The organism is Lampropedia cohaerens, assembly GCF_001005215.1.
GTDB lineage: Bacteria > Pseudomonadota > Gammaproteobacteria > Burkholderiales > Burkholderiaceae_C > Lampropedia > Lampropedia cohaerens.
On the sequence record NZ_LBNQ01000019.1, the window covers coordinates 1 to 190059 of the forward strand.

Below are 190059 nucleotides of genomic sequence, written 5' to 3' on the forward strand. Positions count from 1 at the left end.
ATCAGGCGATGATCTTGGCCACCACACCGGCGCCCACCGTGCGGCCGCCTTCGCGGATCGCAAAGCGCAGGCCTTCTTCCATGGCGATCGGCGCAATCAGCTTGACCGTGATGGCCACGTTGTCGCCAGGCATCACCATCTCCTTGCCTTCAGGCAAGGTGATCGAGCCGGTCACGTCGGTCGTGCGGAAGTAGAACTGCGGGCGGTAGTTGCTGAAGAACGGCGTGTGACGGCCCCCTTCGTCCTTGCTCAGCACGTACACCTCGGCGGTGAACTCGGTGTGCGGCTTGATCGAGCCGGGCTTGCACAGCACCTGGCCGCGCTCGACGTCTTCACGCTTGGTGCCGCGCAGCAGCAGACCGACGTTGTCACCAGCCTGGCCCTGGTCGAGCAGCTTGCGGAACATTTCCACGCCTGTGACCGTGGTCTTTTGCGTGTCGCGGATACCGACGATTTCGATTTCCTCGCCCACCTTGATGACACCACGCTCGACGCGGCCAGTCACCACCGTGCCACGCCCGGAGATGGAGAACACGTCTTCCACCGGCATCAGGAAGGCACCGTCCACAGCGCGCTCGGGCGTGGGGATGTAGGTGTCCAGCGCCTCAGCCAGCTTGAGGATGGCAGGCTCGCCAATGTCGCTCTGGTCGCCTTCGAGCGCCAGCTTGGCCGAGCCGCGGATGATGGGGGTGTCGTCGCCGGGGAAGTCGTACTTGGAGAGCAGCTCGCGCACTTCCATTTCGACCAGTTCCAGCAGTTCCTCATCATCGACCATGTCGGCCTTGTTGAGGAAGACGATGATGTAGGGCACGCCCACCTGGCGCGAGAGCAGGATGTGCTCGCGCGTTTGCGGCATGGGGCCGTCGGCAGCGGAGACCACCAGGATGGCGCCGTCCATCTGCGCAGCACCGGTGATCATGTTCTTGACGTAGTCGGCGTGGCCCGGGCAGTCCACGTGGGCGTAGTGGCGGTTGGCGGTCTCGTATTCAACGTGCGAGGTGTTGATGGTGATGCCGCGCGCCTTTTCTTCCGGCGCGTTGTCGATCTGGTCGTAGCCTTTGGCTTCGCCGCCAAACTTCTTGGACAGCACGGTGGCAATGGCCGCCGTCAGCGTCGTCTTGCCATGGTCCACGTGCCCGATCGTGCCCACGTTCACGTGGGGCTTGGTGCGCTCAAACTTACCTTTTGCCATTTTGATTCCTTGCGGTTAAAGAACACGCCCGTGTTCGGGTTTTAGGTCTGCATGCGGCTGCCGGATTCCTGTCCACGGACAAAACAGGGGCGCCGCATCGCAGACCGGCGCAAGGCCCCAAGGCCCTGCACCAAGGGGGTTTACTTGGCGCGCGCGGCGATGATGGCTTCGGCCACGTTCTTGGGCGCTTCCGAGTAGTGCTTGAACTCCATCGTGTAGGTGGCGCGGCCCTGCGTCATCGAGCGCAGCTGCGTTGCGTAACCGAACATCTCCGACAGCGGTACCTCGGCCTTGATGACCTTGCCGCCACCGATCATGTCGTCCATGCCCTGCACCATGCCGCGACGCGACGACAGATCGCCCATCACGTTACCGGCGTACTCTTCCGGAGTTTCCACTTCCACGGCCATCATCGGCTCGAGGATGACAGGCTGGGCCTTGCGGGCACCTTCCTTGAAACCGAAGATGGCGGCCATCTTGAAGGCCTGCTCGGACGAGTCGACATCGTGGTAGGAACCGAAGGTCAGACGCACCTTCACGTCCACCACCGGATAGCCCGCCAGCACGCCGGAAGTCAGCGCTTCCTCAACGCCCTTCTGCACGGCCGGGATGTACTCGCGCGGCACCACGCCACCCTTGATTTCGTCGACGAACTCGAAGCCCTTGCCCGGCTCCTGCGGCTCCAGCGTGAAGACGACGTGACCGTACTGGCCCTTGCCGCCGGACTGGCGCACGAACTTGCCTTCGACGTCCGTAACCGTCTTGCGGATGGTTTCGCGATACGCCACCTGCGGCTTGCCTACGTTGGCTTCAACGCCGAATTCGCGCTTCATGCGGTCGACGATGATGTCCAGGTGCAGCTCACCCATGCCGGCGATGATGGTCTGCCCGGATTCCTCGTCGGTATTGACGCGGAACGACGGGTCCTCAGCAGCCAGACGCGACAGCGCAATGCCCATCTTTTCCTGGTCGGCCTTGGACTTGGGTTCAACGGCCTGGCGAATCACCGGCTCGGGGAACTCCATGCGCTCGAGCGTGATGATGGCCGAGGGATCGCACAGCGTCTCGCCAGTGGTCACGTCCTTCAGACCAACACACGCAGCGATATCACCAGCGCGCAGTTCGTCGATCTCATGGCGGTCATTGGCGTGCATCTGCACGATGCGGCCGATGCGCTCCTTCTTGCCCTTGACCGAGTTGTAGACGGTATCGCCCTTGGTCAGAACACCGGAGTACACCCGCACAAAGGTGAGCTGGCCGACGAACTGGTCGGTCATCATCTTGAATGCCAGTGCGGAGAACTTCTCGTCATCGCTGGCCTTGCGCGATGCAGGCTCGCCATTTTCGCCCACGCCCTCGACCGGAGGAATGTCCACCGGCGACGGCAGCAGTTCCACCACCGCATCCAGCATGCGCTGCACGCCCTTGTTCTTGAAGGCGGAACCACACAGCATCGGTACGATCTCGCCAGCGAGCGTGCGCAGGCGCAGACCCTGCACGATTTCCTGCTCGGAGAGATCGCCCTCTTCGAGGTACTTGTTCATCAGCTCTTCGCTGGCCTCGGCCGCGGATTCGAGCATCTTCTCGCGCCATTCCTTGGCGGTCTCAACCAGGTCCGCAGGAATGTCGACGTAGTCGAACTTCATGCCCTGCGTGGCGTCATCCCACAGGATGCCCTTCATCTTGACCAGATCGACCACACCCTTGAACTGGTCCTCGGCACCGATCGGAATGACGATGGGCACGGGGTTGGCTTTGAGGCGATCCACCATCATCTGGCGCACGCGGAAGTAATTCGCGCCGATGCGGTCCATCTTGTTGACGAACGCAATACGCGGCACCTTGTACTTGTTGGCCTGGCGCCAGACGGTTTCCGACTGGGGCTGCACGCCGCCCACCGAGTCATAGACCATCACCGCACCGTCGAGCACGCGCATGGAGCGCTCCACTTCGATGGTGAAGTCCACGTGGCCCGGGGTGTCGATCACGTTGATGCGGTGCTCCGGGAAGCTGCCATCCATGCCCTTCCAGAACGTCGTCACCGCAGCCGACGTGATGGTGATGCCGCGCTCTTGCTCTTGCGCCATCCAGTCGGTCGTCGCCGCACCGTCATGCACCTCGCCCAGCTTGTGCGAGAGGCCGGTGTAGAACAGGATGCGCTCGGTAGTGGTGGTCTTGCCGGCGTCGATGTGGGCCGAAATACCGATGTTGCGATAGCGCTCGATGGGGGTCTTGCGAGCCATATTCAATACTCCATGAACAACCAAGAGCCCGCCTGCTGCATTGGGACAGGTCGGGCTCAGGGCCGCAATTAAAAATCAGATCAGAAGCGGAAGTGGCTGAACGCCTTGTTGGCTTCAGCCATGCGGTGCACCTCATCGCGCTTGCGCATGGCGCCGCCACGGCCTTCGGTGGCTTCGATCAACTCGTTGGCCAGCCGCTGCGCCATCGACTTCTCGCTGCGCTTGCGGGCCGCTTCCTTGATCCAGCGCATGGCCAGTGCCACGCGACGCACCGGGCGCACCTCGATCGGAACCTGGTAGTTGGCACCACCGACACGGCGGGACTTCACTTCCACGATTGGCTTGACGTTGTTGATAGCCGTGGTAAAGACTTCCAGCGGCTCCTTGTCCTTCTGTTTCTCACCAATGATGTCCAGCGCACCATAGATGATGCGCTCGGCCACCGCCTTTTTGCCGCCTTCCATGATCACGTTCATGAATTTGGACAGCTCGACATTGCCGTACTTGGGATCCGGCAGGATTTCACGTTTGGGAACTTCGCGACGACGTGGCATTTTTCACCTCAAAAATTTGCTTCAGCTGGCGCCATGCGCCATGCAGGCCATCAGGACACTGCACTTACTCGACCCGACCAGACAGCACTCCCGGTTACCGGGCCACTACGTCTGCACCGCATCGTCACTGCGGAAAGGCAGACACCGTAAACCAAAAGAATGACAAAACAAAAACCGTGACAGGACACCTTTTTACAAGGCCCGCACAGCCGACTACAGACCTTAAGCCTTCTTGGGCCGCTTGGCACCGTACTTGGAACGCGCCTGCTTGCGATCCTTCACGCCCTGCAGGTCCAGCGAACCACGCACGATGTGGTAGCGCACACCCGGCAAATCCTTGACACGACCGCCACGCACCAGCACCACACTGTGCTCCTGCAGGTTGTGGCCTTCACCGCCGATGTACGAAATGACCTCGAAGCCGTTGGTCAGGCGCACCTTGGCGACCTTACGCAAAGCGGAGTTCGGCTTCTTAGGCGTGGTGGTGTAAACGCGCGTGCAGACGCCGCGGCGCTGCGGGCACTCCTCCATCGCGGGGCTCTTGGACTTGACGGTCTCAACAGCGCGCCCTTGACGGACTAACTGATTAATCGTTGGCATTGAATCGAGTTCCTCAAACGTGATTGCTTGGTTTCTAACATCAGCCCTTGTACCTGCCGCCGCGTGAAGACGACCTGCCGCAATAGGCCAACCCTTCCGCAAAGAATGCGAAAAGCCCGCCATTATCACATGCTCGTGCGCCTGCAGCAAGTATGGCGCTATTGCTTGCCCGGCGAACCGTGCAATCCTTGCCACAATGCCCGCACGGCATTGGGCATGCTTCTTGATTGGCTTAAGGGCGCAAGGCTTCTGCCAACGCCTTACATCCCACCCAGAATGCACCATTGCGATGCATTCTCCATTGCGACAACTTGAGAACACACCATGAGAATCACCATCATCGGCGCGGGCATGGGCGGTCTGTCCGCCGGCATCGCGCTCAAGCGTCTGGGCCACGACGTCAAGGTGTTCGAGAAAGTCTCGGACATCAAGCCCGTGGGGGCCGCCATCTCCCTCTGGTCCAATGGCGTCAAGTGCCTGAACTACCTGGGCCTGCACAGGCAGATTGCCGCGCTGGGCGGCAACATGGATTCCATGGCCTATGTCGACGGCAAGAGCGGCAAGACGATGACCGCGTTCAGCCTCGCACCGCTGGTTACGCAGATTGGCCAGCGGCCCTATCCCGTCTCGCGTGCGGCGCTGCAGAACATGCTGATGGACGAGTTTGGCAGGCAGGATGTGACGCTGGGCATGGCGGTCACGGACGTCGAGGATGACGGCGCGACAGTGACGGCCCGTTTCGCCGATGGCAGCAGCGTGCAAAGCGATCTGCTGATAGGCGCGGATGGCACGCATTCGACCGTGCGTGGCTACGTGCTTGGCGAGCAGCCCGAGCGGCGCTATGCCGGCTACGTGAACTGGAACGGCCTGGTCGAGATCGACCCGGCCATCGCCCCCGCAGACCGGTGGACCACCTTCGTCGGCGAAGGCAAGCGCGTGTCGGTGATGCCGATTGCGGGCAACCAGTTCTACTTCTTCTTCGACGTACCCTTGCCCCTGGGCCTGCCCAACGAGCGCGAGCACTACAAGGCGCTGCTGCGCGAATACTTCCAGGGCTGGACGCCGCAGATTCAGCTGCTGATCGACCGCATCGATCCCGCCGCCACCAATCGTGTGGAAATCCACGATATCGAGCCCTTCATGCAGTGGACCAGAGGCCGTGTGGCGTTGCTGGGCGATGCGGCGCACAGCACCACGCCCGACATTGGGCAAGGCGGCTGCCAGGCCATGGAGGATGCCATCGTGCTGGCCCATGCGCTGCAGACCAACACCCTGGGCATTGAGGATGCATTGCAACGCTATGCCAAGCGCCGCGCGCCCCGCGCAGGCGAGCTGGTGCTGCGCGCGCGCAAGCGCTGCGACGTCACCCATGCCAAGGACCCGGCGATCACGCAGGCCTGGTACGACAGCCTCTGGCAGGAGGATGGTCACACCATCATTCGCGGCATCGTCGGCAACATGCTCGGCAGCCCTTTCGACTGACCGCATCCCGACGATGCGGCGTTATCTGTCAACGCCCCACTGGGTGCCGTCGGCAGCCAGCGTTTCGCCCTTTTTCTCGGTGATCAAACCGTAGGCATGGGGCTGGCGATGCAGGTCGAAATTGAAGGTCGTGCGCTTGTAGACGGCGCACCAGTCGAGGTCACAGCGCGCAAGCTGAACCTCGTCATCCTTGGTGATGCAGCGCGCCACCACCTCCCCTGAGGGAGCAACGATGCAACTGCCGCCTATGCTGTCGACCCCCTCTTCCAATCCAGCCTTGGCCACTCCGACGGCCCACATCCCGTTCTGGTAGGCCCCGGCCTGCAGCGAGAGCTGGTTGTGAAACAGCGAAAGATCGTCATGCTGGGGCGCTGGCGCGTTGTGCACCGGCGTGTTGTAGCCGATGAACACCATCTCGCATCCCTGCAGGGCCAGCACGCGATAGGTCTCCGCCCAGCGCCGGTCGTTGCACAGCGCCATGCCCATCACGCCACCGAATGCCCGGCGCACGTGAAAACCGGGGCCCGGCTCGAAGTAGCGTTTCTCCAGATGCTGGAAGCGCCGCCAGGGCTCGTGCTCGCTGTGGCCAGGCAGATGCACCTTGCGGTACTTGTCGACGATCTCGCCCCTAGTGTTGACCAGTATGGCGGTGTTGTAGCGATGCAGCCCGTCGGCCTCACGTGCCAGCTCCGCATACCCGAGGTAGAAACCAATCTCCAACTGCCGCGCCAGATCAAACAGCGGCTGCGTGGCGATATTGGGCATGCTGGTCTCGTAGAAGCTGTGCAGCTCCTGCACATCGTCGATGTACCAGCGCGGGAAAAACGTGGTCAGGGCCAGTTCGGGATAAACGATGATCTGTGCGCCCAGCGACTTGGCCTCGCGCATCATCGTGCACAGCCGCTTGACCACTGCAGTGCGGCTGTCGGCGCGCTGGATCGGGCCCAACTGGCCCATTGCGACGTTGAGGTGGCGACTCATGACGATTTCTCAGGTGGGGAGGTTTCAGCGATTGGCGCGTTCGAGCACGGCCTGCAAAAGGACTTGCGCACCGCGCCCGAGATCAGCTGGCGGCGTGTATTCATGCACGTTGTGACTCACGCCATCGACGCTGGGCACGAAAATCATGGCGGCAGGGCAAATACGCGCCAGCATTTGCGCATCGTGCCCCGCCCCGCTGGGCAGGCGCAGCGTTGACAACCCCGCCTGCTTCGCATGGCGCTCAATGCTCGCGATCATTTCCGCATCAAAGGCTACCGGTGCGAAGTCCGCCAGCACCTGCGTCTGCAGCTGCACGCCATGGGCAGTGGCGCACTGCATCGCATAGGCGTGCAATTGCGCGCGGGCGGCGGCCAGCACCTGTGCATCGGTATTGCGCAGGTCCACCGTCATACTGGCCTCGGCAGCGATGACGTTGACCAGATTGGGCTCCAGCTCCAGGCTGCCCACAGTCGCCAGCTGCCCGCCACCCATCCGCTGGACCAGGTCGTGGACGAATGCCGCCGTGCGCATGGCCGCCATACCGGCATCGCGACGCAGGTGCATCGGGGTGGTGCCTGCATGGTTGGATTTGCCTGAGAACGTCAGCCGCGTCCAATAGATGCCCTGCACGCCCTCGACTACGCCGATCTGAATGCCTGCCTGATCGAGCACCGGCCCCTGTTCAATGTGCAACTCGAAATAGCTGTCGACTGCGGGCTGCCCGACCTGTGCAGCGCCATCGTAGCCAATGCGGATCAGTTCCTCGCCCAGCAACGGGCCGTCGACGGCTCGCGTCTGCAGCGCCTGCTCAAGAGGCAAACCTCCCACGTAGACCAGGCTGCCGAGCATGTCCGGCTGAAACCGCGCGCCCTCCTCATTGGTAAAGAATGCCACCGCCAGGGGTCTGCGCGTGCGTACGCCAGCTTGGCGCAGCGTGCGTACGACCTCCAGCCCTGCCATCACGCCCAGATTGCCGTCGTACAGCCCACCGGTGCGCACCGTGTCGATGTGCGAGCCCATCATCACCGGGGGAAGATCCTCGCTACCGGCATAGGTTGCGATGACGTTGCCAATGGCATCCACCTGCACCTGCATATCCAGTGCGCGCATCTGCGCCACCGTCCAGTCCCGCGCGGCCTGATCGGCATCGGTCAACGCCAGACGGTTGACACCTCCGCCCGGTAAGGCCCCGAACTGGCCAAGGGTCTGCAGGCTGTCCAGCAGCCGCTGGGTATCAATGTGCAGCATGGTGAACCTCTGCCGTAGCGTCTGTTGCCTGCGCCGGTACGAGCTGCGCATAAAGCGTGGGGTCCGTATCGCGCTCGCTGCCAATGAAAAACAGCCTGCTGTCAGGCGCGATTCCCAGCTGGGCCCGCTGCGCCGCATCTTGCGCGATGGCAATGGCAGCGGCGAGACCGGCCGTGGCGGACTCGCCCGCAACGATGGCCGGATCGCCAGGCAGCGGGCTGGCCAGCAGACGCATGACTGCGACCGCTGCGGCGTCATCGACCGTCACAAATGCGTCTGCGCCCTGCTGCAGGATCTCCCAGGCCAACAGCGATACCTCCCCGCAGGCCAGGCCGGCCATGAGGGTATCCAGCGCCCCGGTCACTGGCGTCAGGCGCTGCGCTTGCGCGCTCCGGTACAGACAGTCAGCCTTGTCCGGCTCGACCACGACGAATGTCGGGCGATGCCTGCCGGCCTGCCTTGCGCGCTCCCAGAACCAGGCGCAGACGGCGGCGGCAAAACCACCGACGCCCGCCTGGATGAAGACATGGGTCGGCCACTGCGCCCATTGCCCGGAGGCTTCCTCGACCATGCATTGGTAGCCCTGCATGACGTCACGCGGCACCTCTGTGTAGCCAGGATACGAGGTGTCGGAAATGACATGCCAGCCGTTAGCCTGTGCCTGCTGCGCGGCCTGCCGCACCGAGTCGTCATAGTTGCCCTCCGTTCGCACGACCTGCGCGCCGTAGCGGGCGATGGCATCGGCGCGTCCGGCGCTCACGGTGGCATGAACAAAGATCACACACTGGCAGCCGAACATCTTCGCCCCCCATGCAACCGAGCGGCCATGATTGCCATCGGTCGCACAGGTCACCGTGACCGATGCACTGACCTGACGCACCTTTGGATCGTCCAGCTCAGACAGCGTCACCGCCCTGCCAAGCTGGTGGCTGGCCACCCGGCAAAGCTGGCGCGCCACGGCATACGCGCCGCCCAGCGCCTTGAAACTGCCCAGCCCGAAGCGTCCGCCCTCGTCCTTGTAGTCGATGCGCGCCACGCCCAGTTGCCGCGCCAGCGCAGGCAAACCATGCAAAGGCGTTGGCGCGTAGCCTGGCCAGGCAGTAATGGCTGCGTGCGCGCTCGCCAGTGCGGCGCGGCTGAGAATCGCCTCGCGTCTGGCACCGTATGGCTGCTGTGGCGCCAGCGCCGGGTTGCGCAACATGCGCGCGCGAAGTGCAGGCACGACCGATGTCGGTGGGGATGTCATGGAACAAGCCTTTCAGAATAAACAGTAAAAAACACTGAGTGACAGCGCCGAGCTCCCGCGGTGTGCCACGTGAAGCCCGGCTACGCCCGCTCATGGGCCTCCGTCAAGATCGCCGATCTGCTGGTGCAGCACCTCAATGGCTGCCAGGCGCTGACGTGTGCCACGTGTATCGCTGCGTGCCATGGCCTCGGCCATGTAATGGATCAGCGAAAACGCCGCCAGGTGGGAATCGAACAGGTGATGGCGCGGATTGGGGCAGCACAGACAGGTATCGGCCAGAGGCACCAGATCCGACGCGGCAGCATCGGTCAGCAGCAGCACCCGAGCCCCTTGCAAGCGTGCAGCGCGCATCCACGGCAGCAACTGGCTGGCGCGGCGCCGAAAATCCATGACCACGACCCAATCCCCCTTGCGCAGCTGGCTCAGCAATTCACTGGCACGCGCGGCGGCATCGGCGAGCAGAAACACCTCGTTGCGCAACTGCAGCCACAGTGCCTGTGCATAGATTGCAGGCACATGGCTGGCGCGCATCCCAAGCACGAAAACACGCCGGGCTCTATACAGCTTTTCCACGGCAGCATCGATCTGCGCTTGCGTCAACGTCTCCTGCAAGGCTTCAAGCTGCTGTATCTGCAGGCTTGCATGCGCGGACCATGCCGCATCCGCACCGCGCGCGGGTGCGCTGGCGCGCGCCCTGCGGCCTGCCGCGGCCGCATTGCGCGCCAGCGGCGAGTCACCCAGTTGCGCACGCTGCTCGCGCCGCAGCTCCTGAAAATTGCGGTATCCCAGCTTCTGAAAACAACGTGCCGCGCCTGCAGGCGAGATCCCCGCCAGTGTTGCCAACTCACGTGCGGTAAAGCCAGCCATCGAAAACCCAGGCTGTACAAGCACCTGCGCCAGCTTGCGCTCGGACTCCGACAGCTGGGCCCAGCGCGCCTGGATACGTTGTGACAACGACCCCTTGGCCGCTGGCGACATCACGCGACCGTCCGCGAAGTCCGCCAATCCGCCAGGCGCCCCATTACGGGGATATGCGCCGCTTTGTCGTGCCACCCCAACCAATGCACACCAAAATGGTGCTGCAACACCTCACCACACAACGCCATCGTCGCCATCCCGGCACCTTTCATCGCGAACCTGCCATAAGAAATATTTATTCCATTGCATTTAAAGAACGGAATATTCATTCCATTGGCAAGCACATTCGATGCCAGCTGCGTGGCGCACTCTGCACACTGTTCATGGTCAACGTTGGCACAGGGATTGCATGAAACGCCGTATTCCTTATCCCTTGACAGAAAGCCTTGCCATGACCTTCAAGCTTCCGACCTCATTCCTGTCCTTTGCCGCCGGCTGCGTGATGGCTCTGCCCATGGTGACCGCCCATGCCGATGACTCCCTGGACAAAATCCTTGCCAAGGGCAGTATCGCCATTGGCATCGCGGGGGACTTCCCGCCGTACGGCTTTGTCGGCCCGGACTTCAAGCCCCAGGGCCTGGAGATCGATCTGGCACACCATGTGGCCGGGAAGCTGGGCGTCAAGCCGGACCTGGTCACCGTGACCAACCCCAACCGCATTCCCTACCTGCAGACGCGCCGCATCGACGTCATCATCTCCACACTGGGCAAGAATCCCGAGCGTGAGCAGGTCATCGACTTTGGCTCCGCCTACGCGCCATTCTTCCAGGCCGTGTACGGCCCGGTCAGCATGGACATCAAGTCCATCGAAGACCTTGCCGACAAGACTGCTGCGGTGACCCGCGGCACCATCCAGGACGACATCCTGACTCAAACCGCCCCCAAATCCCTGCGTATCCAGCGGTTCGAGGACGATGCGTCCACGGTTCAGGCATTCGTCTCCGGCCAGACGCAACTGCTGGTGACCGGCGTTTCCGTTGCCGACATGGTGATCCGCAACAACCCACAGCTCAATGCCGAGTACAAGCTGCTGCTCAAGGACTCGCCCAACTTCATTGGCGTACGCAAGGGTGAGACGGCGCTCAAGGAGCGGCTCAACGCGATCATCCTTGAAGCCAAGGAAAGCGGGTATCTGGAAGAGCTTTCGCAGAAGTGGCTGGGGCGCAGCACTGGAGAGCTGCCTCTGTAACCCCAAGCCAAGGCGATGCAGGTGGTGCGGACGGAAAGTGCCACCTCGTCATGCTTTGGCCGCGCGCGTTGCGCGCGAGGCCTGCCGATGTCGCGGCCGCACCGCACCATAGCGGACGCCGCGCCAGCTCTGCCCTGCCGAAGAATCTCCGCCACGGAATCTGCCCATGACTTTCGATCTCATGCCCGTGCTCGCGCAGTGGCCCATATTGCTCAAGGGCCTGCTGCTGACACTGCTTTTGACAGCCGTTGGAACACCATTGGGAGTACTGCTGGGCATTGCGTGCGGCTGGCTGCGCGTGCACGGTCTGGGACCTGTCCGCCTGGCCGTTGGTGCGTTCGTTGAACTGATGCGCAACACGCCATTCATCATCCAGCTGTTCTTCATCTTCTTCGGCCTGCCCGCCATGGGCTTCAGGCTGAGCCCGCTGCAGGCCAGCCTGATTGCCATGACGCTGAACCTCGGGGCCTACAGCGCGGAAATCGTACGTGCCGGCATGCAGGCCACGCCGAAAGGGCTGGTGGAGGCCGCCCAGAGCCTGGCGATGAATCGCTGGCAGGTGTTCCGGCACGTAGTGCTGCCGCCATCGCTCAAGCGGGTATGGCCTGCGCTGGTCAGCCAGATCATTCTGGTCATGCTGGGCACGTCGGTGTGCAGCCAGATATCACTGGAGGAGATGACGTACAGCGCCAACCTCATCTCCAGCCGCACCTTCCGCAATTTCGAGGCCTATGTGCTGGTGGCAGCTGCCTATCTGGCGCTGGCCATCGTGCTGCGTCGCCTGCTCAACTGGGCCGGACCGCGCTGGCTGTTTGGCCGCTGACGCCCAACCAGGACCGACACCATGATGGAATTTCCCTTTTCCGCCATTGCATGGCAGCTGATGCTGGCGCTGCGCTGGACGGTTGGACTGTCGCTGATCGCCTTTTTCGGTGGCGGTTTGGTAGCGCTGGTGCTGTTGGTTGCCCGCATCACCAACACGCGCTGGGTCAATATGGCCATTGCCTGCTACGTGCAGATCTTCCAGGGCACGCCGTTGCTGATGCAGCTGTTCCTGACCTACTTCGGCCTGGCGCTGCTGGGGCTGCAGACCTCCCCCCTGGTGGCCGCAGCCGTGTGCCTGACGCTCTACACCAGCGCCTTCCTCTGCGAGATATGGCGCGGCTGCGTCGAGGCCATCCCCAAGGGCCAGTGGGAAGCATCCAGCAGCCTGGCGCTCAACTACCTCGAACAGCTGCGCTACGTCATCCTGCCGCAGGCCGCACGCATCGCCATGCCACCCACTGCGGGTTTTCTGGTCCAGGTCATCAAGGGCACCGCACTGGCCTCGGTGATCGGCTTCGTCGAGATCACCAAGGCCGGGCAGATGATGTCCAACGTCACCCACAAGCCGTTTCTCATCTATGGCTGCGTGGCGCTGCTGTATTTCGCACTGTGCTATCCGATCTCCCGCTGGTCGCAGCATCTGGAGGCACGCCTGCGTCCCTCCCCGCAGCACGCGTGACCTCCTCCAACCATCACCGCCAGGAACGCCATGCAAGCCAACGCATCTTCTCTACCCAACGCCGCCACGGTTGCGCCACACCCGCTGGTATCCATCCGCGGCCTGCGCAAACGCTATGGCAGTAACGAGGTGCTCAAGGGTATCGATCTGGACGTGCACCGCAGGGAGGTCATCGCCATCATCGGCAAGAGCGGCTCCGGCAAGAGCACCCTGCTGCGCTGCATCAATGGGCTGGAGCAATTCCAGCAGGGCAGCCTCACCGTACACGGTCAGGCACTGGAGCCGGGCAACGCCGCCGCGATGCGCGAGTTGCGCAAGGACGTCGGGATGATCTTCCAGAGCTTCAACCTGTTTCCCCATCTGAGCGTGGGTCGCAACATCATGCTGGCCCCCTCTCTGGTAATGCGCCTGCCCCGGCCCGAGGCCAAACACCGTGCCAGACAGCTGCTGACACGCGTTGGTCTGGCCGACAAGTTCGACAGCATGCCCGATCAGCTCTCGGGAGGGCAGCAGCAGCGGGTGGCCATTGCCCGCGCACTGGCGATGGAGCCGGAAGTGTTGCTGTGCGACGAAATCACCTCTGCGCTCGATCCAGAGTTGGTGGGAGAAGTGCTGCACGTCATCGAAGACCTGGCATCGCAGGGTATGACCATCATCATGGTGACGCATGAGATGAACTTCGCGCGCAAAGTTAGCGACCGGGTGATATTCATGCACAAGGGCAAAGTGCATGAAGAGGGTGCACCCGATAAATTGTTTGGCAGTCCCACCTCCGCCGAGCTGCGGCAATTCCTCTCCGCCATGCATTGAGGCCCACGGGCGATTCACTGGCAAAAACATTTTTACTGCCGACGAAAAACTCCCGTTCTGGCATGAAAACTGCATTTGACAGTCCCAGTGCTGCCATATCGGCCGTGCCGCACGTTGTCAGTGCGTTTTTCCCTTTCATGCCATCCAAAAAGGTTCCCGCTAATGAAACACGTTGCTCTTGCTCCCCTGGCCACCGCTGCCATTGCGTCACTGGCATTTTCCAGCGCACACGCGCAAAGCGTTCGCATCCACGGTACGGCTGATGTCTATGTGGGCTCGATGAAATATGCCGGAAACGAACGCCAGTCGCGCGTTGGCAGCGGCGGCATGACGACGTCCTACATCGGTTTCAGCGGCAGCGAGGATCTCGGCAATGGCCTGAAGGCCGGTTTCGCGTTCGGCCAGTTCTTCCGTATGGACAGCGGTGCGCAAGGCCGTTTCAACGGCGACACCACCTATGCGCGCGATGCCAACGTCAGCTTGTCGGGCGGCTTCGGCAGCATCAAACTGGGGCGCAGCTCGGCACCCAATTTCGTACCGTCGCTGTCGGCCAACCCATTCGGCGCTTCGTTCGGGTTCTCGCCGCTCATCGTCCACATGAATACGACGACACTGAACTCAGGAGCCTTCGGCTATCAGCGCACCACCGCTGCCGACACGGGCTGGTCCAACCAAGTTGTCTACAGCACTCCAGTGATCGCTGGCGGTCTGACCGTCAATCTGCACTACCAGTTCAGCAATCTCGCTGACGCTGGCAACAGCGAGGACGAGAAGAAAAACATCGGCATCAGCGGCCGGTATGTGCATGGACCACTCATGGTGACCGGCTTCTACGAAGAAGCCGAGCTGACCAACCCGAATGTAGCCGGCCGCACCAGCGACTGGCTCAATGCCAAGAACTGGATGCTCGGCGGCACCTGGGATTTTGAAGTCGTCAAGGCATACCTGAGCTATGGTGCCGGGGAAGACCTGCGCATTGCCGGAGATGAAACAGAAACTTGGCAGGTTGGTGCCAGCATTCCGATGGGCCCTGCGGGCAAGTTCCTTGCGTCCTACGCTGAAACGGAGTTCGATCCTAGCAATACGGTCAGTGACCGTACCCGCAAGACGCTGACCGTAGGCTATGACTACGCACTGTCCAAGCGCACGGATATCTATACCATCGTGATGCACGATCGATTCACTGGCACGGACAGCGGCACCAGCTACGCCCTGGGCATCCGCCACAACTTCTGAGCACGACGCCCCGCCACCGCAGGCGCGGCACGGCGAAAAAAACCGCGAAGCGGCTGCGCCCTTCGCGGTTTTTTTCCCTGCCTCCGATGTTGACGGCAAGCTGCCGGGACGGCAGTGCTTGGTCGTCCACAGCGAATTGGCGGGGCCGATCCGCGTGCCAAATCAGTGCGCGGAATGGTCGTGCTGATCCTCCTGATGCTGCATGGCTCCGCTCGCCGCCGACGGCTGCTCCACCCAGACCTGCACCGGCACACTGCCGGCCTTCTCGAAATGCACCGTCATGTCGAATGCATCGCCCTCCTTCAGGGGCTGCTTGAGTCCCATCAGCATGACGTGCAGCTTGTTGCCCTGGCCCAGCGTGACGGTCTCACCCGCTGGAACCGGCACGCCATCGACCTTGAACATCCGCATGACGTCGTTGTCCATCGTCATGTCATGGATTTCTGCATGGTCCGCGATGGGGCTTTCCACACCGATGACGCGGTCATCGCTTGCTCCTGCGTTCTTCACGCCGAACCAGGCCACACCGTTCTGGATGCCTGGCGTTGTCGGGCGCGCATGGGGATGGATGACCTCCAGCTCGCCGATCTTGAAACTGTGCGCGCTCGCTGACACGGCAACCAGGAATGCGGCACAAAAGGCCAGATGCTTGAAAAGCTTGAACATGGTTTTTCTGTAAATCAAAAAGGGAAAGGACGCCCACCAGCAGCCAAGCGCGATGGGCCAGCGATGTAACGCGCACGGCGCACGGCACCTGCCGGCGATCAACAGTTGCGTGCGCGTATCCATCAGGCGTGCGGCGGCGCCCTGCACGGCGGCGCCATTGCACGGACTCGCATGCTGGGCTGCCATCGCGCACTGGGCGGATGCAGCGTGAGACGTTGATAGGGCCGCAGAAAGCCACTCGGCAGGCGCTCTGCGCCACCGTGGGCCGGGATGATCTGCCCGAAGCTCACCCAAGGACATGGCTGCAGCGGCATGGCTGCTTGCTCATCATCCTCGGCTGCCAGACCGTGGCGTGGATCGACGAGAAGCTCAATGCTGACCTGCTGCACCTGCACCCATTGCATGCCGTGCTGCGTGCACAGCAGCACGCGATGGCTGTCCAACGGAGCGGCGTTGAGTACCGTCGGATGCAGCGCCGCCCACAGCAGTACCAGCGACAGCATCCACACTGTCGCGCGCATCAAAGGGGAGCTACGGTGAAAATTCACAGGGATGCAGCAATCGGGCAAGGTCAAACTGTGGCAGTGTAGCGGAGCTGCTCCCGGCCACTCCTTTCCAGCGCTGAAGGTCGTGCCCTGCCAGTGTCTTTTGCTCGCCTCCCCTCCTATTTGTGGAAAAGCTGGCTCATATGCCTGACTTGCGGTTCACGCCGTGCAGTGGATCCCACGGCGAGGCAACGCTGCAGCTGCAGCGATGGGGAACCAGTTCCTAGGAGCCTGCCAGCCACGCCCCGACATGCGGCGCGGATGCCTCCTTGAGCAAAGCCGGCCCGACGCATGCGATGGGGCGCGTGGAAGCGGCAAACACTTCACGGCAGGACATGTGCAGATCGATCTGGTCGCCGCGGCTGCCGCGAAATGCGCGCAGCCGCACCGCGTCGATGCCGTAGACCACACGACCGATATTGGCCCAGAAGATGGCACCTGCGCACATCACGCAAGGCTCGCCCGAGGAATAGATGGTGCTGGCGGCAAGGCGCTCACGGCTGTGTTGCTGGCTGGCCAGGCGCACGGCCGATGTCTCCGCATGCGCCGTGCAGTCGCCGGTCTCGCCATTGGCGTTGCAGGCTTCGGCCAACACGGTGCCGTCGTCGGCCACGATCACCGCGCCAAAGGGGCGGTTGCCGCGGGCACGTGCCTGCGCCGACAGCGTGATCGCGTGCAATAGATAGCGGGCATCACGCGCATCCAGCGCTTGTTCATCGGGGGCGTCAGGGTGGCGCATCGCTTGCCTCATGCCGGCACCTTTCTGGCCGTCAGTTCGGGTAGATAGGCATCATTGAATATGCTGTCCGGGGATGGCACACGCTCCAGCGCAAAGGTCTGCGCCACCGCCTGAACCTGATTGTGCAGCACTTCTGGGTCGACCCCGCCAAGGCCCACGCTTGCAGTCTCCGGTGCAGCAATATAGCCACGGCTGATGGCCCAGCGCTGCCGTTCCACGTCAGGTTGCAGCAGTGGCTCGCGCTGAAAGGTGGCGTCAAGCGCCGGGCTGGCATCGGCCAGTGTCTCCAACAGCGCCCGGTTACTCGCGCGCAGGAATGCGCGCACCAGCTCAGGCCGCTCGGCCAGCAGTGCATCGCTGGCGAGAATGGCATTGCCGTACAGATGCGTGCCCGTCTTGACGTATTCCAGCACCGCCAGTTGCTCCTGCGGCACGCGGGCGAACAGCGAGACAGCCGAGTCATGGAAGTAGGTCGCCGCATCCACGTCGCCACGCACCACCACGTTGTCACGCGCGCTGAAGTCGGTCGTCACCCACTCGAACCAGTCCTGCGGCACATTGAGTTGACGCGCCACCATCGGCCAGGCGCGCCGCGTCGATTCCACCGCCGCGGCGGCCACGCGCTTGCCCTTGAGCGAGTGGAAATCCTCCGTGATGCCACGGTCACGCCGGCCGATGATCACGAATGGCGCACGGTTGTAATACTGGTAGACGCCCGTCACGCCAGCGGCACCGGGGTTGTTGGCGCGAAACTCGATCAGTGCACTGATGTCGCCAAGGCCCAGGTCGTAGGCCCCGCTGGCTACCCGTGTGATCGAGGCCACCGAGCCCGAGCCGACGTCAATCTGCACTTCCAGCCCCTCCTCGGCATAGTAGCCCTTGGCTGCCGCAAGAAAGAATGGCGAGGTCTGCGACGTGACCCGAAAGTCCAGCGTGAACTTCAGCGGCGTCAGCGCCTTGGAGGAGGATTGGGCAAGGCCCAGCGGAGGGCATGCAAGGGCAGCGCCGGCAATACCGGCAGTGCAGAGGAAGTGGCGTCGTTTCATCGGGGAGTCCAGAAATGGCAGTCGATAAACCTGCCCGCACCACAGGCAGGACGGGGTCGAGCAATTTCCGGGCGACGCGCACCATGCCGGTGCAACGCGCTGAACGCTTCTACTCTGGGCACAGGATTCGCAATATGCATGCCAGCTGAGTGCGCTGGTACGGAACCTGCTTGCGCTGCTGCCGAGAGTAGAAGCGTTCAGTTGGCCATCCTGCCGTGGGTGGTGCCAGCGGGTCATTGCTCTTGAAGCCGGCAGGCAACGGGCACGCAGTGCCCCACCTGCCAGATCCCACTTCAAGAGCGGCAGCGATTGCGGACATACCTCCATGTGTGCGCCTACCGCCCTTGACTTCATCAGGAGTCTACCCATGACCATCACAACTGCCCCCCTCGCCGAACTTGCCAAGGAAGCCCGCATGGGCGGCGAAGGCACGGAGAGCACCCGCCGCGAAGTGCGCCGCATCGATCTGTCCGACTTTGCCGCGCGCAAGCGCGAAATCGCCGAGCAGCTCTGGAGCGCAGCGCGCGACATCGGCTTCTTCCAGGTCGTCAACCATGGCATTGCGCAAAGCCAGATCGACGGCGCGTTTGCCGCTGCCGAGCGCTTCTTCGCGCTGCCCGATGACGTGAAGGCGCAATGGCCGTTGCGCCGCAACGCCGGGTGGGAAAGCAAGGCGCAGGTGCGTCCCTCTACGCGCACCCCCGACCAGAAGGAGTCCTACCAGATCACCGTGCCCCGCATGCAAGGGCTGTGGCCGAGCGAGCAGGAACTGCCGGGATTCAAGCAGGAGGTGCTGGCTTTCGAACGCGAGTGCTGGTCACTGGGCATGCAGATCCTCTCATGCTTTGCATGGAAGCTGGGCTTTGCCGAAGACTTTTTCGACAAGGCGCACGATCCGGCCTCGCCCGGCTACCAGAGCACACTGCGCATGCTGCACTACTTCGGCGTCGATGAAGGCTCCCTGCAGGGCCAGCCCGGCATCTGGCGCGCCGGTGCCCACACCGATTACGACAGCCTGACCCTACTGTTCCAGAAGAAAGGCCAGGGCGGACTGCAGGTGCTGCCTGGCAAGGAAATGGAGAGCCAGGAATGGACCAGCGTGGAGCCTGACGAAGGCGTGATCACCTGCAACATCGGCGACATGCTCATGCGCTGGAGCGACGACGTGCTGCCCTCCAACTTCCACCGCGTGCGCTGCCCTCGCCCCGGCGAGTACATGGGTCCGCGCTACAGCCTGGCGTTCTTCTGCCAGGCCAACGAGGAAGCCATCATCGAAGGCCCGCTGAAGAAATACCCACCCATCAGCGGTGGCGACTATCTGCGCGAACGCATCACCGCCAACTTCGCGAAGTACTGAGAACCTGTTCGCGATCTTTTTATGCACCGCGCAGTCAGGCAAAAGTGCGGCGGGCAAGGCGCCTGCCGCAGCCCAGACTGGGCGTCTGCGCAAGGCAGGCAACGCCGCCCGGTGTGCTTTTGCCTGGCTGCCCTTCGGGTTGGCTCACCAGACGCACGCTGCGGCGTTGCAAATCCTCGTCGGGCCACCAGCCCGACTGCGGTTCGCGCCTTGCATCGCATCGTCTGGTGAGCCAACGCGGTACATAAAAAGATCGTGAACAGGTTCTGAGGCCGCTTTCCCCGCGGATGGCAGAACGGGCGCATTGAGCGCCCGTTTTTGTTGCCTCAATATGCCTGCCACTCACCCCTGCGAGCCACGACGCGCCCAGCCAGTGGTGTGCTTTTCCACCAGACTGAACAGCTCGTACATGGCCATGGCCATCACACCAATGACCATCAGCCCGGCAAAGGCCAGCCCCATCTGCATGGACGAACCCGCGGACATCAGCAGGTAGCCAATGCCTAGGTTGGAGGCCGTCATCTCCGACACGGTCGTGCCCACGAACGCCAGCGTGATCGCCACCTTCAGCGAGGCGAAGAAATACGGCATGGAGCGCGGCAGGCCGATCTTGACCAGCACGTCCCAGCGCTTGGCGCCCAGCACACGCAGCACATCCTCCAGTTCTGGCTCCAGCGTCGCCAGCCCGGTGGCGATGTTGACCATGATGGGAAAGAAGCTGATCAGAAAGGCCGTGAGAATCGCCGGCCCCACACCGATGCCAAACCACACCACCAGCACCGGAACAAAGGCTGCCTTGGGCAGGGCATTGAACGCGGTCATCAGCGGATAGACCGCTGCGTACGCCAGGCGCGAGGAGCCAATCAGAAAGCCCAGCAGCACTCCGACGACGATGGAGATACCGAACCCCGCCATGGTGACCCAGAAGGTGCGCCAGGCATGCCCGGCGATGACTTCCTTGTATTGCCAGAACTGTTCCCAGATCCGCACCGGGCTGGGAAAAATGAATTCGGATATTTCCAGGCCCGAGCAGATCAGCTGCCACAGCACCAGCACCAGCACCAGCAGGATCCAGGGCGACCAGCGTTCGAGTTGCTTGTTGTTTTTCATGAATGACTAGCTGTATGTTGAAACCCACCGGCGGTGCCCGCCCTACTGGCTGATGACGGGCGCCTCCGCTGCCACCGGACTGCCCTGGCGAATGGCGCCGATATGGCCGCGCAGTTCCAGCACAATGTCGGTGAACGGCTTGGTATAGGTCACCTCCAGCTCGCGCGGGCGCGGCAGGTCAATTTCGCGCTTGACCACAAAGCGCCCGGGGCTCTTGCTCATGACGTATACGGTGTCGGCGAGAAACACCGACTCGCGCAGGTCGTGCGTGACCAGAATCACATTGAACTGCTGCTCCGTCCACAGATCGCGCAGGATGCACCACAGCTCCTCGCGCGTGAAGGCATCCAGCGCCCCGAAGGGCTCGTCAAGCAACAGCATCTTGGGCTCGTGAATCAGCGCGCGGCAAATGCTGGCACGCTGCTGCATGCCACCCGAGAGCTCCCACGGAAACTTGTCCTCATAGCCGCCCAGGCCGACTTTCTGCAGCAGCTGCCGCGCACGTTCCTCGTAGGCCTTGCGCTCGCGCTTGAAATTGGAACGGTAGGGCTCGACGATCTCCAGCGGCAGCAACACGTTGTCCACGGTGGTGCGCCATGGCAGCAGCGAGGGAGACTGGAATGCCATGCCGGAAATCTTCACCGGCCCGTTGACGGGCTGGCCGTCGATGCGGATGGAGCCAATCGAAGGCTTGCGCAGCCCCGTGGTCAGCTTCATGAATGTGGACTTGCCGCAGCCCGAAGGGCCCACGATGGCGATGAACTCGCCCTGCCGGATCTGCAGGTCGATGGCCTCGACAGCAAACTGGTTGGCCGCCAGCAACTCTTCGTTGTAGGCCAGCCAGACATCGCGAAAATCCACGAAAGGCTGCGCCGCATCTTGGTTGGTGATGCTCATAAATCCATGGGCCTCTTGGGAAGAGAAAAGCTGCGCCATGCCCCATCAAGGTGCTGGAACACTGACATACTCAGGCATGGTGCGAAGGCGCAGAAAATGCACTAAATAAGTGCATTACTTTGGCGGAAAGACGGTATCCAGCAACGCGGCATCTGGCAGAAAGCTGCCGTTCCACACCGCCTTGGGATCGATCGGCGCTTTGGTGCCGAATGTCTTTTCGACCTGCTCGGCCATCAGCGCAAGCCGCGCCTCATCCAGGCGTCCAAAACCCTCACTGCGCGCGTCGTCGCTGGCCACCACCGCTTCGAGCGCCATGGTCAGCCGGCGCTCTTCCAGCGGCACATTGATCAGACCGTCACGCGCCTTGACCGTCTCGATCGCTGCGGCCGGATCGACCATCACCTCTTTGGCGCCCTTGGCGAAAGCCGTCAGGAAGGCCGTGATCGCCTGCGGATTCTCCTCGATCAACTTGGGCGAGGCGATGATGACATTGCCGTAGAGCTTGACACCGTGATCCGCGTAAGGGAACACCGTGATGTCCCCGGCCTCAACGCCGCGCGTCTCCAGGTTAAGGATGGATGTGAACGAGAAACCCGTGATGGCGTCAACATCGCCGCGCACCAGCATGGTCTCGCGCAGCGGCGGGTCCATCGACACCCACTCCACCTGATCGATTCCATTGGCCTCGGCGAACAGCGGAAACGCTCGCCGTCCGGCATCGAACACCGGCGCCCCCAGCTTCTTGCCTTCCAGATCTGCCGGGGTCTTGATGCCGCTCTTGCTCAGCGCCAACACCGCAGCAGGGGTGTTGTTGTAGCCCACCATCACTGCCACCGGCTTGTTGGGGCTGTCCGGGTTGTTGGCGTGGAACTCCATCAGCGCCGCCATGTCGGCAAAGCCCATGTCGTAGGAACCTGAGGCCACGCGGGTGACGGCCCCTCCAGAGCCATTGCCCGAGTCCACGGTGACGTCCAGTCCCTGCTCCTTGAAGTAGCCCTTGGCGGACGGGTAGGTAAACAGTGCTGCCGGGCCCTCAAACCGCCAGTCGAGCTGAAACTTGATGGGTGTCTGTGCCTGCACGCCACTGGCAGCGGCCAGAGCGGAAAACGCCAATGCGAGCGTGGGGAGAATGCGAATGGACATGGGTGCGGGAACCTGTTGAAAAGCCTATGAAAAATGCAAGCGCCCCCATGCCCAAGCAAGTTCAGTGCCCGCGGGATCCGCGGCAACAGCCCGGCCGTCGTAACGATCGCGTCGACGGCGCGCCCGCCAAGCTCAGGCCTTGAGGTAATCCCACTTGCCGCCCAGCCAACGCTGCATGTGCAGTTCGGCAAGATCGGGCCGATGCGCCAGCATCCACGGCGCGAGCGCGCGCGTCCATTCCAGCAAATGCGCGTCGGTGCCCAGATCGGCAAAGCGCAGCAACGATGCACCAGATTGGTGCACGCCCATGAATTCCCCTGGGCCGCGAATTTCCAGGTCACGCCGCGCGATCTCGAAGCCGTCGTTGGTTTCCACCATCGCGCGCAGCCGATCCTTGGCCGTGTCGCTGAGCTTGCCACTGTCTCCCGTGGCGTACAGCAACACGCAGGCCGAAGCCGCGCTGCCGCGCCCCACCCGTCCGCGCAGCTGGTGCAGCTGCGACAGACCAAAGCGCTCGGCGTGCTCGATGACCATCAGTGACGCATTGGGCACATCCACGCCAACCTCGATGACCGTAGTGGCAACCAGCACCCCCAGCGCGCCGCTGGCAAAGCCCGCCATGACCGCTTGCTTCTCGGCCACGGGCATGCGTGAATGCAGCAGCCCCATCGGCACATCGGGAATGGCTGCCTGCAGCTCCTCGAACGTGGCCGTCGCATTGCTGAGATCAAGCACCTCGCTCTCCTCGATCAGCGGGCAGACCCAGTAGGCCTGGCGGCCCTGCCGCACCTGGCGCGCCAGGCGCGCGATCAACTCGTCGCGGCGACTGTCGGCCACCAGGCGCGTGACCACCGGCGTGCGGCCAGGCGGCAGCTCATCAATGGTGGACACGCTCAGGTCCGCGTAGTACGTCATCGCCAGCGTGCGCGGAATGGGCGTGGCCGACATCATCAGCATGTGGGGCTCAAGTGCATCATCTCCTGTTGCCTGCGCCGCCCGGTCCCGCTGGCGGTTGCGCAGCGACAGCCGCTGCTCGACGCCAAAGCGGTGCTGCTCGTCGATGATGACCAGGCCCAGCGCCCGAAAGTCCACGCTGTCCTGAATCACGGCGTGCGTGCCCACCACCAGCATGGCCTCGCCGCTGGCAACGTCGGCCAGCATCTGCGCACGCTCCTTTTTCTTCTGCTTGCCGGCCAGCCACGCCACGCGCTTGCCGCGCGCCTGCAACAGCGGCGCCAGCCAGGCTTGCAGTTTCTGGAAGTGCTGCTCCGCGAGAATTTCCGTCGGGGCCATCAGCGCACACTGGTAGCCAGCATCCATGCAAATGCAAGCGGCCAGCGCCGCTACCACGGTTTTGCCGGAGCCTACATCACCCTGCAGCAGCCGGTGCATGGGCACGCTGCGGGCCATGTCGGCAGCAATTTCCTCAACGACACGCCGCTGCGCTGCCGTCAGCTCGAAGCCGATCACTTCCAGCAACTGCGCGTGCAGGGGCAGTTCGCCAGCCTCTTCCTTCCTGCCACGCTGGCGCACCGCCAGCGCAGGGGCCGCATGCGCCTGGCGTATCTGCCGAATGCGCCATTGCGACAATTGCTGGGCCAGCAACTCCTCCACCTTGAGCCGTTGCCACGCCGGGTGGCTGCGGTCCTCCAGGGTCTGCAGCGGCACGTCAGGTGGCGGATGGTGCAGAAACCGCAACGCCTGCGCCAGCGTCCACCAGCGCTGCGTGCCCGCACCGTCGGGCACCGCCACGGGAGGGGGACCGACATGCGTCCAGCATTCCTGCGGCAGCGTCTCCACCAGCGTGATGCGCTGCAGCGCAGCCACGATCATGCGGCGCAGATAGGGCTGCGTGAGCCCCTTGCCGATTGGATAGACAGGCGTGAGCGCCGTCGGCAATGGCGCATCGGCCTTGCGCAGCTGCGGATGCACCATTTGCCGTCCCCAGAATCCGCCGCGCATCTCGCCATGCGCACGCAGCCGCGTTCCAACGGCCATCGCCTTCTGCTGCGAGGGGTAGAAGTGCAGAAAGCGCAGCTGGCAGCTACCCGAGGCATCCTGCACGGTCACCACCAGCTGGCGGCGCGGCTGCAGCTGGATCTCGCAGCTTTGCACCTGCGCTTCGATCAGCACCGTCTGACCGTCACGCGCCTGGGCGATGGGCACGACCTTCGTTTCGTCCTCGTAGCGCAGCGGCAAGTGCAGCACCAGGTCGATGTCGCGCACCAGCCCCAGCTTGTCCAGCGCCTTGCGGATGGCAGGCGTCATGGGCGAGCGCTCGCCGCTTGCTGCCACGCGCCCGCAGACGCCCGATACCACCGCGCTGCAGCCTTGCCCGAAAATCTCATGCGCACATATCCTCAATTCGCAAAAGCCCGTCGGCGCCCCCAAAGACGGCGCACGGCAACGCCATCCCCACAAGCGCGTGCCGCCCGCAATCATAGAGCGGTCAACGCTTCCCTAGTTTGGCAACGCCGTCGCATTGGCCCATACTCGGGGAGTTTTCTTCCGTGTTAGAACCTGTTTACGATCTTTGCATGCTCGCGCTGTCCGGGCTGACTTGGTCGCGGACAGGCTGTGGTGCCGCCCCCTCTGTGGCGGCACCGTTTTCCGTTTCTTGTTCAACCGCCATCAGGAGACTCACCATGCTGCTCAAGAGCAACAGCTTTCAGGACGGCCAGCCCATTCCCGGCGAGTTCGCATTTGCCGTGACCCATCCGGAAACGCACGTGACGCTGGCGGCCAATCGCAACCCGCACCTGACCTGGTCGCAGGTGCCGGTCGGCACGCAATCATTCGTGCTCGTCTGCCACGATCCCGATGCGCCCAGCCAGGCGGACGACGTGAACCAAGAAGGCCGTATCGTGTCTGCCTCGCTGCCACGCGTGGACTTCTACCACTGGCTGCTGCTGGACATTCCAGCGACAGTCACCGAGATCGCCGCCGGCGCCCACTCGAACGGCGTAACACCGCGCGGCAAGCCCGGCCCTCAGGCACCGGGCGGGATGCGTCATGGCATCAACGACTACACCACCTGGTTTGCTGGCGATGAGGCCATGCAAGGCACCTATTACGGCTACGACGGCCCGTGCCCGCCGTGGAACGATGAGCGGCCACACCGCTACATCTTTACCCTCTACGCGTTGGCAACGCCCACGCTGGCGGTGGACGGCGAGCTCACGGGCACCAACGTGCGCACGGCACTGGCCAAGGCCGAAGTGCTCGGCCGCGCCCGCCTCACGGGCCTGTACAGCCTCAACCCGGACGTGCCGGCCTGAGCGCCTTGCCAGGACGCCCGGTCTTGGCGGCGCGCGACGCATGAAGCGGTTTCGCATCCCTGCCCGGAACCGGGTCGGGTCCGGCGGCGCCCCGGGGCGCGGTGATCACACAAACCCAATCCACCGCCCCGCCACCAGCACTGCGAGCCAGAGCAGCAGAGAGAGCGCAGCGCGCAGGCGCACGGTGCCAGTCACCACGCCTGTTGCCAACGCCTGGCGCAACCCGGCGCAGCGGTGCTGCACAAGCACGTTCACCAACGCCAGTGCAAGCAGCCCCATCTTGAACTGAAATGCGGCGTTGACCAGATAGCTCGCCGGCTGCACGGTGAAAAGCCAGCATCCGGTCAGCAGTGCCAGCGTCAGGCCACCGCCGGCCGAGCGCACCAGCATTGCCAGCGTTGCGCTGGCACGGCCGCGCAACAGCTGCCAGTCCAGGGGCAGAATGCCGCCCAGCAGCAGGGCAATGCCAAGAATATGCGTTGCATTGACGAACAGGTAAGCCGTGCCGGACTGCTGCAGCCACACCGCGCCCGGCCAGTCCGCCAGATGCGCGATCCACGCCCCGGATTCCACGGTCTAGCGCCCCGGAGCCGGTGCGCGCTCAGCGCGGCAAACGGGCGGGGTACATGTCGTAGTGCTGGCCCCCGACGGTGATGCGCACCGCCTTCATGTGCGGCTTGCCGGGCTCACGTGAGCGGTTGCCAAGCACTTCGATGGCATCGCCGACCTTGGCCGAATCCGCCGTGAAGCCCGATCGCCGGGTCTGGCTGGGATTGCCCAGATCAACCTGCCAGATTTGGCCATCGGCCGCCAGGACCTGAATCGTCGGGTGGGGCGGTGCCATGGAAATGGACGCAATGGTGCCTGACAGCGTGCTTTGTGCCTCTTGCGCCCAGGTCCAACCATGGTGCGCCGCGGCGCTCGGGGCATACAGGGCGGCAATAGCCACCGACGCAACCGCAAAGACCTTACGCAGAACGCGAGTAGAACGACAGTACAAGGCTATCTCCTTCCAGGTTCGTATGGAAAGGCACGATGCCAGCGCAATCCCATGTGGCGGAAAAGGTTCAATGGTGCGCACGCGCTGCGTGCAGCAGCAAAGTTGCAGCAAGGTTCATACCAATGCATGGATGCGCAGGACCTGCTCAGGGTTCTCGCCTGCACCACGTTACTCCGCCGGGGCTGACAGAACAGGATGTCCGTGGCAGTCACTACACGTGGCGGCTAACCGGCGGCGTCACGGCGGTGGACTGCGGCGCGTCGGCGCGGCGATGCAATGCCTCGATAATGCCGCAGTGCTGGCCTGTGCCATCGCACAGCGCGCGCAGCGCCTGCAACTCGCGCTCAAGCGCCTGCAACTCATGCAGGCGCTCGCGCACGTGCCCCAGGTGCGCGTCGAGCGCCTGCGCAGCCACCTGACAGTCCTGCGCATTGCCCAGCCGCAATCGCAGCAGCGTACGCACCTCGTCAAGCGACATGTCCATGCTTCGGCACAGGCGGATCAGTCGCAGCGCGTGCACATCCTGCGGGCTATAGAGGCGGTAGCCATTCTCGCCACGCACGCCAGGATGGATCAGCCCCTCGCGCTCGTAATAACGGATGTTCGAGGCCGCCACCCCACTGAGGCGCGCGGCATCGCCAATACGGTAGCAAGGTTTTTCATCTGCCATGGCTTGACCTTGAAGTGACTGCAGGGTTTCCAATCATCGCATGCAAAGCCATTCCCATTCCCACAACGGATGCTGCGCAGCCGCGCCGCACGGACAGTCGCAGACCCGCACCGACAGCTCCGCAGCAACTGATACCACACACGGCCACACACCGGCGCCTGCCGGTTGCGGCTGTGACCATGCCAGCGGACCGGGCTGGCCACGCCTGATCGCCGCGCTATTGCTGGCACTGGCGGCGGAGCTGGCGCACCTGCTGGGTGGCCAACAGCCCTGGCTGGAATATGGCGGCATGGCGCTGGCGGTCATTGCGATTGCCCTGGCAGGCCTGAACGTCTACCAAAGTGGCGTGCGCGCCCTGCTGCGCGGCCGACTGGGCATTGATACGTTGATGGCGGTGGCAGTGACTGGGGCAGCGCTGATCGACCAGTGGCCGGAAGCGGCCATGGTCATGGCCCTGTACGCCATTGCCGAACGCATCGAGCACGCCGCCAGCGAGCGCGCCCGCAATGCCATCGCCGCACTGATGCAGCTGGCTCCCGAGCAGGCCGAGGTGCGCCAGACCGACGGCACATGGCGCAGCGTGCCCGTTGCCAGCGTGGCGCCCGGCGCGCAGGTGCGGGTGCGCCCCGGAGGACGTGTGCCGTTTGACGGCACCGTGCTGGAAGGCAGCAGCGCGGTGGACCAGGCCAGCGTCACCGGTGAAAGCCTGCCGGTTGAAAAACAGGCCGGTGACAGTCTGTTTGCCGGCACCCTCAACACGACGGGCGAGCTGGTGATGCAGGTCACCGCGGCAGCCGGCAACACCACGCTGGACCGCATCATCGCTGCCGTCGAGCAGGCGCAGGCCACGCGCGCGCCCACGCAGCGCTTCATCGAACGTTTTGCCGCCATCTATACCCCCGGCGTGTTCGTGCTGGCACTGGGCGTGGCACTGCTGACGCCGCCGCTGCTGGGCTGGCCATGGCTGCAATCCGTTTATCAAGCGCTGGTGCTGCTGGTCATTGCCTGCCCATGCGCACTGGTGATCTCCGTGCCGGTCACCATCGTCAGCGGACTGACCGCGGCAGCGCGGCGCAACATCATCATCAAGGGCGGCAGCTACCTGGAAGATGCCCGCAAGCTGCGCACAATCGCCTTTGACAAGACCGGTACCATCACCAGCGGCAAACCGACGCTGGTGCAATGGCAGGCATGGGCAGACGCCGATGCCGCCCACACGGCCCGTGTGGCGGCGGCGCTGAGCGAGCGCTCCGACCACCCCGTCTCGCAGGCCATTGCCCACGGCCTGGGGACCCCGGCCGACGCCCCCGCGATCACGGTCAGGCAGTTCGAGGCACTGGCTGGCCGCGGCGTCAAAGGCGTCGTCGAAGGCAAGGATCACGTGCTGGTCAACCACCGCACCATCGAAGAGCGTGGCCAGTGCAGCCCGGCGCTGGACGCCGCGCTGGCGCAGCACCAGCAGCAGGGGCAATCGGTCAGCGTGCTGGCCGATGCCGACGGCGTGCTGGGACTGTTCGCCGTGGCCGACACCCTCAAGCCCCAGGCACGCCAGGCCATGCAGCGCCTGCAGGCAATGGGCATACGCACGCTGATGCTCAGTGGCGACAACCAGACCAGCGCCGAGGCCATTGCGGCCCAGGCCGGCATCACCCAGGCGCGCGGCGAGCTGCTACCGCAGGACAAGCTGCAGGCCATCACCGCGCTGCGCCAGCAGCCGGGACTGGTCGGCATGGTCGGCGATGGCATCAACGACGCACCGGCACTGGCCCAGGCCGACATCGGCTTTGCCATGGGAGGCGCGGGCACCGATGTGGCGCTGGAAGCCGCCGATGTGGTCATCATGAACGACGACGTCAGCCGCGTGGCCGACACCATTGACCTGTCACGGCGCACGCATCGCGTGCTGATGCAGAACATCGCCTTCGCACTGGGCGTCAAGGCCGTATTCTTCGCGCTGGCGCTGACCGGACAGGCCACCATGTGGATGGCCGTGTTTGCCGATGTGGGGGCCAGCCTGCTGGTGGTGGCCAACGGCATGCGTCTGCTGCGCTGGCGCGGAATGCGGTAGGCGCGGCGCTGGCCATCGCGGCGCCGCAGCCCCGGCCCGCGCCCACAGCGTCTGCTTTATAAACAAGACCTTCCGTCCTCGCACCCATCCATGCCCATCGCACGTCTGCCTCACTCGCGCTGCGAGCAGCGCTACCTGTACCTCATTGCTGCCTGGGCCTCCTTTGCCACCATGGCCGTCGAGGTGCTGTTCGCCCGCATCGTCGCCTCCTACTTCGGCACCGGCATTGCCGTGTGGGGCAGCATCATCACCGTGCTACTGGTTGCCATGGCCGCCGGCTACCTGTTTGGCGGCAGGCTTACCGCAAAGCCGGCGCGCGGCACCACGCTGCTGTACGGCCTTGTTTTCACGCTGGCACTGGCCATGCTGCCGCTCTTTACGATTGCGCAGCCGATGCTGGAGGCCATCGCCGACCAGGTTCCGGATCCGCGCTACGGCAGCCTGCTGGCGGCGATGACGCTGCTGGGCAGCATCGGCTTTCTCGCAGGCACGATCACGCCCTACGCCACGCATCTGCTGGTGACCACGGTCGCCGAAGCCGGCCTGCGCGTTGGCCAGCTCAGTGCCGCGACCACGCTCGGCTCGGCAGCCGGCACGATCGTGCCGTCCTACTACCTGGTACTCTGGCTGGAGATCGACACCATCCTGATGGGGCTGACCGCCATCACGGCCGCAAGCGCCGTGGCGGGCGCCGTTGCCTTCACGCTGCGACAGCGCGGCGCACAACAGAGCGCGGCGCCCGCCGCTTCTCGACCATGACGCGCTGGCTGCCAACCTGCATCATCGTGCCTGGCATGCTGGCGCTGACGGCGACAGGCGGCGCGGCCCAGCCCGCCACACTGGAAGCGCAGCTTGCGCGCGAGCGCGTGGACACACTGCTGCATACTGCACATGGCCAGCATGTGGACGTGATGGTGACGCAAGGCAAACACTTTCGCTGCATGAGCTTTGACCGGCGCAACTACTTCCAGAGCTGCATGCACAAGGCGCAGCCGCAGGTACTGGTCCTTGAATACACCCGTGGGCTGGTTGCCGGGCTGCGGTTTCTGGACCGGGCGCCGCAGAACATGCTGCTGGTCGGCCTGGGTGGCGGCTCCATCCCCAAGGCAGTGCTGCAGCACTTTCCGCAGGCGCGGCTGGATGTGGTCGAAATCGACCCCGTCGTCGTGCAAACCGCCAGGGACTGGTTCGGGCTGCAGTCCAGCGACCGGCTGCACATCGCCACGGTGGACGCGCGCGTTTTCGTGCGGCAGGCGCTCAACCGCGACCAGCGCTATGACCTCATCATGCTCGACGCTTTCGACAACGAATACGTACCCGAGCATCTGCTGACCGTGGAATTTCTGCAGCAAGTCAGCCGGCTGCTGACACGGGATGGCATCGTCGCCGCCAACACCTTCTCACGGGGCAGATTGCGGGCGCATGAGGAAGCCACCTGGCAAGCGGTGTTTCCGCACCTGCTGCGCAGCCGTCGCTATGACAACGACATCCTCTACGCCGCACACGTGCCCATGCAAGCCAGAGTGGAGGATCGCCTGCTCGACCAGGTCACAGGACCATGGCCGCAGCTCGCCGTCGTGACTCCTAGCCCAGCAAGGCCGCTGACGGACCAGTGGTCGCCAACGAACCTCCTGCGCGATCGACACGACTGACCGCAGGCGTTCCACGCCCCGATCAGGCAGGATAGATGGCGCCCAGCACGCGGGGCCCCCTGGCCTGCGTCACGGCCGGCAAGTTGCCCGGCAGCCCCAGCACGCACTGGCGTGCCAACCACGCAAAGGCACAGGCTTCGACCTGCTCGGGCGGCACGCCCCATTCGGCGGTGGTCACCACGCTCACCTGCGGCCCCACATGGACACGCAGACGCTCCAGCAGGTAGTGGTTATAGGCGCCGCCGCCGCAAACTCCGATCACACGCTGGCCCCGCGCGTAGCGCGAAAATGCCTGCGCACAGCTGACGGCAGTCAGCTCCGCCAGCGTCGCCTGCATATCCACAGGTTCGGCGGCAGGAAACGCCTGCAGATGCTGCTGCAGCCAATCCAGGTTGAACCGATCCAGCCCCGTGCTCTTGGGTGCAGGTTGCGCAAAAAACGGATCGCGCAACAACGCTGCCAGTAGCTGCGGCAGCACTCGGCCCTGCGCAGCCCACCGGCCATCCGCATCATAGGGCTGGCCGGTATGGCGCCTGCACCAGCCATCCATCAGAGTGTTGGCAGGTCCACAGTCGAAGCCCAGCACGGCACCATCGGCAGCCATCAGGCTGAAATTGGCAATCCCCCCCAGATTGAGGATCGCCACGCCCTCCCCCGCGCGGGAAAACACCGCCCGGTGAAAGCCCGAAGCCAGCGGCGCGCCCTGCCCGCCAGCAGCCATGTCGCGGCGGCGAAAGTCCGCCACCACGGCAATGCCCGTCTGTTCGGCCAACCAGGCCGGGTTGTTGAGCTGGATGGTGTAGCGCTGGGCCTGCGCACCCTGCGGCTGGTGGCGCACGGTCTGCCCGTGCGCGCCGATGGCCACCACCTCGCTGGCTGGCAGCCGCGCCCGCGCCAGCAACATTTGCGTGGCCTCGGCATAGACCTGCGCCAGCGCAACTTCCGCCAGCGCCGCCTGATGCAGCTCATCCGGCCCCGGGGCATTCAGGCGACGAAACGTTTCCACCAGCGCCGGCGCGAAAGGCAGGTGCACATGCGCGCCGGTAGCCACCTGCTGCGCCGCCCCGCCAGAGGCAAAACGCGCCAGCACCGCGTCCACGCCGTCAAGCGAGGTACCGGACATCAACCCGACATACCAGCCTGTCTCCAACTGTGCCTGACCGGCCGTGTAGTGGACAAAATTGCGCATGAAAGAGAGCCTCAGCAATACAAGGCGCCATCTTAGAACCTGTTCAAAGCCTTTTCATGCGCCGCACCTCCCAACGAAAGCGCGGCGCGCTGTGTTGTGGCCCAGCGGCGGCGGCTGCCGTGCCGCGATAATCGTGCCCATGATCACTCTGAACCAAGTGGTGCTGCGACGCGGCACCAAAGTCCTGCTCGACAAGGCCAGCTTCACGCTGCAGCCCGGCGAGCATGCCGCGCTGGTGGGCCGCAACGGCGCCGGCAAATCCACCCTGTTTGCGCTCATGAACGGCACGCTGCACGAGGATGCCGGCGAATTCAGCATGCCCGCACACTGGCGCCTGGCACAAGTGGCGCAGAACATGCCCGATAGCGACGACAGTGCAACCGAGTTCGTGCTCGCGGGTGACAGCCACCTGCTGCAGCTGCAGCACCAGCTGGCGCAGGCCGAAGCCGATGGCGACGGCATTGCCATGGGGCGCCTCCATGCCGAGCTGGCCGATGCAGGCGCCTACGACGCCCGGGCACGCGCGCAGGCCCTGATTCTCGGTCTGGGCTTTCAGCCCGAGCAGCTGGATCGCCCCGTCAACAGCTTCTCCGGTGGCTGGCGCATGCGGCTGCAGCTGGCGCGTGCGCTGATGGCGCCCAGCGATCTGCTGCTGCTGGATGAGCCTACCAACCACCTGGACCTGGATGCGCTGATCTGGCTGGAAAGCTGGCTGACGCGCTACCCCGGCACACTGCTGGTCATCAGCCACGACCGGGAGTTTCTCGACGCCACCACGCAGGTCACGTTGCATCTGGAGCACCAGACCATCACCCGCTACGGCGGCAACTACAGCTTCTTCGAAGAGCAGCGCGCCCTCAAGCTCGAGCAGCAACAGGCGGCATTTGCCAGACAGCAGGACAAGATTGCGCATCTGCAAAGTTTCATTGACCGCTTCAAAGCCAAGGCCACCAAGGCGCGGCAGGCGCAAAGCCGCGTCAAGGCCCTTGAGCGCATGGAACGCATCGCCCCGGTGCTGGCCGAGGCCGACTTCAGCTTCTCCTTCAAGGAACCGCTGGTACTGCCCAACCCGATGCTGGCCGTCAAGAATGCCCGCATGGGCTATCCGGGCCAGGACGGCAGCGCTGCCACGACCATCCTGCAGGACGTCAACCTCTCGGTGCGCGCGGGTGAGCGCATCGGCATCCTCGGCGCCAACGGCCAGGGCAAGTCCACGCTGATCAAGTCCATCGTCGGCGATTTGCCGCTGATCTCCGGCGAGATCACGTTGGGCAAGGGGTTGGCCATCGGCTACTTCGCCCAGCAGGAGCTGGACGTGCTGCACGAGGGCAGCAACCCGCTGGAGCACTTCGTGCGACTGGCGCGCAGCTATGGCGCCAATCCGCCCAACCCCGCGCGCGAGCAGGATCTGCGCAACTTCCTGGGCAGCTTCAACTTCAGCGGTGACATGGTGGCGCAGCCCGTTGGCACCATGAGTGGCGGCGAAAAGGCCCGCCTAGTGCTGGCCATGCTGGTCTGGCAGCGCCCGGGGCTGCTACTGCTGGACGAGCCGACCAACCACTTGGATCTGGCCACCCGCGAGGCGCTGGGCATGGCACTCAACAGCTTCGAGGGCACGCTGATGCTGGTCAGCCATGACCGTGCCCTGCTGCGCGCCGTGTGCGACCAGTTCTGGCTCGTCAGCGGCGGCAAGGTGACCGACTTCGACGGCGACCTGGAAGACTACCAGCAGCACGTACTGCAGCAGCAGCGTGAACTGCGCAGCCGCACTGCCCAGGCCGACAAGGCCCGCAGCAGCGCCGTGGCCCCGGCCGCCCAGGCGCCGGCGCCCGCTGCACCCAGCAACCGGGAGCAGCGCCGCCTCGAAGCCGAGAAGCGCCAGGCACTGGCGGCACGCACACAGCCGCTGAAAAAGCAGATCAAGGCGCTCGAACAGAACCTGGCGCGCTGGCAGAAAGAGAAGGCTGCCGTGGAAGCGGCGCTTGGCGCAGACAGTACGCCCGAGCAATGGGCCAGTGGCGGCAAAAAGATCAAGCAGCTGCAGGAATCCATCGACGCCGCCGAAGAGCAGTGGCTGGCACTGTCCGAGCAGTTGCAGGCGCTGGAGCAGTCGGTGGCCTGATCAGGATCGCGGCACAGTCGCCAGGCTGCGCCCTGTCCATCGGAAGGCGGGCCGCGCGCCAGCGCACGGTCTCGAGCAGCCCTGCGCCTTCTGCCGGCAGCAGCGACACATGCCAGCAGCACGGATGCCGCCCGACGCCTGCGCACGACTACCCGTACGCGTGCAGGTAGAACCGGTCGCTGCGGTCCAGATAGTCCTCGGCATGCACGACCACCTGCTCGGCATCGAGCAGCACCACGCCGTACTGTGGCGGTTCATGACTGCCCAGAATGTCGTTGCTGCCATCATCTCCCAGCACCAGGGCGACCTGGTGATTGGTGCCGCGCAGGATGGAAAACGGCATGCCGCGCACCGAGCCGAAGATGGGCCGATGGATGTGGCCCATGAAGATGTGGCGGATGCGCGCCTCATGGCCGGCGATGGCGGCCAGAAAGTGCCGCGGCTCACGCAGCGCCAGCGCATCCATGCTCGCGATGCCCACCGGAAAGAACGGGTGGTGCATGAAGAGCACCACCGGGCGATCGGCCGCCTGCAACTGCTCGCGCAGCCAGCACGCGCGCGTCTCGCAGAAGGCGCCCCAATGCTCGCCCGGATCCTGGGTGTCCAGAAACAGCGCGAGGTACTCGCCCAAAGGCCTGGCATACTGCACGAAGCCCTCGGGCATGCGCGGTGCCTCGGGAAAAAAGCGCCGATAGTTCTCGCGCCCGTCGTGGTTGCCCAGGATGGTATGGACCGGCATGGGCAGCGGCTCGAGGCACTCGCGCAGGGCCGCGTAGGCGCCCGGCTGGCCGAGGTGGGTCAGGTCACCCGTGATGACGAGCGCCTCGGCATCGGCGTGATGCTCGCAGATGTGCGCGACGGCCTGTTCGAGCCGCGTGCGTGGATTTGTACCGAACAAGTCGCCGCCGTGTTCGACCAGATGCGTGTCGGTCAGATGAATGAACTTCATTGGATTCTCGCTTACTTGAGCAATGCCTGGACGTCGCGGGTCATGGCCTCGAGCGCCTGCTGCGGCTGCACCGACTTGTCGAAGACAGTCTGCAGGTGATTGTGGATGACGTCGGTGATCTTCAGGCCGTTCTCGCCGGGAAACGCATACCAGCCGGTCAACCACGGGATCTGTCGCACGGCGGTGTACTGGTTGGGGTTGGCCTCGTAGAAGCCCTTGAGCCCTTGCGGATCGTCGATCGGCAAGGTGTTGGCCGGGAAGTACCCGGTCGCCTTGGTCATGATGGTGGCGCCCTCGGGGCCGGTGGCGAACTTGATGTACTCCCAGGCTGCCTTCTGGCGCTCCGGGTCTTTGGCGAACATCATGGCCACGTTGCCGCCGGCGGGCACGCGGCCGTCCTCGGCGTAGATGGGGAAGAGCCCCGTGCCCAGGCGGAAGCGATCGCCGATCTGCTTCTGGATGGCGGCCAGGCGCGAGGTCGAGGTCGAGAGCACCGCAAGCTTGCCGCTCACGAACAACTGGGCGGCATCGCTGTAGCTTAGGTTCTGCATGGTGCCGTTCTCGACCATGCGGCCCATCTGCTGGATCGACTCGCGGCCTTCGGCGCCATCAAAGGCAACCTTGCGCTCCTCGGCATCGAGCATCGCACCACCCTTGGAGAACACCATGGCCTGCCACAGCCAGTTGCCGGTGATCTCCCAGTCGTAATGCAGCCCGTTGGTGCCGGGGTTAGCCTGGCGCGAGCGCTCGGCCAGCGCAATGATGTCGTCCCAGGTCGTGGGCAGCGCCTCGGCGTTGCCACCCGCCTTCTCGATCAAGTCCAGGTTGTAGTAGACGATGGGGGTGGACAGCGAAAAGCCGATGCCCACCTGTTTGCCGTTGACCTGGCCAAGCGACATCAGCGATTCGCTGTAGCCTTGCTTGTCCCAATCTTTCTCGGCGGCGATGAAGGGCGCCAGATCGACAGCGATGCCGCGATCAACGAACAGCCGCTGGCGATTGAGCCCCTGGTAGGAGACGTCGGCGAGCTGGCCGGTGACCGCATGGCGCAGCGCCTGCTGGGCAGCCGCCTCATATTCATTGGTGGGCGCACGGAACTTGACCGTGTAATCGGGAAACTTCTCCGTGAACTTGCGCGCAATCTCCTCGTGCACGGGATTGAACAGATCCGGATACGGGTAGTCGACGACGAGTTCGATCTGGGCGGCCTGCAGGCTGCCGCCGATCAGCGCGAGACTGGCGGCCAGGCCGCGAAGGACGAGACGATGCATGAAGATATTTCCTTTCAACCTTTGACACCCGAGAGGGTGACGCCTTCGATAAAGCGCTTTTGCGCGATGAGAAAAAACACCAGCAGGGGCAGCGTGATGATGACCGTGCCGGCCATGAGCGGGCCAAAGTCGGTACCGGCCTCTTCGTTCTTGAAGAACATCGTGCCCAGCGGCGGGGTAGCCAGATCCATGGTGTTGATCACCAGCAGCGGCCAGAAGTAGTCGTTCCAGTGCCAGACCACGGAGAAGATGGAGAACGCGATCAATGCGGGCTTGGCCGCCGGCATGATGACGCGCCAGACCAGCTCGAATTCGCGCATGCCATCCAGGCGCGCGGCATGAATGAGGTCGTCAGGCACGCCCGCGATGAACTGGCGCAGCAGAAAAATGCCGAAGGCCGAGGCAATGAAGGGGATGACCAGCGCGGCAAGGGTATCGAGCAGACCCGCGTGGTACAGCATGATGTAGAGCGGAATTGCCGTGGCCTGGAAAGGAATCATCAACGAGAGCATCACCAGCGTCCAGGACAGGCGCTTGCCGGCAAACTTCAGCTTGGCAAAGCAATACGCCGCGGGCAGCGCCACCACGATCTGCAGCACCAGGATGGCAGCGCATACGAGCACGCCGTTCCACAGATAACGCAAAAGTGGCACGTCGGTCAGCGCCCGGCGGTAGTTCTCAATGGCGGCCCACCGCTCCGGCAGCAGCCGCAGGCCCTCGGTGAAGATCTCGTCGGCGGGCTTGAGCGAGGTCGACACCATCCACACGAAAGGCAGCAGGAACACCACGGCACCGCTCATGAGCACAACGTGCCGGAAGATGCGCCAGGCAAGCGACGGTTGCAGGGGCGAGGTCATCAAAGCTCCTTGGCGCGGCTTGCGCCCGACTGTTGCAGCAGCGTCAGCACGAAGATGCAGGCCACGAACACCACCGTCAGCGCTGCCGCGTATCCCATTCGGAAAAAACCAAACCCTTCGGTGTAGATGGTGTGCAGCAATACCTCGGTGGCGTAGTTGGGCCCACCCTGCGTGAGCACGTGGACGGTGTCAAAGACCTGCAGCGCGCGTATGGCACACACCGTCACCACGAACAGCATGGTGGGCGCAAGCATCGGCAGCGTCACGCGCAGCAGGCGGTCCAGCGGATGGCGCATGCCGTCGAGCAGGCTGGCGTGGCGCAGTTCGGCGGGAATGTTCTTCAGGCCTGCGAGGAACATCACCATCGCCAGCCCCGACATCTGCCAGATGCCGATCACCGCGAGCGAGATCAGCGCGGTGTCGTAGTCGCGCAACCAGTTGACGGGCTCGAACCCCAACGCCGTGAGCAATTGATTGAACAACCCCGCGCTCGGGTGCAGCAGGAACTGCCAGACCACGGCCATGGCGATCAGCGTGGACGCCACCGGAAGAAAGAACGCCGTGCGGTAAAAGGCGCGCAGCGACGTGTGCGACTCGATGAGCAGCGCCGCGCCCAGGCCGATCGCGATCGAAGCGAGCGACACCAGCAGCAGGTACTCAACGGTATTGACGAACGATTGGCGGAACACCTCGTCATGCCATAGGCCAGCGTAGTTCTCCAGGCCGATCCAGTTCCAGGTGCTCGCGCCGAACTGCCAATCGGTAAACGAGATCAGCACCACCATTGCCAGCGGCAACACGAGCAGAACCAGCGTGAGCACCATGCTCGGGCCAAGCAGCAGTGCGACCTCCAGGGGCTTGATACGCATGATGGCTCCTAGGCCGCGCGCGGCTGGGCCGCCGGCACCGCCGGCACACGCCAGCCGCGCGCATCGAAACCGTGGCAGGCATGCGCGGGCACGTACACGACGAGGTCCTCACCGCGCGCTGGCGCGCCGTGCGCGGGCAAGACCAGCACGACCGGTTCGCCGCCCTCGGGTTGCAGCGTGACCATGCGCTCGGCGCCGGTGAACTCGGCCTGAACGACGCGCCCGGCCACACGCAATGCGCCGGGCTCGGGCGCAAGACGTGCGGCGTGGGGTCGAAAACCCAGCTGGGCGGCCTCGCGCGGCACGATGTGGCCAACCGGTTGGTCCTGCAGCGCTGGGCCGGCCTGGCCAGCCGCCAGTGTCAGGAAGTTCATGCGCGGCGAACCCACGAATGCCGCCACGTCGCGATGCGCCGGCGCCTCGTAGATCTCGGTGGGTGTGCCAAGCTGCAGAATGCGGCCTTGCTTCATGACCGCCACGCGGTCCGACATCGACATCGCCTCGTGCTGATCGTGCGTGACATAGACGAAGGTTCGGCCCAGTTGATCATGCAACTGGCGAATCTCGGCGCGCAGCGCCTGGCGCAGGTTGGCGTCGAGGTTCGAGAGCGGCTCGTCGAACAGGAATACCGATGGGCGGCGCACCATCGCCCGCGCCAGCGCCACGCGCTGGCGCTGCCCCCCTGAGAGCTGGGCCGGGCGGCGCAGCCACAGGTGGTCGATGCCCAGCGTGCGCGCCACGGCCAGGCCCTGCGCATGGGCCTCGCGCAGTTGCCGGCGTACCCGCGGATCAAGCCAGCGCGCGCCGGGCAGGCGCTGCCAGAAGCCCAGCATGCGCATGTAGAGCGGTGTGCAGACATTGTCACGCACGGTCATGTGCGGATAGAGCGCATACGACTGGAACACCATCGCGCAATCGCGCTCGGCCGGCGACTGGCGCAGCAGATCATCGTCGCCACGGCGGATGCTGCCCGTATCGGGCAGTTCGAGCCCGGCCAGCAGCTTGAGCAGCGTGGATTTGCCGCAACCCGATGCGCCGAGCAAGGTGAGGAACTCGCCATCGCGGATGGTGAGCGACAGTCCATCGAGCACCTGGGTCGCCCCATAGCCCTTGCGGATGTCCTGCAGGTGGATGTCAGCCATGATTGGTCTCCGTAGTGACGGGAGGTCGCACACCTAGCCACTGCGCAAGCTCGGTATGCCGTGCGAAGCCAAACACCTGAGGCTCAAGTTCGCTCGGGTGGTTGTGATAGCCATTCAGGTGCGCCGCGAAGTCAACGCCAGCCGCTGCCGCGCAGGCCGCATCAATGTGCGAATCGCCAACAAACAGGGCCGAGGCCGCGCCGCCCAGGCGGTCGATGACGGCCAGCAAGGGGGCAGGTGCGGGCTTGGGCGCCATGCCCTCGTCCAGACAAACGCTGGCCGAGAAAAAACCCTGCCAGCCCAGGCTTTCGAGCAGCGCGTCGGTCGTTAGTCGGCTGCGGTTGGTACACAGGCCCAGCGCAAAGCCGTGCTCGTGCAGCACCTGCAGCATGTGGCCGGCCCCTTCGTAGGGATGGGCAACCTGCCAGCCGGTGCGCGCGTAGCCCTGTGCAATCCGGGCGCCAGCCTGTGCGGCGGCATCGCCCGTCAGCCCCGCCTGACTGACAGCCAGCTGGCATACGGACGCGATCCCCATGCTCAGGCCATGCCGCAGCATGTCCAGGTCGAGCTCGCCTTGCTGGACGGCCAAGTCCTGCTCAATGGCCAGCCACAGCCCCGGCCAGCTATCGATCAGCGTCCCATCAAGATCAAAAACGATCATTGAATATGTGCGTGTTCTTGCCATGCCGCGCACTTTAACGATCACATATGACAAACAAATGAACAATAGACCTCAAAATTCCCTGCAATGATGATCGTTTTCAAACATCTTCATTCATGGTATGTTCGCTCGATCATTTTCTTTTGCGCCCCAGCCATGCTGAAAGCCGAACGCCACCAACGCATCCTCGAACGCATCCAGCAGTCTGGTGCCGCCGTGACGGTGCGCGATCTCGCCCAAGCCTTCTGCACGTCGCCCATCACCATCCGCCGCGACCTGATCGAACTGGGTGAACGCGGCCTGCTCGAGCGCACCCATGGCGGCGCAATCGCAACGCGCGAGGTGCTGGCTGAGGGCAGCGCGCGCTACGAGATGTACAGCTATCCCGAGCGCCACCTGCAGCAGGCAACGGAGAAAGCCCAGATCGCGGAGTGCGCCGCCCAGTTCGTCTCGGACGGCGACAGCATCCTCATCAACGCTGGCACCACTGCCCATGCGCTGGCGCAGGCGTTGCGCGGCCATCAGGATCTGCACGTGATCACCAATGGCTTGACGGTCGCTGCCGCGCTCTCGCAAAGCCATCTTGCCCATGTCTATGTGCTCGCCGGCCGGCTCGACGCACGCAAACAGGCGACTATTGAGCGCCCCGACTCCGACGGCTTCCCGGACATCCAGATCCGCGAGGCATTTCTGGGCGTGCATGCTGTCTGTGCATCAGGCATCTACATGCGCGACAACGAGGATGCCGCCATGAACCGCGCCTTCGTCGCATCGGCATGCCTGGTCACGGTGCTGGCCGATCACACCAAACTCACGGCACATGCAAGCTTTCGCATCTGCGGCTGGTCACAGGTGCACCGGCTGATCACCGATCCTGGCGCCGACGCACACGTGCTGGAAAGTATCCGCAGCCAAGGGGTAGAGGTCGTGGTGTGTGGCCAGGACGGGGCGGCCACCAGCGCCTGACACGCCGCTGCCGCGCCCGCGAATCAACCAGCGCCCGCGGGCAGGCGTGGCACATCCTCCACGGGGATCCGCTGGCAGTCAGGCAGACGGCATGGGACAGCGCGTCGGCACGGCCCCAATGAGGCGCGTTGCCATGCGACCATCGTCACGGGCAAAAGCCGCAGCCGAGTGGTTCAGGGGGTGCTCCACGTGCCGCGGCACGACCGTAAAAATCGCTCGCTCGCAACAATCACTGCATACCGCACCCGTCACCGGGCGACGCTGGCGCTCGCACACGCGCGCCCTACTTGCGCCGCGCAAAACGCACGCCGGCCACGTTGGCGACGGCAGCGAGCACCGTGCGCAGCTGCGTGGCATTGGGCACCTCGACGGTAAAGACCATGCTGGCAACGGCTTTGTGCGACCGTGTCTGCACGCCGATGACATTGGTGCGCTCACGCGTGAACACGTCGGAGATGTCGCGCAGCAGGCCCTGTCGGTCCGCTGCCTCCACCTGGATTTCCACCGGGTACACGGCGCGTGCTTCGCCGCTGGTCTCGTTCCAGGCCACGTCGATGACCCGCTCAGGCGTGGTCTCGAGCATTTTCTGGAAGTTGGGACAGTCGGTTCGATGGATGCCCACTCCCTTGCCCCGGGTGATGAAGCCACCGATTTCGTCGGGCGGCGCGGGCATACAGCACTTGGCCAGGTGGGTCATGAGGGAGTCCATGCCAACGACCAGCACCTTGCCACCCGAGCCGGTGCCGCGCGGCTTGCGCACCACCAGGTTGTCGTGGCTGTCCGCCTCCTCCGAGTCGGCGCGCAGTAGCACCTCCAGCGTGCGCAGCGAAAATTCGTCCTTGCCGACGACCTCGAACAGGGCCTCGGCGGACTTGAAGCCCAGCTGCGCGGCGATGTCGTCGAGTTTCCAGGAAGTCTTGCCTTCACGCTGCAGCACCTTCTCGACAATTTCTCGCCCCTTGGCGATCGTCTCCTGCAGCTGCAGCGCGTTGAAGTACGCCCTCACCTTGCTGCGCGCCCGTGCGCTGCTCAGGTAGCCCAATTCGGGATTGAGCCAATCACGCGAGGGCCCGCCCTCCTTGGCGGCGACGATCTCCACCGTCTGGCCGTTCTGCAGCGGGGTATTGAGCGCCACCATCGTGCCATCCACCCGGGCGCCGCGGCAGCGATGGCCCAGGCTGGTGTGCACGGTATAGGCGAAATCGACGGGCGTTGCGCCCTTGGGCAGCTCGATGATGGACGCGTTGGGCGTCAGCACGTAGATGCGGTCATCGAACAGGCCCAGCGCCCGCACCTCCTCACTATCGGCGAATTCGCGCTCCCATGCCAGCAGCTGGCGCAGCACGGCGATCTTGGCATCGTACTCGCCCGTGGCGGACACGCCCGCATAGCCCTTGGTGCCGGCTTCCTTGTAGGCCCAGTGCGCCGCCACGCCGTTTTCGGCATGGTCGTGCATTTCCTGGGTGCGGATCTGCACTTCCACAGGCCGCCCCTGGCCGTCACGCACGACGGTATGCAGCGACTGGTAGCCGTTGGGCTTGGGTTTGGCGATGTAGTCGTCAAACTCGCTATCGATGGGCGTGAACCGGGTGTGCACCCAGCTGAGCGCCTCGTAGCAATGGGGCACGTCCGCCACGATGATGCGCAGCGCCCGCAGGTCGAACAGCTGCTCGAACGCCAGCGACTTGCCACGCATCTTCTTGACAATGCTGTAGATGTGCTTGGGCCGCCCCTGCACGGTCGCCTCGATGCCGCGCTCGGCCAGCTCCCGGCGCACGGTATCGCAGAGCTCCTGCATGTAGTGCTCGCGCTCGCGGCGCTTCTCGTCGAGCTTGGCGGCGACCTCGCGATAAGTATCCGGCTCGAGAAAGCGAAATGCCAGGTCTTCGAGCTCCCACTTGAGCTGCCAGATGCCCAGCCGGTTGGCCAGCGGCGCAAACACGTACAGGCTTTCCTCAGCCAGCAACCGGTCAACCGGCACCTTGTGGGTGGCGTGGTAGCGCAGCGTCTGCAGCCGCGAGGCCAGGCGAATCAGCACCACGCGCAGATCGCGCGAGAACGCCAGCAACATCTTGCGCACCGTCTCGGTGTGCTCGATCTTGGCCTCGCCGCGCTTGCGCGCTCCCGATCCACTGCGCGCCTGGCCCTGCACCTGCATGAGCTTGGAGGTCTCCAGCGCCAGCGATGCATAGGTGCTGCCGAAGCGGCGCGTGATCGCCTCTTCGGGGTGGCTGAGATGAAACGACGCGTAAATCAGGTAGGCAGCAGCCTGCATCGCCTCGGAGCCACCAATGGAGTCCAGGATGGCAGCCACTGCATCGGCATGCTCCCACATACTCTCGCCACTGTTGAGGTGCTCATCGACCAGCAACGGGCGGGCAAATTCGCGCGCGCGTGCCAACACGTCGGCCTCGCGCGGCAGCATGGCAGAGGCAGCGCTCAGCAGCAGGGGCTCACGCCCCTGCACTCGCTTGCGCGCAACCTGCGCCAGTTCGGGATTCTCGGCAATCGGTGAATTCATGTCTCTGCGTTTTACCGCCACTATACGCGTGGGAGCAAGTCCTGGTCTGTCGGCAAAGAACCTGTTGACGATCTTTTCTGGCATTGCATGGCGCTGCCAGGAAATGCCAGGCAAGGCGCTAGCCCGCAAGCTGCACGGACCACCGTCCGGCTAGGACTTGCAACACCCAAGCGGTACAGACAGCTCCCTTCAAGGGCAGCCAAGCAAAAGCGCACGGGATGGCGTTTCCCACCTTGCCCGCCGCACCTTTGCCTGACTGCGCAGTGCGAAAAAAGATCGTGAGCAGTCTCTCAGACCCACGCCCTGGCGGACAAGCAGATATCGGGCCTGTGTGCAGCTTCTCAAGATGGGAAGAGAAATGCCTCCACCACCGCGATCTGGTCCGCATGCACCAGCGTTGGCGCATGACCGACGCCTTCGAACTCCACCAGCTGCGCCCTTGGTCCGCGCTGGCGCATTGCCTGCGCCGTCGCTGCGCTGAGCAAGTCCGACTGCGCGCCTCGCAGCACCAGCGTCGGCATGGTCAGCCCGTCGTAGAGTGCCCACAGCAACGCCTGCGCCTGCGCCATGGACTCCCGATTCATCAACTGAAATCCCTGCGTCAGCGCCGGATCGTAGTGCAGCACGACGCCCGCGCCGGTGCGGGGCCGGAACATCGGTGCCGACAATGCCAACCACTGCGCATCGTTGTGCGGTCCAAAACCGGCGGCAATCTCGCGCAGGTAGAGCGCGCCCTGCGCCAGATTGTCGAATTCTGTCTGCTGCCCGATGTAACTGCCGATGCGCTCCAACCCTTCCCAGGCAATCTCTGGCCCGACGTCATTGAGCACCAGTCGCGCCGGTGGCAGCGGCGGCATGGCCTGTGGCATGCCGGCCACGCCCAGTCCGATCAGCCCCCCCATGCTGGTGCCAATCCAGTCCAGCCGGCGCACCGGCGTGCCGGACAGGGCGGCCTCGGCGCTCACCTGCGCCACCAGCGTCAGCATGTCGGCCACATAAAGCGGAACCTGATAGGCCATCGGGTCGGCCAGCCAGTCGCTTCGCCCCCGGCCGGCCACGTCCGGGCAGATCACGCGCGCGCGACGCTGCAGGCGACGCGCGAGGACATCGAAATCACGGCCATTGCGTGTGAGACCATGCACGGCAAGGATTACATGCGTGGCGTCAGCGCCCGGCAATGCGGGCCAGTCCCAATAGGCCATGCGGTGACTATGGGCGTCGCCAGGCCCGTTCGGTCCAGGCTTGCTGGCACCGGCACACTGCACGTAACGCAGGACGGGCTGATCGGATGCGGCATTGCTGGACATGCGTTTTCTCCCGGAGACGAGCCAAAGACCGCGGTGCACACGGACACAGTGCACGCAGGTGCTAGGATGCGCCGACGCCACTTTCTCGAACTGCGGCGGCATTGCCGCATCCTAACCGTGTCATGCAAACAATGGAGGTAGGTATGGACCTGATAGGCAAGACCGCGCTGGTAACAGGCTCGACCAGCGGCATCGGCCTGGGCATTGCCCAGGTATTGGCAGCCAGGGGCGCCCACATACTGGTCAACGGCTTTGGAGATTCACAAGCCCCGCGCCAGTTGATCGAACAGGCCGGCGCCGCACACGGCATCCGCACGGCCTACCATGGCGCGGATCTGAGCCAGGTGACCGAGATCGAGGCACTGGCGGCCTACGCCGAAAAGGAGTTCGGGCGCATCGACATCCTCGTCAACAATGCCGGCATTCAGCACACCGCACCGGTCGAAGCATTTCCCGTCGAGAAGTGGGACGCCATCATCGCCATCAATCTCAGCAGCGTGTTTCACACGACTCGGCTGCTGCTGCCTGCGATGAAGCAGGCCGGCTGGGGCCGCATCATCAATATTGCGTCGGTGCACGGGCTAGTCGGCTCGGCTGAAAAGTGCGCCTACGTCGCTGCCAAGCATGGTGTGGTGGGCTTTACCAAGGTCGTCGCACTGGAGACTGCCACCACCGGCGTGACGGTCAACGCCATCTGCCCCGGCTGGGTGCTCACACCGCTGGTGCAAAAACAGATCGACGCGCTGGCTGAAAAGCACGGCATCAGCGAGGATGCCGCACGGGACATGCTGCTGGGTGAAAAGGAGCCCTCCAGGACGTTCACAACGCCACAGGAACTCGGCGAGCTGGCCGCCTTCCTGTGCTCGCCTGCCGGCAACAACGTGCGCGGCGTGGCCTGGAACATGGACGGCGGCTGGGCCGCGCAATGACCGTGGCCTGAGTGGCGCAGTGCATGCGCGCCTGTCACGCTTACTGCGCCTGGCGGGCAAACCATGCCCTGGCCTGCGCACAGTCGCGCGCAATACCTTCCGTGAGTGCCTGCAGCGAAGGATAGCGTAGCTCGTCATGGAGCTTTTCCAGCAGCTCCACACGAATGATCCGCCCGTAACCGCCCTCGGGCCCCAGTTCGTCGGGCCACTCTAGGCAGTGCGTCTCCAGCAGCACGCGGCCGCCGTTGACATCGTTGGGATCCAGCGAGGGCCGCACGCCCAGATTGGCCACCCCGGGCAGCGGCCGCTCGCCGAGACCGTGCACCCGCACGACAAAAATGCCGCTGGCGGCCGGTTTCCAGTGCTTGAAGTGCAAGTTCAGCGTGCGAAAACCATCCTCACAGCCCGTACCGGACGCCCCCAACGCCCGTCCGAGCTTACGGCCATGCAGCACATGGCCGCTGATGGTGTAGGGGCGTCCCAGTAGCTTCGCAGCGTCCTGCATACGGCCCTGCTCCAGTGCCCGGCGCACTTCCGAGCTGGAGACGCGCAGCCCGTGCACCTCGTAGCTGTTCATGCGCGCTACGTCAAAGCCATGGTGCCGACCGAGCGCGTCCAGCAATGCGTAGTCGCCCTTGCGGTCCTTGCCGAACCGGAAGTCATCACCAACCAGCACGTAGCGCGCCCTGAGTCCCTGCACCAGCACCTGCTGCACGAAGTCTTGCGGCGTTTGCGCCGCCAGCCTGGCATCAAAGCGCAGGATCACGGTCTGCTCGACGTGGTTGGCGGCCAGATCAATCAGTTTGTCGCGCAGCGTGCCCACCCGCGCCGGGGCAATCTCCGGCTTCTTGAGCACCTGCGCAAAGTAGTCGCGCGGATGCGGCTCGAACGTCAACGCACAGGTGGTCAGGCCGCGATTGCCCGCTTCGCCGCGCAGCAGGGCCAGCATGGCCTGGTGGCCACGGTGCACGCCATCGAAGTTGCCAATGGTCACTGCCGTGGCAGGCGCCAGCGTCTGGTGCTTGAGGCCGAGAAAGGTACGCATGCGAATTCCATCCATGCCTGTCGCCCACCCGCACACGCCATGCGCAACGAGCCGACGCTCCGGGCTGCGTCCCCCAGCCGCGGCATTGCCGCGTTCGCTCCTAGCAGCCGAGCGGCAGATCGGACGATCAGGACAAAACGCGCATTATGGAGGATGCCGAGGCGCCCATGGCCAGTGGCGCCCGTTCGATCAGTCAATGGCGCTGGCGTGCTCGTTCATCCAGGCGCTGACGACGTCCAGATGGTAGTGGGCATCGCCCCACAGCAGGCCTAGCTGCGTCAGGCGCTTGAAATAGTGGCTGCCGATATACGCATCGGTCATGCCGATGCCCCCGTGCAGCTGCACCGCTTGCTGGCCGACGTAGCGCATACTCTCGCAGAGCTGGTACTTGGCCCGGGAGACGGCGATGCGCCGCTCGGGCGCATCCAGCTTGAGCCAGGCGTAGTAGCTCATGGACCGCCCCAGCTCCAGCTGCATCTGCATGTCCGCGATGCGGTGGCGCAACGCCTGAAAGCTCGCAAGCGGCACACCGAATTGCCTGCGCTGGTTGAGGTAGTCAGCAGTCAGCGCAAGCGTGCGCGCCATCACCCCCACACCAAGCGCGCAGGCGCTGGCCGCCCCCAGCAGCAGTATCTGCGACACCACAGCGTCAGCCTCGGCAATCACGCACTGCGCGGGTGCATCGGCGAAATGCAATTCGGCAGCGCGGCTGCCATCCTGCGTCAAATAGCCTTGCATCTGCACGCCTGGCGCACCACGTTCGACCAGAAAAATGGCGCTGCCACCATCGCGCATCGCAGCCACCAGCCAGGCGTCGGCATGGTCGCCTGCAGGCACCAGCGTCTTGGTGCCGCTGAGACGGTACTGCCCGCCTTCGCGCCGCGCGTGGACGCCAAAACCCTCTGAGCGATAACGCATGGTCGGCTCTTGCCACGCAAATGCCAGCATGGCCTGCCCTGCCGCAAGGCGCGGCAGCCAGTGCGCGGCGATCTGCGCCTCGCCGGCGGCCAGGACCTCTGCCGCAATCAGCGCCTGCTCCAGCGGCTCCAGCACCAGCGCCGCGCCGAGTTCCTCCAGCGCAACCATGGCCTCCATGGCCCCCATGCCCATGCCGCCATGGGCCACGTCCACGGTCAGGCCCGTCAGGCCAAGCTCCGCCAGCGCCTGCCAGATGCCGCGATCAAAGCCTCCGCCTTCGACGATGCGGCGACGCTGCGTGAACGGATAGGCGCGTTCAGCCCATTTGCGCACCGCTTCGCGCAGCTGCTGCTGGTCTTCGGTGAAATTCAGATTCATGGTCTTGTCTCCTACTCGTTCCTGCCATAGCCTCTGCGCGGCTCAGCCCAGCACCGTCTGCGCGATGATGTTGCGCTGCACCTCGTTGGAGCCGCCATAGATCGTCGTCTTGCGGTAGTTGAAGTACTGCGCAGCCAGAGGGGCATGCGCAGCATCTCCGCCGGGAAAATCGCCTTGCCAGCCTGCATCCATGGCTTCCTGAATGAATGGCAGACTCGCAGGCCCTGCCGCAAGCATCTTCAGCTCGGTATAGCGCTGCTGAATCTCGCTGCCGCGAATCTTCAGCAAGCCTGCAATATCAAGGCCGTGGTGGCCGCTGCGCATCGCCGAGAGCACGCGCAGCACCAGCATCTCCAGCGCAATGACATCCACCTCCAACCGGGCGATGGCATCACGGAAGCGCTGCGCATCCCACAGCCCTTGTGCATCGGCCAGCTGCTTAAGCCGCGCCAGTTCGCGCTTGGCACGGTGCACATCGGCAATGTTGGTGCGTTCGTGGCTGAGCAGATATTTGGCGTAGGTCCAGCCCTTGTTTTCTTCGCCAATGCGGTTGCCCACCGGCACCTCGACATTGTCGAAGAACACCTCATTGACTTCACACTCGCCGTCGAGCAGTTGGATGGGCCGCACCGTCACACCCGGTGCGTGCATGTCGATCAGCAGAAAGGAAATGCCCGCCTGCGGCTTGCCCTCAGTGGAGGTGCGCACCAGGCAGAACATCCAGTCGCCGTACTGGCCCAGCGTGGTCCAGGTCTTCTGGCCGTTGACGATGTAATGGTCACCGCGGCGCTCGGCGCGCGTTTTCAGCGCGGCGAGGTCCGAGCCGGCATCCGGCTCGCTGTAGCCCTGGCTCCACCATACTTCGCCACTGGCGATGCCGGGCAGGAAGCGCTGCTGTTGCTGTGGCGTGCCATAGGCCATGATGACGGGCGCCACCATTACCGGTCCGAACGGCACGATGCTCGGTGCGCCAGCGCGGGCGCATTCCTCGGCAAAGAGGTAGCGCTGCACCGCATCCCAGCCAGGGCCACCGAACTCCCTGGGCCAGCTGTTGGCAAGCCAGCCCTGGCGCCCCAGCACCCTGGCCCAGCCCTGCAAGTCCTCGCGCGTCAGGCGCAGGTTGTGGTTGACCTTGTGCGCCAGCTCGGCCGGCAGGTTGTCCTCCAGCCACTGGCGTACCTGTGCGCGAAATGCCTGCTGTTCGGGCGTGAAATGCAAGTCCATAAAGCCTCTCGGGTCTATTGCCTGATGCGATGCCTGCAGATGTAACACGCAGTCTGGCGTCACCCCTGTCCGTTGAGCGACTGTCAGGCCGGTGCACGCAGGGGTGCGCAGGAGGCACTCGCCGTGGTTGCACAAGGGTGCATCTGCGACAATGCGCGCCTCATGAAAAACATCGTCATCCTGATCTCCGGCGCAGGCTCGAACATGGCCGCAATCGTTGAGACCGCCCAGCGCGAGCACTGGCAGGACACGCTGGGCGCACGCGTGGCCGCCGTCGTCAGCAACCGCCCGCAGGCCAGCGGACTGGCATGGGCCGATGGACGCGGCATCGCCACTGCGGTGGTGGACCACCAGCACTTCACACGTCGTGAGGACTTCGACGCGGCGCTGGCGCGTGCCGTGGCCGCCTACACGCCCACGCTGGTGGTGCTGGCAGGCTTCATGCGCGTGCTCACGCCCGTTTTCATAGGGTGCTTCGCCGGCCGCATGCTCAACATCCATCCATCGCTGCTGCCGGCCTTCCCCGGCCTTAATACCCACCAGCGCGCGCTGGACGCCGGCTGCCGCTTTGCCGGTGCCACGGTGCACTGGGTCACGCAGGAGCTCGACAGCGGCCCGGTCGTGGACCAGGCCATCGTGCCCGTGCTTCCCGGCGACGATGCTGCTGCGCTGCGCCGGCGTGTGCAAAGCCAGGAACACGTGCTCTATCCACGCGCCATCCGTGCCATCCTTCCCACACTGCAAGCGCCATGAATCTTTCTGCCGACACCGCTGCCACGCGCAACAGCGGCGACAGCGCCCCCGCTCGCTACCTGGTCGAGGCCACGGCGCAGGTATTGGAACAGGTTGGCCGCTTCGATGCACCTGCCGATGCCCAGATCGCGCAGTTCCTGCGCGCCCATGGCAAACTGGGTGCCCGGGACCGCCAACGGCTGGGCGATGCCGTCTATGCAGCGCTGCGCCACTGGCGCCTGCTGGCGCACTGGCTGGCGCATCCCGAAGCGGCGCTTCCAGCTGCTGCGCGCACCAGAGTGCTGGCGCTGCTGGCACTGGCCGCGCCTGGCGTCCAGCCCGTTCCCATTGCGGAGCAGACGCTGCGCCAATGGCTGGCCCGCGCGCAAGCCTGGGCACCGCCGCAGGAAGCCGATTGGCTGGTGCAGCTGGCCGCGACGCAGGCCTACGCCACCTCCGCTCTGCCTACGGCCTGCCAGCACAACCTGCCTGACTGGCTGGCCAAGGTCTTGCAGGAACAATATGGGCAGGACGAATTCTGGCAGTTGCTGCACACGCTGCGCCAGCCCGCACCGCTGGACCTGCGCGTCAACCTGATGCGCGGCAAACGCGACAAGGTGCTGGCCGAGCTGCGCCAGCAAGGCATCGCCGCCGATGCCTGCCGATACTCGCCATGGGGACTGCGCGTGCAGGGCAAGCCTGCGTTGCGGGCGCATCCGCTGATGCAAAGTGGCGCCATCGAGGTGCAGGACGAGGGCTCGCAACTGCTGGCAGTGCTGACCGATGCCCGGCGCGGAGAAACCGTCATCGACTTCTGCGCCGGCGCCGGGGGCAAAACGCTGGCGCTGGGCGCCATGATGCGAGGCACCGGCCGGCTCTACGCCTTTGACAGCTCCGCCCACCGTCTGGCCGCGCTGGCGCCGCGACTGGCCCGCAGCGGCCTGCAGAACGTGCACACCATGGCGCTTGACGATGAGCGCGACGAACGCCTGCAACGCCTGCGCGGCAAGGCCGATCGGGTGCTGGTGGATGCGCCCTGCTCGGGCCTGGGCACGCTGCGCCGCCACCCCGATCTGGCCTGGCGTCTACAACCCGAGCAGCTTGCCGCCCTGCAGGCGCGGCAGCTGCGCATCCTGCAGGCGGCGCACACTCTGCTCAAGCCTGGCGGCACGCTGGTCTACGCGACCTGCAGCCTGCTTGAGGCGGAGAACCAGCATGTCAAGCGCCTGCTGGAAGCGGCCGAGCCGCAGCTGGTGCCACATGACCTCACTGCGGTGCTGCGCAAGCACGGCCTGGAGGAACTGGCCGCAGGCCAGCAGGATTGCAGCCATCTGGCGCTGTTGCCGCACCTGCACCAGACCGACGGTTTCTTCATCGCGGCCTGGCGCAAGCAGGCGCACTAGCGCGGACTGCGCAATCAGCCTGCGTCTTTACCTGCCGCGCAGCTCGGCCTGGGCCGCCGCCAACTCTTCGGCCATGGCCTCGTCCACACTCCGGCGCACCACGCCTTCAAGCTCTTCCCGCAGGCCGGGCAGCAAAGCGCGGGTCTGGCGCTCCACTACCGCGGCAATGACGGTGCCGACGCGCTCTGCCAGTACCGCATCGACACGATGCATCAGGCGGTGCAGCAGTTGCTCCTCAAAGTCCGGCGGCAGCATGGCGCGCAGATCCGCTACCGACAAGGGCGCCGCACCGGCGGCATGGGACGCCTCTGCCGCCAAGGGCGATGGCGGCAAAAACGGCGGCGGCAACGCATCAGCATCTGGCTCAGCGGCGCTGCGCACTGGAGCGTGCGGCTGCATCGCCGCTCCACCGCAATCAGCGTCTGGTACTGCTGGCGCCGCAAGCGGCTGCTGCGCAGACCGTGCCTGTGCAGCAGGCAGGTCCTCGTGTGCGTCCGTTTCGGCTGGCGGCGGCAGCTCGACGATTTCCGTGAGCGTGGGCACGAAGCGCGCCACGGGGGGCAGGGAAGTGTCGCTCATGCGGAAGGCCTCAGCAGGTCGTGTCCGTGCAGGGTGTAACCGCGCTGCTGGTAGTACCGCCAACGCTGGCGGGCGCGCTGGCGGTCGACTTCATCCGCACGGGCAACCAGTTCGTAGACATGCTCGAAGTGACTGAAACCCTCCGCCACCTCGTCGTGCAGCGACACAAGGCCATGCACACGACCGTCGAGCTGCGTGGCCTGCACGCGCTCGGCCAGCAGGATGGGCGCGTGCACCGGCGCGTCCTGCGCGCTATCGAGCATGTCGTGCGCAATGAAATCGCTGGCATCCATCTGCCAGAGCTGAGCATCCAGCTGCTCCAAGAGCGGCCGCGGCGCCGTGATGACCAGCGGCCGGTCCTGTCCGAACGCCTTGCGCGCCAGCCTGCAGGCAAACTGCAGCTTGTGCGGCACATTGAAGTAAAAGTGCACGTTGGTCATGGCAGGATTATCCAACGTGCCAGGCAGCACGCAACGGGCATGGGTCAGCGGCCCCCATCAGGCCGCTGCCTGCGGAGACCATCCCAGTGCCTGCAGGTCGCCACCGCTCAACCAGCGCCATTGGCCTGGCGCAAGCGTCTGCGGCAACTCCAGCTGCCCGATGCGGCTGCGATGCAGCGCCTCGACGCGGTTGCCCACAGCAGCCACCATGCGCTTGACTTGGTGGTACTTGCCTGCGTGCAGTGTCAGGCTCAGATGGGTCGGACTGTGCTGCGTGCAAGCGTCCGCACGCACGGTTGCATGCGAGTCATGCAGCACGACACCCTGCAACAACTGCTGGATCTGGCGCGCCGTGACGGGGTGCTTGGCGCGCACCTCATACACCTTGGGCACCTGATGCCTGGGAGCGCTCATGCGATGGATGAAGGCGCCATCGTCGGACAGCAGCAACAGGCCAGTCGTATCCTGATCGAGCCGGCCAATGGCCTGAACACCGGGCTTGCCGCCCTTGACCGGCCGCTGACGCAAGGGTGCTGGCAGCAGCGTGTAGATGCTTGGATAGGCCGATGGCCTGGCCGAGCATTCGGTCGCTACCGGCTTGTGCAGCATGAGGTAAGCCTTGGCCTTGTAGGGCCAGACCTCGCCCTGTACACGCAGCATCAGCGCGCCGCCAGCCTCGCTGGTATCGAGCTCCTGTAACGCATCCTCTGCCCGCTGCCAGTCGCCTTGTCCCTTGCGCCAGTCCACCAACCCGGCCTGTACCAGCCCGAAGCAGACCCGGCGCGTGCCGAACCCCTGCGAGAAAAGAATGTCTGCCAGTTGCATCACGATGCCGTTACCCAAAGCCTGTTGCAAGTTATTTCATACGCTGCGTTGCATCGCCGCACTCACTCCGGCGCCTGATCAGCGTAGAACTGCTGGATCACATCCCAAGCCTGTTCGGGCTCGTCGCAGTACGTAAACAATTGCAGATCCTGCGCAGCAACCATACCCTCCTCGACGAGCACGTCCAGATTGAGCAGCCGCTTCCAGTACTCGGTGCCAAAGAGCACGATGGGCAGCCGCTTGGCCTTGCCCGTCTGCACCAGCGTCAGCACCTCGAACAGCTCATCAAGGGTGCCAAAGCCGCCCGGGAACACCACCAGCGCCTTGGCGCGCAGCAGGAAGTGCATCTTGCGCAGCGCAAAATAATGGAACTTGAAGCTCAGCCCCGGCGTGATGTAGCGGTTGCCGCTTTGCTCGTGCGGCAGGGTGATGTTCAGCCCGATGTTGAGCGCGCCGGCCTCGTAGGCGCCGCGATTGGCCGCCTCCATGATGCCCGGCCCGCCGCCGGTGCAGATGATGAAGCGCTTTTCCACCGGCTCGGATTCGCAGGCACGCGAGACCAGATGCGCAAAGGCCCGCGCCTTCTCGTAATAGACGGCGTTGCGAACAGCCCGCTCAGCCTGCGCGATGGCTGCTGCATCACCGCTGGCGCGGGCGCTGTCAAGGCGCTCCTGCGCGGTCTGCGCATCCAACATGCGAGCACTGCCATAGACCACCACGGTACGCTGAATACCGCGCGCGGCCTGCTCCAGCTCGGGCTTGAGCAGCTCAAGCTGAAAGCGGATGCCGCGCGTTTCCTTGCGGGTCAGGAACTCGGGATCATCGAATGCCAGCCGGTAGGACTGCGGCTGCAACGCCTTGGGATTGAGCACGTCGGCGTCGATTTCGTCGATGGAGTGAGTCAGTGTTTCGGAAACCTGCGGAGGAATGGATTTCATAGCTCTGTTCGTCTGGGATAAGCACGGCTGCGGCCGCAGCGGTGTATAAGAAAGAGAAAGGGATGGCCTACCCGCCCGCAGGCGGCGAGAGGGCAGCGCACGCCAACTCCGCCATAACCTGCCCCTGGCGTATGGCCGTACCGGGCTGCCAGCGCGGATTGAGCGCAAGGCCGCTGCCCGGTGGCAACAGCACGATCACCGTCGAGCCCAGCAAGAACCGCCCCATCTCCTGCCCCTTGCGCAGGCTGACCGCCGGATTGGGCCCGTGCGCGTAGTCCCAATGGCGCAGTTCCCCGGTACGCGGCGGGGTGACAACGCCGTGCCAACGCGTGGCAATGCTGCCGACGATGGTGGCGCCAACGAGCACCAGCACGAATGGCCCGTGCGGCCCCTCGAACCAGCAGACCACCCGTTCGTTGCAGGCGAACAGCTGGTCGATGCCCGCCGCCGTCACCTGATTGACGGAGAACAGGTCGCCTGGAACATGCGTCATGCGTGTGAGCACCCCGTCGCACGGCATATGGATGCGGTGATAGTCCCGCGGACTCAGGTACAAAGTGGCAAACAGCCCGTCGTTATAGGCTGCTGCGCGCTGCCGATCGGCCAGCAGCGCTTCCACCGTGTAGTCACGGCCCTTGGCCTGCAACAGACGCCCTGCGCGCACCGCCCCCAGCTGACTGACAGTGCCGTCGACCGGGCTGATCAAGGCGCTGTCGGCCTGCGGCCGCGCATCCGGCCTGAGTGCGCGGGTGAAGAAATCGTTGAAACAGGCATAGCTGGCCGGATCGGGCTGCTGCGCCTCGGCCATCTGCACCCGATAGCGGCGGATGAACCAGCGGATGAAGGGTTGCGCCACCCAGGGCTGGCGCACATCGGCCAGCCAGCCGACAAGGCGCGTCAACGCCCGGCGCGGCAGCAGGTGCTGCATGGTGAGAAAAAGGCGATCGTTCACAACGGTGCTAGAGCAACAAAAATGCGCAGGGCAAACGAACGATTCTAGGGGCTACCGCGACAAGGTCCTCATTGGCACTTTCGCGCTCACATGAAAAAGGGGCTTCGCGAAGCCCCTTTGGCGACAACAGCCAGAACAGTTACTGCTGGGCAGTCCGCTCAATCTTGGCCTGCTTGAACAGCTGCTCCTGGTACTCCACCAGCTGTTGCTGCGCCAGCGCCTCCTCAATCTGGTCACGCACCGCATCCAGCGCAGGCGGCTGCGCCTCGCGAGTGTCGTTGAGCTTGAGAATGTGCCAGCCAAACTGCGTCTTCACCGGCTCGGCGGTCAGCTCGCCCTTTTTCAGCTTCGTCAGCGCCTGGCCGAACTCGGGAACGTACACGTCGGCCCGTGACCAGCCCAGATCGCCGCCACGGCTGCCAGAGCCCGGATCCTGCGATTTTTCCTTGGCGATCTCGGCGAACTTCGACGGGTCCTTCTTCAGCTGCGCCAGGATGGCCTTGGCCTCGTCCTCGGATTCCACCAGGATGTGCGCGGCGTTGTACTCCGTGCCCTGGTTGGCAGCGACGAACTTGTCATATTCCGCCTTGATGGCCGCCTCGGTAATGGGATTTTCCTGCTGGTGTTTCTGAAACAGCGCACGGATCAGGAACGTCTGGTGCGCCAGCGCCATCTCTTCCTTGAAGGCCTCGGACTGGTCCAGCTTGTGCTTGAGGGCCTCCTGCTCGAAGACGGCGCGGCGAATCAGCTCTTCCTGGACGTGCTGCTGCAACTCCGGCGTGGTTTCGCGGCCTGCCTGCTTGAACTGATCGATGAAGAAGTCGTAGCGCGCCTGCGGAATCGGCTGGCCGTTGACGACCGCGAGATTCTCGGCGGCGGAAGCGGGCAGCGTGGCCGCAACAAAGGTTGTGGCCAGCAAGGCAGAGAGAAGGTGTTTTTTCATGAAGTCTTGATCCATTTCCAGGACAGGTTACGGCCGGCGGGGCCATGGCTTGCGAAGGCGCCGCCGCACGCCACTGACACATCGATTGACGGCATTGCGGTCGGCATTTCCTCAATCGACCATGACAGGAAACCGGCTATTTGAGTTCAATAGCCAGCGCATGCAGGCCAGCGTCGAAAAAATCGCGCAGCGCATCATACACAAGACGATGCGCCGCCACGCGACTGAGCCCGCCAAGCGCCGGGGAGGCAATCCGCACGCGAAAGTGCGTTCCGAAGCCGCTCCCGTTGGCGCCGGCGTGCCCGGCATGTTGCTGACTCTCGTCGATGACCAGAAGTTCCGTCGGCGCCAATTGCTGGCGCAGCCGCTGTTCGATGGCAGCGGCCGTGACCGTGAGCGATGGTGCTGCTGGCATGGCGCGTCAGGGCTGGCGCGAGGAATCGCGCACGGCAGGTGCTGCCTGCTTCTGCGCCGGCAGGGTCATGTGGCGGCTTAACAGCAGGATCACGCCCATGAAAAACAGGAAGGTGATGACCGGGCTGCCAAAGGTCTTGTAGTTGACCCAGGCCGCCTCGCTGAAATTCTTGGCGATGACGATATTGAGCACGCCCATGACAGTGAACAGCCCGACCATGCTCCAGGCCAGCCTGCGCCAGGCAAAGTCCGGCATCTGCATCTGCGCCCCCAGCAACGCCTTCAGCGGGTTCTTGCGCAGCACCACCAGCGAGCCCAGCAGCACACCTGCCAGCAGCCAGTTGACGATGGACGAGCGCCACATGACGAAGATGGGATTTTGCAGAAACAGCGTCAGCCCGCCGAACACGCCGATCAGTATCATGGAGACCCACTGCGAAGCCTGTACCTTGCGCCCAGCCAGCAGCGTCACGACGATCTGCACCGCCGAGGCCCCGATGGCCGTGGCCGTGGCGGCATAGATGCCCCACTTCACATACGCGATGTAGAACAGGATGAAAGGAAAGAAATCAAACAGAAACTTCATGGAATCCAAATCGTGGAGCGTAGCCGCCAGCCGCAGCGACCGCTGCGTCAGGGCGCATTCTAGGCAAGTCGACAAAAACCTTGGTGCCGGCGTGCCGCGACCAGGAGGTCAAGCAACGTTCAACCCAGCGGCGCCATGTGCGGGCCCTGGCTCACTTCTGCGGCGTGAAGCCCATGGCCGCGGAGTTCATGCAATAGCGCAGGCCCGTTTGCGTGGGTCCATCGGGAAAGACATGGCCCAAATGAGCGCCGCACTGCGCGCAGAGGATTTCCACCCGTGTCATGCCATGACTGTGATCCGGGCGCTCGACGATGGCACCGGGCAGCGCCTGATCAAAGCTCGGCCAGCCACAGCCCGCGTCGAACTTGGCATTGGCGTCAAACAGCGGCGCATCGCAAACGATGCACTGGTAGCGGCCTGGCTCCCAGAACTGCGCAAAGCGCCCAGTGAATGGCCGCTCGGTGGCGGCGTGACGCGTAACCTCGTAGGCCATCGGCTCGGCGTCCTTCTCGGCAAGCCTGGCACGCCATTCGGCATCGCTCATTTGTTTTGGAAAGCTCATGACGAACAACTCACTTGTATGTCCTGCGCCCAGCTGGGCGGAAAGTCGGCATAGGCCTGCGCGGCAGGCCCATCTTCATACGGATTGTGCAGCGCTTGCAGCAAACGCGCCACCTCGCTGAAATCCCCCTGCTCGGCCCGGGCGATGGCCTGCTCTGCCAGGTGGTTGCGCAGCACCACGCAGGGATTGACGCGCAGCATCCGTTGCCGACTGGCGGCATCGGCATGGGCGTGCAACCAGTCGCGATACTGCGGCAGCCACGCATCGAACGCCGCGCGGTCACGCATGACATCGCGCACCGCGGAGAAGTCATCTGCGGCGACAGCATGCGAGAGCCTGCGCCAGAAGATGGTGTAGTCCGTGCGCTCGACTGCCATCTGCTGCAGCAGCGGGTCGAGCACGGCATGGACGGTTTCCTGCGGCACGTCATCGCGACCACCCAGCTTGGCGGCCATCTGCCGCGCGAAGTAAAGGGGAAACGCGGCCTGATAACGATCGATCACCGCGACCGTGCGCGCATCGTCCTCAATCAGCGGCGCCAGCGCCTGCGCCAGCGCGCGCAGATTCCAGTAGCCAATCGCCGGCTGCCGGGCCAGCACATAACGCCCCTGTGCGTCGCTGTGGTTGGTGATGCGATAGGGCTCGAAGCCGTCGAGGAACTGAAACGGCCCATAGTCCAGCGTCAGCCCGAGCACGCTCATGTTGTCGGTGTTCATGACCCCGTGCACGAATCCGACGGCCTGCCACTGCGCCAGCAGCTGCGCCGTGGCTTCGGTGACCTGCGCCAGCAGGCACAGATACGCGGCAGCGGGCCCGTCGAACTGCGCCAGCGTGATACCTGTCTGTGTAGCCAGTTGCGCCCCCAGGGTTGCCGCCGCGTAATCGGCCAGCTGTCGCAGCGCGTCCAGCTGCTGGTTGGCCGAGAAGTGTTCGAAATGGCCAAAGCGCAGGAAACTCGGCGCCACCCGCGTGAGAACAGCCGCCGTCTCCGCCCGCTCCCGGTACACCGGCGTGGCAGACCCCACCAGCGCGAGCGCGCGCGTGGTGGGGATTCCCAGCCCGTGCATTGCCTCGCTGCACAGGTACTCGCGGATGGATGAGCGCAACACCGCGCGGCCATCTCCCATGCGGGAATAGCGCGTGCGACCGCTGCCCTTGAGCTGCAGCTCCATCGGTCCGACAGCCGCCTCCAGCGTCCCCAACAGCAGGGCGCGGCCATCGCCCAGGCGACCGGCCCAGACGCCAAACTGGTGGCCGCTATAAACCGTCGCCACAGGACTGCAGCCTGGTGGCACGGCATTGCCGGCCAGCACCTCCAGCAAATCCGCGCGAAGCTGCGATGTGGTCGCAGGTTGCGCCAGCCCGGCGGCCTGCGGCGCACCTTGGGGTGGCGCATAGAGCCAACGCTCCCACTCCAGCTCATGCACCAGCGCATGATTAAAGGCCACCCAATGGGGCGACTGCAGCGGCTGCGGCCGGGTGGGCGTGGCAAACACCGCGCCCAGTGCCGCAAAACCGTCTGCGCGCCACGGCCAGCGCATCTGCGCGCCGTTTTGCCCGGTTGCAGTCGATGCGAGGAAGTCAGAATGCGGGTGCTCTTGCATAGGGCACCACTTTGCCTGAAAACGCGCGCGCGGTCTTTCCGCCTGTCCCCGCACCGGGTATACCCTGACCGCTAGTCAAGAAAACGCCCTCTATCCTGTCCCGGCCTGTGCCCATAATCCTGTCGTGCACGTCTGCCGCCCGTGCACCGCGCACGCACGAAGCACGAACGGGTCCTGACAGGAGGGCGACAGGCCTGCTAGGCCCACAAGCACTACCATGGGACCGCTCCCAGGTTTCGAAAACATGCCCAACAAGGAGACATAGATGCATGGCCTGATGCAACACCAGCCGCTGTTGATTGCCAACCTGATCGAACACGCGGCGCGTCACCACAGTGACGGCGAGATCGTCTCGCGCCGCGTCGAAGGTGACATCCATCGCTACACCTACAAGCAGCAGGCCGAGCGCGCACGCCAGCTTGCCCAGGCCCTCGATCAGGAGGGGCTGGAGCTGGGCCAACGTGTGGCGACCATCGCCTGGAACGGCTACCGTCACATGGAGCTGTATTTTGGCGTCAGCGGATCGGGCCGAGTGCTGCATACCATCAACCCACGGCTGCATCCGGAACAGATTGCCTGGATCATCAATCACGCCGAGGATGCCATCGTCTGCTTTGACCTGACTTTCGTTCCACTGGTACAGGCAGTGCATGCGCATTGCCCCGCCGTGAAGAAGTGGGTGCTCATGACCGATGCCGCGCACGTGCCGGCCGACACCGGCATTGCCGGTCTCGAAAACTATGAGGACTGGATTGCCGGCCATCCCATCCGCTACGACTGGCCCGCGCTGGACGAGAACACGGCCTCCAGCATGTGCTACACCAGCGGCACCACCGGCCACCCCAAGGCCGCGCTCTACAGCCACCGCTCCACCGTGCTGCACTCCTACGGCATCATCACGCCGGACGTGATGAGCCTGTCGGCCAGCGACGCGATCCTGCCAGTGGTGCCGATGTTCCACGTCAATGCCTGGGGCACGCCCTACGCGGCTGCAGCAACCGGCTGCAAGGTGGTCTTTCCCGGCCCTGCAATGGACGGCAAGTCACTGTACGAGCTGATCGAGGCCGAGTCGGTGACCATGGCCGCCGGCGTGCCAACGATCTGGCAGATGCTGCTGGGCCACGTGCAGCCCAACAACCTGCGCTTTTCGACACTCAACCGCACCGTCATCGGCGGCTCCGCCTGCCCCCCGGCGATGATTGACGCTTTCGAGAAGCAGCTGGGCGTACAGGTACTGCATGCATGGGGCATGACCGAAATGAGCCCACTTGGCACCCTGGGCAGGCTCAAGAACAAGCATCTCAAGCTCAGTGAGGCTGAACGGTTCAAGCTGCTGCAGAAGCAAGGGCGCGCCGTGTTCGGCGTGGACATGAAGATCGTCGACAGCAACGGTGAGGAACTGCCCTGGGATGGCAAGACGCCGGGAGACCTGTTGGTGCGCGGCCCCTGGATTCTGGCCAAATATTTCAAGATGGAAGACAGCGATCCGCTGGTTTATGACGCACAGGGCCGTGGCTGGTTTCCAACCGGTGATGTGGCCACCATCGACCCGGATGGTTTCATGCAGATCACGGATCGCAGCAAGGACGTGATCAAGTCCGGCGGTGAATGGATCAGCTCCATTGACGTCGAGAACATCGCCATGGGCCACCCCGCCGTGGCGATGGCCGCCTGCATCGGTATGCCCCACCCCAAATGGGATGAGCGCCCCATTCTCGTCGTTGCCCTCAAGCCTGGCGAGGACGTCAGCAAGGAACAGCTACTCGCCTTTTACGAGGGCAAGCTGGCCAAGTGGCAGATTCCGGACGACGTGGTATTTGTCGACGCGATCCCGCTGGGAGCCACCGGCAAGATGCTCAAGACCAGAATCCGTGAGCTACTGCAGGGCTATCGACTGCCCACTGCCTGAGATCGCGTGGTGCCCGATGCCAGCGCGAACGCATAAAACATGGGCATGGGCCGGCTGAATTGGCGGCACGGCACCTGCAGCGCGCGCGGACCGACCTTCAGCACGCCCGCGACAGCAGTGCCTGCCACGAATGCGAGGCGGTCGCCGCGCCGCAACGGCGTGGTGCCGATGCAGCACCACGTGCACCGGCGGGCAGCCGCCAATGCCTGGCGGTGATGCGCAACAGCTGTTCGACGATGGCCGTGTACTTGCCGCTGCAGGAGGAGGAAGGTTCGGTGACAGGCATGATGAACGCGCAAGGAGTTTGACGAAACGGGCTGGGGCAGCACAGGACCCGGTCAGGCAAGGAGAGTGCGTGCATGCTGCGCATCGCGTACCGGGCGCAGGCGGCAACCATCTTGCTGACCACACAGTCCGTCTCGCCCCCAAGCAATTGCGGCCTCGGCGCTGCGGACTGCGCTGGCATACCAGCACGCAAGCAAAAAGCGGTCCAGCTCCGGCAGCGCCCTTTCAGTGAACCAGAAAGTCCCTGCTCACGCCTGCACCGATGTCATTGACGCGCTCAAGAAACTGCACCAGAAAAGCATGCAGGCCATTGGCCAGGATCTCGTCGATCGTGCCGTACTTGAGCTCGGCCAGCAGGCGCCCCGCACGGCGCTCCGTCTTGCCGGAGTGGTCGTTGCTGACGGCAGTGAGGTTGGCGACCACCTCCAGCATCGACGCATGCAGCGAGCGCGGCATGTCGTTACGCAGGATCAGCAGCTCCGCAATACGCTTGGGGCTGACGACGTCGCGGTAGACCTGCCGGTAAACCTCAAAGGCCGACACGCTGCGCAGCAGCGCCACCCAGTGGTAGTACTCCTGCGTGTGGCTGCGTGGCTCCTGGGGGCGAGGCCCGCCGCCGTTCGACTCAAGGGCATGGAACTTCACGTCCAGCAGGCGCGCGGTGTTGTCGGCCCGCTCCAGAAAGGTGCCAAGCCGCAGGAAATGAAATGCCTCGTTCTGCAGCATGGTGCCCAGCGCCACGCCACGCGAGAGGTGCGAGCGGTACTTGACCCACTCGAAGAACCGGCCTGGATCGCGCTCAAAGATGCCACTGCGCGTAAAGCGGTGCAGCTCCAGCCAGGTCATGTTGTGCGTTTCCCAGACCTCCGTGGTCAGGGCGCCGCGTACCGCACGCGCGTTTTCGCGCGCAGCGTTCAGGCAGGAGTAGATGGACGAAGGGTTGAGCGGATCGAGCACCATGTACTCGAGCACCTGCTCGGGCGTAACCTTGCCGTAACGGCTGGTGTAGTCCGGCTGCAGCTCGCTGATGGAAAGCACTGCGGCCCAGCCGTGCATGGCCGCATCGCGCGACTGCGGCATCAGCGCCGTGTCGTGGTTGACGCTGAGCATGCGGGCGGTGTTCTCGGCCCGCTCGACGTAGCGGGACATCCAGAAAATATGGTCTGCGGTACTCGATAGCATGGTCTGTCGCTCCCTGTCTCGCTACGTTATTGCTGTTGCAGGTCCTGCCACTCTTTCGAGGGGCCGGTGCTGGGCCAGTCTTCTAGCACCCAGGTATCCTTGGTGCCCCCTCCTTGCGAGGAGTTGACCACCAGCGAGCCTTCCTTGAGCGCCACGCGCGTCAGGCCACCGGGGGCGATGCGCACCTTCTTGCCGCTGAGCACGAACGGGCGAAGATCGATGTGACGCGGCGCAACGCCGTTTTCGACGAAGGTCGGGCAGGTCGAGAGGCTGAGCGTGGGCTGGGCGATGTAGCCGGCAGGCTTGGCCTGCAGGGCGGCGCGAAAATGCGCGATCTCCTCCTTGCTGGCCTGCGGCCCGATCAACATGCCATAGCCGCCCGCGCCATGCACTTCCTTGACGACCAGTTCCTCAAGATGATCGAGGATGTAGGCCAGATCATCGGGCTTGCGGCCCATGTAGGTGGGCACATTCTTCAGGATCGGCTCTTCGCCGAGATAGAACCGCACCATCTCGGGCACATACGGGTAGACCGACTTGTCATCGGCCACGCCAGTGCCCACGGCGTTGCAGATCGTCACATTGCCGGCGCAGTAGGCCTGCATCAGCCCCGCGGCACCCAGCGCGGAGTCAGGACGGAACACCGCGGGGTCGAGAAAGTCGTCATCGACGCGGCGGTAGATCACGTCCACGCGCTGCAACCCGCGCGTGGTGCGCATGTAGACGAACTTGTCCTGTACCACCAGATCCTGGCCCTGCACCAGCTCCACCCCCATCTGCTGCGCGAGAAAGGCGTGCTCGAAATAGGCGCTGTTGTACATGCCCGGCGTGAGCACGACGACGGTGGGCTCGGGGATGGCGTCGGGCGTGCAGTCGCGCAGGGTCTCCAGCAGCAGGTCCGGATAGTGCGCCACCGGCGCAATGGCGTGGCTGCTGAACAGGTCCGGAAACAGCCGCATCATCATCTTGCGGTTCTCCAGCATGTAGGACACGCCCGAGGGCACGCGCAAATTGTCTTCCAGCACGTAGTAGTCGCCATCGCCAGCACGCACGATGTCGATGCCGGAAATGTGCGAGTAGACCTGCCCGGCCACATCCACGCCCTGCATTTCGGGGCGGTACTGCGCATTGCTAAGGATCAGATCCTTGGGCACGACGCCTGCGCGCAGGATGTCCTGGTCGTGGTAGACGTCATGCAGAAACCGATTCAGGGCCGTGACGCGCTGCACCAGGCCCTGCTCCATCCGGCGCCATTCGTGCGCGGGGATGATGCGCGGAATCAGATCGAAGGGAATCAGCCGCTCGGTGCCGGCTCCGCTTTCGTCCTTGTCGCCATAGACCGCGAAGGTGATGCCGACCTGGCGGAAGATCACCTCCGCCTCCTCCAGCCGCAGCTGCATCTGCCCCTCGGGGACATTGGCCAACCATTTGGCGTATGCCTTGTAGTGCTCCCTCTCCTCGCCCGACTTCGGAGGCAGGCTCCGGTACATTTCATCGAATTTCTGCATACGGATTTTTCCTCTTTGGCTGCGCGTCGGCGCTGGCGCGCATGGTGTCCCTCAAGCAAATAGTCGGCCAGTCCAGCCTCGCCCCCGCGCTGGCAGGCGCAGCATCATCGTAACGCGCTCCCAGGTGCCTGGGCCATCAGTGCCCTTCGCCGCGCGCGCTCGCACGGGCTTGTGCCCACAGATGCGCAGCGGGTTCCACAACATCGGTGACAAACGCACCGGCGGTCAGCGCGCCTGCCACAGCGCCTGTGGGGGCCGGTGCCAGCTGCGGCGCCGCACTTCGCGGCTGCAAACCATTTCCTGCGGACGCGCACTGCTCCATTGCAATGCACCACATTGGGGCGTCGTCAGCACCGTCGCCGACCGGGATTGCAATCGCTGCACCACCGCGGGATGGGGATGATTGAACTGGTTGCGAAAGCCTGCCTGCACAACGGCAAAGCGTGGTGTCACAGCGGAGACAAACCGCTCGGAAGTGCCGCCACGGCTGCCGTGGTGCGGCACCAGCAGCCAGTCGGCAGCCAGCTCCGCGCCGGAACGCCGCACCAGCTCGAACTCTTCCAGCCTGCCGATGTCGCCTGTAAGCAGGGCCGTTCGGCCACTGGCCGAACGCACGCGCAGCACGCAGCTGGTGGCGTTCGTCGGCACCGCCGCCCTACCCGCTGCCTCGGCGGAACGCCAGCGCTCGAGCTGCATTGCATCCGGATACAACACCTCGAATGTCACGCCATCCCATTGCCACTGCAGGCCAGCGGCACACTGCCGCCAGCCGTCCAGCGTCAGGGCGCCTTGGTCTGGCGCAGCCTGGCGGGAAAGCCACTGGTCAGCGGCAAACGGCGCAAGGACCGGCAATACCGCCGTAGCCGAGAACGCCTCCAGCACACTGGCTGCGCCGCCGGTGTGGTCGCTGTCGATATGGCTGAGCACCAGCAGGTCAGGCCGCAGCCCCCTGGCGTGCAGATACGGTACGACGACGGATTGGCCGGCATCCCGCCAGGCGCTGTAACGCGGCCCCGTGTCATAAAGCAGTGTGTGGCGGTGCGTCTGCACCAGCACGGCACTGCCTTGCCCGACATCCAGCGCTGTCAAATGGAATTCGCCTGCTGGCGGCAGTGGCGGGCGCCACAGCAGCATCGCCCCCAGGCAGACCGCCCCCTGCAAACGCAGCCAGGGCGGCCAGCGCCCCACCATGACGATGGCACCGGCAAGGCCGACCAGCGCCCACCCCCAAGGCACCTGGGGCCACATCAGCTCCGCTGCGGGCCAGCGCGCCAGCCACTGCAGAAACTGCAGCAGCCGCTCCATCGTCCACGCCGGCAATGGCAACAGCACTGGCACAATGGCACCCAGCATGGCAAGCGGCGTGACCACGGCAGTGACCACGGGAATCGCCACCAGATTGGCAATCAGCCCCACCCACGCAACCTGCCCGAACAGCGCCACCGTCAGTGGCACCAACACCAGTGAGAGCCGCCACTGCAGCTGCCAAAGCTGACTGCATGCACGGCATGCGGCATGCCAGAGGACCTGCAGCCCGCCCCTTCGTGGCAAAACTGCCTGCGCTGCCGTGGCGCGGCGATCGGGTGATCCCGTAGTGTCGCTGGCGAGCACCATCAGAACCGCCACGGCCACGAAACTCAGCCAGAAGCCCGCCTGCTGCAGCGCCCAGGGATCGATCGTCAGCACGACCGCAGCTGCCAGCATCAGCGTGGCATGCCATGGCCAGCGCACACCCAGGCTTTGCACCACGACCCAGGTTGCCAGCATCCACACCGTGCGCTGCGCAGGCACGCCCCAGCCGCTGAACAGGGCGTACAGCGCCGCCAGCGCCAGGCCGCCCCAGCGCGCGGCCAACGGCGCCGGACAAGCGTGCATCAGGTGCGTCGAACGCCGCCAGACCCGCCCGACCACCGCCATCGCGAATGCCGCGAACATGGTGATGTGCAGCCCCGAAATGGCCATCAGATGCGCCACGCCGGTGATGCGAAATACCTCCCAGTCCTCCTGTTCGATGGCGCGCTGCTCTCCGGTAACCAGCGCGGCCAGCACACCGGTCGAACGCATGCGCAACGTCTGATCCTTCAAGCAGGGAGGATTGGCCACTGTTGGCGCGGCCAACTGCGCCCCCGTTGTTGCCTGCCATGCACGCGGCGCAAGCAATGCGCGCTGGATGCGCTCACGCACCAGGTGGCGCCATCGCTGCAGCCGGTAGCGACCGGTATGGCCCAGAACGACCGGCTCCTCCACTGCCGGCCCCTGGCGCACATAAGCCGTCGCCTGCACGGATTGCTGCCAGAGCCACTGCTCATAATCGAACAGCGGAGGATTGAAGCTGCCATGGGGCACCCGCAACCGCACGACCAGCGCCAGCCGATCACCAGGCTGCAGATCAGGCAGCCGCTCACGCACGGCGCACCGGGCCGCCGTCTCATCCAGAGGCTGCGTAGGCGACTGACCCGCCGTGCCGAAACGCTCCGCCGCATACCAGCTCACATCCATCAGCTGTGGCAACTCCAGCGACGTGCCATCGAGGCGCTCCGCCCGTTCAGGCGCAAAGCGAAAGCGCACGCCATCGGTATTCCAGCGCGGCATGGCCGCGACCACACCCTGCACCCGTACATCCATGCCATGCCACTGCGGCGGCATGGCTCCGGCGTTGAACCAGGCTGCACGCCCGCCGGCCCATGCGAAGGCCAGCAGCGCAACGCCCACGGCAGCCGCGACGCGCGCCGCCATGTGCCAATGGAAGACCGACTGGTGCCGCAAGCAACACCCCACCACGGCCGCTGCCAGCAGTGCTGCGCCGCAGAGACCCAGCGCGCCATATTCCCAGCCTGACCATAGTGCCGGCTGGCGCAGCTGCAGCCCCAGGCCCGTCACCGCGCCGCCAAGCAGAAGCGCCCCCCATGCCATGGCCTGCCACCACCTTGTTATCGTCAATGCCGGTTGGCGCGCCCTTCACTCGCCATACCACCTCTGGCGTACGACGCATGGCCTATCTCCCGCAGGCGATGCAATGCACGGCGAGCCCGCAGGCGGGTGCTTGCCCCCGTCTGCCTTCTGGCGCAATGGTGTTGGCCGGGAAATTGCATGCCTTATGATCGCCGCGTCACGTGCAAAGTGGAAAGGGACCTGATGGCCGCCGCCAGCAGCGCCTTGCCACGGTATGCCCGTCGTTGCGCGATTATTCAATGTCTTGCGCACCACCTGCAATCCTCCCAGACAGCCAACCACCTGGAGATCCACACCATGGGTATTTATGAAAAACTGCAGGCGCTGAATATCACCCTGCCCTCAGTCGCCAAACCCGCTGCCGCCTATGTCATGTACACACGCAGTGGCAACCTGGTATTCCTCAGTGGCCACATTGCCCGCAAGGACGGCTCGCCCTGGGTGGGCCAGCTCGGCAAGGATCTGTCAACAGAAGATGGCAAGGCTGCCGCGCGTGCCGTGGGCATTGATCTGCTGGCGACACTGCAGGAAGCCGCAGGCGGCAGCCTCGAAAACGTCAAGCGCGTCGTCAAGGTTCTGAGCCTGGTCAACTCCGCGCCGGACTACACCGAACACCATCTGGTCACCAACGGCGTCAGCGAACTGCTGGTCGAAGTGCTGGGCGACAAGGGCACGCACGCCCGCAGCGCATTTGGTGTAGCCCAACTGCCCATGGGTGCCTGTGTGGAAGTGGAGCTGATCGCCGAGCTGGCCTGAAGCGCCTGCATCGCCAGTCAGAGGGGCGTCAGACGCCCTGTTCCCAACAGCGCGAACGTTGCCATCCCCAACGCAATGCGGTAGATGACAAATGGCAGGTAGCTGTGGCGGGTAATCCAGCGCATGAAAAACACGATCAGCGCATATCCCGTCACGAACGCCACGGCCGTTGCCAACAGCGTCGCCTGCCAGGGCACCGCACTCGCCAGCCCCCAGCTTTTGACCAGCTGGTACAGGCCGGAGGCCAGCACTGCAGGTATGGCCAGCAGGAAGGAATAACGCGCGGCCGCCTCGCGCGTGAAACCCATCAGCAACCCGCCGCTGATGGTGCCACCCGAACGTGACACGCCGGGGATCAGCGCTGCCGCCTGGGCGAAACCAAATGCCAGTGCGTGCGGCCACCGCATGGCCGTCAGTTGGCGCGTCTGCCGTCCCACCGCATCCGCCACGGCCAGCACGATGCCAAATAGGATCAGCATGCTGGCTACCAGATACAGGTTGCGTAAGTAGGTCTCGATGGCATCCTTGAAAAGCAGACCAAGGAGCACAATCGGCAACGTTCCCAGGATAATGAACCATCCCATTCGTGCCTCTGGATCGCTGCGCCTGCGCGGCTGAACCAGGGCCGCCAACCAGGCCCGCGCGATGCGCCAGATATCGCCCCGGAAGTAAAGCAGCACTGCCGCCTCGGTTCCCAGCTGAACGATCGCCGTAAACGCCGCGCCCGGATCGCCGCCCGAAGGCAACAAAGGCCCAAAAATTCTCAGGTGCGCGCTGGAGGAGATCGGCAAAAACTCCGTCATCCCCTGCAAGGCCCCCAACAACACCGCTTCCCACCATTGCATGGCATTACCCTTCCCTTGAAGCAACTTCGGATCGACGCACGCTAGATCGGGCAACCTCGCCCTCAAGCAAAGTCAGGCTTGCAGCCCGCCTCGCACGGCTAAGAAACCGCGGCCAGCCGCGCAAAAATGGCCAATGACCACACACCACCTGCAGCAATCAGAGCCACGAGCGTCGCAGCGCTGCCAACATCCTTGGCCTTTCTTGACAGCGGATGCCACTGCGGACCAATGCGGTCAATCGCACTCTCAATGCCGGTGTTGAGCAACTCAACGATCAACACCAGTGCCAAGCTCATCAACAGCACCGCCGTCTGCACCCAGCTGCCGCTTAACCAAAAAGCAAATGGCAGCAGCCCAGTGGAAACTGCAAGTTCCAGGCGAAATGCCGGTTCCCGCCACGCATCGCAAAGCCCCCTGCAGGAATAGCGTGTCGCATGACGAAGGCGCGCAAAACCCTTGCGCCGTTTCTGCAAGTTTTCAAATGGCTGGATATCCGATTGCTCTGACATGGAAGCAAGAAGTAGTACGCATCAGCGCTTGCGCGGTGAAACGCAGGCACGCCGCTGCACGCACCGACACCGCGCCGTCCAGGAAAAACTTGTCACGAACCAGCACAGCCATGCACTCCACAACGTATGGCTGGTGAAGTGCGCGCCCCTCAGTTGTTGTGCGAGCCCAAATGCAGCCCCCAGCGCGCACACTGCCACAAGGCAAATCCATGCTGCACGGCGTGTTGGCTTGTGCGACGCCAGCAGGAAGTAGTAAGAGAAAAGCGCGAATGCGCCGGCGGCATGACCGGCCGGAAAACACCTGCCTGGCCCGCCATCATTGCCTGGCCGCCAGTGCGGCACATAAGCGGCGCTCCCGCCGAACGCATGCAAATCCCAGGGACAACTGGTCTGGCTTGCCTGTTTCAGGACTGCCACCAGCAGCGCACAGGCCAGCGCCGTTCCAATCGCCCAGCGCAGCTCCGAACGTGCAAAGCGTCGCCATGGCCCCCAGGGTCGGCACGCTGTCACGAGCAAAATCACTGCGACAAGTTGCAGCGCTCGCCGCCCACCGGTATGCAGCCATTCGGAAAGCCATGCGTTGCCTGCCAGGTAAAAGCCGTGGCCATCCGCCATCCAGGATGCGACCACCAAATCCAGGCCACTGAGATCCCACGCCACCACGGGCACAAGCAAGACGGCGCTGGAGCGCCACCATGCGCCCCTCACCCAGCCCCGAACAGACGCGGCAACGCCTGCATCCATCACGTCGCACTCCTTGCGGTGGATCGGCAGGTATGCAACACATCAAGTGCCGACAGGTAAGTAGGGCTGCGCACATCCAGCAGGCCCAGCACGGTGTGATAAAAGTTGTCGTGGCTGACGGCAGTATCCAGCGTACCTTGCACGCACGGCAGGTGTACCTGCGTTCGTGCGGCCAGGGTGCCGGGCCAGGCGATCATCGCAATGCTTTTTTGCGCTGCGGGTGCCACGGCATACGGCAGGCCGTGCAGATAAAGCCCGCCCTCGCCCAGCGATTCTCCATGATCACTGACAAACAGCATCCCCACTTGGTAGGCCGATGCGTGCTGCGTCAGCCACTCGATGGTGCGCGCCAGCACATGGTCGGTGTAGCGGATCGAGTTGTCATACACATTGATGAGCTGCTCCTGACTACAGCTGGCCAATGCATTGCTGGCGCACTCCGGCAAGAATGGCTTGAACGGCGCGGCAGAACGCTTGAAATAGGCCGGGCCGTGGCTGCCCATCTGATGCAAGACGATGACTATGCCATTACGCCTGCGCGACTCGGGCAACGCTGCCAGGCGCGCATCCAAGCCCTCAAGCAGCATGGCATCCAGGCATTCGCCCTGGGCGCACAGCTGCTGTCCTGCCGGGGTGTCAACCATGTCGCTGGTGAACACGGTAGGAACACGTCTGCAAACATCCTTGCAGCCAGCCTGGTTGTCCACCCACAACACAGCCAGACCGGCCGCCTGCAGCACATCCAGCAGATTGTCGTACTCGGCCGTGCGCTCCTCAAACCCTGCCTTGTCCAAATGAGAGAACATGCACGGCAGCGACTCACGCGTGCTGGTGCCGCACGCAGTCGCGTTGCGCCAGCTCAGCACGGCAAGGCGCGCAAGTTCGGGCGTCGTGTCGCGTGGATAGCCATTGATTCCATAATGATCGCCCCTACTGGTTTCGCCCACCACGATCACCATCAAAGGCGGTTTCTGGGCATGGCCTGCGCTGTAGGTTTCGCCCAATGCCGCTGCCGCGGTGATGCTGACAAATGGTCGCGGTCTCTGGAGCATGGGCTTGAGCGTGGCGCTGTAGACCGCTGCCACGGAATTGAGCGGATTGATCATGTAGCGCAGCGTCATGTTGCTGCGCACCACTGGGGCTAACTGGCGGAAGTTGGGCAGTGCGACGGCAGCGATGCACGTCAGGGCTGCGAGTATCAACACAAGGGTGCGGGCAATGTTCTGCCAAATGCCATACCGGATCACTGGCAAGCGCCACAGCCACAACGCCGGCACCCCGGCTACCAGGCACACTTGCACCAGCAGTCGTGGATTGAACAAGTCGCGGCTTTCGCGCAGGTCGGTCTGCAAGACATTGAGCACCATGCCCTTGTCAATCACCGTGCCATAGTGCAGTGCGAAGTACTGCCCCACAGCCGCCAGAGCCAACAAAAGCAGCCACAGCGGCTTCATGCCACGTGGCCACGCGGTCAGGGCAAAGAGCAGTACCAGGACGGCAAAAACCAGTGGGACGAATACAATGAAAAGCGCCAGCGCCGGGCCATCGTATCCATCCAGACGCTGCAGCGCCCGCCAGAGCGGCCAATGTGCAGCCACCGTCAGCCAAGCACACAGGATGACCACTGTCGCCTGCGCAGAGCGTGGTCTGTTGATGGCTTGCATAAGGGCATGCCGCCAACGCCCAAGCGAGCGCAACCATGCGATGGCCCGATCCGATGTGGCGCCGGGTAAGTTCGAGATGTGAAGTACGTCCTTCTGCATGCCGCTACGGTACGCAGCGAGACTGAAGCGCAGCTGAACAGAGCGTTCAGGTTCCGTTCAGGTATTTATGCTCAATTGGCTGCACAGCTTGCAGCGTGAAGCTTTTTTTCTGTGTATGCGCATACTTCTGGTGGAAGATGATCGGCCGTTGGCTGATGCAGTGCTGGCCTACCTGCGCGCCAAGCCGTATGTCGTGGACGTGGTGGCAACGCTCGCGCAGGCGCATGCCCATCTGCATGGGGCCAGCTATGCGGCCGTGCTGCTTGATCTGCATCTGCCCGATGGCGACGGACTGACACTGCTGCCAACGATGCGGCAACTTCCCGATACGCCCATCACCATCGTTTTGACCGCGCGCGACCAGGTCAGCGATCGTATCCGCGGGCTTGACGCCGGTGCCGATGACTATCTGATCAAACCCTACGATCCGGAGGAACTGCTGGCGCGACTGCGCGCCATCGAAAGGCGCCGCAGTGGCACACGCAGTGCCGTGATTCAGCTGGGTGATCTGCAGATTGATCTGCAGCGCGGCACGGTGCGCAAGGCGGGCATGCCTATCGTACTCACGCCTAAGGAGTGGGTGCTACTGCATGCGATGGCTGTCAGGCCTCAGCACCTGCACACCCGCGAATACCTTCAGGATGCCCTCTACGGATTTGACCAGGAAGCCGACAGCAACACGCTGGAGGTCTTCATCAGCCGCCTGCGCCGCAAACTGGGCCGTTGCCATATCGTGACCGAGCGCGGCCTGGGATACCGTCTGAGCGCGGGAGACACCCCATGTTGAAACGCTCGCCGCACGCCCCAACTCCGGCCACGGCACAGACCTCGCTGGCAAAACAACTCACGCATGCACTGCTGCTGACGACCGCTGCGGTCTGGGCCGTATGCATTGTGGGCGTGGCGTGGTTCATTTATGCCAAGACGAATGAGAACTTCGATTACGAGTTGATGGAAAGCGCCCATCGCCTGCTGGATGTGGCCGTACACCAGTACGATGCCCACCCACTGACCGGCACACCAATCATTGCGCAGGACCCGCTGATTAACGATCTGCCGCTGATTTACCAGGTGCTTGACGCGCAGGGCAACGTGGTGCTCCGGTCGCGCGCCGCTCCGGTGCAGCCGTTCAACGCACCGTTGCAGACCGGCTTTGCGGATCTCGGCCCCTGGCGCATATATACCGTAGAGCATCCGTACCGACCGCTGTTTCTACAGTTGGCCGACCCCCTTGAGGAACGATGGACCGTCCTCATCAACGCCTTGCTGACGTTGGTTCTCGTAATGGTGGCGGTGCTCGTAGCCCTGGGGCTGCTGCTGCGCGTCGTCGCAGCACGAAAGCTGTCTGTGCTGCAACGTCTGCAGCGGCAGATCAGTCTGCGCAGCGGCACTGACCTGCGTCCCGTGCAGACTGCGGGCATGCCACAGGAACTGCGCTCTGTTGCCGAGGATGTCAACCGGATGCTGCAGCGGCTTTCCGACGCACTGGATGTAGAGCGCACACTGGCGGCCAACGCCGCACACGAATTGCGCACGCCACTGGCCACTGCCACACTGCACCTCCAAGCGGCGCTGGATGGACAGCTCGAACGCAGCGACATTCAGGCGGCGCTGGCTGGCCTGAAGAACCTGGCACACCGTACAGAGAAGTTGCTGCAGCTCTCCCGCGCAGAGGCAGTCTCGTCCGTAGGGCTGCACGCCGTCTCGTTGCTGGAGCTGGCTACCGCCGTAGCTGGCGAATTCTGGATCAGCGAGAACGCGCAGCAGCGGTTGGATGTGCTGGAGACAAACGCGCCAGCTGCAACAGAACACGCGTCAGCGGTCGCCTTGGCTGATCCGGACGCCTTGGCCATTGCACTGCGGAACCTGATCGAGAACGCGTTACGTTACAGCGACAACGCCAAAGTCGAAGTACTGGTTCAGGCGCCCGCCACCGTCATCGTGCGTGACCACGGTCCTGGCGTCTCGCCCGAATTGCTCAGCACACTGCAGACCCGCCATGTGCGCCAGGCCCATGACAGAGCGGGATACGGTCTGGGTATGTCGATTACTTCCAGCATCGTGCGAGGCCTGCGAGGGCAGTTGCGACTATCTTCCCCCCCAGCCGGCTTGCACCACGGTTTCGAGGCCCGAATGGAGCTGATACCCGCGATAATGGATCCTTTAGGCGGCGCACACGTGACCCCACAGGAAAATGCTGCGCCCTCTCTCCGGTGATGCAGACTTGCCGCGCGAGCGCAAACGAGCGATAATCTTCGGTTTCGTGCGCTAAGTGCTGCAGCAATGGGTGCTGCATGTGGCTGGTGCGAAGTTCCTGCTGAAATCTTTTTTTGCAGGATAAAAAGCCCTTTCAGGGCAGCGTTGTGAAGGATTTATCGCCATGAAAGAAGGCATCCACCCCGATTACCGCGAAGTGCTGTTCGTTGATCTGTCCAACGGCTTCAAGTTCGTGACGCGTTCGTGCGCACCGACCAAGGAAACCGGCAAGACCGACGATGGCCGTGAGCTGCCGATGTTCAAGCTGGATACCTCCAGCGAATCGCACCCGTTCTACACCGGCACGCAAAAGTCGGTCGACAACATGGGCGGTCGTGTCGAGCGCTTTCGCAATCGCTTTGGCAAGGTCGGCGCCAAGTAAGAACTGCGCCACCTCGTCAAGCAAGGCCCGGCTAGACCGGGCTTTTTTTGGCCCTGCGGGTGGCATGAGACGGCTCTAGGGCGCTGTCCGGCATGCCTTGCGGTAACCCGCCATGCACGCACTGCGCCCGTCATGCCTGCCATTGCTTGCGGCACAATAATTCGATCTGCCATGCACGCTGACCACAACGCGCGCGTGACAGTCCCTTGTCTCCTGCCTACTGCGGAATTGCTCATTTGCGCCTGAATCGCCCCCCCTCTCCAGCCATCGTCACGCAAGCGGCCGTGCGGGCGCTGCCGCGGCCACTGCTGTGGCTGCTGTGCCTGGTGTACGTCTGCGCGGGCTTTATCGGCCGCAGCGCCTGGAAGAATGAAGACGTCATCGCCTATGGCTTCATGCAGGCCATTGCGCGCGGCGACTCCCCTTGGCTGACGCCCCAGCTGGTGGGGCAGCCTCTGGAATTCGCTTCGCAGCGCCTGCCAATATGGCTGGGGGCACTCGCGCTTCGGATTCTTCCACCGTGGCTGGATCCCGAGCTGGCCACCCGCCTGCCATTCATGCTGCTGGTGTTGGCAAGCTTTGTGGCCACCTGGTATGCCGCCTACTATCTGGCACGTCGGCATGAAGCCCAGCCCGTGCCCTTTGCCTTCGGCGGTGAGGCACGGCCCGTGGACTATGCACGGGCGCTGGCTGACGGCGCCGTGCTTGCGCTGATTGCATGCCTTGGGCTTATCCAGTTCTCACACGAGACCACGGCGTCCGTGGTACAGCTAAGCGGCGCCAGCGTGCTGTTTCTGGCGCTCTCGGTACCACACCGCCCCCTGCTGGCGTTGCTGTGGGCCACAGTGGCTGTAGCACTGCTGTACCTGTCGGGCGGCGCGTTGTGGACGCTGATCGCCCTGTGCGCTGCAACGCTGGCGCTGCTGTGCAGCCACCCGGACGCGCCCCTCGGCCACGGCTTGCCGCACGCGACCGTTCCCCAAGAGGCGACGGGCCGCGCTCACGCGCGCCTCTGGCTACCTCTGGTGCTGCTGGCTGCAGCGGCGCTGATGGCCACCACACTCTGGCACGAAGGTGCATGGCCGCTGGCGGTGCCACGCTACGCAGCCGACGAGTGGAAGAGCATCGTGCGGCTTTTGATCTGGTTTGGCTGGCCCGCCTGGCCGCTGGGATGCTGGGCCCTGTACCGCTGGCGCCGGCACCTCTTCAATCGTCGCCCGGCCTACCATCTGGCCTTGCCGGTCGCACTCATTGCCGTGACCGTGGCGCTGGCCGTGTGCCTGGAAGGCTCCCGACGCGACCGCACGCTGTTTCTCAGCTTGCCCATGGCAGCGACGCTGGCCGCCTTTGCACTGCCTACCCTGAGCCGCAGCGTGGCAGCGCTGATCGACTGGTTCACGCTGCTGTTCTTCACCGTCTGTGGCGTCGCGATCTGGGTCATCTGGACCGCCACGCAAACGGGCTTTCCGGCCAAGCCCGCGGCCAATGTCGCCAAGCTGGCACCGGAGTATGTTCCGCAGTTCTCGCTGCTGGCCTTCGTGTTGGCGCTGGCGGCAACCGCCGTTTGGCTCATGGCCATTGCATGGCGCACCGGGCGCCATCGCGCTGCACTGTGGAAAAGCCTGGTCCTGCCAGCCGGCGGCGCCACTTGGTGTGTCGTCCTGGTGATGACCTTGTGGCTGCCGATGCTGGACTATGGCCGCAGCTATCTTCCGCTTATCGACAAGCTGCGTGAACACGTGCCCGCGCGCACCTCCTGCATTGTTGATCTCGGACTGCTGCAACCGCAGCTGGCAGCGTTTTACAGTCAGGCCGGATGGCCCATGCATGCCGAATCCTCCGAGATGGCAAGGACCTGCCCGCTGGCCATGCTGACGGCCGTGCGTTGGCAGCAACGCGAGGGCGAGCTGCATGCGGCAGGCTGGAGTGAACGTGCCCGTGTCCAGCGGCCTACCGGCGACGAGGCCATCGTGATCCTCTCGCACCCAACGCGTTGAACGCCGCCCCGGAAGTTGCGGCTCATCGTCGCGAGCACCCGCCTTGCGCCGCGAGGCGCGCAGTAGCGGATGGACGATGTGCATGGCGCCTTCCTGCGGGCATTCTCTGGTTTCGGCAATGTCCGGTCCGTGAACAGGTTCTCACGCCGCCAGCATGCGTTCGCGGCGTGCGCGCTCCTGTTCGGCCGCGACCACGGCAACTGGCGTCACCATACGGGCAGCAGGCAGTTCGATGCGAAACTGCGAGCCTTTGCCAACCTGACTCTCCACATGCAAATGCCCACCATGGCGCTGCACCACGTGCTTGACGATGGCCAGCCCAAGCCCGGTACCACCGGTGCCGCGTGAGCGGCTGCGATCAACCCGGTAGAAGCGCTCAGTCAACCGCGGCAGATGCTCGGCGGCGATACCCGGTCCGGTATCACGCACCGCAAAACTGGCGCCGCCATCCGGATGCCAGTGCCAGACCAGCGCAATGGCTCCGCCAGCTGGCGTATAGCGCACAGCATTCGTGATGAGGTTGAAGAACGCACTCTGGATTTCCTTTTCGCTGCCGGCGAGCCTGCCCATGTTGGCCGGCCATGGCTGTGCGCCGTCTGGCGATGTCTTCTGCACGTCATCCGCCAGCACCTGGCTCATCTCGACGCTATCGCCTGCCACAGGCTGGGCGGTGCGGCTTCGTCCGTCCAACAACCAGCGCTGGCCACGCTCATCGACGTAATGCAGTGTGATGGCATGCATGGGGGCGAGCGCGCCCTGCGCCAGTGAGGTGGACAGCGCCAGCGCTTCTTCCTGACACAGCCGCAGCAGCTGTGCCACCTCGATATATTCGCTGAGATTGGGCAGCGGGCTGCCTTCCAGCGCGGACAAAGTCAGCAGATCAGCCACCAACAGCTGCATGCGCTGCGCCTGTTGCTGCATGCGCCGGTAGTACAGATCACGCTCCTCATCCTGCAAGGGCAATGTCTGCAGCGTCTCGATATAGCCGGAAAAAATGGTCAGGGGTGTGCGGATCTCATGCGAGACATTGGCGATGAAGTCACGCCGCATCGCCTCGGTGTGCTGGATCTGCGTGATGTCACGCGAGAGCATCAGACGCTTGTCCTCGCCATACTCAAACAGCTGTACCGCCAGCCGGCGCCGCCCCATGCTGGCGCCGGCAACGGCGCTGCGCCCGTCCATCTCCAGCGTCTCACGGAAATCACCGACCGCGCAATAGCTGGCAAATTCAGGATCACGTACCAAGGTCAGCAGGTTCTGGCCGATATCACGATCGATATCCAGCCCCAGATGTTCGCCCGCCGTGTTGTTGAGCCACTCGATGCTCCAGTCGTGATCCAGCAGCAGCACCCCATTGGGCGATGCCTGGATGGCCATGCGCAACTCCTGCAGATGGCGCTGCTGGCGCTCTTCCCGGAAACTGTGCTTGCGCTGCTGTTTGCGCCAGAAGTACTGCAGATTGGCCCACCAGCCATAGAAACGTTGCGGCGCCTGGCCTTCGTCCTTGGCCCATTGATAAAAGCGCGCGTTCTGCCAGCTCACGTAGAAAAAGCCCAGCCAGAGGCTGATCAGTGCTCCCAGCAGCGCATGCCACCACTGACCGCCAAGCCATAGTGCCAGCAGCGCACCGGCCACCTGCAGCACAAGGAATCCCAACCAAGCCATCCGAGCCCTTCCCTGGTCGCGTTACAAGCCCATGCCTGTCCGCCCGTGCCTCCCAGGCATGGGAGAGGGCCAACATTGAGGGCGGCATGTCACGTGTTGCGCCATGGCGGGCGTAAACGACCGCCATGGGCCAAGCTGATTGTTGCCTATTGCTGGTGCCCCGGGCCGGGGTCGAACCGGCACGCCCCTGTTACGGTAAGCGGCGGATTTTAAGTCCGCTGTGTCTACCAATTCCACCACCGGGGCAGCGCGTGGCGGTCGTGCCGACCATGCACTGACGCCCGGCAGCGAAACGGTCGCCAGGCGCAAGCTCGCCATTCTAATGCAGCGCATGCGCTAAGAACCTCTTTGCGATCTTTTCAGCCGTCGCGTTGCCCCGCCAGTTGACGAGGATGCAAGAGGCACCGTCTCGCCGGACGCGTTGCGCCAAGGACCGCAAGGCGAAGGAATGCAAACAGGTCCTCACGCCTGCGACAGGCTCAACGCACGCGGCATCACTGCAACAGATCGCGCAGCACAAACGGCAGGATGCCACCGGCGCGGTAGTAGTCCACTTCGATGGGTGTATCGATGCGCAGCGTCACCGTGATCTCCTGCACGCTGCCATCACGGCGGGTGATGCGCACGGTCGCCTCACTCTGCGGTTTGAGCTCAGGATGGACGAACACGTCGACCTGCTCCGATCCATCCAGGCCCAGTCCCTGCCAGGAATCACTGCCCTGGAACTGCAGCGGCAGTACACCCATACCCACCAGGTTGGAGCGGTGGATGCGCTCGAAGCTGCGCGCAATGACCGCTTTGATGCCCAGCAGCTGCGTGCCTTTGGCCGCCCAGTCGCGGCTGGAGCCGGTACCGTACTCCTCTCCTGCGAAGATCACGGTGGGGATACCCGCTTGCATGTAACGCATTGCAGCGTCGTAGATCGGCATCTTCTTGCCAGCCAGTTCGCCCTCACCCTGGTAGATCGTCACGCCACCTTCCTCGCGCGAGCCATCCGCAGCTGGCGGAATCATCAGGTTCTTGATGCGCACATTCGCAAAGGTGCCGCGCATCATCACCTCGTGGTTGCCCCTTCGCGAGCCATAGCTGTTGAAGTCCTGCTTCATCACACCGTGCTCCTTGAGCCACTGGCCAGCAGGCGAGGACTCTTTGATGGATCCGGCTGGCGAGATGTGGTCGGTCGTGATGGAGTCGCCAAACAGCGCCATGATGCGAGCCCCCGACACCGCCGTGCCTCGCTCGTCAATCTGCACCGGCGCAGAGTCCAGCGAGAAATCGCGAAAGAACGGCGGCTCGGCAATGTAGGTGCTCTTGGGCCAGGAATAGGTCTCGCCGGTCACGCCCTGGATCTTCTCCCACAGCTTGCCGGGGTTCTGCGCAATGCTGCCGTAGTTCTTGCGGAACGCTCGCGCATTCATCGCATATTTGAGCAGCTTGTAGACCTCGTCGCTGGTCGGCCAAATGTCTCCGAGGTAGACGTCACGGCCCTTGGCATCCTGCCCGACCGGCTCGCTCATCAGGTCCTTGAGCACTGTTCCGGCAATGGCATAGGCCACCACCAGCGGCGGGCTGGCCAGGAAGTTGGCCTTGATGTTCGGGTGGATGCGTGCCTCGAAGTTACGATTGCCTGACAGCACAGCAGCGCAGACGAGATCGTTCTTGATGATGGTTTCATTGAACTCGCTGCGCAGATCGCCTGCATTGCCGATGCAGGTGGTGCACCCGTAGCCGGCCACCGTGAAGCCCAACTGCTCCAGATACGGCAGCAGACCGGCCTTTTCGAGATACTCTGTCACGACCCGCGAGCCCGGCGCCAGCGAGGTTTTGATGTGCGGCTTGACGCGCAAGCCCTTCTTGACCGCCTTCTTGGCCAGCAGGCCCGCTGCCAGCAGCACGCTAGGGTTGGAGGTGTTGGTGCAGCTGGTGATTGCGGCAATCAGCACATCGCCGTGTCCCAGTGTCACCTCCTCCCCGCGGTCGGCAGGCTGGGCCGCCAAATCGGTTTCAGCAGGAGGCAGATCGGGACGATTGAGGACCATTTCTGCCTTATTGCGCTCGGCACCTTCCGGCATGGGCGGCTGCGCCTCCAGCGGGGTGACCGGGGGAGGACAGACATCGTCGGTGCAGACACCATCGCTGGCGTAATAGCGCCGTCCCAGGCGCTCTGCCGGCTGGTTAAAGCCATTCTCCGCAGGCGACTTGCTGAAAAGATCAACGAAAGTGCTCTTGACCTTGCCCAGCTCAATGCGGTCCTGCGGGCGCTTGGGCCCGGCCAGACTGGGCGTGACGGTGCACAAGTCGAGCGTCACCACCTGGGAGTAATCAATCTGGCCGGCCTTGGGCACGCCAAAGAGCTTCTGCGCCTTGAAATAGGCTTCGAAGGCCTCGATCTCTGCCTTGGTACGGCCAGTGCCCTCAAAGTACTCGATGGTCTTCTTGTCGACCGGGAAGAACCCCATGGTCGCGCCGTACTCGGGCGCCATGTTGGCGATGGTGGCCCGATCTGGCACGGACAGGCTGGCGGTCCCCTCGCCAAAGAACTCCACGAACTTGCCCACCACCTTCTGCTTGCGCAGAATCTCGGTCACCGTCAGCACCAGGTCCGTGGCAGTGACGCCTTCGCGCAGCTTGCCCTTGAGCTCGAAGCCCACCACGTCCGGCGTGAGAAAGTACAGAGGCTGGCCCAGCATGGCAGCCTCGGCCTCGATCCCGCCAACACCCCAGCCGACCACACCAATGCCGTTGATCATGGTGGTGTGCGAGTCGGTTCCCACCAGCGTGTCCGGGTAATACACACCATCCGCGGTTTTGTGCACGCCACGTGCAAGGTACTCCAGGTTGACCTGGTGCACGATGCCGAAGCCGGGCGGCACCACGCCAAAGGTCTTGAAGGCTTGCATGCCCCATTTCATGAAGGCATAGCGCTCCTCGTTGCGCTTGAACTCCAGCTTCATGTTCAGGTCCAGCGCATCCTTGGTGCCATAGTAGTCCACCATCACCGAGTGATCGACGACGAGGTCGACCGGCACCAGGGGCTCGATCTTCGCTGGCGGTTTGTCCAGGCGCTGGGCCACGCTGCGCATGGCAGCCAAGTCTGCCAGCAATGGCACGCCGGTGAAGTCCTGCAACACCACACGCGCCAGTACAAAGGGAATCTCCTCCGTCCGCTTGGCGTTGGGCTGCCAGTTGGCCAGCTGTTGCACATGCTCGGGTGTGACACGCTTGCCATCGCAGTTGCGCAGCACCGACTCCAGCACCAGCCGAATGGAGATGGGCAGGCGCTCCACATTGGGATAGAGCTTTGCAAGCTGCGGCAGCGAATACAACATGCCTTGCTTGCCGGAAGGCAGGCGGAAGGTTTTGCGCGTGCGGGCCAGCGCGGCATCGGCAGCCACCGCGGCACCTGCCGCCTTGCCTGCCGATGACCTGGCCGAACGCGTGCGTTTTACAACCGAAGAAGATGTATTCGTGCTCATGGGGACCCTTTCGCTATCTTTCTTTTCCGTTGAAGGCAGCGCGGTCGCAAAAGCGCCGCGCGGGGCGACTCGGTGTGACAAGCCATGAAACGGCATTGCCTTGCGAAATTGACAATCAAATTGTAGGCATATTCGCCGCCATAAGTCGTCGGACACCGTCGCCTGAATCCGCTACCGCGCAAAATCGCCGCAAACCTATATGCGGGTGCCGCGACTTTTTTTAAAGAGTGGCCCAGCAAGGGACCGCGAACGGCCATGGCATTGCGCCAGTGGCCACTGCGCGCGCCATAGGGAAAACCATTAGGCCGTGCGTGATCGCTTTCCAGCCTTGGCGTGCCAGAGCCGTAGATGCAAACATCCTATTAAATGGCAGGACTCACGACAACGCCATTCAGAAAATACAAGGGCTTGCCGGTGGGATATGCAATGGGATGGTTACCGGACCATCATTAAGGAGCGCGACTTGCATATGGGCGGCAAATTCCCCTGCTTCCACCACGCCATGACGAATACGCGCTTGCCGCAGGAAATAGTCATACAGCTGTTTTGCCTGGGTAGGCGGCGCGGCGTGTGAAAAGCTGGGGCGATTTCCACCCGAGACGTCTGCCGCGAGGGTGAACTGGCTGACTACCAGCAGCCCTCCCTGCACATCCTGCACGCTGTAATGCATGCGCCCCTGATCATCACTGAAGATACGCAGCTTGAGCACCTTGGTCAGCAGACGATCGGCCTCGCGTTCGGTGTCGCCCACCTCGGCGCAGACAAACAACAGCAGACCGGCATCGATGGCACCGACAACACGTGCATCAACGCTGACCTGTGCATGGCATACCCGCTGGACAAGCCCGATCACGGCACAGCTCCTTCGCGCGGACGTGACGTGTGCGGCGTCGGCAGCCAGAGCACATTGTCACGGTACGCAGTTGCCGTCAGCACGGCACGCACGGTCGCCAGCATGACGGCCTGCATCGCCATCGCGGCAAGCACCACCATGGACAGCGTGCGATCAGCCACCCGCCCGGTAGCCAGCGCAAACAGGGTATCGCCATCGCTCATCGTGTGGACAGGAGTAATGGTTCTGGCCAGCCCATCATGGCCAGCCATTGCCAGGCGCTGGAGCTGAGTCCGGGACAGCGCCGCATCCGTTGCGATCACGCCGATCGTGGTATTGGTGCCTGCCAAGACCCCTGTGGGCGGGGTCCCCTCGAGCAAGCGTTCATAGGCATCGCACATCTGCAGGGCATCGGGCGAAACGCGCGCGCCTGCAATGATGTGACCGCGTGTGGGGTGGCGCACATCCCCCACGGCATTGCAGGCGACCAGCGCCCCTACGGTAATGCCTTCGACGCACACGCTGGCGCTTCCGACGCCTCCGCGCATGGCATGGGCCAGACCAAACAGCTTGCCCACCACCGCGCCACTGCCCGCGCCCACGCTGCCCTGCGGCACTTGCATGCCGGCACGCGCCAGCCGCGCGGCTTCCTCGCAGGCCGCATAGCCGCAAGCCGCATCGGGGCGGATTGCCGCATTACCCAGCACCAGATCAAACAGCACCGCCGCCGGCACGATGGGCACACGTGCAAAGCCGGTATCCAGGCCGATACCGCGCTGCTCCAGCCAGTGCATCACACCATCGACGGCCGCAAGACCAAAGGCACTGCCCCCGCACAGCACGAGGGCATGCACTTGCTCGACGAGATTGCCCGGCTGCAGCAGGTCCGTCTCGCGCGTGCCAGGCGCGGCACCTCGCACGTCGACAGCAGCCGTCGCGCCCGCTTCGGTCAATACCACCGAGCATCCGGTGGTGCGCCCCGCCATCTCGGCGTGGCCTACGCGCACACCAGCCACTTTGGTGATACAGCTGGGCTCAGCCAGCGCACGGTCAAAGTCAACAGTCATGGCCTGCAGTACGCCAAAGTGCACGTCCCTGTGTCTCAGGCTATTCGAGTTCCTCGAAAATCAGCGCCGGTGGCTCGATCACCCGTACCAGGCTGCCGAGATCGCGCAGCACCCGGTTGGCGAAAAAGCTGCTTTGCGTATCCGGCTCCAGTGCCGCCACGGCCAGATGCGCCAGCGGCTGCCCCAGCGGCACATAGAAGCTGCCGCTTGGCACTTCCGCGCGCTCACCAGTCAGCGCCACCTGTACCCGCAGATGTTCGCCCTGCGCGTCGTCGATCACGCCGCGCACGTCCAGGCGCTCTGCTTGCTCCCGCGCGATTTCGTTATAGCGTTCCACCTGCAGCGTTCCGGGTTCGGCTACCCGCCATACCGCCAGTCCCAGCATTTGCAGACGCGCCACCGCGTCCGTCTCGGCGTTGGCGATGAGGTAGCCACACGGGCGATTGCGTTCGACCGTCGGCTGCAACTGCAGTGACGAGCGCCACGGCAGCGTGCGCACAATATCCGCGCCGGTTACCGGATCCAGCAGCGTGATGTCCCTGCTCTGCATCGGCTGCTGCGCGTCAATGACCAGGCGGCCCCGGCACGCCTGGGCCGCAACATCACGCTCGACGAAGGCCTGTACCTGCATGAGCTCGTTGCCACGCAACGCCGCCTGCTCCAGCACCGTGTGTGCCGCCACCACATGGGCATGCACCCGGCGCTGCAGGTGCATGCGCCCGATGCCGATACCGCGCGTCTCAACCAGCAGACTGACTGCGTTCTTCAGGCCATTGACGTTGCGCCCCGTATCCGCACGCGTGCCGCCCATCGCCAGCGTCAGATCCTGCATGTCGGCAGATGTGGTGAAATACCACTGTGTGCGCAGCGACTCCGCACCCAGCGCCTCGAACAGCGACAGCGCGAACCACTCGTCGGAAGCCTTGACGATGAACTCGCCGATGTTGGGCGTATTGGCATATTGCAGCATGGCGTCATAGGCCTGCACACCCTGAAATTTCTGCTGGAAACGCCCTGCAACCGTGAACTCGTGGCTGTCGACGATGACCAGCGGTCGGTACTCACGCGTGAGCTTTGCGAGCGCACGCGCCTCCGGCGAGCGCAGCAACAGATGATCGCGATTGAGGTCAATGCGATTGGCCAGCGTGCGTGTGGCCTGCTCGGCGCCGTCAGGGTTGGCGCGCGGCACGATGATGACATTGAGCTGCGCAAGCACATTGCTCCACGATCCGCTGGCCAACTGCTCGGCCACTACCAGCATTGCCTCGCTGGCAGCCGGCTCATTGCCATGCTGCTGACCAATGAACAGCACCGTAGGCTTGCCTGATGCCATGAACGCGGACGGCGATACGTCGCCGCCCCTTGCGAGATACAGCGCCTCAATGGGCTGACCGCGCTGGGACTGGCCGATGGCTTGCACGCGCGCGGTCACCCCCGCTGCCGCACGGGTAGTCACATCGTGCAGGAACTGGCGCAACTCGGCATTGGTTGTGAAGGTTGTACGCCCCGGCTGCAGGCCGGGCGTCTGGTAGCGCACCGCCGGATCGGGAAAACGTGCGGCAACAGCTTCGCTGTAGTCCTGCGCGGCGGCAGCGTCCACTGGTGCAGCAGGCACCGCAGGCTGATGCACCGCCGGGTCGCTGCCTGGCGCGGGCCACGGCGGAAGTGGCGTGGTGGTACAGGCTGCCGCCAGGAGTGCCGCCATCGCCAGCCCGCTCAGGCGCGCACTGCGGCCGACGAAGGCAGCCAGTTGCATGGTGGATGAATCAGACATGGTCAATCCTCTCTCTCGAAACCTTTTTACGATCTTTCCTATCCCGCGCCGCCTCGCCAAGCGGTGGAACCATAACACAGGGTTGCCGCCCACCAACTTGGTCCAAGATGCGCCTCGCCTCTATTTCCGCTGGCGCAATGGCGACCTGCGCCGGGCACTGCTCACTCCTCGCTGGTGGCCGCGCCGCCATCGCGCGCAGCAGGAAGACGCGGCTGCGCCGGGTCGATGTCAGTGATGGCACCCTCGGCAGCCGATGGCGTCTTCCCCGCTTCCTGGGCGGGCGGCGTCTCCGAAGGGGTGGGCGTCAGGTCCTGCCCCTGCGGCCCGCGCAGACGCGCCAGCTCCCTGAGGCAGTAATGCGCATACCACAGTGAGGTAAATGCAAACACCCAAGTAAACAGCCACACGGCAACCGGAATGAGCACCGGAAACGCAACCGCAAACACCACGCCCGATGCCCACACCAGACTGGGCGTGGCGCCCAGAAAGCCGCAAGCCACACCGATGACCAGCAGCGGCCAGCGGTGCTGCGCCAGCAGCACCTGCCGTTCGGCCACCGTGGCATGCTGGGCCAGCGCATCAAAACTGAGTACACGATAAGCCAGCCAGCCCCAGATCAGCGGCGGAACCACCAGCGCCAGCGGCGGTACCAGCCACAAGGGCAAGGTCACCACCAGCGCCGCAAAGGCGGCCAGCGTCGACAGCAGCGACCAGCCGAGGCTGCGCCAGAAAACCTGCTTTCCCCCGCGCCTTTGCAGGTTTGGAAAGCGCCGCGCGGCCACATCATTGGCCATCAGCGGCGTCATGAACAGCGTAACCAACAGCAGTGCGACGATGATCAGCACCGGCGTGACCAGCATGATGACAAGAACGGGAGCAAGAAACTCCGTGGCATTGTTCACGCCAAGGCCGATCAGACGGCCGTCTACCCATGTCCAGATACTGCTGGCCTGCATCCAGCCAGCCACCCTGGCGACGGCCTCCCCCCAGTACAGCCAACCCAGCACCACCGCCGCAACGATGATGATGCCCAGCGGCAACAGCGACAAGGCGATCACGCGGGGGCGAAAGCTGTCGACCAACGCGCGCCAGAAAGATTGCAGCATGGCGTTCATAAGGGCTCCTGAGCAGCAGAAGTCAATGGGATAAACGGCTGCATTGTGACTGCATCCGCCGCACTGCCAGCGACAACGGTTTTTTTCGCATCGGCCATCCGTCTCTACATGCGTGCATGCGAGGCGCCTTGCCCAGCTCGCCAGCAGCACCAACGATAATGCGGCCCTTGCACCACGGAGTGTCGCGACAGCGGCTGCCCGCAGCGACGCGCAATCTTCCACTTTCTGCTTTCCATGCCTCCTGCCTCCCCATTGACCGGCATTGCCCTGGCTTGCATGGCGGTGGTGCTGTTTGCGCTGCTCGATGCCAGTTCGCGCTTCGTAGCCGTAGCTATCCCCGTTCTGGTCGCGCTTTGGGTGCGTTTTCTGATGCAGACGTGCATGACATTGGTGTTGCTAAAGCGCGACACAGGCAGCTGGCTGCCGCACCCGCAGAACCTGCCGTGGCAGATCGCCCGTGCCTGCGCGTACGTGCTCTCCAGCAGCTTGTCGTTCGTGAGCCTGCGCTACATCAATGTCGGCGAGTTCACCGCTATCGCGATGATTGCCCCGGTCGTCGTCTCGGTGCTCGCCATCGTGGTACTGCACGAGAGGCTGCCCATGCTGCGGTGGCTGCTGCTGGGCATCGCATTGAGCGGTGCGGTGCTGATCATCCAGCCTGGCAGCATGGACTTCCGGTGGGTCATGTTGCTGCCCCTGGCGCAGGTTGCCGCCAATGTCTTCTATCTGCTGATCACCGCCCACTTGGCACGCTACGATGCGCCACTGACCACGCACCTCTACACCGGGCTGGTGGGACTTCTGACCATCTCAGCCTTGCTGCCATGGACGTGGCAGCCATTTTCCGCTCCGTGGCCCATGTGGATGGCGTTAGCGGGGGGCGCACTGGCTGCATCCGTCGGCCACTTGCTGCTGGCACATGCCTACCGCTTCGCACCGTCGACGGTACTGATGCCCTACCTGTATGGGCAGGTGGCCATGGCGGTGCTGTTAGGCTGGCTGTTTTTTGGCGACATTCCCGATCTGCCATCGAGCATAGGCATCGCAATGATCGTCGCCAGCGGCATCAGTGGCGCGCTGCTGAGCTGGTGGCAGGCGCACCGCCTGGCGCGCAAGTAACCAGTTACTGCAAGGGCTCGCTGGCCGCCTCGGGCAGCGGCAGCACCGGCACCCCCTCCTGCAGCAGCTCCACCACCTCCTGCACCGACGCCTGGCCGTGGATGAGTCGCTCAGGCGCCTCGCCGCTGTGGATGCGGCGCGCCTCATCGGCAAAGGCATCTCCGACGTTTTCGCCCTCGCGCAGGACGGCTCGGGCATGGGCCAGCCAGCGCGCGTGCAACTGCGCCAGGATCTGCGCCTCGCTTGGCGCCGCTACTGCACTGGCGACCGGCACGGCATCGCCATCCAGGCGACGATTGCTCTTGGCCTTGAGCCGGGGTGCGCTCAAGGCTTTTTCAACAGCACAGCTGTTGCACATGGGGCACTGCAGCAGACCACGGCTGCGCTGCCCCTGGTAGTCCTCCTCAGAGGCAAACCAGCCCTCGAACACATGGCCTGCATCGCAACGCAAATCAAGAACCTTCATAGGCGCGATTTTGCGGGTTTTTCATCAAGTTTTCACGGCGGCCGCCCCAGTCACATCCTTGCGGCCACGGCGGCGCAGAGCGCGCACCGGCTTCAGCCTCGTGCCAATCGCTTCCAGAGATAGTGGTAGACAAAGCCAGGCGCGGCAAACGTCAGGAACAGGCAGCCCGTGATGACATAAAACGCCCAGCCCTGGCTGGCAACCTGCCCCACCTGGGCTTCAAACAAGCGGCCAATCACCCCCACCACGCCATAGAGCAGCAACAGCTCCAGCATGTGCCAACGTGGCGATTTGGCGCCTGCAGAACGCGGCCCCACGAGCAGCAGTCGCGAGCTGACAAACGGTGCGTTGGCTGCGGCAACGGCCAGGCCGATCAGCAACCAGATGGCGGCATCCATGTTCATGCGCTATTACCGATGCGCAGAGGAGCTGATGCGCCCGCGCGGCACCACACCCCTGCCCTCAGGTACGCAACGCGTTCAGAATTGCCTGTGCACACAGGGCCATCAGCCCACCAGGCAGGAGGCCAAGCACCAGCATCAGTGCGCCGTTGGCAGTCAGAACGGCCCGCACGTCCCAGCTCGTCTGGATCCGGCCCGGGTGGGGCTCCGGCGCATCGAAGTACATGACCTTGACGACCCGCAGGTAATAGAAGGCGCCGATCAGCGACATGATGACGGCAAATACCGCCAATGCCACCGCCAGCGGTGCCTGCGTTGCCAGCAGCGCCTGTAATACGGTGAACTTGGCGTAAAACCCCACCAGCGGCGGAATACCTGCCATCGAGAACATGCACAGCGCCATGATTCCGGCATAGAGCGGGCTGCGCTGATTGAGACCAGCGAGATCACTGATGTCTTCGGATTCGAATCCGTCACGCGTGAGCAGCAGCAAGATGCCAAAGGTCGCCAGCGTAGTCAGCACATAGGTCACGACGTAGAACATCGCCGAGCCATACGCCGCCTGCGCGCTTTCCGCGGTGAACTCGCCGCCATGCACACCCGACATCAGCCCCAGCAGGATGAAGCCTACGTGCGAAATGGTCGAATACGCCAGCATCCGCTTGATGTTGTGTTGCGCAATAGCCGCAAGGTTTCCCACAAACAGCGAACAGATTGCCAGCACGCCCAGCATCTGCTGCCAGTCGGCGGCCAAGGGAATCAGCCCGTCGATGAGAATGCGCATGATGATGCCAAACGCCGCCAGCTTGGGCGCCGATGCGATCAGCAGCGTGATGGCGGTCGGCGCGCCGTGATAAACGTCGGGAATCCACATGTGAAACGGCACGGCGCCCAGCTTGAACGCCAGACCGGCGACGATGAAGACCAATCCGAACACCAGCACCTGCGGGCTGTCGACAAGCCCGAAGTTGACGACACGGAAGATCTCGCCGATGTCCAGTGATCCCGTGGCACCATACAGCATGGACATGCCGTAGAGCAGGAAGCCACTGGCCATGGCCCCTAGCACGAAGTACTTCATCGCCGCCTCCGTGGCCTGCGCATCGTCACGGCGCAGTGCCACCAACGCATAGCTGGACAGCGTCAACAACTCGAGTCCGAGATACAGCAGCAGCAGGTTGTTGCCGGAAATCATCAAGTCGATGCCCAGCAGCGCAAACAGCGACAGGGAGAACAATTCTCCGCCACGCATCATCGCACGCGGCGCCGCATAGGGCCGGGCGTAGATGAGCACCACCGCCACCGTCACCGCGGCAAAGCCCTTGAGCCAGCCCGCCATGGCATCGACCACCAGCATGTTGCCGAAGCCATACACGGTGTTGCCATTGATGGCGTACGTGAAGTTCATGGCTGCCACCGCGATCAATGTCAGCAACGTTAGCCAGTGCGTTGTGCTGCGCAGTCGGCTCTTCTCGCGTAAATCGACAAGTGTGATCACGCAGCCCATGATGAGCAGCACCAGTTCGGGATACACCGCCACCCAGCTATATCTATCAATCATCTTTCGGCTCTTTTTCTGTAGCGATTACTGCAGCTTGGCCTGCGCGACGTGCGCCAGCAGGTTGACGACCGAGGCATCCATGATGTCGGTAAACGGCTTCGGATAGACGCCCATGAAAATCACGCAGACGGCCAGAATGGCCAGCACCAGCATCTCGCGGCAGTTGATGTCCTGCAGCTGCCGGACATTGTCGTTGGCCACATCGCCCAGATAGACCTTCTTGTACATCAGCAGCGAATAAGAAGCCCCGAGAATCAGCGCCGTCGCCGCCAACAGACCCACGATGAAGCTGTACTGCACACCGCCGATGATGACCATCCACTCGCCGATGAAACCTGCCGTGCCCGGCAGGCCCGCATTGGCCATCGCAAACAGCAGTGCAAAGGCGGCAAACTTCGGCATGGTGTTGATCACACCACCGTAGGCCGCAATCTCACGCGTGTGCATGCGGTCATACAGCACGCCAATGGCCAGGAACATTGCCGCCGAGACGAAGCCGTGCGAGACCATCTGCACGATGGCGCCAGTCATGCCAATGTGGTTAAAAAGGAAAAAGCCCAGTGAGACAAAGCCCATGTGCGCCACCGAAGAGTAGGCGACCAGCTTCTTCATGTCCTCCTGCACGATGGCCACCAAGCCGACGTAGATCACAGCAATCAGCGACAGCGCAATCATCAGCCATGCGTACTCATGCGCAGCGTCCGGCGCAATCGGCAGCGAGAATCGCAAGAACCCGTAGGCGCCGAGCTTGAGCATGATCGCCGCCAGCACTGCCGAACCGCCGGTGGGCGCTTCCACGTGCACGTCAGGCAGCCAGGTGTGCACCGGCCACATCGGAATCTTCACCGCAAACGCGGCAAAGAACGCAAAGAAGATCCAGGTCTGCTCCAGCATCGACAGCGGCGTGTTGTGCCAGGTCTGTATATCGAAGCTGCCGCCCGAGGCGTTGTAGAGATAGATCACTGCGATCAACGTCAGCAGCGAGCCAAGCAGCGTGTACAGGAAGAACTTGAACGCCGCATAGATCTTGCGCGGCCCGCCCCAGATCCCGATGATGAGATACATCGGAATCAGCGTGGCCTCGAAGAATACGTAAAACAGCATGCCGTCGAGCGCGGTAAACACCCCGATCATCAAGCCCGAGAGGATCAGGAACGCGCCCATGTACTGGTTGACGCGCTCGGTGATGCTCTGCCAAGACGCAATCACCACCAGCACGGTGATGAAGGCCGTCAGCGGCACGAACCAGAACGACAGGCCATCAATACCCAGGTGGTAATGGATGTTGAAGGTGGAGATCCACAGTGCGCGCTCGACGAACTGCATCTGCGCTGTCCCCAGCTCGAAGCCGGTATAGAGCGGAACGGTGACCAGAAAGCCGAGGATGGCACCAATCAGCGCCAGCCAGCGCACCAGATTTTCCTGCCCGGGCTTGCCAAGAGGCAGCAGCACGATGCCCGCCACGATGGGCACCCAGATCGCGAGACTTAACCACATTTTTATTGTTCCCTCAGTAGTTCCGCCACACGAAATACGTCATGAGCGCGAACACACCCAGAATCATGACCAGCGCGTAGTAGTAAATGAACCCGGATTGCAGCCAGCGCACGATGCCAGCGACCCAACCTACCAGTTTCCAGGAGCCGTTTACCACCGCCCCATCGATAACCGTCTGGTCACCAGCCTTCCAGAACACCTTGCCCAGCCGCATGAAGTTGCCCGCAATGCCATTGATCCAGAGCTTGTCCATGTAGTACTTTTCCTCGAACAGGCGGTACACCGGATGCAAGGTGCGCTGGAAGAACGCCGGCACGGCAGGATTGACCATGTAGCAATACCACGCTGCCACCACGCCGCCCAGCGCCAGCCAGAACGGCAGCGTCACGAAACCGTGCAGCGCCAGCTCCAGCCAGCCATGGATGTGGTGTGCCAGGTAGGCCATGGCCGGATGTTTTTCGCCATCCACGAAGATCACACCGTCAAAGAACGGCCCGAACAGGAACTGCATCACGATCCAGCCGATGCACACGGACGGAATGGCCAGCAGCACCAACGGCACGGTCACTACCCACGGCGACTCATGCGGCTTGCCGCCATGGTGGCCATGGTCGTCGTGATGGGCATGCGCATGCGGATCCTGGTCATAGCGCTCCTTGCCGTGGAACACCAGGAAATACATGCGGAATGAATAGAAGGCCGTGATGAACACTCCGGAGACAACGGCCAGATAGGCGACGCCTGACGCCGGCAGATTGCTGGCCCCCACCGCCATGATGATCGCGTCCTTGGAGTAGAAGCCCGAGAAGAACGGCGTACCGATCAGCGCCAGGGAACCCAGCAGCGAAGTGATCCAGGTGATCGGCATGTACTTCCATAGACCACCCATGTAGCGCATGTCTTGATTGTGGTGGCACCCCATGATCACGGAACCGGCGCCCAGGAACAGCAGCGCCTTGAAGAAGGCATGCGTCATCAGGTGGAACACCGCGACATGGTAGGCCGACGCGCCCAGCGCCACCGTCATGTAGCCCAGCTGCGACAGCGTCGAATACGCGACCACCCGCTTGATGTCGTTCTGGATCAGCCCTAGCAGCCCCATGAAGAAGGCCGTGATGGCACCGATGATGAGGATGAAGTTCAGTGCGGTATCTGACAGCTCATACAGCGGCGAGAAACGCGCCACCATGAAGATGCCGGCGGTCACCATCGTCGCGGCGTGGATGAGCGCCGAAATCGGCGTTGGCCCCTCCATGGAGTCCGGCAGCCAGACATGCAGCGGAAACTGCGCCGACTTGCCCATCGCGCCGATGAACAGGCAGATCAGAGCCGCCGTCAGCAGGCTGTAATCGGTACCGGGCAGGTGCAGCGTGGCGAGGTGATCGGCACGCGCGAACACCTCGCTGTAATTGAACGTGCCGACACTTGCAAACAGGAGCCCGATGCCAAGGATGAAGCCAAAATCGCCCACCCGGTTGATCAGAAAGGCCTTCAGATTGGCAAACACCGCCGTGGACTTGGTGTACCAGAAACCAATCAGCAGGTAGGAAACCAGCCCTACGGCCTCCCAGCCAAAGAACAGCTGCAGCATGTTGTTGCTCATCACCAGCATCAACATGGAGAACGTGAACAGCGAGATGTACGAGAAGAACCGGTTGTAGCCCGGATCGTCGTGCATATAGCCGATGGTGTAGATGTGCACCATCAGTGACACAAAGGTCACCACGACCATCATCATCGCCGACAGGCTGTCGATCTGAAAGCCGACCTCCATCACGACATTGCCAAGCGCCGCCCACTGGTAGATGGTTTCATTGAGCACAGGCGCGCCGTTGACGACTTTCCACAGCGTCGCCAACGAGATCAGCAGCGCGATGAAGACGCCGGCGATGGTGATGCTGTGCCCGGCCTTACGGCCGAGCAGGTTGCCTCCCATGGCGGTGCCGAAGATGCCGACGATGGCCGCGCCAATCAGCGGTGCCAGCGGCACCCAGAGCAAGGTTGCGGCGGAGAGTGTTGGTGTCATTTCTGTGTCTTCCCTCTGCTTAACCCTTGAGCGTCGTCAGCTCATCCGCGCTGATGCTGGTGCGCGCACGGAACAGCTGCACCAGGATCGCCAGGCCGATGGCGGCCTCGGCAGCCGCCACCGTCATGATGAAGAAGACGAATACCTGGCCGTGCAAATCGCCCAGATAGTGCGAGAACGCGACGAAGTTCATGTTGACGGCCAACAACATCAGCTCGATGGCCATCAGCAGCACGATCAGATTCTTGCGATTCAGATAGATGCCTATCACCGAGATCGCAAAAAGTAGCGCGCCCAGCGACAGAAAGTGCCCCAGCGTCAAGCTCATGACTTCTTCTCCTCTTGTGCGGCATCGCCTGCGGCCTGCGTGGCTTCGTCGTCGCCGGCCGGCGCGCGAACGGGCTCCATCTGCACGATGCGCAGACGATCCTGCGCCTTGACATGGATCTGCAGCGACGGATCGATGATCTTGGTGTCATCGCGCCGGCGCAGCGTCAGCGCAATCGCGGCAATCATGCCTACCAGCAATATCACCCCGGCCACCTGGATCGGCAACACGTACTCGCTGTACATCAGCATGCCCAGCTGGCGGGTGTTGTTGTAGTCGGGATCCAGCGCAATGGCCTCGCCCGCCGCGTCCGTGGTGGGAAAGCCCACCCACAGCACGGCAATCATCTGGCCGACCACGAAGGCGAAGATCAGCAGCGCCACCGGCCACTGCTTCTTGAACTGGCCCTGCATCCGCTCGATGCGCACATCCAGCATCATCACGACGAACAGGAACAGCACCATCACCGCGCCCAAATAGACCATCACCAGCAAAATAGCCAGAAACTCGGCACGCAGCAGCAGCCAGATGCCGGCCGCCTGCGAAAAGGCGAAGATCAGGTACAGCACCGCATGCACCGGATTGCGCGCGGTGATTACGCGCACCGCCGCAAACAGCAGCAGCACTGCGAATACGTAGAAAAAAACGGTTCTGACGTCCATGACTGGCTTCTCTAGGAACTGACCAACACGCCAATGCGTGCGGGCACAGGGCAAGGCGCAACGCACCTTGCGCGGGATGGTTCAACCGGGTATCACTGTCTTTCGTACCACATGGCCTGTCGCGGCAGCGGATGCCGCCGCAACCGCCACACGGCGCTAGCGGTAAGGTGCATCTGCAGCCTTGGCCGCCGCAATCTCCTTCTCGTAACGATCACCCACCGCCAGCAGCATTTCCTTGGTGAAATACAGGTCACCGCGCTTCTCGCCGTGGTACTCGAGAATCTGGGTTTCGACGATGGAGTCCACCGGGCAGCTCTCCTCGCAGAAACCGCAGAAGATGCACTTGGTCAGATCGATGTCATAGCGGGTGGTGCGGCGCGTGCCGTCGTCGCGCACATCGGACTCGATGGTGATGGCCTGCGCCGGGCATACCGCCTCGCACAGCTTGCAGGCAATGCAGCGCTCCTCCCCGTTCTCGTAACGCCGCAGCGCATGCAGGCCGCGAAACCGCGGCGACAGCGGCGTCTTTTCCTCCGGAAACTGCACGGTAACGTGTGGGGAGAACGCATAGCGTCCCGTCAGCACCATGCCTTTGAGCAGTTCCCAGAGCATGAAGCTCTTGAAAAAATCCTTCAGCGAGAAGGCGTGCTCGGGCACATGCGCAGCAGTGCCCCTGGATTGCGTTTCAGTCGTGGTTTCAGCCATGTGCGCGCTCCATCACTGTTGAGGCCAGATGTTGAAGGGGGAGAACAGCCAGATGCCGACCACCACCACCCACACCAGCGTCAGCGGGATAAAAATCTTCCAGCCCAGGCGCATCACCTGGTCATAGCGGAACCGCGGGAACGTGCCACGGATCCAGATGAACCAGGTCACCACCAGCGCCGCCTTCAGCCCCAGCCAGAGCCAGCCGGGAATGAACTCGAGAAAACCGACCGGCGCGTCCCAGCCACCGAGAAACAGGATGGCCGCCAGGAAGGACACCAGCCACATGCTGGTGTACTCGGCCAGAAAGAAGATGGCAAAGCCCATGCCGGAGTACTCGACCATGTGGCCAGCCACCAGCTCGGCCTCGCTCTCGACCATGTCGAACGGGTGGCGGTTGGTCTCGGCCACCACCGAGATCATGTAGACGACGAACAGTGGCAGCAGCGGCAGCCAGTTCCAGGACAGGAAGTTCAGCCCCATGTCCTGGAAAATGCCAACCTGCTGTACCGCCACGATGTCCGAGAGGTTCATGCTGGCCGACACCATCACCACCGCCAGGAAGCAGAAGCCCAGTGCAATCTCGTAGCTGATCATCTGCGCCGAAGCACGGATGGCGCCGAGAAACGGGTATTTCGAGTTCGAAGCCCAACCGGCAATGATGACGCCATAGACCTCGATCGAGGTGATCGCCATGATCAGCAGAACGCCGGCATGCACATTCGCCAAGGCCATGTCGGGGCCGAACGGAATCACCGCCCAGGCCGCCAGCGCAGGCGTGATGGCCAGCACTGGCCCCAGCAGGTAAAGCTTGAAGCTGGCATTGGTCGGGCGAATGATCTCCTTGGTCAACAGCTTCAGGCCATCGGCCATCGGCTGCAGCAACCCCCACGGGCCCAGCCGGTTGGGGCCGTAGCGCACCTGGATCCAGCCGAGGAACTTGCGTTCCCACAGCGTGAGATACGCTACTGCCAACAGCAGCGGCGCCACGATCAGCACAATCTTGATGAGGTTCCAGACCACCGGCCAGGCAATGCCGCCGAGCGTGTCCGCGCCCCAGTTGTAGAACGAATCGATCATGTCGGCGTTACCTCTTCGTATGCGTGACGCGGTGCACGCTCGCCTGCTTCATCATCCGATACGGCGGCCAGTCCCGCCAGCGGCCCCAGCTTGGCGTCACGCGTTTCCTGCAGCGCAGGTGCACGCCGCACCAAACCATCGAGCTGGTAGATGGTCGCCACCACCGGCTCCGCCTGGGCTGGCGCCACCACGATGTCGTCGATGTCTGCCGCGTTGCTGAGCACCGACTCGGGAAGAAAGTCCTGCTTGCCGCCATTGAAGGCACGACTGAGGACCTGCAATGAGTCTTCGTAATCGAACCCGGGCAGACCCAGCAGATTGCCCAGCACGCGCAACACCTTCCAGGCCGGACGCGTCTCGCCCAGCGGACGCACGACCGCGTGAAAACTCTGCACGCGCGCTTCGGCATTCACGAACGTACCGGACGTTTCCGTAAACGGGGCAATGGGCAGCAGCACATCGGAAAACGCAAGATTGGTCTTGAACGGGCTGAGCGTGACCACCATGTCTGCCTGCTGCAGTCCGGTAGCAGCGGCCTGCCCTGCGGCACTGTCAAAAACCGGCTCGGTGTTGAGCAGCAGCGCGGCCTTCAGACCACCAACGAGCATCTGCGCCGCATGCATGCCACCTGCCTGCGGAAAGGCCTTGGCCCACTGCGCACCGACGGTGTTGGCCGCTTCCGTCAAGAAGCCAACGCTGGCGCCGATCTGCTCACCCAGCCAGTTGGCAATGGCCAGCAGTTCAGTAGCCTGCGGATGGTGTGCTGCCGCATTGCCCAGCAAAATGGCCTTGTGCGCGCCTGCGCCTGCCAGCAGTTGCTTGGCCGCGGCAGCGTCGCCCTCGGCCGCCATACCGGCAACCGGCGCCTGCACGCCCTTTTGTTCGGCCACTGCGGACGCCAGCCCGGCCAGCGCGGCCAGCCAGTCGCGGCTGGGCACGCACCAGCTGTGCGCCAGGGGCATGGCCCAGTCGTAGCGCTTGTCGGAAAAGGCGTAGATCTGCGCCCCGCCCCGCGTGGCGTGGCGCAGCCGCGCCGCAAACAGCGGATGGTCCTTGCGAATGTTGGAGCCGATCACCAGCGCCTGTTCCATGGTCGACAGCGATGCAATCGATGTGCCCAGCCAACGCACACCCTGTGGCGCCCGGAAGTCGGCATGGCGCAGGCGGTAATCGATGTTGTCGCTGCCCAGGCCATCGAGCAGCTGGCGTGCCAGCAGTAGCTCTTCAAGGGTGCTGTGCGGGCTGACCAGGGCGCCAATGGCATTGGCACCATGCTCGGCCCTGATTGCGCTCAAGCCATTGGCCACATATTCCAGTGCCTGCTGCCAGGACGCCTCCTGCCAGACGCCACCCTGCTTGATCAATGGCACCGTCAGGCGCTCCGGGCTGTTGAGCGCTTCATAGGAAAAACGGTCGCGATCGGCAATCCAGCATTCGTTGACCGCCTCGTTCTCGAACGGCAGCACGCGCATCACGCGATGGTTCTTGACCTGCACGATCAGGTTGGCTCCCGAGGAGTCATGGGGTGCCACCGACTTGCGGCGCGACAGCTCCCAGGCCCGTGCCTGATAGCGAAACGGCTTGCTCGTCAGCGCGCCGACCGGGCAGATGTCGATCATGTTGCCCGAGAGTTCCGAGTCGACGGTGTCGCCCTTGACGGTGGTGATCTCGGAATGCTCGCCGCGGTTGATCATGCCCAGCTCCATCACGCCGGCCACTTCCTGGCCAAAGCGCACGCAGCGCGTGCACTGGATGCAGCGGCTCATCTCCTCCATGGAGATCAGCGGGCCTACATTCTTGTGGAGGATGACACGCTTTTCCTCCTGGTAACGCGAACTGCCCTTGCCATAGCCAACGGCCAGATCCTGTAGCTGGCATTCCCCCCCCTGGTCGCAGATCGGGCAGTCCAGCGGGTGATTGATGAGCAGGAACTCCATCACCGCCTGCTGCGCCTGCGTCGCCTTGGCGCTGGCGGTGCGCACGATCATGCCTTGCGTCACTGGCGTGGCGCAAGCCGGCAAGGCCTTGGGTGCCTTTTCGACGTCCACCAGACACATGCGGCAATTGGCCGCGATGGAGAGCTTCTTGTGGTAGCAGAAATGCGGAATGTAGGTGCCTGCCTTCTCGGCGGCATGCATGATCATGCTGCCCTCGGCGACCTCCACCTTCTTGCCATCGAGTTCGATTTCAACCATGGGGTCTCCTTCAAGCTGCCGCGCGTTCGGCGGCATTTGCAGCCGCAGCTGCGGCCAGTGCACCAGCCAGGCCAGGCTGCAGCGGCGCGGTTACCGGCGCGGGCGCGGCGGCTGCGATCTTGGCCTCGAACTCATGGCGGAAGTGCTTCAGCATGGCTCGCACCGGCATGGCTGCCGCATCGCCCAGGGCGCAGATGGTGCGCCCCATGATGTTGCCGGCAACGTTGTCGAGCAGCTCAAGATCCCCTGGACGCCCCTGCCCTTCCAGGATGCGGTGCACGACCCGCGACAGCCAGCCCGTGCCTTCGCGGCATGGCGTGCACTGGCCGCAGGACTCGTGCGCATAGAAGTAAGACAGCCGCGCCAGCGCCTCGACCATGCAGCGGGTGTCGTCCATCACGATGACCGCACCAGAGCCAAGCATCGAGCCGGCCTTGGCAATGGAGTCGTAGTCCATCGTGCACTCCATCATGATGTCGGCCGGAATAACCGGAGAGGAGGACCCACCCGGAATCACGGCCTTGAGCGTGCGGCCAGGGCGCATGCCGCCAGCGAGCTCCAGCAGCTTGGCAAACGGCGTGCCCAGCGGAACCTCGTAGTTGCCTGGCCACTGCACGTCACCGCTGACGGAGAAGATCTTGGTGCCGCCATTGTTGGGCTTGCCGCACGCCAAGTAGGCCTCACCGCCGTTGCGCACAATCCATGGCACAGCAGCAAATGTCTCGGTGTTGTTGATGGTTGTGGGCTTGCCATACAGACCGAAACTTGCCGGAAACGGCGGCTTGAAGCGCGGCTGGCCCTTCTTGCCCTCGAGCGACTCGAGCAACGCGGTTTCCTCGCCACAGATATAGGCGCCAAACCCGTGGTGGGCATGCAGTTGAAAGTTGAAGCCACTGCCAAGAATGTCCTCGCCCAGGTAGCCGGCTGCCCGGGCCTCTTCCAGCGCCTCCTCGAAACGCTCGTAGGCCTCGAAGATCTCGCCGTGGATGTAGTTGTAACCCACGCTGGCGCCCATGGTGTAGCCAGCGAGAATCATCCCCTCGATGACGATGTGCGGGTTGTACAGCAGGATGTCGCGGTCCTTGCAGGTGCCGGGTTCCCCCTCGTCGGAATTGCACACCACGTACTTCTGGCCGGGAAAGCTGCGCGGCATGAAGCTCCATTTCAGACCGGTAGGAAAGCCCGCCCCGCCCCGCCCGCGCAGCGACGATGCCTTGAGCAGCGCGACCATGTCGTCTTGCGACAGCCCGGCGCCGCCGTCCTTGCCCAGCACCTTTCTGAGCGCGCTGTAGCCGCCGCGCTTTTCGTAGTCGGCCAGACGCCAGTTCTCGCCATTGAGTTCGGCGTAGATCTGCGGATTGATGTGGCGGCCGTGAAAGCAGGTCTCACGACCCGTTGCCTTGAACCGTTTCAGCTTGTCATGCAGATTCATGAATTGGCCTCCTCGCGCAGCACGTCGACCAGTTCGTCGAGGCGCTCGTTGCTCATGAAGCTGCACATGTCGCGGTCATTGACCAGCATGACCGGCGCATCGGCGCAGGCACCCAGGCATTCGCACTGCTGCAGCGTGAAAAGGCCATCGGCCGTGGTGTCGCCCATGTGCACCTTCAGGCGCTCTTCCAGATGGTGCAGCGCCTCCTTGGCGCCGCGCAGCTGGCAGGGCAGATTGGTGCAGACAGCCAGCTTGAACTTGCCGACTGGCTGCTGGTTGTACATGTTGTAGAACGTCGTGACCTCGTGCACCGCGATCTCGGGCATTTCCAGATACTCGGCAATGAACGCCTCGCTCTCCTGGCTGATCCAGCCCTGCTCTTCCTGCACGATCGACAGGCACGCCATCACGGCCGACTGCTTGCGCTCCGGCGGGTACTTGGCGACCTCGCGCGCAAACCGCGCTATGGTGGCTTCGGTGATCATCGGTCAACCTCCCCAAACACAATATCCAGCGAGCCCAGAATCATCACCGCGTCCGACAGCATGTAGCCACGCGCCATCGCATCCATGGCCGACAGATGCGCAAAGCCCGGCGCGCGAATCTTCAGCCGGTATGGCTTGTTCGCGCCGTCGCTGATGATGTAGATGCCGAACTCGCCTTTGGGATGCTCGACGGCAGCGTAGGTCTCACCCTCGGGCACCTTGAAGCCTTCGGTAAACAGCTTGAAATGGTGAATCAGGTCTTCCATGCCCGATTTCATCGCCGCGCGCGGTGGCGGTGCCACCTTGCGGTTGTCGGTGATGACAGGGCCCGGATTGGCGCGCAGCCAGTCCACGCACTGCTTGATGATGCGGTTGGACTCGCGCATTTCCTGCATGCGCACCAGATAGCGGTCGTAGCAATCGCCAGACACCCCTACCGGCACGTCAAACTCGACGCGGTCGTAAACGTCATAGGGCTGCGTCTTGCGCATGTCCCAAGCAATGCCTGAGCCACGCAGCATCGGCCCGGTCATCCCCAGGTTGAGCGCATCTTCCGGACTCACGACACCAATGCCGACAGTGCGCTGCTTCCAGATTCGGTTGTCGGTCAACAGCGTCTCGTACTCGTCAACACACTTGGGAAAGCGCTGCGTGAAATCCTCGATGAAGTCCAGCAAGCTGCCTTGGCGGTTGCGGTTCATGGCCTCCAGACTGCGCTTGTTGCGGACCTTGGAAGCCTTGTACTGCGGCATCGAGTCCGGCAGATCTCGATACACGCCACCGGGACGGAAATAGGCGGCATGCATGCGCGCGCCAGAGACAGCCTCATACATGTCGAACAGGTCCTCACGCTCGCGGAAGGCGTAGATGAGAATGGTCGAGCTGCCGGCATCGTTGCCATTGCCACCCAGCCACATCAGGTGGTTGAGGATGCGCGTGATCTCGGCAAACATGACGCGGATGTACTGCGCCCGCAATGGGACCTCAATACCCAAGAGCTTCTCGATGGCCAGGCAGTAGGCATGCTCGTTGCACATCATCGAGACGTAGTCCAGTCGATCCATGTACGGCAGCGACTGGATGTACGTCTTGTGCTCGGCCAGTTTCTCGGTCGCGCGATGCAGCAGACCGATGTGGGGATCGGCGCGTTGCACAACCTCCCCGTCGAGTTCCAGCACCAGGCGCAACACCCCGTGTGCGGCCGGATGTTGGGGCCCGAAGTTCAGCGAGTAGTTCTTGATTTCAGCCATAGTCCAATCTCACCAATGCGGCAGCGCCGCAATCAGTGCAGCCTCCCGTATTTCTCCTCGCGGATCACGCGCGGCGTCGTCTCGCGCGGCTCGATCGTCACGGGCTGGTAGACAACGCGTCGCTGCGCCTCGTCGTAACGCATCTCGACATGTCCGGAGAGCGGAAAATCCTTGCGGAACGGGTGACCGATGAAGCCGTAGTCCGTGAGAATGCGACGCAGGTCATCATGGCCCTCGAACAGGATGCCGAACAGGTCGAAGGCTTCGCGCTCAAACCAGTTGGCCGAGCGCCAGATGCCGGTCAGTGACGGCAGTATGGGCAACTCGTCATCCTCGGCCAGACAGCGCACCCGCACGCGCTGGTTCAGGGTGATCGACAGCAGCTGCACCACCACACCGAAACGCGGCCCCTCCCACGCGCCATTGCCGTACTCGGAATAATCGACGCCGCACAAGTCCACCAGAATCTCGAACTTGCACTCGGGCGCCTGCTGCAGGCGCCGCATCAGCGCCAAGTAGTGCTCGGCCTTGACATCGATGACGACCTGGTCAAGCGACAGATGCACGCTGCGCGCCAGCGCTCCAACCGCGGCCTCGATGGTGGCACGCAGGATTTCCGGACGGATGGCCACATCGCGTGGCCGCAGGACTGGATGATTGGCTACCATGGTTTACACCCGTGCAATCGTGTTGGTGCGGCGCACCTTTTGCTGCAACTGGATAATCCCGTAGAGCAGCGCCTCAGCCGTCGGGGGACATCCCGGCACATAGACATCGACCGGCACCACCCGGTCACAACCCCGGACCACCGAGTAGCTGTAGTGGTAGTAGCCGCCACCATTGGCGCAAGAACCCATCGACACCACCCAGCGGGGCTCGGCCATCTGGTCATAGACCTTGCGCAAGGCCGGCGCCATCTTGTTGCACAGGGTGCCGGCAACAATCATCAGATCCGCCTGGCGCGGACTGGCACGGAACACCTCCGCGCCAAAGCGGGAAATGTCATAACGAGCCGCCGCCACGTGCATCATCTCCACCGCACAGCACGCCAGGCCGAATGTCATCGGCCACAGTGAGCCAGACTTGGCCCAGTTCGCCACCGTGTCGTAGGTCGTGGTGACAAAGCCCTGCTTGAGGACGCCTTCAATCATTTATGCACTCCTTTGGCCGAACCGCGTCGACCGGGGGACCAGAATCATTCCCAGGTCAGGGCACCCTTGGCCCATTCGTAGGCGAAACCCACGACCAGGATGGTCAGAAAAATCAGCACTGTCACGAAGCCGACCAGACCCACGTCGTGCAGCGCTACTGCCCACGGAAAAAGAAATGCGATCTCGAGATCGAACAGGATGAACAGAATCGCGACGAGGTAATAGCGCACGTCGAACTTCATGCGCGCGTCGTCGAACGCCTCGAAGCCACACTCGTAGGGAGAGTTCTTGGCCGGATCAGGACGGGTTGGCCCCAGTATCCATCCCAGCACGAGAGGCAACGCGCCGATCGTTGCGCCAACGATGATGAAGAGCAAAACCGGCAGATATTCTTCGAGATTCATGGGTAGACGCCATCGTGTCGGTTCCGAAGCGACGACATGGCATGTGTCCTTCGGAACTTTTGGAATTATTCAAGAAGCGCTCCGGGCGCTTCCGCTCCACCTGCCTCGTTCAATGCGCCGTGCCGACGTTGTACGCTGTCTCTCAGCACGGCCACTCGAAGCTGCACACCATGAAAACCCTTACAGGAACCCGATGTGCTCAACGGAGCATTCTAGCGGATGCAGACCGGGCTTTCGAACAGACGAAAACAGACGTAAATACCTGACAGCAAATGAGAATTAATCTCAGATGGAGGCATTCCATCTCGCTTTGCGCCAGGCGCCAATGCCTGTGAAATCGCAGCAGTTAGGCTGAGTTAGAGGCGGTAAGGAAGTAACAAAAAGTCGACTTTTTTAGTCTGAATCCAGCCGCGCTTGGCCGACGCAGAACGTGGCAGACCTCCGCCATCCACCAATTGTTGTCACCTATGCGACACCAGGAATCAAGACTACCCGTACCCGCGCCTGGCACGCCGCGCTGGTAAGGCCCGCTGTGTCCACGCAGTCAGCGTTATAGGCAATCTGCACCGCATCTTTTGAGACGCCGTGCACTCCATCAAGCAAGACGAATGCGCCCGCTCGAACAGCTCGGGACCCCAGGCAAGACAGCCTGGGGCATGCGTCCAGCCGCAGGCTGGCTCCCCGGGTTGCCCGCGCGTGCAGCAGTCACCGGCGATGGCTGGAGAACCCCGCACGCCCAGGGGGCGGCGGTTTGCCTTAGAGTTGCCCCCTGTCATGGCGACGCGCCAGTCCATTCCATGGGCCTACAGCGTCACTTGTTGCAACTGCCCCTTTGAGTGAACCCATGAATACATCGCCTGCCAAGGCTGCGACAACGCTTTCCACCGTGCGCATCGGCCTGGTGTCCACCAGTGATCGTGCCAGCGCCGGCACCTACGCGGATGAAGGCATTCCTGCACTGCGCGAGTGGCTGCAAAGCGCCATTCTCAATCCGATCGAATTTCTGCCGCGGCTAATTCCCGACGAGCAGGCGCAGATCGAGGCAACGCTGAAGGAACTGGTGGACAGCGCGCGCTGCGACCTGGTCCTGACGACCGGTGGCACCGGACCGGCGCCGCGCGACGTGACCCCCGATGCGACACTGGCAGTGGCCGAGCGCGTGCTGCCCGGTTTTGGTGAGCAAATGCGCCAGATCAGCCTGCACTTCGTGCCCACCGCCATCCTGTCGCGGCAGGTCGGCGTCATTCGCGGGCAGGCGTTGATCCTCAATCTCCCGGGCCGCCCCCGTGCCATTGCGGAGACGCTTGGAGGCCTGCGCGATGCCGATACTGGCAAGACGCTGGTCCAGGGCATCTTCGCCGCCGTGCCCTACTGTCTGGATCTCATCGGTGCCACCTACGTCGTCACCGATCCGCAGGTATGCGAGGCGTTCCGACCCAAGCAGAAGTGAGCCTTCCGGTGTGCCGCGTTGCCCTGCGCGCAACCGCATGCGCGTGGAACGTACACACGCATCGCCAGAAATGGGAATAGGCATGAAAAAGGCCCCAAAAAGGAGCCTTTGAGGCCAGGAGCGCATCGGACACCCCTGGTGCCGGGGCGATCCGGCTCAGCGCTTCCTGACAGGCGGCAGGTCGGTGCAAACGCCTTCAAAGGCCTCTGCCGCCATGCCGATGGTCTCGCCCAGCGTCGGGTGCGGATGAACGGTCTTGCCGATGTCCACCGCATCCGCGCCCATCTCGATGGCCAGGGCAATCTCGCCGATCATGTCGCCCGCATGCGTGCCAACGATGCCGCCACCGACGATCTGATGCGTCTCCTCAGAGAACAGCAGCTTGGTAAAGCCTTCATCACGTGTATTGGCGATGGCACGGCCCGACGCGCTCCAGGGGAACAAACCTTTCTGGACCTTGATGCCTTGCGCCTTGGCCTGCTCTTCGGTCAGGCCCACCCAAGCCACTTCCGGGTCGGTATAGGCCACGCTGGGGATCACGCGCGCATCGAACGCGGACTTGGCGAGCTTTTCATCCCCCAGTAATTCGCCAGCGATGACCTCGGCAGCCACATGCGCCTCGTGCACCGCCTTGTGCGCCAGCATGGGCTGTCCCACGATGTCGCCAATGGCAAAAATGTGCGGCACATTGGTGCGCATCTGCGCATCCACATCGATGAATCCGCGCTCACCCACCGCCACACCGGCCTTCTCGGCATCGATGCGCTTGCCGTTGGGCGTGCGCCCCACTGCCTGCAGCACCAAATCGTAGGTCTGCGGCTCGGCTGGCGCACCGGCACCCTCGAAGCGGACCCTGATACCCTCGGGCGTGGCCTCGGCAGCCACGGTCTTGGTCTGCAGCATGATGTGGTCGAAGCGGGCCGCATTCATCTTCTGCCAGACCTTGACCAGGTCCCGGTCCGCTCCCTGCATGAGGCCATCCTGCATCTCCACCACATCCAGGCGCGTGCCCAGCGTACTGGAGTAGACGGTGCCCATCTCCAGCCCGATGATGCCGCCACCGATCACCAGCATGCGCTTGGGCGCCTGGCGCAGCTGCAGCGCGCCGGTCGACGTGACGACACGCGGGTCATCAGGCAGAAACGGCAGCTTCACTGCCTCGGAGCCTGCGGCAATGATGGCGCGCTTGAACGCCACCGTCTGACTGCCGCCAGCTTCCAGCTGCACCATCAGCTGGTTGGCACCGACAAACGTGCCCTTGCCCCGCAGCACCGTGACCTTGCGCATCTTGGCCATCGCGGCCAGACCACCGGTGAGCTTGGCAACGACTTTTTCCTTGTGTGCGCGCAACTTGTCGACGTCGACCTCGGGCTTGGCAAAGCGCACGCCCAGATCGGCAAGATGACTGGCCTCGTCCATCACCGCGGCCACATGCAGCAGCGCCTTGGACGGTATGCATCCAACGTTCAGACACACGCCGCCGAGCGTTGGGTAACGCTCGACCAATACGACGCGCAGACCCAGGTCAGCGGCACGGAATGCCGCGGAATACCCGCCGGGGCCGGCCCCCAGCACCAGTACGTCGCACTGCACATCGGCATCGCCGTTAAAGCTGGCTGCAGCCGGAGCGGGCGAGGAAGCCTTCTGCGCCGATGGCGCTGGCGCCGGTGCCGTTTGTGGCGCCGGGCCGGCGGCTGCAGGTTGACTCTGCTCGGCTTCGAGCACGAGAATCACCGAGCCCTCGCTGACCTTGTCGCCCAGCTTGACCTTGAGTTCCTTGACGGTGCCGGCGGCGCTGGAGGGAATCTCCATTGAGGCCTTGTCGGACTCAACCGTAATCAGGCTTTGTTCGGCCTGCACGGTATCGCCCTCCTTGACCAGCACCTCAATCACGGTCACTTCCGCGAAATCGCCGATATCGGGGACCTTGACTTGCACATCTGCCATGTTCGGTCTCCCTTCTTACAGCATCACACGGCGGAAGTCCGCCAGAACCTGTGCCAGATAGGCATTGAAGCGTGCCGCAGCAGCACCGTCGATGACGCGGTGGTCGTAGGACAGCGACAGCGGGCACATCAACCGCGGCGTGAACTCCTTGCCATTCCACACCGGTTTCATGGCCGAACGGCTGACCCCGAGGATGGCCACCTCCGGCGCGTTGATGATGGGCGTGAAGTGGGTGCCACCAATGCCTCCCAGCGAGGAAATCGAGAAGCACCCACCGGTCATGTCAGCCGGGCCCAGCTTGCCTGCGCGTGCCTTGGCCGACAACTCGGCCATTTCCCGCGCGATCTCGGTCAACCCCTTCTGGTCTGCATGCTTGATGACGGGCACCACGAGCCCGTTAGGCGTATCGGCCGCAAAGCCGATGTTGAAATACTTCTTGTAGACCAGGTTGTCGCCATCGAGCGAGGCGTTGAACTCGGGGAATTTCCTGAGCGCCGCCACCGTTGCCTTGATCAGGAAGGTCAGCAACGTGAATTTGACGTCGCTCTTGGCCTTGGCGTTTTCCGCATTGAGCTGCACGCGCAGCGCTTCCAGCTCGGTGATGTCCGCTTCCTCGTTGTTGGTGACGTGTGGAATCACCACCCAGTTGCGCGCCAGGTTCGCCCCCGAAATCTTCTTGATGCGCGACAGCGGCTTGGTCTCAATCTCGCCGAACTTGGCGAAATCGACCTTGGGCCAGGGCAGCAGCTCCAGCCCCACGCCAGCGCCCGACAATCCACTGGTGGAACGCGCTGCCGACGAGCCCGCCATCACCGACTTGACGAAGTTCTGCACGTCCTCCTGCGTGATGCGACCCTTGGGTCCGCTGCCCTTGACCTGCTCCAGCGGAACACCCAGCTCGCGCGCGAACTTGCGCACTGACGGCGAGGCATGCGGCAGCTTGCTGCTCGGCGGCGTTTCGGCGGGCCTGTGCGCAGCAACAGGGACATTCGCAGCAACGGGGGCCTCTGCAGCAGGTGCGGCAGCAGCAGCGGGCGGCTGTGCGGCGGGAGGTTCAGCGGGCGCAGCGGCGGCGCTGCCCTTGAGTACTGCCACGAGATCGCCCTTGTTGACCTTGTCACCCACCTTGACGGCCAGCGACTCGACCACGCCGGCCGCACTGGAGGGGATCTCCATCGAAGCCTTGTCGGACTCGACGGTGATCAGGCTCTGTTCGGCCTTGACGGTGTCACCTTCCTTGACCAGTACCTCAATGACCGCCACGTCGCTGAAATCGCCGATGTCCGGCACGCGCACCTCGACCGTCTGCGCTGCGGGAGCTTCGGCAGGCGCCTGGACAGCTGCGGGCGCCGGCGCCGCAGGCTGCGCGGCAGGAGCGGAAGCGGCGGTATCGGCAGCGGCCTCGGTTTCAAGCTGGACGATCACGCTGCCCTCGCTGACCTTGTCGCCGACCTTGACCTTGACGGCCTTGACCACGCCTGCGTGACTGGACGGGATCTCCATCGACGCCTTGTCCGATTCGACCGTGATCAGGCTCTGCTCGGCCTGTACGGTGTCGCCCTCCTTGACCAGCACCTCAATCACGGCAACCTCGTCGAAGTCGCCGATGTCAGGAACCTTGATGTCTGTAATCGCCATGTTCGTCTCCTTGCCCCATCACGCGTGCAGCGGGTTGATCTTGTCGGCCTTGATGCCATACTTCTCGATGGCTTCGGCCACCTTCGCGACCGGCAAAGCACCCTCTTCCGCCAGCGCCTTCAGCGCGGCCACGACGATATAGTGGCGGTTGATCTCGAAGTGCTCGCGCAGCTTGTAGCGGAAGTCGCTGCGCCCAAAGCCGTCGGTGCCCAGCACCTTGTAGCTGCGCCCCTGCGGAATGAAGGCGCGGATCTGATCGGCGTAGTTCTTCATGTAATCGGTCGAGGCCACCACCGGACCCTGCGTGCGCAAAAGCTGCTGCGTGACAAACGGCACACGTGGCGTCTGCGTCGGATGCAGCATGTTCCAGCGCTCGGCATCCTGGCCTTCGCGCGTGAGCTCGTTGAAGCTTGGGCAGCTCCAGACATCCGCGCCGATGTTCCATTCGGACTCAAGCAACTGCTTGGCGGCGATCGACTCGCGCAGAATGCTGCCCGAGCCCAGCAGATTCACGCGCAGTTGCTTGTCCTCAGCCGCGGGCTGCAACAGGTACATGCCCTTGATGATTTCCTGCTCGGTGCCAGCGATCAGCCCCGGCATGGCGTAGTTCTCGTTGAGCAGCGTGATGTAGTAGAAAACGTTCTCCTGCTTCTCGACCATGCGCTTGAGGCCGTCGTGCATGATGACCGCCACCTCGTGCGCGAACGTCGGGTCGTAGCTGACGCAGTTGGGGATGGTGCCCGCCAGGATGTGGCTGTGACCGTCCTCGTGCTGCAGGCCCTCGCCATTGAGAGTGGTGCGCCCGGAGGTTCCACCCAGCAGGAAGCCGCGCGCCTGCATGTCGCCAGCGGCCCAGGCGAAGTCGCCCACGCGCTGGAAGCCGAACATCGAATAGAACACGTAGAACGGGATCATGATGCGGTTGTTCGTCGAGTACGACGTCGCCGCAGCAATCCACGAGGCCATGCCGCCTGCCTCGTTGATGCCCTCCTGCAGGATCTGGCCCGCCTTGTCCTCCTTGTAGTACATCACCTGGTCCTTGTCGACCGGGGTGTAGAGCTGGCCCTTGGGGTTGTAGATGCCGATCTGGCGGAACAGCCCCTCCATGCCGAAGGTGCGCGCCTCGTCGACCAGGATCGGCACCACACGCGGGCCGAGGGCCTGGTCACGCAACAGCTGGTTCAGAAACCGCACATAGGCCTGCGTGGTGGAAATCTCGCGCCCCTCGGCGGTGGGCTCAAGTACCGCCTTGAAAACTTCCAACGACGGAATCGTGAACTGCTCGCTCGAACGGGTACGCCGCTTGGGCAGATAGCCGCCCAGGGCCTTGCGCCGCTCGTGCAGATACTGCATTTCCGGCGTGTCATCGGCAGGCTTGTAGAACGGAATCTTGGGCAGCTCGCTGTCCGGGATCGGGATGTTGAAGCGATCGCGGAAGTAGCGGATGTCGTCATCGGAGAGCTTCTTGGTCTGGTGGGCGGTATTTTTGCCCTCGCCGCTCTTGCCCATGCCATAGCCCTTGACGGTCTTGACCAGCAGCACCGTCGGCAGGCCGGTGGTGTTGTGGTGGGCCGCGTGGAAGGCCGCATAGACCTTCTGCGCATCATGGCCGCCACGGCGCAACGCCCAGATGTCCTCGTCGCTCATGTGCTCGACCAGCTTGGCCACGCGCGGGTCACGCTCGAAGAAATGCTTGCGTACAAACGCGCCGTCGTTGGCCTTGAACGCCTGATAGTCGCCGTCGAGCGTCTCCATCATGACCTTGCGCAGCGCGCCATCCTTGTCGCGCGCCAGCAGCGGATCCCAGTTGCTGCCCCAGATCAGCTTGATGACATTCCAGCCCGAGCCGCGGAACTCGCCTTCCAGCTCCTGGATGATCTTGCCGTTGCCACGCACCGGACCATCCAGGCGCTGCAGGTTGCAGTTGACAACGAACACCAGATTGTCGAGCCCCTCGCGCGAGGCCATGCTGATGGCGCCCAGCGATTCCGGCTCATCCATCTCACCATCGCCGCAGAACACCCAAACCTTGCGCTGGCTGGTGTCGGCAATACCGCGCGCATGCAGATACTTCAGAAAGCGTGCCTGATAGATAGCCATCAACGGCCCAAGCCCCATCGAGACGGTGGGGAACTGCCAGAAATCGGGCATCAGCTTGGGGTGTGGATAGCTGGAGAGCCCCTTGCCATCAACCTCCTGACGGAAGTTCAGCAACTGCTCCTCGGTCAAGCGTCCCTCCAGAAAGGCGCGCGCATAAATGCCCGGCGAGCTGTGGCCCTGAATGTAGAGCAAGTCGCCGCCATGCGTACCGCCGCTGTCGGTGTCATCGGCGTGCCAGAAATGGTTGAAGCCGGCGGCAAACATGTGTGCCAGCGACTGGAAAGAAGAAATGTGCCCGCCCAGATCTCCTCCGTCTTCCGGATGCAGGCGGTTGGCCTTGACCACCATGGCCATGGCGTTCCAGCGCATGTAGGCGCGCAGGCGGCCTTCAAGCTCCAGATTGCCTGGCGAGCGCGCCTCCTGGTCCGGCTCAATGGTGTTGACATAGCCGGTATTGGCAGAGAACGGCAGATCAATGCTGTTCTGGCGGGCGTGTTCGAGCAGCTGCTCGATCAGGAAATGCGCGCGCTCGGCGCCTTCGCGATCGATCACGGCGGACAGCGCGTCCAGCCATTCACGGGTTTCCTGGGTGTCAGTGTCGGCGGCAGTCAGGGCCGAAATAGCTTGCTGCTTCGCGCTGGATTTGTCGCTCATGAACGTCTCCAAATGATTAAAACCATTTCTGTGCTGGCCATCGCTGTGAATGCACTCGGGGCATGCGCTTGCCTCATGCCCTCTGCTGCAGCACTGCAGCGGCAAAGGCGCGTAGCGGACAGCGACCAGACCAATCTACTATGCCAGCGCACCCGATGCCGACGGAGATAACGCCAAGACAGCGCCATGGCGTTGCATCCGCGCTCGCGCGCGCCAGCGCCGCAGTGTCGCATGAAAGCAGCCATTTTCCAAATTAAGACTATCCTTTTCTTATTGCGAAATAATTGATTCCAGCGCGGCACTTTGGGCGGCAGTCGCGCGACCTTTTCAGGCGTCGCAAGCCCCCTGTGTCGCAGCGCAGATGCCGCCACAATGCGCCATCCGTCAAACGCTTGCGCAAGCGCCCGATTTCAACGTAGAAACATGCACCATGTCCGCACCCGAGAACGTCTCAGATTCCCTGGAACGCCAGGCACCCGGCAAGCCCCGCGCTTGGTGGCGCAAGCTGCGCCGCAGCCAGGAACGCCTGAGCCTGCTGGTGCCCCTGTTCGCGGTGCTGCTACTGGTTGCGATCATCGCAGGCAGTTACTTGCTGCTGCGCATGGAGGAGCGCGCGCGCGAGCAGGAACTGGTCCTGCAGGAAAGCCAGTTCCTGGCGCTGCGGCTGAGTGAACAGCTGCTGACCAAGCAGGACGATCTGCAGCGCCTGGTCCACGGCATGGTGGCTCCGGTAAGCGGTGCAGGTTTTGACCAGGCCGCCCGCGCTCTGCTGGCTCGCGATGGTTCGCTCTACGCCATCACCTGGTTCGACGCCCGCCAGCGGGTTGTCAGTACCCACCACACCTCCATGCTACCCAGCGCCCTGCGGCGCGAGGCGGGTGCGCTCTGGCAGGAAGGCGCGCTCAGCGATATGCCGCAGGGCCACTGGGTCCTGACACCCAGCAACGACGCGCGCTCGCAGAGCGCCTCGCCCTCCGTGCTGCGCCTGTTCACGCCCATTCAGGTCAACGGCCAGTACCTGGGCACGGTACTGGCCGAGTACGCGCCGCACATGCTGCTGCACAACGTGCTGCGCGGCGACAATCTGGCCAGCCTGGCAGTGGCGCTGGTTGACGCGCAGGGCACACACATCGCCGGCGTCGGTGCCGTCAACGGTGTCGCCGGGATGCGCTGGGATGCGCAGGCCTTTCCGCCGACGCAGTTGAGCCTGCCCATCAGCCCGCTCGGTGATGCGCTGCAACTCAAGACCACGCTTTATCGCACCGATCGCAACGTCACCCGCCATGCGCTGCTGGTGCTGCTCGGGCTGCTAGGCACGACCACCACCGCGATGCTGCTGCTCAACTGGCGCCTGAGCCGCCGCCGCCTGCAGACGCAGCGCCGCCTGCGCGAAGAATCGAGCTTTCGCCTGGCCATCGAGAACTCGCTGACGACCGGCATTCGCGTGCTTGATCTCGATGGTGTCACGACCTATACCAACGCGGCCTTCGCCCGCATGGTAGGCTGGAGCCAGCAGGAAATGATCGGCATGAAGGCCCCATTTCCTTACTGGCCGGAGAAGGACCGGGAAGTGCTGGCCGAGCGCTTTCAGGCCGAACTCAACGGCCGCCACTACCCCGGCGGGCTGCAGCTGCGCATGCGTCGCAAGAACGGCACTGCCTTCGATGCCCGCGTCTTTATGACGCCCCTGCGCGACGAGCATGGCGTGCAGACCGGCTGGCTGACCACCATCAACGACATTACCGAACCCAACCGCATCCGCCAGCAGCTGGCGGCGGCGCACGACCGTTTCACGCTGGTGCTGGAGTCGCTCGATGCCTCCATCACCGTGGCGCCGCTGGGCAGCAAGGAGCTGGTGTTTGCCAATCGCCTGTATCGCCAGTGGTTCGGGGCGCAAAGCGATGGCCATCTGCAGATGCTGGCGCAGGCGGGCGCCAGCCGCATCCAGGAGTCGGACGACAACACGGATGAGGAAGACGCCCTCATGGGCCTGCCCGCGGAGGTGGTCACCACCGCCAACACCGACCGTGCGGAAATCTACGTGGAGTCCCTCGGCAAGTGGCTGGAGCTGCGCTCGCGCTACCTTGACTGGGTCGACGGGCGGCTGGCGCAGATGCTGATCGCCACCGACATCACCAAGCGCAAACAGGCCGAGGAACAGGCTGCGCGCCAGATCGAGAAGATGGAGTCGGTCAGCCGCCTCATGACGATGGGCGAAATGGCCTCCAGCGTGGCGCACGAGCTCAACCAGCCACTGGCGGCCATCAGCAACTACGTCAACGGCATGATCTCACGCATCAAGGCCGACACCATCGAGCGCGACCAGCTGCTCATACCGCTGGAAAAGACCGCCCATCAGGCCGTGCGCGCCGGACAGGTGATCCACCGCATCCGCTCATTCATCAAGCGCAGCGAGTTCAACCGCGAGTTGTGCGCGCCGCAGCGTCTGGTCACCGAAGCGCTGGAGCTGGCCAACATTGAGATACGCAAGCGCTCGGTGCGCCTGTCGCTGCAGTTGCAGCCCAATCTGCCCAGGCTGCATGTGGATGCCATTCTCATCGAGCAGGTGCTGATCAATCTGCTCAAGAACGCTGCCGAGGCCATCGACGGCGCCGACCTGCCCACAGCACGCCGGGGCATCGAGCTGCAGGTGCAGCGCGACGGCGAGGACGTGTGCTTTCGCATCATCGACCAAGGCCCCGGCATGCCCGAGACCGTCACCTCGCAGCTGTTCGATGCATTCTTTTCCACCAAGAAAGATGGCATGGGCATTGGCCTGAACCTGTGCCGCAGCATCATCGAATCGCACCAGGGCAAACTGCAGGTGCGCAACCTCTACAATGGTCCAAACGCCATAGGCTGTGAGTTTGCATTCTGGCTGCCCGCTGCGACGAAAAGTCCGTCAGCCCCAGCGGAGCCGCCAATGCCCATTCTTGGCTAGCGCCAGCCGCAGCCTGTGCCTGCCGCATTCCAACTCTCGACATTCCAACGCTTATGAACCCCGCTCAGAAAAAAGGCACGGTCTACATTGTCGATGACGACGAGGCGATCCGCGACTCGTTGCAATGGCTGCTGGAGGGGCGCGATTTTCACGTCCGCTGCTTTGACAGTGCCGAAGCGTTTCTCAACCAGTACGACGCGCGCGAGATCGCCTGCCTGATCACCGACATCCGCATGAATGGCATGTCCGGTCTGGAGTTGCAGGACAAGCTCGCCGAACGCAGCGCAGCGCTGCCCATCGCCATCATCACCGGCCACGGTGACGTGCCCATGGCGGTGGATACGATGAAAAAAGGCGCGGTCGATTTCATCCAGAAGCCCTTCGACGAGGAAGCCATCACCTCACTGGTCAGCCGCATGCTGGAGCAGGCACAGACCAACTTTGCCAGCCAACAGCAGGCAGCCACCCGCGAGGCATTGCTGGCCAAGCTCACTGCGCGCGAGTCGCAAGTGCTCGAGCGCATCGTTGCCGGACGTCTGAACAAGCAAATTGCTGACGACCTCAACATCAGCATCAAGACGGTGGAGGCGCACCGCGCCAACATCATGGAAAAGCTCGGCGCCAACACCGTTGCCGATCTGCTCAAGGTAGCACTTGGCAGCAATCCGGCACCTGGCAAAACGCCCTAAGAACCTGCCTGCAGCTTCCTGCAAGCGGCCCCATCGGCCGCTTTTCCCATTTGCACTCGTCCTAACCTCCCATGACTGCCCAAATCATTGACGGCCTCGCCCTCTCCCGCAAACTGCGCGCCGCATTCGCGCAGGATGTCCAAGCCCTCACCGCGCAAGGCCTGCAGCCAGGCCTTGCCGTCATTCTCGTAGGCAACAATCCCGCCTCGCAGGTATACGTGCGCAACAAAATCAAGGCCTGCCAGGAGGCTGGCATCCATTCCGTGCTGGAACAGCTCGACGCCACCACCACGCAGCAGGAGTTGCTGGCACGCATCGCCGCGCTGAATGCCGATGCCGCCATCCACGGCATCCTGGTGCAATTGCCGCTGCCTCCCCACATCGATGCCGACGCCGTCATTGAGGCCATCGCGCCGGAAAAGGACGTGGACGGCTTTCACATCAGCAGTGCCGGTGCGCTGATGACCGGGCTGGACCGCGGCTTCTGGCCCTGCACGCCGCATGGCTGCCTGAAGATGCTCGACGACATCGGCTATGACCTGCGCGGCAAGCACGCGGTGGTGGTCGGCCGCAGCAACATCGTCGGCAAGCCGATGGCCATGATGCTGCTGGCACGCAGCGCCACCGTCACCATCTGCCACAGCGCCACGGCCGATCTGGGCGCCATGACGCGCCAGGCCGATGTACTGGTCGCAGCCGTCGGCAAGGCCGGTCTCATCACCGCCGACATGGTCAAGCCCGGCGCGATCGTCATCGACGTCGGCATGAACCGCAACGCCCAGGGCAAGCTCTGCGGCGATGTCGACTTTGAAGGCGTCAGGCAGGTCGCTGGCTGGATCACCCCCGTGCCCGGCGGCGTTGGCCCGATGACCATCACCATGCTGCTGGCCAACACCATCGCGGCGGCCAAGCGCCGCCTGGCTTGATTTGGCGCATTGCCGTCCCCATCTAAGCGGTTATCGCCAAACCGAGGAATCCCACCGTGGCCACCACTGAAAACAACCCCCTGCTCTCCATCACCGACCTGCCCGCGTTCGACCAGATCCGGCCCGAGCATGTCGTGCCGGCGATCAAGACCTTGATCGAGGATGCCGATCGCGCACTGCAGACCGTGACAGCGCCCGACTTTCCTGCGCGGTGGCAGGAGCTGGCCAAGGTGCTGGATGTCGCCACCGAACGCCTGTCCAAGGCCTGGGGCGTCGTCGGCCACCTCAGCGGCGTGGCGGACACCCCCGCGCTGCGCGCCGCCTACAACGAGGCACTGCCCCTAGTGACCGAGTTCTGGACGCGCCTAGGTGCCAACGAGGACCTGTATGCCAAGTACAAGCAAATCGATCCCGCCAGCCTGAACGCCGAACAGAAACGCGCGCTGGAGCTGTCATTGCGGGGCTTCGTGCTTTCCGGCGCAGAGCTCAAAGGTGCCGAGCGCGAGCGCTTTGCACAGATTCAGGAACGGCTGGCTGCGCTGCAGCAGAAGTTCAGCGAGAACGTACTCGACGCCACGGACGCCTACGTTTACTACGCCAGTGCCGAAGAGGTGCAAGGCCTGCCCGAGGACGTGCTGCAGGCCACCGCAGAGGCTGCCCGCGCCGACGGCAAGGATGGCCAGTACAAGCTGTCGCTGAAGATGCCGGTCTACCTGCCGGTGCTGCAGTATGCCGAGAACCGTGCGCTGCGCGAGCGCCTCTTTTACGCCAACGCAGTGCGCGCCTCGGACCTCGCCCCCGAGGACCAGAAGCACCTGGACAACAGTGCCGTGATCGACGAAATCCTCGCCCTGCGCGAGGAAGAAGCCAGGCTGCTTGGCTTTGCCAACTACGCCGAACTGTCGCTCGCGCCCAAAATGGCCGAGTCGGCCGATCAGGTCATTGCCTTCCTGCGCGATCTGGCCCACCGCGCACGCCCGTACGCCGAGCGCGACGCCGCGGACTTGCGCCGCTTTGCCAGCGAACATCTGCAGCTCGACGATCCCCAGCCCTGGGACTGGACCTATATTTCCGAAAAGCTCAAGCAGGCGCGCTACAGCTTCAGCGATCAGGAAGTGCGCCAGTACTTCCCCGCGCCCAAGGTCATTGAGGGGCTGTTTGCCATCGTCGAGCGGCTGTTCAAGGTGCGCATCCTGCCCGATCAGGCGCCCGTGTGGCACCCGAGCGTGCAGTTCTTCCGCATCGAGCGCGATGGCCAGTTGGTCGGCCAGTTCTACCTCGACCAGACGGCCCGCACCGGCAAGCGCGGCGGCGCCTGGATGGACGACATGCGCGGGCGCTGGCTGCGCCCCGATACCGGCACGCTGCAGACGCCCGTGGCCTATCTCGTGTGCAACTTCTCCTCCCCGGTTGAAGGCCAGCCGGCGCTGCTCACGCACGACGACGTGACCACGCTGTTCCACGAGTTCGGCCATGGCCTGCACCATATGCTCACGCAGGTCGATGAGCGTGACGTTTCCGGCATCAGCGGCGTCGAATGGGACGCCGTGGAGCTGCCCAGCCAGTTCATGGAAAACTTCTGCTGGGAATGGCCCGTGCTGCAGAACATGACGGCGCACGTCAAGACCGGCGCCCCCCTGCCACGCGCGCTCTACGAGAAGATGCTGGCGGCCAAGAACTTCCAGGCAGGTCTGCAGACGCAGCGGCAGGTCGAGTTCGCCCTCTTCGACATGCTGCTGCACCGTGCCAGCCGGCCCGATGTGCTGGCACTGCTGCGCCAGGTGCGCGAGGAGGTCAGCGTGCTGCCCGCCGCGCCCTATTCCCGCACGCCGCATGCGTTCTCGCACATCTTCGCGGGTGGCTACGCCGCCGGCTACTACAGCTACAAGTGGGCCGAGGTGCTCAGCGCCGACGCCTACGCCGCCTTCGAGGAAGAGGCGCTGGCACCGGGCGAGCCCAACCCCGCCACCGGCGAACGCTATCTCAAGAGCATTCTGGAAGCCGGCGGCAGCCGCCCGGCGATGGAATCGTTCAAGGCATTCCGTGGGCGCGAACCGCAGCTCGATGCACTGCTGCGCCATCAGGGCATGGCCGAGCCGGCGACCGCCTGACGGCCAAACGGAAAAGCCGCGCGCCCTCTAATTGCCCACAACACACGCGCGCTGCCGCTTCAACGGCTTTGCGGGCGCCTGCGCGGCTCACGATGGCGGATTCAGGCACCGGCGGGCGGCGATGGTGCTCGGAACCTGTTCACGATCTTTTTATGCACCGCGCAGTCAGGCAAAAGTGCGGCGGGCAAGGCGCCTGCCGCAGCCCAGACTGGGCGTCTGCGCAAGGCGGGCAACGCGGCCCGGTGTGCTTTTGCCTGGCTGCCCTTCGGGTTGGCTCGCCAGACGCACGCTGCGGCGTTACCAATCCTCGTCGGGCCACCAGAGCGACTGCGGTTTGCGCCTTGCATCGCATCGCCTGGTGAGCCAACGCGGTGCATAAAAAGATCGTGAACAGGTTCTCAGGCGCTCAGTCCTGGCGCCCCAGCAGTGCATCCGCCAAAGCCGTCAGCTCCCTGAACTGCCGCGGCACTGCTGTGACAAGGGGCCAGTGCGCGCCTTCGCGATTGATCCAGGCCACATGCATGCCGGCCTGGCGCGCTCCGTCAACATCAAGCAGCGGGTCATCACCCACATGCATAATTTCCTGCAAAGCGCAACCGGCTTGCCGCGCCGCCTGGGCAAAGATGCGCGCATCGGGCTTGGCAACCCCAGCCTCGCGCGCACCCAAGGCGGAGTGAAAGTAGCGCCCTACGGGCATCTGCATCACCTGCGCATTGCCGTTGCTGAGCGCGATCAGTGGCCAGCGCGCAGCCAGCCGCCGCAGTGCCTCCTCGACCTCGGGATATGGCTCGACTTGCTGGCGCACCGCAAAAAACTCCGCAAAGGCGGGTTCGGCCAGCGCCACATCCTCGCCTGCCGCTTGCAGCACCTGCGCGATCGTCTGCTTGCGCAGAAAGGACAGATCATGCAATCGGTCGGGATGCGCGGCCTCCACCGCCGCGCGCAGCGCCTGGGGCACACCGGGTTGCTGCCAATGCGCCGCAGCGCGCGGCGCATGCACCTGCAGCCACGCCAGCAGATGCGCCTCTGCCTTGTGAATGGTAGGCCACACGGGCCACAAGGTGTCATCCAGATCCAGCGTAATGGCGCGAATATGGGAAGGTTCGGGAAACGGCGAATTGGAGCAGGACATGCCGGCAGGATAGCCGATGAACTGCGTGCGCGCAGCGATAATCCCATTCCATGAATCCCCGTCTCGATGCCCTGCACCCTTACCCCTTCGAGCGCCTGCGCGCGCTGTTTGCCGATGTGGCGCCGAACCCGGCGCTCAAGCCCATCAGCCTGGGCATTGGCGAGCCGCGCCACGCCACGCCGCAGCTGGTGCTCGATGCCTACCAGCAGGCGCTGCACAACCCTGCGCAGGGCCTGGCCAGCTACCCTGCGACAGCGGGTTCGCCCGCGCTGCGCGCGGCCTTTGCCGCGTGGCTGGGAAGGCGCTATGGCGTGCAGGTGGACGCCGATACGCAGACACTGCCGGTCAACGGCACGCGGGAGGCATTGTTTGCGCTGACGCAAGCGGTGGTCGATCCCGGCGCCGGCGACGCCATCGTCGTCTGTCCCAATCCGTTCTATCAGATCTATGAAGGCGCGGCGCTGCTGGCCGGTGCCCAGCCTTTTTACGCCAACAGCGATCCGGTGCGCAATTTCGCGGTGGACTGGAATGCCGTGCCACGCGAGGTCTGGGCCCGCACGCAATTGGTCTTTGTCTGCTCGCCCGGCAATCCCACCGGCGCGGTCATGCCGCAGCAGGAGTGGGCCAAGCTGTTCGCGTTGAGCGACGAGTTCGGTTTCGTCATCGCCAGCGACGAGTGCTACAGCGAAATCTACTTTGGCGACACGCCCCCACTAGGCAGCCTGCAGGCAGCAGCGGCACTGGGCCGGCACGACCTGCGCAACCTGGTGATGCTCACCAGCCTCTCCAAGCGCAGCAACGTGCCCGGCATGCGCAGCGGCTTCGTGGCAGGCGATGCAGCCATCCTGCGGCGCTTTCTGCTCTACCGTACCTATCATGGCTGTGCCATGGCGCTGCCTGTGCAGGCCGCCTCCATCGCCGCATGGGGAGACGAAAACCATGTGCAGGCCAACCGTGCGCTCTACCACCGCAAGTTTGCCGAAGTCACGCCGCTGCTGGCCGAGGTGCTGGAGGTGCAATTGCCCGACGCTGGCTTCTACCTGTGGGCCGGCATTCCCGACACGCTCGGCCTGTCTGACACGGCATTTGCCCGCGCGCTCTACCAGCAACAGGCCGTGACGGTACTGCCGGGCAGCTACCTTGCACGGGAGAGTCAGGGCTGCAATCCCGGACGCAATCGCGTGCGCATGGCACTGGTGGCCGGCGTCGATGAATGCCTGGAAGCTGCAGCGCGCATCGCCCGCTTTGTTCACGGCGCCTGACAGACCCGTGCGCAGGTCCTGATGCCGCCTGCGCGCGTCGTGATCTGGCGCAGCGGCACTGGCCGCTACGCGCATCTTTTACACTCACGGGTTTGCGCCGGCTGCGGCTGTCGCCCTCTGTCACCTTTTCTTTACTGAACCACTACCTTCTCTCATGACGCAAGCCCTGCAAAGCCTGATCGAAAACGCCTGGGAAACCCGCAGCGAATTCTCGCCCGCCTCCGCCCCCGCCGATGTGCGCAACGCCGTGGAGGATGTCATCGCACAGCTTGACAGTGGCGCACTGCGCGTGGCCACCCGCAACGGCGTGGGCGACTGGACGGTGCACCAATGGATCAAGAAGGCGGTGCTGCTGTCGTTTCGCCTCAACGATAACGAGGTGATGCAAGCCGGCCAGCTCAGCTTCTACGACAAGGTGCCCACCAAGTTCTCGGGTCTGTCGCCGCAGGAACTGGCCGCCACCGGCGTGCGGGTGGTGCCGCCCGCTGTCGCACGCCGCGGCAGCTTCATCGCCAAGGGCGCCATCCTGATGCCCTCCTACACCAACATCGGCGCTTACGTCGACGAAGGCACGATGGTGGACACCTGGGCCACGGTGGGCTCCTGCGCGCAGGTGGGCAAGAACGTCCACCTCTCAGGTGGCGTGGGGCTTGGCGGCGTGCTGGAGCCGTTGCAGGCCAATCCGACCATCATTGAGGACAACTGCTTCATCGGCGCCCGCTCGGAAATCGTCGAAGGCGTGATCGTGGAAGAGAATTCCGTGATCTCGATGGGCGTCTACATCGGCCAGAGCACACCGATCTACGACCGCACCACCGGCGAAGTCAACTACGGCCGCGTGCCGGCCGGCTCCGTGGTCATCAGCGGCACACTGCCCAAGGATGGCGGCAGGTACAACCTGTATGCTGCCATCATCGTCAAGCGGGTGGATGCGCAAACGCGTGCCAAGACCAGTCTGAACGACCTGCTGCGCGACTGAACTGCCCGGCATCGACGCAGCGAGGCCGCACCGGCTGCCCAGCCGGTGCGATTTGCCCCATAATGCCCTCGATACATTTATCGCTCGAATCTGATCATTTGTTACAAGGCGCCGCAGACGCGTAAGCCCGCTAACCGGCGCAGGGGCATGACCATGGCAGCAATGCAGCGCCTGTTTCGCCTGATGGCGGATAACAAGGCCTCCGACATCTTCATTTCCGCCAACTCGCCGGTACTGATCAAGATCCGCGGCGAGACCATCCCCGTCAACAACCAGGTGATGGCCGCCGATGCCCCGCTGCGGCTGCTCGGGGACGTCGTCTCCGCGGAGCAGCTTGCACAACTGCAGGAAACCGGCGAGCTCAACGTCGGCGTGCCGCTGGAGGGCGTAGGCCGCTTCCGCATCAGCGCTATGCGCCAGCGCGGCAGCTACGCGATCGTGGTGCGATATGTGCCCAGCGAGATTCCGGAGTTGCACACACTGCGCCTGCCAGCGATTCTGGAGAGCCTGGCGATGGAGAAACGCGGGCTCATTCTGCTCGTCGGCGCAACCGGCTCGGGCAAGAGCACAACCATCGCCTCCATGATGGACCTGCGCAACAGGAATGTCGCCGGGCACATTCTGACCATCGAGGATCCGATCGAATACGAGTTCACCAACCGCCGCAGCATCATCAATCAGCGCGAAGTCGGCAGTGACACCGCCTCGCTGGCCGTCGGCCTGCGCAATGCGCTGCGCCAGGCACCGGACGTGATCCAGATCGGCGAAATCCGCGACCGCGAGACCATGTCCGCCGCGCTGGCCTACGCCCAATCGGGCCACCTGTGCATTTCCACCCTGCACGCCAATAACAGCTACCACGCGCTCAACCGCATCCTGAGCTTTTACCCCGTGGAGGTGCGCCCGACCATGCTGGGCGATCTGGCAGCCACCCTCAAGGCCATCGTTTCCCAACGGCTGCTGCGCGGCATCGATGGCGAGCGCCTGCCGGCCACCGAGGTGCTGCTCAACACCAAGCTGATCTCCGAGCTGATCGAGGCCGGCGACTTCTCTGCCATCCGTGATGCCATGCAGCAGTCGCTCAGCGAAGGCTCGCAGACCTTCGAGGAGTCCCTGGCCTTCCTGGTTGCCGAAGGACTGGTGGACCGCAAGGAGGCCTTCTCGCACGCCGACTCTCCCACCAACCTCATGTGGCGCCTGCAGAACGACTTTGCGATGGCGGCCAATGCCGCCAAGGCCAGCGTGGTGCAGGAACAGGAGGAAAGCGACGCGCCCAGCTTCACCGAGTTCACGCTCGACGTACGCGCGCAGGAGCGCTGAGCGCGCCGCCGCCTGCCGGCATCGGTTACGATCGCGCGCTTGCCCATCCACTGTCTGCGCCTGCCGCCAGCTGCCCGCGGCGCAGCAATTGCCATGTCCGTTGCTTGCCCCTCTCCTACCGAAGATGCCTCGCTTGCCTTGCTGCAGGCGCTGATCGCCAGACCCTCCATCACGCCCGATGATGCCGGCTGCATGTCCCTGCTGGGCGAACGCCTGCAGGCGCTGGGCTTTGCGCTGCAATGGCTGGATGCCGGGCCGGCGGATGCGCAGGTTCGCAACCTGTGGGCCACCCGCAACGCCGCCACGCCCAGCGCGCCAAGATTGGTCTTTGCCGGCCACACGGATGTTGTGCCTACGGGGCCGGTCGAGCAATGGACCTCCCCGCCCTTCACGCCGACCTTGCGCGATGGCAAGCTGTTCGGGCGCGGCAGCAGCGACATGAAGGGCTCCATCGCCGCCTTCATTGTTGCGTTGGAGCGCTTTCTGCAGAACCAGCCCGAGCCGTCATTGCAACTTGCACTGCTGTTGACCAGTGACGAGGAAGGCCCCGCACAGTTCGGCACGCGCTATGTCGTCGAGGCGCTGCGCGCGCGCGGCGAGCGGCTGGACTACTGCATCGTCGGCGAGCCCACGGCAGTAAAGACCACTGGCGACATGATCAAGAATGGCCGGCGTGGTTCGCTCAGCGGACGCCTGACCGTTCACGGCGTTCAAGGCCACATTGCCTATCCGCACCTGGCGAGCAATCCCGTACACCAGCTCGCGCCAGCACTGGCCGAGCTAACCGGCATCACGTGGGACGCCGGCAACGCATTCTTTCCGCCGACCAGCTTTCAGGTCAGCAACATCCATGCAGGCACCGGCGCCACGAACGTGATCCCGGGTCAGGCGGTGGTGGACTTCAACTTCCGATTCAGTACCGAGTCCACCGCCGAGCGGCTGCAGCAGCGCGTCGAGATGGTGCTGCAAAAACATGGCCTGCGCTACACGCTGGACTGGAGCCTGAGCGGCGAACCCTTTCTGACCCCGAGGGGGCCCCTGGTAGAGGCCATTGAACAGGCCATCCTCGCCGAGACCGGTCTGCAAACCGAGCTGTCGACCACCGGCGGCACCAGCGATGGCCGCTTCATCGCCACCCTGTGCGAGCAGGTCGTCGAACTGGGCCCACCCAACGCTTCCATCCACAAGATCGACGAACACATCGGGCTTGAGGACCTGGCAACGCTCACGCGCATTTACCAGCGCGTGCTCGAACATCTCAACGCTTCTCTACCGTCGACCGGTTCCCTCTGAATGCCCATGCCCGCATCCTCCGACTTGCCTTCGGCCCTGCCCACCAACCTGCTGCAAGCCGTCGCGCAGGCGGCCGAGATGCTCACACAGGCCGGCGTTGCATTCGGGCACGGCACCGACAATGCCTGGGATGAAGCCGCCTGGCTGGTGCTCTGGCAGCTGGGACTGCCGCTGGATACCGATCTGCAAGGCGCGCAGGGACAGCAGGCCATCAACGCCGCCCAATGGCAGGCAATCTTGGCACTGCTGGCGCGGCGCATCCATGAGCGCGTGCCAGCGGCCTACCTCACCGGCGAGGCGTGGCTGCACGGCGTGCCGTTTTACATCGATGCCCGCAGCATCGTGCCGCGCAGCCTGATCGCAGGCCCTATCGTCGATGGCACACTGGACATCTGGCTGAGTGATCGGACCCGCCGCGTTCTGGATCTGTGCACCGGCAACGGCAGCCTGGCCGTGCTGGCGGCGCTGGCCTGGCCCGATGTGACGGTCGATGCACTGGACCTGAGTGCCGACGCGCTAGCCGTTGCCGCCATCAACGTGCAGCGCCATGACCTGCAGTCGCGCATACGCTGCATCCAGTCCGATGCCCTGGGCGCACTGCAGCCAGGCGTCGATTGCTACGACCTGGTACTGTGCAACCCGCCCTACGTCAACAGCCAGAGCATGGCGACCTTGCCAGCAGAATACCGCGCCGAGCCGGCACTGGCGCTGGCCGGTGGCGACGATGGGATGGACTTCATTCGCCCGGTCCTGCGTCAATTGCCCCATTTCATGACCGAATCGGCCGTGCTGGTGCTGGAAGTCGGCCATGAAGCCGAGCATTTCGAGCGCGCCTTTCCCGATCTGGTGGGCCATTGGCTGGCGACGCCGGACGGCACCCGCCAGGTTATCGTGCTCGAACGTGACGCCTTGCTGCAGGGAATAGCGCAGAGACCCTGAACGCCATCACACTGCGCGTCTGAGCGTCACACTGGCGCGCAAGTCCGGCCCCTGGGCTTCTGGCCAACTCCGGACACCAGATACCGCCCCGGGGACCAATCCCGCGCCATAGGTGGCGTCGTCGCATCGCACTCCTGCCTGGTCAGCACCATCGCGCGCAGCGGCACCTTGCCGGGCACCTTCTTGTCAGTATCCCCATAACGACGCATCACCTCGGCAACGCGAAGCAGCCCCATGGCGAAGGATGCCAGTGACACGAGCGCCGTCACGAATGCCGTCGGGAGACGCCCACGCATTAGGCGCTGCAGCGAATACCTGGATGCTGACAACGTACCGGGAAGATGCCTGCACTGCAGCTGCATGGCCCCGCCTTTCCCGTCATTCGACAGACATGCAAGCCGACACGCCGAACAGGAAATCGCTGCCACGGCGAAGAAAATTGGCTGACCAGAATGTGGCCTGAAGCCGTTTCGAGGCAATCTCGCGAAACGCTTGAACAGGCCGCGCCAAGGACCCATGCCCCGCCATGCCCTGGAGGACAAAAGCAAACGGGCGCCCTGTCAGGCGCCCGTTCACGAAAAGGTCATGCAAAAAGCTCAGTGGACGCTATTCAGCGCTGGCCTGCACCATCAGCGGCGCCTGCTCGAACATGATGCGGGTCGACTGAGCCAGCGCATCGAAACGCTCACGCACCGCTTTGGACACTGGCGAGGCCGCTGCACTTTGTTGTGCGATGGTGCGCGGATCCTTGAACTGGCCGTTGACCCGCAGCTCGAAGTGCAGGTGGGGCCCGGTGGACATGCCGGTCGATCCCACCGCGCCGATTTGCTGCCCTTGCGAGACGCGCTCGCCAGTCTTGACATCGCGTCGACTCATGTGTGCGTACACCGTTACGCGCCCCTCGCCATGATCGATGTAGACCACATTGCCATAGCTGTTACTCCAGCCGGACTTCTGCACCACGCCATCGCCGATGGTGCGCACAGGCGTTCCGGTGCGCGCCGCGTAATCAATGCCGTTGTGGTTGCGCCAGGTCTTGCGGATGGGGTGGAAACGCCGGCCAAAATTGCTCGATACCCGCGAAAACTCCAGCGGCGAAGCAAGAAATGCACGACGCAGGTTGGAGCCGTCCAGCGCGTAGTAGGCCCCCTTGTCGTTCTCATTCTCCTGGAACCACAACGCCTGATGCACCTGGCCCTTGTTGACAAACTCGGCACTGAGCACGCGGCCACTGCGCAGCGGCTCACCGTCGGCCTCCAGGGTCTCGTAGACCACGGTAAAGGTGTCTCCCTTGCGCAGGTCGCGGTGGAAGTTGACCTCCGTGGAGAAGATCTCAGCGAGCTGCACGGCCACCGGATCAGGCAGATTGGCGGCATCCGTTGCTGCAAACAGTGAGCTCTCGATCACCCCACTGGCCAGACGGGTCGACCGCTGCAGATCGCCCTGCTGAACTTCGGCACTGAAGGACGTGCCGTCGTCGCTGCGCGAAACGACCAGACGGTTGAACTTGCCGCTGTCGTCACTCACCCAACGGGCCGTGAGTTTCTCCAACTCGTAAAGGCCGTTGACTTCCACGGTGACAAAGCGCCCATGTCGCCCCCAGAGATTCTGGTGCGCCAGCGGATCACGACGCAGGAATGCGGCCGCCGCCGGGTCGCTCACCCCCAGGCGTTCGAGCAGGCTTTCGGCGGTGTCGCTGTCGCGCAGGCGGTCACTGCGGTAAAGCCGGTAATCGGGATCTGCCAGCAGACTCGGGAGGGTCCCCCCCATCGCCAGCGACGGAATTTCGTGTTGCACCAGCTTGGGATACACCACTTGCGCATTGCTTTGAAAGTTGGCTACGGCAAAGGCGCCGCCGCCACCGAGCAGCAGCAGCCCGCAGAAGGCAGCCATCAGTTTCCGCGCGGTGGCGCCCGCAGGTGCGGATTCAATGGGCGAGGTGTGCGGCAACGCCGCCGAAGGGGATTGCGAGGTATCAGGTTGCACGGGATTCAAGGGGTGTCCTGCTACTAAATCTTGCCCGCCAGGGATCGCTCACCACGTGCTACGGACCAGGCCGCAAGGCACGCGCCCCGCACAGCAGGAAAAACGAACGCCAAAGACCCCTGACCGCACTGGGTCATGCAGCCGATCAAGGGAACGGGAAAAGCCAAAAAATGCGAACTTTGCTTACGCCGGGCCTTAGCTTACCTACAATAAGCCCGCATAAACGCTGGCAGTATAACGATTTTCATTGCCGCGCCAAATTTTGGAATTGCTCCCATGCCGGTCACCGATCTCGATCCCTCGTCCTACAACGCTCTGAGTCCAGTCGTGCAAGAGGCTCTTGCCATTACCCTGCGCGGGGTCGATGAGCTGCTGCCGCAGCAGGAGTGGGCCCGCAAGCTGCAACGTGCCGAACGGACCGGAACGCCGCTGCGCATCAAGCTGGGACTGGATCCCACCGCACCAGACATCCATCTCGGCCACACCGTGGTGCTCAACAAGATGCGCCAGCTGCAGGACCTGGGTCACCAGGTGATCTTTCTGATCGGCGACTTCACAGCCCTCATTGGCGACCCGTCGGGGCGTAACAGCACACGCCCGCCATTGACGCGCGAACAGGTCGAGGCCAACGCCAGGACCTACTATCAGCAGGCCAGCCTGGTACTGGATCCGGCAAAGACGGAAATCCGCTACAACAGTGAATGGTGCAACCAACTTGGTGCCTCGGGGCTGATTCAGCTGGCTGCCAAGTACACCGTTGCCCGCATGATGGAGCGTGACGACTTTCACAAACGCTTTCACAGCGGGCAATCCATCAGCGTGCACGAGTTTCTCTACCCGCTGCTGCAGGGCTACGACTCGGTGGCGCTCAAGGCCGATCTGGAGCTGGGCGGCACCGACCAGAAGTTCAACCTGTTGATGGGCAGGCACCTGCAACAGGAGGAAGGACAGGAGCCGCAGTGCGTGCTGACCATGCCCTTGCTGGTCGGCCTCGACGGCGTGGACAAGATGTCCAAGTCCAAGAATAACTACATCGGCATCACCGAAGATGCCAACAGCATGTTCGCCAAGGTGCTGTCGATATCCGACGACCTGATGTGGGACTGGTACACACTGCTGTCGTTTCGCTCGCTGGCGGAGATCGACGCACTGCGGCAGGAGGTTGCTGCCGGCCGCAATCCCAAGGAGGTCAAGGTACTGCTGGCCAAGGAAATCACCACACGCTTTCATTCGGCGCAGGCGGCCGATGCAGCCGAGCAGGATTTCATCAACCGCAGCAAGGGCGGCGTGCCGGACGTGCTCGACGAAGTCACGCTCGGCGGCGCCCCGCTGGGTATTGGGGTACTGCTCAAGCAGGCCCGCCTGGCCGCCTCGACCAGCGAAGGCAACCGCCTCATCGATGGCGGCGGCGTACGCATCGATGGCAGCACGGTTACCGACAGAGGCCTCAAGCTGGCTGCCGGCACCTACGTCGTGCAGGTCGGCAAGCGCAAGTTCGCGCGCGTCACACTGACTGCCTGACTGTTCGAGTCCCGCAGCGACCGCAAAAAAGCCGGCAGTTGCCGGCTTTTTTCATTCACGCCTATCGCGATAGCCTGCGGCCGCACGACGCGTGGAAAGATCATAAACAGGTTCTCAGAACAGCACGCGCGTGCGAATGGTCCCCGGCACCGCCTTGAGTTGCTCCAGCACCTTGGCGGCACCGCCAGCCTCCGTGTCGATAACGACATACCCGACTGCCTCGTCGGTCTGCAGGAACTGCGCAGCCACGTTGATATGGGCCTGCGAGAATACCTGGTTGATGGCCGACATCACGCCCGGCACATTCTTGTGGATGTGCAGGATGCGATCCCGCCCCGGGTGAGCCGGCAGGGCCACTTCCGGAAAGTTGACAGACGTGATTGTGGTGCCGTTATCCGAATAGCGCACCAGCTTCTCGGCCACTTCCAGACCGATGTTGGCCTGTGCCTCCATCGTCGAGCCGCCAATGTGCGGCGTGAGAATCACGTTGTCCAGCCCGCGCAGCGGCGACTGGAACTCCTCCTTGTTGGACTTGGGCTCGACCGGAAACACGTCGATGGCCGCGCCCAGCAGCTTCTTGGACTTGATGGCCTCTGCCAAGGGCTCGATCTCCACCACCGTGCCGCGCGAGGCGTTGATAAGGATGGCCCCCTCCTTCATCTGCGCGATCTGCTTGGCGCCGATCATCCACTTGGTCGAGGGCAGCTCGGGCACGTGCAGGGTCACGATGTCGCTTTGCGCCAGCAACTCATCAAGGCTGCCCACCTGGTGGGCATTGCCCAGCGGCAGCTTGGTCACCACATCGTAAAAAACCACATGCATGCCCAACGCCTCAGCCAGCACCGACAGCTGCGAACCGATTGAGCCATAGCCGACAATGCCCAGCGTCTTGCCGCGCGTCTCGAACGAGTTGGTCGCCGACTTGAGCCAGCCGCCACGGTGCGCCACCGCATTCTTCTCGGGAATGCCGCGCAGCAGCAAAATGGCCTCGCCCAGCACCAGTTCCGCCACCGAGCGCGTATTGGAATAGGGCGCATTGAAAACCGCCACACCCTTTTCACGCGCGGCCTGCAGATCAATCTGGTTGGTGCCAATGCAGAACGCTCCCACCGCCACCAGCTTCTTGGCCGCCTCGAACACCTCCGCCGTCAGCTGCGTGCGCGAACGGATACCGATGAAGTGCACATCCGCAATGCGCGCCTTGAGCTCCTCACCTTGCAGGGCCGCGGGCAGCGTCTCGACATTGGTGTAACCCGCCGCCGCCAGCACGTCGACCGCGGAAGGGTGAATGCCCTCCAGCAATAGAAACTTGATCTTGCTCTTGTCCAGTGAGGTTTTGCTCATGATCGTTGCCCGGTACAGATAAACGGCGAAGCCGCTGAGAAAAGACCGGCGATGTTAGCACTAACGCGTGCACGAGGTGGCACGCCTGCGCTGACGAAAACCGCCATCACCACCAAGGTTTCACCACTTTGCAAGCTGCGGGGAAACCCGGCACTGGGCCGTCATGGAACCATCTTGACGCTCGCCCTGCCGCTTCTCGTGCGTCGTTTCTCCCCTGCTCCTGCCCATGCACAGGTTCTTGGCGGGATGAAGCGGCACCCGAGAGCCTATTCCCACCCGGCAGGGTGGCCATGCGGAAGGTTTTCCGGGTTAGGATGTTCCTGCAACCGCATAGACCAGAACATTCCCATCAGGAGACCTTCTTGCCATGGCGCAGTCCGTCCCAAAAACAGCCACAGCCACTGCCTACGGCACGCTGCCACCCGCAACCACGCCGGCGCAGCGCAAGCCCGTCAGCCTGCCAAGGCTGATGGACATGCACCAGCGTGGCGAGAAAATTGTCATGCTCACGGCCTACGACGCCACATTTGCCGCCGTTGCCGACCATGCCGGCGTGGACTGCATTCTGGTCGGTGACTCGCTGGGTATGGTCTGCCAGGGCCGCCACAGCACCGTGGGCGTGTCACTGGAGCATATGCGCTACCACACCGAATGCGTTGCCCGCGGCCTGCGCCGGGTGCAGGGCACGACCTGGATCGTGGCAGATCTGCCCTTTGGCAGCTACCAGCAATCGAAAGAGCAGGCATTGGCCAGTGCCGTGACGCTGATGGAGGCGGGCGCGCACATGGTCAAACTCGAAGGCGGCGGCTGGACGGCACCAGTCGTGCAGTTTCTCACTGAGCGCGGCATCCCCGTCTGCGCCCATCTGGGGCTGACGCCGCAGACCGTGCACGCGCTCGGCGGCTTTCGGGTACAGGGCCGCGACGCGCAGACCGCCCAAGCGCTGCGCAGCCACGCCCACGCACTGGCCGATGCCGGTGCTCGGCTAATGGTGCTGGAGATGGTCCCTGCGGCGCTGGCGGCGACGCTGACGCAGGAGCTACCCGACTGCGCCACCATCGGCATCGGCGCAGGTGCCGCCACTGCCGGCCAGGTACTGGTTCTGCATGACATGCTGGGCATGAATCTTGGCAAGATGCCACGCTTTGTGCACAACTTCATGGCCGGCCAGGACAGCATCGCCGGCGCCATGCGCGCCTATGTCCAAGCGGTCAAGCAAGGCCAGTTCCCAGTCGATGCCGAGCACGCCTGGGCCTGAGTTCCTGTCAGCAGGCATTTTCCTACCATGCAAATCCATCACACCATCGCCCCATTGCGCGCAACACTTGCTGCACGCGCGCAGCCACGCGTACTGGTGCCCACCATGGGCAACCTGCACGAAGGCCATCTTGCGCTGATACGCCAGGCCAAGGCGCTGGGCGGCACCACCGTCGCAAGCATCTTTGTCAATCGCCTGCAGTTTCTCCCCCACGAGGACTTCGCCACCTATCCGCGCACGCTGCAGGAGGACTGCGCCAAACTGCAGGCCGAAGGCTGCGACATCGTCTTTGCGCCTGACGAACAGACGCTCTACCCTGACCCGCAGACTTTCCGGATCCAGCCCGATCCGGCACTGGCCGACATCCTGGAAGGCCATTTCCGCCCGGGATTCTTCACTGGCGTGTGCACGGTCGTCATGAAACTGTTACAGATCGTTCAGCCCAGCCACGCCGTCTTTGGCCAGAAGGACTACCAGCAGCTGGAAATCATCCGCCGCATGGTGCAGCAGTTCGCCATGCCGGTGCAGATCATCGCCACCCCGATACAGCGGGCCTCCGACGGGTTGGCGCTGTCCTCGCGCAACCAGTACCTCGATGCGTCCGCGCGCCAGCAGGCCACGCAACTGCACGCGGAGCTGGTGCGCACCGCACAGCTGGTGCAGCAGGGCCGGCGCGATTGGTCCGCGCTGCAGACAGAGGCGATGCAGCGCCTGACCATCCAGGGCTGGCAGCCTGATTACCTGACCGTGCGCGAGCAGCGCAGCCTGCAGGAGCCTCCCGCCGACGGCGCCCTGCCACCACTGGTCGTGCTAGGCGCAGCGCGCATTGGCACTGCCCGCCTGATCGACAATCTGGAGTTCGACTTCGGACGGCCGTGACGAACTGATGATGACCCAGCCTTCCGCCAGCCCGCTGACCACTGCCGACATGGCCGCCTGGGCCGACCGGCTACGCCAGCAGGGACATGTCCGCGTCCGCCAGATCGAGACGCACATTTCCTGGCTCGTGATGGCCGCCGATCGGGTCTGGAAAGTCAAAAAGCCCGTCAGGCTGCCATTCGTGGATTTCTCCACGCTCGCGCTGCGCCGCCACTTCTGCGAGGAGGAGCTGCGCCTCAGCCGCCGCCTGGCGCCGCAGATCTACCGGCGCGTCGTGCCACTGTGGCGCGATGCGCACGGAGTGCCGGACACCCACCGCCTGGCGCGCCCTGCCGATGAATGGGCCGTCGAGATGCTGCGCTTTGCCGATGACGCCCTGCTGGCGCAGCAAGTCCACGCGGGCCAGCTCGCACCGACAGCGCTGCACGCACTGGGCGTGCAGATGGCGCGCTTTCACAGCGCCACAGCTGCGCAATGCCCGGACGCGCACTATGGCTCGGCCGACCTCATCGCCAGCGACGTACGCGCGCTGTTTGCGCCACTGTGCGGCGGGCCGTTTGCCGAGCGCGTGCCCATCTGGCAGGAATGGGTAGCGCAGCAGGTCGCGCGGCTGACGCCGCTGTGGCGGCAACGCCACCGCCAAGGCTTTGTGCGCGAAGGCCATGGCGACCTGCACATGGGCAACCTGGTTGTGCTGGACGGGCGTATCGTTCCGTTTGACTGCATCGAGTTCGACCCTGCCAAGCGATGGATCGATCCGGTCAACGACATCGCTTTTCTGACCATGGATTTGCAGGCTGCCGGCCACACCGGGCTGGCGGCACAGGTGCAGGACGGCTGGCTGCAGCAAGGCGGCGATTTCGCCGGCCTGGCGACCTGGCGGTTCTATGAGGTCTACCGCGCCATGGTGCGCGCCATGGTGACGGGGCTGTCACCTGCCAGCGGCAGTGATGGCACGGCCCCAGGTGCACACTACGCGGATCTGCTCGATGGCTGGACAGGCCGCAGTTCCCGGCCACAGCTGGCCATCACCTGTGGCCTGTCCGGCTCGGGCAAGTCCACGATCGCTGCGGCCTGGTTGGCGCAAGGCAATGCCGTGCGCCTGCGCTCGGACGTGGAGCGCAAGCGCCTGTTCGGCCTGGACGCGCTGGACGACTCGCAGGCGCTGGGCCAGTCGATCTACACCGAAGAGGCCACCACGAAGACCTTTGCCCGTCTTGCGCAACTGGCCGAACAGGCGCTGCGCTGCGGCTGGTCGGTGGTGGTCGACGCGGCCTTTCTGCGCCAGCGCCAGCGCGCCGCCTTTCGCCTGCTGGCACAGCGGCTGCAGCTGCCCTTTACCATCCTCTGGTGCGAAGCGCCACCCGAAGTGCTGCGCCAGCGCATTGCCAAACGCCGCGCGCAATCGCAGGATCCATCGGAAGCGACACCCGAACTGGTTGCTGCCCAGCAGCAGTGGCTCGAGCCCTTCACCGATGAGGAGCGGCCATTCGTGCAGCCGACCAGTACCGGTGCATAGCTACCTTGCCAAACGCAATTACGGCGCGTCACCCCAGACTTCGCGCGCGATCTCGACAATGTGTTCGATCTTGGCCCACTGCTGCGCCTCGGTCAGTGCATTGCCCTCTTCCGTGGAGGCGAACCCGCATTGCGTGCTCAGGCACAGGCGCTCCAGCGGCAGATACAGCGTGGCCTCGCGGATGCGGCCAATGATGGCCTGCTTGTCCTCCAACTCGCCCACCTTGGAAGACAACAGGCCCAGCACCACCAGCTTGTCGCCCGAAACCTCGGCCAGCGGCGAGAAATCGCCAGCGCGATCGGTGTCGAATTCCAGGTAGTAAGCGCTGACATTTTCCTTGCCAAAGAGAAATGGAGCGATCGGCCCATAGCCGCCTTGCGCGGCCCAGGTCGAGCGGTAATTGCCGCGGCACACGTGTGTGGTGATGACGAGATCGGCCGGCGCGCCTTCGATGGCCTTGTTGTTGACCTGCAGCAGCTCCAGGGCCAGCGCCTCGACGCTGTCGCTGATGACGGTCGCCTCACCATGACTGCAGCAACCATCTGCCTGACTGACGTTGGCTGCCGCGATGCCCGCGTTGTTGTAGCGTGGATCGACCATCATGCCCCAGGTACAGTCATCGAGCTGCAGGTTGCGGCAGCCCTGGGCATACAGCTCGGCAATGAAGGTGCGGTAGGCCGCGGCGATGGCGTCGATCAACGCTTGGCGGTCGGGGTAAATGGCTTGCGTGCTGGCCAGATTCTCGGGACGGTGCAGCTCCTTGAAGAACTGCGCAGGCGCAGGCACCGTCAGGCGCGGCACGGCATCCGCACCCGCCAGCGACTGCAGAAAGGCAAAGTGCTGCAGGAAGGGGTGCCCTGATCCACCGATCTCGCCCGTCAGTCGGGCCGTCTCCGGGCGCGTTTCCATCTCCGCAAAGCGGTAGCCGCGCTCAAGCAGGGCCTTTTCCACGCCCTGCAGACCCCACATGAAGTCCAGGTGCCACCAGCTGCGGCGGAATTCGCCGTCGGTGACGCCACGCAGGCCCACGGCCTTCTGTCTGGCCACCAGCTCGGTGATGGCACGGTCCTCCACCGCCGTCAGTGCCGCCTGATCGATCGCGCCAGCGGCAAACTGGCGGCGCGCTTCGTGCAGGTAGTCCGGACGCAGATAGCTGCCCACCACATCGGCACGAAAAGGAGGAATGGCGCGAAAGAGAGTCATGGAGAAAGCCTTTGAAATACGCGAAAAGGCGAAAATCCTAGGCAGTCACACCATGAACAGCCAATGGATTATTTTCATCGACCCATGCGCACGATTCATGTGTTTCTGGCACTGCGCCTGCAACGAAAAAGTCCGCCGTGCAGGCGGACTTTTTCGTGTCACAAGCGCGTCGGCTTACACCGCCAGACTGGCGTGCATTTCCTGTACCGAGATCACGTCCAGGTTGTGCAAGGACTTCATCCCTTCGACTGCGGCTTCGGCGCCGAAAATGGTGGTGAACATCGTCACCCTCCCCTGCAGCGCGGAAATGCGAATGGAGCGGGAGTCGGCGATGGCGTTGCGACGTTCCTCGACGGTGTTGACAATCATGGCAACTTCGCCATTTTTGATCATATCGACGATGTGCGGGCGCCCTTCTGCCACCTTGTTGACGACACGCACTGCAATGCCGGCGGCTTCGATGGCCGCTGCCGTGCCACGGGTGGCCGCAATCTCGAAGCCCATGGCCTGCAATTCCTTGGCAATGGCCACGGCGCGCGGCTTGTCGGCATCACGCACGGTGAGAAACACCAAGCCACTTTCAGGCAGGCGCGTGCCGGCGCCCAGCTGGCTCTTCACATAGGCTTCGCCAAAGGTCCTGCCCACGCCCATGACCTCACCAGTGGACTTCATTTCCGGCCCGAGGATGGGATCGACGCCCGGGAACTTCACGAACGGGAACACCGCCTCCTTGACGCAGAAGTAGGTTGGCACGACTTCCTGCGTCACGCCCTGCTCGGCCAGACTCTGCCCGGCCATGCAGCGCGCGGCGATCTTGGCCAGCGGCAGCCCGGTGGCCTTGCCAACGAAGGGCACGGTGCGCGAGGCGCGGGGATTGACCTCCAGCACGTAGATCACGTCGCGCTTGTCCGCGCCTTCGCCCACCTCCTGGATGGCAAACTGCACGTTCATCAAACCGACCACGTTCAGGCCATTGGCCATGGCCGCCGTCTGGCGCTTGAGCTCGTCGACCGTGGCCTTGGAGAGGTAGTACGGCGGCAGCGAACAGCCAGAGTCCCCGGAATGCACGCCGGCCTGCTCGATGTGCTCCATCACGCCGCCGATGAGCACCTGCCCCGTGGCATCGCGCACGCAATCGACATCGCATTCGATGGCGTTGCGCAGAAAGCTGTCGAGCAGTACTGGGGAGTCGTTGCTGACCTTGACCGCCTCGCGCATGTAGCGCTCCAGGCTGGCGCGCTCGTGCACGATTTCCATCGCACGTCCGCCCAGCACGTAGGAGGGGCGCACCACCAGCGGATAGCCAATCTCCTCGGCCCTTTCCAGCGCCTCGGCCTCGGTGCGTGCCGTGGCGTTGGGCGGCTGACGCAGCCCCAGATCCTGCAGCAGATGCTGGAAACGCTCGCGGTCTTCGGCGGCGTCGATCATGTCGGGCGTGGTACCAATGATCTTCACGCCGTTGGCTTCCAACCCCAGTGCTAACTTGAGGGGCGTCTGGCCGCCGTACTGCACGATCACGCCATCGGGTTTTTCGAGATCGGCGATTTCCAGCACGTCCTCCAGCGTCAGCGGCTCGAAGTACAGACGGTCGGAGGTGTCATAGTCGGTCGAGACGGTCTCCGGATTGCAGTTGACCATGATGGTCTCGTAGCCATCCTCGCGCATCGCCAGGGCTGCATGCACGCAGCAGTAGTCGAACTCGATGCCTTGGCCAATGCGGTTGGGGCCGCCGCCGAGCACCATGATCTTCTTCTTGTCGGTGGGCGCGGCCTCGCACTCCTCATCGTAGGTGGAGTACATGTAGGCAGTATTGGTCGCAAACTCGGCTGCGCAGGTATCCACGCGCTTGTACACCGGGCGCACGCCCAGCGCATGGCGCGCCGTGCGCACGGCCTGCTCGTCGGTGTGCAGCAGCTTGGCCAGGCGCCGGTCGGAAAAACCCTTTTGCTTGAGCACCCGGAAAGTGTCCCGGTCGATGGTCGCGAGTGCCACCGCGCCCTTTTCCTCGTAGAGCTTGTCGAGCTGCAGCTCGATCTTGACGATCTCCTCGATCTGGATCAGGAACCACTTGTCGATCTTGGTAATGTTGTGCACTTCGTCAAGCGTCCAGCCGGCCGCGAAGGCATCGCCCACATACCAGATGCGCGATGGTCCGGGCTCGCCCAGTTCGCGCTCGAGAATCTCGCGGTCCTGGGTCTTCTCGTTCATGCCGTCGACACCTACTTCAAGCCCGCGCAGGGCCTTCTGGAAGGACTCCTGGAAGGTGCGCCCAATGGCCATGACCTCACCCACGGACTTCATCTGCGTGGTGAGGCGGTCATCGGCGGTCGGGAATTTCTCGAACGCAAAGCGGGGCACCTTGGTGACGACGTAGTCGATGGTCGGCTCGAAGCTGGCCGGCGTGGCGCCGCCCGTGATGTCGTTGCGCAGTTCATCCAGCGTGAAGCCCACAGCCAGTTTGGCGGCGATCTTGGCAATCGGGAACCCCGTGGCCTTGGAAGCCAGTGCCGACGAGCGCGAGACGCGCGGATTCATCTCGATGACGATCATGCGCCCGTCCTTCGGGTTGACCGAGAACTGCACGTTGGAGCCGCCCGTGTCCACCCCGATCTCGCGCAGCACCGCCAGCGAGGCATCGCGCATGATCTGGTATTCCTTGTCGGTCAGCGTCTGCGCCGGTGCCACGGTGATGGAGTCGCCCGTGTGCACGCCCATCGGGTCGAGGTTTTCGATGGAGCAGACGATGATGCAGTTGTCGGCCTTGTCGCGCACGACCTCCATCTCGTATTCCTTCCAGCCCAGCAGCGACTCCTCGATCAGCAGCTCGCTGGTTGGCGAGGCCTCCAGGCCGCGCTTGCAGATGGTCTCAAACTCCTCGGCGTTGTAGGCAATGCCACCGCCCGTGCCGCCCAGCGTGAAGCTGGGGCGGATGATGGTCGGAAATCCCACCACCTTCTGCACTTCCCACGCCTCCTCCAGGCTGTGGGCGATACCCGAGCGCGCCGAGCCCAGCCCGATGCGCGTCATGGCCTCCTTGAACTTCTGGCGATCTTCGGCCTTGTCGATGGCCTCGGGCTTGGCCCCAATGAGCTCGACCTTGTACTTGTTGAGTACGCCGTTGCGCCACAGGTCCAGCGCACAGTTGAGCGCCGTCTGCCCGCCCATCGTGGGCAGGATGGCATCGGGGCGCTCCTTGGCGATGATCTTCTCTACCGTCTGCCACGTGATCGGCTCGATGTAGGTCACATCCGCCGTGGCCGGATCGGTCATGATCGTTGCCGGATTGCTGTTGATCAGGATGACGCGGTAGCCTTCCTCACGCAGTGCCTTGCAGGCCTGCACGCCCGAATAGTCGAACTCGCAAGCCTGGCCGATGACAATCGGGCCAGCGCCAATGATGAGAATGGAGGAAAGGTCGGTTCTTTTTGGCATAAGTCAACGAAAAACGGGTAAGCGCGGACGCAGCTCAGGCGAGTCCGTGCAGGGTTCGTGCCTGGATGTGTGCAATCAACTTGGCCAACCGCTCGGGCTGCACCTTCTTCTGCATCAGCTGTAGCAGCCCATCCCCCTCTGCAATTGGGCGAAGCACATCCACCTCGGCCGGGTAGAAATTGGCATCCCAGTCGGCCAGTTCCTGGTCAAACTCCTCATCCGACCAGTTCTTGCCTTTGGCAATGAACACCACCAGCGGCATGGCCTTTTTCTCGATGAAGGACTTCCGGTACGGCTTCTGCGCCCACCGCTCGGCAAACCACTCGCGCGAGCCAGCCTCCAGCGTTAACAGGCGCTTAGCAATGGCCTTCTCAAGGGCAGCAGAAGGAAAGCTGAACAGTTTCATACAGAAGTTCTTCAAAAAACCGCCAAGCCGGGGAGCACTAGCAGCAGCCCACCGGCAAAGACGTATGTGGCCCGCACAACAATCACCTCACGCAGCCTTGCGGTTTCGCATCAGCGCGACGAACTGGTCGAACAGATAGGCAATATCGTGCGGCCCCGGGGACGCCTCCGGATGGCCCTGGAAACAGAACGCCGGCTGGCTGACGTGGGCGATCCCCTGCACCGTGCCATCAAACAGGCTGGTGTGGGTGATACGTACGGTATCGGGCAGCGAATCGGCATCCACCGCGAAGCCATGGTTCTGGCTGGTGATGCTCACGCGGCCACTGTCATGATCCTTGACCGGATGGTTGGCGCCGTGATGACCGAACTTCATCTTGAACGTCCGGGCACCAAGCGCCAGCGCCATGATCTGGTGGCCCAGACAGATGCCGAACGTAGGCAGTCCGCTGGCAATTGCTTCACGTGCGGCAGCGATGGCGTAATCGCAGGGCTCAGGATCACCCGGACCGTTGGAGAAGAACACGCCGTCGGGCTCAAGCGCCTGCACTTCAGAGAACGGTGTCTGCGCCGGCACCACTGTAACGCGACATCCCTTGCCCGCCAGAATGCGCAGGATGTTGAACTTCACCCCCAGGTCATAGGCGACGACATGAAACGGCGCGCGCGCGGGATCTTGCTCGCCGTAGCCTTGCCCCAGCACCCAGGGCGTCTGCGACCAGGCATAGGTCTGGCTGGTCGACACCTGCCGCGCCAGATCCAGGCCCGCCATGCTGGGGGCTGCTTGCGCCTTGGTCACGGCTTCGGCTACCAGCGCCTCGCTCAGCGCCTGGCCGTCAGGCAGCGCCAGAATGCAACCATTCTGCGCGCCATGCGCGCGCAGGTGGCGGGTGAGCTTGCGGGTATCCACGTTGGCAATGGCCACGATGCCGCGCTGCTGCAGGTATTCCGTCAGGGTTGCCGTGCAGCGGAAGCTGCTGGCCAGCAACGGCAAGTTCTTGATGACAAGTCCGGCCGCATACGGCCTGGCGGACTCCACATCCTCATCATTGGTGCCGTAGTTACCGATATGCGGATAGGTCAGCGTCACGATTTGCTGGCAATAGCTTGGATCGGTCAGGATTTCCTGATAGCCCGTCATCGAAGTGTTGAACACCACTTCTCCGACGGTGCTGCCTGCTGCACCGATTGCATTGCCTGTGAAAACCGTGCCATCTGCGAGCGCCAGTACGGCGATGGGGAGAGCCCCTTGCTGGAGAGACAAAAGCACGAAGTAACCTCAAGAAGAACGCTTGGAACGCTTCCACAACCGACCTGGCGGAAAACCGCTGACCCCGGCAGTGCCGGACTGCAGCCAACCACACACCACTGCCATGGCGCCTCGGCAGCCCCTGGCCGACCTGGCCAATGCGTGCGGCGCACCACCACGCACCGCGCCTGTCCGGCAGGCAGCAGCGCATGTGAAAACGCAAAAGATAAACTTTTCGAGTATAGCCGATCGCCACCCACGCATCGCGCGCTGCGCGCCGCCCGCGCTTGCAGAAGGGGGCAAAACGGGACGCGGATGCCGCACAATAGCGGCTTTACCCATCTCACAAAGGACGTGTTATGAGCTTCATGCAGGAATTCCGCGAATTTGCCATCAAGGGCAATGTGATCGACCTGGCCGTCGGGGTCATCATCGGCAGCGCCTTTGGCAAGATCGTCGACTCGGTCGTCAAGGATCTGATCATGCCACTGGTCGGCCTGGTGTTTGGCAGGCTGGATTTCTCCAACCTCTTCATCGCACTCGCCGAGGCTCCGGCCGGCACCGCTCCATCACTGGAAGCCTACCGCGCCGCCGGCGTGCCGGTGTTTGCCTATGGCAACTTCATCACCATTGCGTTGAACTTTCTGATTCTCGCCTTCATCATCTTTCTGATGATCAAGCAGATCAATCGCCTCAAACGCGAAGAACCTGCGCCTGCACCGGCCGCGCCCCCCGAGGAAGTGGTGCTGTTGCGCGAGATTCGCGATAATCTGCGCAATAAGTCCTGAAGCAAAGGGCGCTCAAGCAGCGCTCTTTTTTCTGCGCTTTCCTCCCCGCATTCAACAGCGCCACGGCAGCTTGAGGAGCAGGCGCATCACGCCGGGTTGTCGATCTCGATGAAAGTGTGCGCAATACCCAGCTGGGAGGCAATCTGTGCGGCGCACGCAGGCGCGCCAAAGCGCTCGGTGGCGTGGTGACCGGCAGCAATGAAACTGACACCGCACTCGCGCGCCAGGTGCGCCTGCGGCTCCGAAATTTCTCCCGTCACAAACGCATCCGCTCCGGCGTCAATGGCCTTTTGAAAATAGCCCTGCGCACCACCCGTACACCAGGCCAATCGGCTGATGGGCCTGCCGGCATCGATGCAGGTGACCGCCCTGCCAAGGCGTTGACGCAAATGATCAGCCAACGACTGGCCGCTGGCGTAACCAACCCCATCTGACACAAAGACCAACCCCTTGCCGCCAACGGGTGCGCCAGCGCCCCAGCCCATGTGCAGCCCCAGCTGCGCGTTGTTGCCCCACTGCGGATGGGCATCAAGCGGCAGGTGATAGGCAAACAGGTTGATCTCATGCGCCAGCAGTAGCTGCACGCGCTGCTTGAGCCAGCCGGTCAACCGACCATCCATGCCGCGCCAGAACAACCCATGGTGCACGAATACCGCATCTGCATCTGCCTCAATCGCTGCCTCAATGAAAGCGCGGCTGGCCGTAACGCCACTGACAATGCGGCGAATGTGTGGCCGCCCTTCCACCTGCAGTCCGTTGGGGCCATAGTCCTCGAACTCGTGTGGCTGCAGCAGCGCATCGAACGCCCGCAGCACTGCCTCGCGCGAAACCGTCATGACACCCCCCTTGCGTGATCCGTTGCGGCGCCAACGCCAGCGCATGCTCTGTTCATGACTCAGCCTTCTTGCCGCCCAGTACCTTGTCCTTAATGGAAAGCAGGCGCGTAACCTTCGAGCCCATGCCCATCAGTTGCTTGGCCGTCTCCGGTTTGAGGTGCTGAATGTCATCAAACCACTTCATCAGCAGATCAATCAGGTCGTACATCTGCTGCATGCGCTGCTGCGCATGGCGATCCTGTGGACTTTGAACATCCTCAAGCAGCGCACTGCGCAACATGGAAATGGTGGGTTCGATCTCGCGGCGACGACGCTCTTCGGCCAGTACCCGAAAAATCTCCCATACATCTTCCGGCGCCTGAAAGTATTCGCGACGATCGCCCGGAAGGTGCTTGAGCTGCACAAGGCGCCAGGATTGCAATTCCTTAAGCCCCATGCTGACGTTCGAGCGGGAGAACTCAAGCTTGTGCGCAATCTCGTCGGCATTGAGGGGCTGCTCGGCAATGAACAGCAGGGCGTAGATCTGCCCGACCGTGCGATTGATCCCCCAGCGGCTGCCCATTTCCCCGAAGTGGGCAACAAACTGCTGCGCAAGCGGTGTCAGGGGTTCGACGGAACTGGAGGCGGTTCGGGAGTTTTCAGGCATGTTGGAGACAACGAAAGAATCGGAAAAGCGCGGCAGGCTAGCATGCAGCCGCAGCCATGCCCTGCCTCGCCCGAAAGGCGGGGCACCGGATGCGCGGGCCGCTGCAGAACACCGCCCCGATGCGCGCAGGCCATCGGAGCATCCCGCTCACGTGCTAAACCTTCAGTATTTACTGAAACTGCCTGAATCTTCCCGGGCAACGCGCAAAGTCCCCAAAACTATTAGGGATTGGAGTCGATTGCGCGCACAATCCCCGTAGTTTCCACACTCCATTACACCCAATGCGCCGCTACTGGCTCCTCTTCTCACAATCGGTGACGGTTTTGCTGGCGACGTACTTCGTCGTAGCCACGCTCAAGCCCCAATGGCTGCAACAGCCGGCGCCCGCAGCACTGTTGCCCGCGGCCCCCCCCACTGGTGCGCCGGCGCCCGCGGCGGGCAGCCTGCGCACTGCCGCACAGCTGGCTGCGCGCTCGGTCGTCAGCATCACGACGTCGCGCACCGTCCGCCATCCCTTCGCCAACGATCCGTTTTTCCAATATTTCTTCGGGGATGCGCCCAACCGCTCACAGACGGGCCTGGGTAGCGGCGTCATCGCCAGCGCGGACGGCTACCTGCTGACCAACCATCACGTGATTGACGGCGCCGACACCATCAACGTCACCCTCAATGACGGCCGCGAATTTCGTGCGCGCGTCGTCGGCGTGGATCCGGACACGGATCTTGCGGTGCTCAAAATCGACGCTACGGACCTGCCTGCCATGCGCATTGGCAGCACCGACCAGATCGCCATTGGTGACCCTGTGCTGGCCATCGGCAATCCGTTTGGCGTGGGGCAGACCGTCACCAGTGGAATCATCAGCGCGCTGGGACGCAACCATCTGGGCCTGAACATCTTCGAGAACTTCATCCAGACCGACGCGGCCATCAACCCCGGCAACTCCGGCGGGGCGCTGGTGGACATCAACGGGGCGCTCGTTGGCATCAATACCGCCATCTATTCGCAGTCGGGAGGATACATGGGCATTGGATTTGCCATCCCCGCCTCCACCGCGAAACTGGTGCTGGAGGGCCTGATCCGCGACGGCCGTGTCATCCGTGGCTGGATCGGCCTGACGGCAGATACCCTTACGCCTGAGCTTGCCCTGGCCACCGGTGCCAGCACCAGCCACGGCGTGATCGTCACAGGCATTCTCCAGGGCGGCCCTGCCGCCGATGCCGGCATCAGGCCGGGAGACATCATTACGCACGTTGGTGAGCAGCCGATCCAGTCCGTGCAGGAGCTGCTGGCGGCCGTTGCCGCATTGCGCCCGAAGGAGCCCACACACTTGACGATTGTGCGCGGCGAGGATTCCGAGCAGATCGCCATCACCCCAGCGGAGCGGCCCGCGACCAATCGCAATCTCCGCCGCAGATAAGCCCCTCGAAAGGCCATCTGCGCGCGAAGAACCTGCTCAGAACCTGTTTACGATCCTTCTATACGGCGCGCACAGCATTGGCGCCGCATTTCAGCCGAGGCCACCAGGCACGGCCTGCGGCACTAGCCGCCGCATATGGCGCATGCCGCAACAGCCATCAAACGTGCCGCGGACAGCGCGGGCCGATCAGACTTTCGCCTGCTCGTCGTCAGGCGCTCGTGCGGTGCGGTAGAACCAGCCCGACAGCAGAATCCCCAGCTCGTAGAGCAGGCACATGGGGATGGCCAGCGACAGCTGCGAAATCACATCCGGCGGTGTCACCAGTGCGGCCACGACAAACGCCAGCACAATGAAGTACCCCCTGAAACTGCGCAGCTTCTCGATCGTGACGATCTCGAACCGCACCAGCAGCATCACCACCACCGGCACCTGGAATGCGAGCGCGAAGGCGATGTAGAGCGAGAGGATCACACTGACGTAAGAGGCGACGTCCGGGGTTGCGGCCACGCTCTCTGGCGCAAAGTTCTGGATGAAGGCGAACATCTTGTCGAGCACGAAGAACTGCACGAAGGCGATGCCCACATAGGCCAGCAGACTGCCAATCATGATGAGCGGCAGCGCGAACCGCTTCTCATGGCTGTACAGGCCAGGCGCGACAAATGCCCAGATCTGATAGACCAGCCAGGGCAGCGTCAGCAGCACGGCCACCATCAGCAGCACCTTCAGCGGCACCAGAAACGGCGACAGCACGCCGACCGCAATGAGCTTGGCGTCAGGCGGCATGTGGGCACGGATCGGCATGGCGATGATGTCGATCATCGCGCTCGGGCCAGGCCAGATGGACAGGGCCACCACTGCCACCAGCAATCCGATCAGGCAGTACAGGATGCGATTGCGAAGCTCCACCAGATGCTGCACGAAAGGCTGCTCGGTGCCGGCGAGTTCGTCATCGTCGTGAGAAATTGGGGGCATCGGAAAACGCCAATAAGGAAACTGGGCCAACCAGACCGGTCAGCCACGCACAGGAGACTTGCCGTGCCGGTGGTGCCGCGCGGCACTGGAGAGCACATGCGCGCGCACGCGCTGGCGCGCCTTGTACCAGGCAGGAACTGCGGCACGGCGCTTGCGCCAGTTCTTGCGCGGTGGCTGATAGATCACCGGTGCCACGGCCGTGACAAACTCGCGCCGGGAAGCATCCTCCAGAGAAGCGCCATCGTCCTTGGCGGCCCCATCTGCATCGAGGCCGCCTTGCAGATCTCCGGCAATGCCGTCAATCCCGCTCTTGAACTCGCTGGCATGGGTACGCATGGTCGATTCCAGATCCCGCGCCGCGCCCTCCAGCGAGCTCTTCATCTTGCGCAGCTCATCAAGCTCCATGGCCTGGTTGACCTCGCGCTTGACGTCGTTGACATAACGCTGCGCCTTGCCCAGCAGCATGCCCACCGTCTTGGCCACGCGCGGCAACCGCTCAGGGCCAATCACGATCAGCGCCACGACGCCGATCAACACCATCTTGGAAATGCCCAGATCAAACATGCGCGCACACTTCAGGCAACACAAGCTTGCGGCCATTCATGCCATCGCCGGATACGAGGCGACGGCACTGCACGCCAGCGCCCATCAGCGCTTCTCGCGGGCCGAAACGTCGATCGGATACTGCTCGGCACTGCGCTGCGCGGCCTCGACCTGGGGCTGCGCCTCAGCCGGCTTGTCTTCGTTGCCGTCGCGCAGGCCCTCCTTGAAGCCCTTGACTGCGCCCCCCAGGTCACTTCCCATGTTGCGCAGCTTCTTGGTGCCAAAAATCAGCACCACCACCAGCAGCACCACCAACCAGTGCCAAATGGACAAACCACCCATCGTCGTTACTCCTGTGATTTAAGTAAGCACGCACATGCAAGAAGCATACACATCCTGCCTGCGGCCGCCCGTATGAATCCATTGTATGCGTGCCCTCGCCCAAGCCAGGACGGGCACGCAAAATCCTCAGGGCCAGCTCACGGTCATTGTGTGACCAGGCGCTGCCAGCGCGCATATGCCCAGCGGCCAGATAACCTGGACGCACGCGCCGTCAATGGGCCCGTCACAGACGCACCGCTTACCCTTTCGCCCAGGGCCTGGGCCCGCCCATGACGTGGACATGCAGGTGATGCACCTCCTGCCCGCCTTCTGCGCCGGTGTTCACGACGATACGAAATCCCCCTTGCGGATAGGGGTTGCAGCCCTCCTGCGCCGCCAGCTGAGGAGCCAATGCCATGATCCTGCCAAGCAAGCCGGCATCCGCTTCGGTCACCTGCGCCATGGAGGGAATGTGCCGCTTGGGTATCAGCAGAAAATGCACCGGCGCCCAAGGGGCGATGTCGTGAAAGGCCAGAATCTCGTCGTCCTCGTAGACCTTCTTGCACGGAATTTCTCCGGCAATGATCTTGCAGAAAACGCAGTTTGCATCGTGCATGGCTGTGGTCATGGGATAAACAATACGGTAAGACTAGGAATTGGTTCAAGCGCCCGCTGCAGCACTCACATCGTAGCGCGCACGCCGATATCCTGCCCATGGCGATCCAGCCAGTCCTGCGCAGACGCCCGGCCCTGCGCGAACAGGCGCTGGAGAAAGCCGATATCCGCACGCGTCTTGCTGTCCGCGCCGAATTGCTCAAGGTAGGAACCACCATCGATGCGGTGCATGCGCACGGCCTTGTAGCGATCCTGCTCCAGCCGCCCCTGCTCACGCAGGCGCTTGACGAACTCGATCGCACGCAGCTCCGAGAGCAGACCGGCATTGAAGGTCACCGCATTGATGCGCTCCTGGATCTCGCTGAGCGTGCGGGGAATGGCGCGCGTCTCGATCGGATTGATTTGCACCAGCAGCACGTCATCGGTCTGGGTATGGTAGATCAGCGGATACAGGGCCGGATTGCCGGAAAAACCGCCATCCCAGTAGTACTCATCATCGATCTGCACCGGGTTGAACAGCTGCGGCAGGCAAGCCGATGCCATCAGTGCATCCAGGCTGACCTCGCCGCCACGAAACACCTTGCCACGCCCGGTGCGGACATTGGTCGCGCAGATAAAAAGGCGCGGCACCAAGGGGTGCTGCTGGTACTCGCGCAGCAGCGAAAAATCCACGATGCGCTTGAGGATGGAGCGCAGCGGGTTGATGTCCATGGGATTGATCTGCGCCGGTGAGAACTGGGCGGCAAAAAAGGGCCGCAGCCACGGCATCCACTGCAAGGCCACCTGGCTCGGGGATGTGGAGGCACTCAGAAACACCCCGAGGGTGCCCACGGCCTCCCAGAAATCACGCAACGCCAGTCGCGCAAACGTGCAGCCACAGCGGTGCGCCTCTTCGGCATCCTCCAAATTCTGCGCGGCCGCCCTGGCAAAGCCATGCGCCACCACGGCTGCATTCATGGCGCCTGCACTGGTGCCGCTGATGCCGTCGATATGGCAGACGCCATTTTCGAGCAGCGCATCCAGCACGCCCCAGGTAAAGGCGCCGTGCGAGCCACCGCCTTGCAAGGCGAGGTTGAGCGTGTGACAGGTGGCACCGGCGCCTGCTCCTGCCGCACCATCATGGGAAGCGTCGTGGGGCATACGCGGCCTCTGTAAAAGTTCAGCGCACCGGCTGGCGCTGATTCAGTGCCATCATGCCGCGCACGATGCGCACCAGGAACCACACCGAGACAAAAAACCACGCTACCTTGCCGGGGAAGTACAGCAGCAGGTAGAACGGACTAGTGACGACATAGAGCACGAGCGCCCAGGCAACGCTGCGGATGCGCCAGTCGAAATGGCTTTGCTGCCACGTGCCCTGGGCGTCGGAGCGCTTGACCAGATCCAGCACCAGCGCCAGCAACAACAGCACCATGCTGGGCTCAAGCATGGGCACCACTGCGCCGATGGCCACCACGAGATGCATGATGTAGCTGATCCAGCCGATCGTGCGCAGCGCATCGTCGTCCGGACCCTTGCCCGCCGCGCGCGCCTGTACTTCGATGACCTCGTTGTCCTGAGCGTCCTGCATGCCAACGTCCTCCACTTCAAAGTCCATCTGCCGACGAGGCGGCCAAGAGGGAGCGGACCTTGCGAACACTTCATCGAATCCGCTGAAACGCCTCCTGTCCCCATGGCGTGGCCACCTCCACCACACGGCATGCGCAACTGGCCCCTGCGCCGCATCCACCTGACACACATTCTGCCGCAACTTGGCGCAGGCGCCCACTGGCGCGCGGCACCTCGTTCATGGCGAGGCCGCCCAGGCAGGCGCGATGACCGCATCCGCGGCCGAGCGCGGCACGGCCACGCACAGCCTGGGCCGCCGCTGCCAAGCGTGTTCGTGCGAGAATATGCGGCGTCGCCGCTGCCAGTCAATGCGCAACGGCGCGCCCGATGGCATCGCCAGCGGCCTTGGTTTTCCACAAACGTTTTGAAGGCGGCGCACTCCAAGGTGCCGCACGCGGCAACCACACCGCACTGCCGACCACGCATGAACACATCCTGCGCAGATTCTGCGCCCTCTTCCGACTGCAGGCCACGACTGGCGCTGTTCGACCTTGACCACACCCTGCTGCCACTCGACTCGGACTACGAGTGGGGCCAGTTCACGGCGCGAGAAGGGCTGGTCGACGGCGAGGCCTACACCAGGCGCAATGCGGAATTCTTTGAACAATATCGCGCCGGCACGCTGGATCTGCACGCCTACATCCTGTTTGCCACCGAGGCCATTCGCAAGCTCGGACCGCAGGCCGCACACGCGGCGCGCGAGCGTTTTCTGCGCGATGTCATTGCACCCGCCATCCAGGCCCCGGCTCTGGCACTGCTAGAGCAGCACCGCAGCCAGGGTGACACCCTCGTGATCGTCACGGCCACCAATGAATTCATCACCCGTCCGATCGCTGCGCGCCTGGGCGTCGAGCACCTGCTGGCCGTCCAGCTCCAACGCGATGGCAGTGGCTGGTACAACGGCCTGATCGACGGCGTGCCCACCCTGCGTGAAGGCAAGGTGCATCGCGTCCAGGCCTGGCTGGGCGAGCGCGGACTCGACTGGCCGCAGGTACACACCACCTTCTACAGCGACTCGACCAATGACCTGGCGCTGCTGGAAAAGGTCGACGTGCCCGTCGCCACCAACCCTGACCCCCACCTGCGCCAGCTCGCCCGTTCCCGGGGCTGGCAGGTGCTGGATCTGTTTGAACCATCCCCTGAGACCACCGGGGACCTGCCAACATGATCAAGACATTCATCGACAAACTGCTGGGTAAGCGCAACGGCGACGCCGCACATGGCTCCGGCGCTGGTGACACGCGCAAACGCTTTCCGGTCAAGACCTTCGGCAAACGCGTGGAGGTTCCTGCCAGCGTCCACCGCATTGACCCCAGCTTGGTGGATCGGCGCGCCATCGAGGTCGTCAAGACCCTGCAGGACAAGGGCTTTGAAGCCTACATCGTCGGCGGCGCGGTACGCGACCTGCTGCTCGGCCTGCGCCCCAAGGATTTCGACGTGGCCACCAATGCCACACCCGAGCAGGTCAAGGCCGCCTTTCGCCGGGCCTTCATCATCGGGCGGCGCTTTCGTATCGTCCATGTCGTGTTCGGGCGCGGGCGTGAGCACGAGGTCATCGAAGTCACCACCTTCCGAGCCTATCTGGACAACCAGGCCGCCGACCGCATTAAAGGCAACGAAAAGACCAGCCGCCAGGCACTGGCTGGTATGCAGCATGCCGTGGATGCCAGCGGAAGGGTGCTGCGCGACAACGTCTGGGGCACGCAGCAGGAAGACGCCGCACGGCGCGACTTCAGCATCAATGCGATGTATTACGACCCGCAATCGCAGATCGTCGTCGATTACCACCATGGCATCGAGGACGCCCGCAAGCGCACCATCCGCATGATTGGCGATGCCACGGCGCGCTACCGCGAGGATCCGGTGCGCATGGTGCGCGCCATCCGCTTTGCAGCCAAGCTGCACGCACTGGGATTCACGCTGGGCAAGAAAACGGCCGAGCCGCTGGCCGAGTTGCGCCCGTTGCTGGCGGACATTCCGCCCAGCCGCATGTTTGACGAGATGCTCAAGCTGCTGCAGACCGGCCACGCCATTGCCTCGGTGCAGCAGTTGCGCGCGCTGGGCCTGTCCGAAGGCATTTATCCGTTGCTGGACCTGATCGTCGCGCGCGCCGATACGCCGCTGGTGCGCCTTGCGCTGGAAGACACCGACCGGCGTGTAGCCGAAGGCAAGTCCGTGGCGCCGGCCTTCCTGCTGGCCTGCGTGCTCTGGGAAGACGTGCTGGCTGTCTGGCAACGGCGCCAGGCCGCGGGCGAGCATCCCAGCCCGGCACTGTCGGAAGCCATCACCGAGGTATTCGAGCGCCGTGTCGGCGACGTATCCGGGCGCGGCAAGCTGGGCGCCGACATGCGCGAGATCTGGATGCTGCAGCCGCGCTTTACGCGCCGCAGCGGCAAGACTCCTGCGAGCATGGTGACGCAGCCGCGTTTTCGCGCCGGGCTGGATTTCCTGCGCCTGCGCAGTCGTGCAGGCGAGCCACTGGCCGAGCTGGCAGACTGGTGGGAGCGCTTCAGCCTCGCCGACGAAGCCACCCGCGCCGAGTTGCTCGAGTCGGCACGCCGCACCGCGCAACAGACAGGCAAGGCCGATCCGGAGCGCAAGCCACGCAGGCGCCGCAAACCGGCCTCCGCCACGCCACAGGCCGGTGACATGACGGACGAGCAGGCAGACCCGACGCCAGCACGCGCGCCGCATGCCCAGGACGCAGCGGATGGCACCGCCGCGCTTGATGATGCCAGTGCCCCCGCGCCAGCCAAGAAACGCCGTCGCCGTCGCCGCAAGAGTGCGGGCGGCAGCGAAGAGGGGCTCGCAAACGACAGTGCTGCGGAAACCGGCGATGCGCCAGCCCCCTGAGACGCTGCCGCAGCCGGCATGGATAGGCCTGGGCGCCAACCTGGGCGATGCCGCCGCCGCCCTGCGCAAGGCAGTCGAGGCGATCGCAGCGCTGCCCGGCTGCACGCTTGAGGCGGTGTCGCCGCTTTATCGCACCGCCCCCTATGAGGCCAGTGGCCCCGACTTCCTGAATGCCGTCATCCGCATTGCCACCACGATGGCGCCCGAACCCCTTCTGCGCGCGCTGCAGGCCATCGAGAATGACGCAGGACGCACGCGCCCCTATCGCAATGCGCCCCGCACGCTGGATCTGGACCTTCTATGGTATTGCAGCCCTAGCTACGTGTTTACCAGCGATCTGCTGACCCTGCCGCACCCACGCTGGCAAACGCGCGCGTTCGTGCTGCGCCCACTGGCCGATATTGCTCCCGCGATGATTGACGCAGAACTGCTGCAGCACGTCTCCAGCCAGCAAGCCCAGCGCTTGCCCAGCAGTGCACAGTGGCCCTACGCGGCGGCATAGCGGGCCGGTCACAAGAGGCGCTGCCCGCAGCCGCTATACTTTTGGCCTTTTGGGCTCGCACTGGCCACGCACAGATTTTCCCATGGTTGAATCCTTCGATTACGAGCAACTCATCGCCTCCGGCGAGGGCCGTCTTTTCGGCCCCGACAGTGGCAAGCTTCCACTGCCTCCCATGCTGATGTTCGACCGCATCCCGCACATCAGCAATGAGGGCGGTGCATACAACCTTGGCCGCGTCGTGGCCGAGCTGGATATCAAGCCTGACCTTTGGTTCTTCCAGTGTCACTTCAAGAATGATCCCGTCATGCCTGGGTGCCTGGGGCTGGACGCCATGTGGCAGTTGATCGGCTTCTATCTCACCTGGCTGCGCCTGCCAGGCAAGGGGCGTGCCCTTGGCGCCGGCGAGGTGAAGTTCACTGGCGAGGTCAAGCCTGACGTGAAGCTGGTCACCTACGAAATCGACATCAAACGCGTCATTCGGCGCAAGCTCAACATGGCCATCGGTGACGCGCGTCTGCTGGCTGACGGGCAGGAAATCTACACTGCCAACGACCTGCGCGTTGGATTGTTCGAGACCGGCAAAGCAGCCGCCTGAACGCACCGCTTTCACGCACTCCTGTCGCATCGTCGTGCGATCCGGCTGCCCTGTCTGCTAAGGGCAGCTTTTTTTGCTCGACTGCCGGCTTGGGTCGCATCGCCGGGGATCAACCCGCGGCAACGTGCAGGCCAAGATAGGCTCAGAAGCTGCCAAACAGCGTACCCAGCACAATTACGGCGACCAGCGCCAGCAGCGGAAACAGCATCGTGACCGCGGCAATGTTGAGATAGGACTGGCGGTGCGTGAGCTTGCAGATCGCCAGCAACGTGATGATGGCGCCACAGTGCGGCAGCGTGTCCATCCCGCCTGCGGCCATGACGGCAACGCGATGCAGCAGATCCGGGCTGATGCCTGCCGCCTCGGCCATGGCCAGATAGTCGGCACCCAGCGCCTGCAGGGCGATGCTGAGTCCGCCGGAGGACGATCCCGTGATGCCTGACAGCACGTTCATCGCAATCGCCTCGGAGATCAGCGGATTGCCCGGCGCCAGATTGAGCACCGCATCGCGGATGACGAGAAAGCCCGCCAAACTGGCAATGACAGCCCCATAGCCCACTTCGGATGCCGTATTAAACAATGGCAACATGAAGCCGAACACCCCCTTGTTGACGCTGGCCTTCAGGTCCGTCCAGTGGCCCAGCCGCACGAGCATCAGGGTTGCGCACGCCACTGTCAGCGCGATGATCAGCGCCCATAGCCCCACACGTCCGGATGGGTTGAACGCCGGATAGGATGGCGTCAAAAACGACCAGTCCATGCTTGGAAACACCGCGAAGGTAAACACTGCGTTGACGGCCACCACCAGCACCAGCGGCAACAATGCAAGGAACACTGGCATCTCACGGGTGGCCTGCGCATCTGCGGGCTGCAGGGCGGAGCTCTCCTCCAGTTCGGCCACGCGGTGCTCGCCGAAGCCCTCCCCGGCAGCACGCGCAGCGGCGACACGCGTGTGCAGCCACCACAGGCCGCCCAGCAAAATGATGGCCGAGCCAATCAGCCCGAGGCCAGGCGCCGCAAACGCGTTGGTGCCAAAGTACGGAATCGGAATCGCATTCTGGATCGCCGGCGTGCCCGGCATGGCGGTCATCGTGAAGGTAAAGGAACCCAGTGCGATGGCAGCCGGGATCAAGCGCTTGGGGATGTTGGCCGAACGAAACAAGTCCTTGGCGATGGGGTAGATGGCAAAGGCCACCACAAACAGCGAAACACCTCCGTAGGTCAACAGCGCGCACGCCACCACGATCACCAACACCGCGTGCCGCTGCCCAATCACACGCAGAATCCAGCGCGACAGCGTGTAGGCCGCTCCCGAATCCGCCATGAGCTGTCCGAACAGCGCCCCCAGCAGGAAAACCGGCAGGAAACTGAGCACATAGCCCCCCAGCGCCGGCATGAAGGTTTCGGTGTAGTACGGCAGCAGCAGCGCCAGCTCGCCCGAGAGCACCACTGCCAGCGCTGCCATCAGCGGTGCCAGCAGCAACACTGTGATACCGCGATACGCAAGAAACATCAACAGCGCCAAAGAGACGCCGATAGCCAGAATGCCCATACTCCTCCCGCGCGCTGTGAGCGCCATGTGTAGAAACCACCGAATCTAACAGGCGAAAGTGCTGCAGCGATGATCCCCCGACAAAGCTGCGGGCCTTCAGCGCCCGGGCACAGACCTGCGCACCATCGGCCATTCCCCCGCATCGCGACGGAAACGGGGTCGTCCAGCTACACGCTGCTTCGGGGATGGCGGCAATACCAGTGCGGGCGACACACTGGCGCCTTGCCAGTGGCTGCCATGTGGAAAGTGGCCACGATCGGCAGCGCACGGTGAGCAGCCGCCCCTTCGGCCAGCAATGGTTCAGATACCGGTAAAGGTGAAGCTGACTTCCGGCTTGCGTCCGGAAATGATTTCGGCAATCGCTTTGCCGGAGCCGCAGCCATGCGTCCAGCCCAGCGTCCCGTGGCCTGTGTTCAAGTACAGCTTGCCAAGTTTGGACTTGCCGATGTAGGGCACATTGCCGGGCGTTGCTGGCCGCAGACCAGTCCAGAAGCTGGCCAATTCCGGTCTGCTGACGCCCGGAAAGACCTCCAGCGTACGCTTGACGATGGCCTCGCAACGCACCGGGTTGAGTGCCAAGTCATAGCCGTTGAGCTCGGCCGTGCCAGCGATGCGCAACCGGTCTCCCAGGCGCGAATACACCAGCTTGTAGCCATCGTCGGTCAGGCTCACGGATGGCGCCTTGCTGGCGTCGAGCACTGGCATGGTGGCCGAATAGCCCTTGGCCGGATAGATGTCCAGATGCACGCCGACCTTGCGCGCCAGCGCGCGGCTGAAACTGCCCAGCGCCAGCACGTAGGCGTCGGCCGTGGCGACCTCATATCCGCCCTGCTCGTTGGCGAACTCGACGCCCACCACCTCACCGCCAGCCTCACGCAGGTTCTGGATGCGCACACCATAGCGGAACACCACACCCTGCTGGGCCGCACGTTCGGCCAGGGCCGTGGTGAACTTGTGCACATCGCCGGACTCATCGGCAGCCGTGTAGGTGGCACCGGCCAGCTGCGGGCGGATATGCGCCATCGCCGGCTCGATCTGCAGCACCTCATCGGGCGAGAGCACGCGCCTGTCACAGCCAAGTTCGCGCATGATGCGTGCGGGCTCCAGCGCGGCCTGGAACTCCTTGGCATCGGTATAGAAATGCAGGATGCCGCGCTCAAGGTGGTCGTACTCGATGCCGATCTCCGCGCGCAGCTGCTGCAGCGCCTGGCGGCTGTAAGTGCCCAGGTTGAGCAGCTGGATCATGTTGTGGGTGGAGCGCTTCTTGGTGCACTCGCGCAGAAACTTCAGCCCCCACATCCACTGGGCGGGGTCGGCGCGCAGACGAAACAGCAGCGGCGCGTCCTCCCGGCCCAGCCACTTGAGCAGCTTCAGCGGTGCTGCAGGATTGGCCCACGGCTCGGCGTGGCTGACCGAGATCTGCCCCCCATTGCCGAAACTGGTCTCGCGCGCAGCGCCCGCGTTGCGCTCAAGCACGGTGACCTCGTGCCCGGCTTGTGCCAGATACCAGGCCGAGGTAACGCCCAGAACCCCGGCGCCCATGACGATGACTTTCATGACGGAACTCTCCCAACATGGCAGCTGCCAGCAACGCATGCCTGGCCTGCCTTCCCGAGCCGTCCTTTTGCCTGAGAGATTCATCGCACCGCCCTGCTGGCCATGCGACTTGCCCCTTCGGCGGCTGCAGTGCAGAAAAGATTCCCTGCACCCAGCGCTCTCCAGCCTTTGATGATGTATCCAGTCTCTGGGACCTGAGCGTTGTCGGGCTGCGCCTTCGGTAACCCGCACCACCGACCATGCGCCTGCGTGCGGGTTTCTCCTGGATCGCGCGAAGATACCACGGCTGCGCCATGCGCAGTGCGGCACAATCTTCTGCAATGACAAATTCCTTAGCGCCTGTCGCATCGGCGCAGCAGTTGCGCGTCATGGCCATGAAGCAGGACGACCTGCCGGGCGTACTGGCCGTTCAGCAAGCTGCTTACGCGCAGCATCTGCTAGAGCGCAAAGAGACCTTCCTCAACCGTCTGCAGGTGGCGCCCGCGCATTGCTGGATCGCCACCAGTGCCGAGCTGCCGGTCGCGGGCTATCTGGTCAGCCACCCATGGAATGCGCCGCTTCCCCCCGCGCTGGATTGCGCGCTGACGATGGACTGCGTGCTGCCGGGCGGCACGGGCACCACGCTCTGGTATCTGCACGACTGTGCCGTCCACCCACGCGCACGCGGCCAGGCGGTGGCGCGGACGCTGCTGGCGCACGCCCAGGCGCGCGCGCGTGCCGCGGGCCTGACCGAAAGCCGCCTCGTTGCGCTCGCCGATGCGGTGCCGTTCTGGCAAAAGCTGGGCTTTGTGCAGGTCATGCCGGCACCAGCTGGGCTGGCAGAGAAGCTGCGCGACTATGGCGCAGGTGCGTGCTACCTGCAAAAGCGGCTCACCTAGTTTTCCGCACTGCTTGCCACCAACGACTCCAGCGGCCAGCGCGGCTTGACGTCAAAGCTCCAGTCCTTCGTCGGCGGCTGCAGCCCTGCCTGCAGCCGCATCGCGGCAGCCAGCGCAATCATCGCGCCATTGTCGGTGCACAGCGCCAGCTCCGGGTAGTGCACACGTATGCCCGCGTCGCCACAGGCCGCGTTCAACTGCCTGCGCAGCATCTGGTTGGCGCCGACGCCACCGGCCACGACAAGGCGTTGCAAGCCCGTTTGCTGCAGCGCCAGCAACGACTTGCGCACCAGCACATCGACAATCGCTGCCTGCGTGCTGGCAGCCAGATCGGCCTTATGGCGCTCCAGCTGTGGGCCCAGCCGCTGCGCCTGCGTCCACACCGCCGTCTTCAGTCCAGCGAAGGAAAAGTCAAGATTGCCGCCGCGCAGCAGTGGCCGAGGCAGGGCAAACGCCTGCGGATCCCCGCCTTCGGCGAGCTGCGCCAGCACCGGCCCGCCGGGATAGGGCAGGCCGAGCAGCTTGGCGGACTTGTCGAACGCCTCGCCCGCCGCGTCATCGATGGTCTCTCCAAGCAGCGCGTAGCGGCCCACGCCGTCCACCCGCATGAGCTGCGTGTGCCCGCCTGACACCAGCAGCGCCACAAACGGGAACTGCGGTGGATCGGCACTCAGAAAGGGCGACAGCAAATGCCCTTCCAGGTGGTGCACGCCCAGCACCGGCTTGTCCAGCGCCGCAGCCAGTGCGCAGGCCACCCCCGCGCCCACCAACAGCGCACCGGCCAGCCCCGGCCCCTTGGTGTAGGCGATGACGTCAACCGCAGCGAGACGGCAACCCGCCTGCTGCAGCACCTGTTCGGTCAGCGGAAGAACCCGGCGGATATGGTCGCGGCTGGCCAGCTCGGGCACCACGCCGCCGTAGTTCCGGTGCATGGCAATCTGGCTGTGCAGCGCTTGCGCCAGCAGCTTTGGCACTTGCTCGCCGCGGGTCTCAACCAATGCCACGCCGGTTTCGTCGCATGACGATTCGATGCCAAGCACGCGCAGGCCATCGGGCAGCTCAAGCCGCTCAGGTGCGACACGCGGGGAAGGTGACTCGACGGTCATTGTGGTAGGAAATAGTAGAGGCAGTAGATGGGAGAAAAACGCGCCAGCGTGCGCCTGGCAGCTGGGGCACCACTTTTGCGAACGGGCCCGCCATGCGGCGTCGGTTGCGTTGCAGTCCGACAGCGGGCTGCGCCAGCCTCTGGCACATTACAGGGCTGTGGCAGACAGCGCCTGCTGCTGCTTCTGTCTTCCATTTTTTCAAGAAAGTGCATGCCATGTCGATTATCTGGACAATCATTGTAGGTTTGGTCGTGGGCCTGATCGCCCGCATGCTCAAACCCGGTCGTGACGCGATGGGCTGGATCATGACCGCCGTGCTGGGCATTGCCGGCTCCTTCCTGGCCGGGTTCATTGGCCAGCAGCTGAACTTTTATGCGCCCGGAGAGCCCGCCGGGTTCATTGCTTCCGTTATCGGCGCCATCGTGTTGCTGGTGATCTGGGGCGCTGTTACGGGCAAAAAATAAGCGCGTCCCGATCGTCATTCGAGCGGGCCTGCTTGCAGAAATGAAAAAACTCCCCTTTTCTCTCATGCCATCGGCGCTGGAGCTTGCGGCAGGCGACCCGCAGCTGGAAGCGGCCGTGCGGCGCAGCAAGAAGCTGCTGCATCGCAAGGCCTTGCTGGCCGCAGTCGCCAGCTCGGTGCCCGTGCCAGGGTTGGATTGGGCGGCGGATGCAGCCCTGCTGACCAAGCTCATCCCACAGATCAATCGCGAGTTCGGCCTCTCACCCGAACAGATTGATGCACTGCACCCCGAAAAGCGTGAACAGGTGCAGCGCGCCGTCGCCATGGTGGGATCGGTGCTCATTGGCAAGGTGGTCACGCGCGAAATGGTCATCAAGCTGGCCTCGGCCATCGGCGTGCGCATGACCGGCAAGCAGGTCGCCAAGTTCGTGCCACTGGCCGGGCAGGCGCTCTCGGCCAGCATCGGCTATGCAGCGCTGCGCTATCTTGGCGAGCAGCATCTGCGCGAATGCGTGGAGGTCGCGCGCAGCGCAAGACTGCCACTTCCGGCCCGCCAAGGGGAGGCGCTTTCTGGTTGACGATGATGGGCACGTCCGGGCTGTCATCCCGCGAGGGCCCTGCCGCGTTGTGGCGTCTCGGACTGCACGCACACCTGCGCGCAGGGGTTGTGCCCACCCACCGGCGGGACGCGCGTTGAGAAAATCGCTTTCTGATCGATGGCAAACCATCATCGACCGTTCGATTTGGCGATGACCCGCAGGCAGCGTCCCTACAATATCCGTCACTATGAGCACCTTGCAACTCACGTTGGTCATCCTGGGCGTTGTCATCATCCTGGCGGTCGTTGCCTACAACCAGTGGTACAGCCTTCGCCACGCCCCACGCAAACCCCGCAAGGAGCCGGTTGACGCCAGTGCCGCTGCTCCGCTGGAGCGGCGTGAGCCCGACCTTGGTGATGTGCAGGCAGCCAGTTGGGCGCACGACAATCCCGAACCTCCGCTCGAATCCCCTCCTGCTGCCGCCGCAGCACCGGCCAGCGGACTGTTTGGCCAGGGCAAGAGCGACAGCGTCGCTGCCGCGGCAGCTTCGGAGGATCCCGCCCACGCCACGGCCAGCGCGCCCTATGGCGCGGGTCAGCCGTTCGACAGCCTGGTCTTCAGTATTGTTCCGCTGGCGCTGGATAAGCCCGTGTCTGGTGACGCCGCGCTGGCCGCCCTGCCACCAACCCGGCGCATCGGCAAGAAACAGTTTCTCATCCATGGCTTGAACGTCCACACCAGAAGCTGGGAGCCGCCGCGCGCCGGGGCACGCTACAGCGCCTTCGAGGCAGCAATCCAGCTGGCCAACCGCCAAGGCGCGCTCAACGAAATCGAGTTTTCAGAGTTTGTGCTCAAGACGCAGGCGTTTGCCGATGAAATCGGCGCCGCGCCCGATTTTCCGGACATGCTGCATGAAGTGGCCCGAGGCCGGGAGGTCGATGCGTTCGCAGCACAGAACGATGCGGTGCTCAATCTCATGCTGTCCGCACGGCGCGCCACCTGGAGCCCTGGCTATATCCGCCAGTGCGCGGCGCGCTACGGTTTCAAGCCGTCCGTCACGCCCGGCAGGCTGACGCTGGCTGCGGCCAACCCCATCGCGCCGCCGGTGCTGACGCTGAACTACGACCCGCAGGCCGCGATGGCCGACGATCTCGACCACGCGCCCATCCACGAGATCCTGTTCACGCTGGATGTGCCCAACGTTGACCGCGCAGAAAGCGCCTTCCCACGGCTGCGTCAGATCCTAGAGGAACTGGCGGAGACCATGGAAGGCACGATCACCGATCCGGAGGGACGCAAGCTTCCGGCGATGGCCATGGATTCGATCGCTGCCGACGTCGAGCGGCTCTACGACGCGCTGGAGGCCAGAGGTTTTCCGGCTGGCAGCCCCGCTGCCCTGAAACTGTTCAGCTGAGCGTCGCCGGCCTGTCCGCTCACCATCGCCAGCAGCCTGCCCCCTGCGCGTCGCCGCGCGGCGGCAGTTGCGGGCTATTGCCTCTTCTTTGCTTCCTCACCGTCCATGACGCCTTCTTCCCACTCCGACGTCAGCTTTCCGGCTGATGCCGCTCCCCCGCAGGCACAACAGCAGGCAGCCGAGCTGCGCCGTCTGCTGCGCCAGTGGGAACACGCCTACTACGTACTGGATGCCCCCCTGGTGCCGGATGCGGAGTATGACCGCGTATTTAGGCAGTTGCAGGGCCTGGAGGAGCAATACCCCGCGCTGCGAACACCGGACTCGCCAACGCAGCGCGTCGGCGGTCAGGCCATGGAAGGCTTTGCCCCCGTGCGCCACCGCGTGCCCATGCTCAGCATCCGCACCGAAACCGACATCAGCGACCAGGGCGCACGGGCATTCGACGCGCGCATCCGCAAGGAACTGGAGCTGGGCCCCGAGGATCCACCGGTCGAATACCAGGCCGAGCTCAAGTTCGATGGCCTGGCCATCAACCTGCGCTACGAGGACCGCGTGCTGGTGCAGGCCAGCACACGCGGCGATGGGGAGACTGGCGAGGACGTGACCCACAACGTGCGCACCATCCGCCAGATCCCGATGCGCCTGCCCGATGCGGCACCGCCGTTAATCGAAATCCGTGGCGAGGTCTACATGCGCCGCGACGACTTCGAAGCCCTCAACGCGCGCCAGCGCGAGCGCATCGCACAGGGTGCACGCGGCGAGCGCACCTTCGCCAACCCGCGCAACGCCGCTGCCGGCGCGCTGCGCCAGCTCGACCCGGCCATTGCGGCCCAGCGCCCGCTGTCCTTCTTCGCCTATGGCTGGGGGGAGATCGACGGCTGGACCGATCAGCCCGAGACCCAGTCGGGCACGCTCGATGCATTTGCCGCCTGGGGCATTCCCGTCAGCGCCGATCGCGCCATTGCGCATGGCGCCGAGGACCTCGTGGCATTCCACCAGGCCATTGCGGCGCGGCGCGACAGCCTGCCATTTGACATCGACGGCGTGGTCTACAAGGTCAACCGCCTGGCGCTGCAACGGCACCTGGGCTTTGTCTCGCGTGAGCCGCGCTGGGCTGTGGCACACAAGTTTCCGGCGCAGGAGGAGCTGACGACCGTGCTCGACATCGACGTGCAGGTCGGGCGCACCGGCAAGCTCACGCCTGTGGCCAAGCTTGCACCCGTGTTCGTCGGTGGGGTGACGGTGACCAACGCCACGCTGCACAACGAGTTGGAGGCCCAGCGCAAGGACGTGCGCGTGGGCGACACCGTGATTGTGCGCCGCGCCGGTGATGTCATTCCCGAGGTGGTCGCCAGCCTGGCCGAAAGGCGCCGTGCCGACGCCGTGCCGTTCATCATGCCGGCGCACTGCCCGGTCTGCGGCAGCGCGGTGGTGCGCGAGGAAGGCGAGGCCGACCATCGCTGCACCGGCGGGCTGTTCTGCGCGGCGCAGCGCAAGCAGGCCGTGCTGCACTTTGCCAGCCGCCGCGCCATGGATATCGAGGGCCTGGGCGAGAAGCTCGTGGACCAGCTGATCGACGCCGGACTGGTCAAGACACCGGCAGACCTGTTCCGCCTGGATGTGGCCACGCTGGCGGCGCTCGATCGCATGGGCGAGCGCTCGGCAGCCAACCTCGTTGCCGCGCTGGAGAAAGCCAAGTCCACCACACTGGCGCGCTTTCTGTTTGCGCTGGGCATCCGGCACGTTGGCGAACGCACGGCCAAGGACCTGGCTGCGCACTTCGGCGACCTCCCCGCCCTGATGGGCCAGACGCCGGAGTCCGTGGCGAGCGAGGAACAACTGCTGGCCATCCGCGACGTCGGTCCTGTCGTCGCGCACAGCGTGGTGACGTTCTTTCAGCAACCCCACAACCGCGAGGTCATTGCCGACCTGCTGGCGCTGGGCGTGCACTGGCCGCGAAATGCCGGCCGCGCAGCTGGCGCAGGCGATGCAACCGCCCTGCCCCTGAGCGGCAGGACCATTGTGCTGACGGGCTCTCTGGCTGCCATGAGTCGTGATGCAGCCCGCGAAAAGCTGGAAGCGCTCGGCGCCAAGGTAGCCGGTTCGGTCAGCAAGAAGACCGACTATGTCGTGGCAGGCGCCGATGCGGGCAGCAAACTGGCGAAAGCCCAGGAGCTGGGTGTGCCGGTGCTTGACGAGGCGGGCCTGCAGCAACTGCTCGATGGCTTGACGCCGCCCACTGCACGTTGAGATATATCGGGCTGCCGCAGCGCTTCTGCCCAATGCACCGCTGGCCGCAGGCCGGCGGAAAGTCCGTTCACGGTCATTGAACTGTCCGTGATCTGTTTGTGCGCAGCTTGCAGGACATGCCGGCGTAGCGCATGCAATCGCGTCGTCCCGTCACAGCCCGGTCATAAAGCCTTTCCAGAATGCGCGCTTCGCATTTCCCAGGAAACCTTTCAATGACCTATTCCGTGCTGCCTGCCGCCCTGCGTGGCCGCCACCGCCCCTTCGCACTGTCGGCGCTTGCGCTGGCCATCACCTTGTCGCTGAGCGCTTGCGGTGGCAGCTCCGAGGAGGAAGCGGCCGTCACCATTCCCGCGCCGCCCGCGGGGCTTGGCGCGCCCGCCGTTGCCGAAGCGCCTGATGCCACGATTCCGCCCGGTCGCACCGACGTGCCGCCACGCCGCATCCATGCCGCAGTCGATGGTACCAAGCGCGGCGCCGCCAATGGTGGCATCAACGTCATCGACCCGGCCACCGGCTACGCACTGAACAACGCCGGCTACCCCTCAGGGTCGGGCGATGCGTGCTATGCCGATGAAAAGACCAACCTCAGCATCCGTCCGCTCAAGGGTTTCCTGGAAATCTGGCAGCCAGTCACGCCCTACATGGACGCTTACCAGACGGCGCTGCCAGACAGCCGCGTCATCACCAGGGAAGGGCTGACGTTTTATTGCCCGTCCATTCCGGTATCGATCTGGACCGGCATCCCCGGCGACGGCACCGACGGCACGATTCTCAACCGCGCCCTGCACGAGGCCAACCTGCGTTACTCCGGCAAGGTCACGGCTCCCGAATACCGCACGCCTGAGAGAGAGCTGGCAGCCTATCTTGACGACGCCCGCGGCAAGAACTACAGCGTCAGCACCGGCCTGGGGCCGCTGGCGCAGGCCTGGCATGCGCTGGCACGGCAGCAGTCGTACATCGACACCATTCCGACATCCGGCGCCTGCCCGGATGGCAGCACGGAAAAATACCCATTCTGCAGCGCGCCCGGCGGCGAGCAGTACAACGTCGGCGAAGGCGCCAGCCATGACGTGAACGCGGCGCTGGCTGCCAATCCCGATTTCGGCCTGGCCGTCAACTTCGTGCTGCGCACCACCAACGACGGCACGGCCTCAACCAACCCCACCAAGTACTTCTACAAGTACGCCCGGCCCTACCGCTGGCACGATGCCGGCCTGAGCCCTGTGCCGATCACCGTGCCCGAGTCACTCAAGAATGCGCGGAAACTACCCGATCTGACCGCCAGCGACCCGTACAAGGACGTGCGCAAGGACAGCGACTTCCCAAGTGGTCACACCGCAGAGGGCGTGCGCGGTGCCTTCGCCTATGGCTACCTCGTGCCCCAGCGCTTTCAACAGATGCTCGCACGCGGGCTGGAGCTGGGCGATAACCGCATCGTCGCTGGCATGCACTCGGCGCTGGCCGTCATGGGCGGGCGCATCAATGGCGAAATCGCCGCGCTCAATCTCATCAACCGCATTCCGCAGCAGGAGCGCGAGGCCGCCTACGCGCAGGCCCAGCAGCAGCTGCGCGCAAAAGTTGCGGCAACCGCTGGTGACGAGCGCCTGGCCTCCGACGAGGGCTTCCTGGCCTACGCGCTGTCCCAGGAAGGCAGGGACACCATTGGCCCTTTCGAGACGCCCTACGCCGATCACGCCACCAACAAGGCCGAGTACCGCCGCCGACTGACGTTCGGCTTGCCGCAAGACGCCAGCAAGGCAGGCCAGCCTGCGGTGGTGCCCGAGGGCGCCGAAACGCTGCTGGAAACGCGCCTGCCCTATCTCAGCGCCGAGCAGCGCCGCGTCGTGCTGCAAACCACCGCACTCGACTCGGGCTACCCGGTTCTGGATGACGAGGAAGGCTTTGGCCGCCTGAACTACTTCGATGCGGCCGATGGCTATGGCGCGTTCAACGGCGACGTCACCGTCACCATGGACGCGGCACTGGGCGGCTTTCACGCGTTCGATGCCTGGCGCAACGACATCGGCGGCGCCGGCAAGCTGACCAAGCAGGGAACGGGCACACTCGCGCTGACCGGCAGCAACACCTACAGCGGCGGCACCGTGATCAGCGAAGGAACGCTGCTGGCCGCGCACGCACAGGCCCTCGGCGAGGGCATGGTGTACTTGTCGGAGCAAGGGACGTTGCAGCTCTCGGCACAGGTGCCGACGGTGCACGTCAGGCAGGACTATGTCCAGACTGGCCAGGCCGCGCTGGATGCCGTCCTGGCCTCCGGCGAGGACGCCGTGCTGCAGGTCGCAGGCCGCGCCGTGCTCGATACCGACAGCGTGCTGCGCGTGCAGTTCGACGCCAAGCCCTCTGCCGGGCAGATCTTCCCGGTGTTGCAGGCGTCGTCGCTGCAGGGGCGGTTCGGGCGCATCGAGCTGCCCGATGACGTACAGGCAACCGCGCAATACACAGACCATGGCCTGCGCCTGCTGATCCAGTGATCGGCCCCGCCCTGAACACACCAACGCCAGCGCTGGCGTTGGTGTGGGGGCCATGTCACAACAGGACTGGCACCCCGCAGCAGTGCGATTCAGGGCGTTTCGTGAATCACGTCGGCATCGGCTGGCGGCGTGAACACAAAACGCTCTGGCGCAACGGACACATTGGCCTGGAAGTTCTCGAACCGCAGCGCCGAATGCTGGGCAAAGTTATCCTCGATCTCCAGCGCTGCCAGCACGTCCCCGTCAAACCCCATGCGTACACTGCGCAACGCGCCATCGTCGTCCTTGGGGGTGGCAACCACCCACTCCAACCCTTGCGCCGCCGGCACCGACCGCAGCGTGAAGCTCTGCTCCAGCGCGCTGCGCGAGGTGGCCGAGGTCAGGATCGCAGCAGGGGTGCTGTTGAGGGCCTGATCCTGATCACGCGAGGTGGCCTGGTTGAGATCCTCGTCATACACCCAGAGCGTCTGACCATCGCCAACGATCAACTGCGGAAACGGCTGCTGATAATCGAAGCGGAACTTGCCAGGCCGCTCGAACACGAACGTGCCGCTGGAGACGCTCACCCGGCCCGGTTCACCATCCCGCTCGGGCGCCGTCACGGTCTGCGTGAACTGCGCCTGACCAGAATGCACATTCTTGAGAAAATGGTCCAGCGCCGTCAACCCATCGGCCATGGCCAAGGGTGCCGCGCAGGCCAGCGACAGTGCAAAAACAGCTCTTTTCATCTCATTTCCATTCGTTCAACTACCGCACTTACCAACGCTGCGACTGCGACGGCGTTGACGGTTCCGCCATTTGCGTATCTTTGCACACCGTGCAAGCACGGTACGATGCGGGCTGACATCCAGCACCTGTTCGATGCGTAGCGGCATCGTGACGACCATCATGACCGAGATTGCGCCAACCAGCAGTCAACATCTCCACGCAGAAGACGCATTGCACGCGGTACGCGCGCTGTATGCAGAGCAACTGGCCTGCCTGCGCGGAAATCTTGCCCGCTTTCTCGCCGGCGAGGCCACGGGCCGCGTGCGAGCCTTCTACCCCTACGTGCAGATCGAGCCGGCCGACACGGCCGAGAGCGCACTGGCATCCTTTGACACGCTGGCCTCCTACGGGTTCGTTGCCGGACCGGGGCGCTACCGCGCTACGCTCACACGGCCCGACCTGTTTGCCGACTATTACCTGGACCAGTTCACGCGCCTCATCCAGCACCATCGGGTGCCCCTGCAGGTGGGCCTGAGCGAGGAGCCCATTCCCGTGCACTTTGCCGTCGCCGAACAAGGCCTGACGGACGCCGATCTCAGCCCCGCGCGCAAGCGCCTGCTCAGCCTGTGGTTCGACGCGCCGGACCTTGCCGCCATGGACGACACCGTGGCCAACGGCACAGCCGACTTCGCACCCGATTCGCCGCAGCCGCTGTCCTTGTTCAGTGCCCAGCGCGTGGACCTGTCGCTGCAGCGGCTGCGCCATTACACCGGCACATCGGCCGAAGCCTTCCAACGCTATGTATTGCTGACCAATTACCAGTTCTACGTGGAGGAGTTCGTGCGGCTGGCCCGGCAGGAGCTCGCACGCGAGGACAGCGCCTACGTCGCGCTCGTCGAGCCGGGCAACCGCATCACCTGGCGCGACGGTCATGTGCCTGCGCCGGATGATCTGCTTGCCGCGATCGCCGGCGCGCCATCCAGTCATGCCGGCGCCAGCACCGGGCGGCTGCCGCAGATGCCCGCCTACCACCTCGTCAAGCACGACGGAGAAGGCATCACACTGGTCAACATCGGCGTGGGGCCCGCCAACGCCAAGAACATCACCGATCACATTGCCGTGCTGCGCCCACATGTCTGGATCATGGTGGGGCATTGCGCCGGCCTGCAAAACAGCCAGCAGCTGGGCGACTATGTGCTGGCGCACGGCTACATCCGCGATGATCACGTGCTGGATGACGACCTGCCGACTTGGGTGCCAATCCCCGCCCTGTCCGAGGTGCAGCTGGCGCTGGAACAGGCGGTGGCGCAGGTCGCAGGCGTCCGTGGCCTGCAGGTCAAACGCATCATGCGCACCGGCTCGGTGGCCAGCACCGACAACCGCAACTGGGAGTTGCTGGACCATCGCATCCCGCTGCAACGCTTTCGCCAGGGCCGCGCCATTGCGCTGGACATGGAGAGCGCCACCATTGCCGCCAATGGCTATCGCTTTCGCGTGCCCTATGGCACCTTGCTGTGCGTGAGCGACAAGCCGCTGCACGGCGAGCTCAAGCTGCCGGGCATGGCCAACCATTTCTACCGCGGCCGCGTGCTGCAGCATCTGCAGATCGGCATCAAGGCCATTGAGATCCTCCAGCAACAGGAAGCGACCCGCCTGCACAGCCGAAAGCTGCGCAGCCATGGCGACGTGGCGTTCCGCTGACGCGCCCACTGCAGGCCCAATTTGATCCAGAGGACCTCCCCATGCCCACCACAAACACAACCGCCGCAGTCATTGGTGCCGGCGTGGTTGGCCTGGCCGTGGCACGCGCACTGGCTCAGCGCGGCCACGAGGTGTTCGTTCTGGAGGCCGAGCAGGCCATCGGCACCCAGACCAGCTCGCGCAGCAGCGAAGTCATCCATGCAGGCATCTACTACCCACCTGGTTCGCTCAAGGCCCGCCTGTGCGTTGAGGGCCGCCATCAGCTCTACGCCTACTGCACACAGCGCAACATCGGCCATCGGCGCACGGGCAAGTTGATCGTCGCCACTGATGCCGATCAACTGGTCGCGCTGCAGGCGCTTGCGCAGCGCGCAGCGGCCAATGGCGTGAACGACCTGCAATGGCTGACCGCATCGCAGGCCCAGGCACTGGAGCCCGCGCTGCGGTGCCATGCCGCGCTGCTGTCACCCTCCACCGGCATCATCGACAGCCATAGCCTGATGCTGGCACTACAGGGGGATCTCGAGCAGGCTGGCGGTGTGCTGGCCTTGTGTTCCCCGGCCGTGCGCATCGAAGCGGATGCGCGGCTGCTGACGATCATTACGCACGATGGCACGCAATTGCCCGTGGACTTCGTCGTCAACGCCGCTGGCCATGGTGCGATCCCCTTGGCGCGACGCACCGCAGGACTGGCTGCTGGGCACATCCCAACCGCCTACTTCGTCAAGGGCCAATACTTCTCGCTGACCGGTAAGGCTCCGTTCCAGCACTTGATCTATCCGATTCCGGTCCCTGGCGGGCTGGGCATTCACTTAACGCTGGATCTGGGCGGTCAGGCGCGATTCGGGCCCGATGCCCAGTTTGTCGAACGCGCCGACGACCTGCAGGTCAACCCGGACGACCTGCCACGTTTTGCCGCAGCTATCCGGAGCTACTGGCCGGACTTGCCCGCTGAGCGCCTGCAGCCTGGCTACGCGGGCATGCGCCCCAACATCGGTGGGCCTGCGGCAACCTTTTCCGACTTCATCATCCAGGACGCGTGCACCCACGGCATTCCCGGGTTGATCAACCTCTTTGGCATCGAGTCGCCCGGCCTGACCGCCTGCCTGGCGATCGCTGAGGAGGTCGCGCGCCGCGCCGACCTTCAGCGCCTGCGCTGACACGCAGGCTTGGCCGCGCGCGCCGAGCGCTGCTTTGCCAGGACTGCCGCATGGGTTACAGCGCCGCCTGCCGCGCTGAGGTCCAATGGCCTGCGTTTCACCATGACGGGCGGCGCTGCCCTGCTGCCGCCTGCGTCCAACTTGAGGAGGCAGACATGTTCGCTTGGCTTTGCACCGACCCCGTCGGGACCGACAACCTTCAGTGGCAGGAGTTGCCCACGCCGGCGCCCGGCAAGGGCGAGGTGCTGGTGCGCATCCGCGCAGCCAGCCTGAATTTTCCCGACGTGCTGATCGTACAGAACAAATACCAGATCAAGCCGGACCTGCCCTTCGTGCCCGGCTCGGAATATGCCGGCATCGTCGAGGCCGTGGGCGAAGGCGTGACGCACCTGCAGGTCGGCCAGCGCGTGGCGGCGCTCAGCGGCACGGGCGGCTTTGCCACCCACGCCGTGGTTGCTGCCCAACTGTGCATGCCGCTTGCCGATGCCTTCAGCTTCGAGGATGCCGCTGCCTTCATCATGACCTACGCCACCAGCTGCCATGCCTTGCTCGACCGTGGTCAGCTGCAGCCGGATGAAACGGTCCTCGTGCTGGGCGCGGCAGGTGGCGTGGGCACTGCCGCCATCCAGATCGCCAAGGCACACGGCGCGCGCGTGATCGCCGCCGCATCGTCCGACGACAAGCTCGCGCTGTGCCGGCAGATCGGCGCCGATGCCACCATCAACTACCAGACGCAGGATCTGCGCGAGGCTCTGAGGTCACTCACGAAGGGCAAAGGTCCGGACGTGGTCTACGACCCGGTCGGCGGCGACTATGCAGAGCCGGCCTTCCGCTCCATCGCCTGGCGGGGTCGCTATCTGGTTGTTGGCTTTGCCGCCAGTGCGCAGATTCCTACCCTGCCCATGAACCTGCCACTGCTCAAAGGTGCATCGCTGGTGGGCGTGTTCTGGGGTGCCTTCAGCCAAAAGGAGCCAGCGGCCAATGCGGCCATGCTGCAGCAGCTGGCCACCTGGTACGTGCAGGGCCGGATCAAGCCGGTGCTGGATGGCACGCTGCCCATGCAGGAGCTCAAGCGCGCCTATGCCCGCATGGGCCAGCGCGCCGTGCGCGGCAAGTTGGTGCTGGTCAACGACTGAGCAGCATACAGCAGGGCAATCAGGGCCAGAGGTTGCGCCGGTCGTACTGGTAGAGCCAGGTCTCGGTCAACGGGCGCCCCTCCAGTGCCATGTACATGCGCAGCTCGGCAATCGTCTCAGGCGGCAGTGCCAGATCGAAGGTGGCGCGCCAGACGTTGCCGCCAGGCACCGGCTCGGCAAAGCTGCGGATCAGCTCCCCCGCGGAAGTGCTGACCACCACATCGGGAAACACGCCCCAGGGGATTTGCTGCATCACGGCCGGGCGGTCGAACTCCACAACGAACTTGACCTCGTTGTCGGGCCGGGGTTTGCCTGGCTCGCCGCCGCGGCCAATGCGCGTGGCAATCGTCTGCGCAATGTTCTCGGCGGGATAGGGCTCGCCATCCTGCCAGTGCAGCCGGTAATGCAGGCGATGGTGATCCCCCGCCTTGGCCGGGCCTTGCGGCACCCAGAAGGCGCCGATGTTGTCATGGATCTCGTCGTTGGTGGGAATCTCCAGCAGCTCCACGTGGCCCTTGCCCAATGGCGCCAGCGGCTCGACCCACAGGCTGGGACGCCGGTCATACATCACGCCATCGCGGTAATGGTCGAAATTGCGGTCGCGCTGCAACAGGCCAAAGCCCTTGGGGTTCTCGTCGGCAAATGCCGAAACAGTGGTGAAGCTGGGGTTGTTGAGCGGCCGCCAGATGCGCTCGCCAGTGCCCGTCCACATTGCCAGGCCGTCGGAGTCGTGCACCTCGGGTCGCCAGTCGTTGAGCCGCTCACGCCCATACTCACCATACCAGAACATCGACGTCAGCGGCATCAGGCCCAGCCGCGCAACGTCGCGCCGCAGGAACAGCTCGGCTTCAACCTCCATATGCACGCCGTCGCTGCGATCCAGCCCGCGTGTGAGCGAAAACGCGTAGGCGCCGGTGATGCTGGGGCCATCCAGCAGGGCGTACACCTTGACCGGTGCGCGCGGATCATCGCCCTGCTCGATGTAGAACTCCGTGAAGTCGGGAAACTCCTCATCCTGCCCGGGCACGGCGGCATTGACCACGACGCCCCGCGCCGACAGGCCGTACTGTCCGGAAGCGCCAATGGCGCGAAAGTACGACGCGCCCAGAAACGCCACCCAATCCTGGGTGCGCCAGTCGCTGGCGCCATGCCACTCCTGCAGGCGAAAGCCTGCAAATCCGGAATCGCGCGGCAGTTGGTGCGCCGGGCTGTCCTCGGGCATCTCGAACAGCGCCGGGTCATAGGCGATCTCGCGCGCTACGCCCTCTTGTACCAGGTGCATCTTCACCGCCTTGGGAAAAAACTCACCAAGATGGAAAAAGGTCACCGGATAGGCGCCCCCCTCGCCCATACGGCCAAATGGTGCGGCGTCCGTGCGGAAGCGCAGCTTGCCGTGCTCCTCGTAATTGATGCGACGCACCACGTCCGGCGCCGGTCGGTAGGGCGGGACATAGTCCTGCTCTGCAGCAGCTCGGGCACGCGCCACCAACTGGTCAAAGGAAAAGGCGTGACCGGCACCGGTAAAAGCCACGGCATTGGGCGCCTCGGAGGCACCGCAAATGGCGGGGATGGCCATCAGGCAGGCACTGGCTCCCATGGTCTGGAAGAATCGGCGTCTTGAATAGCGGTTCATGCAGGAATTAGAGAGCGCATCCTTGATGCAAGGCAGCGATTTCAGCATGAAACGCAAAACCCGTTTGAAACGCACTGGTTAATGCGTTGTTCTGCATGCAGGTAACGCAGCAGCTTGGCAGGCCACTCGTAGGCCCTCTTGCGCGTGCCTGCATGTCCAGGCATCAGATCAGCCGCTTGCGCACTTTGGCAGTGATCCACTCACTGACGATCACCGTCGCGAAGATGGCCAGCAGAATGGTCGTCACGCGCGGCCACGCCAGTGTGCTGAGCGCCGCATCGAGCTTGAGACCGATGCCGCCTGCGCCAACCAGCCCCAGCACGGTGGATTCGCGGATGTTGATGTCCCAGCGAAACAGCGTCATGCCAAACAGCGTGGGCGCCACCTGTGGCGCAATGGCCCATGCCATGGTCTGGCTGCGGCTGGCGCCGGTAGCCTCGATGGCTTCGACCTGCCGCGCATCGATTTCTTCGATAGCCTCGTAGAGCAGCTTGCCGATGAAGCCGATTGAGCGCAGCGCAATGGCAATGATGCCAGCCAGCACACCCGGGCCCAGGATGGCCACCAGCAACAAGGCCCAGATCAGCGAATTGATTGAGCGCGAACCAACAATCACCAGCAATGCCAATGGCCGCACCAGCACGCGGCTGGGCGTGGTGTTGCGCGCGGCCAAGAAGGCCACCGGCACGGCCAGCACCACGCCAAGCAAGGTGCCCAGCGTGGCGATGTTGAGGGTCTCCCACATCGGCTGCAGGATCTCGAGCGTGAACGCCCAGTCGGGCGGGAGCATGCGCGCGCCAACATCCTGTACCTGCCGCGGCGCATCTGCCACGAAGGCCCAAATGGTCTGCTGCGTCATCAGCTGAAACGCCCAGGCCAGAAACGCCAGCGCCAGTACCCAGGCCATGAACAGGCCCAGCTCATGGCGCGCGCTCCGCTTGCACCAGTGGTGTGGCGGGGCACCGCCCGGTGTCGCCTGTGGCCGCGCCATCGCGAAAGAGTGCATGGTCATGGCTCAGAGAAAGTGTTTGCGAATCCAGCCCGATGTGTACTCGGCGGCCATGACGATGGCAATGATCACCAGCAGCACCGCGGCAGCGGAGTGGTATTCATAGCGGTCCATGGCTGTGGCCAACGTGGCGCCGATGCCGCCTGCGCCCACGATGCCGATGACGGCCGATTCGCGGAAGTTGATGTCGAGCCGGTACATCGACAACCCCACCAGCCGCGGCAGCACCTGCGGATAGACCGCGTAGAGGAGCGTCTGCAGGTAGCTTGCGCCCGTCGCCCGCAGGGCTTCGAGCTGGCTGTGCCGGATCTCTTCCATGTCCTCGGCGAGCAGTTTGGCCATGAAGCCGATGGTGGCAAAGGACAGCGTGAGAAAACCGGCAAAGGGCCCGAAGCCGAACATCACCACCATGAAGATCGCGACGATGAGCTCGTTGAGCGTGCGCGAGACGGCGATGATGCTGCGACACACCAGATAGACCGGCAACGGCGCAAGGTTGCGCGCCGCACCGACGGCGATCGGCACGGACAGCGCCACCCCCAGCGCAGTAGAGGTCAGCGCCATTGTCAGGCTCTCGGTAAACCCGGTGACAATCTCGCCCCAGCGGCTGGTGAAATCCGGCTGGGCGAAGGCTGCCGCAAAACGCCAACCGCGCTCCAGCCCTTCGGCCACGCGTGCCCAGTTGACCTCCAGCGTGCTCAGCGCGGCCACCAGCCACAAAAAAGCGGCCGTCAGCAGACACCGGCGCAGCCACGGGTTGGCAATCAGCGGTGGCCGACGCCACTGCCGCCGCGGGCCGTGGTCCATGGATGCGGCAACGGCGTTGCTCATGGCATGACCTCGGGCTCTGGATAAGCCGCTGCCCGGGCGCCGTCCGTACCGGCCTGCTGCATCTGGTCACTGTGCTTGCGGGTGATGGCCGTCCAATCCTCATCGCCGTAAATGCGTGTCAGCGCACCGGCATCCAGCTCCGCGGCCGGGCCGTCGTAGACGATCTGGCCGGCCTGCAGACCAACGATGCGCGGCAGATACTGTGTGGCGAGGACCACGTCGTGGATGTTGACAATGGCGGCCAGCCCCCGCTCCGCGCACAACTCCATGATCAGCCGCATGATCTGGCGCGACGTCTTGGGGTCCAGACTGGCGGTGGGCTCATCCACCAGCAGCAGGCGCGGCTGTTGCATCAGCGCACGCGCAATGCCCACGCGCTGGCGCTGCCCGCCCGAGAGCGCATCGGCACGCTTGTTCTCCATGCCCGCCAGACCGACACGCGCGAGCAGCTCGAACGCCCGCGCAATGTCCTGGGCATCGAAGCGGCGCGCCCAGCTGCGCCAGAAGCCGACGTAACCAAGGCGGCCGGAGAGCAGGTTTTCCATCACCGTCAAACGCTCGACCAGCGCGTACTCCTGAAAGATCATGCCGATCTGGCGGCGCACGCGCCGCAGGGCGCTACCGGAGACGAGCGCCAGATCCTGCCCATCAAGCGCAATGCGACCGCTGGTGGGTGTCACCAGCCGGTTGACGCAGCGAATCAGCGTGGATTTGCCGGCGCCCGAGGGCCCGATCAGCCCCACGACCTCGCCGGCACGCAGGTTCAGCGACACCCCCTTGAGGGCGACGTCGCTATTGGAATAACGCTTGGTTAGGGAATCGATTTGCAGCAGCATGGTTTTCTTAGCGAGCAGCGCCCCCACTACCCGGGCAGGCGCGGGCGCAAGAACTTGGTCACACCGTCTCACTCCACGCCTGGCCGGTACACGGCGCGTCAGCGGCAGGCATAGTCCACACCCATGGCCTTGTCGATGGCACGCACGACTTCCCAGTGCTGTTTGTAGGTGATCGGGATGAACGTCTCCTGCGGCGGCTCGGTCGAGCCGAACTCCTTGGCCAGTGCCGAGCCTTCCCAGTTGAAGGTAAAGAAGGCCTGTTTAACCTTCTCGGCCAGCTCCGGCTTGAGGTTGTAGACGTAGCCATAGCCCGTGGTCGGAAACGTCTGGGACTTGTAAATCGTCTTGGTTTGCTCGGGCTTGACAACCTCGCGCGCCTGCATGCGCTTGAGCACCGAGTTGGCCACCGCAGCTGCCGGATAATCCTTGTTGGCAACGCCAATGATGGAGTTGTCGTGCTTGCCCGAGAAGACTGGCTCGTAGTCACGGCCAGCTTCCATGTCAAACTCCTCGCGCAACAGCGCAGAAGGCGCCTTGTAGCCGGAGTTGGAGGTCTCGGAGGTAAAGGCCAGTTTCTTGCCCTTGATGTCCTCAACCTTCTCGATGCCGCTGCCAGGATAGGTGATGATCTCCATCTCGTAGCCGTACTCGCCGTCCTTGGAGGCCATCATCGCAAAGGGCACGAAGCCGGCACAGTTGACGGCCAGCGGATTGCCGCCCGTATTCACGCCCGCCACGTGCAAGCGTCCAGCGCGCATCGCTTCGTACTGGGCTGCGTTGCTCTGCACCGGAAAGAACTGTACTTTCTTGCCGGTGGTCGCCGCCAGATGGTCGAGAAAGCCCTTCCACACATCGGCATAGACAGCCGGATCCTCCACCGGGGTGAACGCAAATACCAACGTGTCAGGATCGATCCAGTCCTTGGGATCGGTTGGCGCATCGGCCACCAGATCACCGTCGGCATCCGTGTAGCGCGCATCCAAAGCATGGGCGGTACCTGCAGACAGCAAGGCAAATGCCGCCGCGGCAAGCGCCGCCAGCGCGGCAGGTCTGGGAGAGAGGGGCAAACGTTGCATGGTCATGGTCCTGTCAGGGCAAATGCGCATGAGAAATGGAAGCGCGCAGCTTAAAAACTGCGCGTGACAGCACCATGACAGCCCGTGCGGCAACGCATCGCCAAGGATTGGGCAAAGCCCTTCGTTGCCATGCGCGCACATGCGCTGCCACGAAATTGCCTGCGCCGGCTGCGGGTGTGCATAATGCAGCGATGCTGCGTTTGTTGTGCGCCTCTACATCCCTCGCAACGCCGTTCCTGGGCGGACATGGCCCACAGCCTCTGCTGCCGCGTAATACGCACCGCAGCGTGTTCCGTTTTCCAGTGCCGCTTGCGCCCTGCGCGCAAAGCGGCTTTTTTGTGCCGGCGCAGCCGCGGCCTTTGCGACTTTCCGTACCGTCATTCCAGCCATGCCTTTGCCACCAGCCCCCAAGACGCGCGGTGCACGCGTCGATGTCCGTCTTGCCAGCCAGCGCGCCAAACCCAATGCCGAAAAACTGATCGTGCGCGGACCGGGGCCGGAGTCAGACGCACGGCGTGCCCCCCGGCAGCAGGCGGCTTTGCTCAGCCCCGTCGAGGCCAGGCCCACCCCCAGCGCGCCTGCAGTGCGCGCGCCGCAAGCGCCCGAACGCACGTCTGCCACGGCAGTATCGGTAGTGGCATCGCCACGCAAGGCCGTGACGCACAAGACCGCCCAGCCGGCACCCAGCCGGTTGCGCCGCACCCTGTCCGGCGCGCCACGGCTGTTTGTGCTGGATACCAACGTCCTCTTGCATGACCCCACCGCGCTGTTTCGCTTCGAAGAGCACGACATTTACCTGCCACTGGTCGTGTTGGAGGAGCTGGATGCCCACAAGAAAGGCACAACCGAAGTTGCCCGCAACGGCCGCCAGGTCAGCCGCAGCCTGGATGCGCTGGTCTCGCTGAGCGCTGGCGCCGATCTGAGCGGAGGCATTGCGCTGAACGCCTCAGGGCAGAAGCAGGCCGCTGGCAAGCTGCTGTTTCAGACCACCTTGCTGGCCGGTGACCTGCCCCAGGCGCTGCCACAGGGCAAGGCCGACAACCAGATTCTCGGTGTCGTGCACGCACTGCAGAAATTGCATCCCGAGCGCGAAGTCATTCTGGTCTCCAAAGACATCAACATGCGCGTGAAGGCGCGTGCACTGGGCATGGCCGCCGAGGACTATCAGAACGACAAGGTGCTCGACGACGATGAGCTGCTCTACAGCGGCGCTCTGGCCCTGCCGGAAAACTTCTGGATCAAGCAGGGCAAGAAACTCGAGAGCTGGCAATCGCACGGCGACACCTACTACCGCGTGGGCGGGCCGCTGGTGCAGTCGATGCTCATCAACCAGTTCGTCTACTACGAAACACCGGGCGAGTCGGGCCTTTACACCATTGTTGAGGAACTGCAGGGCGACACCGCCGTGCTGCGCACGCTGCGCGATTACACCAGCATCAAGAACAACGTCTGGGGCGTGACAGCACGCAACCGCGAGCAGAACTTCGCCCTCAACTTGCTGATGAATCCGGACATCGACTTTGTCACGCTCACAGGCACGGCCGGCACCGGCAAGACCTTGATGGCACTGGCCGCAGGCCTGACGCAAGTGCTCGACGAGCGCCGCTACAGCGAGATCATCATGACCCGCGCCACCGTCAGCGTCGGTGACGATATTGGCTTTCTGCCCGGCACCGAGGAAGAGAAGATGGGACCGTGGATGGGCGCGCTCGATGACAACCTCGAGTTTCTCAGCAAGGGCAACGGCACCGGTGGCGGGGAATGGGGCCGCGCGGCCAGCAATGACCTGATCCGCAGCCGCATCAAGATCAAGAGCATGAACTTCATGCGCGGGCGCACTTTCCTGAACAAGTACGTCATCATCGACGAAGCGCAGAACCTGACCCCGAAGCAGATGAAGACGCTCATCACCCGCGCCGGCCCCGGCAGCAAAATCATTTGCATGGGCAACCTGGCGCAGATCGACACGCCCTACCTGACCGAAGGCTCCTCCGGCCTGACCTATGCAGTCGACCGCTTCAAGGGCTGGGCGCACAGCGGGCACATCACACTGGCGCGCGGCGAGCGCTCGCGCCTGGCCGATTTTGCCAGTGAGGCGCTGTAGCCCTACCCGTGTGCAGGCCGCTGCGGCGATGCACCGTCCGGTGTCGCCATATGCAAAGCCGCAGTGCCTGCGCGCCACGGGCCCGGGCTTTGGGTATCATTTACGATTTACTGCAAAGACAGCTTGCCAAGGGCTGCTCTGCAAGGCTCTGACGGCGGCGCACGCGCTGTGCCGCCCACAGGGCTTGTGGATCATTCGCCGACAAACTGCCGCCCTACCCTGACCTTGCCGGAGTTTTCATGCCCACCGCCACAGCGAACGCCCTGACGTTCACCCTGCACCCCACCGACACCCCCACTGCCGAAGCTGAGCGCGCCGCCATTCTGGCGCAAGGCGGCTTTGGTACAGCCTTCACGGACCACATGGTCACCATCGACTGGCGCGAAGGCAAAGGCTGGCACGACGCGCAGGTCCGCAAGCGAGCGCCCTTTCAGCTCGATCCCGCCGCTGCGGTGCTGCACTACGCGCAGGAAATCTTCGAAGGGCTGAAGGCCTACCGCGGCGCCGACGGCAGCATTACATTGTTTCGCCCGGATCAGAACGCCAAGCGCTTCAACGCCTCCGCCACGCGCATGGCTATGCCGACGCTGCCGGAACATGTCTTCGTCGAAGCGATCGAGGCCCTGGTGCGGGTTGACCGCGACTGGGTGCCTGGCGGCGATGGCAGTCTCTACCTGCGGCCCTTCATGTTCGCCGCCGAGCCCTTTCTGGGCGTGCGTCCGGCGCACCACTTCATCTTCAGCGTGATTGCCTCGCCAGTCGGCAATTACTTCAAGAGCGGCCCCAAGCCCGTCAAGGTGTGGGTTTCGCGCGAGTACACGCGCGCCGCCAAGGGCGGCACTGGCGCTGCCAAGTGTGGTGGCAACTACGCTGCCAGCCTGGTGGCGCAGGCGCAAGCTTATGAAAACGGCTGCGAGCAGGTTATTTTCCTGGATGCGGCCGAGCACCGCTGGATCGAGGAGCTCGGCGGCATGAACATCTTCTTTGTGCGCAAGGATGGTTCGCTGTTCACCACGCCCCTGGGCACGATTTTGCCGGGCATCACGCGCGCCTCGCTGATCGAGCTGGCGCGCGACAAGGGCATCCAGGTCGAGGAGCGCCGCTATGCCTTTGACGAATGGCAGGCCGACGTAGCCCGCGGCGAGGTGACCGAAGCCTTCGCCTGCGGCACCGCCGCCGTGGTCGCAGCCATTGGGGAAGTCCAATTCGACGGCGGCAGCTTCACCATCGGCAACGGCGAGACGGGTCCCGTCACCCAGGCCCTGCGGCAGGAACTCACGGCGCTGCAGCGCAACCAGCTGCCGGACACGCGTGGCTGGGTGCACAAGATTGCCTGATGGCTGCCCCGACACCCACGGACGCCGCCACGGTGCTGGGCCGTGACGTCAGCTACCCGACGCAGTACGACCCGACGCTGCTGCACCCCATCCCCCGGCTGGCGGCCCGCCAGCAGCTGGGCATCGGCCTGCAGCGCCTGCCCTTTGTGGGTGCCGACACATGGACGGCCTTCGAGCTGAGCTGGCTGGGCCCACGCGGCAAACCCCAGGTGGCCATTGCCCAGTTCACCTTTCCCAGCGAAACGGCCAACATCATCGAGAGCAAGTCGCTCAAGCTCTATCTCAACAGCCTCAACCACACGCGCTTCGAGGACGCTGCCGCCGTGCGCGAGACGCTGCGGCGCGATCTCTCCGAAGCAGCCTGGCGTGGCAGCGCATCGTCCGCCGCTGTTGGCGTGCGTTTGATCGAGCCTGCGGAGTTTGCCGCCGAACAGGTTGCGGAGCTCGACGGACTTGATCTCGACCGGCTGGATGTCGACTGCGAGGACTACCTGCCGCAGCCGCAGTGGCTGCGCAGCGCCGCTGGCGAGCCGGCGGTGACGGAGACGCTCACCAGCCGTCTGCTCAAGAGCAACTGCCCGGTGACTGGCCAGCCTGACTGGGCCAGCATCCAGATCCGCTACCACGGCGCGCCGATCGACCAGGCCGGGCTGCTGCGCTACATCGTGAGCTTTCGCAATCACACCGGCTTTCACGAAAACTGTGTCGAACGCATCTTCGTCGATATCTGGCAACGCTGCCAACCCGTGCATCTGGCTGTCTATGCGCGCTACACCCGTCGCGGCGGACTGGACATCAATCCATTTCGCGCCAATGCGCCGCAAGCGCTGCCCCTCAATCGCCGCACCGCCAGGCAGTAGGCACGGCGGGCCGAGCGCGAGGCGTCAACCCCGCGCGCCAAACCGATGGTCGCGCAGCAGATAGGCATCCAGTGATGGACGCATCAACGGTTTCTTAATGGCAGGTTGTGGTGCCAGCGCGGCAGGTTGCGGCTGCCGGCTACGCAAAAGTTTCGCGCGCAGCCGCACCACAAGCACCAGCAACTGCTCATCCTCGGCGCCATTTTCGACCGCGCGCAACGTCTCTGCGGCATAGGCGGAGTCCTTTTCCAGGCGCTCCAGATCAATCGGTAGCCCTAACTGCTTGCGAGCCTGCAGTTTCAGCCGTGCCATCAGCACGGCTGTATCGAAGTCGGTATCTGCTGTCATGCGCCTCTCGCGAGAATAACGGGATGGAGGAACGTGCCCTCACGCAAGCCAGAATCGTGCCAAATTGTTAACCGACACTGCAGCGCACGCGCATTCGGTCAGCGCCACGCCATCCCGTCCTCGTAGGCTTGCCGCAGCAGGCCCTGCCCCACGCCCAACCCCAGCGCACTGCCGAGGCGATTGGACAGCTGCTCGGCCAGGCCGCGCCGGCGCGTATAGTCCACCACCGTTTCCTGGCCCACCACATCGCGGGCCACGGACTGCACGGAGCCAAGATCGTCGGCCAGCCCCAGTGCCACGGCCTCCTCGCCGGACCAGACCAGGCCAGAAAACATGTCTGGCGTTTCCTTCAGGCGGTCGCCACGGCCTTCGCGCACCACGGCGACGAACTGGTCATGGATTTGCCGCAGCATGCGCTGGGCGTGTGCAACATCGCTCGGATCGAGTGGACTGAACGGGTCCATGAACCCCTTGTGTTCACCGGCTGTAATGAGACGGCGCTCGACGCCGAGCTTGTCCATCGTGCCGGTAAAGCCAAAGCCGTTGAGCAGCACGCCGATGCTGCCCACCAGACTGGCCTTGTCAACGTGAATCTGATCTGCTGCCACGGCGATGTAGTAGGCCGCCGAAGCACCGACATCGCCAATGACCGCATGCACCGGCTTGTTGTGCTTGGCCTTCAGGCGCAGGATCTCGTCATGCAGGATGCCGGCCTGCACGGGGCTGCCGCCCGGCGAGTTGATGTCCAGCACGACGGCTGTGGACTGGCTGGATTCAAAGGCTTCCTTGAGCGATCGCATCAGGTAGCGCACACTGGCTTCGCTATCCTGCGCTATGGTGCCATGCACGCGCACCACCGCGGTGTGGGGGCCGGAGGTGGGGGTGCTGACTGCCGCGCTGCTAAGCACCGTCCACGTCAGAAAGCCGATGTAGCCGAACACCAACAGCGTGAAGAAAATGCGCCAGCGCCGCGCCCGGCGCTGCTCGCGCAGGCTGGCAAAGGCCAACTTCTCCAGCGTGGCACGCTCCCATTCCCCGGCCTCCTTGCCCTTGCGAGCCTTGGCTGCGGCCTTGCGCTCGCTGGCGCGCACCTCGTCAGACGCCTCCGGCTCGCCGGGACGTGCGGCCCAAATGTCGCGCTGCTGCGTCTCGTCCGTGCCGGTATTGGGGGAGGATCCGTCGTGTGGTTGCATGGGTAGAAATCCTGAGAGGGAAAATGGCGCCGCAAATGGCCATTACGGGGCGCTGGCGCGTGGCGCTGGCTCGGCGCACTGCTCCAGCCAGCGGCTGAGTGCAGCCACGGATTCTGCCACTGCCAGCGGCGCATAAGCGCCAAGCCCTTCGCCGGCGTGCGCTCCATACGTCACCGCCAAGCTGGGGCAGCCCGCGTTGCGCGCCATCTGCAGGTCATGGCTGGTGTCGCCGATCATGAGCAACTGCTCGGGCGCGACGTCCCAGCTCTGCATCAGCTCCTGCAGCATCAGCGGGTGGGGCTTGCCTGCCGTTTCGTCCGCCGTGCGCGAGTCATCAAACAGGTGACGAACGTCCAGGCTGGCGAGCACATGATTCAAGCCACGACGGCTTTTTCCGGTTGCCACCGCAAGCACGAAGCCGCGTTGCTTGAGGCGCTGCAGCAGCTCCAGCACGCCATCGAACAACACCAGATCATCCTGGTGCTGCAGGTAGTGGTAGCGGTATCGGTTGGCAAGCTCCCGATAGGCGCTGGGCGGCACATCCGGCGCCGCTTTGGCCAATGCCTCGCCCAGTTCCATGCCGATGACCCAGCGCGCCTGCTCCAGCGTCGGCACGGTGCCGCCCACATCGGCCACGGCCAGCTGCACACAACGGGCAATGCGTGCGGTGGAGTCAAACAGCGTGCCGTCCCAGTCGAAGGCCAGCATGGCAAAACGGTGACGAGTAGTCTCGGGCATGGGCGGTGATGGGGTATCGACGGGTGGCATCAGAACGTCGGTTCCTCGCCGATGGCCAGATTCTCGAAGCGGGTCTGGTCCTTCTGGAAGTACAGGTGGACGGTGCCGGTCGGGCCGTTACGCTGCTTGCCGATGATGATCTCGGCCTGGTTCGGGGCCTTGCTGTTTTCCTTGTTGTAGTAATCGTCGCGGTAGATGAACATGATGACGTCGGCATCCTGCTCGATAGCGCCGGACTCGCGCAAATCGCTCATCATGGGGCGCTTGTCGGTGCGCTGCTCGACCGAACGGTTGAGCTGCGATAGCGCAATGACCGGGCATTGCAGCTCCTTGGCCAGCATCTTCAGGCCCCGCGAGATTTCGCCCAGTTCGGTTGCGCGGTTCTCGTCCGAGGAATTGCCCGAGCCGCTCATCAGCTGCAGGTAGTCGACCACGATCAGCCCCAGCCGACCGTACTGGCGCGACAAGCGCCGGGCATTGGCGCGCAGCTCCGTGGGCGTCAGCCCGGGTGTTTCGTCGATGTGCAGCGAGATGTTGCGCAGGCGCTCCACCGCCTCGGTCAGACGCGGCCACTCCTCGTCATGCAGCTTGCCGGTGCGCAGGCGCTGCTGATTGATGCGGCCGATGGAGCCGACAATCCGCACCGCCAGCTGCGCTGCGCCCATTTCCATCGAGAAAATGGCCACTGGCAGACTCTCATTGAGCGCCACATGTTCGGCAATGTTGATTGCAAATGCGGTCTTGCCCATCGATGGGCGTGCCGCCAGCACGATCAGGTCGCCCTTTTGCAGCCCGGATGTCATGCGATCCAGATCCACGAAGCCGGTCGGCACGCCAGTGATGTCGGTCGTGCTCTGCGCCATTTCCTCGACCTGATCAAGCAGGTCCACCACCAGGCTTTCCATCGACTGAAAGCCCTGCTTCATGCGCGAGCTTTCCTCGGCAATGCTGAAGATCTTGGCTTCGGCCTCATCGAGGATGCTGCTGACCTCACGCCCGCGCGGGCTGAAGGCGTTGCTGGCGATCTCGTCGCTGGCGGCAATCAGCTTGCGCAGGATGGCGCGCTCGCGAATGATTTCCGCATAGCGGCGGATGTTGGCCGCGCTGGGCACATACTGCGCCAGCATGTTGAGATAGGCGATGCCGCCAATCTCCTCGGCCTTGCCGATGCCACGCAAGTGCTCAAAGACCGTCACCACGTCGGCCGGGCGGTCGTTTTCCAGCAGCGCGGCAATCGCAGCAAAAATCTCCTGATGCTCGGCGCGGTAGAAATCGGTGCGCTTGAGCAGGTCTGATACCCGCTCCCACACCTGGTTGTCCAGCAACAGTCCACCCAGCACGCTCTGCTCGGCCTCAACCGACTGCGGCGGCAGCCGCAGATCCGCCACAGCCGAGTCCTGGACGCGCCCGGCAGATTCTTCGTTACGCGCACCGGAAAAGGAAATCACATCAACAGCCATTGGAATTCTTCTCACCTCACAAAACGCGCCCCGGCAGCTTGCACCCGCCGCACGGCACCCCGTGACAGGGCGGCGCCCAAACCTCCGATGGTACGCTGCAGGGCCGGGGGATGTCATCGCACAAACCTGTGCCTGACCTGTGGATAACAGGTTGACAACGCCGGGACACATGGCGCGCACAGCCTGTGCGCAACGGCCCCATCGCCCAAACAAAAACCGCCCCGAGAGGCGGTTTCTGCACTGTGGATAACGCTGAAAGCGTCAGGCTGTCTCGCCGTACACCGAGACAGTGATCTCCACATCGACATCGGTGTGCAGCGCGATCACTACCTGGGTATCACCGACGACCTTGATCGGGCCGTTGGGCAGGCGGATCTGCGACTTGTGCACATCGTAGCCCAGCTTGACCAATTCAGCAGCAATGTCGTGGTTGGTCACCGAGCCGAACAGGCGACCATCGACGCCGGCCTTCTGCGACAGACGCACGGTCGTGCCTGCGAGCTTCTCGCCGGTGGCCTGAGCGGCAGCCAGCTTCTCGGCTGCGGCCTTTTCCAGCTCGGCGCGGCGGGCCTCGAACTCGGCCTTGGCCTGTGCCGTGGCTCGGCGGGCGCGGCCAGTGGGAATCAGGAAGTTGCGTGCGTAGCCGTCCTTGACGGTCACGATCTCACCCAGGTTGCCCAGGTTGACGACTTTTTCCAAAAGAATGATTTGCATGGTGTGTGCTCCCTGTGCAGCCGGTTAGATCTTGTGCTGATCCGTATAGGGCAGCAGTGCCAGAAAGCGCGCACGCTTGATGGCCGTGTTGAGCTGACGCTGGTAAATGGCGCGTGTGCCGGTCAGGCGGGCAGGAATGATCTTGCCATTCTCGCCGATGAAATCGCGCAAGGTGTCAATGTCCTTGTAGTCGATCTCTTCGACACCGGCAACGGTGAAGCGGCAGAAACGCTTGCGGCGAAACAGCAGGTTCTGGTTGTTGCGCTTGGGGCGACGGTCTTTGTTGTTGAAACGACGTGGTCCGGCCATGACTGGCTCCTCGAAAAATCAGATGGGAAATGAGAAGGGGAAGGCGGCAATCAGTTGGCGCTGGCGCGTTCGCCACGCTCACCGCGGCCCTCGCGCTGCGGCTGCTCGGCAGCCTGCGCCTTGCGCGCTTCCTCACGCTCAACAGATTTGGCCATCGCCGAAGGACCGGTCTCGGCCTTCTTGCGCAGCACCGTCAGCTGACGCAGCACGGCGTCGTTGAAGCGGAACGCATGGCTGAGCTCGTCCATCACCGCTTGCCCGGCCTCGATGTTCAGGCACACGTAGTGGGCCTTGACCAGCTTGTTGATGGGGTAGGCCAGCTGGCGGCGACCCCAGTCTTCTTCGCGGTGGATCTTGCCACCACCCTCGACGATCATGCTCTTGTAGCGCTCCAGCATCGCTGGCACTTGCTCGCTCTGATCCGGATGGATGAGCAAAATGATTTCGTAATGACGCATCGCTTAACTCCCTTATGGAAATACCCTTAGCCCAAGCGCAACCCATGCGCCAGGCAACGAATTGCCACGCCGCGAGCGTCACACCAGCAGCTGTAGCAAGGAAACCCGGCATTCTAGCAGCCGCCTGCGCCTGCGTCAAAGATCGGCACCGCCAGCGTGGCACCAACGGCTACACCAGCTGCGCGGCACACGCCATGTCCGATGAGCAAAGCACTCAGGTAAACCCTTAACCCCTGACAGAAGCAAGGACAATGGCTGGATCGCATGCCGCCAGCACGGCTTGGCGCATGAAGTCTCGGCCCCGATGGCCTTATCTGCGAGTGATTCATGAACACTACTCTTTCCGCCTCCCCCAGCTCAACCAAGCGAGGGGTGGCGGTCCCTTGGGGGTTGCTGGCCGCGATCGCCGCCCTGCTGGCGGTGCTGATGCTGCCCACGCCCGAAGGACTGTCCACCTCAGGGCACCGCATGCTGGCGATCCTGGTCTTTGCCGTCGTGGTCTGGGTGACCGAGACCGTCAGTTACGAAGTCAGCTGCATTGCCATCATGACGCTGATTGCGCTGATGGTCGGCTTCGCCCCGGTCGTCACGCTGGACGCATCACGCGGCTTCGTGAGCGAGAACCCGGATGTGCTGCTGGGCACCAGCAAGGCCATGGGCATGGCACTGGCGGGTTTTTCCAATACAGCGTGGTCGCTGGTGGCCGGCGCCACGTTCCTAGCCGCAGCAATGAGCTACATTGGCCTGGACAGGCGCATTGCGCTGGTGATCCTCAACATTGTTGGCACCAGCACCAAGCGCATTCTGATCGGCATTGTGCTGGTGACCATCGTGCTGAGCCTGTTCGTGCCCAGCGCCACCGCGCGCGTGGCCTGCATCGTGCCCATTATGTCTGGCGTGGTGGCCGCCTACGGGGTCGAGAAGCGCTCGCGCATTGCGGTGGGCATCTTCATCATGGTCGCGCAGGCCACCAGCATCTGGAATGTCGGCATCCAGACCGCCGCCGCGCAGAACCTGCTGACAACCGGCTTCATGCAAAGTCACATCGGCCATCAGGTGTCGTGGTTCGACTGGTTGATCGCTGGCGGACCCTGGTCCGTGCTGATGTCGATCGTGCTGTTCCATCTGGTGCTCAAGCTGCTGCCGCCCGAGGCCGACGAGGTCCCCGGCGGCAAGGAGGCCATTGCTGCCGAACTGCGGGCCCTAGGGCCCACGCCGGCCAATCAGTGGCGCCTGCTGATCATCACCTGCGTACTGCTGTTTTTCTGGGCCACCGGTGGCGGCCTGCTGCACAGCATCGATACGACGACCGTCACCGCTGTGGGATTGACCGTGCTGCTGCTGCCCATCATCGGCGTGATCAACTGGAAGGAAGTGCAAAAGCGTGCCCCCTGGGGCACGATTCTGGTGTTCGGCGTCGGCATCAGCCTGGGCAGCGCCCTGCTCAACACCGGCGCCGGCAAGTGGCTGGGCGACTGGGTCGTGCAGAGCGCCGGGCTGGAGACCATGTCGCCATTCATGATCTTCGCGGTTATGACCGCGTTCCTGATCGTGATCCATCTGGGCTTTGCCAGCGCGACCGCAATGGCCTCGCTGTTCATGCCGATCATGATCGTGATGTTTCATGTCATCGGTGAGAGCAATGCCGCACTGACGCCGCAGGTGCAACTGGGCCTGTCGATGCTGCTGGGCTTTGCCATCAGCTATGGCTTTATCCTGCCCATCAATGCGCCGCAGAACATGGTCTGCCTGGGCACCGAGACCTTCAACTCACGCGAATTCGCCAAGGTTGGCGTTCCGCTGACCGTCATCGGCTATCTACTGATGCTGGTGATGGCGCTGACCTACTGGCCTTTGCTGGGCTGGATTTGAACGTCTGGGCGCGCGCATGCGCCCGGCCAGCAGAATGTGGCCATGGGAGCACATGATTGCACGCACGCAGCCGGCCGATCATCCTCTGCAGCCAGACTGCTGCCGCCTCCTCGCGGGCGGGAGCGGACCAGACGCAGGCAGCGCCATGCAACCGACCGCACAGCGCTTGAAGTTCCGGCAAGCGCCCCCATATCCCGGATAGTCGCCTTTGCCGCTGCAGTCGGCAATGTCCCTTTTCTCCGTACATGCCTTTGACGCGATAGCCCATGTCCCATTCCGACACACCAGAAAACCAAGAGAACACTGAGAAGACTTCTACGCAGCAGCCCGAGGCTGCTGTGCACAGCAATGGCAGCCAGGACGGCGATGTCAACGAGGAACTCGCTGGCCTTTACGCCGACATCGAGGAACTCAAAGCCAAGGCCGCCGAAGTCGAGTCCCTGCAGGCCAAGAATGCCGAGCTGTCCGAGCAGTTCCTGCGCGCCAAGGCCGATGCCGAGAATGCCCGCCGCCGCGCCGAGGAAGATGTGGCCAAGGCGCGCAAGTTCGGCATTGAAAGCTTTGCCCAGGACCTGCTGGCAGTCGCCGACAGTCTGGATGCTGCGCTGGCGATCGAGTCGGCCACGGCGGAGCAGCTGCTCGAAGGCACCAAGGCCACGCAAAACCAGCTGCTGTCCGTGTTCGAGCGCCACAAGCTCAGCCCGATCAACCCGGAAGTCGGCAGCAAGTTCGACCCCAATCACCATCAGGCGATCAGCGCCGTGCCTTCGCAGCAAGAGCCCGGCACCATCGTGGCCGTACTGCAAAAGGGCTACGTCATCGCCGACCGCGTGCTGCGCCCGGCGCTGGTGACGGTCGCCGCGGAGTGACCGGCACACCCCGGCCCGGGCGGTGGCAGTGGCTTTTTATCCGCCACAAGCCTTGAAAGCCCGGGCATTGCCCCCTATGTGACAGACATCGGTTGCTGCAGCGCGCAATTCTCGTGCCCATCAACCCCCCTCTTTTCAGAAAAAATCTCACGCTTTCAGGAGAAATCAACAATGGCAAAAATCATCGGTATCGACCTGGGTACGACCAATAGCTGTGTGGCCGTCATGGAGGGCAACTCCACCCGGGTGATCGAAAACAGTGAGGGCGCACGCACTACGCCCTCGATCGTCGCCTACCAGCAGGATGGGGAAATTCTCGTGGGCGCCTCGGCCAAGCGCCAGGCCGTCACCAACGCCGCCAACACCATTTACGCCGTCAAGCGGCTGATCGGCCGCCGCTTCGAGGATGCGGAAGTGCAAAAGGACATCGACAAGATGCCCTACAAGATCGTCAAGGCCGACAACGGCGATGCCTGGGTGGAAGTGCGTGGCCAGAAGCTCGCGCCGCAGCAGGTCAGCGCCGAAATCCTGCGCAAGATGAAAAAGACCGCCGAGGACTTCCTGGGCGAGCCCGTGACCGAGGCCGTGATCACCGTGCCGGCCTACTTCAACGACGCGCAGCGCCAGGCCACCAAGGATGCCGGCCGCATTGCCGGACTGGAAGTCAAGCGCATCATCAACGAGCCCACCGCGGCCGCGCTGGCCTTTGGCCTGGACAAGGCCGGCAAGGGCGACCGCAAGATCGCCGTGTATGACCTGGGTGGTGGCACGTTCGACATCTCCATCATCGAAATCGCCGATGTCGATGGCGAAAAGCAGTTCGAAGTGCTCTCGACCAACGGCGACACCTTCCTGGGCGGGGAAGACTTCGACCAGCGCATCATCAACTACATCATCGACGAGTTCAAGAAGGAACAGGGCGTTGACCTTTCCAAGGATGTGCTGGCGCTGCAACGCCTGAAGGAAGCGGCAGAAAAGGCGAAGATCGAGCTGTCCAACAGCACGCAGACCGACATCAATCTGCCCTACATCACCGCTGATGCATCGGGCCCGAAGCACCTGAACATCAAGCTCACGCGCGCCAAACTCGAATCGCTGGTCGAGGACCTGATCGAGCGCTCCATCGAGCCTTGCCGCATGGCCATCAAGGATGCTGGCATCAAGGTCTCCGACATCGACGACGTGATCCTCGTTGGCGGTCAGACCCGCATGCCCAAGGTGCAGGAAGCCGTCAAGGAGTTCTTCGGCAAGGAGCCGCGCCGCGACGTCAACCCTGACGAGGCCGTGGCTGTCGGTGCCGCCATCCAGGGCCAGGTGCTCTCGGGCGACCGCTCGGACGTGCTGCTGCTGGACGTCACGCCACTGTCGCTGGGCATCGAAACGCTTGGTGGCGTGATGACCAAGATGATCAACAAGAACACCACCATCCCGACGCGCCATGCGCAGACCTTCTCCACCGCCGAGGACAACCAGCCGGCCGTGACCATCAAGGTCTACCAGGGCGAGCGCGAGATGGCCAGCGGCAACAAGCTGCTGGGCGAGTTCAATCTCGAAGGCATTGCCCCGGCGCCGCGCGGCACACCGCAGATCGAAGTCAGCTTCGACATCGACGCCAACGGCATCCTGCACGTCTCGGCCAAGGACAAGGGCACCGGCAAGGAAAACAAGATCACCATCAAGGCGAACTCCGGCCTCTCCGAGGACGAGATCCAGCAGATGATCAAGGACGCCGAGCTCAACGCCGCCGAGGACAAGAAGAAGCTCGAACTCGTGCAGGCCAAGAACGAGGGCGAAGCCACGCTGCACAACATCCGCAAGTCGCTGGGTGAACACGGCGACAAGCTTGATGCGGCCGACAAGGAGGCCATCGAGAAAGCCGCCAGCGCGCTGGAAGAAGCCCTCAAGGGCGATGACAAGGACGCCATCACCAGCAAGGCCGCAGAGCTGCTGACCGCCAGCCAGAAGCTGGGCGAGAAGGTCTACGAGCAGGCCCAGGCCGCAGCCGGTGCCACTGAAGGTGCCGCCGCAGCCGACAAGGCCCAGAGTGCGCCGCAGCAAGATGACGTCGTCGACGCCGAGGTCAAGGAAGTCAAGAAGGATTGATGGTGCCTGCCGCTGCCACCGGTGCCTTGCCGCAAGGCTCCGATTGCGCAGCGGCACTGCCGCCGCAGACTGCTTCAGCTACCGTTGACATCCCGTCACACACCAGCCGCCGCACCGGGCTCACCCTGTGCGGCGTTGCTGCTTGAAAGAAACACTGTCTTGGATACGCATCACGATGGCTAAGAGAGACTATTACGAAGTCCTGGGTGTGCCCAAAAACGCCAGCGACGACGAAATCAAGAAGGCCTATCGCCGGATTTCTTCCAAATACCACCCCGACCGCCATCAGGGCGATGAAGCCAAGGCCAAGGCCGAAGCCATGTTCAAGGAGGGCAAGGAGGCCTACGAGGTCCTGTCCGACCCGCAAAAGCGCGCTGCCTATGACCAGTATGGCCACGCCGGGGTGGATCCGAACATGCGCGGCGGCTTCGGGGGCGGGCAGGAAGGCTTTGGCGGCTTTGCCGAGGCCTTTGGCGACATCTTCGGCGACATCTTCAACCAGCGCCGCGGCGGCGGTCGGCAGATGTACAAGGGCAACGACCTGTCCTATGCGATGGAGATCACGCTGGAAGAAGCCGCGCGCGGCAAGGATGCGCAGATCAAGATCCCATCCTGGGAAGACTGCGGCGTCTGCCACGGCAAGGGCGCCAAGCCCGGCTCGGACGTGCGCACCTGCTCGACCTGCCATGGCAATGGCGTGGTGCAGATGCGCCAGGGCTTCTTCAGCGTGCAGCAGACCTGCCCGACCTGCCACGGCAGCGGCCGCATCATCGCCGAGCCGTGCACCGCCTGCTATGGACAGGGCAAGATCAAGACACAAAAGACGCTGGAAATCAAGATTCCCGCCGGCATCGACGACGGCATGCGCATCCGCTCCTCGGGCAACGGCGAGCCGGGCACGAACGGCGGGCCACCTGGCGACCTTTACATCGAGATCCGCATCAAGCCGCACGACATCTTCGAGCGCGATGGCGATGACCTGCACTGCACCGTGCCGATCAGCATGACGCAGGCGGCGCTGGGCGGCGAGGTCGAGGTGCCGACGCTGGAAGGCAAGGCCGTCATCGACATCCCCGAGGGCACGCAACCGGGCAAGCAGTTCCGCCTGCGTGGCAAGGGCATCAAGGGGCTGCGCTCCAGCGTCGCGGGCGACCTGTACTGCCACATCCAGGTGGAAATCCCGGTCAAGCTCACCGAGTTCCAGCGCAAGCTGCTCAAGGAACTGGATGATTCTCTGAAGAAAGGCGGGGGCAAGCATTCGCCCAACGGCCAATCGTTTGCCGACAAGTTCAAGCGCTTCTTCAGTTGAACGCTGGCAGCAGGCGCCACCGCCGCCCTGCCCGCCCCGTCCTGGCGCCGCTGCGCCGCCCGCAGGCAAGATCGACAACGCAGCGGCGGCGCGGCAAATTCGCTCAGCGTGGCTGCCAGTGCACGCGCACCACGCTTTCCTTGGCGTCCGCGGCATCCTCGCCGTTCTTCACGGTGGCAAACAGTATGCCGTTGGCCGTATCCATCGCCAGGGCGCTGTTGCGCAATTGCCCCACTGAGCGCAGCTACCCCTTTCCCCAGTCTGCTCAGGACACACGTATCGTGTGTGGCGTGCCCAAGCGCGTGAACTGGTTCAGGATCGCCGCGCGCACCTGAAGCTGCGTCACCTGGCGGTCGAAATCTCGGGCCATGACCCGCTCGCCCAGCAACTTGAAGCAACCCATCTTGGTTTCCACCAGGCTGCGCCGGTGGTAACCACTCCATTTCTTCCAGATCGTCCGGCCCAGGTGCCGGGTTGATCGCAAGGTTTCGTTGCGAGCCTCGACGCCCGCGCTGCTGCCTTTCCAGGTCTGCGCATTCTTGCGGGTCGGGATCACGGCGGCGGCTCCGCGTGCCGCAATCGCGGCATGACAGGCCTTGGTGTCATAGGCACCATCGCCGCTCACCGTCGCCACGGCTTCAGTCGCCGGGATCTGCGTCAGCAGCTCAGGCAGCATCGGCGCGTCGCCGATGCG

Annotated in this window: 168 protein-coding genes, 1 tRNA gene and 1 riboswitch; of the genes, 60 read left to right on the forward strand and 109 right to left on the reverse strand. The window is 63.8% G+C overall.

Annotated features, from left to right (window positions below; all coding sequences use genetic code 11):
- Position 1: 1 nt before the first annotated feature.
- From tuf to rpsL, 4 genes are all read right to left on the reverse strand, one after another.
- Positions 2-1192 carry an elongation factor Tu gene (tuf, locus tag AAV94_RS04520; protein ID WP_046741049.1) on the reverse strand — a complete coding sequence of 397 codons (1191 nt, stop codon included), beginning with the start codon at positions 1190-1192 and terminating at the stop codon, positions 2-4.
- Between the two features lie 140 nt (positions 1193-1332).
- Positions 1333-3435, reverse strand: coding sequence for an elongation factor G (fusA, locus tag AAV94_RS04525; RefSeq protein WP_046741152.1), 2103 nt, complete (start codon positions 3433-3435; stop codon positions 1333-1335).
- Between the two features lie 80 nt (positions 3436-3515).
- A complete protein-coding gene (gene rpsG, locus AAV94_RS04530; RefSeq protein WP_046741153.1) occupies positions 3516-3989 on the reverse strand; it encodes a 30S ribosomal protein S7 in 474 nt (157 codons plus the stop codon).
- Between the two features lie 222 nt (positions 3990-4211).
- A complete protein-coding gene (gene rpsL, locus AAV94_RS04535) occupies positions 4212-4589 on the reverse strand; it encodes a 30S ribosomal protein S12 (protein WP_046741154.1) in 378 nt (125 codons plus the stop codon).
- A 324-nt stretch (positions 4590-4913) separates the two neighbouring features.
- Here rpsL and hpxO point away from each other — a divergent pair, with 324 nt between their 5' ends.
- Positions 4914-6071, forward strand: a complete 1158-nt coding sequence (gene hpxO / locus AAV94_RS04540; protein ID WP_046741155.1) for an FAD-dependent urate hydroxylase HpxO — start codon at positions 4914-4916, stop codon at positions 6069-6071.
- A gap of 21 nt (positions 6072-6092) precedes the next feature.
- Here hpxO and AAV94_RS04545 read toward each other — a convergent pair whose 3' ends face one another.
- The 4 genes from AAV94_RS04545 to AAV94_RS04560 all read right to left on the reverse strand — a co-directional run bounded on the left by AAV94_RS04545 (position 6093) and on the right by AAV94_RS04560 (position 10524).
- A complete protein-coding gene (locus AAV94_RS04545) occupies positions 6093-7052 on the reverse strand; it encodes an N-carbamoyl-D-amino-acid hydrolase (protein WP_046741156.1) in 960 nt (319 codons plus the stop codon).
- Positions 7053-7076: 24 nt separating this feature from the next.
- Complete coding sequence (locus AAV94_RS04550) at positions 7077-8300, reverse strand: Zn-dependent hydrolase (protein WP_046741157.1); 1224 nt, start codon at positions 8298-8300, stop codon at positions 7077-7079.
- A complete protein-coding gene (locus tag AAV94_RS04555) occupies positions 8287-9546 on the reverse strand; it encodes a diaminopropionate ammonia-lyase (protein WP_046741158.1) in 1260 nt (419 codons plus the stop codon). Before AAV94_RS04555 ends, AAV94_RS04550 begins: the two co-directional genes overlap by 14 nt.
- A gap of 90 nt (positions 9547-9636) precedes the next feature.
- The gene (locus AAV94_RS04560; RefSeq protein WP_046741159.1) at positions 9637-10524 is read right to left on the reverse strand and encodes a MurR/RpiR family transcriptional regulator; all 888 of its coding nucleotides are present in this window, start codon (positions 10522-10524) and stop codon (positions 9637-9639) included.
- A 95-nt stretch (positions 10525-10619) separates the two neighbouring features.
- Here AAV94_RS04560 and AAV94_RS14825 point away from each other — a divergent pair, with 95 nt between their 5' ends.
- The 6 genes from AAV94_RS14825 to AAV94_RS04585 all read left to right on the forward strand — a co-directional run bounded on the left by AAV94_RS14825 (position 10620) and on the right by AAV94_RS04585 (position 15203).
- Positions 10620-10817 carry a hypothetical protein gene (locus AAV94_RS14825; protein WP_156454343.1) on the forward strand — a complete coding sequence of 66 codons (198 nt, stop codon included), beginning with the start codon at positions 10620-10622 and terminating at the stop codon, positions 10815-10817.
- 38 nt (positions 10818-10855) lie between these two features.
- Entirely contained in the window at positions 10856-11653 is a 798-nt protein-coding gene (locus AAV94_RS04565) for a transporter substrate-binding domain-containing protein (RefSeq protein WP_046741160.1), read from the forward strand.
- Positions 11654-11819: 166 nt separating this feature from the next.
- Positions 11820-12476, forward strand: a complete 657-nt coding sequence (locus AAV94_RS04570) for an amino acid ABC transporter permease (protein WP_156454344.1) — start codon at positions 11820-11822, stop codon at positions 12474-12476.
- Positions 12477-12497: 21 nt separating this feature from the next.
- Positions 12498-13157, forward strand: a complete 660-nt coding sequence (locus AAV94_RS04575; RefSeq protein ID WP_046741162.1) for an amino acid ABC transporter permease — start codon at positions 12498-12500, stop codon at positions 13155-13157.
- Between the two features lie 30 nt (positions 13158-13187).
- On the forward strand, positions 13188-13967 hold the full coding sequence (locus AAV94_RS04580; RefSeq protein ID WP_046741163.1) for an amino acid ABC transporter ATP-binding protein: 780 nt from the start codon (positions 13188-13190) through the stop codon (positions 13965-13967).
- Positions 13968-14129: 162 nt separating this feature from the next.
- Positions 14130-15203 carry a porin gene (locus tag AAV94_RS04585; RefSeq protein WP_046741164.1) on the forward strand — a complete coding sequence of 358 codons (1074 nt, stop codon included), beginning with the start codon at positions 14130-14132 and terminating at the stop codon, positions 15201-15203.
- 162 nt (positions 15204-15365) lie between these two features.
- Here AAV94_RS04585 and AAV94_RS15040 read toward each other — a convergent pair whose 3' ends face one another.
- From AAV94_RS15040 to AAV94_RS04605, 4 genes are all read right to left on the reverse strand, one after another.
- Complete coding sequence (locus AAV94_RS15040) at positions 15366-15869, reverse strand: copper chaperone PCu(A)C (RefSeq protein WP_046741279.1); 504 nt, start codon at positions 15867-15869, stop codon at positions 15366-15368.
- 122 nt (positions 15870-15991) lie between these two features.
- Positions 15992-16393: a hypothetical protein gene (locus AAV94_RS15045; RefSeq protein ID WP_197408008.1), complete on the reverse strand. Its 402-nt coding sequence runs from the start codon at positions 16391-16393 to the stop codon at positions 15992-15994.
- A gap of 244 nt (positions 16394-16637) precedes the next feature.
- Positions 16638-17165 (reverse strand): nucleoside deaminase, encoded by a 528-nt coding sequence (locus AAV94_RS04600; protein ID WP_231731236.1) that lies wholly within the window; start codon positions 17163-17165, stop codon positions 16638-16640.
- Entirely contained in the window at positions 17162-18199 is a 1038-nt protein-coding gene (locus AAV94_RS04605; protein WP_046741167.1) for an ABC transporter substrate-binding protein, read from the reverse strand. The genes AAV94_RS04600 and AAV94_RS04605 overlap by 4 nt, the downstream gene beginning before the upstream one ends.
- A 367-nt stretch (positions 18200-18566) precedes the next feature.
- Here AAV94_RS04605 and AAV94_RS04610 point away from each other — a divergent pair, with 367 nt between their 5' ends.
- Positions 18567-19556, forward strand: coding sequence for an isopenicillin N synthase family dioxygenase (locus AAV94_RS04610; RefSeq protein WP_046741168.1), 990 nt, complete (start codon positions 18567-18569; stop codon positions 19554-19556).
- Positions 19557-19898: 342 nt separating this feature from the next.
- On the opposite strand, the gene AAV94_RS04615 is transcribed toward AAV94_RS04610, so the two are convergent.
- The 4 genes from AAV94_RS04615 to recG all read right to left on the reverse strand — a co-directional run bounded on the left by AAV94_RS04615 (position 19899) and on the right by recG (position 24974).
- A complete protein-coding gene (locus AAV94_RS04615; RefSeq protein ID WP_046741169.1) occupies positions 19899-20666 on the reverse strand; it encodes an ABC transporter permease in 768 nt (255 codons plus the stop codon).
- A gap of 42 nt (positions 20667-20708) precedes the next feature.
- Positions 20709-21563, reverse strand: coding sequence for an ABC transporter ATP-binding protein (locus tag AAV94_RS04620; RefSeq protein WP_046741170.1), 855 nt, complete (start codon positions 21561-21563; stop codon positions 20709-20711).
- 114 nt (positions 21564-21677) lie between these two features.
- Positions 21678-22706 carry an ABC transporter substrate-binding protein gene (locus tag AAV94_RS04625; protein ID WP_046741171.1) on the reverse strand — a complete coding sequence of 343 codons (1029 nt, stop codon included), beginning with the start codon at positions 22704-22706 and terminating at the stop codon, positions 21678-21680.
- A gap of 132 nt (positions 22707-22838) precedes the next feature.
- A complete protein-coding gene (gene recG / locus AAV94_RS04630; RefSeq protein ID WP_046741280.1) occupies positions 22839-24974 on the reverse strand; it encodes an ATP-dependent DNA helicase RecG in 2136 nt (711 codons plus the stop codon).
- A gap of 377 nt (positions 24975-25351) precedes the next feature.
- On the opposite strand from recG, the gene AAV94_RS04635 reads away from it, so the two are divergent.
- Positions 25352-25984 (forward strand): YbhB/YbcL family Raf kinase inhibitor-like protein, encoded by a 633-nt coding sequence (locus tag AAV94_RS04635; protein WP_046741172.1) that lies wholly within the window; start codon positions 25352-25354, stop codon positions 25982-25984.
- A gap of 105 nt (positions 25985-26089) precedes the next feature.
- On the opposite strand, the gene AAV94_RS04640 is transcribed toward AAV94_RS04635, so the two are convergent.
- From AAV94_RS04640 to AAV94_RS04650, 3 genes are all read right to left on the reverse strand, one after another.
- Positions 26090-26557, reverse strand: coding sequence for a hypothetical protein (locus AAV94_RS04640; RefSeq protein WP_046741173.1), 468 nt, complete (start codon positions 26555-26557; stop codon positions 26090-26092).
- Between the two features lie 28 nt (positions 26558-26585).
- Positions 26586-27065 carry a DUF6152 family protein gene (locus AAV94_RS04645; protein WP_331396776.1) on the reverse strand — a complete coding sequence of 160 codons (480 nt, stop codon included), beginning with the start codon at positions 27063-27065 and terminating at the stop codon, positions 26586-26588.
- A 130-nt stretch (positions 27066-27195) separates the two neighbouring features.
- Positions 27196-27654, reverse strand: a complete 459-nt coding sequence (locus AAV94_RS04650) for a MerR family transcriptional regulator (protein WP_046741174.1) — start codon at positions 27652-27654, stop codon at positions 27196-27198.
- Positions 27655-27694: 40 nt separating this feature from the next.
- Between AAV94_RS04650 and AAV94_RS04655 the strand changes: the two genes are divergently transcribed.
- The 3 genes from AAV94_RS04655 to AAV94_RS04665 all read left to right on the forward strand — a co-directional run bounded on the left by AAV94_RS04655 (position 27695) and on the right by AAV94_RS04665 (position 31374).
- Complete coding sequence (locus AAV94_RS04655) at positions 27695-29722, forward strand: heavy metal translocating P-type ATPase (RefSeq protein WP_052754912.1); 2028 nt, start codon at positions 27695-27697, stop codon at positions 29720-29722.
- Positions 29723-29812: 90 nt separating this feature from the next.
- Positions 29813-30481, forward strand: a complete 669-nt coding sequence (locus AAV94_RS04660; protein WP_046741175.1) for a fused MFS/spermidine synthase — start codon at positions 29813-29815, stop codon at positions 30479-30481.
- Positions 30478-31374 (forward strand): spermidine synthase, encoded by an 897-nt coding sequence (locus AAV94_RS04665; protein ID WP_052754913.1) that lies wholly within the window; start codon positions 30478-30480, stop codon positions 31372-31374. Before AAV94_RS04660 ends, AAV94_RS04665 begins: the two co-directional genes overlap by 4 nt.
- A 22-nt stretch (positions 31375-31396) precedes the next feature.
- On the opposite strand, the gene AAV94_RS04670 is transcribed toward AAV94_RS04665, so the two are convergent.
- Positions 31397-32563: an anhydro-N-acetylmuramic acid kinase gene (locus AAV94_RS04670; RefSeq protein WP_046741176.1), complete on the reverse strand. Its 1167-nt coding sequence runs from the start codon at positions 32561-32563 to the stop codon at positions 31397-31399.
- Between the two features lie 139 nt (positions 32564-32702).
- Here AAV94_RS04670 and AAV94_RS04675 point away from each other — a divergent pair, with 139 nt between their 5' ends.
- Positions 32703-34685 (forward strand): ABC-F family ATP-binding cassette domain-containing protein, encoded by a 1983-nt coding sequence (locus AAV94_RS04675; protein WP_046741177.1) that lies wholly within the window; start codon positions 32703-32705, stop codon positions 34683-34685.
- Positions 34686-34833: 148 nt separating this feature from the next.
- Here the strand turns inward: AAV94_RS04675 and AAV94_RS04680 are convergent, their stop codons facing one another.
- The 6 genes from AAV94_RS04680 to AAV94_RS04705 are packed head-to-tail and all read right to left on the reverse strand — an operon-like array spanning position 34834 to position 40434.
- Complete coding sequence (locus tag AAV94_RS04680) at positions 34834-35634, reverse strand: phosphodiesterase (RefSeq protein ID WP_046741178.1); 801 nt, start codon at positions 35632-35634, stop codon at positions 34834-34836.
- Positions 35635-35645: 11 nt separating this feature from the next.
- A complete protein-coding gene (locus AAV94_RS04685) occupies positions 35646-36905 on the reverse strand; it encodes an ABC transporter substrate-binding protein (RefSeq protein ID WP_046741179.1) in 1260 nt (419 codons plus the stop codon).
- A 14-nt stretch (positions 36906-36919) separates the two neighbouring features.
- A complete protein-coding gene (locus AAV94_RS04690) occupies positions 36920-37762 on the reverse strand; it encodes a carbohydrate ABC transporter permease (RefSeq protein ID WP_046741180.1) in 843 nt (280 codons plus the stop codon).
- Positions 37762-38631 (reverse strand): carbohydrate ABC transporter permease, encoded by an 870-nt coding sequence (locus tag AAV94_RS04695; protein ID WP_046741181.1) that lies wholly within the window; start codon positions 38629-38631, stop codon positions 37762-37764. Before AAV94_RS04695 ends, AAV94_RS04690 begins: the two co-directional genes overlap by 1 nt.
- Positions 38632-38639: 8 nt before the next feature.
- Positions 38640-39773, reverse strand: a complete 1134-nt coding sequence (locus AAV94_RS04700; RefSeq protein WP_046741182.1) for an ABC transporter ATP-binding protein — start codon at positions 39771-39773, stop codon at positions 38640-38642.
- Positions 39766-40434 (reverse strand): HAD family hydrolase, encoded by a 669-nt coding sequence (locus tag AAV94_RS04705; RefSeq protein WP_052754914.1) that lies wholly within the window; start codon positions 40432-40434, stop codon positions 39766-39768. Before AAV94_RS04705 ends, AAV94_RS04700 begins: the two co-directional genes overlap by 8 nt.
- Before the next feature lie 156 nt (positions 40435-40590).
- Between AAV94_RS04705 and AAV94_RS04710 the strand changes: the two genes are divergently transcribed.
- A complete protein-coding gene (locus tag AAV94_RS04710; protein ID WP_046741184.1) occupies positions 40591-41400 on the forward strand; it encodes a DeoR/GlpR family DNA-binding transcription regulator in 810 nt (269 codons plus the stop codon).
- 283 nt (positions 41401-41683) lie between these two features.
- Here the strand turns inward: AAV94_RS04710 and AAV94_RS04715 are convergent, their stop codons facing one another.
- Together AAV94_RS04715 and AAV94_RS04720 are read right to left on the reverse strand one after the other, a co-directional pair.
- The gene (locus AAV94_RS04715) at positions 41684-43921 is read right to left on the reverse strand and encodes a RelA/SpoT family protein (RefSeq protein WP_084824743.1); all 2238 of its coding nucleotides are present in this window, start codon (positions 43919-43921) and stop codon (positions 41684-41686) included.
- 341 nt (positions 43922-44262) lie between these two features.
- Positions 44263-45228 (reverse strand): alpha/beta fold hydrolase, encoded by a 966-nt coding sequence (locus AAV94_RS04720; RefSeq protein WP_052754915.1) that lies wholly within the window; start codon positions 45226-45228, stop codon positions 44263-44265.
- Positions 45229-45371: 143 nt separating this feature from the next.
- Between AAV94_RS04720 and AAV94_RS04725 the strand changes: the two genes are divergently transcribed.
- Positions 45372-46157 (forward strand): 3-hydroxybutyrate dehydrogenase, encoded by a 786-nt coding sequence (locus tag AAV94_RS04725; protein WP_046741286.1) that lies wholly within the window; start codon positions 45372-45374, stop codon positions 46155-46157.
- Between the two features lie 40 nt (positions 46158-46197).
- Here AAV94_RS04725 and AAV94_RS04730 read toward each other — a convergent pair whose 3' ends face one another.
- The 3 genes from AAV94_RS04730 to AAV94_RS04740 all read right to left on the reverse strand — a co-directional run bounded on the left by AAV94_RS04730 (position 46198) and on the right by AAV94_RS04740 (position 49722).
- The gene (locus AAV94_RS04730) at positions 46198-47202 is read right to left on the reverse strand and encodes a bifunctional riboflavin kinase/FAD synthetase (protein ID WP_046741287.1); all 1005 of its coding nucleotides are present in this window, start codon (positions 47200-47202) and stop codon (positions 46198-46200) included.
- Between the two features lie 189 nt (positions 47203-47391).
- Positions 47392-48498 carry an acyl-CoA dehydrogenase family protein gene (locus tag AAV94_RS04735; RefSeq protein WP_046741185.1) on the reverse strand — a complete coding sequence of 369 codons (1107 nt, stop codon included), beginning with the start codon at positions 48496-48498 and terminating at the stop codon, positions 47392-47394.
- A gap of 42 nt (positions 48499-48540) precedes the next feature.
- Positions 48541-49722, reverse strand: coding sequence for an acyl-CoA dehydrogenase family protein (locus AAV94_RS04740; RefSeq protein ID WP_046741186.1), 1182 nt, complete (start codon positions 49720-49722; stop codon positions 48541-48543).
- Between the two features lie 162 nt (positions 49723-49884).
- On the opposite strand from AAV94_RS04740, the gene purN reads away from it, so the two are divergent.
- On the forward strand, positions 49885-50475 hold the full coding sequence (gene purN, locus AAV94_RS04745; protein ID WP_046741187.1) for a phosphoribosylglycinamide formyltransferase: 591 nt from the start codon (positions 49885-49887) through the stop codon (positions 50473-50475).
- On the forward strand, positions 50472-51857 hold the full coding sequence (locus tag AAV94_RS04750; RefSeq protein WP_046741188.1) for an RsmB/NOP family class I SAM-dependent RNA methyltransferase: 1386 nt from the start codon (positions 50472-50474) through the stop codon (positions 51855-51857). The genes purN and AAV94_RS04750 overlap by 4 nt, the downstream gene beginning before the upstream one ends.
- A 27-nt stretch (positions 51858-51884) precedes the next feature.
- Here the strand turns inward: AAV94_RS04750 and AAV94_RS14590 are convergent, their stop codons facing one another.
- The 10 genes from AAV94_RS14590 to AAV94_RS04800 all read right to left on the reverse strand — a co-directional run bounded on the left by AAV94_RS14590 (position 51885) and on the right by AAV94_RS04800 (position 59700).
- Positions 51885-52436 carry a hypothetical protein gene (locus AAV94_RS14590; RefSeq protein WP_084824744.1) on the reverse strand — a complete coding sequence of 184 codons (552 nt, stop codon included), beginning with the start codon at positions 52434-52436 and terminating at the stop codon, positions 51885-51887.
- Positions 52433-52876 carry a DNA polymerase III subunit chi gene (locus AAV94_RS04760; protein ID WP_046741189.1) on the reverse strand — a complete coding sequence of 148 codons (444 nt, stop codon included), beginning with the start codon at positions 52874-52876 and terminating at the stop codon, positions 52433-52435. The genes AAV94_RS14590 and AAV94_RS04760 overlap by 4 nt, the downstream gene beginning before the upstream one ends.
- A gap of 57 nt (positions 52877-52933) precedes the next feature.
- A complete protein-coding gene (locus AAV94_RS04765; RefSeq protein WP_046741190.1) occupies positions 52934-53701 on the reverse strand; it encodes a 16S rRNA pseudouridine(516) synthase in 768 nt (255 codons plus the stop codon).
- A gap of 62 nt (positions 53702-53763) precedes the next feature.
- The gene (locus tag AAV94_RS04770) at positions 53764-54639 is read right to left on the reverse strand and encodes an LOG family protein (RefSeq protein WP_052754916.1); all 876 of its coding nucleotides are present in this window, start codon (positions 54637-54639) and stop codon (positions 53764-53766) included.
- A gap of 67 nt (positions 54640-54706) precedes the next feature.
- Positions 54707-55591, reverse strand: coding sequence for an archaetidylserine decarboxylase (gene asd / locus AAV94_RS04775; RefSeq protein WP_046741191.1), 885 nt, complete (start codon positions 55589-55591; stop codon positions 54707-54709).
- Positions 55592-55730: 139 nt separating this feature from the next.
- Positions 55731-56534 carry a foldase protein PrsA gene (locus AAV94_RS04780; RefSeq protein ID WP_046741192.1) on the reverse strand — a complete coding sequence of 268 codons (804 nt, stop codon included), beginning with the start codon at positions 56532-56534 and terminating at the stop codon, positions 55731-55733.
- Between the two features lie 136 nt (positions 56535-56670).
- Positions 56671-56949 carry a BolA family protein gene (locus AAV94_RS04785; RefSeq protein WP_046741193.1) on the reverse strand — a complete coding sequence of 93 codons (279 nt, stop codon included), beginning with the start codon at positions 56947-56949 and terminating at the stop codon, positions 56671-56673.
- A 6-nt stretch (positions 56950-56955) separates the two neighbouring features.
- Positions 56956-57534, reverse strand: coding sequence for a septation protein A (locus AAV94_RS04790; protein WP_046741194.1), 579 nt, complete (start codon positions 57532-57534; stop codon positions 56956-56958).
- 151 nt (positions 57535-57685) lie between these two features.
- Entirely contained in the window at positions 57686-58096 is a 411-nt protein-coding gene (gene msrB, locus AAV94_RS04795) for a peptide-methionine (R)-S-oxide reductase MsrB (protein WP_046741195.1), read from the reverse strand.
- Positions 58093-59700, reverse strand: coding sequence for a protein adenylyltransferase SelO (locus AAV94_RS04800; protein WP_456236135.1), 1608 nt, complete (start codon positions 59698-59700; stop codon positions 58093-58095). Before AAV94_RS04800 ends, msrB begins: the two co-directional genes overlap by 4 nt.
- A gap of 265 nt (positions 59701-59965) precedes the next feature.
- Here AAV94_RS04800 and AAV94_RS04805 point away from each other — a divergent pair, with 265 nt between their 5' ends.
- Entirely contained in the window at positions 59966-61609 is a 1644-nt protein-coding gene (locus AAV94_RS04805) for a 3-(methylthio)propionyl-CoA ligase (protein ID WP_046741196.1), read from the forward strand.
- Between the two features lie 97 nt (positions 61610-61706).
- Here the strand turns inward: AAV94_RS04805 and AAV94_RS14830 are convergent, their stop codons facing one another.
- The 4 genes from AAV94_RS14830 to AAV94_RS04825 all read right to left on the reverse strand — a co-directional run bounded on the left by AAV94_RS14830 (position 61707) and on the right by AAV94_RS04825 (position 67497).
- Positions 61707-61895, reverse strand: a complete 189-nt coding sequence (locus tag AAV94_RS14830; protein ID WP_156454345.1) for a hypothetical protein — start codon at positions 61893-61895, stop codon at positions 61707-61709.
- 224 nt (positions 61896-62119) lie between these two features.
- Positions 62120-63076: an alpha-E domain-containing protein gene (locus tag AAV94_RS04815; RefSeq protein WP_046741198.1), complete on the reverse strand. Its 957-nt coding sequence runs from the start codon at positions 63074-63076 to the stop codon at positions 62120-62122.
- Positions 63077-63102: 26 nt separating this feature from the next.
- Positions 63103-64584 (reverse strand): circularly permuted type 2 ATP-grasp protein, encoded by a 1482-nt coding sequence (locus AAV94_RS04820; protein ID WP_046741199.1) that lies wholly within the window; start codon positions 64582-64584, stop codon positions 63103-63105.
- A 225-nt stretch (positions 64585-64809) separates the two neighbouring features.
- Complete coding sequence (locus tag AAV94_RS04825; protein ID WP_046741200.1) at positions 64810-67497, reverse strand: DNA internalization-related competence protein ComEC/Rec2; 2688 nt, start codon at positions 67495-67497, stop codon at positions 64810-64812.
- A gap of 336 nt (positions 67498-67833) precedes the next feature.
- On the opposite strand from AAV94_RS04825, the gene AAV94_RS04830 reads away from it, so the two are divergent.
- On the forward strand, positions 67834-68292 hold the full coding sequence (locus tag AAV94_RS04830) for a RidA family protein (RefSeq protein ID WP_046741291.1): 459 nt from the start codon (positions 67834-67836) through the stop codon (positions 68290-68292).
- A gap of 17 nt (positions 68293-68309) precedes the next feature.
- Here AAV94_RS04830 and AAV94_RS04835 read toward each other — a convergent pair whose 3' ends face one another.
- The 4 genes from AAV94_RS04835 to AAV94_RS04850 all read right to left on the reverse strand — a co-directional run bounded on the left by AAV94_RS04835 (position 68310) and on the right by AAV94_RS04850 (position 72054).
- Positions 68310-69137, reverse strand: a complete 828-nt coding sequence (locus AAV94_RS04835; RefSeq protein ID WP_046741201.1) for an undecaprenyl-diphosphate phosphatase — start codon at positions 69135-69137, stop codon at positions 68310-68312.
- A gap of 98 nt (positions 69138-69235) precedes the next feature.
- Complete coding sequence (locus AAV94_RS04840) at positions 69236-69646, reverse strand: diacylglycerol kinase (RefSeq protein ID WP_046741202.1); 411 nt, start codon at positions 69644-69646, stop codon at positions 69236-69238.
- Between the two features lie 21 nt (positions 69647-69667).
- A complete protein-coding gene (locus AAV94_RS04845; RefSeq protein ID WP_046741203.1) occupies positions 69668-70390 on the reverse strand; it encodes a phosphatase PAP2 family protein in 723 nt (240 codons plus the stop codon).
- Positions 70390-72054, reverse strand: coding sequence for a phosphoethanolamine transferase (locus AAV94_RS04850; protein WP_052754917.1), 1665 nt, complete (start codon positions 72052-72054; stop codon positions 70390-70392). Before AAV94_RS04850 ends, AAV94_RS04845 begins: the two co-directional genes overlap by 1 nt.
- A 214-nt stretch (positions 72055-72268) precedes the next feature.
- Between AAV94_RS04850 and AAV94_RS04855 the strand changes: the two genes are divergently transcribed.
- The 4 genes from AAV94_RS04855 to AAV94_RS04870 all read left to right on the forward strand — a co-directional run bounded on the left by AAV94_RS04855 (position 72269) and on the right by AAV94_RS04870 (position 76788).
- Positions 72269-72940, forward strand: a complete 672-nt coding sequence (locus AAV94_RS04855) for a response regulator (RefSeq protein ID WP_046741293.1) — start codon at positions 72269-72271, stop codon at positions 72938-72940.
- A complete protein-coding gene (locus tag AAV94_RS04860) occupies positions 72934-74370 on the forward strand; it encodes an ATP-binding protein (protein ID WP_046741204.1) in 1437 nt (478 codons plus the stop codon). The genes AAV94_RS04855 and AAV94_RS04860 overlap by 7 nt, the downstream gene beginning before the upstream one ends.
- 163 nt (positions 74371-74533) lie before the next feature.
- On the forward strand, positions 74534-74791 hold the full coding sequence (locus tag AAV94_RS04865) for a type B 50S ribosomal protein L31 (protein WP_046741205.1): 258 nt from the start codon (positions 74534-74536) through the stop codon (positions 74789-74791).
- Positions 74792-75027: 236 nt separating this feature from the next.
- Positions 75028-76788, forward strand: coding sequence for a hypothetical protein (locus tag AAV94_RS04870; RefSeq protein WP_052754918.1), 1761 nt, complete (start codon positions 75028-75030; stop codon positions 76786-76788).
- A gap of 141 nt (positions 76789-76929) precedes the next feature.
- On the opposite strand, the gene AAV94_RS04875 is transcribed toward AAV94_RS04870, so the two are convergent.
- The 7 genes from AAV94_RS04875 to AAV94_RS04905 all read right to left on the reverse strand — a co-directional run bounded on the left by AAV94_RS04875 (position 76930) and on the right by AAV94_RS04905 (position 86708).
- On the reverse strand, positions 76930-78453 hold the full coding sequence (locus AAV94_RS04875; RefSeq protein WP_046741206.1) for an ATP-binding protein: 1524 nt from the start codon (positions 78451-78453) through the stop codon (positions 76930-76932).
- 153 nt (positions 78454-78606) lie between these two features.
- Positions 78607-78699, reverse strand: a tRNA-Leu gene (locus tag AAV94_RS04880).
- A 248-nt stretch (positions 78700-78947) separates the two neighbouring features.
- Positions 78948-81782, reverse strand: coding sequence for an aconitate hydratase (locus AAV94_RS04885; RefSeq protein ID WP_231731245.1), 2835 nt, complete (start codon positions 81780-81782; stop codon positions 78948-78950).
- Between the two features lie 538 nt (positions 81783-82320).
- The gene (dtd, locus tag AAV94_RS04890) at positions 82321-82782 is read right to left on the reverse strand and encodes a D-aminoacyl-tRNA deacylase (protein ID WP_046741207.1); all 462 of its coding nucleotides are present in this window, start codon (positions 82780-82782) and stop codon (positions 82321-82323) included.
- The gene (locus AAV94_RS04895) at positions 82779-83828 is read right to left on the reverse strand and encodes a P1 family peptidase (RefSeq protein WP_046741296.1); all 1050 of its coding nucleotides are present in this window, start codon (positions 83826-83828) and stop codon (positions 82779-82781) included. The genes dtd and AAV94_RS04895 overlap by 4 nt, the downstream gene beginning before the upstream one ends.
- 40 nt (positions 83829-83868) lie before the next feature.
- A complete protein-coding gene (locus AAV94_RS04900; RefSeq protein WP_046741208.1) occupies positions 83869-85602 on the reverse strand; it encodes a M14 family metallopeptidase in 1734 nt (577 codons plus the stop codon).
- Between the two features lie 161 nt (positions 85603-85763).
- Entirely contained in the window at positions 85764-86708 is a 945-nt protein-coding gene (locus tag AAV94_RS04905) for an EI24 domain-containing protein (protein ID WP_197408009.1), read from the reverse strand.
- A 243-nt stretch (positions 86709-86951) separates the two neighbouring features.
- On the opposite strand from AAV94_RS04905, the gene AAV94_RS04910 reads away from it, so the two are divergent.
- Positions 86952-87836 carry a DMT family transporter gene (locus tag AAV94_RS04910; RefSeq protein WP_046741209.1) on the forward strand — a complete coding sequence of 295 codons (885 nt, stop codon included), beginning with the start codon at positions 86952-86954 and terminating at the stop codon, positions 87834-87836.
- A gap of 4 nt (positions 87837-87840) precedes the next feature.
- Here AAV94_RS04910 and AAV94_RS04915 read toward each other — a convergent pair whose 3' ends face one another.
- The 16 genes from AAV94_RS04915 to AAV94_RS04990 all read right to left on the reverse strand — a co-directional run bounded on the left by AAV94_RS04915 (position 87841) and on the right by AAV94_RS04990 (position 103479).
- Positions 87841-88302, reverse strand: coding sequence for a DUF1178 family protein (locus AAV94_RS04915; protein ID WP_046741210.1), 462 nt, complete (start codon positions 88300-88302; stop codon positions 87841-87843).
- Between the two features lie 92 nt (positions 88303-88394).
- Positions 88395-88706 (reverse strand): DUF2818 family protein, encoded by a 312-nt coding sequence (locus AAV94_RS04920; RefSeq protein ID WP_046741211.1) that lies wholly within the window; start codon positions 88704-88706, stop codon positions 88395-88397.
- Positions 88707-88764: 58 nt separating this feature from the next.
- Positions 88765-90264 carry an NADH-quinone oxidoreductase subunit NuoN gene (gene nuoN / locus AAV94_RS04925; protein ID WP_046741212.1) on the reverse strand — a complete coding sequence of 500 codons (1500 nt, stop codon included), beginning with the start codon at positions 90262-90264 and terminating at the stop codon, positions 88765-88767.
- A gap of 24 nt (positions 90265-90288) precedes the next feature.
- Positions 90289-91761 carry an NADH-quinone oxidoreductase subunit M gene (locus tag AAV94_RS04930; RefSeq protein ID WP_046741213.1) on the reverse strand — a complete coding sequence of 491 codons (1473 nt, stop codon included), beginning with the start codon at positions 91759-91761 and terminating at the stop codon, positions 90289-90291.
- 13 nt (positions 91762-91774) lie between these two features.
- Positions 91775-93787, reverse strand: a complete 2013-nt coding sequence (gene nuoL / locus AAV94_RS04935; protein ID WP_156454346.1) for an NADH-quinone oxidoreductase subunit L — start codon at positions 93785-93787, stop codon at positions 91775-91777.
- 19 nt (positions 93788-93806) lie between these two features.
- Positions 93807-94115, reverse strand: a complete 309-nt coding sequence (gene nuoK / locus AAV94_RS04940; protein WP_046741215.1) for an NADH-quinone oxidoreductase subunit NuoK — start codon at positions 94113-94115, stop codon at positions 93807-93809.
- Positions 94112-94777: an NADH-quinone oxidoreductase subunit J gene (locus tag AAV94_RS04945; RefSeq protein WP_046741216.1), complete on the reverse strand. Its 666-nt coding sequence runs from the start codon at positions 94775-94777 to the stop codon at positions 94112-94114. Before AAV94_RS04945 ends, nuoK begins: the two co-directional genes overlap by 4 nt.
- Positions 94778-94933: 156 nt before the next feature.
- A complete protein-coding gene (gene nuoI, locus AAV94_RS04950) occupies positions 94934-95482 on the reverse strand; it encodes an NADH-quinone oxidoreductase subunit NuoI (RefSeq protein WP_084824747.1) in 549 nt (182 codons plus the stop codon).
- A 12-nt stretch (positions 95483-95494) separates the two neighbouring features.
- Positions 95495-96562 carry an NADH-quinone oxidoreductase subunit NuoH gene (nuoH, locus tag AAV94_RS04955; protein WP_046741217.1) on the reverse strand — a complete coding sequence of 356 codons (1068 nt, stop codon included), beginning with the start codon at positions 96560-96562 and terminating at the stop codon, positions 95495-95497.
- Positions 96559-98757 (reverse strand): NADH-quinone oxidoreductase subunit NuoG, encoded by a 2199-nt coding sequence (gene nuoG / locus AAV94_RS04960; RefSeq protein WP_084824755.1) that lies wholly within the window; start codon positions 98755-98757, stop codon positions 96559-96561. Before nuoG ends, nuoH begins: the two co-directional genes overlap by 4 nt.
- 10 nt (positions 98758-98767) lie before the next feature.
- The gene (gene nuoF / locus AAV94_RS04965; RefSeq protein WP_084824748.1) at positions 98768-100189 is read right to left on the reverse strand and encodes an NADH-quinone oxidoreductase subunit NuoF; all 1422 of its coding nucleotides are present in this window, start codon (positions 100187-100189) and stop codon (positions 98768-98770) included.
- Positions 100186-100674 carry an NADH-quinone oxidoreductase subunit NuoE gene (nuoE, locus tag AAV94_RS04970; RefSeq protein WP_046741218.1) on the reverse strand — a complete coding sequence of 163 codons (489 nt, stop codon included), beginning with the start codon at positions 100672-100674 and terminating at the stop codon, positions 100186-100188. Before nuoE ends, nuoF begins: the two co-directional genes overlap by 4 nt.
- Positions 100671-101924 carry an NADH-quinone oxidoreductase subunit D gene (locus tag AAV94_RS04975; RefSeq protein WP_046741219.1) on the reverse strand — a complete coding sequence of 418 codons (1254 nt, stop codon included), beginning with the start codon at positions 101922-101924 and terminating at the stop codon, positions 100671-100673. The genes nuoE and AAV94_RS04975 overlap by 4 nt, the downstream gene beginning before the upstream one ends.
- A 32-nt stretch (positions 101925-101956) precedes the next feature.
- Positions 101957-102592 (reverse strand): NADH-quinone oxidoreductase subunit C, encoded by a 636-nt coding sequence (locus AAV94_RS04980; RefSeq protein ID WP_046741220.1) that lies wholly within the window; start codon positions 102590-102592, stop codon positions 101957-101959.
- 3 nt (positions 102593-102595) lie between these two features.
- Positions 102596-103075: a NuoB/complex I 20 kDa subunit family protein gene (locus AAV94_RS04985; protein WP_046741221.1), complete on the reverse strand. Its 480-nt coding sequence runs from the start codon at positions 103073-103075 to the stop codon at positions 102596-102598.
- A gap of 44 nt (positions 103076-103119) precedes the next feature.
- Positions 103120-103479 (reverse strand): NADH-quinone oxidoreductase subunit A, encoded by a 360-nt coding sequence (locus tag AAV94_RS04990; protein ID WP_046741222.1) that lies wholly within the window; start codon positions 103477-103479, stop codon positions 103120-103122.
- Positions 103480-104323: 844 nt separating this feature from the next.
- Between AAV94_RS04990 and mog the strand changes: the two genes are divergently transcribed.
- Positions 104324-104929 carry a molybdopterin adenylyltransferase gene (gene mog / locus AAV94_RS04995; RefSeq protein ID WP_046741223.1) on the forward strand — a complete coding sequence of 202 codons (606 nt, stop codon included), beginning with the start codon at positions 104324-104326 and terminating at the stop codon, positions 104927-104929.
- A gap of 156 nt (positions 104930-105085) precedes the next feature.
- Here the strand turns inward: mog and lpdA are convergent, their stop codons facing one another.
- Genes lpdA through aceE form a run of 3 tightly spaced genes read right to left on the reverse strand, consistent with a single transcriptional unit; the run spans position 105086 to position 111268 of the window.
- Positions 105086-106876, reverse strand: coding sequence for a dihydrolipoyl dehydrogenase (lpdA, locus tag AAV94_RS05000; protein ID WP_046741224.1), 1791 nt, complete (start codon positions 106874-106876; stop codon positions 105086-105088).
- Positions 106877-106891: 15 nt separating this feature from the next.
- The gene (aceF, locus tag AAV94_RS05005) at positions 106892-108514 is read right to left on the reverse strand and encodes a dihydrolipoyllysine-residue acetyltransferase (protein WP_046741225.1); all 1623 of its coding nucleotides are present in this window, start codon (positions 108512-108514) and stop codon (positions 106892-106894) included.
- Positions 108515-108532: 18 nt separating this feature from the next.
- Positions 108533-111268, reverse strand: a complete 2736-nt coding sequence (gene aceE / locus AAV94_RS05010; protein WP_046741226.1) for a pyruvate dehydrogenase (acetyl-transferring), homodimeric type — start codon at positions 111266-111268, stop codon at positions 108533-108535.
- Positions 111269-111698: 430 nt separating this feature from the next.
- Here aceE and AAV94_RS05015 point away from each other — a divergent pair, with 430 nt between their 5' ends.
- The 4 genes from AAV94_RS05015 to AAV94_RS05030 all read left to right on the forward strand — a co-directional run bounded on the left by AAV94_RS05015 (position 111699) and on the right by AAV94_RS05030 (position 117935).
- The gene (locus AAV94_RS05015) at positions 111699-114209 is read left to right on the forward strand and encodes a PAS domain-containing sensor histidine kinase (RefSeq protein ID WP_046741301.1); all 2511 of its coding nucleotides are present in this window, start codon (positions 111699-111701) and stop codon (positions 114207-114209) included.
- Positions 114210-114262: 53 nt separating this feature from the next.
- The gene (locus AAV94_RS05020) at positions 114263-114898 is read left to right on the forward strand and encodes a response regulator transcription factor (RefSeq protein ID WP_046741227.1); all 636 of its coding nucleotides are present in this window, start codon (positions 114263-114265) and stop codon (positions 114896-114898) included.
- Positions 114899-114969: 71 nt separating this feature from the next.
- Positions 114970-115824, forward strand: coding sequence for a bifunctional methylenetetrahydrofolate dehydrogenase/methenyltetrahydrofolate cyclohydrolase FolD (gene folD, locus AAV94_RS05025; protein WP_046741228.1), 855 nt, complete (start codon positions 114970-114972; stop codon positions 115822-115824).
- 56 nt (positions 115825-115880) lie between these two features.
- A complete protein-coding gene (locus AAV94_RS05030; RefSeq protein ID WP_046741229.1) occupies positions 115881-117935 on the forward strand; it encodes a M3 family metallopeptidase in 2055 nt (684 codons plus the stop codon).
- A 406-nt stretch (positions 117936-118341) separates the two neighbouring features.
- Here AAV94_RS05030 and AAV94_RS05035 read toward each other — a convergent pair whose 3' ends face one another.
- Positions 118342-119067, reverse strand: a complete 726-nt coding sequence (locus AAV94_RS05035; protein ID WP_046741230.1) for an HAD family hydrolase — start codon at positions 119065-119067, stop codon at positions 118342-118344.
- A 50-nt stretch (positions 119068-119117) separates the two neighbouring features.
- Between AAV94_RS05035 and dapC the strand changes: the two genes are divergently transcribed.
- From dapC to prmB, 5 genes are all read left to right on the forward strand, one after another.
- Positions 119118-120329 carry a succinyldiaminopimelate transaminase gene (dapC, locus tag AAV94_RS05040; protein ID WP_046741231.1) on the forward strand — a complete coding sequence of 404 codons (1212 nt, stop codon included), beginning with the start codon at positions 119118-119120 and terminating at the stop codon, positions 120327-120329.
- Between the two features lie 154 nt (positions 120330-120483).
- Entirely contained in the window at positions 120484-121308 is an 825-nt protein-coding gene (gene dapD, locus AAV94_RS05045; RefSeq protein WP_046741232.1) for a 2,3,4,5-tetrahydropyridine-2,6-dicarboxylate N-succinyltransferase, read from the forward strand.
- A gap of 153 nt (positions 121309-121461) precedes the next feature.
- Positions 121462-122628, forward strand: coding sequence for a PilT/PilU family type 4a pilus ATPase (locus tag AAV94_RS05050; protein WP_046741233.1), 1167 nt, complete (start codon positions 121462-121464; stop codon positions 122626-122628).
- A gap of 93 nt (positions 122629-122721) precedes the next feature.
- Positions 122722-123921 carry a succinyl-diaminopimelate desuccinylase gene (gene dapE, locus AAV94_RS05055; protein WP_046741234.1) on the forward strand — a complete coding sequence of 400 codons (1200 nt, stop codon included), beginning with the start codon at positions 122722-122724 and terminating at the stop codon, positions 123919-123921.
- Complete coding sequence (prmB, locus tag AAV94_RS05060) at positions 123922-124860, forward strand: 50S ribosomal protein L3 N(5)-glutamine methyltransferase (protein WP_084824749.1); 939 nt, start codon at positions 123922-123924, stop codon at positions 124858-124860.
- A gap of 26 nt (positions 124861-124886) precedes the next feature.
- Here the strand turns inward: prmB and AAV94_RS05065 are convergent, their stop codons facing one another.
- Both AAV94_RS05065 and AAV94_RS05070 read right to left on the reverse strand, forming a co-directional pair.
- Positions 124887-125156, reverse strand: coding sequence for a hypothetical protein (locus AAV94_RS05065; RefSeq protein WP_156454347.1), 270 nt, complete (start codon positions 125154-125156; stop codon positions 124887-124889).
- Positions 125157-125466: 310 nt separating this feature from the next.
- Positions 125467-126846, reverse strand: a complete 1380-nt coding sequence (locus AAV94_RS05070) for a M23 family metallopeptidase (protein WP_052754924.1) — start codon at positions 126844-126846, stop codon at positions 125467-125469.
- A 276-nt stretch (positions 126847-127122) separates the two neighbouring features.
- On the opposite strand from AAV94_RS05070, the gene tyrS reads away from it, so the two are divergent.
- Positions 127123-128367: a tyrosine--tRNA ligase gene (gene tyrS, locus AAV94_RS05075; protein WP_046741237.1), complete on the forward strand. Its 1245-nt coding sequence runs from the start codon at positions 127123-127125 to the stop codon at positions 128365-128367.
- Between the two features lie 114 nt (positions 128368-128481).
- Here tyrS and serA read toward each other — a convergent pair whose 3' ends face one another.
- Positions 128482-129711: a phosphoglycerate dehydrogenase gene (gene serA, locus AAV94_RS05080; protein ID WP_046741238.1), complete on the reverse strand. Its 1230-nt coding sequence runs from the start codon at positions 129709-129711 to the stop codon at positions 128482-128484.
- Between the two features lie 367 nt (positions 129712-130078).
- Here serA and panB point away from each other — a divergent pair, with 367 nt between their 5' ends.
- From panB to AAV94_RS05095, 3 genes are read left to right on the forward strand one after another with little or no spacing between them, the layout of a single operon-like run.
- Positions 130079-130969: a 3-methyl-2-oxobutanoate hydroxymethyltransferase gene (panB, locus tag AAV94_RS05085; protein WP_046741239.1), complete on the forward strand. Its 891-nt coding sequence runs from the start codon at positions 130079-130081 to the stop codon at positions 130967-130969.
- 27 nt (positions 130970-130996) lie between these two features.
- Complete coding sequence (panC, locus tag AAV94_RS05090; protein WP_046741240.1) at positions 130997-131848, forward strand: pantoate--beta-alanine ligase; 852 nt, start codon at positions 130997-130999, stop codon at positions 131846-131848.
- Between the two features lie 10 nt (positions 131849-131858).
- Positions 131859-133367, forward strand: coding sequence for a bifunctional aminoglycoside phosphotransferase/ATP-binding protein (locus tag AAV94_RS05095; protein WP_197408010.1), 1509 nt, complete (start codon positions 131859-131861; stop codon positions 133365-133367).
- Between the two features lie 18 nt (positions 133368-133385).
- Here the strand turns inward: AAV94_RS05095 and AAV94_RS05100 are convergent, their stop codons facing one another.
- From AAV94_RS05100 to carA, 4 genes are all read right to left on the reverse strand, one after another.
- Positions 133386-134570 (reverse strand): 5-methyltetrahydropteroyltriglutamate--homocysteine S-methyltransferase, encoded by a 1185-nt coding sequence (locus AAV94_RS05100; RefSeq protein WP_046741241.1) that lies wholly within the window; start codon positions 134568-134570, stop codon positions 133386-133388.
- A gap of 174 nt (positions 134571-134744) precedes the next feature.
- Entirely contained in the window at positions 134745-138002 is a 3258-nt protein-coding gene (gene carB / locus AAV94_RS05105; RefSeq protein WP_046741242.1) for a carbamoyl-phosphate synthase large subunit, read from the reverse strand.
- A 34-nt stretch (positions 138003-138036) separates the two neighbouring features.
- Complete coding sequence (locus tag AAV94_RS05110) at positions 138037-138408, reverse strand: hypothetical protein (RefSeq protein ID WP_046741243.1); 372 nt, start codon at positions 138406-138408, stop codon at positions 138037-138039.
- 87 nt (positions 138409-138495) lie between these two features.
- The gene (carA, locus tag AAV94_RS05115) at positions 138496-139677 is read right to left on the reverse strand and encodes a glutamine-hydrolyzing carbamoyl-phosphate synthase small subunit (RefSeq protein ID WP_197408011.1); all 1182 of its coding nucleotides are present in this window, start codon (positions 139675-139677) and stop codon (positions 138496-138498) included.
- A 338-nt stretch (positions 139678-140015) separates the two neighbouring features.
- On the opposite strand from carA, the gene mscL reads away from it, so the two are divergent.
- Positions 140016-140444 (forward strand): large conductance mechanosensitive channel protein MscL, encoded by a 429-nt coding sequence (gene mscL, locus AAV94_RS05120; RefSeq protein ID WP_046741245.1) that lies wholly within the window; start codon positions 140016-140018, stop codon positions 140442-140444.
- 86 nt (positions 140445-140530) lie between these two features.
- Here mscL and AAV94_RS05125 read toward each other — a convergent pair whose 3' ends face one another.
- Both AAV94_RS05125 and AAV94_RS05130 read right to left on the reverse strand, forming a co-directional pair.
- Complete coding sequence (locus AAV94_RS05125) at positions 140531-141280, reverse strand: Nif3-like dinuclear metal center hexameric protein (RefSeq protein WP_046741246.1); 750 nt, start codon at positions 141278-141280, stop codon at positions 140531-140533.
- A gap of 52 nt (positions 141281-141332) precedes the next feature.
- Positions 141333-141926 (reverse strand): GbsR/MarR family transcriptional regulator, encoded by a 594-nt coding sequence (locus AAV94_RS05130; protein ID WP_046741247.1) that lies wholly within the window; start codon positions 141924-141926, stop codon positions 141333-141335.
- Positions 141927-142207: 281 nt separating this feature from the next.
- Between AAV94_RS05130 and AAV94_RS05135 the strand changes: the two genes are divergently transcribed.
- Entirely contained in the window at positions 142208-143344 is a 1137-nt protein-coding gene (locus tag AAV94_RS05135; RefSeq protein ID WP_046741248.1) for a S1C family serine protease, read from the forward strand.
- A gap of 186 nt (positions 143345-143530) precedes the next feature.
- Here the strand turns inward: AAV94_RS05135 and tatC are convergent, their stop codons facing one another.
- The 6 genes from tatC to AAV94_RS05165 all read right to left on the reverse strand — a co-directional run bounded on the left by tatC (position 143531) and on the right by AAV94_RS05165 (position 147365).
- Positions 143531-144316 (reverse strand): twin-arginine translocase subunit TatC, encoded by a 786-nt coding sequence (tatC, locus tag AAV94_RS05140; protein WP_046741249.1) that lies wholly within the window; start codon positions 144314-144316, stop codon positions 143531-143533.
- A gap of 39 nt (positions 144317-144355) precedes the next feature.
- Positions 144356-144880, reverse strand: coding sequence for a Sec-independent protein translocase protein TatB (tatB, locus tag AAV94_RS05145; protein ID WP_046741250.1), 525 nt, complete (start codon positions 144878-144880; stop codon positions 144356-144358).
- Between the two features lie 84 nt (positions 144881-144964).
- Positions 144965-145201 carry a Sec-independent protein translocase subunit TatA gene (gene tatA, locus AAV94_RS05150; RefSeq protein ID WP_046741251.1) on the reverse strand — a complete coding sequence of 79 codons (237 nt, stop codon included), beginning with the start codon at positions 145199-145201 and terminating at the stop codon, positions 144965-144967.
- Positions 145202-145439: 238 nt separating this feature from the next.
- Entirely contained in the window at positions 145440-145796 is a 357-nt protein-coding gene (locus AAV94_RS05155) for a histidine triad nucleotide-binding protein (RefSeq protein ID WP_046741304.1), read from the reverse strand.
- Positions 145797-145861: 65 nt separating this feature from the next.
- Complete coding sequence (locus tag AAV94_RS05160; protein ID WP_046741252.1) at positions 145862-146935, reverse strand: patatin-like phospholipase family protein; 1074 nt, start codon at positions 146933-146935, stop codon at positions 145862-145864.
- Positions 146936-146954: 19 nt separating this feature from the next.
- Positions 146955-147365 carry a DUF4870 family protein gene (locus AAV94_RS05165; protein WP_046741305.1) on the reverse strand — a complete coding sequence of 137 codons (411 nt, stop codon included), beginning with the start codon at positions 147363-147365 and terminating at the stop codon, positions 146955-146957.
- A 462-nt stretch (positions 147366-147827) separates the two neighbouring features.
- Here AAV94_RS05165 and AAV94_RS05175 point away from each other — a divergent pair, with 462 nt between their 5' ends.
- The 4 genes from AAV94_RS05175 to fabA all read left to right on the forward strand — a co-directional run bounded on the left by AAV94_RS05175 (position 147828) and on the right by fabA (position 151353).
- Positions 147828-148571, forward strand: a complete 744-nt coding sequence (locus AAV94_RS05175) for an HAD family hydrolase (RefSeq protein ID WP_046741306.1) — start codon at positions 147828-147830, stop codon at positions 148569-148571.
- A complete protein-coding gene (gene pcnB / locus AAV94_RS05180) occupies positions 148568-150256 on the forward strand; it encodes a polynucleotide adenylyltransferase PcnB (protein WP_046741254.1) in 1689 nt (562 codons plus the stop codon). The genes AAV94_RS05175 and pcnB overlap by 4 nt, the downstream gene beginning before the upstream one ends.
- A complete protein-coding gene (gene folK / locus AAV94_RS05185; RefSeq protein WP_046741255.1) occupies positions 150240-150758 on the forward strand; it encodes a 2-amino-4-hydroxy-6-hydroxymethyldihydropteridine diphosphokinase in 519 nt (172 codons plus the stop codon). Before pcnB ends, folK begins: the two co-directional genes overlap by 17 nt.
- A gap of 82 nt (positions 150759-150840) precedes the next feature.
- Positions 150841-151353, forward strand: coding sequence for a bifunctional 3-hydroxydecanoyl-ACP dehydratase/trans-2-decenoyl-ACP isomerase (gene fabA / locus AAV94_RS05190; RefSeq protein ID WP_046741256.1), 513 nt, complete (start codon positions 150841-150843; stop codon positions 151351-151353).
- A gap of 142 nt (positions 151354-151495) precedes the next feature.
- Here the strand turns inward: fabA and AAV94_RS05195 are convergent, their stop codons facing one another.
- Both AAV94_RS05195 and AAV94_RS05200 read right to left on the reverse strand, forming a co-directional pair.
- Positions 151496-152905, reverse strand: a complete 1410-nt coding sequence (locus tag AAV94_RS05195; protein WP_046741257.1) for a GntP family permease — start codon at positions 152903-152905, stop codon at positions 151496-151498.
- Positions 152906-153205: 300 nt separating this feature from the next.
- On the reverse strand, positions 153206-154462 hold the full coding sequence (locus tag AAV94_RS05200; RefSeq protein WP_046741258.1) for a D-amino acid dehydrogenase: 1257 nt from the start codon (positions 154460-154462) through the stop codon (positions 153206-153208).
- Between the two features lie 49 nt (positions 154463-154511).
- Positions 154512-154637: riboswitch (glycine riboswitch) on the reverse strand.
- 145 nt (positions 154638-154782) lie between these two features.
- On the opposite strand from AAV94_RS05200, the gene AAV94_RS05205 reads away from it, so the two are divergent.
- Entirely contained in the window at positions 154783-155340 is a 558-nt protein-coding gene (locus tag AAV94_RS05205; protein ID WP_197408012.1) for a GNAT family N-acetyltransferase, read from the forward strand.
- Here AAV94_RS05205 and tsaD read toward each other — a convergent pair.
- Positions 155337-156386 carry a tRNA (adenosine(37)-N6)-threonylcarbamoyltransferase complex transferase subunit TsaD gene (gene tsaD / locus AAV94_RS05210; RefSeq protein ID WP_197408014.1) on the reverse strand — a complete coding sequence of 350 codons (1050 nt, stop codon included), beginning with the start codon at positions 156384-156386 and terminating at the stop codon, positions 155337-155339. The genes AAV94_RS05205 and tsaD overlap by 4 nt on opposite strands.
- Before the next feature lie 275 nt (positions 156387-156661).
- Between tsaD and AAV94_RS05215 the strand changes: the two genes are divergently transcribed.
- The 5 genes from AAV94_RS05215 (at position 156662) to AAV94_RS15280 (ending at position 163601) form a co-directional block, all read left to right on the forward strand.
- Entirely contained in the window at positions 156662-156910 is a 249-nt protein-coding gene (locus AAV94_RS05215; protein WP_046741260.1) for a GlsB/YeaQ/YmgE family stress response membrane protein, read from the forward strand.
- A gap of 64 nt (positions 156911-156974) precedes the next feature.
- The gene (locus tag AAV94_RS05220) at positions 156975-157487 is read left to right on the forward strand and encodes a hypothetical protein (RefSeq protein WP_046741261.1); all 513 of its coding nucleotides are present in this window, start codon (positions 156975-156977) and stop codon (positions 157485-157487) included.
- 208 nt (positions 157488-157695) lie between these two features.
- Positions 157696-158862 carry a hypothetical protein gene (locus AAV94_RS05225; RefSeq protein ID WP_046741262.1) on the forward strand — a complete coding sequence of 389 codons (1167 nt, stop codon included), beginning with the start codon at positions 157696-157698 and terminating at the stop codon, positions 158860-158862.
- A gap of 105 nt (positions 158863-158967) precedes the next feature.
- Positions 158968-161112, forward strand: a complete 2145-nt coding sequence (gene ligA / locus AAV94_RS05230) for an NAD-dependent DNA ligase LigA (protein ID WP_046741263.1) — start codon at positions 158968-158970, stop codon at positions 161110-161112.
- Positions 161113-161324: 212 nt separating this feature from the next.
- Positions 161325-163601, forward strand: a complete 2277-nt coding sequence (locus AAV94_RS15280) for an autotransporter-associated beta strand repeat-containing protein (RefSeq protein WP_084824751.1) — start codon at positions 161325-161327, stop codon at positions 163599-163601.
- Between the two features lie 89 nt (positions 163602-163690).
- Here AAV94_RS15280 and lolA read toward each other — a convergent pair whose 3' ends face one another.
- Positions 163691-164329 carry an outer membrane lipoprotein chaperone LolA gene (lolA, locus tag AAV94_RS05240; RefSeq protein WP_046741264.1) on the reverse strand — a complete coding sequence of 213 codons (639 nt, stop codon included), beginning with the start codon at positions 164327-164329 and terminating at the stop codon, positions 163691-163693.
- 133 nt (positions 164330-164462) lie between these two features.
- Between lolA and AAV94_RS05245 the strand changes: the two genes are divergently transcribed.
- From AAV94_RS05245 to AAV94_RS05255, 3 genes are all read left to right on the forward strand, one after another.
- The gene (locus AAV94_RS05245) at positions 164463-166010 is read left to right on the forward strand and encodes an AMP nucleosidase (RefSeq protein ID WP_407927303.1); all 1548 of its coding nucleotides are present in this window, start codon (positions 164463-164465) and stop codon (positions 166008-166010) included.
- Positions 166011-166051: 41 nt separating this feature from the next.
- The gene (locus AAV94_RS05250; RefSeq protein WP_046741265.1) at positions 166052-167170 is read left to right on the forward strand and encodes an NAD(P)/FAD-dependent oxidoreductase; all 1119 of its coding nucleotides are present in this window, start codon (positions 166052-166054) and stop codon (positions 167168-167170) included.
- Positions 167171-167325: 155 nt separating this feature from the next.
- On the forward strand, positions 167326-168306 hold the full coding sequence (locus AAV94_RS05255; protein ID WP_046741310.1) for an NADPH:quinone oxidoreductase family protein: 981 nt from the start codon (positions 167326-167328) through the stop codon (positions 168304-168306).
- A gap of 19 nt (positions 168307-168325) precedes the next feature.
- Here AAV94_RS05255 and AAV94_RS05260 read toward each other — a convergent pair whose 3' ends face one another.
- From AAV94_RS05260 to phnD, 5 genes are all read right to left on the reverse strand, one after another.
- The gene (locus AAV94_RS05260; protein WP_052754925.1) at positions 168326-169939 is read right to left on the reverse strand and encodes a glucan biosynthesis protein; all 1614 of its coding nucleotides are present in this window, start codon (positions 169937-169939) and stop codon (positions 168326-168328) included.
- A gap of 163 nt (positions 169940-170102) precedes the next feature.
- Complete coding sequence (phnE, locus tag AAV94_RS05265) at positions 170103-170951, reverse strand: phosphonate ABC transporter, permease protein PhnE (RefSeq protein WP_231731238.1); 849 nt, start codon at positions 170949-170951, stop codon at positions 170103-170105.
- Positions 170952-170954: 3 nt separating this feature from the next.
- Positions 170955-171779 carry a phosphonate ABC transporter, permease protein PhnE gene (phnE, locus tag AAV94_RS05270; protein ID WP_046741266.1) on the reverse strand — a complete coding sequence of 275 codons (825 nt, stop codon included), beginning with the start codon at positions 171777-171779 and terminating at the stop codon, positions 170955-170957.
- Positions 171776-172615, reverse strand: coding sequence for a phosphonate ABC transporter ATP-binding protein (gene phnC / locus AAV94_RS05275; RefSeq protein WP_197408013.1), 840 nt, complete (start codon positions 172613-172615; stop codon positions 171776-171778). The genes phnE (AAV94_RS05270) and phnC overlap by 4 nt, the downstream gene beginning before the upstream one ends.
- Positions 172616-172713: 98 nt before the next feature.
- Positions 172714-173691, reverse strand: a complete 978-nt coding sequence (gene phnD / locus AAV94_RS05280) for a phosphate/phosphite/phosphonate ABC transporter substrate-binding protein (protein WP_084824757.1) — start codon at positions 173689-173691, stop codon at positions 172714-172716.
- Between the two features lie 388 nt (positions 173692-174079).
- Between phnD and AAV94_RS05285 the strand changes: the two genes are divergently transcribed.
- The 3 genes from AAV94_RS05285 (at position 174080) to queF (ending at position 177992) form a co-directional block, all read left to right on the forward strand.
- Positions 174080-175795, forward strand: coding sequence for a PhoH family protein (locus AAV94_RS05285; protein ID WP_046741267.1), 1716 nt, complete (start codon positions 174080-174082; stop codon positions 175793-175795).
- 239 nt (positions 175796-176034) lie between these two features.
- Positions 176035-177132: a branched-chain amino acid aminotransferase gene (locus AAV94_RS05290; RefSeq protein WP_046741268.1), complete on the forward strand. Its 1098-nt coding sequence runs from the start codon at positions 176035-176037 to the stop codon at positions 177130-177132.
- Positions 177132-177992 carry an NADPH-dependent 7-cyano-7-deazaguanine reductase QueF gene (queF, locus tag AAV94_RS05295; RefSeq protein ID WP_046741269.1) on the forward strand — a complete coding sequence of 287 codons (861 nt, stop codon included), beginning with the start codon at positions 177132-177134 and terminating at the stop codon, positions 177990-177992. The genes AAV94_RS05290 and queF overlap by 1 nt, the downstream gene beginning before the upstream one ends.
- A 24-nt stretch (positions 177993-178016) precedes the next feature.
- Here the strand turns inward: queF and AAV94_RS05300 are convergent, their stop codons facing one another.
- The 7 genes from AAV94_RS05300 to rpsF form a co-directional block, all read right to left on the reverse strand.
- Positions 178017-178340 carry a hypothetical protein gene (locus AAV94_RS05300; RefSeq protein ID WP_046741270.1) on the reverse strand — a complete coding sequence of 108 codons (324 nt, stop codon included), beginning with the start codon at positions 178338-178340 and terminating at the stop codon, positions 178017-178019.
- A 98-nt stretch (positions 178341-178438) separates the two neighbouring features.
- Positions 178439-179533, reverse strand: a complete 1095-nt coding sequence (locus tag AAV94_RS05305; RefSeq protein ID WP_084824752.1) for a S49 family peptidase — start codon at positions 179531-179533, stop codon at positions 178439-178441.
- A gap of 42 nt (positions 179534-179575) precedes the next feature.
- Complete coding sequence (locus AAV94_RS05310; RefSeq protein ID WP_046741271.1) at positions 179576-180271, reverse strand: HAD family hydrolase; 696 nt, start codon at positions 180269-180271, stop codon at positions 179576-179578.
- 29 nt (positions 180272-180300) lie between these two features.
- Positions 180301-181731, reverse strand: a complete 1431-nt coding sequence (gene dnaB / locus AAV94_RS05315) for a replicative DNA helicase (protein ID WP_084824753.1) — start codon at positions 181729-181731, stop codon at positions 180301-180303.
- 261 nt (positions 181732-181992) lie between these two features.
- Positions 181993-182445, reverse strand: a complete 453-nt coding sequence (rplI, locus tag AAV94_RS05320) for a 50S ribosomal protein L9 (RefSeq protein ID WP_046741272.1) — start codon at positions 182443-182445, stop codon at positions 181993-181995.
- A 24-nt stretch (positions 182446-182469) separates the two neighbouring features.
- Complete coding sequence (rpsR, locus tag AAV94_RS05325) at positions 182470-182754, reverse strand: 30S ribosomal protein S18 (RefSeq protein WP_046741273.1); 285 nt, start codon at positions 182752-182754, stop codon at positions 182470-182472.
- 50 nt (positions 182755-182804) lie between these two features.
- Positions 182805-183212 (reverse strand): 30S ribosomal protein S6, encoded by a 408-nt coding sequence (rpsF, locus tag AAV94_RS05330; RefSeq protein ID WP_046741274.1) that lies wholly within the window; start codon positions 183210-183212, stop codon positions 182805-182807.
- A 327-nt stretch (positions 183213-183539) separates the two neighbouring features.
- Between rpsF and AAV94_RS05335 the strand changes: the two genes are divergently transcribed.
- The 4 genes from AAV94_RS05335 (at position 183540) to dnaJ (ending at position 189365) form a co-directional block, all read left to right on the forward strand.
- The gene (locus AAV94_RS05335; RefSeq protein WP_046741275.1) at positions 183540-185084 is read left to right on the forward strand and encodes a DASS family sodium-coupled anion symporter; all 1545 of its coding nucleotides are present in this window, start codon (positions 183540-183542) and stop codon (positions 185082-185084) included.
- Positions 185085-185350: 266 nt separating this feature from the next.
- The gene (grpE, locus tag AAV94_RS05340; RefSeq protein WP_046741276.1) at positions 185351-185953 is read left to right on the forward strand and encodes a nucleotide exchange factor GrpE; all 603 of its coding nucleotides are present in this window, start codon (positions 185351-185353) and stop codon (positions 185951-185953) included.
- A 171-nt stretch (positions 185954-186124) separates the two neighbouring features.
- Positions 186125-188056 (forward strand): molecular chaperone DnaK, encoded by a 1932-nt coding sequence (gene dnaK / locus AAV94_RS05345; protein ID WP_046741277.1) that lies wholly within the window; start codon positions 186125-186127, stop codon positions 188054-188056.
- Between the two features lie 175 nt (positions 188057-188231).
- Positions 188232-189365, forward strand: coding sequence for a molecular chaperone DnaJ (gene dnaJ, locus AAV94_RS05350; protein ID WP_046741278.1), 1134 nt, complete (start codon positions 188232-188234; stop codon positions 189363-189365).
- Positions 189366-189468: 103 nt separating this feature from the next.
- Here the strand turns inward: dnaJ and AAV94_RS15285 are convergent, their stop codons facing one another.
- Together AAV94_RS15285 and AAV94_RS05355 are read right to left on the reverse strand one after the other, a co-directional pair.
- The gene (locus tag AAV94_RS15285; RefSeq protein ID WP_269430759.1) at positions 189469-189591 is read right to left on the reverse strand and encodes a hypothetical protein; all 123 of its coding nucleotides are present in this window, start codon (positions 189589-189591) and stop codon (positions 189469-189471) included.
- A 39-nt stretch (positions 189592-189630) separates the two neighbouring features.
- Positions 189631-190059 (reverse strand): IS5 family transposase (locus AAV94_RS05355; protein ID WP_046740683.1); only part of this gene is annotated, 429 nt, incomplete at its 5' end.

Bases quoted from the DNA above. Each gene is read 5' to 3' on its own strand.
- mscL (WP_046741245.1), top strand. From the start codon at position 140,016: ATGAGCTTCATGCAGGAATTCCGCGAATTTGCCATCAAGGGCAATGTG.
- msrB (WP_046741195.1), bottom strand. From the start codon at position 58,096: ATGAGCTTTCCAAAACAAATGAGCGATGCCGAATGGCGTGCCAGGCTT.
- AAV94_RS04610 (WP_046741168.1), top strand. From the start codon at position 18,567: ATGACCATCACAACTGCCCCCCTCGCCGAACTTGCCAAGGAAGCCCGC.
- AAV94_RS14825 (WP_156454343.1), top strand. From the start codon at position 10,620: ATGGTGCTGCAACACCTCACCACACAACGCCATCGTCGCCATCCCGGC.
- AAV94_RS04800 (WP_456236135.1), bottom strand. From the start codon at position 59,700: ATGCAAGAGCACCCGCATTCTGACTTCCTCGCATCGACTGCAACCGGG.
- dapD (WP_046741232.1), top strand. From the start codon at position 120,484: ATGACGCAAGCCCTGCAAAGCCTGATCGAAAACGCCTGGGAAACCCGC.
- nuoF (WP_084824748.1), bottom strand. From the start codon at position 100,189: ATGAATCTGCATGACAAGCTGAAACGGTTCAAGGCAACGGGTCGTGAG.
- AAV94_RS05260 (WP_052754925.1), bottom strand. From the start codon at position 169,939: ATGAACCGCTATTCAAGACGCCGATTCTTCCAGACCATGGGAGCCAGT.
- fusA (WP_046741152.1), bottom strand. From the start codon at position 3,435: ATGGCTCGCAAGACCCCCATCGAGCGCTATCGCAACATCGGTATTTCG.
- rpsR (WP_046741273.1), bottom strand. From the start codon at position 182,754: ATGGCCGGACCACGTCGTTTCAACAACAAAGACCGTCGCCCCAAGCGC.
- AAV94_RS04780 (WP_046741192.1), bottom strand. From the start codon at position 56,534: ATGAAAAAACACCTTCTCTCTGCCTTGCTGGCCACAACCTTTGTTGCG.
- rpsF (WP_046741274.1), bottom strand. From the start codon at position 183,212: ATGCGTCATTACGAAATCATTTTGCTCATCCATCCGGATCAGAGCGAG.
- tatA (WP_046741251.1), bottom strand. From the start codon at position 145,201: ATGGGTGGTTTGTCCATTTGGCACTGGTTGGTGGTGCTGCTGGTGGTG.
- AAV94_RS04575 (WP_046741162.1), top strand. From the start codon at position 12,498: ATGATGGAATTTCCCTTTTCCGCCATTGCATGGCAGCTGATGCTGGCG.
- AAV94_RS05310 (WP_046741271.1), bottom strand. From the start codon at position 180,271: ATGCCCGAGACTACTCGTCACCGTTTTGCCATGCTGGCCTTCGACTGG.
- AAV94_RS05135 (WP_046741248.1), top strand. From the start codon at position 142,208: ATGCGCCGCTACTGGCTCCTCTTCTCACAATCGGTGACGGTTTTGCTG.
- AAV94_RS04700 (WP_046741182.1), bottom strand. From the start codon at position 39,773: ATGGCTGACATCCACCTGCAGGACATCCGCAAGGGCTATGGGGCGACC.
- ligA (WP_046741263.1), top strand. From the start codon at position 158,968: ATGACGCCTTCTTCCCACTCCGACGTCAGCTTTCCGGCTGATGCCGCT.
- AAV94_RS04985 (WP_046741221.1), bottom strand. From the start codon at position 103,075: ATGATTGAAGGCGTCCTCAAGCAGGGCTTTGTCACCACGACCTACGAC.
- AAV94_RS05015 (WP_046741301.1), top strand. From the start codon at position 111,699: ATGTCCGCACCCGAGAACGTCTCAGATTCCCTGGAACGCCAGGCACCC.
- AAV94_RS04685 (WP_046741179.1), bottom strand. From the start codon at position 36,905: ATGCATCGTCTCGTCCTTCGCGGCCTGGCCGCCAGTCTCGCGCTGATC.
- phnE (WP_046741266.1), bottom strand. From the start codon at position 171,779: ATGAGCAACGCCGTTGCCGCATCCATGGACCACGGCCCGCGGCGGCAG.
- aceE (WP_046741226.1), bottom strand. From the start codon at position 111,268: ATGAGCGACAAATCCAGCGCGAAGCAGCAAGCTATTTCGGCCCTGACT.
- tatC (WP_046741249.1), bottom strand. From the start codon at position 144,316: ATGCCCCCAATTTCTCACGACGATGACGAACTCGCCGGCACCGAGCAG.
- AAV94_RS05300 (WP_046741270.1), bottom strand. From the start codon at position 178,340: ATGACAGCAGATACCGACTTCGATACAGCCGTGCTGATGGCACGGCTG.
- AAV94_RS04840 (WP_046741202.1), bottom strand. From the start codon at position 69,646: ATGTCAGAGCAATCGGATATCCAGCCATTTGAAAACTTGCAGAAACGG.
- grpE (WP_046741276.1), top strand. From the start codon at position 185,351: ATGTCCCATTCCGACACACCAGAAAACCAAGAGAACACTGAGAAGACT.
- AAV94_RS04845 (WP_046741203.1), bottom strand. From the start codon at position 70,390: ATGGATGCAGGCGTTGCCGCGTCTGTTCGGGGCTGGGTGAGGGGCGCA.
- AAV94_RS04600 (WP_231731236.1), bottom strand. From the start codon at position 17,165: ATGAGGCAAGCGATGCGCCACCCTGACGCCCCCGATGAACAAGCGCTG.
- AAV94_RS04835 (WP_046741201.1), bottom strand. From the start codon at position 69,137: ATGCAATGGTGGGAAGCGGTGTTGTTGGGGGCCTTGCAGGGGATGACG.
- mog (WP_046741223.1), top strand. From the start codon at position 104,324: ATGAATACATCGCCTGCCAAGGCTGCGACAACGCTTTCCACCGTGCGC.
- AAV94_RS05175 (WP_046741306.1), top strand. From the start codon at position 147,828: ATGAACACATCCTGCGCAGATTCTGCGCCCTCTTCCGACTGCAGGCCA.
- rpsG (WP_046741153.1), bottom strand. From the start codon at position 3,989: ATGCCACGTCGTCGCGAAGTTCCCAAACGTGAAATCCTGCCGGATCCC.
- AAV94_RS04580 (WP_046741163.1), top strand. From the start codon at position 13,188: ATGCAAGCCAACGCATCTTCTCTACCCAACGCCGCCACGGTTGCGCCA.
- AAV94_RS05050 (WP_046741233.1), top strand. From the start codon at position 121,462: ATGGCAGCAATGCAGCGCCTGTTTCGCCTGATGGCGGATAACAAGGCC.
- AAV94_RS04815 (WP_046741198.1), bottom strand. From the start codon at position 63,076: ATGCTATCGAGTACCGCAGACCATATTTTCTGGATGTCCCGCTACGTC.
- AAV94_RS04560 (WP_046741159.1), bottom strand. From the start codon at position 10,524: ATGTCGCCAGCGGCCAAGGGGTCGTTGTCACAACGTATCCAGGCGCGC.
- AAV94_RS15040 (WP_046741279.1), bottom strand. From the start codon at position 15,869: ATGTTCAAGCTTTTCAAGCATCTGGCCTTTTGTGCCGCATTCCTGGTT.
- AAV94_RS04760 (WP_046741189.1), bottom strand. From the start codon at position 52,876: ATGACCAACGTGCACTTTTACTTCAATGTGCCGCACAAGCTGCAGTTT.
- AAV94_RS05285 (WP_046741267.1), top strand. From the start codon at position 174,080: ATGCCTTTGCCACCAGCCCCCAAGACGCGCGGTGCACGCGTCGATGTC.
- dapC (WP_046741231.1), top strand. From the start codon at position 119,118: ATGAATCCCCGTCTCGATGCCCTGCACCCTTACCCCTTCGAGCGCCTG.
- AAV94_RS04650 (WP_046741174.1), bottom strand. From the start codon at position 27,654: ATGGCAGATGAAAAACCTTGCTACCGTATTGGCGATGCCGCGCGCCTC.
- tyrS (WP_046741237.1), top strand. From the start codon at position 127,123: ATGCCGGTCACCGATCTCGATCCCTCGTCCTACAACGCTCTGAGTCCA.
- prmB (WP_084824749.1), top strand. From the start codon at position 123,922: ATGCCCATGCCCGCATCCTCCGACTTGCCTTCGGCCCTGCCCACCAAC.
- AAV94_RS04895 (WP_046741296.1), bottom strand. From the start codon at position 83,828: ATGACTGTTGACTTTGACCGTGCGCTGGCTGAGCCCAGCTGTATCACC.
- AAV94_RS04565 (WP_046741160.1), top strand. From the start codon at position 10,856: ATGACCTTCAAGCTTCCGACCTCATTCCTGTCCTTTGCCGCCGGCTGC.
- AAV94_RS04550 (WP_046741157.1), bottom strand. From the start codon at position 8,300: ATGCTGCACATTGATACCCAGCGGCTGCTGGACAGCCTGCAGACCCTT.
- AAV94_RS05110 (WP_046741243.1), bottom strand. From the start codon at position 138,408: ATGAAACTGTTCAGCTTTCCTTCTGCTGCCCTTGAGAAGGCCATTGCT.
- AAV94_RS05205 (WP_197408012.1), top strand. From the start codon at position 154,783: ATGACAAATTCCTTAGCGCCTGTCGCATCGGCGCAGCAGTTGCGCGTC.
- AAV94_RS04605 (WP_046741167.1), bottom strand. From the start codon at position 18,199: ATGAAACGACGCCACTTCCTCTGCACTGCCGGTATTGCCGGCGCTGCC.
- AAV94_RS04725 (WP_046741286.1), top strand. From the start codon at position 45,372: ATGGACCTGATAGGCAAGACCGCGCTGGTAACAGGCTCGACCAGCGGC.
- AAV94_RS04990 (WP_046741222.1), bottom strand. From the start codon at position 103,479: ATGAATCTCGAAGAATATCTGCCGGTTTTGCTCTTCATCATCGTTGGC.
- AAV94_RS04975 (WP_046741219.1), bottom strand. From the start codon at position 101,924: ATGGCTGAAATCAAGAACTACTCGCTGAACTTCGGGCCCCAACATCCG.
- nuoG (WP_084824755.1), bottom strand. From the start codon at position 98,757: ATGGTTGAAATCGAACTCGATGGCAAGAAGGTGGAGGTCGCCGAGGGC.
- AAV94_RS04785 (WP_046741193.1), bottom strand. From the start codon at position 56,949: ATGCCAGCAGCACCATCGCTCACGGTCACGGCCGCTGCCATCGAACAG.
- rplI (WP_046741272.1), bottom strand. From the start codon at position 182,445: ATGCAAATCATTCTTTTGGAAAAAGTCGTCAACCTGGGCAACCTGGGT.
- AAV94_RS05215 (WP_046741260.1), top strand. From the start codon at position 156,662: ATGTCGATTATCTGGACAATCATTGTAGGTTTGGTCGTGGGCCTGATC.
- AAV94_RS04915 (WP_046741210.1), bottom strand. From the start codon at position 88,302: ATGAAGGTTCTTGATTTGCGTTGCGATGCAGGCCATGTGTTCGAGGGC.
- fabA (WP_046741256.1), top strand. From the start codon at position 150,841: ATGGTTGAATCCTTCGATTACGAGCAACTCATCGCCTCCGGCGAGGGC.
- AAV94_RS04675 (WP_046741177.1), top strand. From the start codon at position 32,703: ATGATCACTCTGAACCAAGTGGTGCTGCGACGCGGCACCAAAGTCCTG.
- AAV94_RS04855 (WP_046741293.1), top strand. From the start codon at position 72,269: ATGCGCATACTTCTGGTGGAAGATGATCGGCCGTTGGCTGATGCAGTG.
- AAV94_RS04750 (WP_046741188.1), top strand. From the start codon at position 50,472: ATGAATCTTTCTGCCGACACCGCTGCCACGCGCAACAGCGGCGACAGC.
- AAV94_RS05290 (WP_046741268.1), top strand. From the start codon at position 176,035: ATGCCCACCGCCACAGCGAACGCCCTGACGTTCACCCTGCACCCCACC.
- AAV94_RS04670 (WP_046741176.1), bottom strand. From the start codon at position 32,563: ATGCGCAATTTTGTCCACTACACGGCCGGTCAGGCACAGTTGGAGACA.
- AAV94_RS04820 (WP_046741199.1), bottom strand. From the start codon at position 64,584: ATGCAGAAATTCGATGAAATGTACCGGAGCCTGCCTCCGAAGTCGGGC.
- AAV94_RS04980 (WP_046741220.1), bottom strand. From the start codon at position 102,592: ATGGTAGCCAATCATCCAGTCCTGCGGCCACGCGATGTGGCCATCCGT.
- lpdA (WP_046741224.1), bottom strand. From the start codon at position 106,876: ATGGCAGATGTGCAAGTCAAGGTCCCCGATATCGGCGATTTCGCGGAA.
- dnaB (WP_084824753.1), bottom strand. From the start codon at position 181,731: ATGGCTGTTGATGTGATTTCCTTTTCCGGTGCGCGTAACGAAGAATCT.
- panC (WP_046741240.1), top strand. From the start codon at position 130,997: ATGCAAATCCATCACACCATCGCCCCATTGCGCGCAACACTTGCTGCA.
- AAV94_RS04920 (WP_046741211.1), bottom strand. From the start codon at position 88,706: ATGAACATGGATGCCGCCATCTGGTTGCTGATCGGCCTGGCCGTTGCC.
- AAV94_RS04585 (WP_046741164.1), top strand. From the start codon at position 14,130: ATGAAACACGTTGCTCTTGCTCCCCTGGCCACCGCTGCCATTGCGTCA.
- dapE (WP_046741234.1), top strand. From the start codon at position 122,722: ATGTCCGTTGCTTGCCCCTCTCCTACCGAAGATGCCTCGCTTGCCTTG.
- AAV94_RS04875 (WP_046741206.1), bottom strand. From the start codon at position 78,453: ATGGCTTGGTTGGGATTCCTTGTGCTGCAGGTGGCCGGTGCGCTGCTG.
- tuf (WP_046741049.1), bottom strand. From the start codon at position 1,192: ATGGCAAAAGGTAAGTTTGAGCGCACCAAGCCCCACGTGAACGTGGGC.
- AAV94_RS04705 (WP_052754914.1), bottom strand. From the start codon at position 40,434: ATGATCGTTTTTGATCTTGATGGGACGCTGATCGATAGCTGGCCGGGG.
- AAV94_RS15280 (WP_084824751.1), top strand. From the start codon at position 161,325: ATGACCTATTCCGTGCTGCCTGCCGCCCTGCGTGGCCGCCACCGCCCC.
- AAV94_RS04660 (WP_046741175.1), top strand. From the start codon at position 29,813: ATGCCCATCGCACGTCTGCCTCACTCGCGCTGCGAGCAGCGCTACCTG.
- nuoH (WP_046741217.1), bottom strand. From the start codon at position 96,562: ATGATCGATTCGTTCTACAACTGGGGCGCGGACACGCTCGGCGGCATT.
- AAV94_RS05200 (WP_046741258.1), bottom strand. From the start codon at position 154,462: ATGAAAGTCATCGTCATGGGCGCCGGGGTTCTGGGCGTTACCTCGGCC.
- AAV94_RS05255 (WP_046741310.1), top strand. From the start codon at position 167,326: ATGTTCGCTTGGCTTTGCACCGACCCCGTCGGGACCGACAACCTTCAG.
- panB (WP_046741239.1), top strand. From the start codon at position 130,079: ATGGCGCAGTCCGTCCCAAAAACAGCCACAGCCACTGCCTACGGCACG.
- AAV94_RS04625 (WP_046741171.1), bottom strand. From the start codon at position 22,706: ATGTCCATTCGCATTCTCCCCACGCTCGCATTGGCGTTTTCCGCTCTG.
- AAV94_RS05130 (WP_046741247.1), bottom strand. From the start codon at position 141,926: ATGCCTGAAAACTCCCGAACCGCCTCCAGTTCCGTCGAACCCCTGACA.
- rpsL (WP_046741154.1), bottom strand. From the start codon at position 4,589: ATGCCAACGATTAATCAGTTAGTCCGTCAAGGGCGCGCTGTTGAGACC.
- AAV94_RS04615 (WP_046741169.1), bottom strand. From the start codon at position 20,666: ATGAAAAACAACAAGCAACTCGAACGCTGGTCGCCCTGGATCCTGCTG.
- AAV94_RS05155 (WP_046741304.1), bottom strand. From the start codon at position 145,796: ATGCACGATGCAAACTGCGTTTTCTGCAAGATCATTGCCGGAGAAATT.
- AAV94_RS04830 (WP_046741291.1), top strand. From the start codon at position 67,834: ATGGGTATTTATGAAAAACTGCAGGCGCTGAATATCACCCTGCCCTCA.
- nuoE (WP_046741218.1), bottom strand. From the start codon at position 100,674: ATGATCACCGAAGCCACCATAGCGCGGTTTGCGCGCGAGGTCGCCAAG.
- AAV94_RS05250 (WP_046741265.1), top strand. From the start codon at position 166,052: ATGCCCACCACAAACACAACCGCCGCAGTCATTGGTGCCGGCGTGGTT.
- AAV94_RS05335 (WP_046741275.1), top strand. From the start codon at position 183,540: ATGAACACTACTCTTTCCGCCTCCCCCAGCTCAACCAAGCGAGGGGTG.
- phnC (WP_197408013.1), bottom strand. From the start codon at position 172,615: ATGCTGCTGCAAATCGATTCCCTAACCAAGCGTTATTCCAATAGCGAC.
- AAV94_RS04790 (WP_046741194.1), bottom strand. From the start codon at position 57,534: ATGAAGTTTCTGTTTGATTTCTTTCCTTTCATCCTGTTCTACATCGCG.
- phnE (WP_231731238.1), bottom strand. From the start codon at position 170,951: ATGACCATGCACTCTTTCGCGATGGCGCGGCCACAGGCGACACCGGGC.
- phnD (WP_084824757.1), bottom strand. From the start codon at position 173,691: ATGCAACGTTTGCCCCTCTCTCCCAGACCTGCCGCGCTGGCGGCGCTT.
- AAV94_RS05305 (WP_084824752.1), bottom strand. From the start codon at position 179,533: ATGCAACCACACGACGGATCCTCCCCCAATACCGGCACGGACGAGACG.
- AAV94_RS04545 (WP_046741156.1), bottom strand. From the start codon at position 7,052: ATGAGTCGCCACCTCAACGTCGCAATGGGCCAGTTGGGCCCGATCCAG.
- recG (WP_046741280.1), bottom strand. From the start codon at position 24,974: ATGACGCCTGCCATCCGCAAGGCGCTGGACAAGCTGGGGCTGGTGCGC.
- AAV94_RS04930 (WP_046741213.1), bottom strand. From the start codon at position 91,761: ATGTGGTTAAGTCTCGCGATCTGGGTGCCCATCGTGGCGGGCATCGTG.
- carB (WP_046741242.1), bottom strand. From the start codon at position 138,002: ATGCCAAAAAGAACCGACCTTTCCTCCATTCTCATCATTGGCGCTGGC.
- AAV94_RS04710 (WP_046741184.1), top strand. From the start codon at position 40,591: ATGCTGAAAGCCGAACGCCACCAACGCATCCTCGAACGCATCCAGCAG.
- AAV94_RS05035 (WP_046741230.1), bottom strand. From the start codon at position 119,067: ATGTCCTGCTCCAATTCGCCGTTTCCCGAACCTTCCCATATTCGCGCC.
- AAV94_RS04620 (WP_046741170.1), bottom strand. From the start codon at position 21,563: ATGAGCATCACCAACCAAGATGCGGCGCAGCCTTTCGTGGATTTTCGC.
- purN (WP_046741187.1), top strand. From the start codon at position 49,885: ATGAAAAACATCGTCATCCTGATCTCCGGCGCAGGCTCGAACATGGCC.
- pcnB (WP_046741254.1), top strand. From the start codon at position 148,568: ATGATCAAGACATTCATCGACAAACTGCTGGGTAAGCGCAACGGCGAC.
- AAV94_RS05195 (WP_046741257.1), bottom strand. From the start codon at position 152,905: ATGGGCATTCTGGCTATCGGCGTCTCTTTGGCGCTGTTGATGTTTCTT.
- AAV94_RS04910 (WP_046741209.1), top strand. From the start codon at position 86,952: ATGCCTCCTGCCTCCCCATTGACCGGCATTGCCCTGGCTTGCATGGCG.
- tatB (WP_046741250.1), bottom strand. From the start codon at position 144,880: ATGTTTGATCTGGGCATTTCCAAGATGGTGTTGATCGGCGTCGTGGCG.
- AAV94_RS04945 (WP_046741216.1), bottom strand. From the start codon at position 94,777: ATGGACGTCAGAACCGTTTTTTTCTACGTATTCGCAGTGCTGCTGCTG.
- AAV94_RS04680 (WP_046741178.1), bottom strand. From the start codon at position 35,634: ATGAAGTTCATTCATCTGACCGACACGCATCTGGTCGAACACGGCGGC.
- AAV94_RS04865 (WP_046741205.1), top strand. From the start codon at position 74,534: ATGAAAGAAGGCATCCACCCCGATTACCGCGAAGTGCTGTTCGTTGAT.
- AAV94_RS05095 (WP_197408010.1), top strand. From the start codon at position 131,859: ATGACCCAGCCTTCCGCCAGCCCGCTGACCACTGCCGACATGGCCGCC.
- AAV94_RS04860 (WP_046741204.1), top strand. From the start codon at position 72,934: ATGTTGAAACGCTCGCCGCACGCCCCAACTCCGGCCACGGCACAGACC.
- AAV94_RS04900 (WP_046741208.1), bottom strand. From the start codon at position 85,602: ATGTCTGATTCATCCACCATGCAACTGGCTGCCTTCGTCGGCCGCAGT.
- AAV94_RS04715 (WP_084824743.1), bottom strand. From the start codon at position 43,921: ATGAATTCACCGATTGCCGAGAATCCCGAACTGGCGCAGGTTGCGCGC.
- AAV94_RS04690 (WP_046741180.1), bottom strand. From the start codon at position 37,762: ATGACCTCGCCCCTGCAACCGTCGCTTGCCTGGCGCATCTTCCGGCAC.
- serA (WP_046741238.1), bottom strand. From the start codon at position 129,711: ATGAGCAAAACCTCACTGGACAAGAGCAAGATCAAGTTTCTATTGCTG.
- AAV94_RS04740 (WP_046741186.1), bottom strand. From the start codon at position 49,722: ATGGACTTGCATTTCACGCCCGAACAGCAGGCATTTCGCGCACAGGTA.
- AAV94_RS04555 (WP_046741158.1), bottom strand. From the start codon at position 9,546: ATGACATCCCCACCGACATCGGTCGTGCCTGCACTTCGCGCGCGCATG.
- nuoK (WP_046741215.1), bottom strand. From the start codon at position 94,115: ATGAGCTTGACGCTGGGGCACTTTCTGTCGCTGGGCGCGCTACTTTTT.
- AAV94_RS05020 (WP_046741227.1), top strand. From the start codon at position 114,263: ATGAACCCCGCTCAGAAAAAAGGCACGGTCTACATTGTCGATGACGAC.
- nuoI (WP_084824747.1), bottom strand. From the start codon at position 95,482: ATGGCTGAAACCACGACTGAAACGCAATCCAGGGGCACTGCTGCGCAT.
- AAV94_RS04735 (WP_046741185.1), bottom strand. From the start codon at position 48,498: ATGAATCTGAATTTCACCGAAGACCAGCAGCAGCTGCGCGAAGCGGTG.
- AAV94_RS04720 (WP_052754915.1), bottom strand. From the start codon at position 45,228: ATGTCCAGCAATGCCGCATCCGATCAGCCCGTCCTGCGTTACGTGCAG.
- AAV94_RS05245 (WP_407927303.1), top strand. From the start codon at position 164,463: ATGCGTAGCGGCATCGTGACGACCATCATGACCGAGATTGCGCCAACC.
- AAV94_RS04850 (WP_052754917.1), bottom strand. From the start codon at position 72,054: ATGCAAGCCATCAACAGACCACGCTCTGCGCAGGCGACAGTGGTCATC.
- AAV94_RS04665 (WP_052754913.1), top strand. From the start codon at position 30,478: ATGACGCGCTGGCTGCCAACCTGCATCATCGTGCCTGGCATGCTGGCG.
- AAV94_RS04695 (WP_046741181.1), bottom strand. From the start codon at position 38,631: ATGCGTATCAAGCCCCTGGAGGTCGCACTGCTGCTTGGCCCGAGCATG.
- AAV94_RS04570 (WP_156454344.1), top strand. From the start codon at position 11,820: ATGACTTTCGATCTCATGCCCGTGCTCGCGCAGTGGCCCATATTGCTC.
- AAV94_RS04805 (WP_046741196.1), top strand. From the start codon at position 59,966: ATGCATGGCCTGATGCAACACCAGCCGCTGTTGATTGCCAACCTGATC.
- queF (WP_046741269.1), top strand. From the start codon at position 177,132: ATGGCTGCCCCGACACCCACGGACGCCGCCACGGTGCTGGGCCGTGAC.
- nuoL (WP_156454346.1), bottom strand. From the start codon at position 93,787: ATGACACCAACACTCTCCGCCGCAACCTTGCTCTGGGTGCCGCTGGCA.
- hpxO (WP_046741155.1), top strand. From the start codon at position 4,914: ATGAGAATCACCATCATCGGCGCGGGCATGGGCGGTCTGTCCGCCGGC.
- folD (WP_046741228.1), top strand. From the start codon at position 114,970: ATGACTGCCCAAATCATTGACGGCCTCGCCCTCTCCCGCAAACTGCGC.
- AAV94_RS04730 (WP_046741287.1), bottom strand. From the start codon at position 47,202: ATGCGTACCTTTCTCGGCCTCAAGCACCAGACGCTGGCGCCTGCCACG.
- AAV94_RS04885 (WP_231731245.1), bottom strand. From the start codon at position 81,782: ATGTTGTATTCGCTGCCGCAGCTTGCAAAGCTCTATCCCAATGTGGAG.
- dnaJ (WP_046741278.1), top strand. From the start codon at position 188,232: ATGGCTAAGAGAGACTATTACGAAGTCCTGGGTGTGCCCAAAAACGCC.
- AAV94_RS05220 (WP_046741261.1), top strand. From the start codon at position 156,975: ATGCCATCGGCGCTGGAGCTTGCGGCAGGCGACCCGCAGCTGGAAGCG.
- AAV94_RS05125 (WP_046741246.1), bottom strand. From the start codon at position 141,280: ATGACGGTTTCGCGCGAGGCAGTGCTGCGGGCGTTCGATGCGCTGCTG.
- lolA (WP_046741264.1), bottom strand. From the start codon at position 164,329: ATGAAAAGAGCTGTTTTTGCACTGTCGCTGGCCTGCGCGGCACCCTTG.
- aceF (WP_046741225.1), bottom strand. From the start codon at position 108,514: ATGGCGATTACAGACATCAAGGTTCCTGACATCGGCGACTTCGACGAG.
- AAV94_RS05165 (WP_046741305.1), bottom strand. From the start codon at position 147,365: ATGCAGGACGCTCAGGACAACGAGGTCATCGAAGTACAGGCGCGCGCG.
- AAV94_RS04765 (WP_046741190.1), bottom strand. From the start codon at position 53,701: ATGCAACTGGCAGACATTCTTTTCTCGCAGGGGTTCGGCACGCGCCGG.
- AAV94_RS04635 (WP_046741172.1), top strand. From the start codon at position 25,352: ATGCTGCTCAAGAGCAACAGCTTTCAGGACGGCCAGCCCATTCCCGGC.
- dnaK (WP_046741277.1), top strand. From the start codon at position 186,125: ATGGCAAAAATCATCGGTATCGACCTGGGTACGACCAATAGCTGTGTG.
- AAV94_RS05065 (WP_156454347.1), bottom strand. From the start codon at position 125,156: ATGCGTGGGCGTCTCCCGACGGCATTCGTGACGGCGCTCGTGTCACTG.
- AAV94_RS04825 (WP_046741200.1), bottom strand. From the start codon at position 67,497: ATGGCATGGGGGGCGCTTCTGCTTGGCGGCGCGGTGACGGGCCTGGGG.
- AAV94_RS04905 (WP_197408009.1), bottom strand. From the start codon at position 86,708: ATGCTGCAATCTTTCTGGCGCGCGTTGGTCGACAGCTTTCGCCCCCGC.
- AAV94_RS14830 (WP_156454345.1), bottom strand. From the start codon at position 61,895: ATGCCTGTCACCGAACCTTCCTCCTCCTGCAGCGGCAAGTACACGGCC.
- AAV94_RS05100 (WP_046741241.1), bottom strand. From the start codon at position 134,570: ATGACTCTCTTTCGCGCCATTCCTCCTTTTCGTGCCGATGTGGTGGGC.
- nuoN (WP_046741212.1), bottom strand. From the start codon at position 90,264: ATGATTGATAGATATAGCTGGGTGGCGGTGTATCCCGAACTGGTGCTG.
- AAV94_RS04655 (WP_052754912.1), top strand. From the start codon at position 27,695: ATGCAAAGCCATTCCCATTCCCACAACGGATGCTGCGCAGCCGCGCCG.
- folK (WP_046741255.1), top strand. From the start codon at position 150,240: ATGCGCCAGCCCCCTGAGACGCTGCCGCAGCCGGCATGGATAGGCCTG.
- AAV94_RS05225 (WP_046741262.1), top strand. From the start codon at position 157,696: ATGAGCACCTTGCAACTCACGTTGGTCATCCTGGGCGTTGTCATCATC.
- AAV94_RS04770 (WP_052754916.1), bottom strand. From the start codon at position 54,639: ATGAAATCCATTCCTCCGCAGGTTTCCGAAACACTGACTCACTCCATC.
- AAV94_RS05160 (WP_046741252.1), bottom strand. From the start codon at position 146,935: ATGCCCCACGACGCTTCCCATGATGGTGCGGCAGGAGCAGGCGCCGGT.
- AAV94_RS14590 (WP_084824744.1), bottom strand. From the start codon at position 52,436: ATGAGCGACACTTCCCTGCCCCCCGTGGCGCGCTTCGTGCCCACGCTC.